This window comes from Mesorhizobium sp. LNHC229A00 (genome assembly GCF_000502415.1).
GTDB lineage: Bacteria > Pseudomonadota > Alphaproteobacteria > Rhizobiales > Rhizobiaceae > Mesorhizobium.
This window is the reverse complement of record NZ_AYWQ01000006.1, coordinates 166,208-392,703: the sequence shown is the minus strand read 5'-3', so window position 1 is coordinate 392,703 and position 226,496 is coordinate 166,208. Positions and strand designations below refer to the sequence as shown.

Below are 226,496 nucleotides of genomic sequence, written 5' to 3'. Positions count from 1 at the left end.
CTCGTGCGGCAGCACGATGTTGAGTCCGATCGACGGCGCGCCGACATCATCGGCGCCGCGGTTTCCCGCTTCCATGACGCCCGGACCGCCACCGGTTACCACCACGTATTCGCGATAATATGACGTGGCCGACTGCTGCGAACACAGGCGGGCGAATTTGCGCGCCTCCTCATAATATTTGCTGTTCTCCTCGAGGTTCTTCTTCTGCGTCTCGTTCTTGGCCGCCCAGGCCTCGCCGCCGGGCTCCGGCAGGCGCGCGCCGCCGAACAGGATCACGGTCGAACGAATGCCGCGCTCGGCGAGGATCATTTCCGGCTTCAGCAGTTCCAGTTGCAGCCTGACGGCGCGCAGCTCGCGCCGGGTCATGAAGTCGGGATCGTTCCAAGCCAGGCGGTAGGTCTCGGCCCGAGTTTGCGGCGTGTCCGGCACGCTNCCCTTAACAGCTTGGTAATGGAGCAAATTCATGTCGAAGCCCGATCTGGCGAGCCTCGAAAGGACCATCGACAGGGCCTTCGAGGAACGCGACGCCATTTCGACCGCGACCCGCGGCGAGGTGCGCGACGCCATCCAGTCGGCACTCGACCTGCTCGACCGCGGCACCGCCCGCGTCGCCGAGCGGCAGGCCGACGGCAAGTGGCATGTCAATCAGTGGCTGAAGAAGGCGGTGCTGCTCTCTTTCCGGCTCAATCCGATGGAGATCATCAAGGGCGGCCCCGGCGAGGCCGTGTGGTGGGACAAGGTGGCGTCCAAGTTCGACGGCTGGGGCGCCGTCGATTTCGAGAAGGCGGGCTTCCGCGCCGTGCCGTCGTCGATCGTGCGCCGTTCGGCCTATGTTGCGCCGGGCGCGGTTTTGATGCCGTCCTTCGTCAATGTCGGCGCCTATGTCGATAGCGGCACCATGGTCGACACCTGGGCCTCGGTCGGCTCCTGCGCCCAGATCGGCAAGAACGTCCACCTTTCGGGCGGCGTCGGCATCGGCGGCGTGCTGGAGCCGATGCAGGCCGGCCCCACCATCATCGAGGACAATTGCTTCATCGGGGCGCGGTCCGAAGTGGTCGAGGGCTGCATCGTGCGCGAAGGCTCGGTGCTCGGCATGGGCGTCTTCATCGGCCAGTCGACCAAGATCGTCGACCGCGCCACCGGCGAGATCTTCTATGGCGAGGTGCCGCCGAATTCCGTGGTCGTCGCCGGCTCGCTGCCGGGCAAGGCATTTCCAAACAACGAGCCGGGCCCAGGTCTCTACTGCGCCGTCATCGTCAAGCGAGTCGACGCCAAGACCCGGTCCAAAACGTCTATCAACGAATTGCTGCGCGATTGATCTTTCCGCCGGGCAGGCGCACCTTCCGCCGGCGCGACAATCGGTCGCGCTGGTTCAACTGGAGGGGTGACATGGACTGGAAATATCTGCTCACAAGCTTTGATGGCCGCATCAACCGGGGTAAGTTCTGGGCTGGCATCGGCGTATTCATCGTTATCGGCGTTATTGCTTTCATTCTCGATGCGATCCTCGGCACGCGTTTCACCACGGCCAGCGGTGCCCAGATCGGCATCATAGGCATCCTCTTCGCGCTGGCATCGATCTATTTCGCGATTGCCCTCTATGCCAAACGCTGGCACGACCGCAACAAGTCGGGCTGGTGGACGCTGATCGGCCTCGTACCCGTCATCGGCGGCATCTGGCTGCTGGTCGAACTCGGCATTCTCGAAGGCACCAGGGGTGCCAATCAATATGGATCGGACCCGCTTGCCTGAAAGATCGGATCTCAACTGGCTTTTCTTCAAGACCTCGGGCCGCGTCAGCCGCGCGGCCTATTTTCTCGGCGGGTTGCTCGTCGCCATCATCCAGGCATTCCCGNAAGACCTCGGGCCGCGTCAGCCGCGCGGCCTATTTTCTCGGCGGGTTGCTCGTCGCCATCATCCAGGCATTCCCGCTATACCGCTTCACGCTGGTGCCGGAGGGTTCGGCCGAGAGCAACATGTGGTCGTTCATCTTCTTCATCGCCTTCATCGCCTCGCTGTGGTCGAACATTGCGCTGGCGGTGAAGCGGCTGCACGACCTCGACAGGCCGGGCATTGCCGCGCTGATCCTGTTCGTGCCGGTCGTCTCGATCGTCGCCTTCCTTGTGTTGTGCCTGTTTCCAGGGCAGCCTGGACCCAACCGCTATGGCCAGCGCACCAACGAGCCGGCAGAATCAAAGAAATAGAGCATGACGTCGTCGGAAAGCCGCTCCAAACTTTTCGGCATCATGCTCTAGGGGGCCGATCGGATATCTCGCCATGCGCTACCGCACGCTTGATCCGAAACTGATCATCGAAACCGCCGAGCGGCTGGAAGGGCGTGTGGCCGACCGTTTCCCGGAGGCCGGGTTGCGCGGCGTCGCCGCCGAACTTGTGTCGCTGTCTCGCGATCTGGCCAAGGCCGCGAAGACCCTGGAAGCGCCGATCTGGTGGCTGCGTGGCATCATCGTCGCCGCCGTCATCGCGGGCGCGCTGATCTTCCTGTTCGTCGGCACCATCCTGCCGCTCATTCACATCTCGCAAGCCGACGACGCGGTGCAGTCGGTGCAAGGCATCGAAGCCACGATCAACATGATCATCCTCGCCGTGCTCGGCTTCCTCGCCCTGATCCGCACCGAGGAGCGCATCAAGCAGGTGTTTCGCCAGTTGCATGGCCTCAGATCACTGATCCACGTCATCGACATGCACCAGTTGACCAAGGATCCGGCGGCGCTGTCGGCCAGCTTCAAGCCGACGGCGCATTCGCCGGCCCGTCTAACCAATGCCGCGGATCTTGCGCGCTATCTCGACTATTGCTCCGAAATGCTGTCGATCACCGGCAAGATCGCGGCGCTGTTCGCCCAATCCGTCAATGACGCTGTCGTCATAGCCGGCGTCAACGACATCGAGAACCTGGCGTCCAACCTGTCGCGCAAGATCTGGCAGAAGATCACGTTGATCGACGGCCGGCCGGCGGCGCCACAACCTTCTCCGGCACCAGGTCCGGCGAGCCAAGCCGCTCGGCTTCCGCCGCGCGCACCAGCGCCTTGATAAGCTGGACCGTCGGCGCCGGCGTACCGGCTTTTTCAGCGAGCCGCAAAACGGCGCCCTGCAAGTCGTCGATTTCTGTCGACCGGCCACGCTGCAGATCGTCCCACATCGACGAGCGCGCCTCGGGATCGATCGCCAGCATGCGCCGAGCCAGGAGCTTGAACAGCCAGTCGGGCAACCTGAGCACCTTCGGCAGCAGCGTCGGGCGCAGGCCGGCGATCCGGGCCGGCTCGATGCCGGAGGCCTTCATCGCCAGCAAGGCCTCGTCGATCTGGCTGGCCAGGATCAGCCGCCAGCGCCGGTCAGCAAGTTCGGTTGCCAGCGGCAGGCCTGACAGCGCCACCAGCGCATTGTTCAGGTTCATCAGAAGCTTGCCCCACAGCACGGCCTTCATATCACCATGCGTTTCGACAGCCAGGCCTTCAGCGTCGAGAAGGTGCGCAAGGCGGGCATCGCCGTCTTCAACCTTCACCTTGCCGTCGCTGGCGCGGTGGACGCGCAGCGGCAGCTCTCCATCGGCTGATTGCACGACATTGAACGGCACCATGCCAGCCAGCACCGTTCGCGGGCCAAGTGCCGCGCGGAGCCTGTCGGCGTTGTCGACGCCGTTCTGAAGGCTCACCACCACGGCATCGGGACGGGCATGGGCCTTGATGAGTGCCGCCATTTCCAACGTCGCGCCACTCTTGACGGTGACCAGGATCACATCGGCCCCTGGCAAGGCCGCGGCCGGATCGGTGGTGACGGCAAGCTCTGCCGGCTTGATCAGGCGATCGCGACCCTCGAGGTCGCTGACGCGCAATCCGCCCTGCCACAGCGATGCCTCGATGCGCGGCCTGGCAAACAAGACAACCTGCCGCCCGGCGAGCGCCAGGCAGCCGCCGACATAACAGCCAATGCTGCCGGCGCCGGCAATGACGATCCTCTTTTCGCCGTTTGCCATCTCTTTCTCCGCGTCAGCCAGAACTATACGACATGAAAACCATAATGTCGGCGGTATCGTCGGCCATTGGCTTGGCCCTATGTCTGGCCGTGACAGGCCATTCGCTTTCGACTATCGCTTTTGCCATGACGCTGCCTACTGACCCCGCCGCAAACCTTGCCTCTCTCATCCGCTGTGCCTCGGTGACACCNCAGACGTGTGCTCTTCCGATCTATCTGATGTTCGCGGGTCATACCGACGTGGTGCCGGTCGGCGACGAAGCCGCCTGGACGCATCCGCCTTTCGCCGCCGACATCGCCAATGGCGAAATGTATGGCCGTGGCGCGGTCGACATGAAGGGCGGCATTGCTTGCTTCATTGCCGCGGTGGCGCGCAACGTCGAGGCGAATGGTGGCCCGAAGGGCTCGGTCTCGCTGCTGATTACCGGCGACGAGGAAGGGCCGGCCATCAACGGCACGGTCAAGCTGCTCGAATGGGCCGCGTCCAAAGGCGAGAAATGGGACGCCTCGATCGTCGGCGAGCCGACCAATCCGGACACGCTCGGCGACATGGTCAAGATCGGCCGGCGCGGCTCGATGTCGGGTAGCATCGCCGTCAATGGCCGCCAGGGCCATGCCGCTTATCCGCAGCTTGCCGACAATCCGGTGCGGGGCCTGATGAGCCTGGTGGACGCCTTGCTGCATCCCGCCTTCGACAAGGGAACCAAGGATTTCCAGCCGACCAACCTCGAGGTGACCTCCATCGATGTCGGCAACCCGGCCACCAATGTCATTCCCGCCAAGGCAACCGCCACCTTCAACATCCGCTTCAACGACAGCTGGACGGCCGAGACGGTCCAGGCGGAAATCCACAACCGCCTCGATCAGGCGGCTGGGCGCAAGAAATACCGGCCGGGCAAGAAGACCCCAGTCGACTATGAGCTGGTCTGGCGCGACCGGCCGAGCCATGTCTTCCTGACCCGCGACGACAGGCTAGTCGAGACGTTGAGCGGCTCGGTCAAGGCGGTGGTCGGCAAAAAGCCGGCGCTATCCACCTCCGGCGGCACATCGGATGCGCGCTTTATCAAGGACTATTGCCCGGTGGTCGAATTCGGCCTGGTCGGCAAGACCATGCACATGGTGGACGAGCGCGTGGCCATCGCCGATCTGGAAACGCTGACGCGGATCTACCAGCGCTTCATCGACGACTGGTTCGGACAGGGCTGATCAGCATGCTTTCGGCGGACGAAACCCAAGCTTCGCTGACCGGCGCCTGGCGGCTGATGCTCGGCAAGGCCGACGGCCTGCGCCTGCTCGACCTGACGGCCGACGGCTTCTGGAATTCGTTCTTCGCCATCATCGTCGCGGCACCGGCGCTGATCGTCGGCTGGGTCGGCATCGCCAACGAGATCGGCGATCCCGATGCCTTCGCCGGCCGCTTCAGCATGCTGGTGCGACTGGCGACGGTCGATATCGGCTCCTGGGTGCTGCCGCTGGTGGCGCTCGCCTTGGTGGCGCGGCGCGCCGGCATCGGCGGGCGCTTCGTCCACTATGTCGTCGCCAGCAACTGGGCCTCGGCGATCACCGCCTGGCTGATGCTGCCTTCGGCGCTGATCAGGCTCTTCCTGTCCTCGACAAGCCAAGTCTCGAGCCTTGTGTCGCTGCTATTATTTTCCCTGTCGATGGTGCTGACCTGGCGCATGACCAACGCGACGATCGGCAGGGGCGCTGCCTTCGGCACCGCCGTTTTCGTCGGCATGTTCGTCGCTTCGCTGCTGGTGCTGTTCGGACTGCAGATGCTGCTTGGCATCTCCGTGCCCGACGATGTCGGGGCCCAGAGCCTTTCCGGGCTTTATCCTGGATAGAACCAGGGTTCTACCCCGGATAATCGACGCCGATGAGAAAAAGCCCGTCGGGCGGCGCTACCTGGCCGCAGGCTGCGCGGTCTCGCGCTTCCAACGCCGCCTTGAGGTCGCCCGATGTCCAGCCGCCGTCGCCGACCCGCTTCAGCGAGCCGACCATCGAGCGCACCTGGTTGTGCAGAAAGGATCGTGCCGATGCCCTCACCTCGATGAGATCATCGCCCGTTCGGCTCACGTCGAGCCGCTCCAATGTTCTGATCGGGCTGGTGGCCTGGCACTGCGTCGAGCGGAAGGTGGTGAAGTCGTGTCGGCCGAGCAGGAGCTTCGCCGCCTCGTGCATGGCGGCGGCATCGAGCCGCTTCGGCACCCACCATACCTTACCCTTCTCCAGCGCCGAGGGCGCCCGCCGATTGAGGATGCGGTAGAGATAGTGCCGACCGATGGCGGAGAAACGGGCATCGAAATCATCCGGGACGATCGTGGCCTTCAGGATGACGATGCGCGCACCGGCCGCCTGCAGGTGTGCATTGACGGCATCGCGCACCTTGTCGTCGGGCCACGCCTTGGCAAGGTCGACATGCGCCACCTGCGCGCTCGCATGCACGCCGGCATCGGTGCGGCCGGCGGCGCGCAGCCGGACCGCCTCGCCGCAGAAATTCTCGATCGCCTGCTCGATCGCCTGCTGCACCGAAGGCTGGTCGGCCTGATGCTGCCAGCCGGCAAACAGGCTGCCGTCATATTCGATATCGAGGCGAAAACGCGGCATTCCGGGACGGCGACGCTCTCGCCTAGGCGGCGAGAGCGGTGAAGGCGGAAGCGTAGACCAGCCTGCCGGCTTCAGGAGCGTCGCCCCAGGCCAGCGCCTGCAGCGCCTCGCCTTGGTATTCGCTCTCGAACTTCCCGGCACGGGCATGGCTGTAGCCGAAACGGCCGTAATAGGCCGGGTCGCCCAGCACGACGGCCAGCGTCTCGCCAGCCTCCTTGAGCCGGATATGGGCCTCCCGGATCAACGCGCCGCCGATGCCGGAGCCGTGAAAGGACGGCTCCACCGCCAGCGGGGCAAGCGCCACGGCGGCAAAGCTCTTGCCGCCGTGGCGCACGAACAGCCGCGAAAACAGGATGTGGCCAACGACCTGGCCGTCTTCTTCCGCCACCAGTTCGACGACGGCGTCACCGCCGGTCACCAACGCGTCGACCAGGCCGGCCTCCGTCTGCTGGCCGAAAGCGTGTTCCTCGACGAGGCGAATGGCCTCGCGGTCCCGCGGCGTCGCCGCGCGTATCGACATCATGCTCATGAGAATTTCAGTCCTTTTTCGATCTTGGCTCCGCGCAGGAATTCCGACGCGGCGGCGGGCTTTCCGCCCGCACGTTGAACTTCGACCAGCCTGACCGCGCCTTTTCCGCAGGCGACCGTCAGCCGGTCATCGAGAATTCCTCCCGACTCGCCCAAATCTTCCGAAGGCGACACGCCTTCGGATAGCGTCGAGCGAAGCAGTTTCAGCCGTTCCATGCGGCCGCCAATTTCAATCTCGGACCAGGCGCCGGGAAAGGGCGACAGGCCACGAATATGGTTGTGAACCCCGGCCGCGGGCCGTGTCCACTCCACGCGCGTCTCGGACTTATCGATTTTCCTGGCGTAAGTCACCCCTTCGGCCGCCTGCGCGGTAAATGCCAAGGTGTTCTGTTCCAGCCGCGCCAACGCTTCCACCATCAGGGCAGCGCCGACACTCATCAACCGATCATGCAGATCGCCGCCTGTCATATCGGGGCCGATGGCGCATTTTTCAACCAATCCGACCGGGCCGGTATCCAGCCCCGCCTCCATGCGCATCACCATCATGCCGGTCTGCGTGTCTCCAGCCATGATGGCGCGCTGGATGGGCGCGGCGCCACGCCAGCGCGGCAAAAGCGATGCGTGGCCGTTGACGCAGCCAAGCCGGGGCGCCTCCAGAACTGCCTTGGGCAACAGCAATCCATAAGCGACGACCACGGCGATATCGGCGCCCAGGTCGGCAAAAGCGGCCTGCTCGGCCTCGCTCTTCAACGAGGTCGGTGTGCGCGCCTCGATGCCAAGCCGCCCGGCCTCGCGCTGCACCGGCGACGGCGTCAGTTCCAGCCCGCGCCGGCCGGCGGCGCGCGGCGGCTGCGTGTAGACGGCTGAAATCTCGTGGCCGGCCTCGGCGATGGCGCGCAGCGTCGGCACCGAAAACTCCGGCGTGCCCATGAAGATGACGCGAAGGGGCATTGCCCTACCCCACCAGCTTGCCCGGCGCCTTGTCCCTGGCGAGCTTCTTGAACTTCTTCACCACCATGTCGCGCTTCAGCTTCGAGATGTGGTCGATGAACAGCACACCGTTGAGATGGTCGATCTCGTGCTGCAGGCAGGTTGCCATCAGCCCTTCGGCCTCGATCTCCTGCAGCTTGCCGTCGCGGTCGAGATATTTGACCCGCACCGAAGCCGGGCGCTCGACCTCGGCATAGTAGTCCGGGATCGACAGGCAGCCTTCCTCGTAGACGGAGCGCGCGTCGGCGCTTTCGAGAATTTCCGGGTTGATGAAGACGTGTGGCGCCGGGGTTTCGTCTTCCTTGGCGAGATCGATCACCAGCATCCGCAGCGGCTCGCCGACCTGGATTGCCGCCAGCCCAATGCCGGGTGCGTCATACATGGTCGCCAGCATATCGTCGGCCAGTTTGCGCAATGGCGCGTCGACGCGCTCCACCGGCTTGGAGACCTGGCGCAGGATGGGATCGGGGAGAATGATAAGCGGCTTGATCGGCATGGCGTTTCACCTAAGACCTCAATAGAAAGGCGTCAACCGGTTCGCCTGCGCGTCGTTCACGTTTTGATCTGTGCCAGACCGCCGAATCGGCTATGCTGTCCACATGAATGATCTGAGCACCATCCTTTCGGAGCCCGTCGCACGGCTCGGCGCCTCGACAATCACGCTTGGCCACGCGCTGGCCTTCGGCGCGTTGCTGTTTCTCGGCTTGTTCGTGACGCTCGTCGTTGCGCTGTGGCGGTCGGCCAAGGCGCGCGCGGCCGCCGCCGCGGAGGCCGCCGACCATGCCCGCGACGCCGAGGCGCGGATGGCCGGCATTCTCCAATCCCAGGCCGAGATGCAGGGCCGCATGGGCGCCATCGCCGAAGTGTTCGGCGCCCGTCAAGCCGAATTGACGCAGTCCATCGGCCAGCGGCTCGACGCCATGACCGGCCGCATCGGCCAGACCATGACCGAGCAGACCAAGTCCACTCATGAGAGCCTCGCGAAACTGCAGGAGCGGCTGGCGATCATCGACACAGCGCAGGGCAACATCCAGTCGCTGGCCGGCCAGGTCGTGCAGTTGCAGGCGATCCTCTCCAACAAGCAGACGCGCGGCGCTTTCGGCCAGTCGCGCATGGAGGCGATCGTCGCCGACGGCCTACCTCACGGCGCCTACGAATTCCAGGCGACGCTGTCGAACGGCAGCCGGCCGGACTGCCTGGTGAAAATGCCGAACGGGGCGCCGTCGCTAGCCATCGACGCCAAATTTCCGCTGGAAGCGTGGAATGCGATCCGGGCCGCCGATAACGCCGACCTGCAGAAGGTCGCGGCCCAGGCCTTTCGCCGCGATATCGAGGTCCATATCCGAGACATTTCGGAAAAATNGTCGCTAGCCATCGACGCCAAATTTCCGCTGGAAGCGTGGAATGCGATCCGGGCCGCCGATAACGCCGACTTGCAGAAGGTCGCGGCCCAGGCCTTTCGCCGCGATATCGAGGTCCATATCCGAGACATTTCGGAAAAATACCTGCTCCAGGGCGAAACCCAGGACACAGCCTTCATGTTCGTGCCGTCGGAATCGGTATTCGCCGAAATACACGAGAACTTCGAAGCGGTTGTCCAGAAGGCGCACCGTGCCCGCGTCATCATCGTCTCGCCTTCGCTCTTGATGTTGTCGATCCAGGTCATCCAGGCGATCCTCAAGGATGCACGCATGCGCGAGCAGGCGCATCTGATCCAGGGCGAAGTCATCAGGCTGATGGAAGACGTCCAGCGTGTCGACGAGCGCGTGCGCAAATTGCAGGGGCATTTCGGCCAGTCGGCCAAGGACATCGAAGACATACTCGTCTCGACCTCGAAAGTGACCAAGCGTGGCCAGAAGATCGAGGCGCTGGAATTCGGAGAAGGCGAGCCCGACGCCCCGCGCGGCGGCACAACCAAGCTGGAGGCCGCACCGCGCGTTGCCGATTCAAAGACCGGGCAGTTGAGGTTGAGGGTCGTCGAAGGCGACGACTGAACGCTACTGCTCTTCGACCGTCGTCATACCCTCGAATTCCGGAAGCCAGTGCAGCGCCGAGCGATGCCATTTCTGGTGTCTCGGGACCAGGTCCTGGCGCTGCCGCGAGGTCCCGACCCTGATCCCATAGACCTTCGGACCGTCGCCGACCGATGTCGCATAAAGATGCGAGCCGCAGTCGGCACAAAAAGCCTGCGTTCGCTTGGCACCGCTCGCCACGGTCTTGATGTAGATTTTCGGTTCGCCGCTGGTGATCCGGTAATGATCCCCTGTCGCTGGAACGGTGACGCGAAATGCCGTACCGGTCAGTTGCTGGCAATCGGTACAATGGCAGATCGAAGTCTTTTCCGGGTCGACCTCCGCCTCATAGGTGATGGCGCCACAATGGCAGCCGCCGTCGATCTTCATCGTCATTCCTCCAACATCGATCGGCTGATTTTAGCGGCACGGAGACACGAGGCAACGGCGGGGCGCTGGTCCAGAGGCCAGAATCCCCAAAAGTGGACTGCCGTGCGGCAAAAGTTCGTACTCGAATTTATCCGGACGCGGATTCGATCAGCTTGCGCCGCTTTTCCCAGGTGCCTGACGTCTGCGGCTTGACGAACAGCCGCGAGATCTCAGGCATCTCTTTTTTCAACCGCGCCTCGATGCGCTCGACACAGGCCTCGATCTCCGGCGCCGACAAATGGTCCTCGAATTCGATGCTCAGGCCGGCAACGATTTCTTCCGGGCCCATATGCACCGTCAGCACACCGTTCGCCCGCTGCACCGCCGGATCCTGCTGGACGATCGCCAGCACCTTCCTCTGCACCTCGGGTGAGGCCGGCTCGCCGATGAGCAGGCCCTTGCTTTCACGCGCCAGGAAGATTGCCGTCGTGCCGAGGATAAGCGCGATGCCGATCGAGGCGGCGCCGTCGAGTTCGGGCATCTCGAAAATCTCCGCCGCCAATATGCCGGCAAAGGCGACGACCAGGCCGAGAAGGGCCGCACTGTCTTCGAACAGCACCGTATAGACGCTCGGATCCTTGCTCGATTGCACAGCTTGCAGCCAGCCGAGCTTGCCCTTCTGCTTGCGGAATTCCTTCAGCGCCACCAGCCAGGAGCTGCCTTCGAACACGAAGGACAGGCCGAGAACGATGTAGTTCACTTTAGCGTTGGCGACCGGCTCTGGCGCCATGATGTGGATGATGCCCTCGTAGAACGACACGCCGGCGCCCAGCGCGAAGACCAGAAGGGCGACGATGAAGCTCCAAAAATAGAGTTCACGGCCATGGCCGAGCGGGTGCGAGCTGTCCGCGGGGCGTGCCGCCCGGTGCATGCCGTAAAGCAGCAGGCCGCCATTGCCTGTATCGACCAGCGAATGCACGCCTTCCGACAGCATGGCCGAACTCCCGGTGAAAAAGGCAGCGGCGAATTTGGTCAGCGCTATGGCGAGATTGCCGGCGAGCGCCGCGTAGATGACCGTTCTGGAGCCGCCGTGCCCTGCCATGCAGCTTCGATCCTCTTCGAGACGGTGTAGCGGCTCTGCCGCGGAGTTGCACAGCCACCACAACGCGCCAATCGTCGGGCCGTTCAATGTGTTCGAAACCGGCTGGCGGGAAGGCCAGCTATTCCTGGACCTCGTCGGTCCACACCTTGAAGCCCGTAAGCAACCCTGGCCCGAAAATGTGGGTCAGCGGCACATCCGCCGCGTCGCGGCCGGAGGCGATCAGGATACGGCCGATGCGTGGCGCGTTGTTGCGCGGATCGAAAGCGTGCCAGCGGCCGCCGAGATAAACCTCCATCCAGGCGCAGAAGTCCATGCTCGCCCAAGGCTTCGGCATGCCTATGTCGCTGATGTAGCCTGTGCAATAGCGCGTCGGGATATTGAGTGCCCGGCAGAATGTGACGGCAAGATGCGCGAAATCGCGGCACACGCCGCTCCGTTCGCGCCAGGCTTCCGCGGCGGTGCGCGTCACTCGTGCGTTGCCGTAGTCGAAGACGATGTGGTTGTGGACGAAATCGCACACCGCCTGCACGCGCGGGATGCCTGATGGCATGTGGCCGAACAGCCGCCATGCCTCGCTTGCCAAGAGGTCGCTTTCGCAAAACCGGCTGGGCAGCAGGAACAGTAGCGTTTCAGCCGGCAGGTCGCGCACCTCGTGCTGCCACGCCATCAACTCGCGCATCTCGAATGTGCCGTAGTCGCGGATTACCGCATCCGTACCGAAAGTGAAACGCCCGGGCGGGGCGACGAGCCGGTTGCACCAGTTGCCGAAGCTGTCGCGATAACTCTCGATCGGCACTGGCGGGTTGGAGGTCAGGAAATCCGGGCGCTCAAGATCGGAGGCGCGGGAATAGTGGACATTGAGCATTGCGATGAGCGGCGTTTCCTGCGGAAAGTCGAAGCTCATCTCACAGCCGATATGGATCCGCATTGTCGTCCTGACCGGCCTGCCTGACGATCACCCGGCGGTGCACGGGTCGATGCTGCAGTGCGAAGACAAGCATGGCATGGACAGCCGGGGTTTACGAGCAAATTAGAAATCGGTTGAAAGCGGCCTGCCGGCGCCGGCAGCAGGCACTCGCCTCTTGCAGTCCGGCCTTTGTCTTGTTTCACTCCGCTTCCCGCAACTGGAGGAACGAATCATGGCTAAAGGTGCGATGAAGGCAGGCAAGGAAGCCCGCAAACCAAAGAAAGACGCCAAGAAGCCTGTAGCCGCTCCGGCCCTGAAGGCGCCGCCGGTCAAGGCGATGAGGATCAAGGAAAAGTAGATATCGCAAAGCGTGGATGGATTTCACCGGCGGCGTCCGACATGCCGCCGGCGAGTTGTTGATTGGGCGTTCAGACGCCCTATAGCGACGATGCGGGGACGACCTCGCATTTCCCGAAATCCGGCTGGGACGGCCCGCACATTGTGTGATTGAGCATTCGAGGACCTTTCGGCCGGATGTTCTGGATGGAGCGTTCCGATGTCATGGATTCTTCTGTTCTTCGCAGGCCTGTTCGAAATCGGCTGGGCGATCGGGCTCAAATACACCGACGGCTTCACCAGGTTTGTTCCGACCGTGCTCACGGTCGCGTCGATGATCGTCAGTTTGACCTTGCTTGGTCTGGCGCTGAAGACGCTGCCTGTCGGCACCGCCTATGCGGTGTGGACCGGTATCGGCACTGTCGGCACGGCGCTGCTCGGCATCTGGCTGCTGGGCGAGCCCGCGACGGCGATCAGGCTCGGCTGCATCGCTTTGATCGTCTGCGGTATTATGGGGCTGAAATTCGCGGCCTGAACGGCCCTGTCCACCGGCTGATTATCTCGACCGAGCTCACATCCATGAATCGACATCCCTGGATGCAGGGAGGCTTCCCGTGGGCAACACGACAAACGCGAAAAAGGGCCGCGCCTTGGCGCGTCCCTCATTGATCATCGATCGACACGAGTGCGCTCTTAGCGACCCGTAAAGCCGGGCGGTGTCCTGCCGGTGCGCTGCTTGCGAGCCGCATAGCGTGCGTCGCGCTTTGCCTTGCGCTCGGCTTCGTCGGCAAGCAAACGAGAGATACGCTCGTTCTCTTCAGCTTCCCGAAGCTTGGCATCGGCTTGCGCGGCCTCTTCGGCGGCAATGCGCGCAGCTTCGGCTGCTGCCTCACGCTCGGCTTTCTCAATCGCCTCGCGTGCCAGCTTTTCCTGCTTCAGCTTGGCCTTCTCGGCCTCGCGTATCTCACGAGCCGCAAGGATCGCCTTGCGTTCGGCCTGTCGTGCGAGCACCGCGGGATCGTCTGCTGCCGGCTTTGACTTGAAGCGCTCCAGAAGCGCCTTCTTTGCCTCGGTCGCGGCATTGCGCCGCTCGAAAATGTCTTTTTCCCTGTAGATAGCCAAGTCCACTTCCTTGAAGTCTATTCGCGACGCTTACATACGCGCGAAAACCGGGAGTTCAAGCGCCAAAACGGTATGCCAGCCATGAAATTCCGGGATGTTGCACCCGGGAGACGCATTTTCCGCCNCCCGGCGCCATCGGTCCGCATGAGCGGCTGCGCAACCTGATCGAGGAGATCGAACTCGCCGACCAGGTCGGGCTCGACGTCTTCGGCCTCGGCGAACACCATCGGCCGGACTATGCCGCCTCGGCACCGGTCGTGGCTTTGGCCGCAGCGGCGGAGCGTTCGAAGCGCATCAAGCTGACCAGTGCGGTGACAGTATTGTCCTCCGACGATCCGGTGCGCGTTTTCCAGCAGTTTTCCACGCTCGACCTTTTGTCGGGCGGCCGCGCCGAGATCATGGCCGGGCGAGGTTCGTTCATCGAATCCTTCCCGCTGTTCGGCTACAATCTCGAAGACTATGACGAGTTGTTCGCCGAAAAGCTCGACCTGCTGCTGGCCATCCGCGATCAGGTGAAGGTTACCTGGTCGGGCAATCTGCGCGCGCCAATCAACGATCGCGGTGTCTATCCCAGGCCCTTCCAGGACAGGCTGCCGGTCTGGATCGCCATTGGCGGAACACCGCAATCGGCCGCTCGGGCGGGCGCGCTTGGCCTGCCGCTGGCGCTTGCCATCATCGGGGGCGAACCGGCGCGATTCGCGCCGCTGTTCGACCTCTACCGTGAGGCCGCCAAGCGCGCCGGCAGCGATCCGGCAGGGTTGGCCACAAGCATCAACGTGCATGGCTTCATCGCCAAGACGACCGAGCAGGCGGCGGACGACTTCTACGGCCCCCAGGCCGAAGTGATGAACCGCATCGGCCGTGAGCGCGGCTGGGGTCCGACATCGCGTGCGCATTTCGACCAGTCGCGTGGTCCGGACGGCGCGCTGTTCGTCGGCAATCCGGAGCAGGTGGCGGAAAAGATCGTGACCCAGCACAGGGTGTTCGGTAACGACCGCTTCCTGCTGCAGATGGCGATCGGCACCATGCCGCACGCCAAGATCATGAAGGCGATCGAGCTCTACGGCACCAAGGTGGCGCCGATGGTGCGCAAGGAAACGGCGAAGGCCGCCCCGCCCGTGGCGGCGCCTGTCGCGTGAACGTGATGAGGCCCGCGAGAACAGGGCCTCATTCCATCCGCTCGCGGTGGGCAGGCTTATAGCGTTATCCCATGCGCTGCCGCATCCATCATCGCGGCATGATGGATTTCGGTCGCCTCGTCGGCTGGGAACATACACTCGATGCGCAGTTCCTGGGCGGCGACGGTTTGGGGGGTGCCGACCGTGGTGACCATCGAAAAGTAGTCCAGGCGGCGACCGTCCTTGATGAAGCCAAGCGGAATGACCGGCATGAAGCCGATCGCCACCGGATTTTTCCAATCGCTGTCCACGTCCGGGTAGGCGAGCAACGCCGCCAGCAACTCCCTGGTCTTTTCGTCGACGACGCGGCCAATGGATTCGCGATAGACCCGCTCGAACAGGCTCCGCGCCACATCAGGCCAATTGGCGACGAACGGGCGCATGCCTTCGGGATCGAACATGAGGTGAAGCATGTTGCGCGGCCTTTCCCGAGCGGCCATGTCGCGGAAACAGCCGAAGAAGAGCGGTGCGGCTTCGTTGGTCATCAGCACATTCCAGTACCGGTCCATGACCAGCGCCGGATAGGGTTCATGCTGGCGCAGGATGCGCGTCAGGGCATCGGTGACGCTCTTCATTTCCATGGAGTTCCAGGCGCCTTCGGGGAACATCGGCGCGTAGCCTGCCGCCAAAAGCAGGGCATTGCGCTCGCGCAAAGGGACATCAAGCACCCCGGCGATCGCCATCAAGGTCTCACGGCCGGGAACGCTGCGTCCGCTTTCGATGAAGCTGATCTGTCTTTGCGAAATTCCCGTATCGAGGGATAGATCAAGCTGACTTCTGCCACGCACATCGCGCCAGTAACGCAAGAGCGTGCCCAGGTCGGGTGTCATGGCCGTTCTGGAATTGATCCTCATATCCCGCTGTCCTCGCAGTCCCTCGAACGATACACGCCATGCGATAACGCATCGCTTGACGGCGCATGCACCAGAAGATCCATGCGCCGTCGATCGGGTCAGGCGGCAATCGCGGCGGCGGGAGACCATGCCTGCGGCTGGAAGCGCTCTTCGATCGGCGTGCCGGCCATGTTGGTGGTGGTTGCCGCCATGGTGGAGACGCCGACACCGGTTACCACTTCCAGGATCTGGGCTTCCGAATAGCCCGCCGAAGTAAACGCATCGATGTCCGAGTCACTCACGTTTCCCTTGTTTTCGATCAGTGCCCTCGTCAGGGCCGAGAGTGCCGCATATTTCGGGTCCGTCGGCAACCTGCCATCCCGGATCGCCTTGACTTCGCTTTCCGCAATCCCATCCTCGATGGCGAATGTCGAATGCGCGGCGACGGTCCAGGGGCATTTGATGGTGACCGCGTTGGTCAGCAGCAGCACCTGCTTTTCGATCTCGTCGAAGCTCCCGCCGTGGAAACTGCCGAAGCTGCTGACGAAACCGTTGAGGAGAACCGGATTGTTGGCCATCGTCGCCATGACGTTCGGAAGAAAACCAAACTTCTCCTCGAGCGCCTTCAACGCGGGCCTGGATTTCTCCGGCGCCGACTCGGCTGTTTGAAGGGTAAATCTTTGCATCGTGATGTCCTCTTTCAGGGGTAGGGCGTAATCGTGCCGGCGACATCCTCGCCGCGCCGGCCTTGCGAGCCCTTGGGTTGCGAAGGCCTGCTCCCGTACTAGGCCCGCCGCCTGCCCGGACTCAATTACACGGCATGTAATCGTGGAACGCTCGCAGCCGAGCCGACGGTTTGAGCTATCTTGACGGCGCCCCCGCTCGACGGCGGCCACGCCATCAGTGCCGGCTAACGGAACCTTGAAGCAGCGCTGGCGTTTCCGTCTGCGGATTGCATCAGTTGTGATGTGCCCGCCGAGGGGATCGCGATGAAGGCCGAACCCGCCGCTTTGGGCGCAGGCGTTGCCGAAGCTGAAGAGTCGCGTGTGGCGGCGCGTGCCGATACGCGCCTGATGCGCTCGTTGCTCATCGGTATGTTCCTGTTCATGACCGTCTATGCGCTCTATTTCGCGCGCGCTTTTTTTATGCCGGTCATCCTGGCCTTCCTGCTGGCGCTGACGCTGACCCCGATCGTAAGACTGCTGCGCAAGCGCGGCATTCCCGAAGTGGTTTCGGCGACGCTTCTGGTGCTTGTGTCCATCTTCGTCTTCGCGAGCGCCGGCTATGTGCTCAGTGGGCCCATTATCGATCTCATCAACAACACATCGTCCATCGGCCAGCAGCTGACCGAGCGGTTGGCGCAGCTGCGACGGCCTCTCGAGAGGATCATGGACATTGCGCACCAGATCGAAGGGCTCACCGAGACAACGCAGGAACCGGGCGTGCAAAAGGTCGCGGTAGCGCAGTCCGGCTTCTTCTCGTCGGCGGCGAGCAACATCCTGTCGGCTGGAACAAGCCTGACGATCATCTTCGTGCTGTCGCTGTTCCTGCTCGCCTCGGGCACGATGTTCTATGAGAAGATCATCCAGTCCTTCGCCAGCCTCACCGAGAAGAAGCGGGCGCTGCGCGTCGTCAGATCGGAAGAGCACACGTCNCTGCTCAATTTCCTGCCCTATGTCGGGGCCATGATCACGCTTGTCCTGGTCACCGTCATCGCGCTCATCACCTTCGACACGATCGCCTATGCGCTGTTGGCGCCTGCCTTCCTGGTTTTGTGCGACATCATCGAAGGCCAGTTCGTGACGCCGATGGTGGTCGGGCGGCGGCTCGAGATCAACGCCGTGGCGATCTTCATCGCCATCGCATTCTGGTCATGGCTGTGGGGCTTTGTCGGCGCGTTGATGGCGGTGCCGCTGCTGGTCGTCGTCAAGGTGTTCTGCGATCATTTCGAGAGCCTCAGTCACGTCGGCAATTTTCTCGCCGCACAACACACGGCGGTCGTTGAGGACGAAGCCGACGAGCAGGACGCCGCGGCAGCCGGATAACCGGCGCACGGTTTGCGACGGCGGGATCGAATGCCTATATCCGGCCGATCAGTGCCCGGTGCCTTCCCGATGAACGACGTTCCCTTCGACCTCGAAGCCTATTTCGCCCGGATCGGCCACGCCGGTTCCACGGAAGCTTCGCTCGAAACGCTAAAGACGCTCCATTTCCTGCATCCGCAGGCGATCCCGTTCGAGAATATGGATCCGTTTCTGGGACGGCCGGTCCGATTGGATGCCGCCTCGCTGCAGGGCAAGATCGTCCTTGGTGGGCGTGGCGGCTATTGCTTCGAGCACAATCTCCTCCTCATGCACGCGCTGAAAGCGCTCGGCTTCGAGGTCGGCGGCCTTGCCGCGCGTGTGCTTTGGGGGCAGAGCGAGGACGCCATCACGGCGCGTAGCCACATGCTTTTGCGCGTTGAGCTTGACGGCCACACCTATATCGCCGACGTCGGATTCGGCGGCCTGACGCTTACGGCGCCTCTGCTGCTGAAGCCCGGCCGCGAACAAAAAACGCCGCACGAAACATTCCGCATTGTCGAGGCCGGCGATCATTTTCGCCTGCAGGCCTCGATCGGCGGCGACTGGCGCTCGCTGTATCGCTTCGACCTGCAGCCGAACTATGAGGTCGACTATTCCGTCACCAATTACTTCCTGTCGACCAACCCTGCATCGCATTTCCTCACCTCCGTCATAGCGGCCCGCGCCGCGCCCGACCGGCGCTACGGCTTGCGGGGGAATCGCCTGTCGACCCATCACATCGATGGCCGCACCGAGCAGAAGCAGATCGCCACCGCCGCCGAACTTGCCGACACGCTGGAAGGCCAACTCGGCATCACCATTCCCGACCGCAAGGCCTTCGAGGCCGGGGTGCGCGAGAAGAAGATCGTGGAGACCAGTATATGACCGAACTGTCCGTTCTCGACCTGTCGCCGATCGTCGAAGGCAGCGATGCCTCGCAATCGTTCGCCAATTCGCTCGATCTCGCCCGCCACGCCGAGCGGCTCGGCTACAAACGCTACTGGCTGGCCGAACATCACAACATGCCAGGCATCGCCAGTGCGGCCACATCGGTCGTCATCGCCCATGTCGCCGGCGGCACCAAAACCATCCGTGTCGGCGCCGGCGGCATCATGCTGCCCAACCATGCGCCGCTGGTGATCGCCGAGCAATTCGGCACGCTCGCCGCCCTGTTTCCCGGCCGCATCGACCTTGGCCTCGGTCGCGCTCCCGGCACCGACATGAACACGGCGCGCGCGCTGCGCCGCAATCTCGAGGCCGGCGCCGACAATTTCCCGCAGGATGTCGTCGAGCTGATGGGCTATTTCCTGCCGGCAGAGGAAGGCCAGCGTCTGCGCGCCGTGCCCGGCGAGGGCCAGACGGTGCCGATCTGGATTCTTGGGTCCAGCCTCTACGGCGCGCAGCTCGCCGCCATGCTCGGCCTGCCTTACGCTTTCGCCTCGCATTTCGCGCCGGCGGAACTCGATCATGCGCTGGACATCTACCGCTCGCGCTTCCAGCCGTCGGAGCAGCTCGAAAAGCCGCATGTCATGCTCGGCCTCAACGTCTTTGCGGCATCCACCGACGCCGAGGCGCGGCTGCTGTTCTCCTCGCTGCAGCAGGCCTTCGTCAATCTGCGCACCGGCAGGCCGGGAAAATTGCCGCCACCGGTCGAGAACTATGACCGGGATCTCGACCCCATGGCCAAGTCCATGCTCAGCCAGGCGCTGTCCTGCGCCGTCGTCGGCTCACCGGAAACAGTCCGGCAAGGCATCGATGCGTTCGTGCGCCGCACCGGCGCCGACGAGCTGATGATCACAGCGCAGATATCAGACCACGCCGCTCGCGTGCGCTCCTTCGAGATTTTGGCGGAGGCGAACAGATCGTTGTCGCAAGCGGCTTGAACAGGCGGCCTAGAGCTTTTGCCGACGTCGATGCTCTGCTAAGTGCGGGGTATCCTTTGCAGCAGCGAGCCTTGCCTTGCCCCATGATCTCGACAGACGCGAGCAGTTTGCCATCGACCTGGCGCGGCGCGCCGGCGAACTCGGCCTGAAATATTTCCGCGATCTCGACAGCCTGACCATCGAAAGCAAAGGCCATCAGGACCTGGTCTCGCAGGCCGACCGCGAGGTCGAGCTGTTCATCCGCGCTGCAATCGCCGCCGACTATCCGCAAGACGGCATTATCGGCGAGGAGCACGCCTCGGTGGCCGGCTCGACCGGCCATGCCTGGGTCATAGACCCCATCGACGGCACCGCCAATTTCGTACGCGGCATTCCGGCCTGGTGCGTGGTGATCGCTTGCGCAAGGGATGGCGAGACGATCGTCGGCGTCATTCACGAGCCCGCGACCGGCGAGACCTTCCACGGAAGGCTGGGCGGCGGCGCCTTTGTCAACGGCAGGCCGATCAAGACGAGTGCGGCCACCAGCCTGGAAGAGGGCTCGGTGGGCACCGGCTTCTCAAACCGGGCCGAAGCCGAGAACATCGCCGTGCTGATCAAGAAGATCCTGGCCGAGGGCGGCGTCTTCTTCCGCAACGCGTCAGGCGCGCTGATGCTTGCCTATGTCGCCTCGGGCCGGCTGCTTGGCTATGTGGAGGAACACATGAACCCTTGGGACTGCCTCGCCGGCATGCTGCTGATCGAGGAGGCCGGCGGCACGATCCTGAAGGCGGATCCGAAGACGGTGTTGCAGAGCGGGACACAAATTATCACCGGCGGCAAAGGCGTCTTTTCGAAGCTGCAAGAACTGTGTTCCGGTGTCTTCACGCCCTGATCAATTACCCGAAAACCGCTTCACCCTTTCGGCGTCATGCTCAGGCACTCAAGCTCTGCACCACCGCCCCAAGCGGGCGGCATGAATTGCGGATCATCAAACGGCCCTTGAGGACGAGCTTGCGCGGCGGCGCGTCCCTGTTGCCGGCGAGACGGTCGAGCAGCAGATTGGCCGCCTGTTCGCCGATCGCCTGAACCGGCTGCGCCACCGTCGTCAGTTGCGGCTGGAACACGTCGGACCAGGGAAAATCGTCGAAGCAGGCTACAGAAATGTCCTCCGGACAGGACAGGCCGATGTCGCGGATCGCCTTCATCGTGCCGATCACCATCGGGTTGTTGGCCGAGAAGATGGCGCTTGGCCGGTCGTGCAGCGACAGCAGCTGCATGGTCGCGTTGTAGCCGTCGATCTCGTGGAAATTGCCGGAGCGAACCAGCTCCTCGGCCACCGGCAAGCCGGCGGCCTGGAGCGCCTCGCAATATCCGGTCATCCGGTCATGCATGGGTGAAATATCCGAGGTGCCGGTAATGTAGCCGATCCGCCGATGGCCGAGATCGATCAGATAGGTGATGGCGTCGAACACCGCGCGCTGGTTGTCGAGAACCACGGCGTCGGTGTCGACGCCCTCGCACAGGCGGTCCAGCAACACGACCGGCACATTGGCGTCGACGACGATCCGCTCGAGGATCGCACCGTCACCGACGCGCGCCACGATGAGCCCGTCGACCATGCGGTCGAGCAGCAGCCTGATCTGGTCGTCCTGGGTGTTCAAATCCTCGTCGGTGCAGCACAGCATGACGGCATAGCCGGCACGGTCGAAGGCCTGCTGGATCACCGAAACGACGGCGGTAAAGAACGGATTGGTGATGTGCGGGACGGTCAGGCCGATGGTGCGGGTCGTGCCCATCTTCAGGCTGCGGGCGATGGCGTTGCGCTTGTAGCCGATATCGCGGATTGCCTGTTCGATACGCTGGCTGAGCTCCGGGCTGACGGTCGCCGTACCATTGATCAGCGCCGACACGGTGGCGACCGAAACACGCGCCGCTTCAGCCACGTGGAGCATGGTGGGCGCGGTGGATTTGCGGTGTTTTTTTCGCCCTGACGTTGTCATTTTCGAAACGTTTCGTCACCCCTTTGCCGCCAATACCTACGGAATCCTCTCTTTTTAAGCAAGAATCGAAATGCATCAAACTTCTGGCACCTGATATCGGCTTGACACTATCGAAACGTTTAGATTAGCGTTTGCCTGGAGTTGACGACGACGGAAGGGAGGCCGCCATTGTCATGCAAGAGAGCAGTTCCCCTTGTTCGAAGCGCAATGCGGCATCGGATCGGCCGGACATCGTTCTGAGCGCCGAGCATATTTCAAAGAGCTTTGGCGGCATCACCGCGCTCGTCGATGTCGGCTTCGAACTGCGACGCGGCGAAGTCCACGCCCTGATGGGCGAGAACGGTGCCGGCAAATCGACACTGATGAAGATCCTCTCCGGCGTCTATACCGGCTATGAAGGCACGGTCAGCGTTGATGGCCGGCCGGTCGGCTTCGCCGGCGTGCGCGACGCCGAGGATGCCGGCATTGCCATCATCCACCAGGAACTCAACCTGGTGCCGGAGCTCAGCGTCGCCGACAACATCTTTCTTGGCCGTGAGAAGCTGATCGCCGGGCTGATCGTCGACCGCAAGGCGAGCAGCCGCGCGGCAAGCGCCCTCCTGCGGCGGCTCGGCATCGAACTCGATCCGGACGCTCGCGTCGGCGCCTTGCGTGTCGGCGAACAGCAACTGGTCGAAATCGCCAAGGCGCTGTCGATGTCGGCGCGCATCCTGATCATGGACGAGCCGACCTCGGCCTTGTCGCCGGCCGAATGCCAGCGGCTGTTCCGCATCATCGGCCAGCTTGCCGATAGCGGCGTCGCCATCGTCTACATTTCGCACCGCATCGACGAGGTGATGCATCTGGCCGGTCGCGTCACCGTCTTCCGCGACGGACGCCATGTGCTGACGCGGCCGATGGCCGAACTCGACGAAAACGCCATCATTTCGGCGATGGTCGGACGGGACCTGCTCGCATCCTCCCAAGGTGAGCGGGACCCTGGCGGCAGGACCGTGCTTTCGGTCAGCGACCTGTCGCTGTCGAAGCCCGACCGCCAAGGCTGGCGGCAGGTGATCGGCGGCGTCAGCTTCGATGTGGCCGCCGGAGAAATCCTCGGCATTGGCGGGTTGCTGGGCTCAGGCCGCACCGAGATCATGGAAGCGATCTTCGGCTCGAGCGATGGCCGTGCCGGCGGCGAGATCCGGCTCGATGGCCAGCCGGTGGATATCCGCTCGCCGCGCGATGCAAGACGCCTCGGCATCGCGCTGGTGACCGAGGACCGCAAGACGCAAGGCCTGCACCTGCAGGCCTCGATATCGGACAATGTGGCGCTGCCCCTGGTCGGCGCGCTGGCGCGCTTCGGCATTCGCTCGCTGGCCGGAGAGCAGGGGCTGACGCGGCAGGCGGTCAAGGCCCTCGGCATCCGCTGCCGGGATATCGACCAGCCCGCGGGCACGCTGTCGGGCGGCAACCAGCAGAAGGTCGTCATCGGCAAGTGGCTGGCGACCAGGCCTAGGGTGCTGTTGCTCGACGAGCCGACGCGCGGCATCGATGTCGGCGCCAAACGCGAGATCTACGACCTCATCTTCCGGCTGGCGCGAGAGGGCCTAGCCATAGCCGTCATCAGCTCCGAGCTGCCGGAATTGCTGCATCTTTCCGACCGCATCCTGGTCATGTCCGACGGCCGCCAGACAGGCATCCTTTCGCGCGACGCGGCGAGCGAGGAGGCCATCATGCGCCTCGCGGCACCGCGCCGGACCCTATCGAGACCCGCCGCATGACCGCACTGAAACTCCTATCCCGCACCAAGCTCTACTGGGGCCTGATCGCCATCTTCCTGATTGGCGTGCTGGGCTCGCCGGTCAGCTCCAAAGGCAACAACATCTTCCTCTCCTACGGCAATCTGCTCGACGTGCTGCGGCAAGTGTCGACCACCGGGCTGATCGCCACCGGCATGACGGCTGTCATTATAACCGGCGGCATCGACCTTTCCGTCGGTTCGCTGATGGCCATCTGCTCGGTGGTGTGCGCCATGCTGCTGACGGTTCCGGGCGTGACGCCCGGCGTCGTGCTGGGCGTGCCGACCGTCGCCCTGGTCGCGCTGTGCCTCGGCTTCGTCATCACGCGCTTCATCTTCCTCAATGTGGAGAAGTCCCGCGCCGGGGCGGATGCCGCCGTTCGCGATGTCAGGCTGGACACCGTTCGCGGCCTGGTCACGCCGGCAACCGTCGGCGTCGTCCTGTGCTGTCTTTCGTTGTGGTACCTGCTGCCGCAGATCGAGCCCAAATTCGGCGTTCTCGGCGTGCTGCTGGTGGCGCCCTGCGTCGGCCTGCTGTTCGGCGCCATCAACGGTTTCATCATCGTCGGCGGTCGGCTGCAGCCGTTCATCGTCACGCTGGCGATGATGGTGACGGCGCTCGGCATCGCCCGGCTCACCGCTGGCCAGAACAATGCCGTGCTGCCGGTCTATACCGGTTCCAACGCAACCGCCGATTTCGAGATGCTGCGCTCGCTGGTGTTCGGCGTCATCCCGATGCCCGGCCTGTTCTTCCTCGGCGCCATCGTCATTTATGGCGCGGTCCTGCGCTTCACGCCGTTCGGCCGCTATGTCTATGCGATCGGCGGCAACGAGGAGGCGGCCAGGCTCTCCGGCATCGCCGCCGGCCGGGTCAAGATCGCCACCTATGCCATATCAGGCCTGCTCGCCGGGATCGCAGCGGTGCTCTACGTGGCGCAGTACCGGCAAGGCAAGCCGGATGCCGGCGCCGGGCTGGAACTCGACGCCATCGCGGCCGTGGTCATCGGCGGCACCAGCCTGATGGGCGGACGCGGCAGCCTGATAGGCACCTTCTGCGGCGTGCTGATCTTCGGGCTGCTGTCCAACATATTGCAGCTCCACAACATCAATTCGAACCTTCAGCTGGTGCTGAAGGGGATGATCATCATCGGCACCGTGCTCGTGCAGGAGCGCAATGCCGGCGATCTCATGGCCTATCTGCGCCTGCCCGGAGCAGCGCACAAGGAAACGGCCGCCGCAAAACGGCCGTCGCAAGAGACACCGTCTCTCAATCTCGGAGGAAACAAGAAATGAAACGACGTGACATGCTGAAGCTTGCTGCACTCGGCGCGGCATTGCTGACCACCACGGCACTGCTCTCCACCGGCCATGCCTTCGCCCAGGACAAGAAGTGGAAGATCGGCTTCTCGCAGGTGACCACCATCGAGCCCTGGCGCGCCCAGTTCAACAAGGACATCATTGCCGAGGCCGCCAAGCATCCGGAGGTCGAGCTGATCATCACCGACGGCGAGGACAAGACTGAGAAACAGGTCGCCGACGTCGAGAACCTGATCCGCCAGGAAGTCGACGCGCTGCTGGTCTCGCCGAAAGAATCCGCCGGCCTGACCGGCGTCGTGCAGCAGGCGATCGACGCCAAGATCCCGGTCTTCGTGCTCGACCGCAATGTCGACACCAAGGACTACACGCAGTTCGTCGGCGGCGACAATGCCCTGATCGGGCGGGCGGCCGGCGAATACGCCGTCGAACTGCTCGGTGGCAAGGGCAAGGCAGCAGGCAATGTCGTCGAGATCTGGGGCGGCATGGGCACCCAGCCGGCGCATGACCGCCATGACGGCTTCCATGAATTCACCGACAAGGAACCGGGCATCAAATATTTGCTCGACCAGCAATCGGGCGACTGGAAGCAGGACCAGGCCTACAATCTGATGGCCAACGCGCTGAAGACCAACGAGAAGATCGATCTCGTCTACGGCCACAACGACCCGATGGCCTACGGCGCCTATCTCGCCGCCAAGGATGTCGGCCGCGAGAAGGACATCAAGTTCATCGGCATCGATGGCCTGCCCAACGAAGGCGTGCAGATGGTGAACAAGGGCGAGCTGACGGCGACTTTCACCTATGTCACCCCGGGCGCGGAAGGCTTGCGCCAGGCGATCAAGTTCCTCAACGGCGAGAAGGTGGAAAAGACCATCACCTTGCCGACGCAGAAGATCACCAAGGAAAACGCCGCCCAGGTGCTGAAGGACAACGGTCTGTGAGTTTTCGCCGCAGATAAGCGCCGGCCCAAGGTCCATGTTCTTGGTCCGAGGGACAGCTTGGCACCTTCCTCTCCCCCGATCGACGGGGGAGAGGAAAGGACCTCGCCGCCGGCCGATCTACGCCAGCTTCGCCAGCAGCTTCATGAAGGTGGCGATTTCCTTGTTCGTGAGCGGCGCAAGCGTTTCCTGTGTGATTTCCCGGGCAAGCGGGATCAGCCGCTCGATCGCGTCGCGGCCCTCGGCCGTCAGATTGACCAGCAGGCGCCTTTTGTCGACCTCATGCCTGGAAAGCTCGACAAGGCCGCGCGCCTTCAGCCGGTCGATGACGCCCTTCACCGTCGCGGCATCCATGGCGATCAACGTGCCAAGCTGGTTCTGCGAGGTCTCGCCGACATCGCGCAGCTTGGCCAGTGCGGCGAATTGCGGCGGCGTCAGATCGGCGATACGGGCGGCGAAAATCGAGACATGGCGCTGGTGCGCCTTGCGCAGGATGAAGCCGACCTGTTCCTGCAGGAGGTAGTCGTGATCGTCGGCCTCTTTGGCCTCGACCAGCTTGAGCAGGTTGTCCTCGCCGCTCACCGCAGCCCGTCCCAGGCTTTTATGTCATCCGCGGCGAGGCCACCCATGCGGTTGTGGATGCGCGGGCCGCAGGTCATGGCGAGGCAGAACAGGATCTCGTCAGGACGCGGGCCGTCGCTGATGCCGACTTCCATTGCGTCGAAATGGCTGCGCACATAGGCGGCGTTGATGTGGCCGAGCGGCACGTCGAGCTTTGATCCGAAGGCGCCGACCTTCTTGGCCGAAGGCACGATCGCCTTGGCATCGCCCAGCCGCTCGCGCATCGCGTAACCGCCGGGTACATGCCACAGCGCGCCGTGTTCCAGCTCGCCTGCGCTGCCGACAACGGCGCCCTTGCCGTAGCCGTCGATCTGTTTCACGTCGCCGCCGAGCGCCGCGATCAAGCGGTCGGCGAGTAGCAGGCCGAGCGGCTTCAGATCGTCCATGGCGCTCTGCAGTTCCTCGACATAGCGCCCGGCGAAAGGGTTCTTGACCACTGCCATGGCGGCGGCGCGCCGGCGCGGCACCGCAGCGGCCGGTCCGCCGTCGTGAAAAATTTCTTCGCTCAGCACCGCGATCTTGCGGATCGGAAACTCAGGCATGGGCAACTTCCTCCGGTTCATGCTTGTTGGGCGGGCCGAGTGCAACGGAGCCACTGATACGGACCTCCCCGCCGAGAAACAGCGCCGATGCGGCAATCAGGCCGCGCCGGCGAAAATCTTCGGCGACGGCGAGGCCATTGTCCAGCGCCCGCGCCACCTCGCCAGAGGCAAGCGTGCCGACGCCTTGTGTCACCAGCCGCGCGCCAAGATCGCTGTCGGGCGACAGGTCGCGTGCGGGAGTGCGCCTGATGGCGGGATTGCCGGGCAGGTCGACGGCGTTGGCGATAAGCGTCGCCGCCGCGTCGGCCTCGGCGCCGGTGCGCGCGAGCACGGTGACGGCATCGGCGATGCCAAGCGAGAAGGAGCGGCCACGCCAGCCGCTGGTTGCGACACCACGCACGCCATCCTGCGCGCGGATCGTGATCCGGTCGGCCATGCCGTTGCCGGTACCGGCGACCGCCAAGCCAATCGACGTAGCCTTGTCGAGATGGAGGGCGCTGTCGCCGCCATTGTTGACGTAGGCGCGGTCGAGCTTGCGGCCGGCAAGCAGCGCGGCAAGCATTTCGTCGGCTACCGATCCGGCGACGGCGGCCATCGGCGTGATGAAGCATTCCGCCAGGGGAATGACGGCTGCTTCCATGCGACGCGCCGTCGGGCCGGCGAAGGTTCGCGGCGCCAAGAAAAATGCCGGGAGGCGCAGCTCGGGAAGCTCCTCGACCAACTCGATCAGGATCGTTTGGAAGCGGGCGACGGCTTGCGCATAGGCGGCGCGACACTCGTCAGCCTCGCCAAAGGCCTCGACGATCAGGTCGATCGGCCCATGGTTGAGATGCAGCCGCTTGCCGTCCTGCAGCCAATGCGCTTGCGGGCCTTCCATCAGCCGGCCCCATCCGAGCCCGCGCGGCGCAACTGCGCCAGCGGCGGCCATGGATTGCTGGCCACGGCACCGGTGCCGCGCCGGGGATTGAGGTATTCGCCGCCCTTGGCGACAATATCCGCGACGCTGCGGATTTCGGCCTCGTAGCCGCCTAGCCTGACATAGTCGTCGCGACGCAGCGTGAACTCGATCGGGGCCACCAGCGCCGGCGTCGGCACATAGCCGAAGGCGCCTGGCGGAACCCTGGTGACATCGACCATCAGCGTGATGCCGCCGCCCGGCCAGACATAGACCGGCGCGCCGCCGACCGTGACGTAGGTTTTCAGGCCTTGCACGGAACGGGTGAGATTGACCGGGTTTTCGGTGACGCCGGCACGCAGTGACCCGCCGGCGCCGCCGATGAACAGCACGGTGCACAAAGCCGGCTCGCAATTGTCCTCGATCAGGTTGACCGATTTTTGCAGTCGCTCCGGAAACGGTTGTTCGACCGGTTTCAAGTCGTCGTCGAGCTCGTAATAGGCGAACTGCTCACCGGTGGTCGAAACCATCAGCAGCGACAGGCCCGGGCGCGCGCCCTTCTTCGCGTTCCATTCACCGAGGATCGACAGCGGATCTGAGATGGAGGTGCCACCCCAGCCGAGGCCGGGCTCGGAGACCTTGAAATAGCGGCCCGGTGTCGAGCGGCGGCCGACGATCTTGATGCCGGTATCCCGCCAGCCCAACACCTTGCCGGCCTGGTGTTCGGAAACGACGCCGGTGATGTGGTCGTCGACCACCACCACCTCGTCGACCAGCCCGCGCCATTGCGTGGCGAACATGCCGATGGTGGCCGAACCGCAGCCGACGCGCATGCGGTGTTCCTGCTTGCCGTCAATGACGGGCGGTTTGCCGGCTTGGACGATGACCGTGGCGCCGCCGTCGATGGTGAGTTCCACCGGTTTGCTGTTGCACAGGTTGAGCAGGGCATCGCAAGTGGCGCGGCCTTCCGCCTTGGAGCCGCCGGTCAGATGATGCACGCCGCCCAGCGACAGCATCTGCGAGCCATATTCTCCCGTCGTGACATGGCCGATGGCTTCGCCCTCAGCCCGCACAATAGCTGTTTCGGGTCCGATATGACGGTCGGTATCGATCTTCACCTTGACGCCGCAATAGGAGAAGATGCCTTCGGTCACCACGGTGACGAGATCGACGCCTTCCACCTCCTGGCTGACGATGAAGGGAGCGGGCTTGTAGTCGGGATAGGTTGTGCCGGCGCCGATTGCCGTGACGAAGCGGCGGCCGGTGTTGATGAGTTCGCCATCCCACTGCTCGCCCTCGGCGACAAAGGGCACCATGGCAGCCCCGGTCTCGGCAGCGTGGTCGAGGATGGTCAGCGGGTCCATGCGCACGATGCGGCCCGCGACATTGCCATAGCGGTCGCAGGCGCCGGTGCGTCCGTCAGCGATGTAGCACATGACCGGACAGGCGTCGCAGCGGATCTTTTCCGCCACCAGCTTCTCGCCGGGATCATGGGTTTCGAAACGCTCGGCAAGCTCGCTCATGCGCGTGCCTCCTTCTCGCGGATGGCCGCCAGGATGCGGCTGGGCGTTGCCGGCACCTTGGTGACCAGCACGCCGGTGGCGTGACGAATGGCATTGAGGATTGCCGGCGCCGTCGGGATCAGCACGTGCTCGCCCAGGCCCTTGGCGCCGAACGGCCCTTCGGGATCGGGCACCTCGACAAGGATGGTCTCGATCGGCGGCACGTCGCCGATGGTCGGGATGAGATAGTCATGCAAATTCTCGGTGCGGCCGGGAATGTATTCTTCCATCAGCGCCATGCCGATGCCTTGCGCGATACCGCCCTCGATCTGGCCCTCGACCAGCAGCGGGTTGATCGCCTTGCCGACGTCGTGCGCGGCGATGATCCTGATCAGCTTGACCGTGCCAAGCCTGAGGTCGACCTCAAGTTCGGCGATCTGCGCGCCATAGCCATAGACCGCATAGGGTTTGCCCTGGCCCTTGGCATCGAGCGGCAGTGTTGGCGGGTCATAGGTCTCCTCGGCACGGAAGACGAAGCCGTCCGCNTCCACGTCGAGCGCGTCAAGATCGATGCTTCGTGTCGCCTCGCCTTCGCGGATGACGATCGCCGAGCCATCCAGTTCAAGCGAAGCCTTGTCCGAGACATTGGCAAAGCGCAGGATCTTTTCGCGCAGGGCGCGTCCTGCCTTCTCGGCCGCCTTGCCGGTGACGAAGGTCTGGCGCGAGGCCGAGGTCTTGCCGGCGTCGGGACTGATCGCCGTATCGGCGCTCTTCAGTTTGAATTTTTCCAGCGGCAGGCCGAGTGCGTCGGCGCAGATCTGCGTGATGACGGTGTTGGATCCTTGGCCGATATCGACCGCGCCCTGATGCAGGATAACCGCGCCGTCAGCCGCTATACCGACCCGGATGGTCGACGGATTGGGCAGCGAGGTGTTGCCGCAGCCATACCAGCACGAAGCGACGCCGACGCCGCGTTTTCTATCCAGATTGGCGCTGTTGAAAGCATCGGCATCGGCTGTCGCCCGCGCCCAAGGCGGCCGCAACGCTTCGAGGCATTCGGCAATGCCGACGCCGGAGTCCAGGAGCTGCCCGGTAACCGTTTCGGATCCGTTCCGAAGGCAGTTCTTCAGGCGAAAATCCAGCCGATCCATGCCGAGTTTGCCGGCGAGCTCGTCATAGAGCGTCTCTTGCATGATCGTCGCCTGCGGCACGCCGAAGCCACGGAAGGCACCGGCAATCGGCCCATTTGTGTGGATGGCGCGGCCCTCGGCGCGGTAATTCGGCGTGAAATAAGGGCCGGAGGCATGCACCGGCACGCGGTTAGCGACCGTCGGCCCCCAGCTCGCATAGGCGCCGGTGTTGAAATCGCCTTCGAAGATCATGCCTATGACATGGCCTTCGGCATCTGCGCCGACGGTGGCTCTCATCCGTGCCGGATGGCGCTTCGTGGTCGACATCATGGATTCGTTGCGGGTGTAGGCAAGGGCCGCGGGCCGCCCGGTCTTCAGCGCGACAAGGCCGATCAGCGGCTGCAGGGAAACGTCGAGCTTGGAGCCGAAGCCACCGCCGGTCGCGGTCGGCACGATGCGCACCTTGTCGACGGCAAGGCCGAGCACTTTCGCCGTGTCGTCACGATCCATGTAAGGCGCCTGCGTGCAGGCGACGACGACGAGCGTGTCGCCGTCGAGATATGCATAGCCGGCTTCCGGTTCGATATAGGCGTGCTCGACATAGGAGGTGTCGATCGTGCCGCTGACGGTAAAGGCCGAGTTGGCAAGTGCCGACTCGGGATCGCCGCGTTCGACGAAGCCCTTGGTCAGCAAATTGGCCGGGCGGTTCTCATGGATCAGCGCCGCACCTTCGGCCTGCGCATCGCCTGGCTGGAGCACATGCGGCAGTTCGGTCCAGCGGACAGGGAAATCCGACAGATCCAGATCGAGGATCGCCTCGCGCTCGCCGGCGACCAGCGCGACAGCCTCGCCGCGAAGCCGGGCAAAGCCCTCGGCCAACGCCGGCTGGTCGGCGAACGGGCCGATAACGCCGAAGCAGTTTTTTCCCGGGATATCGGCGGCCGTGAAAACGCCCATGATACCGGGATGGCTGCTTGCCCAGCCATCGATGTCGCCGAAGGCGAAGCCGGCATGATGATGCGGCGAGCGGATCACCAGCACCGCAAGCGCATCGGCTGGGAAGGAATCGCCGCCGAATTTCTCGGCACCGGTCACCTTTGGCACACCGTCGAGCCTTACCGGCGACGCACCGATGGCGTGGCCGGACCGAGGCAGACGGAAGTCCAGGCTCGCGGTCTGGAGGGAAGCCTCCATCACCGCGGTGATGATCTTCCGGTAACCGGTGCAGCGGCAGAGGATACCGCCCAACGCATCCTGCACCTCGGTCTCGCTCGGCCTGGGTTTCGTGTCCAGCAGCGCTGACGCCGCGACCAGCAGCGCCGGCGTGCAGATGCCGCATTGCGCGGCGCCATGCGCCAGAAACGAGGCTTGCAGCGCCGACAGGTGACCATTGGCGAGGCCCTCGACCGTCGTCACCATAGTGCCGGCAGCGGAGGCCGTCGACATCAGGCAGGCGCAGACGGGATCGCCGTCGACCAGCACCGTGCAGGCGCCGCAGTCGCCAGCGTCGCAGCCGACCTTTGTGCCGGTCAGCCGCAATTCGTCACGCAGCACCGAGGACAGCCGGCGCAGCGGTGGCACGTTGACCGAAACGGCGGCGCCATTGACCGCGAAGGCGATATCGGCGCGATCCATGCTCATCAGGCCACCTTGTCGTCCGAGGGCTTGCGCGCGGCCTCAAGCGCGGCGCGCGCAACGATCTCGCGCACCGCGTCGAGCCTGTATTCGGCGCTGCCGCGCACATCGGCGATCGGCTGCAGTTCAGCCATCGGCGCCGACCGGACCGCGGCAACAAGCCCGGCGTCCAGGGGAAGCCCGAGCAGCGCCGCCTCGACACCGGCAAGCCGCCTCGCCACGGCGGAACACGAGCCGACGGCGACGGCCGCCTGCGCGACAGTGCCATTCTCGCCAGCCAGACGCACCGCCACCATGGCAATGGAAATAACGAGATAGCGCCGCGCCCCGAGCTTGACGAAGGCCGATGTGCCGGCGGGTTTCGGCACGTGGATGGCCGTCAGCATCTCGCCAGGCCGCAAAGCCGTACGGCGATTGCCGAGGATGAACGCCGACAAGGGCAGATGGCGCGTCGCCGTCGCCGAGCGCAGCTCGACCTCGGCATCAAGGACCAGCAGCCCCGGCACACCGTCGGCGGCCGGCGAGGCGTTGCAGAGATTGCCGGCGACGGAGGCGACGTTCTGGATTTGTGGTGAACCCACTTCCCGCGCGGCCTGTTTCAGCGCCGCGAAGGCCGGTGGCAAGGGATGGCGGATGATGTCGGCCCATGTCGTGCGCGCGCCGATGATCCAGTGGCTGCCGGTCTCGGCGATGCCGCGTAGCGCTGTCAGGCCGTTGATGTCGAGGACATTGTCACGAAATGGTTTGCTGCCCTGCGCCGGATAGAAATCCGTGCCACCCGAAAGGATACGCCAAGCGTCCCCGCCAAGCAGCGCGAGTGCTTCGTCGACCGTGGTGGGTTTCGCGTAACGGATCACGCTTTCCTTCCCGACAGGTGGGCCTTCCCGATAAGGTAGGCCTTCCCCGAAATTGGCCCTCCCAAGGCGCTTGCCCAGAGATGGTCTTTACCGGCTTTGACCGGTAAATTCATTCGTATGCAAATGATATCAAGACGGCGGAAATTGTCAAAGCCAGAGTTTGCGCCGGCACCCGTCTGGCTGGCATCGCCACGCATTTGTTATGCCGCTGGAGGTTGACGCGGCCCGCCATCTGGTCAAGTTTCTCCTCCAGTCGCGCCAGCGGCTTTTTCTTTCGCCGGGTGCCTCGTTCGAAGCCCGACCCCAGCCTGACAGGAAGGAAGCCCATGGCCGAAGCGCTCGTAGTCATCGACCTGCAGAACGACTTTTGTCCGGGCGGCGCGCTGGCCGTTGCGGGCGGCGACGAGATCGTGCCGCTGGTCAATGACATGATCCGGCGAACAGACCATGTCGTGCTAACACAGGACTGGCACCCGGCCGGCCATTCCAGTTTTGCCTCCAGCCACCCGGGGTCGCAGCCCTATTCGACGATCGAGATGCCCTATGGTCCGCAGACGCTGTGGCCGGACCATTGCATCCAGGGCAGTCTCGGCTCGGATTTCCACTCCGGCCTTGCCTGGACCAAGGCCGAACTCGTCATCCGCAAGGGCTTTCGCCCCGCCATCGACAGCTATTCCGCCTTCTTCGAGAATGATCACGCGACGCCCACGGGGCTCGCCGGCTATCTGCGGGAGCGCGGCATCGACACACTGACCCTGGTCGGCCTGGCGACCGATTTCTGCGTCGCGTTCTCGGCGCTGGACGCGGTCAAACTAGGGTTTAGAACCACGGTCAGGCTCGATGCCTGCCGTGGCATCGATCTCAACGGATCGATCGAGACAATGCTGGCGAAGATGCGCGATGCCGGCGTGACGCTCGAAGATCACACATCGGGCTGACTCGTGGCGGGCAGAAGGGGATACTTGCCGATAGCGACCGGGGCGGGCAGCGCGATCGTCGTCGCGATGCTGTTTCCATCACAGGCCTTCGCGGCCGAAGAGCACGGCCTGCCCGGCGCCGCCATGTCTTTCTGGTGGGCGCTGCCTTTTGCCGGGCTGCTGTTGTCGATCGCGACCGGGCCGCTGCTGTTCCACCATGTATGGGAACATCACTATGGTAAGATCGCGGGCTTGTGGGCGGCGCTGGTGATCGTGCCGCTCGCGATTGCCTTCGGTGCTCCCGCGGCAACCGAGGCAGTTCTGCACGCGCTGCTCACGGAATACATGTCGTTCATTGTCCTGCTGTTTGCGCTTTACACGATTTCAGGCGGCATCCTGCTTGCCGGCAACATCCACGGCACACCGCTGGTCAATGCCGGGCTGCTGATCGTCGGGGCGCTGCTGGCCTCGGTGATCGGCACGACCGGCGCCTCGATGATCCTGATCCGGCCGATCCTGCGCGCCAACGACAACAGGCCTTTCAATGCCCATGTCGTCATCTTCTTCATTTTCCTGGTGTCCAACATCGGCGGCTCGCTGACGCCGCTCGGCGACCCCCCGCTGTTCGTCGGCTTCCTGCGCGGCGTCGATTTCTTCTGGACGACCACCAACCTCTACCGAGAGACGCTGTTCGTTGGCCTCGTCGTGCTGGCGGCGTTCCTGGCGATCGACCTCATCCTGCACCGGCGCGAGGCTGGCGCACCGAAGATCAAGGATCCGACACCCGATACGAAGGTGCGCCTGCGCGGCCTCGCCAACCTCCAGCTGCTGGCCGGTGTGATCGGCGCCATCCTGCTGTCGGCGGCGTGGAAGCCGGGCGTGAGTTTTTCCGTGTTCGGCGTCGGTCTCGAACTGCAGAACCTGGTCCGCGACGTGATCATCCTCGCGCTGGCCCTGCTATCGCTTCCGCTCTCCTACAAGAGCCACCGCGAGGCGAACGGCTTCAACTGGAGTCCGATCGCGGAAGTGGCCAAATTGTTCGCCGGCATCTTCATCTGCATCGTCCCGGTCGTCGCCATTTTGAGGGCCGGCCACAACGGTGCGCTGGCGCCGCTGGTCGCGCTCGTCACGTCGGCGCAAGGCACGCCCAACGACCTCGCCTATTTCTGGCTGACCGGTGCATTGTCGTCCTTCCTCGACAATGCACCGACCTATCTGGTGTTTTTCGAGCTGGCGGGCGGCGATCCCCGCCACCTGATGACGGAGTTCGCCTCGACACTTGCCGCGATCTCGGCCGGCGCCGTGTTCATGGGCGCCAACACCTATATNAACTTCATGGTCTATGCCATTGCCAGGCATCGCGGCGTCAAGATGCCGGGCTTCTTTGGGTATATGCTGTGGTCCGGGCTGGTGCTGGTCCCGACCTTCTTGGTCGCGGGTTTTCTGTTTTTCGGTTGATCAACCCACGCCGACATAGCGCCGGACCGCGGACGGGTCGACGCGCAGGGCCTCGACATCGACCGTCTCGCGGTTGCGGCCGTTTTCAATAAAGCAGACACGATCGGCGACCGACAGCACGGCATCGACCCGCTGCTCGACCAGGATGGTGGAGACCTCCATCTCGCGCAGCTTCGACACCGTCTCGCGGATCTTGGCGATCATCGACGGCATCAACCCTTCGGTCGGCTCGTCGAGCAACAGCACCTGCGGCTCAAGGCAAAGCGCGCGCGCCATGGCCAGCATCTGCTGCTCGCCCCCGGACAAGGTGCCCGACCGCTGCCGTAGCCGCTGGCGCAGCAGCGGGAAGAGGTCGAGAANCATCCCGCCGATCTTCGCGTCGTCGCTGCTTCTGCTGCCGGCCACCGTCATCTCGGCGAACAGCCGCCTGCCCTGTGGCACGTAGGCGACACCAGCCTTCGGCACTTCATGCGCCGGCAGGCCGGTCAATTCCTGCCCTGCGAGCCTGATCGAGCCGGCACGCACCGGAACCAGGCCCATGATCGCCTTCAGCGTCGTCGTCTTGCCGGCGCCGTTGCGGCCGAACAGGCACAGCACCTCTCCCTTGTTCAGCACCAGGTCGAGCCCATAGAGCACCTGGACCTCGCCATAGAAGCAATCGAGCCCGGAAATCGTCAGCGATTCGGCCTTGCTCGCCTCAGTCATGGTGCCGTTCCCAGATAGGCTTCCTGAACCGCCGCGTTCTCGCGGATGGCTTCGGGTGTGCCCTCGGCCAGGATCCTGCCGGCGTTGAAGACGGTGATGCGGTCGGCAAGCTGCATCACGACCGGCATGTTGTGCTCGATCAGCAGCACGGTCGCGCCTTTGGCGATGTCGCGCACCAGCGCGATGAAATTGTCGATCTCGCTGTCGGCGAGCCCCTGCGTCGGCTCGTCGAGGATCAGCAGCCGCGGCTTGAGCGCCAAGCCCATCGCCACCTCCAGCAGGCGCTGGTGACCATATGACAACTGACCGGCCGGCATATGGGCGCGGTCGGCCAGGCCCGTGCGTTCGAGGGCCGACATGACGCCCGCGCCCACCGCGCCTTTCGAGCGCCCATCGCTCAGGGTCCGTTGCACGGGCAACGCGACATTGTCGTAGGCGCTGAGATTGGCGAAGACGCTGGTGATCTGGAACGTATAGGCGATTCCCTGGCGCACCCTGATATAGGCCGGCTGGCTGGTGATATCGGCGCCGTCGAAGACGATCGCGCCCGAAGACGGCTGGATGCGGCCGCTGATCAGACTGACGAAGGTTGTCTTGCCGGCGCCGTTCGGACCGATGACGGCGCGGATCTCGCCCGGCATCAGGGTGAAATCGACATTGTCGACCGCATGCAGGCCGCCAAAGCTGCGCGACAGGCCCTTCGTGGTCAGCAGCGGCGTCATGGCAGCCATCCGAGCCAGCGCTGGCGGATGGTGCCGAGAATGCCTTTCGGGAAAAACAGCACCAGCAGAATGAGTGCTATGCCGACGATCAGCAGGTAGGCCGACGTGTAGCCGCTGGTGACGTCGATGACATAGTACATGAACACCGTGCCGATCAGTGGTCCAAGCGTTGTGGCCGCACCGCCGAGCAGCACCCACAGCAGCGGCAGGATCGAATACTGTACCGAGGCGAAACTCGACCCGACATAGCCGAACAGCAGTGCGTAGGCGGCGCCGGACGCCGCGCAGATCGTGCCGGAGACGACAACGGCGGCAAGCTTGTCGGAGAAGGTGTCGTAGCCCAGCATCTTGGTGCGTTCCTCATTCTCCCGGATCGCGATCAGCACGCGACCGTATCTGGACCGGACGACAGCAAGCGTGATCAGCAGCACGAGCGAAAACAAGCCGAGCGCCGTCATGTAGCGTACGGTCGGGTTGGTGAGATCGAGCGAGGTGGCGCCGAGATTGAGAACACGCGCCGATTGCGGCACCACCTGACCCTGATCGCCGCCGGTCCAGGTCGCGAAATAGAGGATGGCCAGATAAAACACCTGCGCGAACATCATGGTGACGATCATGAAGGCGACGCCCGTGGTGCGCAGCGCCAGGAGGCCGATCACCAGCCCCAACGCCGCGCCGCAGGCGATGCCGGCGATGAACGCCAGTGGCACGCTCCAGCCGAGCTGGATGACGGCAAGGCCGGCGCCATAAAGCCCGGCGCCAAAGAACATCGCATGGCCGAGGCTGAGCAGGCCGACATAGCCGAACAGCATGTTGTAGCCCATGGCGAAGACCGCCAGCACCATGATGCGGGCGAGCAGGCCGTGGTAATAGCCAGGCAAGAGGAAGCTCAGCATGAAGAGCAGGGCAATCACGCCGAGATGCAGCGCATAGGCCTTTGCCGGCGAAGCTTCGCTCATCGCGATGTCGTCCCGAACAGGCCTTGCGGCCGGAACACCAGCACCATGGCGACCAGCAGCGTGGCGATGATCTTGGCCAGCGTCGGCGAGAAGAACATCGATATGATGCCGTCGGAGAGGCCGATCAGCACGGCGGCGACGACCGTGCCGCGCAACGAGCCTAGGCCGCCGATGATGACGACGATGAAGGACAAGAGCAGCGGATCCTGCCCCATCAGGTAGTGCGCCTGGCTGATGGGCACGATCAGCACCGCGGCGATCGCCGCCAGCATGGCGCCGAGCGCGAAGACGCCGCCATAGACGCGGCCGACCGGGATACCGAAGGCCTGCGCCGTCTCGCTGTCATACTGCGTGGCACGCATGACAAGGCCGATCCTGGTGCGCGTCAGCACCAGCCATGTCGCGATCAGCAGAAGAGCGGATGCGGCGATGATCGACAGCTTGTAGCCGGAATAGCCGAACCACGGCAGAAGGATGCGATAGCTGAATGGCGGCTCCACGGGCCGCGCTTCGGGGCCATAGAAGGTCAGCGCCAGCTGCTGGATGATGTAGAGCATGCCGATGGTGGCGACGATGGTGGCTTCCGGATTGTAGTTGAGCCGGCGCAGCACCAGCCGTTCGGCGACCAGCGCGATGGCGCCGACGATCAGCGGCGCGATAACCAGCGCCGCCAGGAAGCCAAGAGCCGGATGGCCGCCAATTGCCGATGTGATCGCCCAGGCAAGCACGGCGCCCAGCATGAAGAACTCGCCATGGGCGACGTTGACGACACGCATGACGCCGAACACCAGCGACAATCCCAGCGCCGTCAGCGCCAGCACGGCCGAGGTGACGAGGCCTTCAAGGGTTGCGAGGAGAAGGTGGGGTCCGAAGTGCATCGATTACACGCCCGATAGGTGGCGCGAAGCGCCTCCCTCTGCCCTGCCCGGCCCGGCAGGGTAGAGGGAGGTGGCCTGGCGCTCACGCTGGCTGGAATGAGTTCACAGCGCCTGCGTCGTGTAATCCCCTTCGGCCTCGTAAAGCCCGTCCTCGATCTTGGTCTTGTGCACGACCTTCAGCTTGCCGCCCTCGACCTTGGAGATGTTCTGGATGCCAAAGCACTGGTGGATCTTGCCGTTGAAGGTTTTTGGACCCTGCGGATGCTCCGGGCCTTCGGCGAATTCCTTCAGCGCCTCGGTCGCCTCGACCAGTTTGGCGCGGTCTTCCGGCCCCTTGTAGCCGGCGTCTTCCATCGCCTTCTTGACGACGTAGAGCGTTTCCCAGCAGCCGAACATGTGCGCGGCGGTGGAGACGTCCTTGGCGTCGCCGACGGCGGCGCCGTTGTCGTCGATGCCGACAGCGGCCCGATAGGCCTTCTGCGCTTCGGTGTCGTCGGACTGGGCGTAGCGCGGCGAACCTTCCCAGAAATGGCTGCCGTCGAGGAATTCGAGGCCGGGGCTGTTGATGTCGACAGCTTCCAGCGAATCGATGAAGCCGAAGAGTTGCGGCCGGCTGGAACCGTAGAACTCGCCGAGTTCCTTGACGAAGGTGAGCACCGCCGGGCCGACCATGACGTGGTAGATCACCTCGGTCTCGGGCGGGATCTGCGGAAAGTACTTGGTGAAGGACGATTCCGTCGGCGGAATGGCGATCTGCGCGATCACCTCGGCGCCTTGCGCCTTCAGCGCCGGCGGCAGGTAGTCGCGATGGTCATAGCCGAAGGCGAAATCGGGGAATATCTGCGTCACCTTCTTGCCGGCATTGGCCGCGATCCATGGCGCCATCGACTGGATTTGGCTCTTCACGTCGGTGATGCCGGGCTGGAAGACATAACGGTTGAGCTTGGTCGAGGCGACGTGGTGACCTTCGCTGACGACGAAGTAGGGCATCTTGTTTTCGCCGGCGGCAGGCGCCGATCCAATGACGACATGCGAGAACAGCGTACCGAAGACGATGTCGGTTTTGTGCTGGGTGGCGAACTTCCCGACCACTTCGGCGCCGCGGCCGGGATCGGTGCCGTCATCCTCGATGATCACCTCGACCTGGCGGCCATTGATGCCGCCGGCGGCATTGATCGCCTTGATCGCGGCGGCGGTCGTCTTCTCGTACCAGCGGCCGTAGGCGGCGCCAATGCCGGTACGGTGCGACTGGAAGCCGATCTTGATCGGCGCCGAACTCTGTGCCTGGGAATAGCGGACGAAGCCGGGCGCCATGGCGAGGCCAGCGCCGGCGGCGAGGCCCTTCAGCGTGGTACGGCGGGTGAGTGTGGTTTTGGAGAGATCGAAAAATCCGTTCTTGTCAGTCACGTTCGTTCCCCTGTTTTTGTGTTTTGACCAACGATAAGGCGGCTCGAACATCCTCGGCAAGAGGATGCAAAATTGCATGTGTACAAACTAAATCACCAAAGCCTTGGTCTGGCAAGCGAGCTTTCCGTGGGGCATGGCTCACAGGAGATGGCTTGTCTCATCCGACTGTCGGCGTGGCAAGCAGCCAGAGACCGAAAATGGTGTAGGCGATCATCAACACGGTGAGCGGAAACTGACTGAGCGCGGCGCGGGCAGGCTGGGGATGCAGGCGCCAGGCAAAGCCGTGCGCGACGAGGACAGCGAGCACATGGCCAAGGATGATGGCGCCCGCCTGGACATTCCACAGCCACCATGCCGACGCCGCGCCGGCGACGATGCCGGCCTCGACCTGCATGTCGGCGGTGCCGAACAGGTTCCAGCCAAGCGCGAAGGGATCGGACAGGGAGGCCAGCGCATATTGGCCGTCGACGAGCAGCGCCGTCAGATAATGCGCGACATGGTAGGCGAGCGCGATCGGCACGATCGACCACACCAGCATGCCCGCTGCCTGGGCGAAAGGCTTGTCGCCGCGGGCAAGACGCTGGCCGAGCACGACGGCAAGCAGGAACACCGCCGCGAGCAACGCGAATGTCACAACGAGCCCGAGCGTCCCACTGCCGATCACGGCCGTGCGGCCCGGAAATTCGAGCGGGTTGATGCCGAACAGGCCGAGCCAGAAGAAAGTCTTCGACAGGCCGTCGAAGGAGACCGAGGACAAAGCAAGCAGCAGGAAGGCGATGCCGCTGGCGGGCAGCGGCTCGGCCTGAAGCAGTTTGGCGCCCGGCCAGCACAGCGCAAGACGGCCTTTGTCCCCGCGCTCGATCGGCGCGAAACGCGCCGCCATCGAAAAGACCAGGCCGAGGAATTCGCCGCTGCGGCTCCATTTGTCGTAACCGAACACCAGCGCGGCCAGCAGGGTGAACAGCCAGTAGAGGCCGGCGGCAAAGGCCAGCCGCGCCGCATCGTCAGGAGCGGGATAGACGAGTTCGAACCAGGCGAAGGCTAGAAACAGGATAACGGCCGGCCAGCAGCCAAACCATTGCGGAAGTGGCCTGAACCCGTCATCGCTTCCGCCGATCAGCCGCGACAGCAGCCGCCATGGGCCGTACCAAGGGTTGAGCCACGACCAGAGATCGCCGAACACGCCTTGCAGCAGTGTCAGGCCGGCCCATAGCAGCGTCCAGATCACCAGTGGCAGCGGGTTGGAGAGCGGGTCGCGGCTGCCGAGGACGCCAGCGGCCAGGAGAATTGCAAAGCCGGCAAATGAGATCAGGCTGATGGCGGCGCGGACGCTGTCACCGAAGGCGAATAGCGGTAGGCGTCGGCGCCAGAAACGGTCGACGGTGTCGGGCGGCAGCAATGCCAAGACAAGGAAACTGGCGGCGACGGCAAAGGCGCCGCCGATAATGTAGTAGCCGGTGGGGAGGAGCAGGACGTGGCCACGGTCGGAGGCGTGGGCGAAGGCGGGAGTGGGGGAGACGAGCCACAAGGCCGAGAACGACAAGGCAAACGGCAGACGGAGGCGTTCTACGGCGGAACTCGAACTGTCCAAGAGTCCGCCCATCCCTCAAACCTTGACGAGTTGCTCCACGCGATCCTTTTGCCCAAAAATCCTCAAATACCGCTCGATCTCCTTGAGATCGCCCGTCGCCTTGGCCGGATTGTCGGACAGCTTCACCGCCGGCCTTCCATTGGCTTCGGTGACCTTGCAGACCAGCGATATGGCGTCGAGGCTGTTGGTCTGCGTCGGCGCGCAACCTTCGAAGTCGTTGGTCAGATTTGTGCCCCAGCCGAAAGACATGCGCACCTTGCCCTTGAAATGACGGTAGGTCTCCTCGATGGTCTCGACCTCGAGGCCGTCGGAAAAGATCAGCAGCTTCTGCCTGGGGTCCTTGCCCTTCTCGCGCCACCAATCGATGATTTTTTCGCCGCCCTCGATCGGCGGCGCGCTGTCGGGGCGGAAGCCGGTCCAGTCGGCGACCCAGTCCGGCGCGTCGCGCAGGAACGAGGCGGTGCCGAAGGCATCGGGCAGCACGATCAAGAGATTGCCGCCATAGTAGCGCTGCCAGTCCTGCAGCACCTTGTAGGGCGACTGCTTCAGCTCTTTTTCCGAATTGGCGAGGGCCGCGAACACCATCGGCAGTTCATGCGCGTTGGTGCCGAGCGCTTCGAGATCGTTGTCCATGGCCAGCAGCACGTTGGAGGTGCCGGTGAAGGCTTCGCCGATGCCTTCCTTGAGCGCCTCGACGCACCAGCGCTGCCACAGGAAGGAATGGCGCCGGCGGGTACCGAAATCCGAGATGCGGATGCCGGGCAGCGCCTTCAGCCGTTCGGTCTTGGCCCACATCTTGGCCTTGGCGCGGGCATAGAGCACGTCGAGCGTAAAAGGCCCGAACGATCGCAAAGCGGCACGCGAACGCAATTCATTGATGATGGCGAGCGCCGGGATCTCCCAAAGCGTGGTGTACATCCAGGGGCCGGAGAAAGAGAGCTCGTATTGGCCGTCACGCTTGGAAAGCTCATAGCCGGGCAGCCGGAAGCCTTCCAGCCAGGCGAGGAACTCCGGCTCGAAAATCTGCTTGCGGCCGTAGAAATTGTTGCCGCCGAGCCAGATCATCTCCTTCTTTGAGAAGCGCAAGGTGCGGGCATGGTCGAGCTGTTCGCGCAGCTCGCCCTCATCAATCTCGTCGGCGAGCCGCACCGAGGTGGTGCGGTTGATCAGTGAGAAGGTGGTGTCGACCTTGGGGTACATGCCCCAGATCATCTGCAGCATCAAAAGCTTGTAGAAGTCGGTGTCGAGCAAACTGCGCACGATCGGGTCGAGCTTCCAGGTGTGGTTATAGACGCGCCGCGCAATATCGGTCCTGGCCATATCTCGTCACCGCCTTCGCTGCCTGCCAACCACAATCGCGACAGGCCTCATAGCATCGAATTCGCAAAAACGCTGCCCGCTTTCAGGCTGGCCCGACAAAAAGAACGCCCTGCGTGCGGCTACGAGGGTTTGCCGCCCATCACCTTGAGCGCGGGACGTTTGCGGCGGGTGACGAGGCGGCCCGCGACCGGAGCGTCGGCGCGGCCGTCATCCCCGGCCTTCTCGGCGAACAGCCAGTCGATGAACACCTGCACGATCGGCGTCGCCCGCATTTCGTTGCGGCAAACGACATAGAAATCGTCGACCGCCGGCACCGACAGGCTGAACGGCGCGACCAGCATTCCCCTGGCCAGCAGGGCGCTTGCCGTCACCGAGTCGCCCAGCGCCACGCCGTGGCCATGGACGGCGGCTTCCGTCGTCATGCGTGCATCGCCGAGATGATGGCGCCGGCCGCGCTCCAGCTCCAGCGCGTCGGCGGCGGCCAGCCAGGTGTGCCACTCGCGGCCATCGTCGCCATGCAGCAAGACATGGTCGGCGAGGTCGCGAACATTGCGGATCGGCCGGTTGTTGATCAGCGTCGGGCTGACCACCGGGAACAGCTCCAGGCCCGACCATTTGCGCATCCAGCAATCGGTCCAGCTGCCATCGCCATAATGCACGCAGACATCGATATGCGGCGCCCGGATATCCCTGGGATCGTTGGAGGGAATGAGCGTCAGCTGGATGTCAGGATATTGCGCGGTGAAGCTGCCCAGCCTCGGCGTCATCCACAAGAGCAGCAAGGCCGGCACGCAGGACACCGACAGCGCGCCGCTGCTTGCCGGCCGCGTCAGACGTTGGGTGGCGGCGGCGATGCCGTCGAAGGCGACCGATACCGCCGGCAAAAGTTCGGCGCCATGCGGGGTCAGCTTGACCCGCTGGCCGACGCGCTCGAACAGCTTGACCCCAAGCGATTGCTCTAGCGCCTTGATCTGGTGGCTGACGGCTCCGTGCGTGACATTCAGTTCGCTCGCCGCCTTGGTCAGCGAGGCATGGCGGGCCGTGGCCTCGAAGGCGCGCAGCGGGTTGAGAGGTGGCAGGCGCTTGGCCATGAATGCTCGGCTTTATTGTGAGCTTTTCTCACAGGAGCCACCCTAACAATATCAATTGCTTTTTCAAAGCGGCTGCCGGACACTTTACCCCAAGACAACATCAAGACGTGAAATCTGCAGCCAGCCGGCGGGACAACGGCCCGGCCGGATGACGGTCGGTTCGCCCGAGGTCACCGCCGGCACGACTGCATCAGCCGAGGAGGAGCGGATATGGGATATGATCGCGGCAAGCTCGATGCGCTGCGTCGCAAATATGGCGAAAGCCATGGCGGCGAGATGTTCGACCCGAAATTCCGCAAGGTCGCCGACAAAATCTTTTCCAAGAGCGGCACGCGGCTGGCGCCCTATTCCGGCATCCCGACCTTCCTTGCCGCGCCCTACCGCGAAATATCGGCTGACAATCCGGACTTCGGCGATCTGCAGGTGGCGATAACGGGCGTGCCGATGGATCTCGGCGTCACCAACCGGCCGGGCTCGCGCTTCGGGCCGCGCGCCTTGCGGGCGATCGAGCGCATCGGCCCCTACAATCACGTGCTGGAATGCGCGCCGACGCATGAACTCAGGGTCGCCGACATCGGCGACGTTCCGTTCCAGAGCCGCTACCGGCTGGAGACCAGCCATGAGGATATCGAGCGGCGCATCAACCAGATCGTCGACGCCGGGGTCATCCCGTTGTCGGTCGGCGGCGACCATTCGATCACCCACCCGATCCTGAAGGCGGTCGGCAAGAAGGCGCCGGTCGGGCTGATCCACATCGATGCCCATTGCGATACCAGCGGCCTGTTCGACCTGACCAAATTCCACCATGGCGGCCCGTTTCGCAACGCGGTGCTGGACGGCGTGCTCGATCCGACGCGTACCATCCAGATCGGCATCCGCGGCTCGGCCGAATATCTGTGGGAGTTCACCTACGAGTCCGGGATGACCGTGGTCCATGCCGAGGAGGTGACCGGTCTCGGCATTCCCGCCATCATCGAGAAGGCGCGCAGAATAGTCGGCGACGGGCCGACCTATGTCTCCTTCGACATCGACAGCGTCGATCCGGCCTTCGCACCGGGCACCGGCACGCCGGAAGTCGGCGGCCTGACGACGCGCGAAGTGCTCGAACTGCTGCGCGGCTTCAAAGGCCTCAACATTGTCGGCGGCGATGTCGTCGAGGTGGCGCCGCAATATGACGCCACCACCAACACCGCGCACGCCGGCGCGCAGGTGCTGTTCGAGATCCTGAGCCTGATGGTGTTCAGCCCGGCAGTATCAGGCAAGGGAGCCTGACAAAGAAAGGCGGCCGCCGCACTGGAGCCGGCGCCCGACCCAAACAATCAAAAGCTTCCAGAAGGGGAATGACAATGACAATCCACCTCAAATCATCCATCGCCGCCGTTCTGCTCCTGGGGTTAGCGGGCTTCGCCCCGCAAGCCGCCAATGCCGACGCGCTGGCCGACATCACCAAGGCCGGCACCATCAATGTCGGCGTCTTCGCCGATTTCCCGCCCTTCTCCTCAGCCAGTGCCGACATGAGCCTCAAGGGCTATGACATGGATGTGGCGCAGTACATCGCCGACACGCTCAAGGTGAAGCTCAACACCGTTGCCGTCACCGGCCAGAACCGCATCCCCTATTTGAACGACCATCGCGTCGACATCCTGATGAGCGTCGGCTACTCGAAAGAGCGCGAGCAGGTCATCGACTTCGCCGCTGCCTACGCGCCCTATTACATCGCGGTGATCGGTCCGGCGGCAATGCCAGTCAAAGGCAAGGAAGATCTTGCCGGCAAGTCGATCGCCGTCAATCGCGGCACGCTGGAAGACACCTCGCTAACCGAAGCAGCACCGGCCTCGGCGGACATCAAGCGTTTCGATAACTACAATTCGGTGATCCAGGCCTTCATCTCCGGCCAGACCCAGCTGATGGTCGTCGGCAACGATGTCGGCGCGCAGGTGCTGGCCAAGCAGGATGCGCTGAAGCCGGAGCAGAAGTTCCAGCTTCTGACCTCGCCGTCGCATATCGGCCTCAACAAGAACGAGGACGCCCTGAAGAAGGCGGTCAACGACGCCATTGCCAAGATGCTGGCCGACGGCAAGCTGGACGAAAGCTCGAAGGCCTGGCTGAAGACGCCGCTGAACCCCGACAACCTCAAGGATTGAGTCGACGTGGCCTTCGGCTGGCTTCCAGGTGCCGTGGGCGACATCGCGCACGGCGCGGCGACGACGATCCTTTTGATCGCCGTCACCACGCTTGCGGGCACGCTGCTCAGCATCCTCGGTGCCGCCGGGCGGCGAAGCGGCCCGGCGCTGCTGCGCCGGGCCATCGGCTGGTATGTCGAGGTGATGCGCAACACGCCGTTCCTGGTGCAGCTGTTCTTCATCTTCTTCGGCCTGCCGAGCCTCGGCATCAGGCTCGATCCGATCCTGGCCGCCATGTTGGCGATGACGCTCAACATGGCCGCCTACACGATCGAGATCGTCGGCGCTGGCCTTGACGCGGTGCCGCACGGGCAGACGGAAGCAGCCCTGGCGCTCGGGCTGAGGCCGCGCCAGCTGTTCATCAAGATCGTGCTGCCGCAGGCGCTCAAGATCATCTACCCCGCGCTGACCAGCCAGATCGTCATCATGATGCTGGAATCAGCCGTGGTGTCGCAGATCGCTGTACGCGAGCTGACCTATGAGGCCGACATGCTGCAAGCGCGCACCTTCCGTTCTTTCGAGACGTATTTCGTCGTGACGCTGGTCTATCTCTTGATGTCGATGGCCTTGCGGCGGCTGCTGGTTGCAGGCGGCCGCCGCGCGCTCGGAGCTGGGGTGTCATGATCGAGTTCACCCTCTGGGACATCGTGCGCAACCTTCTGCTTGCCGCGCGCTGGACCGTACTTTTGTCGCTGGCCGCCTTCGTCGGCGGCGCGCTGGTCGGAATGGCGGTGCTGTTCCTGAGGATCTCAGAGAATAAATGGAGCCGGCGCGTTGCCTGCGGTTACATCGCCTTGTTCCAGGGAACGCCGTTGCTGATGCAGCTGTTCCTGATGTTCTTCGGCCTGCCGATGCTCGGCCTGCGTATCGAGCCGTGGACGGCGGCGGTGCTCGGCCTCACCTTCTTCGCCAGCGCCTATCTGGCCGAAATCTGGCGCTCTGGCGTCGATGCGCTGCCATTGGGCCAATGGGATGCCGGCGCCAGCCTCGGCCTGCACTATCTGCAGGAGCTCAGGCTGATCATCCTGCCGCAGGCGTTCGCGATCACCCGCGCGCCAACGGTCGGTTTCCTGGTGCAGCTGATCAAGTCGACCGCGCTGACCTCGATCATCGGCTTCGAGGAATTGGTGCGAACCTCCAACGCCATCAACAACGCTACCTTCGAACCGTTCAAGGTCTATGGGCTGGTGGCGCTGATCTTTTTCGCCCTATGCTTTCCGCTGACGCAGTATGCGCGGCGGCTCGAACAACGAGCGGCGGCTCGCTGAGCCGAGAGCATGTTGCGTGGAGCAACCTCGACGGCGACCGCAAACTCCCGGTGTTTACCGTTCGGATGCCCATTGAGACCATTCGATCATGCTGGATGCTTCAGCGGCCGGAGGAGGACTCTTGCCTCTTCGCCATTTCAAATCACGGACGAACGCGGATGATCGTCTTCCCAGTGCGTCGCTCGGTAGGGTTGAATGCGGCTACGGCGTCGTTGAGGGTCGAAACGTTGCCAATGTTTGTCCGCAGTCGTCCGTCCCGCACCCGCTGGACGATCTCGCTCAGTTGGGCACGATCGGACTCGACAACGAAGTCGACCGCCAAGCCGTCGGCAGGCCGCGCCTCTGTCGGTCCGACGACGGACACCAGTGTTCCTCCGGCTCGGATCAGGCCGGCGGACCGCTTGCCGATTTCCCCGCCGATCACATCGAATACGAGAGCGACTTCGCCCACATCTTCGAGGGCGTCGTTCTCGAGGTCGACGAACTCATTCGCGCCAAAGTCGAGCACCGTCTGACGGTCGGAGGCGCGTCCAGTGCCGATGACATAGGCGCCGGCCTCTCGTGCAAGTTGCGTCACCATCGACCCGACCGCGCCGGCCGCACCGTGCGCGAGGACGCTCTGCCCCGCCTGAAGGCGGCCATGGTGGAAGAGTCCCTGCCACGCGGTGAGACCCGAGATCGGCAGGCTCGCGCCCACCGTGAAGTCGACGTCGCCCGGCAGCGGCGCTAGGTTGCGTGCTTCCATGGCTACATACTCCGCGAGCGTTCCATCGCGATGCCAGTCGGCGAGGCCGAACACTCTCTGACCTACCGACAGTCCCGTTGTGCCGTAGCCGAGTGCGATGACAACTCCGGCCAGCTCGTGCCCAAGGATCGACGGTGTTCGGTCAAGGCCGCGGCGGTCGGTCCAGGTGGAGGGCCATGCCAGCTCGGTCGGGACGAATCCCGAAGCATGAACCTGAACGACGACATCGTTTATCGCTGGCCGCGGCTCAGGCCGCTCCACCAGCTTCATCCCGGCCGTTCCCGCAGCCTGGTCCGTCACCACAATTGCCTTCATGATAATTCTCCTCGGTCGTTTGTCTCTTGGTGGAAACGTTTCCGCTCAGGGCCTATCTCTTAGCGGGCGTCCGTGGGCCGATCTGAAGGCGCCGGTTAGTGAGCGGCAATTTTAGGACATGACGGCAGGCTGGCAACCGGCCACCTGGATCAATGTCCGAACGCGCCTGACGGAACGATGCGGTCGCGCCGCAGCCAGCGGGCCAGAAGCAGCGCCGCCACCACGGCCAGCCCCGAAGACAGGCCGATCCAGATGCCGACGCCGCGGAAGCCGAAATGGAAGGCGAGCAGCACGCCGAGCGGCAGGCCGACGCCCCAATAGCCGATCGCGGCATAGATCATCGGGACCTTGGTGTCGTGCAGGCCGCGCAGCATGCCGGCAGCCACCGCCTGCGCGCCGTCGAAGACCTGGAACAGGGCGGCGAAAACCAGGAACGAAACGGCAAGCGCGATCACCCTGGCATTGGCAGGATTGCCAAGGTCGATGAAGGCGCTGATCAGGAGATGCGGCCAAAGCACCATCACCAGCCCCATCAGCGCCATGAAGGAAACGCCGATGACGAAGGCGGTCCAGCCGGCACGCGACACACCTTCTGGATTGCCGGCGCCATGGGCAAGCCCGACCCGCACCGTCACCGCCTGGTTGAGGCCGAGCGGCACCATGAAGGAAATCGAGGCGATCTGGATGGCGATGGCGTGCGCGGCCAGCGAATCCGCGTCGATCAGGCCCATCAGCAGGGCGGCGGCATTGAAGATCGTCACCTCGAAAGCAAGGATGCCGGCGATCGGCAGGCCGAGCCGCAGCAGGCCCTTGAAGCGCGGCCAGTCGGATCGCCAGAAGCGGCCGAACAGGTGATAGCGCCGGAATTTTTTCTCCCACATCACCACGACAGCCATGCCGGCGAACATCAGCGTGCTGGACAGCGAGGTGGCAAGGCCCGAGCCGGCGATGCCCATGGCCGGAACACCGAGATTGCCAAACATGAACACCCAGTTGGCGAACACATTGAAAGCCACGGCGACGAAGACGATGACCAACGCCCAGCCCGGCCTCTCCAGCGCCGAGATGAACGAACGCAGCACGATGTAGCCGTAGAAGGGCAGCACCGCCCACTCCAGCCAGCGCAGGTAAATGCCGGCCTGGCGCGCCAGCGCCGGCTCCTGGCCCATGGCCAGCAGGATGGCCTCGCCTTGCCACAGCACGAGCCAGATCGGGACCGAGATCAGGATCGCAAGCCACAGGCCCTGGCGCACGGTGCGGCGCAGGTCACGCACGGAATAGCGGCGGCGGCCAAGCTCGGTGGCGATCATCGGCGAAGTCGCCAGCATCAGGCCGAGGCCGAAGATCAGCGGCATGAAATACAGGTTGGCGCCCAGCGCGCCGCTGGCCAGCGTGTCCGCGCCGAGGCGGCCCATCATCATGACGTCGGTGGCGGTCATCGCCGTCTGGCCGAGATTGGTCAGCACCATCGGCCAGGCCAGCGCCAGCGTCGCCCTGATTTCCTGACGCCAAAGATTTTCCGGCGCGCGAGCGCCGGCTTCGATCGCGGACATTGTCCTGCTCTTTCAAGGTTGCGGCGCGTCGGCAAAGAGCCGGAAGCCGCATTGCAAACGGCAAAACCTTCGGTTTCGCGGCGTTTGCGCCGTCTCTTGAACGAAATGCGACATGAAGGCAAGGGAGGGGGCGCGAGAACAGATTGAGCCAGCGCCATTGCCGGGAGGCGTCGCCTCGCTCCCTTGCCGGCCCGGGCTGCTACGGATAAAAACTCGGCAACGGCGAATGTGGGAGGCAGGATGGCGTTCAAACCCAGAAAGAACACGGCCGCGATCCCGCGCACGGCGCCTTCCTTCGAGCATATCGTCACCGAGGTGAGCGACAGTTTCCTGTGGCGGCTGGACGACTATCCCTGGGAGCGCAATGTCTGGAACTTCCACCCGGAATACGAGATCCACCTGCTGCGGAAATCCTCCGGCGTGGTCCTGGTCGGCGACCATATTGGCGAGTTCGGGCCGGGCTACCTCACCATCGTCGGTGGCGGCCTGCCGCATGACTGGGTCACCGCGGTGCAGCCAGGCGAGTTGATCGAGGGTCGCGACATCGTGCTGCAATTCGATCCCGAGCGGCTGCGTGGATCGGCTGACATGCTGCCGGAATTGCGCGAACTGGAGCCGTTCCTGGAACGGTCGCTGCGCGGCATGGTCTTCCACGGCGGGACCGCGCTTGAAGGCGCCGCGCTGATGGAGCGGATGGGTACGGTGCATGGGCTGGCCCGGTTCTGCCTGTTCCTCGAACTGGTCGACCTGCTGGCCCGGACCGATGAGTATGAGCTGTTGTCATCACCGAACTTCCAGCCGGTTCTCGACGCCGCCTCGCTCGACATCATCCAGCGCACCCTGACCTATCTGTTCCAACATTTCGCCGAGGACCTGAAGCTGCCTGACGTGGCCGAGCTGGCCGGCATGAGCGAAAGCACCTTCTCGCGGTTCTTCCAGAAGAACACCGGCAATTCGTTCAGCGACCATCTTGCCAAGCTCAGGCTATGGCAGGCGTGCAAGCTGCTGGCCGACACCGATGTGCCGATCACCGACATCTGTTTCCAGGTCGGCTACATGAACATCTCCAACTTCAACCGCGCCTTCCTGCGCAAGCACAAGATGACGCCGACATCCTATCGCAAGCTGTCGCGGCAGCGTCTGGCGATGCGCGCATAAGCGCATCCTGAATCACCATTTTGGACCAGATCGATACTCGTGTGACGCGCCCCGTATGTGGACGCCGATTTTTGCGCTGCACAATGCATAAAAGTACAGGTCTGCTGCAACGGGGCTTCTAGCTTGGCCCATCGCAACCGCGCATTTTGGCGATGGGTGGCATGTCGTTCGGGCGATGGTGAGGATCGCGCAACCCGAGGACCTGCGTTTCCCGCCACGTATTCCTGGAGGAGAAAAGATCATGAAACCAGTTCGGCTCGCTGCCAGCCTTGGCGCAGCTTTCGTGCTTTCCGCTACCGTTTCAACCCTAGCCCTGGCGCAGGCGCCGGTCTGTTCGGCACCGGTCAAGGTGCTGGCGCAGCCACGCGACGGCCTGACGCTTCTGGAGGACTCAAAGGCCGAGTTCGAGAAGCTCTCCGGCGCGGGCTTCAAGATTGATTATCTTAACGAGAACGATCGCCGCGCCAAGTCGCGCGCGGACGCGTCCACAGTCGGCAACTACAACGTCTACTATGTCGATGAAGCGAATGTGGCGCTTTTCGCCTCGTCGAAGTGGATCGTGCCGCTGACCGATTTTTATCCGGCTGACTACGACTATGCCGACTTCGACCCAGGCCGCCAGAAGGTTGCCACCTATGACGGCAAGGTCTGGTTCGCGCCGCTGACCGGCGGCGGCGACCTGATGGTCTACCGCAAGGACGTGCTGGAGGCCGCCGGCATCCAGCCGCCCAAGACGCTGGACGAGCTGATCGCCGACGTGCCGAAGCTGACCAATGCCGACAAGGGCATGTATGGCATCGCGTTGCGCGGCGCACGCGGCTCGGGCGCCAATGTCTGGCGCTGGATGCCGTTCTTCAAGGCCTATGGCGGCAAGTGGTTCGATGGCGACAAGCCGGCCTTCAATTCCGAGGCCGCGGTCAAGGCGACCGAGACCTATCTGAAGCTGTTCAAGGATTCGGCACCCGGCACGCAGACCGGCAGCTGGGACGAATCGACCGGCGCCTTCCTGTCGGGCCAGGTCGCGATCCTCGTCGAATCGACGCCGCTTTCGGGCATGGCGGTCGACCCGAAAACCTCGCAAGTGGTCGGTAAGATCGGCTTCCTGCCGCCGCCCTCGCCACTCCCCGGCGGCGGTTACGGCCATGGCCTTGCCATCGCGGCAAAAGCCAATGCCGACGACGCTTCGAAGAAATGCGCCGGCCTGTTCATCGCTTGGGCGACGTCGAAGGAAAACGAGAAGCGCCGGCTCGACGCCCACCAATTCGGTGAGCTGAACCGCACCAGCATCCTGTCCAGCAAGGAGTTCGCCGATATCTACGGCGCCGATCTCGGCCAGGCGCTTGCCGAAACCGGCAAGGTGACGGCGGTGAACTTCTGGCAGGACCCACGCTGGCCGGATCTCGGCGACCGCTGGGGCATCATCCTCGAGGAATTGATCGCCGGCACGCGCACCGACGTCAAGGGCAGCCTCAACGAGCTCGAGGCCTATGCCAATGAGCTGGTGAAGAAGTAGGTCCCTCCCTCTTGCGGCGCGCGGTTCGCGGCAGTCTCGGGACTGCTGGATCCTGTGCGTCGCAGGAGGGCCCACCAGTCACGTCCAGATATCAAAGACACAGCAAGGCCTGAGACCAATGCCTCGACGTTCATCCCTGCCGGTCGCCTTTGTCGTGCCGACACTGGTCATTCTGCTGGTCCTGTCGATGGTGCCGACGCTCTACGCGGTCATCATCGCCCTGCAGAACCGCGAGCTGAGCTCGACGGCCTATTCCTGGGTCTGGTTCTCGAACTTTTTGGATCTATTCTCCGACCGCCGCTTCGTCAACGCCGTCTGGGTGTCGGTGAAGTGGGAGATCGTCACCGTCGTGGCGACAATGGCAGTGGCCATTGGGCTGGGCGTGTTGATGTTCGAGGTCGCGTCGCCGCGCCTGCGCAATCTTTACTGCCTGCTGTTCATCATCCCGGTGCTGCTGCCGCGCGTCTCGGCCGCCTTCGTGTGGAAGTTCGCCTACCATCCGCTCTACGGAATCGCCACCTACCCCTACCGGCTGCTAACCGGCGGGCTGATCTTCGACCCGCTGTCCAAGCCCGCGACGGCGCTGTTCGCCGTCGCCTCGGTCGATGTCTGGCAATGGGGCCTGTTCTTCGCCGTCATCGTGCTCAAGCTGCTGGAGACCTTGCCGCCGCAGCCGATCGAGGCGGCCAGGCTCGACCATGCCCGGCGCTGGCAGATCCACGCCTACGTCACCTTGCCGATGCTGAAGGCGCCGCTGATCAGCCTTATGTTCGTCAAGATGATCGAGTCGCTGCGCTCCTTCGACCTCATCTATGTGATGACCCGCGGCGGCCCCGGCGTGGCGACCGAAACGCTCGACATGTACGCCTTCTCGCAAGGCTTCATCGAGTCCGGCAAGGTCTCCTACGCCTCGGCCATGGCCGTGCTGATGATGATCGCCACGGTCATCACCTTCACCATGCTGTGGAAGCGGGTGCAGGCATGAAGGCCGGTCGCATCATCGCCAAGGCCGTCCTGGCCTTCGCCGGATTTCTGGCCGTGTTCCCGCTGCTGTGGACGGCGCTCAATTCACTGAAGAACAGCGTCGACATCATCACCCGCGTTCCCCGCCTTGTGTTCACGCCGACGCTTGCCAATATCAGCTACATCCTTGGCCGCGACAGCGTCATCACCGGCCTCTACAATTCGGTCATCGCTTGCGGCACGGCCGTGCTGATGGGCGTCGTGCTTGGCCTGCCCGCGGCCTACGCCGTAGCGCGCTATCCCAACCGCTGGGCCGGCGACATCCAGTTCTTCGTGCTGTCGCTGCGTTTCCTGCCGCCGGTGGCGGTGGCGATCCCGCTGATGGTGATCTGGCTGCAAATCGGCCTCTACGACACTTTGCCGGCTTTGATCGTCACCTATTCCCTGCTCACCATCTCGGTGATCATGTGGCTGGCCATTCCGGCCTTTCAGGCCGTGCCGAAAGAAATCGAGGAAGCCGCCTTCGTCGATGGTTACGGCGCTTACGCGGTGTTCTGGCGGATCGCGCTACCCGTGGCTGCCCGTTCGCTGATCGGCGCGGTTGCCTTCAGCTTCGTGCTGGTCTGGAACGAGTTCCTGATCGCGCTGATGCTGTCGAGTTCCAACGCAAAGACCTTGCCGATCGTCGCGTCCGAACTCTCCCAGCAAGGCATGAACGTGCCGTGGGGAATCTTGAACGCCTCGGTCGTGCTCCTGTCGCTGCCGCCGCTGCTTTTCCTCGGCGTGCTCAGCGGTTTCCTGAATTCCGTTTTCCGGCAAAAAAAGACTTGAAGTGAGGACGACCCGATGCGGGCTTTGGTACTTGAGAAAAAAGGCGAACTGTCGCTGCGCGAGATCGCGTTGCCACTCGATGTCGGACCCGACGATGTCAGGATCGCCATCCACACGGTCGGCGTCTGCGGCAGCGACGTGCACTATTATACGCATGGCGCCATCGGCAGCTATGTCGTGCGGGCGCCGATGGTGCTCGGCCACGAGGCCGCCGGCACAATCGTCGAGGTCGGCCCCAATGTCAGGAGTCTGAAGGTCGGCGACCGCGTCTGCATGGAGCCCGGCGTGCCGAACCTGTCGTCGCGCGCGACAAAACTCGGCATCTACAATGTCGACCCTGACGTTACCTTCTGGGCGACGCCGCCGGTGCATGGCATTCTTGCTCCCTATGCGGTGCACCCGGCGGCTTTCACCTACAGGCTGCCCGACAATGTCTCCTTCGCCGAGGGCGCCATGGTCGAGCCCTTCGCCATCGGCATGCAGGCTGCAAGCCGCGCCCGGATCGTTCCGGGCGATGTCGCCGTCGTCGTCGGCTGCGGCCCGATCGGCATCATGATCGCGCTTGCCGCCCTTGCCGGCGGCTGTTCGAAAGTGCTGATTTCCGATTTTTCCGCGCCCAAGCTGAAGATCGCAGCGCAATATGCCGGCATCGTGCCGGTCAACATCGGCGAGCAGTCGCTGGTCGATGCCGTCGCGGCCGCGACCGACAATTGGGGCGCCGACATCGTCTTCGAGGCGAGCGGCAGCCCCAAGGCTTTCGCCGACCTGTTCGATGTCGTGAGGCCAGGTGGCGCGGTGGTGCTGGTCGGGCTGCCGGTAGAGCCGGTGACCCTCAACGTGCCGGCGGCGATCTCGAAGGAAGTGCGCATCGAGACGGTGTTCCGCTATGCCAACATCTTCGACCGCGCCCTGCAACTCATCGCCTCCGGCAAGGTCGACCTCAAGCCCCTGATCACCGGCACCTATGATTTCGCCGACAGCATCCAGGCGTTCGAACGGGCCGCCGAAGGCAACCCGCAGGACGTCAAGCTGCAGATCCTGCTTACAGGCGAAAAGGGCTGACAATGTCCGCGATCGTTTGCTCCCATGTCGACAAGGCCTATGGCGCCACCACGGTCATCCGCGATCTCAACCTCAGCATTGAAGAGCACGAATTTGTCGTCTTCCTCGGCCCGTCCGGCTGCGGCAAGTCGACCTTGCTCAGGATGCTGGCGGGTCTGGAGGACATCAGCGGCGGCGAGGTTTCGATCGGAGGCAAGGTGGTCAACGACCTCGATCCGGGGGATCGCGGCATCGCCATGGTGTTCCAGAACTACGCGCTCTATCCGCACATGACGATCTTCGACAACATCGCCTTCGGGCTGCGGCGCCAGAAGGTGCCGGCGGCCGAGATCCGCAAGCGGGTAGAAGCAGTGTCTAGGACGCTGGGGCTCGATCCCTATCTCGGCCGCAAGCCGGCCGAACTTTCCGGCGGCCAGCAGCAGCGCGTGGCGATCGCCCGAGCCATGATCAAGACGCCCAAGGTGTTCCTGTTCGACGAGCCCTTGTCCAATCTCGACGCCAAATTGCGCAACCATATGCGCGTCGAGATCGCGCGGCTGCACCAGTCGCTGAAGACCACAACTGTCTATGTCACCCATGACCAGCTGGAGGCGATGACGCTCGCCGACCGCATCGTGCTGCTCAAGGACGGCGTCATCGAGCAGATCGGCTCGCCAGCGGAAATCTACCGGCGGCCGGGCAATATTTTCGTGGCCGGCTTCATCGGCACGCCGAACATGAATTTTGTCGATGTGACGGTCACCCGGGCCGGCAACGGCTGGACGCTGACCGGCGCTGGAACGGTGCTTTCGATAGACGGGGCGGGCTTTCATCTCCAGCCGGGCGGTCGCGCCGTGCTGGGCATCCGCCCGCCGGACCTGAAGACGGCCGGCGCCGGCGCCGCCGGCATATTGCAAGGCACTGCCGATCTCATCGAATTCCATGGCAATGACGCGCTGGTGACCTTCGGCTCCGGCGGCAAGGAGATCAGCGCTCTGGTTCCGGCGCGCGAATGCCCGGTGCTGCATGCTCCCGTCCGCTATGCGTTCGAGGAGGAAGCGATCCACCTGTTCGACGCGACATCGGGCGCGTCCCTGCGCAAGCAATAGAGCGCCAAAACCTACCGGATGGCGTCGAGCACCTGCCGCTGCCGGTGCATTTCCAGGAAAATGCGGTAGTCGCGATCGAAGCGGGCGCCGGCCGCCGGGTTGGCGGCGCGTGTCTTGCCGCCCTGCTGCATGGCAAGGCAGNAGGTTCTCGCCCTCGGCGGCGCGCAGTTCGGCGACGCGCGCGGCGATCCTGGCATGCATGGCCGCGTTCGGCTCGCCGCCGGCGCCGTGCCAGCGGATGATATGGTCGAGCAGCGCCCCGGTCGCCGACTGGCCACCCTCCGACAACCACAGCTTCGGCAGCGCGGCGCCGTAGTAAGGGCCCCATACGCCGGCGAAAGGCTGCGGGTCGGGCGACATCGCCATGACGCAGGAGGATGTGCCTGCGATCAGCGCCAGATGGCGGCCAATATTCTGGTCGTCGCCGGCAAAGCCGCCGAGCACGCCAAGCGCCCCGGCATAGGCATCGATGACGCCTGCGCCGACGCGGCAGTTCTCGGTCAGGCCGAGTTCCGCCGCTGCCTGCGCTGTCAACGGGCCGATATCGACGCCAACCGGGCTTGCCTTTTCGGGCAGATTGCCATGGTCAAAAAGATCGTCGAGGCCGACGAGTTCGAAGAAGTCGCGCTGCCATGCGATGTCCTGGTGCGCCAGATAAGTCCACTTCGCTGTCAGCGTGCATTGCGAGCGGGCCAGCGAGCCCGTTGCCTGCCAGGTCAGGAAATCGGCCAGGTCGAACAGATAGCCGGCTTCATTCCATGTCTTCGGTAGATTTCGCTTCAGCCACATCAGCTTCGGCGTCGCCATCTCGGGCGACATGACGCCGCCGATATAGTTCAGCACCTCGTGGCCGCTCGCCGTGCATTCGTCGGCCTCGGCGATGGCGCGGTGGTCGAGCCAGACAATGGTGTCCCAGCGCTTATCGCCGCTCGTCGACACACTGAGCTGGCCGCCTTGCCTGTCCCGCACGACCAGAGAACAGGTGGCATCGAAGGAAATACCGGCAATATCCCCGGCTGCGACGCCGGCTTTTTCCCGCGCTGCACGCACGGCTGTGCAGACGGCGGTCCAGATATCGCGCGAATCGTGCTCGGCATGATCGGGCTTCGGCTGGTTCATGGCGATCGGCCGCTCGGCACGGCCGAGCAAGGCGCCACTGGCGTCGAGAATGCCCGCGCGAGCGCTCCCGGTGCCGACATCGACCGCGCAGACAAACTGTTTCGTCAAGATGCTCTAACTCTCGCTCCCAGGCCTGCAATCAGATCGGGCAATTGCAGCATGTCAGCGAATATAAAGTCCGGTTCGGTCGACGCAAGCCGCGCTTTCAATCCCGGATTGCCGGCGTGCGCGCCGCCGGTAAAGGCAAGGACGCGCATGCCTGCCGCGCGTGCGGCGGCGACACCGGCCGGGCTGTCCTCGATGACGAGACATCCGCGCGGATGGGCTCGCATGGTCGCGGCGGCGTGGAGGAACAGGTCGGGCGCCGGCTTTCCCTTGGCAACCATGGCCGCGCTGAACAGATGTGGCTCCATCAGCGTCAGCAGACCGGTGACATCGAGCGCGTAACGAATGCGTTCCAGCGTGCCGGAAGAGGCGACGCAGTACGGCAGGCCGAGGTTCGACAGCATCTCCTTGACGCCGGGGATCGGCTTCAGCTCCTCGCGAAACTTTCGCATGAGGTCGACACGCATGGCGGTGAGATGCTGATCGGTGATCTCCAGGCCGAAGTCGCGGCTGAGGATCTCGCGCACGCTTTTCATGCTCTTGCCTAGGAAATGCTCGTAGGCAGCGTCCTCGCCGAGACTGCCGCCCGCGAGTTCGATCATGCCGAGCAGCGCCGAAACGGAGAGCGCCTCGCTGTCGACCAGCACGCCGTCGCAGTCGAAGATGACCAGTTCAGGCGTCATGATGCCGGCTGGCTCTCAGAGCTTGCTGGCGAGATAGCGCGTCAGCGTGGTGCGCGTGCCATTGGCCCAGAGCACGTTGAGCGCGTGGGCGAAGGCCTCGACGAAGGCGGCGGCGCGGCCGACATCGCCATAGATATCGTCCATCGCAAGCCACGCGGCGGGCGCGTCCTTTGCCGCCTTCGCCGTTGCCTTCAGCCGGTCCCAGCTGGGGTCGTTGGGCTCGATGACGGCGCCGCTGTCCGTCGTGCCGAAGCAGTAACGGCACCAAAGGGCCGATTCCAGCGCCAGTCCGGCAACGCCTTTGCCGGCCTTCAGGCGGTCGGCAATGGTCGGGATGATGAATTTCGGCTGGCGATTGGACCCGTCGAGGCAGAGCCGGCGCACCGTGTCGCCGATCTTGGGATTGGAGAAGCGCCTCTCGATAAGCTGGTAATAGTCTTCCAGCATCGTGTCCGGCACCGGCGGCACGGTCGGGATAATCTCATCGTGCTCGAGCTTGTCGAGGAACCCGCGCACCAGCGGCTCCTGCATCGCTTCATGGACGAAGTGGATGTCCATCAGCCCGGCCGGATAGGCGATGGTGGCGTGGCCGCCATTGAGGATGCGGATCTTCATCAGCTCATAAGGGGCGACGTCCTTGACGAACTGCACGCCGACCTTTTCCAGCGCCGGGCGGCCATCGGTGAAATGGTCTTCCAGCACCCATTGCCGGAACGGCTCGCAGAACACCGGCCAATTGTCCTCGAGGCCGAAATCGTCGGCGAGGATCTTGCGCTCGCGGTCGCTGGTTGCCGGCGTGATGCGGTCGACCATGGCGTTCGGGAAGGCGACCTTGTCGCTGACCCAGTTCGCCAGATCCTCGTCGATCAGGCGGGCAAGGCCGATGACGCCATCCGACGTGACATGACCGTTGTGGGGAATGTTGTCGCAGGACATCACGGTGAACGGCACGATACCATCCTCGCGGCGTCGCACCAGCCCGGCCAGGATGATGCCGAACACAGTCTTTGGTGTGGCGCCCGGCTGCGCGTCCGCAACGATGTCGGGATGGGTCGGGTTGAAGACGCCGGAAGCCGGGTCGATGAAATAGCCGCCTTCGGTGATGGTCAGCGAAACGATCCTGATCGCCGGGTCGGCCAGCCGATCGATGATGGCGCCGGCATCGCCCGGCATCAGGAAATCGATCATCGCGCCGGTGACGCGGGCGCTCATATGGCCCTCGTCCTGCTCGACCACGGTGGTCAGCCAGTCCTGCTCTTCAAGCTTGCCGCGGCCGATCTTCTCGCCGTCGAACACGCCGGCGCCGACCAGCGCCCAATCATGACCGATGCCCTGACCGAACAGGTCGTCGAGATAGACGGCCTGGTGCGAGCGGTGAAAATTGCCGACACCGAAATGCACGATGCCGGCTTTCAGCGCCGAGCGGTCATAGTTGGGACCTGCGACCTTGGGCGGAAGCCCGGCGAGGCTCGAGGAAGAAAGTTTCACGGTCATCTGCTTTACCCTTTGGCCGATTTGCAGCCCGACTGTTTCGCCTCCTTCGGGAGGGCGAGGGTGAGGGGCCGCACCTGGTGTTCCAGCATGCGGCCCCTCACCCGCCCCCGCGGCGCCTTCTCCGGAGGAAAGAAAGAGGCGCCGTCCCCCTCAAATCGTTCTTTTCAACTCATCCATTGGCCGCCATCGACATTGTAGGTCTGGGCAACGATGTATTCGGCCTCGTCACTGGCGAGGAACACGGCCATGCCGGAGAGGTCTTCCGGCTTGCCCATGCGGCCGTAAGGCACGCCTTCGCCGACCAGCCGCTTTTTCTCGCCCTTCGGCCGGTTCTCGTATTTGGCGAACAAGGCATCAACCTCGTCCCACATATCGCTGTCGACGACGCCGGGCGCGATGCCGTTGACGTTGATGCGGTGCTTGATCAGATCGAGCCCGGCCGACTGGGTCAGGGAGATGACCGCGGCCTTGGTGGCACAATAGACCGCGACCAGCGGCTCGCCGCGACGCCCGGCCTGGCTTGCCATATTGATGATCCTGCCGCCCTTGCCCCGCGCGATCATCGACCGGGCGGCTGCCTGCAGCATGAACAGCGTGCCAGCGACATTGACGGAGAAAAGCTTTTCATAGCTCGCCCGAGATATCTCCACGATCGGCGCTAGGTCGAACAGAGCGGCGTTGTTGATCAGGATGTCGAGACCGCCCGCCTTGTCCTCCACCGCCTTCACCGCGGCATCGATGGATGCCTGATCGGTGACGTCGAGTTTCACGGGATAGGCATTGTCGCCGATCGCGGCGGCCGTCTTCTGCGCGGCTTCAAGGTTGATATCGGCGATCGCGACAGTGGCACCCTCGCGCACATAGGCTTCGGCGAAAGCCCTGCCGATGCCTCGCGCCGATCCCGTGATCAGCGCCGATTTGCCTTGCAGCCTCACTGTCCTATCCTCACCGGCCCATCCTCATTGGCCCATCCTCACTGGCCCATCCTCACTGGGCCATCGCCTTCCCGTCAGCGCCGAAGCGATGCAACTTGGCTTGGTCAGGGGTGAGATAGATGGTGTCGCCATGGCGAACCGCCAGTTCGCCGTCGGCACGCACCGTCAGCGGCCCGACGCCGTCGGCTTGAACGTGCAGGAACGTGTCGGAGCCCAGATGCTCGGCAACGCCGACCGTCGCCTTCCAGTCGCCCGCCGTGGTCGAGATCTGCATATGTTCGGGCCGGATGCCGATGGTCTTGGCGGTATATTTGCCAGCCGGCGCGCCTTCGATCAGGTTCATCTTGGGCGAGCCTATGAAGCCGGCGACGAACAGGTTCTTCGGCGTCTTGTAGAGCTCCATCGGCGAGCCGACCTGCTCGATGTTGCCGGCGTTGAGCACGACGATCTTGTCGGCCATGGTCATGGCCTCGACCTGGTCGTGGGTCACGTAGATCATCGTGGTCTTGAGCTGATGGTGCAGTTCGCTGATCTCCAGCCGCATGGTGCCGCGCAGTGCCGCGTCGAGGTTGGACAGCGGCTCATCGAACAGGAAGGCCGAGGGTTGGCGCACAATGGCGCGGCCGATGGCGACGCGCTGGCGCTGGCCGCCGGAGAGCTGGCCGGGACGGCGTTCGAGGTAATTGGTGAGGTTGAGCACGCGCGCCGCGTCCTTCACCTTCCTGTCGATGGTCGCCTGGTCCTCGCCCGCCATCTTCAGCGGGAAGGCGATGTTCTTGGCCACCGTCATATGCGGGTAGAGCGCATAGGACTGGAACACCATGGCAAGCTTGCGCTTGGCTGGCGCCTCGCCGGTGACGTCGCGGCCATCGATGTTGATGGTGCCGCCGCTGGTGTCCTCAAGGCCGGCGATCAGCCTGAGTAGCGTGGACTTGCCGCAACCCGACGGGCCGACGAAAACGACGAACTCGCCGTTTTCGATCACCAGGTCGAGGCCGGGGATGATGGACGTCGAACCAAAGGACTTGGAGACGTTCTTGAGCGTGATGTTTCCCATGGTTTCCTCCCCGAGGGCTGTTTTTCGCCGATTCCTTCAGGCAATTTCCGTCACTTCACCGCGCCAAATGTCAGGCCGCGCACCAGCTGCTTCTGGCTGAACCAGCCCATGATCAGGATCGGCGCGATGGCCAGCGTCGAGGCGGCCGAAAGCTTGGCCCAGAACAAGCCTTGCGGGCTGGAGAAGGAACTGATGAAGGCGGTGAGCGGTGCGGCTTCCGTGGTGGTCAGCCGGATCGTCCAGAACGCCTCGTTCCAAGCCAGGATGATGTTGAGCAGCATCGTCGAGGCGATGCCCGGCACCGCCATCGGCGTCAGCACGTACCAGATTTCACCCCATAAGGATGCGCCGTCCATACGCGAGGCTTCCAGGATTTCGCCCGGGATTTCTCGGAAGTAGGTGTAGAGCATCCAGACCACGATCGGCAGGTTGATCAGCATCAGCATGATCATCAGGCCGATGCGCGAGTCCAGCAGGCCGAGATTGCGGAAGATCAAGTAGATCGGGAACAGCACGGCGACCGCCGGCATCATCTTGGTGGACAGCATCCACATCAATATGTCCTTGGTCCGCTTGGTCGGCGAAAACGCCATCGACCAGGCCGCCGGAATGGCGACCAACAGCGCCAGGATGGTCGAGCCGACCGAAAGCAGCACCGAGTTCAGGAAGAACTTGAAATAGCCGCTCTGCGCCTGGACTTCGGCATAGCTCTCGAAGGTCCCGGACGGGATCAGGTTGAAGCCCTGGATCGCTTCCTGTTCCGACTTGAACGAGGTGATGATCGTATAGAGGATCGGGAAGAAGATCAGCAGCGCGACGGCCCAGGCGGCAATTGTCGCGATTGTCTTGTGCTGGGTGGTGACTGAGCGTGCCATCGTATCCTCCCTTATTTGTCCAGATTCTTGCCGACGGCGCGCATGGCGAAGAAGGCGACGATGTTGGCGAGAATGACGGCGATCACGCCGCCCGCGGATGCCTGGCCGATTTTGAATTCCAGCAACGCCTTCTGGTAGACGAGGAAGGGCAGGTTGGTGGAGGCGTATCCAGGACCGCCATTGGTGGTGACCAGGATCTCGGCGTAGACCGACAGCAGGAAAATCGTTTGGATCAGGATGACAACGGTAATCGCCCGCGACATGTGCGGCAGCGTCAGATAGATGAAGCGGCTGATGAAGCCGGCCCCGTCCATCTCAGCGGCTTCCTTCTGCTCGCCGTCGAGCGACTGCAACGCGGTCAAGAGGATCAATGTCGCGAAAGGCAGCCACTGCCAGGCGACGATGATGATGATCGCTGTCATCGGATGCTGGCCGAACCAGTCGATCGGCTGTCCCCCGAAGAAGCGCGCTATGTCGGCGAACACGCCATATTGCGGATGCATGATCATGTTCTTCCAGACCAATGCGGCCACCGGCGGCATGACAAAGAACGGCGAGATGACGAGGATGCGCACGATCCCCTGGCCCCACATTGGCTGATCGATGAGCAGCGCCAGCAGGATGCCGCCGATCACCGTGATCAGCAGCACGCTGACCACCAGGACAAGCGTGTTGAGGATCGACTGCAGGAAGGCCGGATTGGAGTAGAACAGCGCGTAGTTGGATAAGCCGACGAACCCGTCGCGCATCGGGTTGAGCGGATTGTACTGCTGGAAGGAGAACCAGATCGTGATGACCAGCGGCACGATCATCCAGACGAACAGCAGCACCACGGAAGGCGCCATCATGAATCGGGCAAGCGAACGGGTCTGCTGAGTAGCCATGACGGTCACCCTTCAAGGATCAGGCTGAATTTTCACATGCTCTGGAAAGGCGGCCGCCCGAACTGGGTTTCGGGCGGCCGTTGCCGGTCAAGGAGGTGACCGGCGTTCGGCACCGGGAGGAGCCTTACTTGATGTAACCGCCCTCGGTCATCGACGCGGTGGCGGCGTCCTGGGCCTGCTTCAGCGCATCGTCGACGCTCGACTGGCCGGCAAGAGCCGCCGAGAAGAGCTGGCCGACGGTGGTGCCAAGGCCCTGGAATTCAGGGATGGCGACAAACTGCACGCCGACATAGGGCACCGGCTTGACGGTCGGATGCGTCGGGTCGGCCGCATTGATGGAGTCCAGCGTCATCTTGGCGAACGGAGCCGCCTTCTGGTACTCGGGATTGGCATAGAGCGAGGAGCGTGTGCCTGGAGGCACGTTCGCCCAGCCTTCCTTCGACGCGACGAGCTCAGCATAGTGCTTGCTGGTCGCCCAGGACACGAACTTCTCGGCGGCATCTGCCTTCTGCGTGCCGGCCGGGATCGCCAGCGACCACGCCCACAGCCAGTTGCCGCGCTTGCCCAAGCCATTATCCGGCGCCAGTGCATAGCCGACCTTGTCGGCGACAGTAGAGTTCTTCGGGTCGGAGACGAAGGAGGCGGCGACGGTGGCGTCGATCCACATGCCGCACTTGCCCTGCTGGAAGAGCGCCAGGTTTTCGTTGAAGCCGTTGGACGAGGCGCCCTCGGGACCGTCGGCCTTCATCAGGTCGACATAGAACTGCAGCGTCTTCTTCCATTCCGGCTGATCGAACTGCGGCTTCCAGTTCTCGTCGAACCAGCGGGCGCCGAAGGAGTTCGACATGGCCGTCAGGAAGGCCATGTTCTCGCCCCAGCCGGCCTTGCCGCGCAGGCAGACGCCGTTCACGCCACTGGCGCGATCGGTCATCTTGTCGGCCGCCTGCTTGATGAAGTCCCAGGTCGGGGCATCAGGCATTTTGAGGCCGGCCTTTTCCATCAGGTCCTTGCGGTACATGACGAAGGAGCTCTCACCATAGAAAGGCGCGGCGTAGAGCTTGCCATCGACCGAGAGGCCACCGGCAATGGCCGGAATGATGTCCTTGGCATCATAGTCGTCGCCGAGCTTGTCGAGCGGCAGGAGCCAGCTCTGCTTGGCCCAGATCGGAACCTCGTAGGTGCCGATGGTCATCACGTCATACTGGCCACCCTTGGTGGCGATGTCGGTGGTGACGCGCTCGCGCAGCACGTTCTCTTCGAGCGTGACCCAGTTGAGCTGGATGTCCGGGTTAGCCTTGGTGAAGTCGTCGGTCAGCTTCTGCATGCGGACCATATCGCCATTATTGACGGTGGCGATGGTGATGGATTCGGCGTGTGCGGCGAATGCAAGCGTGCTGGCCGACAACAAGCCCAGGGTGAGCGTGCGAAGTTTCATCAAATTCCTCCCATAAACCAAGTTGAGCATTTGCCTTGGTTGTGAGCAATTACTCACTTAGTCTTAATTATGTCAAGCCGGATTCGATGCTGCAGCGCAGCACACGGCCGGCAAATGGGGTGGAGGTTCGGCGACAGCGCTCGGATTGCTGCGGCTGGCGTCCAGGCAGCGGGGTCAAAGCCTCTCGAACGGCTATCGTTTGTTGCCCCGGTCTGACGTCAGCTTATGTGCCGGTCAGCAGGCGATCTCAGCCAGCAGCCAGTCGCGGAAGGCGCGGATCTTGGGCACGTTGCGGCGCGCCTCGGGGTAGACCAGCCAGTAGGCGTGCCCGTCGTCGCCGACCAGGTCGAATGGCTGGATCAGCCGGCCGTCGGCGAGTTCGGCCTTGAACAGCGCCCGGGTCAGGATCGCCACGCCATGGCCCGATATGGCCGCGTTGGCTTCGTAGGCCTGCGCGCCCATGCTGCTGCCGGGCCGCTTGGCAAGGTCGTGGCTGTGCACGCCGGCGGCCTCGAACCACTGCGTCCACCAGATGTCGCTTGGGTCGAGGATCGGCAGCTTGAGCAGATCGGCCGGCTCGTTGATGCCGCCGATGCTCGCCGCGAGCTTCGGGCTCAGCATCGGCGTAAAATCGGCGTCGAGCAGCTTGTGGGCTTCCAGCCCCGGCCATTTGCCGCCGCCCGAACGGATGGCGAGGTCGACATCCTCGCGGGCGAAATCGGTCAGCCGGCTCGACGTGTCGAGCCGCACGGCAAGGGACGGATGCGCGATCTGGAATGCGCCCAGATGGTGCGCCAGCCAGTTCGAGGCAAAGGTCAGCACCGTGGTGACGCACAACAACCCGTCGGCGCCACCGCGCGCGGCGGCGTAGGCTTGGCTAAGAATGGCAAAGGCCTCGCTGACCGCCGGCGCCAGGCGCTGGCCGGCTTCGGTCAGTTCGATCTGTCGCGGCCGGCGCAGGAACAGCGGAGTGCCGACGCGATCCTCCAGCACCTTGATCTGATAGCTGACCGCCGCCTGCGTCATGGCGAGCTCCCCGGCGGCCTTGGTGAAGGAAAGATGCCGCGCCACAGCCTCGAACACCCGGATCGCCTGCAATGGCGGCAGCTGCGAAACCTGTGGCGCGCTGAGGTCAGGCATAAAACCTCCTTATGGGTCGTTATCGACGTTCGATTGGCAAAAGCGGCTGGCAAGGCCGACATTCATCCTCAACCCGTCATTCGGGTTCAGGATAACGAAGGTTGACGATCATGACCATGGCGCAGCAAAAATGCACTCCCGCTCCCGATCATCGCTGGATTTCGTGGCTTGCGGACGGATTTGGCTGGTTCGCGACCAGAAAAAGGGCGCATCTCGACATCAGGGACCTGTCGCCGCATCTGCAGCGCGACCTCGGTTTCCTCGATGGCAACGATCCTTTCGGCCGGCACCAATAGCCTTGCTGGCTTTATCGCGAAGCCGTCAAATGCTGGCCAGCAGGGCGGCCGCCGTCCGCTCGTCGGTGATGAGCCCGTTGACCAGCCGTCGGTTGACCGCCGCCATGATGCCGGGCAGCTTGCGCTCGCCCATGGCGAGCGCGATCACCAGCGACTTCTCGCGCGACGGCAGCGCCGCCGACGACACCCGGTCATTGGTGATGCCGTCGATCATGCGGCCCTCGCGATCGAACACCCAGCCAACGATTTCAGCGACGCCGCCGGCTTTCTGCAAGGCTTTCAGTTCGCTTTCGGAAATGAAGCCATCCTCGTAGAGCGGCGCCTTCGGGCCAAGGTCGCCGATACCGATGAAGGTGACGTCGGCCTCCGCCGCAAGCACCAGTGTCGGCTGGATCATCGGCTGGGCGAGCAGCATCTCGCGCTCCTGCGGCGAGGAGGCGATGACCGGCAGCGGCATTGGGAAGGACCGCGCCTTGACCCTGTCGGCCATGGTGAAAATAACGTTGTAGAAAGCGGCCGAGCCGTCCGGCGAGATGTTGCCGGTCAAGGACACCACCTTGTGCTGCGGGCATTCCATCGGCGGCAATTGTTCGATCGCCGCCTTCAGCGTGCGTCCAGTGCCGATGCCCATGACGATCGGTGTTGGCGACCGCAACCGCCGCTCGATCTCGGCGGCGGCCGCTTCGGCGATGCCGATGGTGGTGGAGGATGAATTGGGATCGCTCGGCACCACCTCGACCAGGTCGAGCGCAAAGCGCGATTTCAGCCGCGCGGCAAGATCCAGGCAGTTGGCGATCGGATGATCGACGCGGACCTTGATCAGGCCTTCCGACACCGCCAGCGACACCAGCCGCTGTGCCGTCTGCCTCGAGATGCCGAGCGTGGCGGCGATCTGGTCCTGTGTGTTGCCGGCAACATAATAGAGCCAGCCGGCGCGCGCGGCGTCGTCCAGCCTGTTGCTGCCGCTGTCCTGCCGGGTATTCACGTCCTGCCTCCCGAAACCGCCGATCATCATCAGGCGGTCGTATCAGTTTCGCAGGGAATGATCGCCTGCGCAATTGTCAATCTCAAGAGCAAATGCTTGCACCGAAGCGGCGGTGGTTCTCCGCCAGCATTCCTATCGGAGAAAGCGCGGCGGGTCCGTTTTTCCATCTGGAAGCATGTTCAATTGCAGCCAAAGGTTTATCTCACGGCGCAAACCCTTTAAGGGATCGCAAAAAGGAGCGCTTCATGACACCGAAGGCGGTTTTCTGGGACATGGACGGCACGCTGGTCGACAGCGAACCGCTGCACGAGGCAGCCCTCATCGCAGCGATGCGCAACGCCGGCCTCACGCCACCGGCTGATCTGCATGAGCGCGTGCTCGGCGTCGCTGCCTGGCCGGTCTACGAAATGATGCGCGACGAGTTCGGCCTGCGACTGCCCTTCGACGAATGGATCGTTCACAAATATGAGCATTACCTGCCGCTAGTCGAAGGGCTGAAGCCGCGCCCAGGCGCCATCGAGGTCTTCAAGGAGTTGCGCGCGCTCGGCGTGCAGCAGGCAGTGGTCTCAAACTCGGATCGGATGATCGTCGACGCCAATCTGCATATGGTCGGGCTGACCTACCCCGGCATGAAGACGATCAGCCGCAACGATGTGCGGGAAGGCAAGCCGCACGCAGAGCCTTTCCTTCGCGCCGCCTATCTGGCCGACGTCGATCCCGCGCACGCCGTCGCGGTCGACGACAGCTGGCCGGGCGCCATGGCGGGCCTGGCGGCGGGAATGACGACGATCTTCTGGCCTGAAAAGCCGATGGAAGGACCGCCCGGCGCCGTTGTCATCAACAGCGCCGGGGAATTGCGGGCTCAGTTCGGACTGTAGCCTTCAGTTCCGGTACACCGGCTCCTGCTCGTCGAGGATCGCTTTCAACTCGGCGAGATGACGTTCGGCCTGACCGGGATAGTCGTCCATCTCGCTCGCCGCCTTCTCGGCGATCGCGTCGGACAGGGTGCGCAGCGGCCGGCCGGTCCACAGCGCCTTGATATAGGTCTCGGCGGCACGCTCGAAATAGAACATGCGGTTGAAGGCGTCGGCGACGGTGTCGCCGATGACCAGCACGCCATGGTTGCCCATCACCATCACCTTGACCTTGGGGTCGGCGAGAAGCTGCGAGCAGCGCTCGCCCTCTTCCTCGAAGGCCAGCCCGCCATAATGCGCGTCGACGACGTGACGCTTGAAGAACATCGCCGAATTCTGGTCGATTGGCGGCAGCGTCGAGTCGGCAAGCGAGGCCAGCACGGTGGCGTGGATCGAGTGGACGTGCATGACGCAGCGCGCGTGCGGCACATTGCGATGGACGGCGCCGTGCAGACCCCATGCCGTCGGGTCTGGCGCATTCGGCCCGGAAAGCGTCTCGGGGTCGTTGGCGTCGATTTCGATCAGGTCACTCGCCTTGATACGCGAGAAATGCACCTGGTTCGGGTTCATCAGGAACCTGGTGCCGTCGTCGTTNTTGGCCACCGCTTCGTGCATGTTGAGCCGCGCCGTCCAGCGGAAGGCGCAGGCGAGATCGACGCGCTCCTCGTAGAAAGGCAGGTTGGTCAGCGTTTCCTTCTGCAGGCGGGCGATGCTCATCGTAAAAGATCCTCCGGTTTGATCCAGAATGCCGCGCGCCGCTGGTGCCCGCAACCGCTTTCGCTTGGTGCAGAAGGCCAGTTATGCCGCCGTGCTTGCGGCGCCAACGGTTCGCAGCCCGCCGTGCTCGACGATGAAATCGATCACCTCCCGCAGGCCCTTGCCGCGCGAAAGATCGGTGAAGCCGAACGGTCGCTTTCCGCGCATGCGCCCGGCGTCGCTCTCCATGACATCGAGATTGACGTTCACATAGGGCGCTAGGTCGCTCTTGTTGATAACCAGGAAATCGGACCGCGTGATCGCCGGGCCACCTTTGCGCGGGATTTCTTCGCCCTGGCAGACCGAGATGACGTAGAGCGTGAGATCCGCAAGATCCGGCGAGAAAGTGGCTGCAAGGTTGTCGCCACCGGATTCGATGAAGATGATGTCGAGATCGGGAAATTTGCGGTTGAGCTCGGCGATCGCCTGCAGATTGATCGAGGCATCCTCGCGGATGGCGGTGTGCGGGCAGCCGCCGGTCTCGACGCCGACGATGCGGTCCTCCGGCAGCGCCTGCAGCCGGGCCAGCATCATGGCGTCCTCCCTGGTGTAGATATCGTTGGTGACGACGGCGATGGAGAACTCGTCGCGCAGCGCCTTGCAAAGTTTTTCGGTGAGCGTCGTCTTGCCGGAGCCGACGGGGCCGCCAATGCCGATACGAAGTGGGCCGTTGGGTTGTGTCATGTCGGGAACTCCATGAGGGCGAGGACGGCGAAGCCGAGCCCGATCGAAAGGCACAGCGGCGAATAGAAACTGGTATCGAGCCGCGCGAAAGGCTGTTGCGGCGCGAGCCGGCGCCACCAGGGCGTGAAACCGGCAGTGCCGCGCCCCAGGAACACCAGTCCGATCAGCATCGCTGTGGCTGCGAGGCCCTGCTTGGGAAACGGCGAGGCAAAGAAACCGATGAGCGCCAGCGGCCACAGCGTTGCCAGGCCGAGGCACGCGGCAACGGCGAAACTGGCGAACGGCGTCGGCATTTCGTCGACGCCGCGAAACCCGACGACAGCGTGGGCGCAGGACGCCGTGTCCCTGCCTGGCCAGACGCCGCCTATGCCCCAATAGACATGCAGTGCCGTGATCAGCAGCAGGACGAAGGAGAGGACGAAGGCGAGGAGGATCATGAGCGGAACAATCGCGAATACTGGGTTTCGTGCTTCATCGCCATGACGTCGGAGACGAAGGCGCAGCCGCCAAGGTCGTCCAATGTCGAGCGGGACACGCGGGCAGCGGTCGAGAGCGCCAGCGGCTCGAAACCCGCGAGCAGCGTCGTCGCCTCGTTCTGACCGATCATGCCGAGCCGGATCGCGGCCTGGACGAGGTTGGAGAAGAAGGCTTGCAGGAAGGCGGACAGCGCGTCGTGCAGCGCAATGCCATTGCCGCCGGCGACAGCCCCGACGGCGATGCAGTAGGCGCATTGCGCCGGCAAGCGCTCCAGCACGGCATTGGGCCAGGCGGCGGCTGCTTTGAGGAAGGCCGCGCCTTGCAGCATGGTCTCGGCGTGGCGCTCGCGCGAGCCGGCCTGTGCCTCGGCCAGTGCGGCAACCTCGGCCAGATCGCCCCCTTCGCGGGAGCGGCGCCAGCTTTCGGCGAACAGCACGGCATCGTTCCAGCCCGAGCCCATCTCGACCAGCGTCTCCAGCCAGCCGGCAAGGCCGGCGGCATCGGCCACCAGCCCATCGTGCACCGCGCGCTCGAGGCCATGGCTGTAGGCAAAGCCGCCGACCGGAAAGGCCGGCGACAGCCACGCCATCAGCCGCAGCACGGCGATTCCGGACGGCTGGTCAGTCATGATCATGGTGGTGGCCGGCATGACTATGCGAATGGGAATGCGATTCGCTGTGTGAATGGGAGTGTGCCTCACCGTGGCTATGGGCATGCGCCTCGGCNAGCCACGCCATCAGCCGCAGCAGGGCGATGCCGGACGGCTGGTCAGTCATGATCATGGTGGCCGGCATGACTATGCGAATGGGAATGCGATTCGCTGTGTGAATGGGAGTGTGCCTCACCGTGGCTATGGGCATGCGCCTCGGGATGGCTGTGATCGTGGCCGTGATCATGACCATGTCCACCACCATGGCCGGAATAGGCGCCGCGCACCGGCTTGAACGGTTCGGAAACCTCGCGCACCGTGGCGCCAAGCCCCTCCAGCATGGCCTTGATGACATGGTCGCGCAGGATGACGATGCGGTCCGCCGCGATGCCTGCCGCGAGATGGCGGTTGCCGATATGCCAGGCGAGTTCGGCGAGATGCACGCCGTCACGGGCGCGGATGTCATAGACCTCTTCGGGTGCCGCGATGATCTCGATATGGCCGCCATTCTCCAGCACCAGCCGGTCGCCATCGTTCAAGGCGACAGGTTCGGGCAAGTCGACCAGCACCTTCCCGCCATCGGCAAGTTCGATGGCCCGGCGGCGCAGATGCCGCTCGTCATGGGCCAGAACCGCGCGGCCGGATGGTACCGTGGCCCCCGCACTGCCAGCGGTCAGCACCGAGACTGCGCGCGGGAATTTAGTGAAGTCGGTGTTGAGGTTGAGCTTCATTTCGTCGAGCCTCCGTTAGAGCGCCGCGCGTCCTCTTGGACGCGCAAAGGACGCTCTAATACTTTTGAATCTATGCATCGTGCTTTCCCAAAATCGATTCCGATTTTGGGGCCGATGCATTGGCCTGCGCCCGCGCACGGGCGGGCCGCGCCAGCACGCGGTCGAGATAAGCGTTGACGCGCTCGGACTCGATCGGGAAACGGCCGGCACGTGCCCAGCCGCCCATGTCGCCTAGCAGCACGTCGACGGCGGAAAAGCGGTCACCGAGGGCGAAGGGCTTGTCGCCGAGCCGGCGCTCCAGCGCCTTGACCTCCATGGCGAAGTCAAAGGCCGCGGCAGGACCGACATCGACCCGCACGTCCCTGGGCAGGAGGAAACGGTGTCGCAATTTGTTCCACAGCGGCGCCTCGAACTCGCTCTGGGCAAAATGCATCCAGGAATCCATTTCGGCGCGGCCAGCGAAACCGGGATTGGCGCCCATCCCTTTGTCTGCGTGCTTGTCGGCGAGATAGACACAGATCGCCGCCGAATCCGTCACCGTCAGCTCGTCGTCGGTGAGGACAGGCACCTTGCCCGACGGATTGAGCGCATAGGCTTCCGGAGAGCGCAGCTTGACCTCGACGAATTCGTAGGGCTGCCCGAGTTCCTCGAGCATCCAGAGGACGCGGCTGACCCGGGATCCGCGCGATCCAATGGCCTTGTACATCGTTGAACCCTGCCTTTCCCCGGGAACTCTAGACCATCGGCTGATGTCATACGATCGTGTCGAACAGCCGCGGGATGAACGATATCTGGTAGATCAGAGCGGCCGCGACGAAGGCGATGTGGAAACGGCGGTCACGCACCAGGATCGCGACGATGCACAGTGCTACGAAGACCGGCGTTCGGAACAGATATTCGTTGCCGAAGCGGGCGAAATGCTCCGGACCTTTCAATAGCGTGTCGATCACGTCGAGCAGATAGGTTGCCGCCAGCAGTCCGAAGAACCAGGCGCGGCGCGAATAGAAGAAATCCTCGTAGCTGGTGTAGTCGAGCATCGAATCCGGAAACAGCAACGCGCAGAGCAGGAACAGGGTGATCGCGTAGAAAATGATGAACAGGTACTTTCCGAAGATCCAGGTTTCGATGGCATAGAGGCCGAACTCCCACCACCAGAAATGGACCAGCATCAGCAGCACCGAAGCGACACAGGCCAGATGCACCGTATAGAGCCGGTATTGGGCGGGATGCTGGACGATGCGCGCTACCCCCGACAGCAGGCGCGCGACGCCGAGCCCGATCACCATGCCCATGACGATGCGGATATGCGGGAAGATATCGTGGGCGGAGGCTATTTCGCTTGCCATCGACCTTAACAAGCAAATGCGGCGAGCTTAATCTCGCAGAAAGCTGTCCATTGAAAGCGGGCCGTCCGGGCAAAATCGCCATCAAGCGCCTGTTTGGCTGTAAATGGCGGTTCGCTCGGGAGATGGGGTTTTCTTAAGCCCGTCTCTCTTACCGCCACAGGTAAAGCGTCGCGGTATGCCTCGTCGAAAACCTGCGAAGGATAGCGGCGAAGGCTTGGGCTGTCCTTGATGATATTACCAATCCAGATACGCTGTTCCGTTATCGATGCTTGCCAACCGTGGCATCTGTGGGCTGGTTGGAATTCCCATTTCAGGAGGTGCGCAATCAATACCTCCGTCCTGCTGCGGATTTCCCGTCTGTCGCCCCTCCCCAAGCTCTCGATCTCCTCAGCCAGATTCTCTCGATCCAAGCTCGGCAAAGCGCCCCTCGCGCAGCAGTGGGCTTTGCTCAGCGCACCATTGCACGAAGTCCGTTTCGTACGGTGTTGATGCTCGAAGGCGATCAATCTTATTCATGGGAACATCATGCCCCAGTTTGCGAAAATCGCAACGAATCACTCAGGGCTGCATATCGCTCCGATCAAAACAGAAAGTACCTTTGCGCCATCGGCAGCACGGTCGCCGGCTCGCAGGTCAAGAGTTCGCCATCGGCGCGAACTTCGTAGGTTTCCGGATCGACCTCGATTTGCGGCGTGGCGTCGTTGAGCACCATCGAGTGCTTGCCGATGCCGCCGCGCGTGTTTTCGACGGCGACGAACTGCTTGTCGACACCGAGCCGGCCGTGCAAACCGGACTCGAGTGCGGCCTTCGAAACGAAGGTCACCGACGAATTGGTGCGGGCTTTGCCATAGGCGCCGAACATCGGCCGGTAGTGCATCGGCTGCGGCGTCGGGATCGAGGCATTGGGGTCGCCCATCGGGGCGGCCGCGATCATGCCGCCGATCAGCACCATGTCCGGCTTGACGCCGAAGAAGGCCGGGTTCCACAGCACCAGATCGGCGCGTTTGCCGATCGCGATCGAGCCGATGTCCTTCGACAGGCCATGCGCGATGGCCGGATTGATGGTGTATTTGGCGATGTAGCGGCGGACGCGGAAATTGTCGTTGTCGCCCGTCTCCTGCGGCAATGACCCGCGCTGGCGCTTCATCTTGTCGGCCGTCTGCCAGGTGCGGATCGCCACCTCGCCGACGCGACCCATGGCCTGGCTGTCCGACGAGATGATCGAGAAGGCGCCGATGTCGTGCAGGATGTCCTCGGCCGCGATGGTCTCCTTGCGGATGCGGCTTTCGGCGAAGGCGATGTCCTCGGGGATCGACGGCGACAGATGGTGGCAGACCATAAGCATATCGAGATGCTCGGCCAATGTGTTGACCGTGTAGGGCCTCGTCGGGTTTGTCGAGGACGGGATGACGTTGGGCAGGCCGCAGACCTTGATGATATCAGGCGCATGGCCGCCACCGGCGCCCTCGGTGTGGAAGGCATGGATGGTGCGGCCCTTGATGGCCGCCACCGTGTTCTCGACAAAGCCGCTCTCGTTGAGCGTGTCGGTGTGGATCATCACCTGCACATCGTAATCGTCTGCGACCGACAGGCAGCAGTCGATCGCTGCCGGCGTCGTGCCCCAGTCCTCGTGCAGCTTGAGCGAGCAGGCGCCGCCCAGCACCATCTCCTCGAGAGCGGCTGGCAGCGAGGCATTGCCCTTGCCCGACAGGCCAATGTTCATCGGGAAGGCGTCGAAGGACTGGATCATGCGTGCCATGTGCCACGGCCCCGGTGTGCAGGTCGTGGCCAGCGTGCCGTGCGCTGGGCCGGTCCCGCCGCCGAGCATGGTGGTGATGCCCGACATCAGCGCTTCCTCGATCTGCTGCGGGCAGATGAAGTGGATATGCGCGTCGAAGCCGCCCGGGGTCAGGATCTTGCCCTCGCCCGCGATGATTTCCGTGCCGGGGCCGATGATGATGGTGACGCCATCCTGCGTATCCGGATTGCCGGCCTTGCCGATGGCCGCGATGCGGCCATCCCTCAAGCCTATATCGGCCTTGAAGATGCCGGCGCTGGCATCGATCACCAGCGCATTGGTGATGACGGTGTCGACCGCACCTTGGGCACGGGAAACCTGGCTCTGACCCATGCCGTCGCGAATGACCTTGCCGCCGCCGAATTTCACCTCCTCGCCATGGATGGTGAAATCCTTCTCGACCTCGATGAAGAGTTCGGTGTCCGCGAGCCGCACCCTGTCGCCGACCGTCGGGCCATACATCTGGGCGTAGGCGGCACGCGTTAGTCTGGCCATCAGCGGTTGCTCCCGAAATGCGGTGTGATTGAAGCCGGGCTGCACATTGCCGCCCTCCAATGGTCACGCAATGACCCGCTAGGCGACACCTTCTGAACCCATTTGGCGGTTGAGGTTGAAGGGTCACCCCAAAACGACCGTTTGCCAAATCGATGGAAGGAAAATCCATGCGCAAAACGACAATTCTTGCAGCCGCCGCCAGCCTGATGCTGGCGGGTGCCGCCAGCGCCCAGCAACAGCCCGCGCAACAGCCCGCTCCCTCTACGCCGGCTCCAGCCGCGCCCGGGGGTCAGCAGGCCGCGCCGGCGATCCAGAGCGTCAACGTGATCGACATCAGCGAGTTGCCGAAGGACACCCAGACGCAGGTCAACCAGGTCATCGCGCAGCGTGGCGATGCCGGCCTGCAGAAATTGCGCAGTTCGATCGATGCCACCCCCAAGGTGAAATCCGCCCTCCAGGCCAAGGGAATGACGTCGGCCCAGGTGGTCGCGGCCAGCATGGAGCCGAACGGCGCGCTGACCCTGATCACCAAGAAAGCCGGCTGACCAACCGGCGCGGCGGACCGGTCTCCGGTCCGCCCACCGAACCCGACAGGGAACCGTGACAGGGCTGGGGACGTTTGGTTTCAAAGGTCTTGAAGCAAACTGCGAAAGCGAACGATGACCCTCGACGCCCTGCCCGATGCCAGATGCCATGCGCGATGGTTGCATGTCATTGCCGCGGCAGCGTTTCTGGCGGCGAGTGTACCACAGGCGGCGCTCAACGCGCAGGGCCTGAAGAGTCCTGAGACCGTCGACCGCATCGTCGGATCGCAAGTCAACCAGGAAGAGGCCAAGGCGACAGCTGAAATCGGAAAAGTCAGTTCGGCGATCGACCGCACACGCGAAAACATCAGCACGGTGCGCAAGACGTCCAAACTCGACAAGGTCGATATCGTGTTCCTCACCGACGCGGCGCGCAGCGAAGGCGGCCCGCCGCCAGCCATCGAGAACAAGGTTCGGCAGCATCTGGACGATGTCAGCGAGTTGCGCAAGGAGATCGAGGCGAACGCCCTGCTTTTCAATGCTCTCGATTCTCGGCGCGTGCTTGCGCAGGACGTTCTCGCCGTGGAGTTCGATGATCCCGGAAAGATCGTCATCTATGCGGCCGCCAAGCCATCGGGCTGAGCCGCGCGCGGAGCTTGCGTTCATGCATGCCCTGAAGCCGCCCACTGGCCCTGCGCGCCACGCATAAAAAGCCCTCACAGCTTGCCCATCACCTTCTGCTGGAAGCCATGGATTTCACGCTTGCCGCCAAGCGGCACCAGCGTGACATCCCGTTCCTGCCCCGGCTCGAAACGCGTGGCGGTGCCGGCGGCTATGTCGAGGCGCATGCCGCGCGCCCGTTCACGATCGAATTTCAGCGCCTCATTGGTTTCGGAGAAATGGTAGTGGCTGCCGACCTGGACCGGTCGGTCGCCACTGTTGGCCACTTTCAGGATGACGGTCGGCAGACCCTTGTTGAGCTCTATGTCGCCTTGAACGGGGATGATTTCGCCTGGGATCATGGGACCTCACACGATTCCGAAGGCGAGGCCGACGCCGATCGCCGCGCAGGCGGCGCCCGTGATGCGGGCCACGCCGCGTGACCTCATGCCGAGGCCAAGCCCGACGGCGATGCCGATGGCATGGAGCAGCACGGTGGCTACGGCAAAACCGGCCATATATTCGAGGCCGCCGGCATTTTCGGGCACTTCCGTGCCATGGGCATGGCCGTGAAACAGCGCGAACAGGCCGATGATGGCGACACCGGCCGAAACGGGCAGATCGACCGCCAGCGCCACCAGCAGGCCGAGCGCCACGACGGAGGCCAGTATACCCGGCTCGACGAAGGGCAGCGGCACATGGGCCATGCCAAGAGCCGCGCCGCCCAACATGACGCCGACGAACGCCGCCGGCCAGACCCAGATCGCCTTGCCGCCCTTGAGGGCCGCCCACAGACCGACGGCGAGCATCACCGTCATATGGTCTAGGCCCGACAACGGATGCGTGAAGCCGGCCATTGCGGAGGAGGTGGTGCCGATGCCGACATGGGCGTAGGCAGGGATCGCCGCCGCCACGAGCAGGATGGCCGAGAGGCACAGGCGTTTGACAGGGATCATTTTACTTGCCTTTCGTTTTGCGGTGTCACGCGGCCTTGCGGGGGCCGCAGCCCTCGGCCTTGAGCACGCGTTTGGTCGAAGCCGGATATTTCTTCAGCATCGCGTCGGGGCGGATCGGCCGCGCCGTAAAATTGCCGCCGCAGTTCGGGCAGACGCCGCCAAGCACGTTTTCGACGCAGCCGGCGCAGAAGGTGCACTCGAAGGTGCATATCCGCGCATCCGTCGCTTCCGGCGGCAGATCCTTGTCGCAGCACTCACAGTTCGGGCGCAGTTCAAGCATGTCTGTCTCTCCTCACCGGATCGGTTCGTGCACGGTCACCAGCTTGGTGCCGTCGGGAAACGTCGCTTCCACCTGTACGTCGTGGATCATCTCGGCGATGCCTTCCATCACCTGGGCGCGGCTGACGACATGGGCGCCGGCCTCCATCAGATCGGCCACCGGGCGGCCATCGCGGGCGCCCTCGACGACGAAATCGGTGATCAGCGCGATCGCTTCCGGATGATTGAGCTTGACGCCGCGCTCCAGCCGCTTGCGCGCCACGATCGCCGCCATGGCGATCAGCAGCTTGTCCTTTTCCCTTGGCGTCAGGTTCATGCGTCATCCTGAAATGATGCGGATACAGTCACAGTGACCATAATTTGGGCAGCCCCGCTTTTCCATTGAGCAATCCAACGAGCGGGACCAGCCGCTGGCGCAGCTGGTAGCCGTCCTCGGCGTAAAGCCTCGCAAGAAGCTTGCCAGATGTCTTCACGGTCCAGACGCTGGCGCCACCCCGGTCGCCAATGATCTCCCTAGCCTGATCGAGCAAGGCTTCCGCGCGCGGCGACACCAGCAGCAGCGTGGCCACGGCGATCGCGCCATTTGATATCGCCGGACGGGCCATGATGTCGGCGATATCAGGTCCGATGCGGAAATCCTCGGCGTGGATGAGGGTTCCTTCCCTGCGGATACGCCAGCGGTCGCGAAAAGTACCCTGTGCGGCACGTTCGCCCATGGCCTGGCGGCCGAAGACGGTCGCTTCCAGCACCAGCGCCTCGGCCCATGCGGCAAGCTCGACGTCCAACGTACGGACAAAGGCGGCGCGATCGAAGACGATGGTTTCCTGCGGCAGCCAGGCGATGCTGCCGTTCTCTCCGACGGTCAGTCTGACCCGGACTTCGGCATGGTCCGATGCGGCGCGATAGACTTTTTCGCAGGCCTGGGTCGTTATCCCCGCGCTGGCATGCGGGCCGACATCGACATCCCAGCCGAGGCGGTCGCCGCCGGTCAGTCCGCCGGCGGTGTTGATCAGGACGGCCTCCAGCGGGCCGGCCGAAACGTATGGCAGCCTTATCTTGGCGGAGCCGTCCTGATAGAGGCGCCGCAGCCGCGTGCGGCCGTCGATGCTGGCGCAACCAAGCTGCGCCTTGCCAGCCGCGCGCTGGGCCAGCTGACCTGAAAACTTGCTATTTTCGATCGTATCCACGCCGTCAGGTTAAGCACTGCGGCGCTTTTGTCGACATATAGCTTGTTGCTTGATGACGTTTCCGTTTCTATAGAGGGAGCCACCTTGGTACGGTCAGGCGACGCTTGGCGGAGGGATAAGGCGAAGATCGCGGCCTGATATCGAGGACAAGAAGGCGCCGTTCAGTTGGCGTCGGGAAACGACACAGTGGGGAAGAAACCGAATGGCTGACCAGCTGGCAGCGGACATCATCGAGAAGATCAAGGCCCATGCCGAGCCGGGCGGCGAGGAAATCACCACCACAACCGAATTGACGGCGCTCGGGATCCATTCGCTGGAGCTGACCGAGATCATCTTCGACCTCGAAGAGCAATATGGCATCGAGATCGAGATGAACACGGTCGATGCCTGGAGCAATCTGAAGAACGTCGGCGACATGGTCGAGGCCGTTCGCGCTCTGATCGCGAAAAAAGCCTGACCGAATGCTGAAGCGCGTCGTCATTACCGGCATCGGTGGACTGTGCGGATTGGGCACCGATGCGCAGGCAATCTGGGCCGAGATGCGGGCCGGCCGGTCGGCGATCGGCCCGATCGACAATCCCTTCCTGCACGACCTGAAGGTCAAGACCGGCTGCGAGATCAAAGCACTGCCGGATCACGGCATCGAGCGCAAGCAACTGGTGTCAATGGATCGCTTCAGCCTGCTGGCGGTGCTCGCGGCGAAAGAAGCCATGCGGCAGTCCGGATTGGTCCCGCATGCGGACAACACCTATCGGATGGGAACCATTGTCGGTGTTGGCGTCTGCGGCTTCGAGACCGTCGAGGAGAATTATCGCGCCATCCTGATCGAGGGCAAGAATCGCGCCGGCATCTTCACCGTTCCAAGAGTCATGCCGGGCGCCGCCGCCGGTCAGGTCAGCATGCATCTGGGTTTGCGCGGACCGGTGTTCGGCGTCACTTCGGCCTGTTCGTCGGCCAATCATGCCATCGCATCGGCGGTCGACCAGATCAGGCTCGGCCGCGCCGACGTGATGGTGGCCGGCGGCACCGATGCGCCGCTGGTGTGGGGTGTGCTGAAGGGCTGGGAGGCGCTGCGTGTGCTTTCGCCCGACACATGCAGGCCGTTCTCGGCCGACCGCCAGGGGCTGGTGCTGGGCGAAGGCGCCGGCATGGCGGTTCTGGAAAGCTACGACCATGCGATGGCACGCGGCGCCACCATTTTGGCTGAAATCGCCGGCGCCGGCCTTTCGGCCGATGCTTCCGATATCGTCGCGCCGACCGTCGAGGGGCCGGAAGCGGCGATGCGCTTCTGCCTGGCGGATGCCGGGCTCAATCCCGAGGATATCGACTACCTAAACGCACACGGCACCGGCACCAAGGCCAACGACCAGATCGAAACCCTCGCGATCAAGCGCGTCTTCGGCGACCATGCGCGCGCGCTATCCGTCTCCTCGACCAAGTCGATGCACGCGCATTGCCTCGGCGCCTCGGGCGGGCTGGAGATGATCGCCTGCGTCATGGCGATCCGCGAAGGCGTCGTGCCGCCGACGGCGAATTACCGCGAGGCCGATCCCGACTGCGATCTCGACGTGACGCCGAATGTCGCGCGCGAGCGCAAGGTGCGCGCCGCCATCAGCAACGGCTTTGCCTTTGGCGGCACCAACGCGGTGCTGGCCTTCAAAGCAATCTGACCTCCGGGCGGTTACCACCTGGCCGCGCTATCCCCACCGTTCGCGCGGTCCGAATCGGGTGACTGTCCGTGCATGGTGAAAGCGTCACCGCCATATTGATCCGGCCTCGCCGCGGCCCTAGTTCTTGGCCGACCCGCCAATATCGCGCCGCTTGGTGCGAATCCCCCGCTCAGGAGTTCCCGATGGCAGACCTGTCCGCCTTTCCGATCGCAAGCCGTTGGCCGGCCAAGCATCCCGACCAGCTCCAGCTCTATTCGGCAACGACGCCGAACGGCGTGAAGATATCGATCGCGCTGGAGGAAATCGGCCTGCCCTATGAGCCGCATCTGATCAACATCGGCAAGAACGAGAGCTGGACCCCAGAATTCCTGTCGCTCAATCCCAATGGCAAGATCCCGGCGATCATTGATCCCGACGGACCGGGCGGCGCGCCAATCGGCCTGTTCGAATCCGGCGCGATACTGCTCTACCTGGCGGAAAAGACCGGCCTGCTCATGCCTGTCGACGCGGCGCGGCGCTACGAGACCATCCAGTGGGTCTTTTTCCAGATGGCGGCTGTTGGGCCGATGTTCGGCCAGGTCGGCTTCTTCCACAAATTCGCCGGCCGGGAGATCGCCGACAAGCGACCGCTGGAGCGCTACCGCGACGAATCACGGCGCCTGCTCGGCGTTCTCGACGTCAGGCTGAAGGGCCGCAAGTGGATCATGGACAATGACTACACCATCGCCGACATCTCGCTGCTCGGCTGGGTGCGCAACCTGATCGGCTTCTACGAAGCGCGCGATCTGGTCGGCTTCGACGATTTCGCCAATCTGGCAGCGTGGCTGGAGCGCGGCCTGGCGCGGCCGGCGGTGCAAAAAGGCCTGACCATTCCGGCGCGAGGCTGAACCCATCAGCCCTCGGGAAGGAGCAACCTACTTTGCTTTCGCCTTGGGTCCGCCCCTGCCGACCACGGAGGCGGCAAGGGATGCCACGCCCCGCGCCGTGGCGACGACCGCGCCGGCGGCGACATTGGCCGCGGAGCGAACCTTCGAGCCGCCGCTAGCTTTCGATCCGCCGGCCATGGCCGGCTTCTTCGCTTGGGCGGGCTTGGCGGCCGCTTTCGGCGCGGTCGCTTTCGACCCCGGCACGACTTTTTTCGGGGCCGCCTTGCCGAAGGCCTTCGCATCCTTGGAGCGCTGGGCGATCGCCGGGCCGGCCCCAGCCGTCGACTGCGGCGCCTTCGGTTGCGCCGACTTACCCCTGGTGGGCTTCTTCGCGTTTGTTGCCATGGGACGGAATCCCTCTTCTGGCATGATTGCCTGATCGGGATAACGCGTTGTAAGTCTTAAGGTTCCCGTCGAAAAATATTGAAAATTAAACGGTAAATCCAGATCAACCAAGGTTGATCTGGATAACGGCTTAACCAAAGACCAGGTCGGCCGCCCGGCGCCGCGCAAGCACGCGTTCGATGTTGGGCATGTCGTTGGAGGCGATCCAGGCGCGCGCATCCGCCTCGGAATCTCCATGCTCGTGCCAGCGTTCCATCAGGCGGCGTTCGAGCTCCTTGCGCGGCACGTCGACGAAGATCGAGAAATCGAACAGCGGCGCCAGCCGCGACCACGGCTCCTCGTCGAGCAGCAGGTAATTGCCTTCCACCAGGATGAACTTGGTCTCAGCGCCGACAATCGCCGCGGCGGCGCGCGACAATTCCATGCCGCGGTCGAACACCGGAATGGCGATCTCGGCCTCGCCGGCGCGGATGCGCTTCAAAAGCGTCTCAAAGCCGCCAAAGTCGAATGTGTCGGGCGCGCCCTTTCGCGCCCGCAGACCGCGCCGCTCGAGCACGATGTCGTCATAGTGGAAGCCGTCCATGGGCACGACCTCCACCGCGCCTTCCGGCAAAAGGTCATGCAGGCTTGCCGACAGTGTCGATTTGCCGGCGCCCGGCGGCCCGGCAATGGCGACGATGAAGCGATTTGCCTTGCCGGCGCGCTTGAAGATGGTAGCGGCGAGGTGGGCGATTTCGGACATTTTTCGGCTCCTTCCGAAGATTTTGACGCATCTTGTCGGCGGTCGCTTGAATTTCAAACCGCGATTTGCACGATTTAGAGCGACCGGTCGTGGAGTCAGCACTGGCGACCGCGATTAGTCCCTTACGGCTTCGTCTTCAGCGTGCCGCTGGCTGGCCGATACGAAGAAATTCACTATCGAACGGGACTTCCGATGCCGCGGCGCCAGCCAACCGGAGGCTGCCACCCGCGGTGGTGATCGCGCGCGGGGGCTCGCCACCCGACAGGGGCAACGCACCGATGACATGGCGGAACGAGACGCCGCGATCCTCGCCAAGCGCGAATGCGGTCGCCACGCCCTCGCGCTTCAGCCAGTTGTCGCCAAGCGAGGCGGCGTGGCCGACCGCGGTGCGCCCATCCTCGATGCCGAGCACGCCGAGATGGCGGCCGCTCCACGGCGCGTAGTCGCGCCCGCCATTGCTGAACCACAACATGGTAACCGGCAGTTCGGCCGGGTTCTTCAGCACCAGCACCAGATCGTCCTCGGCCTCGCGAGCCAGCGCGGTCCAGCCTGGACCGCCATGGTCGGTCTCGACCAAGGTGAGGAAATCCTCGCGCCGGTCATCCATACGGTAATCCGTCAGATTGAGCGTGCCGCCGCCGGCAGCAGGGAAATGCTCGAGGTCCGACGACCGACCGGGGTAGGCCAGCATGAAGCGGCCGCGCGCGGGGTCCGGCTCCAGCGGATCGGCTGGCGTGGCGGCAAACCGCTTCGGCGAGAAAGCCAGCCTGCCGCCACCTTTCATTGCCGTCATCGGGTGATGGGCGACAGAGATCGCGCCGGACCCGCCGGAAAACACATGTTCCTGGTAGAGGAAAGGATGGTCGTCGCGCAGCGTGAAAATCTTGTCGACGCTGGCGCCCATCACCTTGTGGCGCAGCCGGAAGACCGCGCGCCAGCCACTATCCGTCGCTCCACTGTCGACCACATCCCAGGCGCTGTTGGCCGGCCAGCCATGCAGCGGTGCCTCCTCGACATCGCTGCGCGAAAACGGCGCGCAGAGAAAGTCGCCGGAGAGCCGGACGGTGCCCCGCGACAGGTCTGGAGGCAGCGTCTCGCCCGCGTCGACCCAGGGTGCACGGTGTAGCGGCTTCAACCGGCGCGCGCCGCTCTCGACGACCATGTCGGCGATGTGGCCAACCGTGAGGTCCAGCGAAACCGAAATGCCCTTGGCGTTGATCGTGACTGTATCCATGGCTCTCTCACCCGAATCTGACGGGTGCCAAGAAGAACCGGTTCGGCGCACCGCGCAAGCGCGTGGGCGCGTATTTTGCATTGGTTTTGCGCTCGCCTTCGTCGGAAAGTGCGAGCCCTATTGCCGCTTGTAGTCGCGCACCGGGGATTTCGTCCCGTCGGTATAGGTCACCTGCACCGACATCGAGGTCACGCTTTCGGTGACCTTGAAATAGGGCTCGAAATCATCGGGGATGGCGTAGGGATCCCTGGCATNTGGTCGAGGATCTGCTTGTTGCCCTGTTGCAGGGCGGCATCCGGGTCGAAGCTTATGTCGAACGGGCCGGTCTCGCGCCCCCTGATGTCGAGATATTTGATCGCGATCGTGGTCTGCGCCGTGCTGTCGGGCAATTCGAAGCTCGGATTGGGCATCGGCTTGCCGGTCCGCTGGTCGTTGAGCGCCAGCAGGCCGGTGTCGGTAAAGGGGCCGGCGCCGCCAAGACGCCAAGATATCGCGGTCGCCGGCTCGGGCAGCGAAATGGTCATCGACCAGCCCTGGTTGGAACGCATCGGCGTCAGCGACGGCGCGAAGCGGGCGGGGTCGAGCACGTCGCCAAGGGCCGCCAGCCGGCCGCGGCCGCGGTCCAGCCAGTCGGCAAGCTGGGTTTGGTCGACGAAATATCCGAGCAGCCCGCCATCCTTCTCGTAAGAGACGAATTTGGTCAGCGCCTGGGCTTCGCTGCGCTTGTCGGCCAGCGTCTGGCTGCCGAGCCGATCCTCCGAGAACTCCTGCGCCAACATGAAATAGGCCGGTGCATAGTCCGGATTGGTCGCAATGAAGGCGTTGAGCTTGTCGAGCCGCTGGGTATCGTCGAACTGCAGCAGGTGGACGAGCTTAATCGATGGCGCCTTGGCTTTCTCCGCGAGTTGGCCGAACACCTCGCGGGCGCCGGCCTTGCCGTCCTGGACCCGCAGAAGCGTGGCAAAGCGCGTATAGGGATCGATGGCGTCGACATCGAAGCCGGCAAAGGCGAGATAGGAGCGCCGCGCGTTGAGCATGTCGCCCGAGAGCTCGTAGACGCGGGCATTGTGGTAGAATTCGTCCGGCCGCTTCGGCTCGGCGATGGCGCCGCCTTGCGCGGCCAAGGTGGCAAACCCCTTGGCGATCGTGTCGATCGAGGCGGCGATCTGCTCTGTCGTCGCCTGAAGCTTTTCGGCCTGGACCACTTGCTGCTGCTGGCCGCCTACGAGTGTCTCGGTCGTTTGCTTGACCGCTTCGACGGTCCTTTGCGTCTCGGCGCCTTGGGCAGCTTGCTGCTGCTGGGCGGAGGCGATCTGATCGGTTCTCTGGGCAACCGTGTCGGTCGATTTCTTGACCTCTTCGACGGTCTTCTGCGTTTGCGTGACCGTTTGCTCGATCCTAGCCACCTTTTCGGCGACGATGCCCGTCGACTGCTGCAGTTGCGCGATCGCCGGCACCAGGCTGGCGATGATGCCGTTCTGCGAATTGGTCTCCTTCTGCACGGCGTAGACGCCGCCGGCAACCGCCGCCGCACTGGTGGCGAACACCAGCGCCGGCAGTGCCCTGGCCGCCAGCACGAGCCTGAGCACGATGGCAATGGCGATGATGACGGCCGCGATCGAGGCGGCCAGCGCGATATAGGCGGCGAACGGCGCCAGCGGGTTGAGGATGTCGGAAACGGCGCCGCCGATGAAGGCGATGCTGCCGGCCCATTTGCCGGTGCGGCTGAGCGACGCCCTGATCAATGACGGCGCGGCGCCAGCCCCAATGTCAGCCATTTTGCGAGCCCCCCTAGCCGCCGGATGCCACGCTCCTTCCCACGGCAGGCGCAGCTTTGGCAAGGAAAGACAGGAAACGGGCGATTTCGGGGCGGTGGCAAGGCTTGGTTCCTCTCCCCCGCCTTGGCGAGTGGGGAAACAGGCCGCCGGCACTCGACATTCCCTGGGCTAACCGGCATTAACCAAATGGACGCACCCGCCGGGTTACGTTAGCTTCGCCTTATCTCAGCAACAGCATCGCCAGAACAGTCCAGCCCTTGTCCTTGCCGCGTCTCTTTCCGCTCTTCCAGAAAATCCTCGCTGTCCTGGCCCTGGCGGCCCTGATGGCCGGCTGCTCGACCACGGCCCCGCCCGACAGCGTTCTGGCCGTGCCGGCGCCACCGCAAAAATACGCGGCCATCGTCGTCGATGGAAAGAGTGGCAAGCAGCTGTTCGAGGTCAATTCGACGGCGCAGCGTTATCCGGCCTCGCTGACCAAGATGATGACGCTCTATCTGCTGTTCGAGGCGATGGAGACCGGCCGCGTCACCAAGGAAACGCAGATCCCGGTTTCGGACCACGCCGCCTCGCAGCCGCCGACCAAGATGCGTTTCCGGCGCGGGGAGACGATCGACGTCGATTCCGCCATCCGCGCCATCGTCGTCAAATCGGCCAATGACGTGGCCGTGGCGGTGGGCGAATATCTCGGCGGCTCGGAAGACCAGTTCGCCGCCATGATGACATCCAAGGCGCGCCAGCTCGGCATGAGCAGCACCACCTTCCGCAACGCATCGGGCCTGCCCGATGACGGCCAGCTGACGACCGCCCACGACATGGCGGTGCTCGGCATGTCGTTGCAGCGGCGCTTCCCGCAGCACTTCCATTATTTCTCCGAAAGCGACTTCATGTTTCGCGGCCGGCTGGTGCGCGGCCATAACGACATGCTCGGCCGCGTGCGCGGCGTGAACGGCATCAAGACAGGCTATATCAGGGCTTCCGGCTTCAACATCGTCACCTCCTACGACGCCGACGGCCGCCAGCTGATCGTGGTGGTGATGGGCGCCGACAGCGCGCGCCAGCGCAACGACCATGTCGAAGCGCTGATCCAGCGCAGCCTGTCGCCCAGCATGGCCGACACCAAGACCAGGCTGATGTTCGCCGAACAGCAGTGAGGTGAGGCGTGATCCGCGCAGCGGACAAAAAGCCAATTGCCTGGCTTTTGGAACGACGAACGGTGCACACACGGTCCGCCCTTGAGCGGATCAAAAGGTCCAGTGGACCTTTTGAAGGGTCTGAACGCCCAAGGGGCAGGGAGCCTGCGAAGGGCCGGCCGCCGTCCCAAGTCGTGCCTTGGTGCCCGCGAAACTTCGCAGCCGGCTACCATCTTGCAACTGTCACGCAATCGTGCGGAAGACGTGGCATAGGCTTGCGAATCCGACAGTGGATAAGCGCCGTCGCCTCAGCGTATCCTAACTTACAGCGCAGGAGCCCATCATGAGCACCGTACCCAAGGCATCCGAGCAGAAGTCGGCCGACAATGAGAACGACAGCGGCGGCGAGTATTTCGAGGCGCCGACCACGCAAGAGGATTTGCACGAGGTTTCCGACGAGCATTTCGACACGCCCGAAGTGCCGGATTCCGAGCCATCAGGCCCGGGCGCATCGCGGCTGAAGCCGAAGAAGAAGCCGTCGGCGATCTCGGGCCGCAAATTCCGCAAGCGCGACCTTGTGCGCATCGACACGCTGCGCCCGAGCCTCGCCGATCGCATTCATTCGGACCACCCCGACCTGCCCAAGGGCGCGCGCATCAGCCGCGAGGAGCTCGGCCGCTACCGCATGCGCTACATGGAGGAGCTCTTACAGCAGGAGCACGGCGAATTCTCCGAGCTCGACCGCCAGGTGGTGGAATCGATCGCCCGGCAGGACACGATTTCGGAAAACAGCGAAGAAGAATTCGAGGAGCACCGCTCCTTCGCCGACCGGGTTTCCGACAACATGGCCGCCTTCGGCGGCAGCTGGTGGTTCCTGATCTCGTTCGCCAGTGTGCTCCTGGTGTGGATCGGCATCAACCTGATCGCGGGCATGGCGGGCGCCTTCGATCCCTACCCCTTCATCCTGCTCAACCTGCTGCTCTCCTGCATCGCCGCGGTCCAGGCGCCGATCATCATGATGAGCCAGAGACGGACGGAGGCCAAGGACCGGCTGCGCTCCTTCAACGACTACCGGGTGAACCTCAAGGCCGAGTTGGAAGTCCGCCACCTGCACGAAAAGCTCGATTACCTCATCTCGCGGCAATGGACGCGACTGGCCGAGATGCAGCAGATGCAGCTGGATGCAATGCACGAACTGGCGAGCGCGAAGAAGGCAAAGCGGGCGGTGCGGGGGCGGCGGCCGGTGAAGAGCCCGGTAGAGCAGTGAGGGGTGGTGCCCGCGCATTGGGCGAACGCTCTGCTACCCAAGCCAAGTTCGCAACGCCGCCAATTGCCCGTTGAAGCCCGCGCCCGCTTCCGCTAAGAAGCCGTGACTTGCCGGTTCGCCGGCTGGTTCGTTTTCCGGGCTCTTCGTCCTGAAAGCACCCGTAGCTCAGCTGGATAGAGCGCTGCCCTCCGAAGGCAGAGGTCACAGGTTCGAATCCTGTCGGGTGCGCCAAATTCCGCAGGTCCATTCCGGACACATGGGTTACGGTTCATACCGGAGACATGGCTAACACTTTTGGCCCGAAGGGGTTTTGGAGTGGTTCGAGCCTGCATGTCGGCCACTTACTCCGATCGCCTCCTTTCCACGACCTGTGCGCTGGCTCCGGCGGGCGGCCTTTTTATGCGACATTCGGGAACCTGCTGTTCCTCGGCTGGTTCGAATGCCGGCAGCTTCCCTCGCTGCTGGTCAGGTCTCGCAAGACTTGGCCGGGCCCGCTTCGCCGCCAGTGAGGCGGGCCCACAGCGATTGGCAAGTCAGGTCCGCACCAAAGGAGCAGGGATGAAGAAGACATACGAACAACCCGTTCTCATCAAACGCCAGCGGCTGTCCAAGGTCACGGCAGGTCCGGGACCTTTCGCTCTCATTCGGCCAACCACGTCCGGCTGACAGCACCGCTATCGCAGGAGCCCGCTGCCGAAGGTGGCGGGCTCTCATCTTTCCCGGGGGGAACAGCCTGACGAAGCCAAGTTGGGGCAAACGCAGCCGACTTCCCTTCGCTGCGTGTACTTCTGCTCTGTATTGGAACCGCCTTCTGGCTCTCAGTGGTGATGGCAGACGAGGCTCGCTTGCCCCAAGGCAACTTTCCGCAAGCGGTTGCTTGAGGAGCATCTGGAAAGCCGGAAGCTGCTATACCGCCCGCCGACAAGCCAGGTGCTGTTCACATTCCCAAGGTCTGATTGGGTTCCAAATGAAGGAAAGCTGCGAGCGAGCTGCTTGAAGCATCGAAGGCGGCCTGGTTGGCTTGAGCAAACTCTGCCAGCGCGTGCTCGACTCCGCCAGCCGCGGTTCCTGTAAGCTCCATGCGATACAGCACCTGGTGGGTGAGCATTGCGAGCTTGGCGTCTCTGTACAACACACTGTGCTTCACAGTTTCAGTGTCGAAGTCTCCGATCAGCATGATGGTTGCTCCGGGTTTTGTCTCCGGAAATCTCCCATGTCGGTTTTGGTTCCGGCAGCCGATGGGGCGGGATATCCGCCCCAGCGGTTGGTGGGCGAGCGCCTCGGTCTTGAGAGTAGCTCCGGCCCGTAGAGTTCAAGCGCGGCGTTTCGGCCGTTGCACTGTTTTCATCTCTGTTTGGACTGGCCCCGCTGCCGCGAAGGTGGCGGGCTTTTGGCCATCATCGGCGCGCAGCGAGAGGCCGGCAAGCCGGCCATGGTGCTCATTGCGCCAACAAGGGCGTTACGCCGGCAGCGCCTTTCGCCTTCAAAGCCGATAAACAAAAGCGTTTTCGGACGCCGCGAACCTTGACCGCCTCAGAAAATCTCAGTGGTTATGACTAGGATTATTCCTATTGCAGCCAAGACCATGACTACGATCATCGCGGCTTCAAAACTTCCTCCGGCTCGGCCACCGAATGCTATCATTTTTGCGCTCCCCGATGCGCGCCCGCTCTGCCCTCTTTCAAGGAAAGACCGAAGGCTGCTTGGGTGAAATCACCTATGTTAATGGTGAACCATGAAACATGGCTGCCGCCCTTCTCTCGCCGCAGTCCCTACCGATCTGTTGGAGGTGTAAGTTCCGGGCCCTGCAGACCGCTGCCGCGACATACCGGGCATCTGATAGTAGAACCTTTGCAGCCCGGTCGGTGAGCCCCATGCGGGCAACAAGTGCCGTTCGAGGCCAACCATTTTCCGCAGTCGAATACCTTCCCGGCGCCGAGACACCGCCGACACTGGAATTTTCTGAATCCTGCCAAGCACCACCCTGCCCACTAGACGAGACGGCAAGAACGCAAGGGACGGAGATTAGTTTCAGCTAATTCACTTGACTGGCAAGGAATGTGTTCCTTGTCCCTGAATGCATCTGAGCAGGAATAGCTAATGCTAAACGCCAGAACGCGCCATGGGGGCGGAGCTGTGTCGGAATTGGAGCTGCCTGCCAAGCAGGCTCTCACCGCGGCCGCGGCAATGCCGTCGTCGCGGACCTCTGCTGAAGGCGTTGCGAAAGCCGAACCAGGTCGATAGAGAGGGCCAAAATCAAAGCTGAACAACCGAGGATGTTTGGGCCTATTGACGCCTCATAGCCCCCACCGCGTCAGCGCCCTTCCCTAGGAGCCAGACTTGGCCACAACCGCCACAACCATCACCAGGCGTGTCCTGATCACCGGCGCCGGCGCGGCTGACGGCATCGGCTTTGCCATTGCGCGCCAGTTTGGCCAAGCCGGGCATGCGGTTTTCCTGACCGGCGCCAGCGCGCGGGTGCTGGAGCGCGCTGGCGAGCTTCGCGGCGAGGGTGTCGATGCCACGGCCGCGGTCGCCGATCTCACCATCGCCGCGGAGGTGGGGCGGCTGCGGGCCGAGGTCGGCGCTATCGATATCCTGGTCAACAATGCCGGCATGGGCTCGCTGGCCTCGCCGTCCGTCGACAAGGCGTTCCTAACGATGAGCGAGGCCGAGTGGGACCGGGGCATCGAGACCAGCCTGAAGACGGCGTTTCTCGTCACCAGGGCGTTTCTGCCGGCGATGGTCGAAACGGGGTATGGGCGCATCGTCAACGTCGCGTCGGTGACCGGGCCGCTGGTCTCCTACCAGGGCACCGCCGCCTATTCCGCGGCGAAGGCCGGCATGGTCGGCCTGACCCGGACATTGGCGCTGGAAGTGGCGCGCCACGGGGTCACCGCCAATGCAGTGGCGCCCGGCTGGATCGAGACCGGCGCGTCGAGCGAGGCGGAACGGATAGCGGCCCTGCATGCGCCGCCGGGCCGCGCCGGCCGGCCCGGTGAGGTGGCGGCGGCGGTCGTGTTCCTGGCCTCCGAGAGCGCCAGCTATATAAACGGCGCCTTGCTGGTGGTCGATGGCGGCAACAGCCTTGAAGAGCGCAAGGGATAGAGGGCGCGGCCGGTTTTATGCCCGTGTGGATTTCGACCTTCGGCGCAACTCCTTCCACCGGAGTGAACTGCGATCCCTATCTCGGGTGAAATTTCTCGCCGCCGCACCGGGCCGCCAGCCACAGTCGCTTGACTAAATCATCAGCCTACACTAATCATAAGTCATGACTGTTGACAGCGCACAGCTTGCCGCCCTGGGCGATCCGACCCGAAGGCAGATTTTTGAGCTGATAGCGGAGCGGCCGCGCTCGGTGGCGGAGGTCACGCGGCAGGTCAGCGTATCGCAGTCCGCGGTGTCGCAGCATCTGAAGGTGCTTCGCGATTCGCGGCTGGTGCGTGCGGAGCCGAAGGGCGCCAGCAACGTCTACCATATCGATCCGCACGGGCTTGGCCAGATGCGCGCCTGGCTCGACCGGTTCTGGAGCAAGACGCTCGCGACCTACAAGCTGGCCGTCGAGACCCCACCAGAGGAGTGACCATGAACACCCGGATTCCCATCGCCTCCGTGAAACAATCCGTCGTCGTCGAGGCGCCGATCGAGCGCGCCTTCAAGGTCTTCACCGAGGATTTCGGCAGTTTCAAACCGCCAGAGCACAATCTGCTCGCAGCCCAGATCGCCGAGACGGTGTTCGAGCCTCGCGTCGGCGGTAACGTCTATGACCGCGGCGTCGATGGCAGCGAGTGCCGCTGGGCGCGCGTGCTGGCCTATGAGCCGCCGAACCGCGTACTCTTGAGCTGGGACATCAGCCCGCAATGGCGCATCGAGACCGACCCGGCCAAGACCAGCGAGTGGGAAGTGCGGTTCACCGCCGAAACGGCTGAGCGTACCCGCGTCGAGATCGAGCACCGCAACCTGGAGCGCCATGGCCAGGGCTGGGAAGGTGTGCGCGACAGCGTCGCCGGCGATCAGGGCTGGCCGCTTTACCTGCAGCGCTATGCCGATCTGGTTGCTCGGCAGGCCTGATCGCGGTTCAAAGGCGCTTCGCCCTCTGGGCGGTCAGGGCGCCACGCCTCTGCACGCCCAGGCGACATTGGCGAACGACCTCGGGCCGTCCGGTCGCCCGGCCTGATAGGCATCGCGGACGGCAGCCTCGGTGCGTTCGCGCTCGGCTGCCTCGAGCGTGGTCATGTATTTGCCGAGCGGGCCCTCGCCGGCTGAAATCGGCGCCCAATAATCGGCGAAGTCCTGGTAATCCATACGGATCATCAGCTCGGTTTCGGTAACATCGGCCAGCCCCTGCTCGATGAAGGTCCGCTTCATTTCGCCGGGCTGCATCATCGGCTGGAAGCAATAGCGGCCGCGCAGCTGGCGACCGCTCTCGCTGAGCGCGGCGACCGTGTCGATCATCATGCGCATGCCCGCCATGCCGCCGAGATGGTCCCACACCACGGCCGCGACCACCCCGCCCGGCCGCGTCACCCGGCGCATTTCGGCAACCGCCTTGCCGGCTTCCGGCACGAAGTGAAGCACCAGCAGCGCCAGCGCGCGGTCGAACGCATTGTCGGCGAATGGCAAGGCGGTGGCGTCCGCCTGCTGGATCTCGATGCGCGGATCGGTGTTGCGCCGCTTTGCCGCCTCGACGAAGACAGGCGAAAAGTCGATCGCCGCGATCGCCGCGAGTTCGGCGGATTTCGCCAGTTCGAACGTCAGACTGCCGGTGCCGCAGCCGACATCGAGGATCTTTTCGCCGGGGGCGAGCCCGGCGAAGCCGATGAAGCTGGGCGCGAGCTTTCGGCTCCAGCGGCCCATGAGCTGCTCATAGCCGGATGCGTCATGAACGGTGAAACTCGACGTCATATGCACCTCCCTGGCTGTGGGTACAGGCTAGACCTCTATCAGGATGAAGCCAAGATAGGGGGGAGTACGGTTGATGCCAGCATCCCAGGACAGGGGAAGGGCCGGTGTTTTATGCGACGCCCTTGAATGTCGCCACGCTCTCGCGCTCCACCAGCGGGCATTCCAGCTTGGTGATTGGATATCGCCCCCGCCCCACTATCGCAGGCGCTTCCAGCTGCTCGATCGCCCATTGGCCCATGGCCATGTGCGGAAGGATCGACGTCGTCAGCGGCGGGAACAAATGCCGGGCGATTTCCTCGTCGTCATAGCCGACGACCGAGATGTCGGCGGGAATGTGCAGTCCGGCTTCCTTAAGGGCTTCGTAGCAGCCGATCGCGGTGCGGTCGTTCTGGCAGAAGATCGCGGTCGGGCGGTCCTTTAGCGTCAGGAGCTTCACGGTCGCGGCGTAGCCGGCGCTGGCCGACCAGTCGCCCTCGACCACCAGTTCCGGGTCGAAGGGGATGTCGGCGGTGGCGAGCGCGCGGCGGTAGCCTTTCAGCCGGTCCTGTGCTGCCTGCATCCAGGGTTCGCCCGTGATGGTGGCGATGCGACGGTGGCCATGGCTGATCAGGTGTCGGGTCGAGCTCTGGCCTCCGGCGATCTCGGAGGGCACCACGGCGGGGAAGGCATAGTCCGCGGTATAGCAGTTGAGCAGGATGACTGGGATCTCGAGGCCGTAGAGGAAATCGGGCGCCGTGATTTCGCGGGTGAAGATGGTCATGTAGATCAGTGCCGAAATGCCGCGCCTGGTCAGCGCCGAGATGGCGCGCGGCTCCATTACGGCGTCGCCCATGGTCTGTGCCACCAGAAGCACGTTGCCGGCGTTCCACGAGGCCTGGCGCGCGCCTTCGATGGCGACCACGGCTTCCGGGCTGGTGGCGAGCTGGTCGACGGCGAAGCCGATCACGCCGTCGATTCCCTCGAAGGCCGAGCCATCAAAAGCCCCCTCGAAAGCCGCAACGGGCTTCAGCGCGGAGAAGGCGGGGGCGCTGTAGCCGAGCGCGCGCGCCGCCTCGATCACCCGCTCCCGCGTCTGCCGCGACAGGCGAATGCCAGGCGAATTGTTGAGCACGAAGGAAACCGTCGCCTGCGAGCAGCCGGCGGCCCTCGCAATATCGGTCATGGTGACGCGGCCCTTGGGCTTTGCCGCCGCCTTGCGGAGCTTCCTGATGGCCCGGTCCGTCGTCTCGCTCATATCCCCCCCAAATCCCCAGCCTGTCTAGCTTCAGCTCGCCGGGCCGACAAGATGAGGCGACGCTTCCGATTCATACCGGCATCGATCTTACTGATAATTATTACCATCCTTGAAGCTCATCCCCGTCCCAAAGGCTCGAGCCCTCGCAAAACCAGAGGTCGTAAAGGCTTTGGCTGTGTACGATCGGCCATCGCAGCGTCGGCAGATCGATTCGGCCATGACACCTAAGCGCCACCGGGCCGGTCGTTTGCTAATAGTATTTACTAATACAAGGATGCGCTATACCGTCAATCCTCGCCTCCGGCCACATTGGTCCGGTTGGTGACGGAGGTGTCCGTGAACGGCCCGACGGAGAGCGGATATCACTTCCGCGAACCATGTCTCAGATATGTGATATGTCAGACAAATCGGACTATTTACGAACGGGGAATGAGTGTCTAAAGTCCGTGGCCGTGGCTGGAAACGACGCCATTCTTTTCAGTGCCGGGGAACCCCTTTGAGGAGGAGGGCGTCCACGCCGCGGACGGCAATTCAGGTGAGCAAGACAACTTAGTGTGCAAGACAATTTACTGTGCAAGTCCGGTCAGTCCTACGACTGACCAAAACGGGAGGTTGAACATGAAATCCTTGATACGCAATGCATCCGTGGCCGCCGCGGCCCTGGCTGTCGGCCTGACGGCGACGGCAATCGCGCGCGCCGACGACAAGCCGACGCTGGCCTTCGTCGTCAACGGCGCTTCCGATTTCTGGAAAGCGGCCGAAGCCGGCGTCAAGAAGGCGCAGGGCGAACTGCCCGACTACACGCTCGAACTCAAATATCCCGAACAATCCTCTGTCGCCATCCAGCAGCGGCTGATGGACGATCTGGTGACCGCCGGCGTCAAGGGCATCATGGTCTCGGCCGTCGATCCCAAGACCTCGACCGATGGCCTGAACAAGATCGCTTCGCAAACGGCGCTGTTCACCACCGATAGCGATGCCCCGCAGACCAAGCGTGTCGCCTATATCGGCTCTTCCAATGTCGACGCCGGCAAGCAGGCGGCCGAAATCGCCAAGAAGGCGATGCCGAACGGCGGCAAGTGCCTGGGCTTCGTCGGCCTGCTTGGCGCCGACAATGCCAAGGAGCGCATCCAGGGCATGAAGGACGGCCTCGCCGGCACCAAGATCGAACTGGTCGACGTGCGCGGCGACGACATCGACCAGGCGCGCGCCAAGAAGAATGTCGAGGACGCGCTGGTCGCCAGCCCCGACGTCACCTGCATGGTCGGCTTCTACTCCTACAACACGCCCCGCATCTATGAAGCGCTGCGCGATGCCGGCAAGCTTGGCTCGATCACCGTCGTCGGCTTCGATGACGATCCGATCACGCTGGGCGGCGTCAAGGAAGGCACGATCGCCGCCACCGTGGTGCAGCAGCCCTTCGAATGGGCTTATCAGGGCATGAAGCTGATGGCCGCGTATCTCAAGGGTGACAAATCGGGCATTCCGGCCGGCAATTTGATCATCATCCCGACCAAGATCATCGGCAAGGATGACGTCGACGCTTACGCCGCCAATCTCAAGGCGATGGCTGGAAACTAAGACCAGAAGCAGTCCAGCCGGCTCAACTTCGCTTGAGCCGGCTGTTCGCATTGACGAACCCTGCCGGGGTCGTCAGTCTGCAGAACGGGCATTTCGGCCCACCGGCTGCTGTCAGGCATGATGAATTATTCCGACACATCCATAGCTGCGACCACTCCGTTCCTCAGCCTTGAGAACGTGCGCAAGACCTATCCGGGGGTCGTGGCGCTCGACGGGTTTTCCATGGAGGTCAGGCCGGGCGAGGTCATCGGCCTGGTCGGCGAGAATGGCGCCGGCAAATCGACGCTGATGAAGATCCTCGGCGGCGTCACCACGCCTGACAGCGGCGCCATCACGGTCGACGGCGCCGCCCACAAAGGCCTGAGCGTGGAGGGGAGCCTGGGGTCGGGCATCGCCTTCGTCCACCAGGAACTCAACCTCTTCGAAAACCTCGACGTTGCCGCCAACATCTTCTTCGGCCGCGAGCCGTTGCGCGCCGGCCCGCTGAGACTGGTCGACCGCGCGAAGCTGCGCGAAATGGTGGCGCCGCTGCTGAAGCGCGTCGGCGCCAATTTCTCCGCCGATACGCAGGTCGCGGATCTGTCGCTGGCGCAGCAGCAGATGGTCGAGATCGCCAAGGCGCTGTCGATCAAGGCGAGGCTTGTGATCCTCGACGAGCCGACATCGAGCCTGCCGCTGGCCGAGACCGACAAGCTGCTCGACGTCATCAAGGCGCTGAAGGCCGATGGCATCAGCGTTATCTTCATCTCGCACCGACTGCACGAGATCGAGCGCGTCGCCGACCGCGTCGTGGTGCTGCGCGACGGCATGCTGGCCGGGACGCTCGGCAAGCGCGACATCAATCACGACCAGATGGTCAAGCTGATGATCGGCCGCATGCTGAAGGAGCGCGAGAAAGCCTCCGAGGCGGCGCGTGCGCCCGGCGCCGTGGCGCTTGCAGCCAAGGCCGTCCGCACCCCCACCTACCCCAGCCGGCCGGTCGATCTCGAGGTCAGGCGCGGCGAGATCCTCGGCCTTGCCGGCCTTGTCGGCTCCGGCCGAACCGAGCTGGCGCGGGTGTTCTTCGGCATCGAAGCCAGCCTTGCCGGCACGCTGGAGCTCAACGGCAAGCCCTTAACGCTGGCCAGCGCGGCGGACGCCGTCGCGCAAGGCATCTTCCTCGTGCCGGAAGACCGCAAGCTGACCGGCATCCTGCTCGACCTGTCGATCGCGCAGAATATTTCACTCCCCAATTTGCCGGCGCATGCCAGACGCTCGCTGGTCTCGGCAAGTGCCGAGACCGCCACCGCCGAGAAGCAGAAGAAAAACCTCGGCATCAAGGCGCCCTCGGTGCAGACGCGCACCGGCACGCTGTCGGGCGGCAACCAGCAGAAGGTCGTGCTCGGCAAATGGCTGGCCATGAACCCGAAGGTGATGATCCTCGACGAGCCGACGCGCGGCATCGACATCGGCGCCAAGGCCGAGATTTACGGCCTCATGCGGGCGCTGGCCGACGCCGGCGTCGCCGTGCTGATGATCTCTTCCGACATGGAAGAGGTGATCGGCGTCTCCGATCGCATCGCCGTCATGCATGAGGGCCAGATCTCGGGCATTCTCGACAAGGATCAGTTCAGCCAGGAAAACGTGCTTTTGCTCGCGGTGGGCAAACCGGTGAACAGGCCGTAAGCGGAGACGACGATGACAAAGAAAGATCTCGGCCTGCTGATCCTGATCCTGGTGGTCGGGGCAATCGTCGCCATCATCAATCCGCGCTTCCTCTTGCCGATCAACCTCGCCAACACCTCGAACCTGATCGGCCTGTTCGGCATCCTCTCCATCGGCCAGGCCTTCGTCATCATCACCGGCGGCATCGAACTGTCCGTCGGCTCCGTTGTCGCGTTGCTGGGCACGCTGTTCATCGACTTCATCGCCGTGCGCGGCATGGGATGGCCGATTGCCTTCGTGCTCATCCTGGTGCTCGGCGCCATCATCGGCCTGGCGCATGGCTGGCTGATCACGCGGCTCAAGCTGCAGCCCTTCGTCGTGACCTTGTGCGGGCTTTTGATCTATCGCGGCGTCGCGCGCTTCTACACCGCCGACGGCACCGCCGGTTTTGCCTTCGGGCAGAATTTTCCCGATCTCGAATTCCTGACCGCCGGCCGCTCCTGGGGCGTGCCGAACTCCTTTTTCGCGCTGATCGTCATCGCCGTCGTCATGTGGGTGGTGCTGCACCGCTCGGTGTTCGGGCGCTATCTCTACGCCATCGGCAAGAACGAGGAGGCGGCGAAATATTCCGGCATTCGCACCGGCCGCGTCGTCATGGCGGCCTACGTCATCTGCGGCGTGCTCACCGCGCTGTCGGCGATCTATTTCGCCATGTACACGCGCTCGATCTCGCCGGCCAGCCACGGTCAGTTCTACGAGCTCTACGCCATTGCGGCCGCGGTGCTCGGCGGCTTCTCGCTGCGCGGCGGCGAGGGCTCGCTGATCGGCGTCATCCTCGGCACGGTGCTGCTGCAGGAACTGCAGAACCTCGTCAACCTGCTCGGCATTCCCTCCTCCCTCAACTTCGCGGTGATGGGTGGCGTCATCCTCATCGGCGTGCTGGTCGACCAGCAATGGGGCGTGTTCCGAGCGCGACGGCGGATGGTCGATGCCGCCCGCAAGGGCGCTGTCGGCGCCGCCGCGGAATAGGTCCCTTCCGGCCTTACCGGTGCAGGGGTGACGGGGTGGCGTGCCTTTCGCGGCACCCTCTGGTCATCCGCCATGCCTGGCTGAAATTACCTGCCGCTCTGTCGTGCGGCGCGGCGAACGCTTTGCAACAGGATGGCAAGGCAGCCAACCAGCAGCAGCGCGCCGCCAAGCAGCGGCGGCAGCGCGAGCAACTTCACCGCCGCGGTAACGGCGGCCACCAGGACCAGCGCCAGCAGGGCCAGATTGCCGTCATCGACGAACATGCCGATGACTTCCCTGGCAACGAGACGAAGGACGTTCATCAGGCGAGTCCTCCGGCTGCTGTTGGACGGATACCGCGCAGCCAGCGCACCATGGCGAAGGACGCCAGCGCGACGATGGCGAAGATGGCGAGCAGGGCAAGATCGGCGCCAGGCCAATCGGCGCCGATGCCTTCGCCGGTCCAGAAGATGCCAAAACTGGTCAGCATCAGCCCGACCACGAATTTGAGCGCATTCTCGGGCACGCGCGCCAGCGGCCGGTGGACGGCCAAGCCGACAAGCATCACCAGGATGAAAGCCGCCAGCGCACCCATGCTGGCGTAAAATGTCTGCCCATGCGCGGCGCCGACGGCGATGACGATGAACACCACCTCGACACCCTCGAGCAGCACCGCCTTGAACGAGGCCAGCCCGGCGAGGTAATCGGCGCGCCGATCGGCGGCCTGCTGGTGCAGGGCCACGGTTTCCTTGGCGAAGGCCGCCTCCTCGTCATGCAGGGCAATGACGCCGACGCTGCGCAGGATGGCTTTTCGCAGCCAGCGCATGCCGAACAGGATGAGCAGCACCCCGACGACGAACTGCAGCGTGGTGATCGGGACCAGCGCCAGCAGCGGACCGAAGGCCAGCACCAGGGCCGCCAGCACAGCCAGCGCCAGCGCGGCGCCGGTCAATGCCGGGCGCCAGCTGCGTGTCACCCCCACCGCCAGTACGATGGTGAAAGCTTCGACGACCTCGACCAGGGAGGCGAGAAATGCCGCCGTGATTATCGAGAGGACGGGTGTCAGTGTCTGCATGGAGTTTCCTGTCTGGCTCGACCTCATTTCGAGTTCGCGGATCGTAATCCAGAATCACCCCACGCGGCCAGCAGCCCGGAGCGTTTCCAGCGGCAGCGCAAGCAGGCGGGTGAAACAAGGCAGATCAGATCAGGCCCGACATGTCGGAAAAGGCCATGGCCTTGCGCAGCACTTCCGCGAAACGTTCGCCGGCCACTTCGCGCGGACCGCTGTTGTCGATCGACGTGACGCCAGGGCCGGACAAGCTCATATTGGCGCTGCGCGCCAGCCGCGCCAGCACCTCGCCGCGCGACTCGCGGCCGCGCATCGCCAGCCGCTCCGCCAGCACCTCGGGCGAAGCGGTGATCTCGACGACGGCCAGATTGGCATAGCGCTCGCGCAAGGCGGGGATGATCGCGCGCGACACGTTGGCCACGGCGACATGTCCATTGGTGACAGACCAGTCGACATCGGCAGGCAGGCCATAGCGCAGGCCATGCGCTTCCCAGGAGATGGCGAAGGCGCCGTCAGCCTCGGCCTCCGCGAAGGCGGCGTCGGCCAGCGTATCGTGGTCCTCGCTCGCCGTATCGCTCGGCCTGGTGATGACGCGGCGCACGAACTCCAGCTGCGTCTCGTCGGCAAAGAGCGCCTTGGCATAGCCTATGACCGTGTCCTTGCCGGCGCCGCTGGGGCCCACGACAGCGACGAAGACGCCGTGGCGGATCGGGAAGGTTTCGGCGGACAGTTCGCGCTCGATCGAGGCCGACACCATCATGCCACCCGGCATCCCTGCCGCCAGACGGTGCGTACGACCGGAACATGATCGTCGACGCGCACGCGCACCAGATCGGCGCGACGGCCCTGCTCGATGACGCCGCGGTCGTCGAGGCCGACGGCCCGCGCCGGGTTCTTCGAAACCATGGCGACGGCCCGCGGCAGCGAAATACCTTCGACCATGTCGCCGAGGAAGAAGGCCGACTGGATCAGGCTGAAGGGAATGTAGTCGGACGACAGGATGTCGAGCAGGCCGTCACTGGCCAAGGTGCGTGCCGAGACATTGCCCGAATGCGAGGCGCCGCGCATGACATTGGGCGCCCCCATCAGCACCCCAAGCCCGGCGGCCTTCGAGGCACGCGCCGCTTCCTCGGTGGTCGGGAACTCGGCGACCCGCACACCCTGCTCGATGGCCTCCTCGACATGAGCCGACGTCGCATCGTCGTGGCTGGCGAGCACGATGCCGCGCTCCCGGCAGGCGGCGGCGATGAAGACGCGGTTCGGCCCGGAGTTGCGTGACGATTCGTCCATCCGCTTCTCGCAGAATTTCTGGAAATCGCGATCCGAGAGTTTCAGCTTGCGCTGGTAGTAGTAGGCATAGGTTTCAAGATTGACGAACTGGCGCTGGCCCGGTGCGTGGTCCATCAGCGACGCCAGCTTGACTCGTTCGTCACCGTCGAAATTGGCGAATGCGTTGAGGCAATCCGGCGCTGAAACCTCGCAGCGAAGGTGCAGGAAGTGATCGGCCCGCAAACGATCCTGCGCGACGCTGTCCTCGATCGCATCGGCCAGCTTGCGTATGTCGTCCAATGTCAGGTCGGCGTCCTCGTCCATGCCGACGCGCAAGGCATCGAGCACGGTCGTGATGCCGGCGGTCGCCACCTGCGCGTCATGGGCGAGCACCGCGGCGATCGGGTTCCAGCGCACTTTCGGCCGCGGCGCATAATGGCCCTCGAGATGGTCGGTGTGGAGTTCGACCAGCCCTGGAATGATGAAGTCGCCGCCCATGTCCTCGCCGGTCCGGGCCGAACCGGCATCGATGCCCGCGATCAAGCCATCGCGCAGCACCAGTGAGCCTTCGACGATCTCGTCGGCAAGAACGATGCGGGCGTTGGAAAGAACAGTTTCGGCGGTCATTGCGGGTAGTCCTTGGTCTTGCAGTCGGGTTTCGTTCAGGCGATTTTTCGGGCCGGGCGGCGTCCGAGCGCGTGCTGGGAAAGCACCATGAACGGCGCACCGGGCTCGGGTTCGATAAACAATGTCAGCGCGTCCACGAGCACGGGCTGGCGCAACACATCGGCGAAAAGGCTGTCGATGGCGGCGCGCAGGCGAGGGCTTTCCCGTGGGCCGGCCCGCCCCGACAGGGTCATGTGGAAGCGGAAGGTCTCGAAGACATAGGGATAGCCCCATTGGCAGAGATTGCGAAACTCGACCGGCTTCAGCGAATCCGGGCTGCGCCGCTCGATCTCGGCCTCGGACAGCGGCGCGCGAAACCGATCGAAATCGCGTACCACATTGTCGGCGAAGCGGTTGAGCGGCGGCAGCGGACCATCCGGCACCAGCGCGAAGAAGGTGTCGATCTGGCTGACGACCAGGCGCGGGATCGTGACGACAGGCGTAACCTCGGCAAAATGATCCAGCGCCGCCCGGAGCGAGGTTTCGGTCTCCGTCGCAGCCAGGTGGAAGGGCGCCTTCAGCGTCGCGTGAAAGCCATAGCGGCGCGCCGAAGCGGTGTGGAAGGCCACTTCCGCCGCCGACAGATCGGCAACGGCCTCAACCGGCCTTGTCGCGGCGCCGAACGGATCGCGGCCCAGCCAATTCGCGGCGATGCGCGCCAGCGGCTCGTCCTGCCGGGGGGTGAAATAAATGGCATAACGCATGGGAAGTCCTCGTCAGAACTGTTGCCATAGGTGATTTCCATGACGGATTGACGAAGCTTTGACGGGTTTTAGAAGGCAAATCGACACTTCGGGTCCTTAGCCGACGATTTTTCCAAGCTGGACCAATAAATTCGGCCGGACGGCGACACGGTCAGGCCTTCATCAACCATTCGTGCTCGGGAGCATTGTGGAATTTCCACGTCCGCTTCGGTCCGGCCATCACGTTGAGGTAATAGAGGTCATAGCCGTGGCAGGCGGCACAGGGGTGATAGCCCTTGGGCACCAGCACCACATCGCCATCCTCGATCGCCATGGCTTCGTCCAGCGCGCGATGTCCGCTTTTGTCGGCATCGGTGTAGACGCGCTGGAAGGCAAAGCCCTGGGGCGGGTTGAGGCGATGGTAGTAGGTTTCCTCGAGATAGGACTCGGCAGGCAGGTTGTCCTGGTCGTGCTTGTGCGGCGGGTAGCTCGACGTGTGACCGCCGGGCGTGATGACCTCGACGACCAGCAACGAGTCGGCCGGCTGGCCTTCCGGCAGGATGTTGGTGACGTAGCGCGTGTTGGTGCCCTTGCCGCGCACCTCCTGGCCGAGATCGCCCGGTCCGATCACCCGGACCGGCAGGCCGCCGCCAAGACCGGGCGCCGAGCAGACGCCAAGTTCCAGCTCGGTATCGGCCGTCACCGACCAGTCCGATCCCTGCGGCACATAGACCGACCACGGCTTGCCATCGAAGGGCGACATGCGCTCGCCGAGCAGGCCGAGATCCTTGCCGCCGGCTTTCACGGTACCCTTGCCGGTCACGAACACTAGGCAGACTTCGCGGTCTTCCGTCTTTCCCGACGCGTTTTCGCCCGGCTTCAGCCGATGCAGGTCGAAACCGACATAGGTCCAGCCGGCGCTTTTCGGCGTCACATGGGCGACGCGGCCATGGCCCTTGTCGGCTTTGACGAGCAGTTTCGACATCGGGTTACTCCTTCGGTTCGGTCTCGCTTGCGGCCTTGCTCTCGTCCACCGGCTTGTAGAGATAGAAAAACTGCCAGATGGCGTAGCCGGCAAAACCGAGCGCGATGACGCCCCAGAACGGCGTGCCGGACGCGAACTCGATCACCGACCAGATCAGGCAGACGGCCACGACGGCGATGCGCCGCCACAGCGGGCGGAAGAACGGGTGTTCATAATCTTTCATCGCGCCATCCGAATTCAGCAATCCGTCCTCAGATAGACCGCGCCTCACGGCGAATCCAGTCTTCAGGCATTCGGAAAACCTTGCGTCTCCACCGTGTAGCCGGCTGATGTCATCACCCGCATCAGCTCCCTGTGGCCAACCTGCGCCATCTTCAACGGCGGGTTCTTCTTCGGGTCCTGTTCAGCCTCGACCACGAACCAGCCTTCATAGCCATGGTCGGCGAAGCGCTGCACGATGGCGCCGAAATCGAGCGATCCGTCGCCCGGCACGGTGAAGGCGCCGAGCGCCACCGCATCGAGGAAAGATTGCCTGGTGCGGTCGAGCTTCTCGATCACGCCCATGCGCACATCCTTCACATGGACGTGGCTGATGCGCTTGTGGTGGTTGTCGATGGCGCGCAGCACGTCGCCGCCGGCAAAGGCGAGGTGTCCGGCATCGAGCAGCAGTGGGATGCCTTCGCCCGAATGGCGAATGAAGGCATCGAGCTCCGGCTCGGTCTCGACCACAGCCGCCATGTGATGGTGATAGGACAGCGGCATGCCTTGCCCGGCGCACCATTCGCCGAATACGGTCAAGCGCCGCGCGTAGGCCTTCATCTCGTCGCCAGTGAGCTTCGGCTTGGTGGCGAGCGGCTTGGTACGGTCGCCCTGGATCGAGCGGCCGACCTCGCCATAGACGATGCAGGGCGCGTCGACCGCCTTGAACAGGTCGATCATCGGCTGGATGCGGTCCTTGTTGGCAGCCATCTCCTCGTCGACCAGCGTGCCCGAAAACCAGCCGCCGCACAGCGTCACGTCGGCGGCCTTCAGGATCGGCAGCATGATGGCGGGGTCGTTGGGAAAGCGCCGGCCCATCTCCATGCCTGTGAAGCCGGCCGAGCGCGACTGGCGCAGACATTCCTCCAGCGACACGTCATCGCTCAGTTCGGCAAGATCGTCGTTCCACCATGCGATGGGGGACATGCCCAATTTGGCTTTCAAGTCGTCACTCCGGTCCCAAAAACAGTTTCATTTCTTGTCTGTTGGCGCCGCCCCTCATCCGCCTGCCGGCACCTTCTCCCCGTATAGTGACGGGGAGAAGGGAGGAGCTTGGGCGGTCGATATCAATCGCCGACGTTCTGCATCCGCCGCTTCTCGTCATAGGCCTTGCGCGCGGCGTTCACTTGAGGCCGCGCCGAGACCTCGGGCACCGCCACGTCCCACCAATGGCCGCCGGCATCGGTCGAAACCAGCGGATCGGTGTCGATGACCAGCACGGTGGTGCGATCGTTCTTCTTGGCTTTTTGCAGCGCGTTTTCCAGCTCGGCGATCGATGGCACTTTCTCGGCTATCGCGCCCATGCTTGCCGCATGCGCGGCAAAGTCGATGTCGGGCAGGATTTCGTGGCGCGAGTCCTGCAAGAGATTGTTGAAGTTGGCGCCGCCGGTCGCCATCTGCAGCCGGTTGATGCAGCCAAACCCCCTGTTGTCGAGCAGCACGACGGTCAGCTTCAGGCCGAGCATCACCGAGGTGGCGATCTCGGAGTTGAGCATCAGGTAGGAGCCGTCGCCGATCATGACGACGACCTCCTCGTCGGGCTTGGCCATCTTGGTGCCGAGCCCGCCGGCGATCTCGTAACCCATGGTCGAGAAGCCATATTCGGCATGGTAGGAGCCGGGCGCGCCGGCCTGCCAGAGCTTGTGCAGTTCGCCCGGAAGGCCGCCTGCCGCATGCAGCAGCGTCACGCCTGAGCCCATGGCGCGCTGCACGGCGCCGATCACCTGCGCATCCGAGGGGAAAGCAGCGTTGGTCGAGGCCGTCACCTTGGCCGCGTCGGCCTGCCAGGCCTTCTTGCCGGCGGCCGCATTGTCGGTCCAGGCGGCAGGCGCCTTCCAGCCTTGCAGCGCGGTTCCCAACTCGGCCAGCCCTTCCCAGGCATCCGCGACCAGCGGCAGCGCCCGGTGCTTGCCGGCATCGAAGGGCTGCACATTGAGCCCGATGATGGTCTTGCCGGAATTCTTGAACAGCGCCCACGAGCCGGTGGTGAAATCCTGCAGCCGCGTGCCGATGGCGAGCACGACATCGGCCTCTTCCGCCAGCCGGTTGGCGGCCGAAGTGCCGGTCACACCGACCGCCGCCATGTTGAACTGGTGATCGTCCGGCAGCGAGGACTTGCCGCCTTGCGTTTCGCAGACCGGGATGCCGGCGGCTTGGGCGAATTTGGCCAGTTCGTCCGAAGCCTGAGAGTAGAGCACGCCGCCGCCGGCGATGATCAGCGGCTTCCTGGCTCCCTTGAGCGCCGCCACGGCCGCCGCCAGTTCGCCACGGTCCGGGCGCGGCCGGCGCTGACGCCAGATCCGCTCGGCAAAGAAGCTCTCGGGATAGTCATGGGCCTCGGCCTGCACGTCCTGGCAGAGCGACAAAGTCACCGGGCCGCATTCGGCCGGATCGGTCAGCACCTGCATGGCGCGGCTCAGCGCCGGAATGATCTGCTCCGGCCGGGTGATGCGGTCGAAATAGCGCGACACGGGGCGGAAGCAGTCGTTGACCGTCGCCGTGCCGTCGGAAAAATCCTCGGCCTGCTGCAGCACGGGATCGGGAATGCGGTTGGCAAAGACGTCGCCCGGCAAAAACAGGACGGGCAACCTGTTTACGTGGGCAAGGGCCGCCGCCGTCACCATGTTCATCGCGCCGGGGCCGATCGAAGAGGTCGCGGCCATGAAGCGGCGGCGGAAATTGGCCTTGCCATAGGCGATCGCCGCATGCGCCATCCCCTGCTCATTGTGGGCGCGGAAAGTCGGCAATTCATCGCGCACCTCGTAGAGCGCCTCGCCGATGCCGGCGACATTGCCATGGCCGAAGATAGCCCAGACGCCGCCGAAGATCGGCGTTTTTCTCCCGTCGATCTCGGTCATCTGGCGGGACAGGAAGCGGGTCAGCGCCTGCGCCATCGTCAGGCGGATTGTCTTGCTCATGGTGTTTTCCTCCGCAGTCGCTACACCGTTGCGTGTTGTTATGCCGCCTTGCGGCCGCGCGCGGCAAGCCACGCTTCGGTCAACTGTTCGAAACGCGACGCCATGTCGGCGACTGCCTCGTCATCCGACATCCTGCCGGCCAGCCATTGTTCGGCTGCGTGGACGAAGATGGTGCGCCCGACGGCAAAGCCCTTGACGATAGGCGCGTTGGCCGTGGCGGCGAAAGCGGCCTCCAGCTCGTCCTGCGGCGCCTCCAGGCCAAGCAGGACAATGCCGCGGCACCAGGGGTCGTGCTTCAGGATCACCGCCTCGATCTTCGCCCAGGCGCCGCTCGACGCCTGCGGTTCGAGTTTCCACCAGTCCGGCTTGATGCCGAGCGCATAGAGTTCCTCCAGCGCGCGCGGGATGGTCGTGTCGTCGAGCTTGCCGTGCTTGCCGGCGATGATCTCGATGAGAAGTTCACGGCCAACTTTGCGCGCGGCCTCGAACAGCGCGCGCAGCTTCTGCTGTTGTTCTTCCTTCAGTTCCGCCGGATCGTCGGGATGATAGAAGCACAGGCACTTGATGCAGTGGTCGACAGGCCATTCGGTAAGCTGCGAGCCGATGTCCTGCGAGAATTCGAAGCGCAGCGGCCGCGAGCCAGGCAGTTCCACCGGTCGTCCGAGCCAGGCGAAGGGATGGCGGGCGAATTCGAACATCGCCTCGCGGCCATGTTTCTCGTCGATCAGCATGCCATAGCCGTCGCGGCCGGCGGCGACCTTGGCCGCCGCCTTGACCGCCAGCACCTTGAAATCGCGGATGCGCGCCGGATCGGCACCTGTCTTGGCCGCCACATCCTCGAGCTGCACACGGTGATCGCAGGCGAGCGCCATCAGCGAGGGGATGTCGCGCCGGCGTGTCGTCGCCCAATGGATGTGGTTGATCGCCTCGTCCTTGCGCAGCGCGCGATGCTTGCTGCCGTTCTCGAGGAAGAACTGCAGCTCCTCGAAGGTCGGGTATTCAGGCGCGCAGAGCAGCCGCGACACGGCGAAGGCGCCGCAGGCATTGGCCCAGGTCGCCGCCGTGGCAAGGCTTTCACCGCCGAGCCAGCCGCGCAACAGACCGGACATGAAGGCGTCACCGGCGCCAAGCACATTGTAGATCTCGATCGGGAACCCCTTGCCGACGACGCCGTCCTCGAGATCGTCGCTGATCGGTCCGTCATAGACGATGCAGCCCATGGCGCCGCGCTTCAGGACGATGGTGGCCGAGGACAGTGAGCGTATCGTCTTCAGCGCGCTCAGGCAGTCGTCGGCACCGGACGCGATCATGATCTCTTCCTCGGTGCCGACGATGAGGTCGCAATCGGGCAGCACCGTCTTCAACCGGGCCGAGACGCGGTCGGATTTGACATAGCGCTCAAACCCTTCGGCGTGGCCGGCAAGGCCCCACAAATTCGGGCGATAGTCGATATCGAACACGACCTTGCCACCCCTGGCCTTCATGATGCGGATCGCCTTGCGCTGGGCGGCATCGCTGTTGGCGCGGGAAAAATGCGTGCCGGTGACGACGATCGAACGGGCCGAGGCAATAAACGCCTCATCGATATCCTCCTCGGCCAGCGCCATGTCGGCACAGTCGGATCGGTAGAAAATCATCGGCGAAACGCCTTCGCTCTCGACCGAAAGCAGAACCAGCGCGGTCAACCGCTCCTTGTCGGTCTTCAACCCGTCGGTGTTGACGCCTTCGCGTTTCAGCTGTTCGCGGATGAAGCGGCCCATCTGCTCGTCGCCGACGCGCGTCAGCAGAGCCGAGCGCAGCCCGAGCCGTGCCGTGCCGACGGAAATATTGGCCGGGCAGCCGCCGACCGACTTGGCGAAGGAGGTGATGTCCTCCAGCCGCGATCCGATCTGCTGGCCATAGAGGTCGACGGACGCGCGGCCGATGGTGATGACATCGAGCGGCGCCTGTCTTGCGTCCACGGCTTCGCTCATTGGAACCTCCCGTCGGTCGTGTCGTCATGGACAACATTGTTTGGGTAACACGCGCGAGCGGCTGCGTGGCGCCGGCAATATGAAATAATAATTCCAATCCATAGTCAATATGGAATGAGCGTTCCCTTGGCTAAAATTGCCTTGATGGAATGCCTGATCAAGCCTTGCGCTTACGGCTGGCGTCGCGCCGCTTCTCGCCGACGCCGACGGTCAGCGCCATGGCCAGCGCCATCGTCGCCGACAGCGAACGGAAGCCGGCGAAATCCGCCTCGGCAACCTCGAACCAGACCCTGGCGAACTGGGCGAGCGGCGAGAACGAGCTGTCGGTTATGGCGACGATCGGCACGCCCTGCTCGGAAATGGCACGCGCCTCCTCGATCGTGGCCGGTGCGTAGGGCGAGAAGCTGATGGCGATGACGGCGTCCGCCGGTGTGGCGAAGCCGACCATCTCGGCATTCAGGCCGGCTGCCGATTCGATCAGCTGGTTGCGGATCTTCAGCTTGCCGAGCGCATAGGCGATGTAGGAAGCCACCGGATAGGAGCGCCGCTTGGCCAAGACATAGATGGTCTGCGCCTTCGCCAGCAGCGAAATCGCCTCTTCCAGATGCGCATCGTCCAGGGTGCGGGAAATGTCGTTGAGCGAGGTGCTGGCGGCGGCGATGAAGCCATCGAAGATCGCCCGGTGGCCGGCGCCGCCCTCGGCCTTGGCGCGCAGCGCCTGCAGCCGCTCGTCATAGGAAGAGTTGCGCTCGCGCAGCCGCTCGCGGAACACCTGCTGCAGGCTGGTAAAACCGTCGAAGCCGAGTTGCTGGGCAAAACGGATCAGGGTCGAGGGCTGCACGCCGGCCGAAGCGGCGATGCTGGCGGCGGTACCGAAGGCGATGTCGTCGGGATTGTCTAGCGCATAGGCGGCGATCTGGGCGATGCGCTTGGGCAGGGTCTCGCGCCGGTCCAGAATCGTGGCACGCAGCGTCTCGAAGTCGCGAGGTACCTGTTCGTCCATCGTCCCTCTGCCCAAGCCTGTCTGGACACCCTCTCTGCCCCATCATAGCGAGCCTGCGCAAGAACGCCATAAAAAATGAGGCAGACATTCCATTCCTAGAAAAAATGGACTAATTCATCCACTCGAGTTTTGTGGCAGCGAAGGAACGAAAAATGGTCGGCGTCGGTCTTATCGGCACGGGTTTCATGGGCAAATGCCACGCCATCGCGTGGAGCGCCGTCGGGGCCGTCTTCCCCGATGCGGCCAAGCCACGGCTCGTCCATCTCGGCGAGGTCAATGAGGATCTCGCCAAGCGCAAGGCCGGCGAGTTCGGCTTCGCCAAGGCCACCAGTGACTGGCGCGCCGTCGTCAACGACCCGGAGGTCGATATCGTGTCGCTGACAACGCCCAACCAGTTCCATCCGGAAATGGCCATCGCTGTCCTCGAAGCGGGCAAGCATCTGTGGTGCGAAAAACCGATGGCGCCGAGCTTTGCCGAAGCCGAAGCGATGGCGGCCGCGGCGAAGAAATCGGGCAAGGTCGCGGCGCTTGGCTACAACTACATCCAGAGCCCGGCCATCCGTCACATCGGCGCGCTGCTCGACGAAAAGATCATCGGCGAGGTCAACCATCTGCGCATCGAGATGGACGAGGACTTCATGGCCGATCCCGAGGCGCTGTTCTTCTGGAAGCACGAGGCGACTTCCGGCTATGGCGCGCTCGACGATTTCGCCGTGCATCCGCTGTCGCTGGTCTCGGCGCTGTTCGGCCGTGTCGGCAGCGTCATCTGCGACATGGCCAAGCCCTATGCCGACCGCAAGATGGCTTCAGGCGGCCGACGCGCGGTGGAGACCTACGACATCGCCAGCGTGCTGATGCATCTGGAGAACGGCATTGCCGGAACGCTGCAGGTCAACCGCTCGGCCTGGGGCCGCAAGGGCCGCATCGCCATCCAGATCTTCGGCTCCAGGGGGTCGATCCTGTTCGACCAGGAGCGGATGAACGAATTCCAGCTCTACCTGACGTCCGACCGAGCCACCGAACAGGGCTATCGCACCATTCTGGTGGCGCCGCAGCACAGACCCTATGACCTCTTCGTGCCGGCGCCCGGCCACGGCCTCGGCTTCAACGACCTCAAGATCATCGAATGCCACGAATTGCTGACACGGATTGCCGGCAAGCCGGCCCGGCTCATCGAGTTCGCCGAAGGGCTGGAGATCGAGCGCACCGTGCACGCCATGGCGCGCTCCTTCGAGGAGAAGCGCTGGGTGGATGTAAGGTAGGGTTCGCTGCGCTGGTCGCTTTAGCCGGCGGCCGCTGCATTGACTTCCCATCCATCGACCCAGACCTGCCGCAAACGATCGCCTTCGCCCTTGAAACGTAGCCGGTCGGCCGACAATCCTCGATCCGGTCGCTGCGGAAATTGCGGATCGCCTGGCGCAGCTCGCACCAGGCGACGATGTTGGCGGTTTCGGCGTAGTAGATCAGAGCGATCGGGCGGATGAGGCGCTCGGAAGCGCGGCCAAGTTCGTCGCGATAGGAGAGCTCGAGCTTCTCCTCGTCGCGTATGGCGCGGCGCACCAGCGCCAGATCGATCGCACCTGCGGAGGGCGCGGCGAATCCCCACGCATGCAGTGCATTGGCGTCGAGCGTCTGGCGCAAGGGCGGCGGCACGGCGCCGGCGATCTTGGCGCCGACGCGCTTGGCCGCCTGCTTGAGCTCGTCGTCGCCCGTGCGCTCCAGCAGCGCCAGCGACAGGACGATCGCCTCCATTTCCTCGATCGAAAACATCAGCGGCGGCAAGTCGAAGCCGGGGCGCAGGATGTAGCCGATGCCACGCCCGCCCTCGATCGGCACGCGCATCGCCTGCAGCGCCACGATGTCGCGATAGATCGAGCGGATCGTCACTTCCAGCTGGCCGGCGATCATTGCCGCCGTCACCGGCTGGCGCGCCAGCCGCAGGATCTGGATGATCTCGAACAGGCGTGACGCCTTGCGCATTTTTCTAAACCGGTACCAATCACAACTGACACACCATCGTCAGTTGGGCCAGCCTATAGGACTGCCTATCGGTTTGAAAATCAACGGGTTCGGCGGAGGCTGAGCCGAGCGTGACGACAGGCAACTGACATGGGCTATGCTGAAAATCTCTGGCTGTTTTTTATCCTCCTGTTCGGCATCATCGCCGTTCCAGGCATGGACATGCTGTTCGTGCTTGCCAATGCGTTGACCGGCGGGCGCGACAGGGGTCTTGCCGCGACCGGCGGCATCATGGTCGGCGGCATGGTGCACACGCTGAACGGCGCGATAGGCGTCGGCCTGCTGATGCATTTCGTGCCGATCCTGTTCAAGCCGCTGCTGATTGCCGGCGCCGCCTACATGGCCTTCATCGGCATCACGCTGATGCGCAGCTCCATCACCGTCGGTCACGACGGGCCTGCCGGCAGCCGCTCGGCATGGAAGGCGTTTCGCCAGGGCTTGGTGACCTGCCTGATCAACCCGAAGGCCTATCTCTTCGTGCTCGCCGTCTATCCGCAGTTCCTGAAACCTGTGTACGGCCCGATCTGGATGCAGGCTACGGTGATGGGCCTGCTGACCGTGCTGACGCAGGCCGCGATCTATGGCGGGCTCGCAATATCGGCCGGCCGCAGCCGCAAGCTTCTGATCGCCAATCCACGGGTAACCATTCTTGCCGGCCGGGCGGCCGGGCTGCTGCTCTTCGCGGTCTCCGTGTTCACTGCATGGGAAGGGCTGAGGGCGGCGTAGTCTCGGGCTGAACCGAACCGCCGCCCTTCTGGCGCCGGCAGGATCAGGCGGCGCCCTGCTGCAGCGTGGGGAGAAGCTCGTCCAACTGCCCGAACGTCTCGGCCATCGCATCCGCCGCCCCGGTGCCGGCGGCGTCGAGGGCTTTCTTCGAGGGATAAAGCTCATGCATGATGAGCAGCGTCTTGCCGCCTTTCTCCTCGAAGGTCACCGTGGTGACGGGGCCATCGTCACCACCTTCGTCATTGGTCCAGACAAGGCGCGAGGGCGGTGTCACTTCGAGATACCTGCCGAAGAATTCGGCAGGGTGCGAGTCATCACTCCCGAACACCAAACGGTACCCGCCTCCCGCACGAACATCCATCTCGCACGAACGCAGCAACATGCCCATCGACTTCGGCGCCCACCACTGCTTGAACAGCTCGGGCTTTGTCCACGCTTCAAAGACGATGCGGGCCGGCGCGTCGAAGCTTCGCGTGACGACCAGCTCCCGGTCGGACTTTCGTTCCACCGTCGTGCGGTTCTGCATGGGGGTGGGCTCATTCGCTCTCTTTTCGTCCATCGGCTTCCTCCTTCCGTTTCATTTCCTCGACAACCTTGTCCAGCTCGTCGAAGCGTGCGGCCCAGAGCTGGCGATATCTCTCGATCCATGCCGTCTCCTCCTCCAGGCGGCGCAGGCCGAGCTTGCAGGTCCGCACGCGCCCGACCTTCCGCGTCGTGACGAGGCCCGCCTGCTCCAGGACGCCGACATGCTTCTTCATGCCCGTGAGGGTCATGTGGAATTTCTGGGCCAGGTCCGTGATCGAAGCATCCGCACGGCCGAGCTGCTCCAGAACCCCGCGTCGGGTGGCGTCCGAAAGCGCGGCGAACGAGGAATCCAGGCGGGCAGGATGATACTGAACCATTTGGTTCAGTATGTAACACGCGGATCGGCGGCATGCAAGGAGGTGGGGAGCTGCGGGGCCTAAGAGCGGCGTGGTCCTGGGCTGAAACCCGGAAGCGCCGCCCTTATGCTCCACAGATCAGGCGGCGCCTTGCCGGCTCTCCATGATCGCGCGGCGTGCCGAGCGGCGCCATTCGACAGCGCCGGCAAGGCCGTGCAGCACGGTCTCGGTGGTCGCCCAGTCGATACAGCCATCGGTGATGCTCTGGCCGTAGACCAGCGGCTTGCCGGCCATCACATCCTGCCGGCCGGCGACGAGATTGCTCTCGATCATGACGCCGATGATGCGCTCGTCGCCCGCCGCGACCTGGCCAGCGACGTCGGCCGCGACCTTGGGCTGGTTCTCCGGCTTCTTGGTTGAGTTGGCGTGGCTGACATCGATCATCAGACGGGGGGCGATACCGACGCGGACGAGTTCGACCGATGCGGCTTCGACGCTTGCCGCATCGTAATTGGGCTGAACGCCACCACGCAGGATGACGTGGCAATCCTCGTTTCCGGTCGTCGCCGCGATGGCGCTGCGTCCGCCCTTGGTCACCGCCATGAAATGATGCGGCTGGGCGGCCGACTTCACGGCCTCGCCGGCGATCCTGAGATTGCCGTCGGTGCCGTTCTTGAAGCCGACCGGGCAGGAGAGACCCGAGGCCAGCTCGCGATGGATCTGGCTCTCGGTCGTCCGCGCGCCGATGGCGCCCCAAGCGACGAGGTCGGCGATGTATTGCGGCGTCGTCATGTCGAGGAATTCGGTCGCCGCCGGCAGGCCGAGATTGTTGACGGCGGACAGCACGTTGCGCGCCATCCGCAGCCCCTTGTCGATGTTGAAGCTGCCGTCGAGGTCGGGATCGTTGATCAGGCCTTTCCAGCCGACCGTCGTGCGCGGCTTTTCGAAATAGACGCGCATGACGATCTCAAGCCGGTCGGACAGTGCCTCGCGCAGCGCCGCCAGACGGCTGGCATATTCAACGGCCGCGACCGGATCGTGAATGGAACAAGGGCCAACGATGACGACAAGCCGATCGTCGGTCCCGGTGAGGATGGAGTGAATGGCGTTGCGCGAGGCGGCAACGGTGCGTGTCGCCGTGAGTGAGCGCGGTATCTCGCGCATCACCTCGTCCGGCGTGCTCAGCAGTCTCAGTTCCTTGACCCGGAGGTCGTCTGTGGTGGTCAACACGGCTTTCTGCTCCTGTTTGGGAACCTGCCGGCTGAAACAAAAAAGCCGCCAGGTCTGGCGGCTGTTCGGATCTTGTTGCTGCAATCTTCAGATCGAGCGCAATCCTCCCGCCGCCAGCGAGCTCCTAAAGTACCAATACGTGGCGGTCAGGTTGATCATGCGTGGGCTATAGCCGAACTCGCGTTTAATGTCACGCACCTGATGGCGGTCTTGTTTGAATATGCAGGAAGGTATATGTTGGATATTCCAAAAAGGATATGCTCCGATGCCGCTTTATGTGAAGGACCGAGAAGTCGACCGGCTGGTACTTGAGGTGCAGCGCCTCACAAAGGCGCCGAGTAAAGCGGAGGCGGTTCGCCGGGCCCTGACGCATGAAATTGAGCGCGCCCGCAGTGTCCAAAGTGTATCGGAACGCTTGGCGGAGGCAGTCAGAATGGCTGGTGAAATCGGAGCGGATAATCCTGACTTCGATATGAGAGCCTATTCGGACGAGCTTTCAGGGGGATTATGAGCTTGTTCATTGACGCTTCGGCGGTCGTCGCTCTGTTGCGTCCGGAGCCCACGGCAGGAGAACTAGCCGCCCGGATGGATGCCCATGGCGGGCCTTTCTTCATTTCGGCGGTCGTTCGTTTCGAGACCGCAATGGCCTTGGCGCGTTCAAAGACCCCCCTGCCTTCACCCGTCCAACCGACGGCGGTCGCAAAGGCGAATGCGGCCGTGGACCGTTTCGTGCAGGATTTGGGGATCGGCGAGGTCGTCATTTCGGCCGAAGTCGGGCGGCTCGCCATCGAAGCCGCACAAAACTACGGCAAGGGTGTCAATTCGCCGGCGCAGCTCAATATGGGCGATTGCTTTTCCTATGCCTGTTGCAAGGCATATAATTTGGCTTTGCTCTACACCGGTCAGGATTTCACAAAGACTGACATAGGATAGGTTCAATGTGCGCCCCGCAGATCGCTCGCATGAAGCTACTCCGGCAAAGACCCAGCAACGCTCTGGTCGTAGTCGACCAGCGATCCGGTCATGACGCCCGATTGCGGGCTGACCATATAGCTGATCAGCCGCGCGAGCTGGTCCGGCTTGACCAATTGGCCCATCGGCTGCGCGGCTTCGGCCTTCGCCAGCCAGTCGTCGGGCGCGTCGTGCCATTTCTTCTGCACGATGTCCTCGCCCTCGGTGTCCATCCAGCCGGGCAGCACGGCGTTGCAGCGGATGCGGTTGAAGCGATAGGCGTTGGCGACGTTCTTGGTCAGTGTCATCAGCGCGCCCTTGCTGGTCGAATAGGGCGTCAGGAAGGACTGCCCGGTATGCGCCGACATCGACAGTACGTTGACGATCGACCCGGGCGCCTTTTTCTCCAAGAGATGCGCCACCAAGCCCTGCATCAGGAAAAACGGGCCGCGCACATTGGTGTCGAATATCTGGTCGAATAGCTCCTCTGACGTCTCGACCAGCGTGCCGCGCGCCGAGGTGGCGGCGGCGTTGACCAGTGCGTTGAGCGTGCCGAAATGCGAGATCGCGGTGGCGACCGCGCGCTTGCAGTCGGCAACCTTGGAGACGTCGGCGCTGATGAAGATCGCGTCGACGCCCGATTTCTTGAAATGAGCAACAGCCTTGTCGCCCTTCTCCTGCGAGCGGCCGATGAGCGCCAGCGCCCGGCAGCCTTCGTCGGCCAGCGCTTCGGCGACCGCGAATCCTATGCCTTGCGCACCGCCGGTGACGATGGCGCGTGTATTCGAATTGCGATCGGCGGATGCGCTCATCGCTCTACTCCTGTGCCTTGGGGGTCCGGTTCTTACTTGTCGAGACGAATGGTCTTGCCCGTGGTCGCCGACTTCAGCGCCGCATCGGCCAGCTTCAGCGCCACCAGGCCGTCAGCGCCGCTCGGCGCCGCCTTCTTGCCGGATGTCGCCGCCGCTATGAAGGCGGCGATCTCGAGGGCATAGGCGTCGAGGTAGCGGGTCATGAAGAAGTCGTGCAGCGGCGGGCGCGTATAGCCCTTTTCGTTGGCGAGTTCGATCGACACCGGCCGCTGGTTCTCGGCCGCCACCATGCCCTTCGAGCCGTGCACCTCGATGCGCTGGTCGTAGCCATATGTGGCGCGGCGCGAATTGGAGATGACTGCCTGCTTGCCCGAAGCCGTTTCGAGGATGACGCTGACCGAGTCGAAATCGCCGGCTTCGCCGATTTTCTTGTCGACCAGCACCGAGGCGTGCGCGCTGACCGCGACGGGCTCCTCGCCGAGCAGAAAGCGCGCCATGTCGAAATCATGAATGGTCATGTCGCGAAAAATGCCGCCCGAACGCTTGATGTAGTCGATGGGTGGCGCGCCGGGATCGCGCGAGGTGATGATGACCATCTCGACCGTGCCGATGGCGCCATCGACGATAGCCTTGCGCACGGCGGCGAAATGCGGGTCGAAACGCCTGTTGAAGCCGACCATCAGGGTCGCCTTGGCCTTGTCGACAACGGCCAGGCACTGCTCGACCCGCTTGACGTCGAGGTCGATCGGCTTCTCGCAGAAGATCGCCTTGCCGGCCGTGGCGAAGCGCTCGATCAGATCGGCATGGGTGTCGGTTGGCGTGCAGATGACGACCGCGTCGATGTCCTTGGACTTCTCGATTTCGTCGATGCTGCGCACCTCGGCGCCATAGGCAACAGCCAATTCGCTCGCCGCCTTCTCGAAGGCATCGGCCACGGCGACCAGTTTTGCCTGGGGATTGGAACCCACGGCGCGGGCGTGGACCTTGCCGATGCGGCCGGCACCAAGGAGGGCGAAGCGAACAGTCATGGATATTTTCCTCTGGGGATGGTTCGGAGCGGGGCGCCGGTCATGGGCGCTGAACGATTTTCCGGTCAAGACAAATCGACGGGAAGGCGATGACCTCGCCTCCGAGCCCGGCCCTTAGGCCGCGAGTTCCGCCTCGCCGGTCTTGGCGCCGGTGATATAGGATACGATGTCCTGCCCGTCGGTATTTTCCTTGCGCAGATTGGCGACGATGCGGCCGCGCCGGAACACCACGATGCGGTCGCAAAGGTCGAACACCTGGCGCATGTTGTGGCTGATCAGGATCAGCGGCTCGCCATTGTCCTTCAGCGTGCGGATGATGTTTTCGACCTGCGCCGTCTCCTGCACGCCGAGCGCCGCCGTGGGCTCGTCCATGATGATGAGCTTGGAAGCAAAGGTCGCCGTCCTGGCGATCGCCACGCACTGCCGCTGGCCGCCCGACATATGGCGGATGGTGTTGGAGAGGTTCGGGATCTTCACCGCGGTGCGGACCAGCGCCGCCTCGGTTGCCTTGCGCATGTATTTGCGGTCCAGGATCGAGAATGGCCCGAGATTGAACAGGACTTTCTCGCGGCCGAGGAACAGGTTCGACGGCACGTCGAGGTCGTCGGCCAGAGCCAGGTTCTGGAACACCGTCTCGATGCCTGCCTCGCGGGCCTCGATCGGTCCGGCGAAATTCACTTCCTTGCCATCGAACCAGACCTGGCCGCTGGTCCGCTGCTCGACGGCGGTGATCTGGCGCACGAAGGTCGACTTGCCGGCGCCGTTGTCACCCATGATGGCGACGTGCTCGCCCTTGCGCAGCTCGAAATTGGCGCCTTCGAGCGCATGCACGCCGCCATAGCGCTTGGTGAGGTTCTCGGTCTTCAGGACGATGTCTGACATGGTCAAGCCCTCATTGCCCGCATGCGTTGGCGCCACTGGTCTAGAACGACCGCGCCGACGATGATCACGCCCTTGACCATCTCCTGGTAGTAGGCGTCGAGGCGCAGGAAGGTGAAGCCGGAGATGATGACGCCGAAAATCAGCGCGCCGATCACCGTGCCGATGATGGAGCCACGGCCGCCCGACAGCGAGACGCCGCCGATGACCGCCATGGCGATGGCATCGAGTTCGTACATGACGCCCATGCCGGCCTGGGCGGTGAGGTTCTTGGAGGAGAGCACGACGGCGGCGAGCGCGGCGAGAATGCCGGCGATGACATAGACGAGGATCTTGTGGTTGGCGATCTTGATGCCAGACATGCGCGCTGCGTCCTCGTTGGAGCCGATCGCGTAGCAGTGCTTGCCGTATCTGGTGTAGGTCATGATCAGCTGGAACAGCACGGCCAGCGACAGGAAGATGATGACGGGCATCAAGCCCTTGCCGATCGCGGCGAAACTGTCCGTCGGGAACGAGATCGGCTGGCCCTTGGACCACCATTTGGCGATGCCGCGCGCGGTCACCATCATGCCGAGCGTGGCGATGAAGGGCGGGATGCGCGTGTAGGCGATCAGCGCGCCATTGACGAGGCCGGCGAGCAGGCCGCAGCCGATCGCCACCAGCACCGGGACGATCACGGGCAGGTCGGTCCAGCCCTGGGCCAGGAACATCGCCTTGGGGTTGGGATTGCCGTTGACGGTCGCGACCTGGGCGAAGCTCATGGCGATCATGGCTGTCGCGCCGACGATCGAGCCGGAGGACAGGTCGATGCCACCCGTAATGATCACCTGGGTGACGCCGATGGCGATGATGCCGACGATCGACACCTGCAGGATGATGATCTGCAGGCGCGCCTCGTTGAAGAGGCCGGAGACGTCGCTGCGGGTGTTGAACAGAAAGCTGTCGCCGAGGAAGACCCGGCCGATCAATTCGAAGACGACGACGAGGATGACGAGCGCCAGGAAGACGTTGAATTCGGCCGGCCATGTGCGCTTCCTGGCGTCATAGCTGACCCCGCCGACGCCGTGAGATGTCTGTGCCAATTCTTCTATCCTCCGTCAGCCGCGGCCGTCCCCGAGCCCCTTTCGGGCGCCGAGGGAAGCGGAGCGGCGCTGTCGCCGCGCGAGAGCGCCGCCCCGTATGTCCGCGGCTCAGTTCTTCTTCAGGAACTTGTCGATGTTGGCCGGCGTGACCAGCTGGAACGGGACATAGACCTTGTGCTCGACCTTCTCGCCCTTGGCGAGCTTCAGCGCCGCATCCAGCGCCCCGGCGCCCTGGCCGGCGGCGTCCTGGAAGACGGTGGCGTCGAGGTCGCCCGCCTGCATGGCTGCAAGCGCGTCCTGGGTGGCGTCGACGCCGCCGACGACAACCGACTTCATGTCGACGTTGGCGGCCTTCATGGCCTGGATGGCGCCGATGGCGCTTTCGTCATTGTTGGCGATGACGCCGTCGAACTTCTTGCCGGTCGACAGCCAGTTGGTCATCAGGTTCTGCGCCTGGTCGCGATCCCAGTTCGAGGTCTGCTTGTCGATGATCTTGATGAAGCTGCAGTCCGGCGTGGCGATGACATCGTCGATGTCCTTGGTGCGCTGCACGGCGGCCTGGTTGGAAAGCTCGCCCATGATCACATAGACATTGGCTTCCTTCTTGCCGGCTTCCTTGAACAGGCGGCAGACTTCCTTGGTTTCGAGCGTGCCGGAATCGGCCTCGTTCGAGGCGACGAAGGCCTGGTTGTCGGGCAGCGTGTCGACATTGACCGGCTGGCGGTTGACGTAGACCAGCGGGATCTTGGCCGCGGCCGCCGCATCCGACATCGCCTGCGTGGCCGAGGTGTCGACCGGGTTGACGATGATGGCGTCGACGCCGGAAGCGGCGAAGTTCTTGATCTGGTCGAGCTGCTTGGCGACGTCGTTCTGCGCGTCTTCGACCTGCAGCTCGACGCCGCTCATGCCCTTGGCCTGCTCGATCATGCCGTTGCGCAGCACGGTGAGGAAATTGTCGTCGAACTTGGCCATCGAGACGCCGATCTTGGCGGCCATGGCCGATGAACTCATCAGCGCCGCGAAGGCGACGCCCAAAAGCAGTTTCTTCATTGTATTTCTCCTCCACTTTTGGTGTCCGGTTGCACCGATCTCTCCGGAATCCCCGATCTGGCTGGGGAATCTCTCCCGATTACCGTCTCTCTCCCCGGGTTGCGCCTGCCGTTTGCCGGGACGCCAAGGCCTCTTGATCAAACAGATCTTCCGGAACGAAAGAACCAAAATACATGCCTGGTGAAATATTTATTCCATTTGCTCGGGAGGCGTCAAGGGAGATTCCAGAACCGGATGTGCGATTTTGGCGGACAGGGGATGCTGGCGGAGCCGAACGGCGTCTGCGCGCCGGGTCCATTCCTTGGGTGCCGTGGGCGGGCGATGGCATGGCGTTCAGAAATGCCAGATGTCTCTCTGCAACAAGAGATCGAGCGGCGCTCTCCAGACCCTGCACGCCGCCGCCTGCTTCACTTGCCGTTCGACACTGAGCTTGCCGTTGAGATCGAAGAAAGCTCCAATTCGCCTGCGGGCGTGGAGCTTCTTTCCCCTGGTGCTGTAGTTGCGGATCGGCAGCCAGTGGCGGCTCGTCGGGCGCGGTGCCCGAGGTCAATGCTCGCTAGATGTTCTCGGGCAGGTAGATGTCGAACGGCAGGAAGGTCTGGCCGGGTGCGTTGGCCGCACCCGTCTCGATGGCATGCGCCATGAGGTCGAGCAGTTCGCGGCACAAGGCGGCCAGCGGCGTGGAGATCACCATGGTGAGCACCCCATCCGCCAAGGCGGACCGCGAGACCGCCGATATCTCGTTGCAGACGACCGCCGGCATCTCGGCGGGCCTGGCCTGCCGCAGCGCCGCGACCGCGCCTTCCATGCCGCCACCCGCGACATAGCAGCCGACGAGGTCCGGGTGGCGGCCGAGCAGGTCGAGCAACGTGTCCTGCGTGATCTGGTTGGCCTCGAGATTGACCAGCGTTTCCAGCAAGGTGAAGTCCGGCGCCTGTTCGCGGAAGAAGGAGCGGAAGCCGATTTCGCGCAGTTCGTGACCGTGGAAGCGGTGGCTGCCGACGAACAGCGCGACCTTGCCCGGCCGCTTCGCCGCCTTGGAGATCATCCAGGCCGCGGTGCGGCCGACCTTGCGATTGTCGAGGCCGACATAGCCCTCGCGAATGCCGGCCGCGAAGTCGGATAGCAGGGAAAAGACCGGCAACCCCTTGGTCTTCATCTCCTCGACGGTGACCGTCAGCGCCGGGTGATCCGGCCCGACCAGGGCGACCGCCCTGCATTTGGCCGCCAGTTTGCGCGTGCGGTCGACGATTTCGTCCGGCGCCAGCGAACTGGCGAAGTCGATGATGGCGACGCCGCGGAAGCGCTGGGATTGCGATACCGCGAGTTCGAGCTGCCGCGCGAACTCCGCGTAGAAGACATCATTGCCTCTCAAAAGCAGGAAACCCAGCCGGTATTCCGGCAGCTCGTGGCGCATACGCTGCTTGATCAGGCCGGCGGCGTGATAGCCGATCTCGGTCGCGGTCTCGTAGACGCGGCGCGCCGTTTCCTCGCGCACCGGCAAGCGATTGTTGAGCACGCGGTCCACCGTGGCAACGCTGACGCCGGAGACGCGCGCCAGATCAGTGATGGTCGGCCGTTTCGCCATGATCGCCCCTCGCTCGATTCACTGATATCGATACCTGACTTTGATAGGAAATGATAGAAACTATCTTTGTGATGTTGAGTCTATCATGGCGGGGCGTTATTTCTGGGTATCGAGCCCCTTGCCTTGGGAGGCAATCATGACCGCAGCACCGTCCCGGCGTGACTACAGCCTGATCGGCCGCGACGCCCGCCTTGCCGTCGAGAACGGCCTGTCGGCGGCCGAGTGGTATCACACCGACATTCCCCGCAAGCAGATGAAGGAGCTGATGCAGCGCTCCGATGGCCCGGCGATCCGCGACACCGCGATCTGGCTGGCCGCCCTCATCATCAGCGGCGCCGGCGGCGCCTGGTTCTGGGGCAGCTGGTTGTGCGTGCCGTTCTTCTTCGTCTACGGCGTGCTCTACGGCTCATCGACCGATTCACGCTGGCACGAATGCGGCCACGGAACCGCGTTCCGGACGCAGTGGATGAATGACGCGGTCTATCAGATTGCCTGCTTCATGATCATGCGCAACCCGGTGACCTGGCGCTGGAGCCACACGCGCCATCACACCGACACCATCATCGTCGGCCGCGATCCCGAGATCTCGGTGATGCGGCCGCCCGACCTAGCGCGCCTCATCCTTGGTTTTGTCGGCGTGCTCGACGCCTGGCACGCAATGTCGGACATGCTGCGCAACGCCGCCGGCAACATCAGCGCTGCGGAAAAAACCTTCATTCCCGAACAGGAGCAGCCCAAAGCGATCCATATTGCCCGCATCTGGACGGCCATCTATGCAGGAGCAATAGCGCTGGCGCTCCATGCCGGGTCTTTCCTGCCCTTGATGCTGGTCGGCCTGCCCAGGCTCTACGGCGCCTGGCACCATGTGATGGTCGGCCTGCTCCAGCATGGCGGCCTTGCCGACAACGTCACCGACCATCGGCTGAACAGCCGCACCGTCTACATGAACCCGATCAGCCGCTTCATCTACTGGAACATGAACTACCATGTCGAACATCACATGTTCCCGATGGTGCCCTATCATGCGCTGCCCAGGCTGCACGCGCTGATCAAGCATGATCTGCCGGCGCCGACGCCGTCGATCCTGGCCGGTTACCGCGAGATGATCCCGGCCTTCCGCCGCCAGCTGCGCAACGAGGATTATTTCCTCAAGCGCGAGCTGCCGCCGACCGCCAGGCCGTACCGCGAGGAATTCCACAACGACACCGTCGCCGCGGCGGCGGAATGACATCCGAACTGCAGGGAGGACTGAATGAGCCATTGGGTCGAGGCCTGTGCCGCCGGTGACATCGACGAAGAGGATGTGATGCGCTTCGATCATGACGGGCGTACCTTCGCCATCTATCGCAGCCCGGACAACGACTATTTCGCCACCGACGGACTTTGCACGCATGAGAAGGTGCATCTCGCCGACGGATTGGTGATGGACGACATCATCGAATGCCCCAAGCACAATGGCCGCTTCAACTACAAGACGGGCGCGGCCAGGGGCGCGCCGGTCTGCGTCAACCTCAGGACCTATCCGGTCAAGGTCGACGCGGGCAAAGTGCTGGTTCAGATCGGGTGAAGGACATGGCGCCAGGAATGGTGATCATCGGGGCCGGCGAATGCGGCGGACGGGCAGCACTCACGCTGCGCGATCTCGGCCATGACGGGCCGGTGACGCTCGTCGGCGACGAGCCGCATCTGCCCTATGAGAGGCCACCCCTGTCCAAGGAGGCGATGGCCAGCGACGCGCCTGCAATCAAGGCGATCGCCAGCGACGAAATCCTGGCTGAAAAGTCGATCCGGCATATCCATTCCGTTCAGGCCATTGCGATCGATCGCGCGGCGCATACGGTGCGCCTGTCCGACGGCTCGGTGCTGCCCTACGACAAGCTGCTGCTGGCTACCGGCTCGACCCCACGCAAGCTGCCGATGCCTGGCCTTGGCGGGCGCTGCGTCTATCTCAGAACCTTCGCCGATGCGCTGGCCATCCGCGCTCATCTCAGCGCCGGCAATCGCATCGCGGTTATCGGCGGCGGCTTCATCGGCCTCGAGCTTGCCGCGGCGGCGCGCAAGCTTGACGCTTCGGTCACCGTCATCGAGGCGCAGTCGCGCATCCTGATGCGCGGCGTTCCGGCCGAGATCGCCGAAATCATCCATGACGCGCATGTCGCCGAGGACGTCGACATGGTCTGCGGGGAAGGCATCTCCGCCATCGCCGACGACGGCAAGGAGGTGCGGGTGACGCTTGCCGGCGGCCGGGAGATCATTGCCGACCTCGCCGTGATCGGCATCGGCGCCGTGCCGGTGACCGGGCTCGCGGCGGAAGCCGGCCTGGCCATCGAAAACGGCATCGCGGTCGACGCAGAACTGCGCAGCAGCGATCCCGACATCTTCGCCGCCGGCGACTGCTGCTCGTTCCCGCTTGCCGTCTATGGCGGCCGCCGCGTGCGGCTGGAGGCATGGCGCAATGCACAGGAACAGGGCGCACTGGCGGCGAAGAACATGCTGGGCGCTGGCGAGCCGCATGCGGCGGTGCCGTGGTTCTGGTCGGATCAGTATGGCTTGTCCCTGCAGATCGCGGGACTTTGCGACGAAGGCAAAACGGCCGCGCGCCGCGACCTTGGCGACGGCGCCTTCATCCTGTTCCATTTGGCCGACGACGGCAGGCTGGTGGCGGCCAGCGGAATCGGCCCAGGCAATGCGGTGGCACGCGACATCAGGCTGGCCGAAATGTTGATCGGCAAGCGTGCGAAGCCGTCGGCGGACGCGCTGGGATCGCCTGAAGTCAAGCTGAAGGCGTTGCTGGCGGCCTGAACGGTCGCACTACCCGTCGATGCCGCAGCCGTCCCTCATCTGACTGCCGGCATCTTCTCTCGGAGAACGGGGAGAAGGGGGCTGTGGCAACCTCGCCGCGATTCACGCACCGCTACCGATTGGCGAAATCGTCGAGCGTATCCTCTCACGCCTAGAACAGCGCCCTCAACTCGTCCAGCTTGTCGTTGACCAGCCAGCCGTAATAATTCTCTTCCGGCAGCTTCTCCGGTTCGCCGGTGGCGCGGCGTTTTTCGTTTTCCTCCTTCAGCGCATAGGCGCGCTGTTCCGGATTGCCGACGTTGTAGAGCGTGGCGGTCAGTCCCGGATTGCCCGAAATGTCGAAGCCGGCGATGCTCTTATAGGCGTCGATCGACTTCCTGATCGTCGCGGCGACATAAGGAAGCGTCAGGTCCGGATCCATGATGGTCTTGTAGACCGAGTTGGGATCGGAGACGTCGAGCTTCGGCAAGCCCGACACCTTGTGCACGAGATCGCTCATCTGCAGGGCGGTCAGAGGGTTGAGCTGGCCGAGGCCGAAGGTCTGGCCGGCATAGTAGGGCTGGAAGAAGGTGGCGCCGAAACGGTTGTCGGGGAAATCCTCGCCGCCGACGGTCTTGCCGCGAAACGAGCGGTTCCAAACCTGTTCGCGGCATTCCCACAGATCGTAGCTGTCCGAAATCGCGGCGCATTTCCTGAATTCCGGCCGCTGCACGAAATCAGTGATGTCCTCGCCATCATAGGCGAAGGAGAGCTTGCTCGAGAGGTAGGAGATCGCCTTGACATAGTAGGTCTGCAGCCGGTCATAGGCGTCGACATTGTAGGTGTGCTCGCCGACGATCGCGCCGACGATGTGCATCGGGTCAATGCCATAGGCGCTCGCCGCCTTCTTGATCTTGGCGCGCAGATCGGCGTCGTTCTGCAGCAAGGCATAGACCTTGCGATACTTCGCCTGGAAGGTGGTGCTGGTCGCCTGGGTGCGGCGGCTGGAGGCGCCGGGAATGTCAGGCTGCTCGGCATTGCGGTTGCCCGGCGGCACCAATGTCGCCGCGTCGGCGGCGAACAGCGTCGCAGCCAGCGTCAAGCCGAGAATGACCAGGATGAGTTTTTTCATGCGCCGCCGCCTAGAGAATTGCCGCGCAAACTAGGTAAAGCACCTAGTCGAGTCGAGAGCGCCTCTTCATCCGGCGAGACGAAAGGTGGCCAGATGGTACCATCTGGCCACACATGGCTCCTGCCGGAGTTGTTACTTGATGCCGCGCCGGACTGCTCCGGCGTCTTCGTTCAGAGGATGAACCGCGACAGATCGGTGTTTCTGGAGAGGTCTCCGACATGCTTCTGGACATAGGCGGCATCGATGGTGACGGCCGTGCCGTTGCGGTCCGGCGCATCGTAGGAGATCTCGTCCAGTACCCGCTCCATCACCGTCTGCAGCCGCCGCGCGCCAATGTTCTCGATGCTGGCATTGAGGTCGACGGCGACGCCGGCCAGCGAATCGATGGCATCGTCGGTGAAAGTCAGCTCGACGCCTTCGGTCTTCATCAGCGCGATATACTGTTTGATCAGGCTGGCCTCGGTCTCGGTCAGGATGCGGACGAAGTCGTCCTTCTCCAGCGCACGCAGTTCGACGCGGATCGGCAGTCGGCCCTGCAATTCCGGCAACAGGTCTGACGGCTTCGAGACGTGAAACGCGCCCGAGGCGATGAACAGGATATGGTCCGTCTTCAACGGCCCGTATTTGGTCGCCACCGTAGTGCCCTCGACCAGCGGCAGCAGGTCGCGCTGCACGCCTTCCCGCGACGGGCCGCCCGAAATGTCCGACCTGGCGGCAATCTTGTCGATCTCGTCGAGGAAGACGATGCCGTCGTTTTCCGCGGCGTCCAACGCCCGGCGCACCACCTCGTCCTGGTCGAGCAGCTTGTCGGATTCGTCGCTGACCAGCAGGTCGTAGGACTCCTTCACCGTCGTCTTGCGCAGCTTGGTCTTCTTGCCGCCCATTGCCTTCGACAGCATGTCGTTGATGTTGAGCACGCCGATATTGGCGCCCGGCATGCCGGGAATTTCGAAGCCGGGCATGCCGCCATTGCCGGTGTCGGCCACCTCGATTTCAATTTCCTTGTCGTCGAGTTCGCCGTCGCGCAGCTTCTTGCGGAAACTATCGCGCGTCGCCGGGCTCGCCGTCTTGCCGACCAGCGCTTCCAAAACGCGCTCCTCGGCGTTGACATGGGCGCGTGCCTTCACGTCCTCGCGCATCTTTTCGCGCACCAGCCCGATGGCGATCTCGACCAGGTCGCGGATGATCTGTTCGACGTCGCGGCCGACATAGCCGACCTCGGTGAACTTGGTCGCCTCGACCTTGACGAACGGCGCGCCGGCCAGCCGCGCCAGGCGGCGCGAGATCTCGGTCTTGCCGACGCCGGTCGGGCCGATCATCAGGATATTCTTCGGCATCACCTCTTCGCGCATCTGGCCCTCCAACTGCTGGCGGCGCCAGCGGTTGCGCAAGGCGATGGCCACGGCGCGCTTGGCGTCCTTCTGGCCGATGATGAAGCGGTCGAGTTCCGAAACGATTTCGCGGGGAGAAAATGTGCTCATATCACTAAATTCCACTTTGCCACTGCTTGATGGCCTCGAACGGATGCAGCAGCATGATCACGTTGAGTGTAAGATTGTCCCGGATGAGGTAGCCGGTACCCAGTTCGAAGAGGATGGCGAGGCTGATGATCACCCATATAGGTAGCCTTCGCGCCATCACAAATCCCAGCACCATGGCCAGTGTGTCGGACACCGAATTGATGATCGAGTCGCCGTAATAATCGAGCGAAATGGTGCCGGCGCGGTAGCGCTCGATGATGAACGGGCTGTTTTCGAGGATCTCCCAGCCACCCTCGACGAGGACGGCGAATGCCAGCCGCAAGCCGATCGGCGAGCGCGGGAACAGGAACCGGGCCAGCGCATAGAACAGGAAGCCGTGGATTATGTGCGAGAAGGTGTACCAGTCGGAAATGTGCTGGGAATTCTCCGAACTGTTGACCACGCCATGCCACAGCTTGACATAGCCGCAGGTGCAGATCGGCGGATGGCCCATCAGGTAGAGGGTGAGAGCCTGGCCGACGAGCAGGCCGGCGACGATCAGCAGCCCCATCCGCCAGCTGTCCTCGTAGGCCGAAAGGCCCTTGTCCTCGTTGGATGTGACCATGCCCTGGATTACCCCTCTTGCGCGTCTTCGGCATCGATCGCCATCAGCACGACGTCGCCATAGATCGACTGCCTGCGATCAATGGCCCGGAAACCCGCCTTTTCATAGGCGCGGATGGCCCTGAGATTGGCGGGGTCGGGATCGATGACGACACGCGGCACGCCTTCCTCGAACAGGTCTTCGACGAACTGACGCACGATGGCCGAGCCATGGCCGATGCCGATCAGTTCCGGCCGGCCGATCGAGACATCGATGCCCAGNAACTGACGCACGATGGCCGAGCCATGGCCGATGCCGATCAGTTCCGGCCGGCCGATCGAGACATCGATGCCCAGGGTGCCGAACGGCTGATCGGCATAGGGATGGCCGTCTTCCATATGCGGGTCATAGCTCTGCAGATAGGCGATCGGCTTTCCGTCGAGCTCGACGATCAGCGGCTCGACGGAGATCGAGTCTATGTGATCGGCAATCTCGGCGATTTCCGTCTCGGGATCGTCCCACCACTCCGCGACATGCGGCTGGGCGAGCCAGCCGGCGATCATCGGCAGGTCCTTTTTGGTCACCGGCCGAAAATCGTAGCTACTTTCTTGTTTGACCATGATCTTTTCCGAAAACCGGTTCCCACTTTGCGGGGTCATGGTCTGGTTCAGGCGGCATCGAGCGTTTCGACGACAAAATTGTTGTTGGTGTAGACGCAGATGTCGGACGCGATCTGCATCGCCTTGCGGGCGATCTCCTCGGCATCCTTGTCGGTGTCCATCAGCGCGCGCGCCGCGGCCAGCGCGTAATTGCCGCCCGAACCGATGGCCATGACGCCATGTTCGGGTTCCAGCACATCGCCATTGCCGGTCAGCGCCAGCGAGACCGACTTGTCGGCGACCAGCATCATCGCCTCCAGCCGGCGCAGATAGCGGTCGGTGCGCCAGTCCTTGGCGAGCTCGACGCAGGCGCGCGTCAGTTGGTCGGGATATTGTTCGAGCTTGGCTTCGAGGCGTTCCAGCAGCGTGAAGGCGTCGGCGGTGGCGCCCGCGAAACCGGCAATCACATTGCCGCCCTTGCCGATGCGGCGCACTTTGCGGGCATTGCCCTTCATGATGGTCTGGCCCAGGCTGACCTGGCCGTCGCCGGCGATCACCACCTTGTTGCCCTTGCGCACGGTCACGATGGTCGTGGCGTGCATGGTCAAATCATTGGACATTTCTTGGCTCCGATTCGCACCATCCCTTCAAAAGGCGATTTGGCGCGGTACGAGTGACTTTGATCGGCCATATGTATGCATGGGGCCAATGATTGCAAACGGCTCGATAGCGGCCGGGATCGCAACTGGCAATCGCCGGATCATGCTGCTAGAAGGCTCTCGTTTTCAAGCCAGCGAGCGCTTGAGACCCGTGAACCGGTCACGATCTGACCCACTGGCACAAGGATAGAGTGATGGCGCCTCGTTCCGCCGATGCAAGCCGCAAGACCGGGGAAACCGACATCTCCGTGTCGATCCATGTCGACGGCTCCGGCAAATCGGACATCGTCACCGGCGTCGGCTTCTTCGACCATATGCTGGACCAGCTTTCCCGCCATTCCCTGATCGACATGACCGTCAGGGCGACGGGCGACCTGCATATAGACGACCACCACACGGTCGAGGACACCGGCATCGCGCTCGGCCAGGCCCTGACCAAGGCCCTGGGCGAGCGGCGCGGCATCATGCGCTACGCCTCGATCGACCTTGCCATGGACGAGACGCTGACGCGCGCGGCGATCGACGTGTCGGGCCGCCCCTTCCTGGTCTGGAACGTCTCGTTCTCGTCGCCCAAGATCGGCACCTTCGACACCGAACTGGTGCGCGAATTCTTCCAGGCGCTGGCGCAGAACGCCGGCATCACGCTGCATGTCACCAACCATTACGGCGCAAACAACCATCATATCGCCGAGACCTGCTTCAAGGCGGTGGCTCGCGCGTTGCGCGCCGCGCTGGAGCGCGATCCGCGCCAGCCTGACGCGGTTCCCTCCACCAAGGGTTCTTTGAAGGGATAGCCTCATGACCGCCTATGTCGTGATGGAGCCACCTGGCCGCAGCGAGAAAGTCGACACGACGACCTTCGTCCGCGACGGCTTCACCTGGCTCGGCCTGCTGGTGCCGCCGCTGTGGCTTGCCTGTCACCGGCTGTGGGTCGAAGCGGCGCTCGCCTTTGTCGTCATGGGCGTGCTCTCGATGCTTGGCCAGAGACTTGGCCTTGGTGTTGGCGGCTCGCTTTTGTCGCTGCTCGTCTCGCTCTACGTCGGGCTGGAAGGCCAGGGCTTGCGCATCGCGGCGCTGCGCCGCCGCGGCTGGCATGAGTGGGGCGTCGTCGAGGCCGGCTGGCTCAGCGACGCCGACATGCGCTATGCCCTTGAGGTCGAAGGGCTTTCGGACGAAGCAGCACCCGCGCCGCGCATCGTTCCAGATGCCGCTTTGGCGCGCCCTGCGCAGCCGGGCATGGCGCTGGGGCTGACCCACATTCCGGGGCGGCGCTGAGATGCGGGTTGCGATCATCGATTACGGCTCGGGCAATCTGCGCTCGGCCACCAAGGCCTTCGAGCGCGCCGCGCGTGAGGCCGGCATCGCGGCCGAGATCGACCTGACTGCCGATGCCGACCGGGTGCGCACCGCGGACCGCATCGTCCTGCCCGGCGTCGGCGCTTACGCCGATTGCGCGGCCGGCCTGCGTGCCGTGGAAGGCATGTGGGAGGCGGTCGAGGAGGTCGCCATCGCCAAGGGCCGGCCTTTCCTGGGAATTTGCGTCGGCATGCAGCTGATGTCCGACCGCGGCCTCGAAAAGACCGTCAGCAACGGGTTCGGCTGGATATCGGGCGACGTCAAGGAGATCACGCCTTCCGATCCGGCGCTGAAGATCCCGCAGATCGGCTGGAACACGATCGAATTGAGGCATAAGCACCCATTGTTCTCCGGCATTCCGACCGGCGAGACGGGACTGCATGCCTATTTCGTCCACTCCTACCATCTCGACGCAAGAAAGCCGGACGAGGTCCTTGCGGTCGCCGACTATGGGGGTCCGGTGACGGCCACGGTCGCCCGTGACAATCTCGCCGGCACGCAGTTCCATCCTGAGAAGAGCCAGGCGCTGGGCCTGGCGCTGATCACCAATTTCCTGCGCTGGAGGCCCTGAACCATGAGCAAGAAGGGCTACTGGCTGGTGATGCTGACGGTGACAGACCCGGAAGGGTATCAGCGCTACCGCGACACCATCGGCGACGCGGTTTCGTCTTTCGGAGGCCGCTATCTCGTGCGGGGCGGACAAGTGACCAATCCCGAAGGGTCGGAATTTGACAGGCAGGTGGTGGTCGAGTTCGACTCTTATGAAACCGCGCTCAGCTGCTATCGATCCCCAGCCTACCAGACAGCGTTGCAGAACAGGCTGGCGGCTTCGAGCGGACATTTCGCGATCGTCGAGGGTGCCTGAGTGATCCTGTTTCCAGCCATCGACCTCAAGGACGGCCAATGCGTGCGGCTGAAGCACGGCGATATGGCGACCGCGACGATCTACAATGATGACCCCGCCGCGCAGGCAAAAGCGTTTGAAGAGCAGGGCTTCGAGTGGCTGCATGTCGTCGACTTGAACGGCGCCTTCCGGGGCCAGAGCGTCAACAGCGCCGCGGTCGGAGCCATCCTGAAGGCGACCAAGAGCCCGGTGCAGCTCGGCGGCGGCATTCGCACGCTGGAGCAGATCGAGGACTGGCTCGACCGTGGACTGGCCCGCGTCATCCTCGGCACGGTGGCGGTGCGCGATCCCGATCTGGTCAGGCAGGCCTGCAAGGCGTTTCCGGGCAAGGTCGCGGTCGGCATCGACGCCAAGGGCGGCAAGGTAGCGGTCGAAGGCTGGGCGAAAGCCTCGAGCCTCGGCGTTATCGAACTGGCGAGGAAATTCGAAGGCGCCGGCGTCGCTGCCATCATCTACACCGACATCGACCGCGACGGCGTGCTGACCGGCATCAACTGGGACGCCACCATCGACCTCGCCGACGCGGTGTCGATCCCGGTCATCGCCTCGGGCGGGCTGGCTTCGATCGCCGACATCGTGCGCATGACCATGCCCGACGCGCAAAAACTCGAAGGCGCGATCTCGGGCCGCGCCCTCTATGACGGCCGCATCGATCCCGCGGAGGCGCTGGCGATCCTGCGCGGCCGGCCGGCGATGGAGCCGCGGTCATGAAAGTTTCGCTCATCCTGGCCTCCTATGACAGCGGCCACTATCATGGCGGCATGGGCCAGGGGCCCGACGCGCTGATATCGGGCGGGCTCGTCGATGCCCTGACCCTTGCCGGCCATGACGTCATGGTCGAGGATATCGGCAGGGTCGGCGACGGCCAGGAGCGCGAGATCGCCACGGGTTTTGCCGTCTGCAACGCCGTCTCGGGCGAGGTCCGCATGGCCCGCGACAGGGGGCGGTTTCCCATCGTGCTGGCCGGAAACTGCCTGACATCGGCCGGCGCCGTCGCCGGCGAAGGCGCCGACGCCATCATCTGGGCCGACCAGCACGGTGACCTCAACACGCCCGAGACGTCCGTCTACGGCTTTCTCGACGGCATGGCGCTGTCGACGGTGCTCGGCCTGTGCTGGCGTCCGATGGCGGCGGCCATTCCCGGCTTCAGGCCGATCGATCCCGCGCGCTGCGTGCTCCTCAACGCCCGTGATCTCGATCCGGCGGAGGAAAAACTACTCGAAACATTGCCCGTCATCCGGATGGAATGTCCCGGCGTGGCGCAAGCGACGGAAAAACTGAAGGCCGCCGGCGCCAACAGCGTGCACATGCATCTCGATCTCGACGTGCATGATCCCAAGGCGCTGCAGGCCAATCGCTACGTCACATCAGGCGGGCCGAACCCGGAGCAACTGCGCGACGCGGCCTGCGCCATGGCGCTTGCGGTGCCGGTCGTCGGCATTACCGTTTCCGCTTACGATCCAGCCTTCGATGCCCAGGCCGATGTGCCGCCGCTGGTCGGGCAGCTGCTCAACGATCTGCTTGCCACGATAGAGGGCCGCTGATGCTGAAAGCCCGCGTCATCCCTTGCCTCGACGTCAAGGACGGCCGTGTCGTCAAGGGCGTCAATTTCGTCGACCTCATCGACGCCGGCGATCCGGTGGAGGCAGCCAAGGCCTATGATGCCGCCGGCGCCGACGAGCTTTGCTTTCTCGACATCACCGCTTCGTCGGACAATCGCGAGACCATCTTCGACGTCATCGCCCGCACCGCGGAACAATGCTTCATGCCGCTGACCGTCGGCGGCGGTGTGCGCCAGGTGGCCGACATCCGAAAATTGCTGTTGGCCGGGGCCGACAAGGTGTCGATCAACACGGCGGCGGTGAAGAACCCTGATTTCGTCGCCGAAGCCGCCGACAAGTTCGGCAACCAATGCATCGTCGTCGCCATCGACGCCAAGAAAGTCTCCGGTCCCGGCGAGGCCGACCGCTGGGAGATCTTCACCCATGGCGGGCGGGAGAAGACCGGCATCGACGCCGTGGAATTCGCGCGGAAAATGGTCCATCGTGGTGCCGGCGAGATCCTGTTGACCTCGATGGACCGCGACGGCACCAAGGCCGGCTACGACATCGCGCTGACCCGCGCGGTGTCGGACGCGGTGCGCGCGCCGGTCATCGCATCGGGTGGCGTCGGCACGCTCGACCACATGGTCGAAGGCATTCGCGACGGCCATGCGGGGGCTGTGCTGGCGGCCTCCATCTTCCATTTCGGCACCTACACCATCGCCGAAGCCAAGGCGCATATGGCCGAGGCCGGCCTGCCGATGCGGCTGGACTCGCTGGGCAACAGGTCCTAGAGCATGCTCCCGAAGCCGACTTCGGGAAAAATCCGGCTTAAACAAGAAGATAGACCGACATGGCCGAGTTTTCGCTTTCCGACCTGGAAAAAATCGTCAGCCACCGCGCCCATTCCGGCGATCCGGATTCATGGACGGCCAAGCTTTACGCCCAGGGCATCGACAAGGCGGCGCAGAAGCTCGGCGAGGAGGCGGTCGAGACCGTGATCGCCGCCGTGAAGGGCGACAAACAGGGTCTCGTTTCCGAAAGTGCCGATCTTATATATCATTGGCTTGTCGTTCTCGGCATCTCGGGTGTTCCGTTGAACGACGTGCTCAAGGAGCTCGAAGCCCGTACCGGGCGTTCGGGCATCGCCGAGAAGGCGTCGCGGCCCAAGGGCTGATCGGGAGGAAGGGCAGGTATCTCGATGGATCAGCTCGCGCCAACCGAGAAATATTCTCCGTTTCGCTTCTTCTCGGCCGAGCAATGGTCGCGGTTCCGCGCCGATACACCGCTGACGCTGAGTGAGGACGAGTTCCGCCGCCTGCGTTCGCTCAACGACCCGGTCGACCTCGAAGAGGTCAAGCGCATCTATCTGTCCTTGTCGCGGCTTTTGTCCGCACATGTCGAGGCGAGCCAGCTTCTGTTCCGGCAGCGCCAGGCCTTCTTCAACGCCGTCGACGTGGCCAAGACGCCGTTCATCATCGGCATTGCCGGTTCTGTCGCGGTCGGCAAATCGACCACGGCGCGCGTGCTGAAGGAACTTCTGGCGCGATGGCCGTCGAGCCCCAAGGTCGACCTCATCACCACGGACGGCTTTCTGCTGCCCAACGAGGTGCTGCGCCGCGAAAACCTGATGGAGCGCAAGGGTTTCCCCGACAGCTACGATGTCGGCGCGCTGCTGCGTTTCCTCTCGGGCATCAAGTCGGCGTTGCCCGATGTCCGCGCGCCGGTCTATTCACACCTTACCTACGACGTCATCCCCGGCGAGTTCGTCACCATCGACAGGCCCGACATCCTGATCTTCGAAGGCATCAACGTGCTGCAGCCGGGCAAGCTGCCACAGGACGGCAAGATCGTGCCCTTCCTGTCGGACTTTTTCGACTTCGCCATCTACATCGACGCCGACGAGAAGCTGATCCACAATTGGTATATTTCCCGCTTCATGCGGCTGCGCGAGACCGCCTTCCGCGATCCGGACTCCTTCTTCCACCGCTATTCGCAGCTGTCGGAGGATGCGGCCAAGGCGATCGCCGAGGGCCTGTGGACCAATATCAACCTGAAGAACCTGCGCGAAAACATCTTGCCGACGCGCGCCCGCGCCGACTTGATCCTGCGCAAGGGCGCCGACCATCTGATCGAGGAAGTGGCGCTGCGCAAGTTGTAACAGATAGAACCCAGCTTGGCGGGCTCGTCCACAAGCCCGCCACGCCACTGTTCATGTGTCAGCCATTGGCGAACGGCACGGCGACATAGATCTGGGTGTCGCCACGCTCCACCAGAAGCAGCACCGATTTGCGTCCGGATTTGCCGGCTTGAGCAATCGCTTGGGTCACCTGCTTCGCACTCTTCACCGGAGCCTGGTTGACGGCGACGATGACATCGCCCGGCTGGATGCCAGCAGTCGCGGCCGGCTTGTCGGGATTGACGCTCGCAACCACCGCACCGTGCTCGTTCTCGGGGAGGTTCATCTGCTGGCGGATGTCCGGCGTGATATCCATCAAGCCTAGGCCAACGGCCGGCACGCGGGAACCCTGCTCGGTGCCCGGCGCGCTGGAGTCATCCGTCGAGGCCGTTTTCGCGTCGTCGCTGTTGCGCCCGACCTCCACCGAGATCTGCATGGCCTTGCCCTTGCGCCAGACATCCAGTCTCTCCTTGGCACCCGGCGCAACGTCGGCGACGGCACGTGACAGGTCCTTGGGATCCTTGACGTCCTGTCCGGCGAAGCCGGTGATGACGTCACCGGTCTCGACGCCGGCCTTGGCCGCGGGCGAGCCGTCATTGACCTGCGAGACCAAGGCTCCGCCGGGATGATCCAGTCCGATGGCGCCTGCCACATCCGGGGTGACGGGCTGGATCTCGACGCCGAGATAGCCGTATTCGATGTTGCCGCCCTTCATCAGCTTGGCGACCACCCTCTCAGCCTGGTCCGACGGAATGGCGAAACCGACACCGACGCTGCCGCCATTGGGCGAATAGATCGCCGTGTTGATGCCGACGACGCTCCCATTGACGTCCACCAGCGGGCCGCCGGAATTGCCGTGATTGATCGGCGCGTCGATCTGGATGAAATCGTCGAACGGCCCGCTATGCAGGTCGCGGCCCCGCGCCGAGACGATACCGGCCGTTACCGTGGTGCCGATGCCGAACGGATTGCCGATCGCCAGCACCTGATCACCTGTCATGAGCTTGTCGGAGTCGCCCCATTTCACGGTTGGCAGCGACTTGCCGGCGTTGATCTTCAGCACGGCGAGGTCGTTCTTGGCATCGTGACCGACCAGCTTGGCCGGGAGCTCCGTGCCGTCGTCGAGCGTGACCTTTATCGAGGAAGCGCCGTCGACGACATGGTTGTTGGTGACGATGGTGCCGTCGGCACCGACGATGAAGCCCGAACCGAGCGCTTCGGCTCGCGGCGACCGCTGTTGCGGAGGCGTCTTGGGAGCGGGCATGCCCTGATCGCCGAAGTATTGGCGGAAGTAGTCATCGAAGGGCGAGGTGCCATCGAAGGGCGACGCTTCGTTCATTACCTCGGGCTGTCCCTTCATGACCGTGGTCACGGTCACGACGGCCGGCTTGGTTGTGGCCACGATCGGCGCCAACGAACCGCTCGGGGCCGTGGTCCCGGCAACGGGGGTCTGCGTCGTTGCAACCGTGTTGCCCGTGCCGACGCCGTTCGCGCTGTCGGCGAATGAGACGACAAAGGGAGAAACCAGCAGCGCGGCGCCCAGCAGGGCGGCGACGCGATGCCTACCAAGAATGCTCAGGTTTGACATGGTCGTTCTGTCCGGGCGAGGGGTTGATCCGCGCCGCGGGTCTTCCTGGGAGAAGTGCCCATCAGCGTGTCGACGGCCTGGGTTGCCTGCCTCGCCACGCATGGCGGCCGGCCGGATCGACCACAACTATCTAGGGCGCCGATCTGCGCGATTTAGGGTTTTAGCCCAACCTTACGAAGATTTAATTCAGAGTGCGCTTACGGACCGCAGATAGGCCGACGCGATTTCGCGCATGCGTGCGCCGTCGAAGCTCGGGCCGTGGCCGCCAAGGCCGATGCGGATCGGCAGGTCGAGCAGCCGGCGCATGGTGTTGCCATAGGCCTCCCGGTCGGAATCCGGCAAGTCGTCGATCAGCGTGTCGTCATAGATAGCGTCGCCGCTGAACAACAGACCGTCGGCCTCATCGAACAGCGCGATCGAATCCGGCGAATGTCCGGGGAGATGCAGCACCCGAAATTGCCGGTCGCCGAGATCGACCACGTCGCCTTCGTCGAGCATGCGCGTCAACGGCGCCGGCGCTATCGCATAGTCGGCCGACTTCCAGCCAGGCGCCGGCAATTTCGAAACGGCGCCCTCTAGATCGTGGAACATGTAAGCGTAAGTCGCGGCCTCATCCATGCTCTCGAATTGCGCCGCGCTCATCCTTGGCCCAGCCCGCAGCGGAAATTCGTGCAGCGAGCCGACATGGTCGAGGTGGATATGGGTGGCGACGACCAGAAGCGGCTTGCCTTCAGGCGTCCTTATCTCCGGCGCAAGCGGACAGATGCCCATCCCGGTGTCGACCAGAAGGTCGGCGTCGCGGCCGGTGAAATGCCAGATATTGGCGCGCACATAGTCGTGCACGAACGGTTCGGTCAGCATCGTCGTCCTGTCGTCGACGATGCGCCTGGAGAACCAGTTATCCATCAGCTGTGAGCCGGGCATCAAGTGTGAGCCGGGCATCAGCGAACCCGGCATCAGACGAACGGCTTTCCGACCTTGTATTTTTCCGGCACCAGCCGCTTGAGATAGGCCATGCCGGCCTCGGACAGTTGGTTGGCGTCGGGCTTCATGAAATCCTCGGGCATGTGGCGGGTCTTGCCGGCGACGTTCTTCAGCGGCACCTTCTTCAGCACTATCTTGCTGCCATCATATTGCAGCGCCACCGAGCCGCCACCCTGTTCGGCCACAGTGACGGCGAAGGCGCCGGCATCGAAGGCCTCCTGCGCATCGACCGCGCTGATGGAGCCGACGTAGCCGCGCGGCATGTAGCCGAGTGCATCGACGCGGGCACGCTTGCCCGGCAGCCCCTCGGCCAATGCCCGTTCGAGCGCCGCCGGCAGGTCGCTGCCCGAGAGTTTGACGTTGCCGTGCTGATCGCGCTCGAGCTTGTCCGCCGGCACCAGGCTTTCGACCAGCGCCTTGCCGTCGGCGGTGCTGACGCCTTCCGACACGGCGACGATGCAGCGCTTGTGGCGGTCGAGCGTGGCGCGCACGTCGTCGATGAAACCGGCGGCGGAGAACGGCCGCTCCGGGACGTAGACCAGATGCGGGCCGCTGTCGGGATCGAGCTGCCAGGCCGCCGACGCCGCGGTCAGGAAGCCGGCATGGCGGCCCATGACGATGCCGACATAGATGCCGGGAAGCGCGCGGAAATCGAGATCGACGGACAGGAAGGCGCCAGCGACGAATTCGGCCGCGGACATGAAGCCGGGCGTATGGTCGTTTTCCTCGAGATCATTGTCGATGGTCTTCGGCGCATGGACGAAAGCGATCTTGCCGCCGGCGGCATCGGTCAGGATCTGCTGCGTGCCCGAGGTGTCGTTGCCGCCGATATAGATGAAGGCGTCGGCGCCCGCCTTCCGCAGGCCCTTCAGGATGACCTCGCAATAGGCGGCATCCGGCTTGTCGCGCGTCGACCCGAGGGCGGCGCTCGGCGTTCCGGCGATCAGCCGCAGCCGGTCCTCCGAGATGGCGGAGAGGTCGACATAGTTCCCGTCACGGATGCCGCGCACGCCGTGCAGGGAGCCCAGCACCTTGGCGCCGGGATGGCGCCCGCGGATCTCCAGCGCGGCGCCCACGACCGTCTGGTTGATGACGGCGGTCGGGCCGCCGCCCTGCGCGATGACGAAAGTTCCGGCCATGCTTGATGTCTCCCTAGAGCATGACGCCGAAAGAGACGGATTCGGATTTCAGGTCGAACGGACCTGAAACCATCCGGCTCTAGGCGATGGTTTTCAGGTCACCTTGGCCTGTCTTGCCGCGTCGCGCAACGGGAGAAACGGAGGGCTGGACGATCACATGACGACGACCGGGTTTTTCTTCGAGACCCTGCTGTAGAGGTCGATGATGTCCTGGTTGATCAGGCGCACGCAGCCCGACGACATNTTTCAGGTCGAACGGACCTGAAACCATCCGGCTCTAGGCGATGGTTTTCAGGTCACCTTGGCCTGTCTTGCCGCATCGCGCAACGGGAGAAACGGAGGGCTGGACGATCACATGACGACGACGGGGTTTTTCTTCGAGACCCTGCTGTAGAGGTCGATGATGTCCTGGTTGATCAGGCGCACGCAGCCCGACGACATCGCCTGGCCGATGCTCCACCATTCCGGAGAGCCATGGATGCGGTAGCCGGTATCCTTGCCGTCCTGGTAGATGTAGAGCGCACGCGCCCCGAGCGGATTGGTCAGGCCGCCGGGCTGGCCGCCCTGCCACTTCACCAGTTCCGGCTTGCGCTGGATCATTTCGGGCGGCGGCGTCCAGGTCGGCCACTCCCTGCCGTACTGGATGTTGGCGCGGCCGGACCAGCGGAACCCATCCTTGCCGATGCCGACGCCGTAGCGGATGGCGTCGCCACCCGGCTGGACAAGATAGAGCATGCGTTCCTTGAGATGCACGACGATGGTGCCGGGCGCCTCGCCGGTCGTATCGACGACGATCTGGCGGCGAAACTCCGGCTTGACCTTGAGATAGGGCACCTCGGGCACGTTGAAGCCGTTATCCGTCAAGGAGGCATACATGACATCGGGGCTGGTGATGTTCTTGTCGACGCTGATCGAGGGCCGGATCGGCCGCACCGAACCGGTGACCGTATCGTCGAGCTGGAGCGCCGGCAGATCGCCACCACCCGAGGTCGAGCAGCCGGCAACGCCGAGCAATGCCAAAGCGCCCGCCCCGGACAGGACGGCGCGGCGGGAGAGAAGAAGATCGGCTTCGACTGCGTCGCCGTTGCGTGGCGGCGTCGGACCTTGTGGCAACTCACGCATATACCCAAACCCTAGGCTGTCGGCGGGAAGCACGGTCCGGCCGGATAGCGGGCATTTTCATCATTCATGGTTGATAAAGCGTGAATGCCTTGCGCTGCTTGCGTTTGCGCCTTGCCGAGGCGCCGCTCCGCCCTCCCGCGCGGCCGCCATTAAACATGTGCAGGACGTTGAAAACCGCCATCAAGCTTTTTGGCGCCGCCATTGTCGCGGCCGCCACGGTTCTCGGGCCAATGTCAGCCTGGCCGATATCGTGAGCATGCTGGGCGGCGCGAACTGATGCCTAGCTGCCGCTGGCGCAATTGACGTCGCAGTCCCGTAAGGGTCGTGCGGGTTGTCCGGCCGCAATACGGGAAAACAAGGATTCGACCCTTTACATTCTTCGGGAGCCAAGGATTTATCCTCTTCCTTGAGCTCAAAGGAGACGAGCATGTCCTTCGAAAACTGGGCCGCCTTCGCTGCCGCGTCCACCATCCTCCTCATCATCCCGGGCCCGACAATCCTTCTGGTCGTCTCCTATGCGCTGGGCCAGGGCTGGCGCACCGCTTTGCCGATGGCAGTCGGCGTGGCGCTCGGCGACTTCACCGCCATGACCTTGTCGATGCTGGGCATCGGCGCGCTGCTTGCGGCTTCGGCTGTTGTTTTCACCATCCTGAAACTGATCGGCGCCGGCTATCTGATTTATCTCGGGGTGAAACTGTTCCGCGCCGGCGGTACGCTGAAGGCCGAACCACGCACCGACGCGGTGTCGTCGGCCAAGATGATGACACATGCCTGGCTGGTCACGGCGCTCAACCCGAAGAGCATCACCTTCTTCGTCGCCTTCCTGCCGCAATTTCTCGACCGGCATGCCGATTTCTGGATGCAGATGTTGATTTTCGAGACGACTTTCCTGGCGCTCGCTTTCGCCAACGCCTTCGGTTACGCGCTGATCGCGGCACGCGCCCGCGACGTGGTGCGCAATCCCAAGGCGATCCGCATCTTCAATCGCACCGGCGGCACGCTCCTGGTCGGCGCCGGCATCGCCACGGTGGCGATGCGTTCCGGCAATTGATGTCCTGACGCAGGTGAGGCCGGAGGGCCTCATCGTTTAACGCTGAAGCCCAGATTGCCCGCGAGGATGCGGCGTTCGTCGCCGCCGAGGTTGGTGGTGTAGTCGCCGGTGGCGAAGATGCTGACCTTGTCCGTCACCTTGCCGACGATAGCGCCGCCGAACTCGAATGAGCTCGACCTGGAGCCGCGGCGCGACTCGTGAAATGGCGTAGCTTTGGCCTATGCTTTAAGATGACGCTGGACCGAGGGCATCATGTCCATCGGGCCTCGACCAGGGAACTCTCGCATGGCCATCAGGGACGCATTTGGCCTGGCATTTTCGGGCGCGACGGAAGCGGGATTCGCGCCCTACGGCCAGGCCGTGCGCGAATTGCAGTGCTTCATTGGCGATCCCGTGAAATCCGTCGATCGCGCCATCGCGCAGGACCCCGGGTTTGTCATGGCGCATGTCTTCAAGGGCTACCTCTTCGGGCTTGCCACCGAACCGGAGGCGACGGCCGTGGCCAGGACCTGCCACGAGGCAGCGCTGCCGCTTGCAACGACAACGCGCGAGCGGGCGCATGTCTCTGCCCTCGGCAACCTCGCCAACGGACACTGGCATCAGGCCTCCGGCATTCTGCGGGACATAGCGATCGATTTCCCGCTCGACGCCGTGGCGCTCCAGGTCGGACACCAGGTCGATTTCTTCACCGGCAACGCCCGCATGCTGCGCGACCGCATCGCCCGCGCCCTGCCGTCATGGCAGGCGGACATGCCGGGTTACCACGCGATCCTCGGCATGCAGGCCTTCGGGCTCGAAGAGATGGCTGAGTATTCGCAGGCCGAAAGGCTCGGCCGTACGGCGGTCGAAATCGAACCGCGCGATGGGTGGGCGCAACATGCGGTCGCGCATGTGATGGAGATGCAAAGCCGGCAAAGGGACGGCATCGCCTGGATGCGCACCGACCCCGAAGCCTGGACCAAGGAAAGCTTCCTTCAGGTCCACAATTGGTGGCACCTGGCGCTGTTCCACTACGATCTCGGCGAGACCGGCGAGGTGCTGGCGCTCTATGACGGGCCGATCTACGGCGCCAGATCGACGCTGGCGCTCAACATGGTCGATGCATCGGCGATCCTGTGGCGGCTTCATCTCGGCGGCGTCGATGTCGGCGACCGCTGGACGGCGCTGGCCGCCAATTGGGTGCCCAAGGCCAGTGGCTCCAACTATGCCTTCAACGACGCCCATGCGATGATGGCCTTTGTCGGCGCCGGGCTCGATGCTCCGGCCCGGACATTGCTCGAAGCACAGCGCGAGGCGATGCTGGGCGGTGACGACAATGCCGCTTTCACGCGGGATGTCGGTCATCCCCTGACGCTTGCGATCAAGTCGTTCGGTGAGGGCAACTACGCCGAAACCATCCGACTGATCCGGCCGATCCGGGCCATCGCCCATCGCTTTGGCGGCAGCCACGCGCAGCGCGACGTCATCGATCTGACGCTGATAGAGGCCGCCCTGCGCGTCGGCGACGGTGCGCTGGCCAGGGCGCTGACGACGGAGCGTTCGACTGCACGCCCGGACAGCCCGCTGTCGGCGCTGTTTTTGCGACGCGCCGCCGATTTGTCAGAGAATTGACCCGGAGCGGATCTTGCCTTAAAAACTGGCTCAACATATTTTTCGGGTTCCGAAAAAAATAAGAACGTGGGAGGAAACCATGTATCTCGGCCTCGACCTGGGCACATCGGGCGTCAAGGCGCTGCTGATCGATGCCGGACAGGGCGTCATCGGCTCCGGCCATGGCACGCTTGATGTTTCTCGCCCTCATCCCGGCTGGTCCGAACAGGATCCCATGCACTGGATACGCGCCTGCGAAGACGCGATCGCCGAACTGAAGGCGGCACATCCCGGGCAGTTCGCGGCAATCAAGGGCATCGGCCTGTCAGGCCAGATGCATGGCGCGACCTTGCTCGATGCGGCCGATCAGGTGTTGCGCCCCTGCATTCTGTGGAACGATACGCGCAGCCATGTCGAGGCGGCGGCACTGGACGCCGATCCACGCTTCCGCGCGCTCACCGGCAACATCGTCTTTCCCGGCTTCACCGCGCCCAAGCTCGCCTGGGTGAAGAGCAACGAGCCCGCTGTCTTCGCCAAAGTGGCAAAGGTGCTTTTGCCCAAGGATTTCCTGCGGCTCTGGTTGACCGGCGAGCACATTTCGGAAATGTCGGATTCGGCCGGCACATCCTGGCTCGATGTCGGCAAGCGCCGCTGGTCGGCGGAGCTGCTCGCCGCGACATCGCTTCACGAGAATCATATGCCAGCGCTGGTCGAAGGCACCGCGAAGGCTGGTGCCCTGCGCGCCGAACTCGCGTCGCGGTGGGGCATCGCGGCCGGCACTCCGGTGGCTGGCGGCGCCGGCGACAATGCGGCGTCCGCCTGCGGCATGGGCACGGTGGGGGCCGGCCACGCGTTTGTCTCGCTCGGCACATCGGGCGTGCTGTTTGCCGCCAACGCCGCCTATCTGCCCAACCCGGCCAGCGCGGTGCACACCTTCTGCCATGCGCTGCCCAACACTTGGCATCAGATGGGCGTCATCCTGTCGGCGACCGATTCGCTCAACTGGCTGTCGGAGATCACGGGCAAGGGCGCGGGCGAACTGACATCCGAACTCGGCGAGACGCTGAAGGCGCCGACCGGCGTATCCTTCCTGCCCTATCTCTCGGGCGAGCGGACGCCACACAATGATTCCGCCATTCGCGGTTCGTTCACCGGCCTGGCGCATGAATCGGGCCGCGCCGTGCTGACACAGGCCGTGCTCGAAGGCGTCGCCTTTGCCTTCCGCGACAGCCTGGAAGCATTGAAAACCGCCGGCACGACCTTGACGCGCGTGACCGCGATCGGCGGCGGCTCGCGCTCGCGCTATTGGCTGAAGGCGATCGCAACCGCGCTGCAATTGCCCGTCGATATCCCCGCCGACGGCGATTTCGGCGCTGCCTTCGGTGCCGCCAGGCTGGGCCTGATCGCGGCGACCGGCGCCGATCCGCTGGCCGTGTGCTCCGCGCCGAGGACAGATGCCACGATCGAGCCGGATGCAGCTCTTGGCGGCGCCTTCGCCGATGCCTATCACCGCTACCGCGCGCTCTATCCGGCGATCAAGGCCGTAACCGCGTGAGTTGGCGCTTGTCCCATTACTTTCGTGCGGGCGTTGGCCCTGCCCCTCACCTGCCTGCCGGCATCCTCTCCCGGTGTAGAGACGGGGACAGGGGCGCTGTCATTGCTGGTTTCGGCAATCACCAACGTCGCAGGAAAGGCGTCGAGATTGCCGCCGGCCCACTTCTCCCCGTCAGTACACGGGGAGAAGTGCCCGGCAGGGCGATGAGGGGCGGCGCCGACTTCGCCAATTGGTCCCCTCTACAGATTAGGCAAGCAACTGCCGTAAGAGTCGGAGCCACTCAACTTGCCGTCAAAACGTCACTGCGCCGGAACCTTGTCCAAAAACCCGGTGACGCTCTTCAGGCGACCGTTCTCGATGACGCCGATATCCGTGCCTTCGATGACGGAAGGGACACCTTCCGGGCCAAGATTCCACGAAAAGCGGATCCTGTCGGCAAAGCCGTCCGGCGTGCCCTTCAGCGAGAAGCGAAAGCCGGCAAAGCGCTGCTGGACACCGTCGATCAGCGCCGCGACGCCTTCATGGCCGTCGCCCTGCATGAGCGGATCGCGATAGCTGACGTCCTCGGTGAAAGCAGCCTTGAGCAAGGCCGCCCGGCGGCCGGCATCGCTTTCGTTCCAGGCGGTGATGTAGTTCAGGGCGATCGTGTTGAGGTCGGTCATGGTCTGTCTCCTTGGTTTGACGGTTTTGACAGGACCGTTTTCGACCAGCGCCGGCGTGAAACCAATTACGCCTGAGGTAATCGGGCAAACTTATCTTGGAGAGGAAGAGAACCATGAGCAGCGGCTTTTTCGGCGACATCCAGACAATCAAATATGAAGGACCGGATTCGACCAATCCGCTGGCCTACCGTTTCTACAATCCCGACGAAGAGGTGGCCGGCAAGCGGCTGGAGGACCATCTGCGCTTTGCCGTCGCCTACTGGCATTCCTTCGCCTGGCCGGGCGGCGACCCGTTCGGCGGCCAGACCTTCGACCGTCCCTGGTTTCCCAAGGCCGGCGGCGTCGACACGATGGAATTGGCGAAGCTGAAGGCGGATGTCGCCTTCGAAATGTTCTCGCTACTCGGCGCTCCCTATTTCTGCTTCCACGACGCCGATGTGCGGCCAGAGGGCAAGGATTTCTCCGAAAGTGCGGCCCGCCTGGATGAGATCGCCGATTATTTCGCCGGCAAGATGAAGCAGACCGGCGTCAAGCTTTTGTGGGGCACGGCGAACCTGTTCTCAAACCGCCGCTTCATGTCGGGCGCGGCGACCAATCCCGATCCGGATGTGTTCGCCTATGCGGCGGCGACGGTGAAGAGCTGCATCGACGTCACCAAGCGGCTGAAGGGCGAGAACTACGTGTTGTGGGGCGGGCGCGAGGGCTATGAGACGCTGCTCAACACCGACCTTGCCCGCGAGCAGGAACAGGCCGGCCGTTTCCTGAATCTCGTCGTCGACTACAAGCACAAGATCGGCTTCAAGGGCACGATCCTGATCGAGCCGAAGCCGCAGGAGCCGACAAAACACCAGTATGACTACGACGTCGCGACCGTCTACGGCTTCCTCAAGCGTTTCGGCCTGGAGAAGGAGGTCAAACTCAACATCGAGCAGGGCCACGCCATCCTGGCCGGCCACTCCTTCGAGCACGAGCTGGCGCTGGCCAACGCGCTCGGCGTCTTCGGCTCGATCGACATGAACCGCAACGATTATCAGTCCGGCTGGGACACCGACCAGTTCCCCAACAACGTGCCGGAAATGGCGCTGGCGTATTACCAGGTGCTCCAGGCCGGCGGTTTCAAGACCGGCGGCACCAATTTCGACGCCAAGCTGCGCCGCCAGTCGCTCGACCCGCAGGACCTGCTGATCGGCCACATCGGCGGCATGGATTCCTGCGCGCGCGGCCTCAAGGCGGCAGCGAAGATGATGGAGGACAAGGCGCTGTCGGGTCCGCTCGCCGAGCGCTATGCCGGCTGGAACAGCGCCGAGGCCAAGGCGATGCTGTCGGGCAAGCGGACGCTGGAACAGATCGCCGAGCGCGTGGTGAAGAAGAAGATCGAGCCGCAGCCGCGCTCCGGCCGCCAGGAACTGCTCGAAAACATCGTCAACCGCTACGTCTGACGCTGCCTGACCGTCGGCAATTCAAGCCGGCGCCCTATGCGATTTCGAAAGCTTGGCGCTCGGAAACCTTTTTCGCGCCAAGCTGAAATCGACGACAAGGTTTTGCCCCTTGCCGCCTCTCAATGACCTCGCTCTTGCCTTCAAACTGCCGTCACGAATCTCGTATAGGTATGGCTCGTAGCGGGCGAGGAAGAAGGAGGCGAACCGATATGCAGAACGAACGTGAAATCGACGCCCTGCTCTCACCTGGCGAGGCCGGATCGATCATCGACCGGCTGATGGCAATGCCGCATCCCAGGGATGGCGCGCGCCGGTCCAACGAATGGGATCGTGCTGTCGCCAGCCGTTTCGAGACCCATCTGGCTAGACAGATGCGCTCACAGATCGATGGCGGGAGCGACCAGCAAATCGCCGTCTGAGCCAGCTGGATTCAACCTCGGCGAAGCCTGACAGGGGCTTCGCCAAAAGCTCTCGAAAAGGCTCTCGAAAAGGCTGCCGCAGACGAGAACCCCGTCCGCCCGGCGATATCCGCCATGGCGATCCGCGTGTCGACCACGAGCCGGCGCGCGGCACCCAGGCGCAACCTGAGATAGTAGGCGCCCGGCGTCTCGCCGATCGACTTGCGAAAGATGCTTTCCAGGGTCCGCGCCGTCACTCCGGCGCGCCTGGCCACAGCGTCGATGGTCAGTGGCTGGTCGACATGCGCTTCCATCAAGCGGATCGCGTGGGCCAGGCGCGGATCGTAGCCGTCGAGCCGGCCGAGCGAGACCAGCGGCTGGGCATCGGTCGCGGCACGCGCCTGGTCGTAGATGAAGACGCTGGCGACATCGAGCGCCACCGCCATGCCGAGCCGCGTGCGAATCAAGTGCAGCATCAGGTCGAAGGTCGGCGAGGCGCCGCCCGAGGTGAACACCGGCCCATCGATGACATAGCGGTCCGGCCGGACATCGACGCCGGGAAAAGCGGACGAAAAATCCTCCATGTCTTCCCAATGGGTGGTTGCGCTGCGGCCCTCCAGCAGGCCGGCGCGCGCTACCAGCCAGGTGCCGGCCTCGACACCGCCGCACGCGCGGGCCGCACGCGCTGCCCTACGCAAACCTGAAAGCAGAGCCGACGTCGCGTAATTCTGGGTGCCGAAACCGGCGACGACGACGAGAACGTCGGTTGTCTCATTGGCGTCGAAACGGCCGCTGACGGCCACCGGCAGGCCGCAGGTGGTGACCGGCGCCTCGCCTGTCACCGAGACCAGCTTGAAATCGAACAGGGTCTCGCCGGAAATGCGATTGGCGGCGCGCAGCGGGTCGACGGCGGAGGCGACGCACATGATCGAGGAGCCGGAAAACACCAGGAACGTTACCTTGAGGGTCTCACGTTCGGCGTGAAAGACGGACTTTTCGCTTTTGATCATGTCACCTTCGTAAAACGCAAAGCAGCCTTGATCAAGTCGAGCGATGGTAGGGGCTGTTTCGAATGGGAGGAGAGTTTCGATGCCGCTCGCGATGAACCGTGAGGTCTTCATTACCTGTGCCGTGACCGGGTCCGGTGGCTCGCAGGATCGCTCACCGCACGTACCGCGCTCGCCCAAGCAGATCGCCGATTCGGCCATCGACGCGGCCAAGGCCGGCGCTGCCATCGTCCACTGCCATGTGCGCGACCCCGAAACCGGCAAGCCCAGGCGCGACGTGCATCTTTACCGCGAAGTGACCGAGCGCATCCGCGCGGCGGACGTGGACGTCATCCTGAACCTCACCGCCGGCATGGGCGGCGACATGGTGTTCGGCTCGCCCGAGGCGCCGCTGCCGCTCAACGAAAAAGGGACCGACATGGGCGGCGCCACCAACCGCATGGAACATGTGCGCCAATGCCTGCCCGAAATCTGCACGCTCGACTGCGGCACCATGAATTTCGCCGAGGCCGACTATGTCATGACCAACACGCCCGGCATGCTGCGCGCCATGGGCGGCATGATGACGGCGCTCGGCGTCAAGCCCGAGATCGAGGCCTTCGACACCGGACATCTCTGGTTCGCCAAGCAACTGGTCGAGGAAAAGGTGCTCGATCCGGACGCGCTGGTACAGCTCTGCATGGGCGTGCCGTGGGGGGCGCCGGATGATCTCAACACCTTCATGGCGATGGTCAACAACGTGCCGTCGACCTGGAACTGGTCGGCTTTCGCCATCGGCCGCAACCAGATGGCCTACGCTGCCGCCGCCGTGCTCGCCGGCGGCAATGTCCGCGTCGGCCTCGAGGACAATCTGTGGCTCGACAAGGGGGTGCTGGCGACCAATGCGCAATTGGTCGAGCGTGCCGCCTCGATCGTCACCAATCTCGGCGCCCGGATCCTGGGGCCGGAAGAAGTGCGCAAGAAGCTCAATCTGACCAAGCGAGCGCCGATCGCGGCGTGAGCATGATCCCGAAAAGTGGGAACCGGTTTTCGGATAATATCATGCTCAAACAACAAGAAGACTAATTCGCAGGAGGGTCGATATGGCTACCGTAAAATTCACCGCCATGAAGGATGGCGACAGGCAAGACTACGAGTTCCTGACCGCCCACGAGATCGACTACGCGGCCAGGACCGGCGAGCGGCTGCTCGACGCGCTGGTGCAGCTCGACGAAGGCCTGTCGGGCTACAAGATCACCCGGCTCGGCCATTCGCTGCAGGCGGCGACGCGGGCCTGGCGTGACGGCGCCGACATCGACTGGATCGCCTGCGCCGTGCTGCACGATATCGGCGACATCTACGCGCCCTACAATCATGACGAATATGCCGCTTCGATCCTGAAACCTTTCGTGCGCGAGCAATGCACCTGGGTGGTGGAGAAGCATGGCGACTTCCAGCGCCTCTATTACGCCCACCATCTCGGCGGCAATCGCCATGCGCGCGACCGCTTCGCCGGCCATGCCTATTTCGACGAGTGCGACCAATTCTGCGAACGCTGGGACCAGTCGAGCTTCGACCCTGACTATGAGACGCTGCCGATCGACTTCTTCCGGCCGTTCGTGCTCGAAGTCTTCGCCCGCAAAGCCTACGACCCATCGGTCATCCGCGCCGGCGAGCGCGTGCCTCTCACCGATCCCGAAACCGCCAGGACAAGAACCGGAGCCTCTCAATGAGCATCATCAACAAGGCGGCCGCCATTGGCGGCGGGGTCATCGGCGCCGGCTGGGTGGCGCGGCTGTTGCTTAACGGCATTGACGTGTCGATCTTCGATCCTGATCCCGAAGCTTCGCGCAAGGTCTCGGAAGTGATGAAGGGCGCGCGCCGCGCCTACAAGCAGATGATGCCGGGCGGCCTGCCGAAAGAGGGCAAGCTGATCTTCGCCAAGACGATCGCCGAAGCGGTGGCGGATGCCGACTTCATCCAGGAAAGCGTACCGGAACGGCTCGACCTCAAGCATAAGGTGCTGGCCGAGATCGACACCCACGCGCCGGCAAACGCCATCGTCGGTTCGTCGACCTCGGGGATCAAGCCGACCGACATGCAGGTGGCGATGAAGAAGCACCCGGAACGGCTGGTCGTCGGCCATCCGTTCAATCCGGTCTATCTGCTGCCGCTGGTCGAGATCGTCGGCGGCGACCAGACCTTCCCCGAAGCCATCGAAGTCGCCAAGGAGATTTATTCCTCTATCGGCATGAAGCCGGTCGTCATCCGCAAGGAGATCGAGGCTTTCGTCGGCGACCGCCTGCTCGAAGCGGCCTGGCGCGAGGCGCTGTGGCTGATCAAGGACGGCATCTGCACGGTCGAGGAACTCGACGACATCATGCGCTACGGCTTCGGCCTGCGCTGGGCGCAGATGGGCATGTTCCAGGTCTATCGTGTTGCCGGCGGCGAGGCCGGCATGCGCCACTTCATGGCGCAGTTCGGACCGTGCCTGAAATGGCCGTGGACCAAGCTGATGGACGTGCCCGAGTTCAACGACGAACTGGTCGACCTGATCGCCACCCAGTCGGACGACCAGGCGCACGGCCTTTCGATCCGCGAACTGGAAAAAATCCGCGACGACAATCTGGTCGCGATCATGGATGCGCTGTCGAAGCAAAACAAGGGCAAGGGCTGGGGCGCCGGCGCGCTGCACAAGGATTATACGAGGCAACTGGCCAAGTTGGCGGCGAAGAAGCCAGTGGCCTCAAAGGCAGCGGAAAGGGCCAGGACCGCCAAGCCGGTCAAGAAAGCCGAAAAGCCGAAGAAAAAGAAGAAGGGCTGAGACCATGGATTTCGGTCTTTCGGAAGAGCAGAAACTCATTGTCGAGACGACGCGCGCCTTCGTCGAGAATGAGCTTTATCCGCATGAACGCGAGGTCGAGCGCACCGGCGTGCTGCGCCGCGAACTGATCGAGGAGATCAAGGCCAAGGCGATCGAGGCCGGCCTCTACGCCGCCAACATGCCTGCCGATGTCGGCGGCGCGGGGCTCGATACCGTGACCTGGCTGCTCTACGAAAAGGAACTCGGCCGCGCCAATTACGCGCTGCACTGGACCTGCGTGGCGCGCCCTTCCAACATCCTGCTCGCCGGCACGCCGGAGCAGCGCGAAAAGTATCTTTTCCCCTGCATCCGCGGCGAGAAATGGGACTGCCTGGCGATGACCGAGCCGGGCGCCGGCTCCGACCTGCGCGGCATGAAGGCGACCGCCGTGCAGGACGGCGACGACTGGGTGCTGAACGGCACCAAGCATTTTATCTCCCACGCCGATCTCGCCGATTTCGCCATCGTCTTCATGGCCTCGGGCGAAGAGGATTCACCGCGCGGAAAACGCAAGAAGATCACCGCCTTCTTCGTCGACAAGGGCACCAAGGGATTCACGGTGCGCGACGGCTATCGCAATGTCTCGCATCGCGGCTACACCAACGCCATTCTCGAATTCGACGACTGCCGGTTGCCGGCATCCCAGGTTCTGGGCGAGGTGCACAAGGGGTTCGACGTCGCAAATTCCTGGCTCGGCGCCACGCGCCTGCAGGTCGGCGCCACCTGCCTAGGCCGTGCCGAGCGGGCGCTTGGCCATGCGGTCGAATATGCCGCGCAGCGCCAACAGTTCGGCCAGCAGATCGGCAAGTTCCAGGGCGTGTCGTTCAAGCTCGCCGACATGGCGACGGAACTCAAGGCCGCCGACCTGATGGTGTTCGAAGCCGGGTGGAAGTACGATCAGGGCACCGTCACCGACCAGGACATGGCCATGGCCAAGCTGAAGGCCACCGAAATGCTCGCCTTCGTTGCCGACGAGGCCATCCAAATCCATGGCGGCATGGGGCTGATGGATGACCTGCCGCTGGAGCGCATCTGGCGCGACGCCCGCGTCGAGCGCATATGGGAGGGCACGTCGGAGATTCAGCGACATATTATTTCGCGGGCGCTGCTGCGTCCTTTCGGAGCTTAAAGCATGATCCGCGAAAGCCGGAGTCCGGTTTTGTCGGGCAAACGAGATCGTTTGTCCTGAGATCATGCTCAAACGAAAAGATGACCATGCATAAACTTGAACGCCTCCTGCGCCCCAAATCGATCGCCGTGTTCGGCGGCGTGCAGGCCGCCGCGGTCGTCGCGCAATCGATCAAGATGGGTTTTGCCGGCGAGATCTGGCCGGTGCACCCGACCAAGGACGAGGTTGCCGGACGCAAGGCCTACCGCTCGGTCGCCGATCTGCCCGGCGCGCCGGACGCGGCCTTTGTCGGCGTCAACCGGCACCTGACAATCGAGGTGATCAAGGCGCTGGCTGAGCGCGGGGCCGGCGGCGCCGTCTGCTTTGCCGCCGGATTCCTCGAAACCGAGGCCTATGACGAAGATGGCGAAAGGCTGCAGGCCGAGCTGGTGGCCGCCGCCGGCCAGATGCCGATCATCGGACCGAACTGCTACGGCCTGATCAACTATGCCGATGGCGCGCTTTTGTGGCCAGACCAGCATGGCGGCATCAGGCTGGAGGAGGGCGGCAAGGGCGTCGCCATCATCACCCAGTCGTCCAACATCGCCATCAACATGACGATGCAGAAGCGCGGCCTGCCGATCGCCTTCCTGATGACCGCCGGCAACCAGGCGCAGACCGGCCTGTCCGAAATGGCGCTTGGCCTGATCGAGGACGAGCGGGTCACCGCGCTTGGCCTGCACATCGAGGCCTTCGATTCGGTAGCCGGCTTCGAGCGGTTGGCCGCCAGGGCGCGTGAGCTGAAAAAACCGATCATTGCCATGAAGGTGGGCCGCTCCGAACAGGCGCGGCAGGCGACCGTCTCGCACACCGCTTCGCTTGCCGGGTCCGATGCGGCCTCGGGCGCCTTCCTGAGGCGCCTTGGCATCGCTCGCGTCGATTCCATCCCCTCCTTCATCGAGGCGCTGAAGCTGCTTCACATCACCGGCCCATTGCCCGGCTACAAGCTCTCGTCGATGAGCTGTTCGGGCGGCGAGGCATCGGTCATGGCCGACAGCGCCGAAGGCCGGTGGGTCAACTTCCCGGTCCTGAACGACACCCATCGCGCCCATGTCAAATCGACGCTCGGGCCGCTGGTCGCGGTGGCCAATCCCCTGGACTATCACACCTTCATCTGGAACAACGAGCCGGCGATGACCGCTACCTTCACCGCCATGGTGTCGGGCGGCTTCGACCTCAACATGCTGGTGCTCGACTTCCCGCGTCCCGATCGCTGCTCGGTGACCGACTGGTGGGCGACGCTGCGCGCTTTCGAATCGGCGCTGAAGACCAACAAGGCGCACGGCGCCATCGTCTCGTCGCTGCCGGAGAACCTGCCGGAGGAATACACCGCCGAGCTGATGGCGCGCGGCATGGTGCCGCTGTTCGGCATTTCCGAGGCGATGGATGCGGCCCAGGCCGCGGCCTTCATCGGCTGGGCCTGGCGCGAACCGCAGGCGCAGCCGGTGGATACCTCCGCCTCCGGTGCTGCCGGCGGTAACCATTCCACGCCCGACGAGGCGCAAGCCAAGGCGCGGCTGATCAAGGCCGGGCTTCCGGTGCCGAAAGGCGAACGCGCCGGCAATGCGGTCGAAGCGGTGATCTCGTCCATGGCGCTCGGCTTCCCCGTCGCCCTGAAGGCCCTTGGCGTCACCCACAAGTCCGAGGTCGGCGCCGTCAGCCTGAATCTCAAGGACGCCGAATCGGTCAGCACCGCGGCGCATGATCTGTTGCCGCTCGGCACCGGGCTATATGTCGAGCGCATGGTGCGCGACGGCGTCGCCGAACTGATCGTCGGCTTCACCCGCGACCCGATGTTCGGTGCCGTGATGACGCTGGGCACTGGCGGCGTGCTGGTCGAATTGCTGCGCGACAGCGTCACGCTGATGCTGCCGGCAACGCGCGACGACATCGAGGCCGCACTGCGCGGCCTGAAACTGTTCCCGCTGCTCGAAGGCTATCGCGGCCGGCCGAAGGCCGATCTCGCGGCCGCCATCGACGCCATCGCGGGCATTGCCAGCTTCGTGCAGGAGAATGCCGGCGAGATCGAGGAACTCGACATCAATCCGCTGATCGTCTGCTCCGAGGGCAAGGGCGCCTGGATCGCCGATGCGCTGCTGGTGCTGGGAGAAAACAAGAATGTCTGACGTCATTTCGACCCGCCGCGAAGGCTCGATCCTCGAGGTCACGCTCGACCGCCCCAAGGCCAATGCCATCGACCTGAAAACCTCGCGGCTGATGGGCGAAACCTTCAAGGCGTTCCGCGACGATCCCGACCTCCGCGTCGCCATCGTCAAGACCGCCGGCGACAAGTTCTTCTGCGCCGGCTGGGACCTGAAGGCGGCCGCGAGCGGCGACGCGGTCGACGGCGATTACGGCGTCGGCGGCTTTGCCGGCCTGCAGGAATTGCGCGACCTGAACAAGCCGGTCATCGCCTGCGTCAACGGCATGGCGGTGGGCGGCGGCTTCGAGCTGGCGCTGTCCTGCGACCTCATCTATGCCTCCGACCATTCTTCCTTCGCGCTGCCTGAAATCCGCGCCGGCACGCTGGCCGACGCGGCGACGATCAAGCTGCCTAAGCGCATCCCCTATCACGTCGCGATGGACCTTTTGCTCACCGGCCGCTGGATGGATGTCGCCGAGGCGCATCGCTGGGGCCTGGTCAACGAGGTTTTGCCCAAGGAAAAGCTCGAGGACCGCGTCTGGGAGATCGCCCGGCTGCTCGCCAGCGGCCCGCCACTGGTGTTCGCAGCGATCAAGGAGACCGCGCGGGTGGCGGAATCGTTGACCTTCCAGGAGGCGATGAACAAGGTGACGCGCCGGCAGCTGCCGACGGTCGATGCGCTCTATGGGTCGGAGGACGGCATGGAGGGTTTCCGCGCCTTCGCCGAAAAGCGCGAACCGGTGTGGAAGGGGAAGTGACGCTGCGGAGATGATGGCGCCATCACCTAAAGCTGGTCTCCCTTCATGACCGACTACCTCAAACTGATCGACGCCGAGACCTGGGCCTTCATCGAGCGGACGAATTCCTATTATCCGCCCGACACGATCGATCACACGATCGCGCAGCAGCGCGAGATCTACGATCGCATGTGCCGCGAGTTCTTTGCCGGCTATCCGCAAGGCGTGACGGCGGAGACGACCACCATCACCACACCTGTCAACAACATACCGACCCGCATCTACCGCAACGCAAAGCCGGACCATACAGCCATGGTGCTCTACCTCCATGGCGGGGGCTTCATCCTTGGCGGGCTGGACAGCCATGACGACGTCTGCGCCGAGCTTTGCGGCCGCACCGGTTATGAGGTGGTCTCGGTCGACTACCGGCTGGCGCCGGAGCATCCGCATCCGGCCGCTTTCGACGATGCGATGAGCGCCTTCGAATGGGCCGCCGGGACCTACGACCGCCCGGTCTTGCTGTGCGGTGACAGCGCCGGCGGCAATCTTTGCGCCGCCGTTGCGCACGCGACCCGTGGCCATTCGAAAAAGCCGGTCGGCCAGGTGCTGATCTATCCCGGTCTCGGCGGCGATCGCGCGCTCGGCTCCTACGTGACGCATGCCGAGGCGCCCATGCTGACGGTGCGCGACCTTGAATTCTACAAACACGTCCGTACCGGCGGTGTGGACCAGACCGGTGACATCACGCTGTATCCGCTGGCCGATGCCGATTTCGCCAATTTGCCGCCGACCGTGCTGATTACCGCCCAGTGCGACCCGCTGTCATCCGATGGCGAGGTTTATCGCGACCGCATCGTCGCGGCAGGCGGGCGCGCCACCTGGTTCGAGGAACCCGGCCTCGTGCACGGCTATCTCAGGGCTCGGCATACCGTTGGCCGCGCCCGCGCGAGCTTCACCCGGATCGTCGACGCGGTGGCCACGCTCGGAAAGGGCGGCTGAACCAGGTAGGAAGAATGGCTGGTCCGCTCAGGACGCCTTGGCCAGGAAGCTCTGATAATCCGATTTCGCCTGCAGCAGGCGCAGCACGTTCTCGCGCGAACCGCGCACATGCGCGCGGGCCAGGGCGCCGGCGCGGATGATATCATTTGCGCAGATCGCCTCGACGATCTCGGCGTGTTCGTCGCGGGCGATCTTCCATTCATCGAGCCACAAGAGTTCGGTCCAGACATAATGCTGGCACTTGTCGAGGATGCCGCACAGCATGCCATGCAGCATGACATTGCCGCTGATTTCGGCAATGACGCGGTGGAGATCGATGCCGACCTCCAGTTCCTGGAATTTTTCGCGCGTCGTGCGATCGGGAATGGCGGCCAGCCGCTCGCACTCGGCCAGCATGGCGCGCAGCCGCGCCTTGTCCTTCTCGGTCGCGGCGGCCGCCGCCAATTCCGTCGCATGGCCGTCGAGCAGTTCGCGGATGGCGAAGGCCTCGCGGAACATGTTGATGTCGAACTCGGTGACGGCATAGCCCTGGCGCGGCCGGCCGGTGACCAGCCCGTCGCGCTCCAGGCGGTTGAAGGCTTCGCGCACGGGGGTGCGGCTGACATTGAGTTTTGCCGCGATGTCGCTTTCAGTGACGCGTGAGCCCGGCGGAATCTGGCCGGTCACGATCATCGCCTTGAGCGCGGAATAGACCGAGTCGCGCAGCGTGTTTTTTGGTTCCTTGGCCAAGTTCCGTTTCCAGTTCCCCGGCCGCTTCAGCCGGACATCGCCTCGTTTGTAGTCGCAGTCGGCGTAATTTGCCACGGCCCGCGGCGCCGTCCCCACCGTCCAGCCGATCGCGCCCGTCGCGGTTGACAACACCGATCTCTCGGCTACATTCTAAATTGTATACAAAATCGCATGCCAAATCAAAAACAAATGGGAACACCGGTCGGAGAACTGAAATGAACAGGACCACCAGCTTTAGAACTTTAGCGATAGCCGGGCTCATTGCCTCCGTGGCAGTGCCGGCCGTCGCCGCCGACACGATCACCGTCGCCTCATGGGGCGGCACCTATCAGGAGGCGCAGACCAAGGCCTTCTTCAAGCCGACCGCAGATGCGCTCGGCATCACCATCAAGGAAGACACGACCAACGGCCTCGATGACGTGCGGCTGCAGGTGACCGGCAATGCGGTGAAATGGGACATCACCGAACTCGGCGCCGACGAATGCGCGCGCGGCTCGAAGGAAGGGCTGTTCGAAAAGCTGGATTACGGCATCATCGACAAGAGCGGCATCAACCCGAAGCTGGTGCATGACGACTGGGTCGGCATCTCCTACACTTCCGTCGTGCTGATCTACCGGACCGACGTCTTCGGGGACAAGGGCCCGAAGACATGGGCCGACTTCTGGAACGTGGAAAAGTTTCCGGGACGGCGCGCACTGAGCAGCAGCCAGGCGACGGAGACGCTGAGCGTCGCAGCGCTCGCCTCCGGCCTGCCGATCGACAAAGTTTATCCCGTCGACATCGACGGCGCGCTGAAATCGGTCGACAAGATCCGTGGCCATGTCGATGCCTGGTGGACCTCCGGCGCCCAGGCCATGCAACTGGTGAAGGATGGCGAAGTCGACATGGCGAGCATCTGGAACGGCCGCGCCGGGACTTTGAAGAAGGAAGGCGCGCCGGTCAGCTTCTCCTTCGACCAGGGCGTGCTCACCGCCGATTGCATGGTCATCCCCAAGGGCGCCAAGAACAAGGACGCGGCGATGAAGGCGCTGGCCATGTTCGTCAGCCCGCAACTGCAGGCCAATCTGCCGCTCTATGTCGATAATGGACCGGTGAACGAGAAGGCCTTCGAGACCGGCAAGATCCCGCCGGAGCGGATCAAGGACATCAACTCGGCGCCCGAAAACGTCAAGAAGCAGGTGTTGCAGGATGCCGAGTTCTGGCGCGACAACCTCGTCGAGGCGACGGAAAAGTTCAACAATCTGATCCAGCAATAGGCTGGAACCTTACCTTGCGGGACGGCACCAGCGCCGCCCCGCTCCTTCAGTCTCTGCCTCGGAGATAACGATCTTGTCCATTGCACCATCCGCGCTGCCGATCGGCATGCGGGCGATCGAGAAACGATTTGGCAGCGTGCCGGTGCTGCGTGGCCTGAACCTCGATGTCGAGGCGGGCGAGTTCCTGACGCTGCTTGGGCCTTCGGGCTCGGGGAAGACGACGCTGCTGATGATCCTGGCCGGTTTCGTGCGAGCCAATGGCGGATCGATCAAGGTCGGCGGCGACGAGATCATCACCACGCCGCCGCACAGGCGCAATATCGGCATGGTGTTCCAGAACTATGCGCTGTTTCCGCATATGAACGTCTTCCACAACATCGCCTTTCCGCTGAAGCAGCGCGGCGTTGGTGCGACAGAGACGGCGCAGCGGGTGGAGAACGCGCTGGAGTTGGTGAAGCTGCAGGGCCTGGGCGAGCGCCGGGTGGACCAGCTTTCCGGCGGCCAGCGCCAGCGCGTGGCCCTGGCGCGCGCCATCGTCTTCGAGCCGCGCATCGTCTTGATGGATGAACCCTTGTCGGCGCTCGACAAGGGTTTGCGCGAGCATATGCAGATCGAATTGCGTGCGCTTCATCGCCGTCTCGGCATGACCACGGTTTATGTCACGCATGACCAGCGCGAAGCCATCACCATGTCGGACCGTATCGCGGTGATGAACGGCGGCCGCATCGAACAGCTCGACAGGCCCGAAACGATTTATGCCGCGCCGAAGACAAAATTCGTAGCCGGCTTCATCGGCGAATCGAACTTCATCCCGGTCGAAAGCCGCGATGGCTCGGTCTGGTATGAGGACAGGCTGATCCAGACCGGCGCACCGACGCCGCCGGCCGGTCCGCATCTGATGGTGGTCCGACCCGAGAAGCTGCGGCTGGTCACGGCATCCGACCCGTCGACGGGCGTCAATGTGCTCGATGCGACGGTCAGCGACATCATTTACCAGGGCGACAGTTTCGTCTGCTATGCCAGCCTGCGCGACGGCCGCCAGGTGACGCTGCGCGACTATTGCCGCAGCGACGTGCTGGCAAGGCTGCCGGCGCCCGGCCAGCCGATCACGCTCGGCCTCGATGCCAAGGATACGATCCTGGTGGCGGCCGAGGGATGAGCGCGCAGTCCGCCATCGTGACGGAGACCGTCAGGCCGGCGGGGCAGGACCTGAACACGCAGGCCCTGCGCGCCGATGCGCGGCGCGAGTCATTGCGGCTGCTGGCGCTGCTGGCGCCGAGCCTGTTCCTCGTCTGCGCCATCATCATCGTGCCGATCGGCTGGCTGTTCTGGCTGTCGCTGTTCGACGAGACCGGCGCCTTGAGCGCCGCCAACTATGCGCGCTTCTTCGAGCAGGCCTCCTACATCAGGACCTTCATCACCACCTTCGAGGTCGCCTTCATCGTCACCGGCGCCTGCGTGCTGCTCGGCTATCCCCTGGCCTACATGCTGTCGCAGCTGCCGCGCCGGGCCGCGTCGATCTGCCTGATCTTCGTCATCCTGCCGTTCTGGACATCGGTGCTCGTGCGCACCTATGCCTGGCTGGTGATCCTGCAGCGCAAGGGCCTGATCAACAGCTGGCTGATCGATCTCGGCGTGATCAGCCAGCCGCTGTCGCTGGCCAACAATTTCTCGGGCGTCGTCATCGGCATGACGCATATATTGCTGCCGTTCCTGGTTTTGCCGCTCTATGCCTCGATCAAGACGATCGACACCGACTGCCTGCGCGCCGGCATGAACCTCGGCGCCGGCCCGGCCGCGACCTTTCGGCAAATCTTCTTTCCGCTGTCGGTGCCCGGCCTCGCCTCCGGCGTGGTCATCGTCTTCGTGCTGTGCCTCGGTTTCTTCGTGACGCCGGCGCTGATGGGTGGCGGCAAGGTGGTGATGTGGGCGATGCGTATGGAACAGACCACCAGCCTCTATTCCAACTGGGGCGCCGGTGCGGCACTCGGCGTGGTGCTGCTGACGGTCACGCTGGCGCTTCTCGGCCTGTTCCAGTGGCTGCTCGGCGCGCACGCCACCGGCGTATGGAGTTCGCGATGAGTGACAGCGTCGGACTGCCGATCTCGCACCGGCAACGGCTGTGGCTCTACGCCTTCGGCGGCCTCGTGCTGCTGTTCCTGATCGCGCCGTCGGTCATCATCCTCATCATGTCGTTCTCGGATTCGACGCTGCTGCAGTTCCCGCCGCGGCAATGGTCGCTGCGCTGGTATGAAAGCTATTTCCAGTCGCTGGAATGGCGCGACGCCACCATCGTGTCGGTGAAGGTCGCTGTCATGACCGCGCTGGTGGCGACACCGCTCGGCACTGCCGCCGCCTATGCGGTCAACCGGGGCACGCTGCGCTTCAACGGCACCATCAACGCGCTGCTCACCGCGTCGCTGATCATCCCCGTGATCCTGGTCGGCATCGGCACCTTCTTCCTCTATGCGCGCATCGGCCTCAACAACACGCTGACCGGCCTGGTCATCGCGCATACGGTGCAGGCGCTGCCGCTGGTGGTGCTGACGGTGCTGTCGGGCCTGCGCTCCTACGACATGAACCAGGAGCGGGTGGCGCGCAGCTTGGGTGCCGGACGCGTCGCTGCCTTCTGGCAGGTGACGATGCCGCAGATCCGCTTCTCGATCGTCTCGGGCGCGCTGTTTGCCTTCATCACCTCCTTCGACGAAGTTGTCGTCTCGCTGTTCATCTCGGGCGGGGAGACCACGACGCTGACGCGCCGCATGTTCAACGCGCTGCGCGACCAGATCGACCCGACCATCGCCGCCATCTCGACCTGCCTGATCGTGCTGTCTGTCCTGCTGCTGTCGCTGGCGCAGATCTTTGGCCGCCGGCATTGATTTCATCGGACTCATCGCTTCAAGTGACCCATTCTTTCAAGTGCCCTAGGATATCCAGAACAGATGCGTGATTTCCAGTTTCCCGGCCGCTCGCCGGTTCGTGCCACGGAAGCGATTGCCGCGACATCGCATCCGCTCTCGACGCTTGCGGCCATCGAGATGCTGCGCGCCGGCGGCAATGCCATGGATGGCGCCATCTGCGCCGCCGCCGTGCAGGGCGTGGTCGAGCCGCAATCGACGGGGATCGGAGGCGATTGCTTTGTCCTCTACTGCCCCAAGGGACAAAGCCAAGTGCTGGCTTTCAACGGCTCGGGGCGGGCGCCGGCGGCCGCGACCGTCGACTGGTATCGCGACAAGGGGTTTAACGAGCTACCGAAGCAGGGACCGCATGCGGTGACCGTGCCGGGCGCCATCGACGCCTGGTGCCGGCTGCTGGAGGACCATGGCAGCAAGACCCTGGCCGAGGTGCTGGCACCGGCGATCCACTATGCCGAGAACGGCTATGTCGTGCACGACCGCGTCGCCTTCGACTGGGCCGAACCCGAAACCGATCTTTCCGCCGACGAGCATGCCGCGCGCATCTTCCTGCCCGGTGGCGTGGCACCAAAGGCCGGCGACGTGCACAAGCAGCCGGAACTGGCCGCGACCTTGCGGGTGATCGCCAAACAGGGCCGCGCCGGGTTCTACGAAGGCGCGGTCGCCGTCGACATGGTGCGCCGGCTCAAGGAGCTGGGCGGGCTGCACACGGCGGAAGATTTCGCCGCGACAAGGGGCGACTATGTGGCGCCGGTGAGCGTCAGCTATGGCGGCCACGAGATCCACCAGATGCCGCCGAACAACCAAGGGCTGACGGCGCTCTTGATGCTGAACGTGCTGTCGGGCTTCAAGCTCGGCGGGCTCGACCCCAACGGCGCCGAGCGCCTGCACCTGGAAATCGAGGCCGGGCGGCTGGCCTATCGCGACCGCGACCGTTTCGTTGGCGACCAGGACCATGTCCCGGTGCCAGTGAGGGCGCTTCTATCGGCCGCCTATGCCGACCGGCTGCGCGCCGAGATCGACCGCGAGCGCGCCATGACCCATTTGCCCGACGTGCAGCTGCCGGGCAGCGACACGGTCTATATCTCGATCGTCGACCGCGACCGCAACGCGGTCTCCTTCATCAACTCGACCTATTATTCCTTCGGCAGCGGCGTGGTTGGCCCAAAGACCGGCGTGATGCTGCAGAACCGCGGCTCGAGCTTCCGCCTTGACGCAGGTCATCCCAATGCCATCGCGCCCGGCAAGCGGCCGATGCACACGATCATGCCGGGCATGGCGACCAAAAGCGGCCGCGTGGTGATGCCGTTCGGCGTCATGGGCGGCGGCTACCAGCCCTTCGGTCATGTCCATCTTCTGACCAACATGATCGATTTCGGCATGGACCCGCAGCAAGCGCTCGATGCGCCGCGCGTGTTCTACAATGACGGCCTAGTGGAAGCCGAGCGCAACGTGCCCACCGAGGCGATCGAAGGCCTGCGGCGGCGCGGCCACGCGATCACCGAGCCGCACCATCCGCTCGGCGGCGGCCAGGCGGTGCTGATCGACTGGGAAAAGGGAACGCTGACGGGGGCATCCGATCCGCGCAAGGACGGGATGGCGCTGGGCTATTGAGGTGATTGGCAAGGCAACTACCGGGCGTTGGCGCTGCCCCTCACCCGCCTGCCGGCGTCCTTTCCCCGTATAATGACGGGGAGAGAGGTGATGTCATCGACGGTTTCGCCAATCGCCTACGCTGAACAAGCACCGAGGCCGAAACTGCTACTTTTTCCCCGTCACTATAGGGGGAGAAATGCCCGGCAGGGCAATGAGGGGCGGCGCTGACGTCCGATGGACTTTCGCAAGCCATAGTCTTGAAACATAGCTGGTGACCATGACCCAAACCCACACAGACCTTTCCCGCCGCCTCGTCGCCGGCGTGGACGACGCGCCAGCGATCCTGGCCCCCGACAGGCCCGCGCTGACCCATGGCGGACTGCGCGCGCTGATCGCCGCCACGGCCAAACAGCTCCACACCCTCGGCATCGGCCGAGGCGACCGGGTGGCGATCGTGCTGCCCAACGGGCCGGAGATGGCGACGGCCTTCATCGCTGTCGCCGCCACAGCCCCGACGGCGCCGCTCAACCCCGCCTACCGGGCGGACGAGCTCGACTTTTATCTCACCGACATCGGCCCCAAGGCGATCCTGGTCGCCGAGAACGAGACCGGCCCTGCCGTGACTGTGGCCGAGCGCCTCGGCATCGGCGTGCTGCGGCTCATCGTGCCGCCGGATGCGCCGGCCGGCGGCTTCACCATCGACGGCGCGGCGGTCGGACCGCAGGCGGCGCCCGCCATGGCCGGGGACGATGACATCGCGCTTCTGCTGCACACCTCCGGCACCACGTCGCGGCCCAAGCTGGTGCCACTCAGCCATGCCAATGTCGCGGCCTCCGCCCGTCATATCGGCGCGACGCTCGGCCTGACGGCCGGTGACCGCTGCCTCAACATCATGCCGCTGTTCCACATCCATGGGCTGATCGCGGCGGTGCTGTCGTCACTGGCATCCGGCGGCAGCATCTATTGCACGCCAGGCTTCAACGCGCTGCGCTTCTTCCAGTGGCTGAGTGACGCCAGGCCGAGCTGGTACACGGCGGTGCCGACCATGCACCAGGCGATCCTGGCGCGCGCGGCGCGCAATGCCGAAGCGCTGTCGGCGGCACGCCTGCGCTTCATCCGCTCGTCCTCGGCGTCGCTGCCGGCGCAGGTGATGGCCGAGCTCGAGGCGACCTTCGGCTGCCCGGTGATCGAATCCTATGGGATGACCGAGGCCGCGCACCAGATGGCGTCCAACCGGCTGCCGCCGGGCCTGCGCAAGCCGGGCAGCGTGGGTGCGGCCGGCGGACCCGAGGTTGCGGTCATGGCGCCGGACGGGCGGCTGATGCGGGCCGGCGAGACGGGCGAGATCGTCATTCGCGGCCCCAATGTCACCTCAGGCTACGAGAAGAACCCGGACGCCAACGCCACGGCCTTCGCGCATGGCTGGTTCCACACCGGCGACCAGGGCGTGCTCGACGATGACGGCTATCTCAGGGTCACCGGCCGGCTGAAGGAGATCATCAATCGCGGCGGCGAGAAGATCTCGCCGCTCGAGGTCGACGAGGTGCTGATGGACCATCCGGCGGTGGCGCAGGTCGTCACCTTCGCGATGCCGCATGACAAGCTCGGCGAGGAGGTGGCGGCGGCGGTCGTGCTGCGCGAAGGCATGAGCGCCAGCGAGGGCGATATCCGCGCCCACGCCGCGATGCGGCTCGCCGACTTCAAGGTGCCGCGCAAGGTGCTGATCCTGGAGGAGATTCCCAAGGGGGCGACCGGAAAGCTGCAGCGCATCGGGCTCGCCGCCAAGCTCGGGCTCCGATCATGAAGATCACCATCTTCGGCGCGGGCGCCATCGGCGGCTATCTCGCGGCCAAGCTGGCCATCCCCGGCCGCACCGAGCTGTCGATCGTGGCCCGCGGCGCGCATCTCGAAGCGATCAAGGCCACTGGCCTGCGCCTGATCGAGGACGGACAGGAAACGACCGCCCCGGTCAGGGCCGCCGCCAAGGCCGAAGACCTTGGCGAACAGGACTATGTCGTATTGGCGCTGAAGGCGCATTCCGTTGCGCCCGCGCTCGACCAGATCGCCCCGCTGCTTGGGGACCACACATCGGTCGTCACCATGCAGAACGGCGTTCCCTGGTGGTATTTCTATAAAACCAGCGGCGCGCTCGAAGGCACGAGGCTACATCAGGTCGATCCCGGCGGCACGATCTGGGACCGGCTCGGCCCGCGGCGCGTCATCGGTTCGGTGGTTTACCCCGCCGTCGAGGTCGATGCGCCCGGCTTGATCCGCCATGTCGAGGGCCGGCGCTTCTCGCTCGGCGAACCCTCGGGCGAAAAGAGCGAAAGGGCGACGCTCCTGGCCGGGGAGATGGTCAAGGCCGGCCTGCAGGCGCCGGTGCGCGACGACATACGCGCAGAAATCTGGATAAAACTGTGGGGCAATCTCTCCTTGAACCCGATCTCTGCGCTGACCGGCTCGACGCTGGCCGCGATCGTCGCCGACGAAGGCACCCGCACGCTCGCCCGCGCCATGATGCTGGAAGCGCAAGCGATCGGCGAAAGCCTCGGCGTGCGCTTCCCCATAGACGTCGACCGCCGCATCAAGGGCGCCGGCGACGTCGGCGACCACAAGACCTCGATGCTCCAGGACCTGGAACGCGGCCGCCCGATGGAAATCGACGCGCTGGTCGGCGCGGTGCAGGAGCTTGGGCGACTGGTGGGGAAGCCGACGCCGGCGATCGATGGTGTGCTGGCGCTGGTGCGGCGGCTGGCGGTGGAGCGCGGGTGTTATGGGTGAGGTGGACTGAGCTTTGGTGCTTATGGGCCGGCAGCACGGGAGTAAGATATTCCAAGCTCGATCGCGGATTGATCGGCCTAAACGATGGTCTGGAAATCCTGATTTCGCGGCTGGTCAATGATCCTGAGAGCGTAAGGGCATTCGTCAACAAGTCAGGCCGTGCGCTTCCACCCCGTCGACCGCTTGAGCGCCCTCATCCTCATTTCCTACAATGGCACCGTGAGCACTGCTTTAAGCAGTGACATGTTTCCGCGCTGCGGCGGCCGCCCCTCACCCCTTTCCCGCCCGCCCCAGCACCCGCGCGTAAACCTCGCCGACAATCCCACGCCGGAAGACCAGCACGCACACCATGAATATCAGGCCGGTGGCAATGGTCACGGGGAAACCTGATGTAGCCAGCGTGTTTTCCAGGCCGACGACGAGGCTGGCGCCGATGATGGGGCCGACCATGGTGCCGATGCCGCCGAGCAGCGTCATCAGGATGACCTCGCCCGACATCTGCCAGGTGACATCGGTGAGCGTGGCGAACTGGAAGACGATCGCCTTCAGCGAGCCGGCGAGCCCGGCCAGCGCCGCCGACATGACGAAGGCGGCGAGCTTGTAGCCGGCTACGGAATAGCCGAGCGAAATGGCGCGGTTCTCGTTTTCGCGGATCGAGCGCAGGATCATGCCGAAGGGCGAGTTGACGATGCGCCAGATGGCGAAGATGCCGAGCAGGACCACGACGAGCACGACATAATAGATGTTCATCGGGGCGTTGAGATCGAGGACACCGAACAGGACGCCGCGCGGCACGCCCTGGATGCCGTCCTCGCCTTGCGTGAACGGCGCCTGCACGCAAAAGAAGAAGAACATCTGCGACAGCGCCAGCGTGATCATGGCGAAATAGATGCCTTGCCGGCGAATGGCGAAGAAGCCCATGACGAGGCCGAGCAGTGCGGCGCCAGCCATGCCGAGCAGGATGCCGGCTTCCGGCGGCCAGCCCCAGACCTTGACGGCGTGCGCGGTGAAATAGGCGGCTCCGCCGAAGAAGGTGGCGTGGCCGAAGGACAAGAGCCCGGTATAGCCGAGCAGGAGATTGAAGGCGCAGGCAAACAGCGCGAAGCACAACATCTTCATCAGGAAGATCGGATAGACGAAGAACGGCGCCGCCAGCAGTGCCGCCATGCCGAGCCCGACCAGCACCCATTCGAGCCTTGGCGAGGGGTTGGCCGATGCCTCGCGCAGCGAAAGCCCGGCCATGTCGGATGTCTCTTCCGTCATCTCAGGCGTCCTTTCCGAACAGGCCGGCCGGCCGGACCAAAAGCACGATCGCCATGATGACGAAGACCACCAGGTTGGAGGCCTCCGGGTAAAAAACCTTGGTCAGGCCTTCTGCGAGGCCAAGCATGTAGCCTGTGACGATGGCGCCGAGGATCGAGCCCATGCCGCCGACCACCACGACGGCGAAGACGACGATGATGAGATCCGATCCCATCAGCGGGCTGACCTGGTAGATCGGTGCGGCCATTATCCCGGCGAGCCCGGCAAGGGCCGAGCCGAGCCCGTAGGTGAGGGTCAAGAGCAACGGCACGTTGACGCCGAAGGCCTGGACGAGGCGAGGATTTTCGGTTGCCGCGCGCAGATAGGAACCGAGCCTGGTCTTCTCGATCAACGCCCAGGTGCCAAAGCAGACGATGAGCGAGGCGACCACGACCCAGCCGCGATAAATGGGCAGGAACATGAAGCCGAGATTGGTGCCGCCGGCCAGCAGCGGCGGCACGGCGTAGGGGTTTCCCGACACGCCGTAATAGTAGCGGAAGATGCCCTCGAGCACGAGCGCGAGGCCGAAAGTGAAAAGCAAGCCGTAGAGCGGATCGGTGTCGTAGAGCCGCGACAACGCCAGGCGCTCGACCACGACGCCGAAGATGCCGACGATCAGCGGCGCCAAGACCAGCGCCGGCCAATAGCCGATGCCGAGATGGGTGAGCAGGAGATAGCCGATGAAGGCGCCCAGCATATATTGGGCCCCATGGGCGAAATTGATGACGCGCAGCAGGCCGAAAATCACGGCCAGGCCAAGGCTCAGCATGGCGTAGAAGGAGCCGTTGATCAGCCCGACCAGCAATTGGCCGAGCAATGCCTGGACGGGGATGCCGAAGATCATCGTCATGGCGCCATCATACACCCAGAATTTCGTGGAGCAGCGTCATGCGGTCCGCCAGTTCGCCAGTGGGAAACCCGGCCACGACCTTGCCGTGCTCCATTAGGTAGAAGCGGTCGGCGACACGGCTGGCGAAGCGGAAATTCTGTTCGACCAGCAGGATGGTCATGCCGCGCTGCTTCAGCGTCGCCAGCAGCTCGCCGATGCGCTGGACGATGACGGGAGCGAGGCCCTCGGTCGGTTCGTCCAAGAGCAGCATCTTGACCCCGGTCCGCAGCATGCGCGCGATCGCCAGCATCTGCTGTTCGCCGCCCGACAGCCTTGTGCCGGGGCTGTTGCGCCGCTCCTCCAGATTGGGGAACAGATCGAAGATTTCCTCGACGCTCATGCCGCCCGAGGCGACGACCGGCGGCAGTACCAGGTTCTCGTCGACGGTCAGCGTCGAGAAGATGCCGCGTTCTTCCGGTACGAAGCCGATGCCCTGGTGCGCGGTGCGGTGCAGCGGCAGCCGCATCAGGTCGGCGCCGTTGAACACGACCTTGCCGGTGCGCCGGCGGATCAGGCCCATGATGGCGCGCAGCGTCGTCGTCTTGCCGACGCCGTTGCGGCCGAGCAATGTGACCGTCTCGCCGGCAAACACTTCGAGATCGACGCCGTGCAGCGCATGGCCCTCGCCGTACCAGGCATTGAGGCCGCGGACCGCGAGCAGGGGGGAAGCCCTAGTCATCGGCGGTACCCATATAGGCCACCTTGACGCGCTCGTCGCGGCTGACGGTGGCGTAGTCGCCGGCCGCGAGCACCTCGCCACGCTGCATCACCGTTATCCAGTCGCAGAGATCGGCGACCACGGTCAGATTGTGCTCGACCATCAGAACCGCGCGGTCACTCGCCACCGAGCGGATGAGGGCGGAAACCGTGGCCACGTCCTCATGGCCCATGCCCGCCATCGGCTCGTCGAGCAGCAGCACCTTGGGACCCAGCGCCAGCGTCGTGGCGATCTCGAGCACGCGTTTCCTGCCATAGGAAAGATCGCCGGCCAGCCTGTTCGTCGCATCGTCGAGGCCGACGGACCGCAGCAGTTCCATGGCACGCGGCGTCAACCGGTCGAGGGCCGCCAGCGAGCGCCAGAACTGGATGCCGAGCCCGGCCGGCCGCTGCAGCGCGACCCGCACATTGTCGAGCACGCTGAGATGCGGAAAGATCGCCGATATCTGGAACGAGCGCACCAGCCCCATCCGCGCCACTTTGGCCGGCGAGGCGCGGGTGATGTCGTGGCCGAGCAGCTCGATCCTGCCGCTGGTCGGCGCCAGGAATTTTGTCAGCAGGTTGAAAACGGTCGTCTTGCCGGCGCCGTTGGGTCCGATCAGCGCATGGATGTTGCCGTGGCGGACATCGAGGTCGACATTCTTGACGGCGACGAAGCCGGCAAAGTCACGCCGCAGGCCGCGGGCGGAAAGCACCACCCGCGGCTCCTGGTCCGTCAGGTCGGGCGGCACCGTGGCCGCGCCCGTCACTGGGCGGCCGTCGCGCAGCCGCTGTCCTTCTCGCTCAGGAACGCCTCCTTGCCGGGAATAGTGGCGAGGTATTTGTAATAGTCCCAATCCTTGCTGCTCTCGCTGGGCGTCTTGACCTGGTAGAGATACATGTCGTGGACCATGTTGCCGTCGGCCTGGACCTTGCCGCCGGTGATGACGGCGTCGTCCACCGGCAGCGAATGGAGTTGCTTGGCGACGGCTTCGGTCTCGTCGGTGCCGGCCTTGTCGATCGCCTTCAAATACTGCGTCACCGCCGAATAGGTCGCGGCCTGGATCATGTTCGGCATGCGGTTGGTGCGCTTGAAAAAGCGCTGCCCGAATTCGCGGCTCTTGTCGTCGCGGTCCCAGTAATAGCCCTCGGTCAGCACGACGCCCTGCGCCGCCTGCAGGCCGAGCCCATGCACCTCGGCCAGCGTGAACAGGAGCGCGGCCAGGCGCTGGCCGCCTTGCACGATGCCGAATTCGGCTGCCTGCTTGATGGAATTGGAGGTATCGAGGCCGGCATTGGCCAGACCGATGACCTTGGCGCCCGACGATTGCGCCTGCAGCAGGAAGGACGAATAGTCGGTCGCGCCGAGGGGATAACGCACTTCGCCCAGCACCTTGCCGCCATGGCTCTCGACGAACTTGGCGGTCTGCTCCTTCAGCGAATAGCCGAACGCATAGTCGACGGTCACGAAGAACCAGCTGTCGCCGCCCTGCTGCACCAGCGAGCCGCCGGTTCCCACCGCCTGCGAATGGGTGTCGTAGGCCCAGTGGAAGCCGTAGGGCGAGCATTGCTTGCCGGTGAGGTCGGTGGTCGCCGCACCGGTGACGATGTCGATCTTCTTCTTTTCCTTGGAGATCCCCTGCACGGCGAGCGCGACCGAAGAGGTCGTCAGCTCCATGATGGCATCGACCTGTTCGGTGTCATACCACTGGCGTGCGATGTTGGAGGCGATATCGGGCTTGTTCTGATGGTCGGCGCTGATGATCTCAACCGGCGCTCCCTGCACCTTGCCGCCGAAATCCTCGACCGCCATCTTGGCCGCCTCGACCGACCACTTGCCGCCGAAATCGGCATAGACGCCGGATTGGTCGTTGAGGATGCCGATCTTGACCTTGCCATCGGAAATCTCGGCGGCCGAGGCCGGGATCGTGGTGGCCGCGAGAAGCGCGGCGGAAACGACATGGCGAAGCTTCATGAGTTTACTTCCTCCCAATGTGGATGAATCCGCCCGCCCCCTACGATGGTCATCCGCAAGCACTATGGAAGATTAGGAAAATGACGTGGAACGGCAAGGGGCGGCCACGGATTTCATGACGCCGAGACCGACCCATGGCGTGCGACACTACTATGTGAAGCTCGACCTGCCGCACGCCGGGTTTGTTTGCGCCCGGACGGCTTCAGACCTCGGCGGCGACGAGATGGCCGTTGCCGACATCGCTGAGTGCCAGTTTCAGCGGCGCCTCGCCGAGCCGGCGCGTGGCGCTGGGGATTTCCTGGTCGAGGCGGGCGAAACGGCTTCGGCGCCGCGCCGGATCCGGCACCGGCACGGCTTCGATCAGGCGCCTGGTGTAGGGATGGCGGGGGTTGGAAAAAACCTGGTCGCGTGTGCCCATCTCGACGATCTGGCCGAGATACATGACGGCGACACGGTCGGAGATATTCTCGACCACGGCCATGTCGTGCGAGATGAAGAGATAGGCGACGCCGAATTCGCGCTGCAATTCCTTGAGGAGGTCGAGCACGCGCGCCTGCACCGAGACGTCCAGGGCGGAGACGCTTTCGTCGGCGATGATCAGTTTTGGCCTGAGCGCCAGCGCACGCGCGATGCAGACCCGCTGGCGCTGGCCGCCGGAGAATTCGTGCGGATAGAGCTCCATCTGGTCCGATGACAGGCCGACGCGGTCGAACAGCGCGGCGACGCGCTCGCGGCGCTCTTCCTTCGAGGCGATGCCGTGGATGAGCAGCGGCTCGGCGACGAGGTCGCCGACGCGCATGCGCGGGTCGAGCGAGGCGTAGGGGTCCTGGAAGATCATCTGCACGTCGCGGCGCACCGCCTTGCGCTCGTCGCGGCCGAGGCCGGACAAATTGCGGCCGCCAACGACGATGTCGCCGCTATACGGCACCAGNGGAGTTCAGACGTGTGCTCTTCCGATCTGATGGAAAAGCTGACGCCCTCGACGGCGTGAACGCGGCGGGTGACCCGGCCGAAGACGCCGCCGCGCAGGTCGAAGCGGACGTGCAGATCGGTGACCTCGGCGACCTTGGCCGGCCTCGGCGGCTCAGCATCCCTGGATTCCTGGCGGCCGGCGCCGCTGCCTATGCGCGGCACGGCGGCGAGCAGCTCGCGCGTGTAATGGGCTTGCGGGCGGGCGAAAATGTCCGACGTCTTGCCTTCCTCGACCATGCGTCCATGCCGCATGATGATGACGCGATCGGCCATTTCGGCGACAACGCCCATGTCGTGGGTAATCAGGATGACGCTGGTGCCGTGCTTCTGCTGCAAGTCGCGCAGCAGCTCCAGCACCTCGCCCTGCACGGTGACGTCGAGCGCCGTCGTCGGCTCGTCGGCGATCAGCACGTCGGGTTCGAGCGCCAGAGCCATGGCGATCATCACCCGCTGGCGCATGCCGCCGGAGAGCTCGTGGGGAAATTGCCTTAGCCGGCTTTCGGCCTCCGAAATGCGCACCGCCTTCAACGCCTCGATGGCACGCTGGCGGGCTTCGTCGCGCGACAGGCTGGTATGCGCCTCGATGGATTCCGTGAGCTGGCGACCGATCGACAGCACCGGGTTGAGCGAGGTCATCGGTTCCTGGAAGATCATGGCGATGCGGTCGCCGCGAATCCGCCGCATCCGGCGATCGTCGAGGGCGGTCAGCTCGGTGGCGCCAAGGTGGATTTTGCCGGCGGAGATACGCGCGGCGGGCTGCGGCAGGAGCTGCATGATGGCCAGCGCGGTCATGGATTTGCCGGAGCCGGATTCGCCCGCGATGCAGAGCGTCTCGCCACGCTTGAGCGTCAGCGACAGGTCGGAGACAACCTCGCGGGCGCCCTCTTCGCCGCGTACCGAGACGCGGAGGTTGGCGATGGTGAGGATTGGTTCGGGAGTTGAGGTCATTGCAGATGGAGAGTTCCGAGAGGTCTTTTCCGGCACGCACCCCTCTGTCCTGCCGGGTCCGGCAGGACAATGGCCGTGTCTTGACGCAAACCCAGCCTCATTCAAACACGCAGCGCGGGAAGTAGAACGACACCACCCAGTTGGGCATGTCGACGATCTCGCTGATGCGCAGGTCGCCGCAGACCGAGGCCAGCATGTAGGCTTCGACCGGGTCGACCTGGTAGCGGCCGGCGAGCAGGTCGACCATCTGCGCCACGGCCTCTTTTGCGCCACTCATCAAATCCGGCCCGATCCCCGTCGTCACCTCATAGCCCTTGGCGTCGAGATGCCGTGTCACCGGACCCGGCGTGGTGAAGCGCGGCGTTTTCAGCCGAGCATCTTTCACCAGGTCGAGTTTCAGCACGACGTTCATCGGGCTTTCGATCGCCGTGCCGCAGACCTCGCCGTCGCCTTGCGCGGCGTGCGTGTCGCCGACCGAGAACAGCGCGCCCGCCACCTCCACCGGCAGGTAGAGCGTGGTGCCGGCGGCAAGGTCGCGGATGTCGAGATTGCCGCCGACGCGGCGCGGCGGCACCACCGAGTGGTGACCCATTTCGGCCGGCGCATTGCCGATGGTGCCGGCGAATGGCTTTAGCGGCACGCGGGCGTTTTTGCCAAACAATGCCGGCTCCAGCGAGGTGGCATCGTATTTCCAGATGTTGAGCGCCGGCTCCTGGAAATCGTCGGCGAGCAGGCCGAAACCGGGAATGTTCGCCGTCCAGCCGAAGCCGGACGGTTTGAACATCTCGATCGTCACCTTCAGCGCGTCACCCGGCTCGGCGCCTTCGACGAAGATCGGCCCGGTCACAGGATTGATCCGGTCGAAATCGAGCTTGGCGATCTCGGCCACGGTGCTGTCGGGCTGCAATTGGCCGCCCGAAGAATCCAGGCACTGGAACTCGACGGTCGAGCCGGGCGCCACCCGCTCAGCCGGGACGAACGAATTGTCCCAGCCGAAATGATGATGGCGCCCGTGGATGGTGTAATCGCAGTTATTGCACATCTTTTACGTACACATTGTCATAGTTGATCGGGATATGGACCGGGTCGACATAGAGATTGTCGGCGCCGCCCATGCGGGCCGACTTCATGGTGAAGCGCTGTTCGTTGAAGACCGGCGCCCAAGGGGCGTCCTCCATCACCTTGTCGTAGATGGCGCTCCACATCTTGTCGCGCTCGGCGGCCTTGGCCGGGTCGACCACCGAATCGGCCTCGGCCGCCTTGGCGTCGAGATCCTTGTTGCAATACCACGACCAGTTCCAGCCGCCTGGTACCGCACCGGCGCAGCCGAGGATCGGGCCGTAGAAGTTGGACGGATCGGGGAAGTCCGCGATCCAGGCCATGCCGCCCGACCAGATCATCGGCGCGCCGGCCTTGTCGCCGCCGGCGGCAATGACATTGGCCTGGGCAAGCGACTGGATGCTGGCCTTGATACCGATCGCCGCCAGATCCTGCTGGATCGCCTGGGCGATGCGCGGGTTCGGGTCGGTGTTCATAACGAACAGCTGCGTCTCGAACCCATCGGGATGGCCGGCCTCGGCAAGCAGCGCCTTGGCCTTGGCAACGTCATAGGGATAGCCCTCATACACCTTGTCGTAGCCGGGCATCGACGGCGGCAGCGGCTGGTTGGCCGGCACGGCGCGGCCGTTGATGATCTGGATGATGCGCGCTTTGTTGAGCGCCATGTTGACGGCCTGGCGCACCTTCACATTGTCGAACGGCGCCATGGTTGTGTTCATGGTGACATAGCCGGTGTGCAGCTGGCCGCCTTCGACGACACGCGCCTTCTGCTCGGGATCGGCCATCACTTCCTGGAATTTGGCCGGCGGAATGCCGTCGCCGGGCACGTCGATCTCGCCCTTCTGCAGGCGCAGCAGCGCCACGATCGGCTCCTGGCCGATCTCGAAGGTGATCTTGTCGAGGTGCGGCAGGCCCTTGTGCCAATAGTCCGCGTTGCGCTCGAAGACAATGCGCTGGCCAAGTGTCCATTCCGCCAGTTTGAAGGCGCCGGTGCCGACCGGATGTTTGCCGAAATCGGCGCCGTATTTCTCGACCTCTTCCTTCGGCACGACATGCGAGAAGTTGATGGCCATGACATGCAGGAAGGTGGCGTCCGGGCGGGTCAGCTCGAACTTAACCGTGTAGGGATCGACGACGGTGACGCCGGACAGCGTCTCGGCCTTGCCGCCAGCGACATCGTCATAGCCCTTGATCGAGCCGAAGAAGCCGGCGCCGGGGCTCTGCGTCTTCGGATTGGTGACGCGGTCGAGCGAATATTTCACGTCGTCGGCGGTCATCTCGCGGCCATTGTGGAACTTCACGCCATGGCGCAGCTTGAAGGTGAAGGTCTTGCCGTCGGGCGAAATCTCATAGCTTTCGGCGAGGTCGGGCTTGAGGTTGGTGGTGCCCGGCTCATAGTCCATCAAGCCGTCGAACAGGCTCTTGATCATCGACCAGTTCTGCCAGTCATAGCCGATCGCCGGGTCCAGAGTCGCGACGTCATCCTTGTAGGTTATGGTGATGGCGCCGCCCTGCTTGGCGTTCGGGTCGACGGCGTCCTCGGCGCGGGCGCTTGTCATGCCGAGCATCAGCGCCAGCGCCGATGCCGCGACGGTCGATGCGAGAAACTTCTTCATTGTCATGTTCCCTTTCTCTGTTTGTTTTCTGGTTTCATCTGAGTTGATGCTCATCTCGGTTTGATACTCATCTCAGTTTGATACGGGGGTCGATGAAGGGCGCGATGATGTCGGCCAAGAGATTGCCGAGCACGATGGCGAAGGCCGAGACCAGCGTGACGCCCATGATGATCGGGATGTCGACACGCTGGATGGCTTGCCAGGCGAGCTGGCCGATGCCGGGCCAGCCGAACACGCTTTCGACCACGACGNTTCAGACGTGTGCTCTTCCGATTATGTCGATGCCGATCATGGCGACGACCGGCAGGATGGCGTTGGGCAGCGCATGGCGGAAAATGATGGCGCCGCGAGCCAGGCCCTTGGCGCGCGCGGTGCGGACATAATCCTGGCGCAGCACGTCGATCATCGACGAGCGCATCATGCGCGCGTACCAGCCGGCGCCGAGGATGCCCATGGTGAGCGACGGCAGCACGAGATGGCGCCATGTGCCATAGCCGCCGATCGGGAACCAGCTCAGTCTGACGGCGAAGACATAGAGCAGCAGCAGGCCGACGACGAATTGCGGCGCCGAGACGCCGATGAAGGAGGCGACCATCAGGGCCTGGTCGGTGGCGGTGCCGCGCTTGACGGCGGCGATCAGGCCCATCGAGAGGCCGATCAGCAGCTCGCACAGTATGGCGCCGACCATCAGAAGTAGGCTCGCCGGCAGCCGCGAGACGATGAGTTCGGTCACCTCCGAGCGCTGGATGTAGGAGCGGCCGAGATCGCCGCTGACGAGCCTGATCAGGTAGTGCCAGTACTGGACGATAAAGGGCTGGTCGAGGCCGAGCTGCTGGCGGATGTTCTCGACCGTCTGAGGCGTGGCGCTGCGGCCGGCGATCTGGCGCACCGGGTCGGCGGGGAGGAGATAGAGCAGCGCGAAGGTGATCAGCGAGACGCCGAGCAGGATGAGCAGCGACTGGATCAGCCGGCGGCCGAGGTAGGCGATCATGTCCGGCCCCCCATTATTCCCGCCCTCGCTGCGTCGGATCGAGAATGTCGCGCAGCGCGTCGCCGATCAGGTTGAAGGCCAGCGCCAGCGCCAGGATCGCGGCGCCGGGAAAGAACACCAGCCAGGGTGCTGCCTGGAAATAGGTCTGGTTCTCGAAGATGATATTGCCCCAGGATGCCGTCGGCGGCTGCACGCCGATGCCGAGGAAGGAGAGCGTCGCTTCCAGCAGCACCGTGGTCGAGATGCCGAGCGTGCCCCAGACGATGATGGTCGGCAGGAGATGCGGCAGGATGTGGCGAAACAGGATGCGCGGCGCGCTCGCCCCTATGGTGCGTTCGGCATCGATGAACTCGCGCTCGGCGAGCGATGACGTCTCGGTGTAGATGACGCGAGCGGTCTGCACCCAGTTGACCAGCGCGATGACCATGGCGACGATCCACAGGCTCGGCTGGAACACCGCCGCCAGGCAGATGGCGAGCAGCAGGGCCGGGAACGCCATCATCAAATCAGTGAAGCGCATCAGTGCGCCGCCGATCCACCCGCGGAAATAGCCGGCGGTGACGCCGACCAGCGTGCCGATGAAGAGCGCCACGCCATTGGCGACAATGCCGATGATCAGCGAGGTGCGCGCGCCATGGAGGATGCGGGTCAACAGGTCACGTCCGAGCAGGTCGGTGCCAAGCCAGAATTTCGCGCTTGGCGGCAGAGGCGAGCCCTCGATGGTCAGACCATCGAACATCTGGTCGTTGGGGTCATAGCCGGTCAGCCATGGCGCCAGGATTGCGCCGGCGACGACAATGGCGACGATGACCAGGCCGAGCAGCGCAAGGCGGCGCTTGACCAGCCGGCGCCAGACACCGGCGCGCGCCTTGGCCGGCATGCGCCCTGCCGTGAGATCAGGCGCGATAGGGCTGGTCATCGCCGCTCTCATCTTCGATCGGGGCTTCCCCGGTCTTGGCTTCCCCGGTCTTGGTTTCCCCGGTCCTGGTTTCCCCGATCTTGGCTTCCTCCGTCATCGCCACGATACGCCGCGCGGCGTCCTCGACGCTGACCTGCCAACTCATCGCCAGCGAGCGCAGCCGCGCATAGGCGCGGTCGTCGTCGCCGCCCTTCGACAAAGCCGAGACAGCCCGCACGATGGTCTGGCGTTCGGCGACCCGCTGGCGCAGCGCGGCAATTTCGCCGGCTAAATGTTTTCGCGCCTCGAAGCTCTGCCTTGCGATCAGCAGCGCGCTGTAGACCCCTGCATTGCCGACCGGCTTCAGGAGCTGGGCGTCGGCCTTGTGCGACAGCGCCCACTCAATGCGGCCCGGCGCCTCGGAACCGATCAGCGCCACCAGCGGCATCGGCGCCTCGCCCGGCTTCCAGGGGAATTGCTCGTCGAAGCCGAGATCGGCGTCGAAGAAGACGAAGTCGGCGGCCAGCGCCTCCGGCGCCAGTTCCGGCCAGCAATCCACGGTGACAAGGCCGATGGCCGACAATTGCCTGGTGATCGCCTGCACCGTCGGGTGCGGGCGATGCAGGACAAAGGCCCTGGCTCCGCCGAGGTTGGGGATGCGCGGGGTTCTGGTCACGACACCACCCGCAAGCGTGGCCGGCCGAATGTCTTTGCGGGGTCGTAGCGCGACAGATACGGGTCCGGCGCGACCTCGTGCTGCCGGCTGACGACTTCGAAGTAGCCGTCCGCGATCCGGCCGATGATGACAGGCAGCGTGGCGTGCTGGGAATGGGCGTCGATGGCGATCGGGCCGAGCCGGGTGGAGAAGCGCCGCTCGGCGAAGGCCTTGGAAAATTCCGCCGGGCCGGCGTCGGGATCGCGCGAAAGCACGTCGGCCAGTACCTGCACCGAGGCATAGGCGGAGGCTTCGAAGGACGACGCGAACGCGGCCGGCCGTGGCGCGAAATACGGTCCGACCGACAGGTGACCCTTGCCCGTTTCGCCGATCGCCGGCAGTTCGCCTTCGGTCAGGTTGCACGAGATCACTGGGCAAGATTCAGGACTGAAAGCCGCATCCTCGCCCGCCAGATCGCGATAGGCCGCAAGGAAGGCATAGGACGAGGTGCCGATCAGGTTGTTGAGGATGAAGCTTGGCCGCGTCGCCCGGATCTCGGCGATCAGCCGCGACACGTCGGTCTCGCCGATGCGCAGATAGCGCTCGCCCAGCACCTTGCCGCCGGCATCGGCGATGAGGTCGCGCGCAACACGGTTCATCTCCCAGCCCCAGATGTAGTTCGACCCGAGCAGGAAACCGTTGGCGCCGAAGCGCGGCACGACATGGGCCAGCAGCGGCACCAGATGCTGGTTGGGACAAGCATGCATGTAGACGACATGCTCGTTGGCCTCGAAGCCCTCATAGGGGCAGGCATACCAGAGCATGCCGCCCGCCTTCTCCAGCACAGGGATTGTCTCCTTGCGGCTCCAGGAAGTGACGCAGCCGACGACATGGCGTGCACTGCTGGTCCTGAAGATGTCTTCGCACAGCGTCGCGTAACGGTCGGCATTGCTTTGCGGGTCGCGCTCTACCGGCGCCAGTTCGATGCCTGAGCTCCTGTCGGCGTTGATGTCGGCGATGGCGCGCATAGCACCCATCCGGCACGCGTCGGAGACGAGCTGATAGCTTCCCGAGCGGGAATAAAGGATGCCGATCTCGATGCGCCGTTTCAAACCGATCCCCAAAATGACAATGCCCCGCAGCCAGCGCCGGAAAGGCGAGGCATACGAGGCATGTTTGCCGCCCGGCGATCAGAGCCGGTATTTTGCCCTAGCGTATTCGGTCCGGCGGGTCAGTCAAGCCCTCAACGCCATCCGCGTCAAACACCGAGTGTCCGGCCACCGCTGGTTCCCGCGAAATCCGCTGCCGCTATTTGGCCACCGGCCTGTGTTGGCGGGCATAGGCCACGCAGGCATCCACGGTGCTGACACAAAGCGCGTCGCGCTTGTTCGGCAGGTTGTTGTCGCCGGCGTAGGCAACTTCGGCGACACGGCCGCCGACCATGCGAACCTGCGTGTCGCAGTAACCGCCGGGAGCGACATTGACGGAACCGCCGACCGTCGGGATCGCCCCCACGGCCAAGGCGGGAACGACGACGCTGAGATTGCCGCGCTGGACGATGCGCTTATAGGTCCAGATCTGCCCGGACTGGCCGACATCGGCGGTGGCGGTCGGAAATCCCGCGCACATTCGAACGTCGGCTTCGCTGAGGCCGACCATCTCCTTGCGTGCCGCAGCCGCCGTGGGATCGACCTTGGCGATGCGCGACGTGTCGTCGGGAACGACGCAGGAAGACTGGATGGCGACGAGGAGGGCTAAAAGGGCAAGCTTTCGAATGCAGGAAAATGTCATACCGATTATTGAGATCGCGTGGCGCCCGGCCGCCCTCTCTACCTAGGCAGGCCGACGGTCGGATCAACCCGCCCAGCTTCACGAAAAAGTGGCTGAGCAAGCCGAAGAGCTTTTGACTTCGCCATAAATGGACCCGCCGGCAGCCAATGAAGGCCGTCCATCGTTTCCGGGCGATGTCTCGAGGCGCGCGTCGAACCGGATGAAATATCTGCGCAGCCGGTCGGTAGAGGCGGGCTCGTTGAAAACTTGACTGCCTTCCCCGACATCCCGGATGGCAGCGCGGCGCCGCCATGGTCGATCCGGCGGCGTCCTGTGCTCACATCCCTGAATTTTTTGAGAGAATATTCCCGGCTTTGCCGAGAACGGCGAAACACGTTCTTTGATAAAATCAGTAGAATTTCTGACGATGTGAACAAGCTTGGGCAATCCGCCTTGCTGCCATGACTTCAAAACCGCAGAGATCAATCATGTCCGATCCCAACAACACTTTGCCATCTTCCCCATGGGCACCCCTGAACCGCCGCAGCGGCCTGGCTCTGCTGTTCGCGTCAGCTGTCGCGATCGGCAGCCTGATGGCGCCGCATGCGTCCTTGGCCGAGGACAAGAAGGCGATCAAGGTCGGCATCATCAGCGGCGAGGACGAGGATGTCTGGCGTGTCGTCGTCGCGCAAGCAGCCGAAAAGGGCCTCAGCATCGAGACGGTGGTGTTCAACGACTACACCCAGCCCAACGAGGCGCTGGAGCGCGGCGAGATCGACGCCAACGCCTTCCAGCACCAGCCCTATCTCGACAACCAGATCAAGACGCAGGGCTACCACATCGTGCGTGTCGGCTATACCGGCGTGTGGCCGATCGGCCTCTACTCCAAGAAGTACACCAAGGTTGCCGATCTGCCGGAGGGCGCGGTGATCGGCGTGCCGAACGACCCGTCCAACGAAGGCCGGGCGTTGCGCGTGCTGCAGAATGAGGGCGTGATCAAGCTCAGGGATGGCACCGGCATTCTCGCCACCACCGCCGACATCGCCGAGAATGCGAAAAAGGTCGAGATCAAGGAGTTGGATGCCGGCATCGTCGGCCGCTCGGTCGAGGATCTCGACGCCGCCGTGGTCAATACCGACTGGGCACTGAAAAGCGGCCTNCATCGTCGGCCGCTCGGTCGAGGATCTCGACGCCGCCGTGGTCAATACCGACTGGGCACTGAAAAGCGGCCTCACACCGGAGAACCGCATCGCTCAGGAGCCGATCGCAGACAATCCGTATCGCAACTTCATCGCGGTCAAGGTCGGCCATGAGAACGAGGCCTGGGTAAGGACGCTGGTCGCGTCCTATCAGAACGAGGCTGTAAAGGCCGAGTTCGACAAGGTCTATAAGGGCACCGGTCTCAGCGCCTATTGAGTTATGCGGGCACCGACGTGCCGTTGACAGCTTAAGCGGTCCGCGCGATGCGCGGGCCGCGATCGCATTTCGGGACCTGCCTATGAACCAGCATTTTATCGCAACCACCGAGGCCGCGGATCAGGCCACCACGCAGGACGTGGTGCGCCTTGTCGACCTGAAGCGCCGCTTCGGCCAGACGGCGGCGCTCGACGGCATTTCCTTGACGGTGCGCAAGGGCGAGGTTCTCGGCATCATCGGCCGCAGCGGCGCCGGTAAATCCACCCTGATCCGCTGCCTGAACGGACTGGAGCGCCCTGACACCGGCGAGGTGTTCATCGAAGGCCGCGAGATCAGCCGACTTGGCGAGCGCGAGTTGCAGCCGTTGCGGCGGCGCATCGGCATGATATTCCAGCATTTCAACCTGCTGTCGGCCAAGACAGTCGAGGACAATGTGGCGCTGCCGCTCAAGATCGAGGGCCGGCCGAAGGCGGAGCGCCTGAAGCGGGCCGCGGAACTGCTCGATCTCGTGGGCCTGTCGGAGAAGGCAAAGGCATATCCGGCGTCGCTGTCCGGCGGCCAGAAACAGCGCGTCGGCATTGCCCGAGCGCTTGCCGCGCGGCCGGCGCTGCTTCTGTCGGACGAAGCGACATCGGCGCTCGACCCGGAGACGACGCGCTCCATTCTCGCCCTGCTGAAGGACATCAACCGCCAGCTTGGCCTGACCATCCTTTTGATCACCCATGAAATGGAAGTGATCCGCTCGATCGCTGACCGCGTGGCGGTGATCGACGCCGGGCGCATCGTCGAGGAAGGGCCAGTCTGGTCGGTGTTCGCCGATCCGCAATCGGACGTCACAAGACGCCTGCTCGGGACCATCCGGCCGCAACTTCCGGCCGAACTGGCGGCGCGGCTGGTGCCGGGGGCCGGCACCGAAACGGTTCTGCGCGTCGACGTGGCGGGCGAGGCGGCGCGCGAGCCGCTGCTGTTCGACCTTGCGGCCGCGGTGCCCGGTCCCTTCCGCCTCGTCCATGGCGGCATCGACCACATCCAGCGGCAGCCGGTCGGAACGCTGTTCCTTTCCGTCGCCGGCAGCGATGCGAGCCACCTCGCGGAAATCGTCACATTCCTGAAATCCCGCCAGGCGCGGGTGGAGGTGCTTGGCCATGTCACCGATCCTGTTTGAGCTTCTGTTGCGATCGATCTGGGAGACGGTGCTGATGACGGCCGCCTCCGGCCTGATCTCGCTGGTGTTCGGCCTGCCACTCGGGCTGGCCCTGATTGCCACCGAACGCGGCGGCATCGCCGAAAGCCCATGGGTGAACCGCGTGCTCGGCGCCGTCATCAACGGCTTCCGCTCGGTCCCGTTCATCATCCTTCTGGTGGCGCTGATCCCGGTGACGCGGCTGATCGTCGGCACCTCGATCGGCACATGGGCGGCCATCGTGCCGCTGTCGATCGCCGCCACACCCTACTATGCGCGAATCGCCGAAGTGTCATTGCGCGAGGTCGACCACGGACTGATCGAGGCGGCGCGCGCCATGGGCGGCAACCGCTGGACGATCATCCGCGAGGTGTTGGTGCCGGAGGCGCTACCCGGCATCGTGGCCGGCTTCACCGTGACGCTGGTGACGCTGGTCGGCGCCTCGGCGATGGCAGGCGCCATCGGTGCCGGTGGTCTCGGCGACCTTGCCATCCGCTACGGCTACCAGCGCTTCGAGACATCGGTGATGATCGCCGTGGTGATCGTGCTGATCATCCTGGTCTGCGGCATCCAGTGGGTGGGTGACCGGCTGGTGGCGAGGCTGGATCGGCGGGGGTGATGAGCCGGCTGAACATCCGGGTGGCCGTGACCTTCTCATCAACGTCAGCGCTGCCCCTCACTGTCCTGCCGGACATCTGGGAGAGATGGGCTAGCCCTGGACGCCGGCATTCTCCAAGCAACGCCGATGATTGGCGAAATCGTCGATGTGAGCGCCCCTCTCCCCGTCACTATATACGGGGAGAGGATGCCGGCAGGCAGGTGAGGGCAGCGCCGATCGCTCGCCATTGTCAGTAATTGCCATGACACTGTAGGGCTGTTCCTACGGACTTCTTCCTTGACGAGTGAGCGCCGCTCATCACCCGACAATCCCTGCCGCGCACCGTGGTTGAGTACCTTGGCCATGCGGGGCGACAGCTTCATGCCTTCGACAGCGCTGATTTTCTCGCCACGCGCGCTCGTCAGCTCGAAATGACCAGCCTTACTGAACGGCCGATTCTTGAACTAGGAGACTTCATCCGCGAACCATATCATGGACGCCAAGCGGAAACNGGGGCGACAGCTTCATGCCTTCGACAGCGCTGATTTTCTCGCCACGCGCGCTCGTCAGCTCGAAATGACCTGCCTTACTGAACGGCCGATTCTTGAACTAGGAGACTTCATCCGCGAACCATATCATGGACGCCAAGCGGAAACCAAAATCATTCCGCGCTAGCCCCTCAGCCTCGCCCCTTCCGGGTCAAAGAACGGCATCGGCGCCACCACCGCGCGTACTGGCTTGCCAGCGATGGAAATGCTGAGCTCTGTTCCAACAGCCGTGAACGGCAATCGCAAATGCGCTGTCGCCAGCACCTTGCCCAGGGAATAGCCGTGGTCGCTGTAGGTGACCACACCGGCGTTCTCACCATCGGCCATCACCCGTGCATCCGTCGCTGCCGGCTTGTCGCCGTCGAGGAAAAGCCCGGTCCAGCGCTCGTCGAGGCCCTTGTCGCGCACCTTGAGCAGCGCGTCCCGGCCGATGAAATCGCCTTTATCGAACTTGATCCAGCGGTCGAGGCCGACATGGAACGGCGTGCGCGTCTCGTCCATGTCGAGCCCGTGCGCCGGATAGGCCTTTTCCAGGCCGAGCGTAAACATGGCCAGCACGCCATAGGGTTTCAAGCCGAAAGCTTGGCCAGTGCGCATCAGCGCGTCCCAAACCGAGGTCGCCTCGTCGGCCGGCACGAACAGTTCGAAGCCGAGTTCGCCGGTCACGCCTGTACGTGAGATCAAGACCCGCGTTCCGTTGATATGGCCTGACGTAAACGCCCAGCGCTTCAATTCGTCGAGATCGGCGTCCGAGATCATCGCCTTCAGGAGATCGCGTGAGCGCGGGCCCTGGATGGTCGGGAAGGCGACGGCGGCAGTGATGTCGGTGACATAGGCCCTGCGCCCTTGCGCATGATGCTGGAGCCAGGGCAGCATCTTGAGGCGGTTGACCGAACCGGTCACCAGCATGAAATGCTCCGCGCCCAGCCGGAACACGGTGAGGTCGTCCATGATGCCGCCGTCCTCACGACAGACGGTGGAATAGCGTACTTGGCCCGGCCCCATCGCCGCGGCGTCATTGACAATGACATGGTTGACCAGCGCCTCGGCGTCGGCACCCTTAATGTCCATCTTGCCCATGGTGCTGAGGTCCTGCACGCCAACATTTTTACGCGTATTCAAATGTTCGTCGGCGATGCCGGAATAATGTTTGGCCGAGATGAAATCGCCGCCGACCCGACCCATGGTCGCGCCCAGCCCAACGATGCTGCTGTAGAAGGGGGAGCGACGCTCAGCCAATAAAATCTCCATCATTCAAATCGGCAGCGCCGGGTTGCGCCGCCGAGCTCGATTGGTACCGGGATCAACTCCCATAGACGTCGAATGAAAAATACTTGTCGTTGATTTCCTTGTACTTTCCGTTGGCGCGCAGCGCGTCGATTGCCGCGTTGAACTTGTCGGCCAGTTCCCTGTTGCCCTTCTGCAGCGCAATGCCGACCCCCGGGCCGTGAATGGCGGGATCTGCCGTCAGCGTGCCGAGCAGCTTGCAGCAGGTGCCGTCGGGCTTCTTCAGCCATTCGGTCAGGATGATCGAGCCATCCATAATCGCATCGAGGCGGCCATTAGCCATGTCGGCGCGGGCGTCGTCGCCGGTCGGGTAGGCCTTGACGGTCGAGCCCGAATATTTCTGCTCGGCGAAATTCTGGTGGATGGTGGCGCTCTGCACGCCCAGCACCTTGCCTTTCAGATCGTCCGGCGAGGTGCCCGCGATGGTTGAGTCCTTCGGCACCGCGATGGCCGGCGGCGTCTGGTAGTATTTGTGGGTGAACTCGACCTTTTCGGCCCGCTCGGGCGTGATGGTGATGTTGATGATGGCGTCGAACTTGCCGGCCTGGAGCGCGGGAATAGAGCCGTCGAAATCCTGCACGGTGAACTCGCATTCGACCTTCATCTGCGCGCACAGCGCGTTGCCGAGATCGATGTCGAAACCGCCGAGCGTGCCATCGGCATTGGCATGGTTGAAGGGCGGATAGGCACCCTCGGTACCGAGCCTCAGTTTTTTCTCCTGGGCGGAAGCAGCACCGGTGGCAAGCGCAAAAGCCACGGAAGCGGCAAGCACGAAACGACCGAAAAGACGCATGGTCCAGATCTCCGTTGACCGGGTAAATTTACGGGCTTTCATGCTCCCGGCGGAGACGAAAACGACATGTGCCGCGGCGATCACGGCGCGGTGCAGTTCCTCCGCGTCCGGTCAGGTTCCTTGTGCCTCGGCTCCGAACAGATCCCTTGCTTGCTCCGTAGTATAATAACCAAGCTGGACGTCCCGTGCGACCAATTCCGGATCGCGCTCACGCGGATCGCCATAGCCGCCGCCACCCGGCGTGCCGACGCGCACGCGGTCGCCGGCCTTCAGCGGGATGTCCTGCTCCTTGGATAGGTGCGGCGGCACATGCTCCTCGCCGTTGCGGAACACGGTCACGCTGTTGGGCTCGCCGTCCCGACCGCCAAGGGCGCCTTGCGGACCGAAACGGCCATGGTCCATTACAAAGGAGGCTCGCGCCTCGCCGCGCAGGATCTCGACCTCATAGGCGAGGCCAAAACCACCACGATGCTTGCCGGCGCCGCCCGAGCCTTCGCGCAAGGCATAGTGGCGATAGAGCACCGGAAAGGCCTGCTCCATGATCTCGACCGGCGGCGACTTGGAAATGCCGATGGTCGAGCAGCCATTGGTCAGCCCGTCATGCCCCGAATTGCCGCCATAGCCGCCACCGGAGATCTGGTACATGACGTAGTCGCGGCCGCGCGCCGGATCATTGCCGCCGAGCGCGAAATTGCCGCTGGAGCCGGCCGGGGCCGCCGTCACCTTGTCGGGCAGCGCCTGCACCATCGCCGCGAACACCGCCTCGGCGATGCGCTGCGATACTTCGGCCGCACAGCCAGACACGGGGCGCGGATATTTGGCGTCGAGGAAAGTGCCTTCCGGCCGCTTGACCTCGAGCGGCTCGAAGGCACCAGCGCTGATCGGCACGTCCGGGAAGATATGGCGCATGGCGAGATAGACCGAGGACAATGTCGTCGCCAGCACGCTGTTCATCGGTCCCGCACAAGGCTTTGACGAGCCTGAAAAATCGAAGGTCAGAGTGTCGCCCTGTTTCTCGACGGCGAGCGCGATGGTCAGCGGTTCGTTGACCACCCCGTCGGAATCGACAAAAGCCTTGGAGCGGTAGGTGCCGTCGGGAATGGCCGCTATGTTGGCGCGCATCTGCTCGGCGGCACGGTGGCGCAATTCGGCGATCGCTTCGACAACGATTTCGTCCCCGTAACGATCCAGGATTCCATTAAGCCTGTCCTGGCCGATCAGCAGCGCGGCGGCCTGGGCCCGGATGTCGCCGATGCGCTGGTCGGCAACCCTGATGTTGGAGCAGATGATGGCGTAGATTTCCGCGTCGAGCACGCCCTTCTTGAACAGCTTTACCGGCGGCAGCCGCAGGCCTTCCTGCTCGACCGCCGTCGCCGAAGCCGAGAAGCCGCCGGGCACGGAGCCGCCAATGTCGGGCCAATGGCCGGTGTTCGACAACCAGCAGAAGATCTTTTCACCGCGATAGACCGGCATGGCGAAGCGCACATCCATCAGATGCGTGCCGCCGAGATAGGGATCGTTGACGATGTAGATGTCGCCCGGCTCCGGGGCCAGGCAGCGGCCGTCGGCGATCATCTCGATCACCGTCCTGGTCGAATATTGCATGACGCCGACAAACACAGGCAGACCCTGACTGCCCTGCGCGATCAACGAGCCGTCGACGGCGGAATAGATGCCGTCCGAGCGGTCATTGGCCTCGGCGATCACGGGCGAAAAGGCGGCGCGGGAAAAGGTCAGGTCCATCTCGTCGCAGACCTGCTGCAAAGCGGCCTGGAGCACCGAAAGCGTGATTGCGTCGAGCTTTGCGTTATCAACTGACATGTCAGGCCTCGCCAATGTCGATGATGATGTTGCCGTCGGCGTCGGAGCGTGCGCGGTCGCCCGGTTCGAGCACGGTGGTCGCGTCCATCTGTTCGAGGATCGCCGGCCCTTCGATGACCGCATCGAGCGGCAGCTTTTCCCTGCTATAGACCGGCGTGTCGTGCCAGCGCCCGGCGTACCAGACCGGTCGGATTTCGCGACGCGCCGCGTCGAGCGTTTCTGCCCGCCCGGCCGGGTCGATCAGCCGTGACAGGTCGATCGCCGGACGCACGCCGGTGACGGAGGTGTTGAGGTTCACGAGGTTGGCGCGGATTTCCGGCAACTCCACCTTGAAGCGGGCGAAATAGGCTTTCTCGAACAACGCCTGCAATTGGCTCCGGGTCACCGACGAGGACGGTAGCGGCACGTTGATGATGTGGGTCTGGCCGACGAACTGCATGTCGGCGGAGTGGGAGACGCGGATCGATTCCGGCTTCACCGCTTCCTTGGCGATCAGCTCCTCGCCTTCGTTCCGGTGCCGTTCCAGTACTTGGTGGAGCTGGCTTCCGTCCAGCACGGCCACGGGCTGGTTGATGGTGTTGACGAAGTCGTGGCGCAAATCGGCGACGACGCAGCCGAGCGCGTTGGTGATGCCGGGCCGCGCCGGCACCAGCACTTTGGGCAAGCCGAGTTCGCGGGCGAGCGCCGTCGCATGCAGCGGCCCGGCGCCGCCGAAGGCGAACAGCGCGAAATCGCGCGGGTCGTGGCCGCGCGACACCGACACCATGCGGATGGCGCCGGCCATCTTCATGTTGCCCAGCCTGAGCACCGCGCCCGCGGCCTCGACACCCGACAGGCCGGTTGCCTTGCCGATCCTGTCCTCGAAAATGCCGGCGACGCGCTCCGATGTGACTGGGTTTTCGACGGCCAGCAGCTTCTTCGGCGCTAGCCGGCCAAGCACGAGGTTGGCGTCGGTGATCGTCGGCTCGGTCCCGCCGCGCCCGTAGCAGATCGGGCCGGGATTGGCGCCGGCACTTTCCGGCCCGATCTGAATCAGGCCGGCCGCATCGACGCGGGCGATCGAGCCGCCGCCGGCGCCCACCGTATGCACCGCCACCATCGGCACATGGATGGGCATGGCATATTCGATCTCGATCTCGTTCGAGACAGCCGGCTCGGCGTTGCGGATCAGCGCCACGTCGGTCGAGGTGCCGCCCATGTCGTAGGTAACGAGGTTTTCGAAGCCTGCGCGCTTGCCCGTGTAGGCGGCGGCGATGACGCCGGAGGCGGGGCCCGACATGACCGTCTTGGCCGATTCACGTGTGACGAAGCGGGCCGATATCATGCCGCCATTGCCGTTCATGATCAGGAAGTCGCGGGCATAGCCCTTGTCGGCCAATTCCGTGCGCAGGCGCTCGACATAGCGCTCCAGGATCGGCTGCACCGAAGCGTTGACCGATGCCGTCACCCCGCGCTCGAATTCGCGCGCTTCCGACAATAGCGCATGGCCCGTGGTGATGTAGCCGTTCGGCCAGAGCTCGGCGGCTATTTCGGCGGCGCGCCGCTCATGCGTGGGGTTGGCGTAGGAGTGGAGGAAATGGATGACGAGGGATTCGCAGCCGGCCGCGATGAGCGCCTGTACCGCCTCGCGCATCTCGGCTTCATCAAGCGGCGTGCGCACCGCACCTGATGCCTCGACGCGCTCCGACACTTCGAGGCGCAGGTTGCGCGGAATGATCGGGACGAACGTTCCCGTCATGCCATAGGGTTGCGGCCGTGTCCGCCGACCGAGTTCGATCACGTCGCGAAAACCGCGCGTGGTGATCATGCCGGTCCTGGCCAGCCGGCGCTCCAGCACCGCATTGGTGGTGGTGGTCGTTCCATGCACGATGAGGTCGATACCGTCGATCGGAAAGCCGGTGGCGCCAAGCGCCGAAACCACGCCAAAGGCCTGGTTGTCGACAGTGGTCGGGGTCTTGGCCAGATACACTCTTCCACCGTCCTTGCCGTCGATCAGGAGCAGGTCGGTGAAGGTTCCGCCGACATCGATGCCGGCGACGACGCTGCCCAGGGAATCCGGCGGCTGCACCGAAAAATTCTCTTTCATTGTCGAAACCCGAAATGCTGGGACTACGGATATGCCGCAGTTTGGAAAGGTGTTTTACGGCGGCGTCTTGACGCAAATATCGTTTGTATACTAATAAATTCCGGACACAAGAGCTTACCGCTTCGGTAGCGTGCATTGGCATGCCGGAACCTGAATGGTTCGGGCGCGCACGGGAAAGTTTGGCGCCCGCGTCTGTCATTGGGCGAGAAGGTTGGAATTGATGAACACCACGCCCTCGTTCAACACCGCTGAAGCCCGCCCGCTGCAGTTTCCGATTCCGGCCAATGTCTATGCCGAAACCGTCGTCTCGGTGAAACACTATACCGACCGGTTGTTCTCGTTCCGCATCACCCGGCCGCAATCGCTGCGCTTCCGCTCGGGCGAATTCGTCATGATCGGCCTGCCCAATGCCGAGAAGCCGGTGTATCGCGCCTACTCCGTCGCCAGCCCGGCCTGGGACGAAGAGCTGGAATTCTTCTCGATCAAGGTGCCGGATGGCCCGCTGACCTCGGAACTGCAGAAGATCCAGGTCGGCGACACCGTCATCATGCGCCAAAAATCGACCGGCACGCTGGTCGTCGACGCGCTGACCCCCGCCAAGCGCCTGTTCATGATCTCGACCGGCACCGGCATCGCGCCCTTTGCCAGCCTGCTGCGCGATCCCGACACTTACGAGAAGTTCGACCAGCTGATCCTGACCCACACCTGCCGCGACAATGCCGAGCTGATCTACGGCCAGGAACTGGTGGCGGCGCTCGAAAGCGACCCGCTGATCGGCGAGCTGACCACTGGGCGCGTCACGCTCTACAATTCGACGACCCGCGAAGAGTCGGCGCGCATGGGCCGCATCACCGCGCTGATCGGCTCCGGCAAATTCTACAGCGACCTCGGCATCGAAAAGCTCAATCCCGAAACCGACCGCGTCATGATCTGCGGCTCGATGCACATGCTGAAAGACGTCAAGGAGCTGGCCGAAAGCCTCGGCTTCCAGGAAGGTTCGCTCAGCCATCCCTCGAGCTTCGTCGTCGAACGCGCCTTCGTCGGCTGAGGCCAGCGCGTCTCCCAGAAAGCTGGTTTTGACCTTCCGGTCAAAAATCAGCTGCTTTCGCGGCCTTTTTCAGCTATCCCTCGCTTGAGGACTCGTGAAGCGCGACTTCGCGGGCTATCTTCGTGCGTGTCGCCCAAAACTGTCGACGGCTTTGGGGTAAAGATGCGCGCCGAGATATCAAGCGCACGCCACTTGAATGAAAGGGCAGGAGATGAGCAGCACCATCCGCGAAGCCGATCTTGGCACCAAGGTGACGCCGCTGCCGGCACGCGCCGCCGCCAACACGCCGGTGCCGCTGGACCATCACATCACGCGCAATCCCGGCCTGAAACTCGACCTCGGTTTTCTCGAATCGGTACGCAGCGTCAACCGCTCCGCGCTGGAACGCCGCGTCGCCAGCCTGACCAAGCGGCGCTCGATCAAGGCCGACAACCAGGCGGCATGGCTGCTGCGGGCGATCGCCTGCATGGATCTGACGACGCTCAACTCCAACGACACCGAGGAGCGCGTGCGCCGGCTCTGCGCCAAGGCGATCAACCCGCTGGGCCGCGACATCATCGGAGGTCTCGGCATTGCGGGCGAGACCATCCGGCCGGCCGCCGTCTGCGTCTACCATCCCTTCGTCGCCACGGCCGTGGACGCGGTGCGCGGCACCGGCATCCATGTCGCCGCGGTCTCCACCGCCTTCCCGCATGGCTTGGCGCCGCTGTCGACCCGGTTGCAGGAGATCGAGGCCTCGGTGAAGGACGGCGCCGACGAGATCGATGTCGTCATCCCGCGCGGCCTGGTGTTCGGCGCCAAGTGGCGCGAGCTTTACAATGAGATCGTCTCGATGCGTGCCGCCTGCGGTGACGCGCATCTCAAGGTCATTTTGGGGACCGGCGACCTCGCCACGCTGCGCAATGTCATGCTGGCCTCGATGGTGGCGATGATGGCGGGTGCGGACTTCATCAAGACCTCGACCGGCAAGGAAAGCGTCAACGCCACGCTGCCCGTCGGCCTCGCCATGGTGCGCGCCATCAGGGCCTATTTCGAGGAAACAGGCTATCTCATCGGCTTCAAGCCGGCGGGTGGCATTTCCACCGCGAAAGTGTCGCTCGACTGGCTGGTGCTGATGAAGGAGGAACTCGGCCGTCCATGGCTGGAGCCCGAGCTGTTCCGCTTTGGCGCCTCTAGCCTGCTGACCGATATCGAACGTCAGCTCGAGCATCATCTGACCGGGCATTATTCGGCCAATCACCGCCACGCGATGGCTTGAGCACCCCACCCCGATCGGCTTTGCCGATCGGGGTCTCCCCACAAGTGGGAGGGTGAAGGAGGAACCTGATGAATATCCTTGAACGCTATCACGCCATGGAATACGGCCCGGCGCCGGAGGCTCGCAACGAGGCCGATGCCTGGCTGGCCGGGCGCGATTTCTCCAAGGCCTTGTTCATCGGTGGCGACTGGAAAGCGGCCGGCGGCGGCAAGACCTTCGACACCAGCGAGCCGTCTTCCGGCAAGCTGTTGGCCAAGGTGTCCGATGCCAATGCCGCCGACATCGACGCGGCGGTTGCTGCCGCCGCAAAGGCGTTGCCGAAATGGAGCGCCAGTTCCGGATACCAGCGCGCGAAAGTGCTCTACGCCATCGGCCGCGCCATGCAGCGTCACCAGCGGCTGTTCGCGGTGGTTGAGACGATCGATAACGGCAAGCCGATCCGCGAAAGCCGCGACATCGACGTGCCGCTGGCAATCCGCCATTTCATTCACCATGCCGGCTGGGCTCAGGCGCTGGACAGGGATTTTCCCGGCCAAAAGGGTGTCGGCGTCGTCGGCCAGATCATCCCGTGGAATTTTCCGCTGCTGATGCTGGCCTGGAAGATCGCACCGGCGCTTGCGGCGGGCTGCACCGTGGTGCTGAAGCCGGCCGAGTTCACGCCGCTGACATCGATCCTGTTCGCCGAGATCTGCGAACGCGCCGGCGTTCCGAAAGGCGTCGTCAACATCGTGCAGGGCGGTCCGGAAGCGGGTGCGGCGATCGTCAACCACCCTGGCATCCAGAAAATCGCCTTCACCGGCTCCTCGGAAGTCGGCAAGATCATCCGCAAGGCCACCGCCGGGTCAGGGAAAAAACTGTCGCTGGAACTTGGCGGCAAGTCGGCCTTCATCGTCTTCGAGGACGCAGATCTCGACAGCGCCGTCGAGGGTCTGGTCGACGGCATCTGGTTCAACCAGGGCCAGGTCTGCTGCGCCGGTTCGCGGCTGCTGGTACAGGAAGGCATCGCCGACGCCTTGATCGCCAAAGTCAAGACGCGGATGAGCCGGCTGCGTGTCGGCAGCCCGCTCGACAAGAACACCGATATCGGCCCGCTGGTCGATCTGACCCAGCTCGACCGGGTCAAGGGACTGATCGCCGAAGGTGCCCGGCAGGGCGCCGTCTGCTGGCAGCCGGATGCAACGCTGCCGTCTTCCGGCTATTATCACCTGCCGACGCTCGCCACCGGTGTACCGCCGGCTAATATCCTGGCGCAAGAAGAGGTGTTCGGGCCGGTGCTCGCCACCATGACCTTCCGCAACACCGAGGNGTCTGCTGGCAGCCGGATGCAACGCTGCCGTCTTCCGGCTATTATCACCTGCCGACGCTCGCCACCGGTGTATCGCCGGCTAATATCCTGGCGCAAGAAGAGGTGTTCGGGCCGGTGCTCGCCACCATGACCTTCCGCAACACCGAGGAAGCGATCGAACTCGCCAACAACACGCGCTATGGCCTCGCGGCCTCGGTATGGAGCGAGAACGTCAACCTGGCGCTCCATGTCGCGCCGCAATTGAAGGCCGGCGTGGTCTGGGTCAACGGCACCAACATGTTCGACGCCGCCTGCGGCTTTGGCGGCTATCGCGAGAGCGGCTTCGGCCGCGAGGGCGGGCGCGAGGGCATGTTCGAATATCTCTCGGCAAAACTGCCGCTCGGCCCGGTGATCAAACCAGCGACGTCTTCGGCGCAGCCCGTGGAACAGGCGGACGGCGTCGCTATCGACCGCACGGCGAAGCTGTTCATCGGCGGCAAGCAGGTGCGGCCGGACGGCAATTACTCGCTTGCCGTCGCCACCGCCAAGGGCAAGCTCGCCGGCGAAGTCGGGCTCGGCAGCCGCAAGGATATCCGCGATGCGGTTTCGGCTGCCCGCGCCTGCAAAAGCTGGCCGGAGGCGACCGCCTACAACAGGTCGCAGGTGCTTTATTACCTGGCCGAGAACCTTTCCGGCCGCGCGGAAGAATTTGCCGCCCGGCTCACCGAACTGACCGGAGCCAATGCCAAGGCCGCGCGGGACGAGGTGGAGCTCTCGATCGAGCGGCTGTTCCTCTATGCCGGCCTGGCCGACAAGTTCGAGGGACGCGTGCACCACCCGCCAGCGCGTGCCGTGACGCTGGCGCTGCACGAGCCTGTTGGCGTCGTCGGCATCGTGGCGCCGGACGATCAGCCCCTGCTCGGCTTCATCTCGCTGGTCGCGCCGGCGCTGGCCATGGGCAACACGGTGGTCGCCGTGCCGTCGGAACGGTATCCGCTGCTGGCCACCGATCTCTATCAGGTCATCGAATATTCCGATGTGCCGGCCGGCGCCGTCAACATCATCACCGGACGCACCGCGGAGCTTGCCGTCGTGCTGGCCAAGCACGACGACGTCGACGGACTGTGGCTGTTCACCGACGCGGATACCTGCGCCAAGGCGGAAGCCGAGTCCATCGGCAACCTCAAACGCGTCTGGAGCGGCAACGGCCGCAGTCTCGACTGGGCCTCGGAAGATGCCAGCGGTGACGTTTTTCTGCGCCGTGCCATCGAGGTGAAGAATGTCTGGGTGCCTTACGGCGACTAAGGCCCAGAGTGATCGCGATCGGGCTTGACGCCTGGCCATATGTTCTTTAACGAGAAAAAACATCTTTATCAGTGAACTGGCACCGGCCGCACAATCGCGCCTGACTGGCACATGACGCTTTCGCCGGCAGCCGATAAAGGCAATTGACCCAAGCAGGCGAGGAACAAAGCATGGCGGAACTGGCGGGCAAGGTCGTTGTCATCACGGCAGCGGCGCAAGGCATCGGCAAGGCGAGCGCGCTGGCCTTCGCCAAGGCTGGCGCCACCGTCCATGCCACCGACATCAACGAGACGCTGCTGGCGGAACTCGCCAAGACATCAGGGATCAAGACCCGTAAGGTCGACGTGCTCAACGACGAGGCGGTCAATGCCGCCTTTGCCGAGATCGGCGCCGTCGACGTGCTGTTCAATTGCGCCGGTTTCGTCCATTCGGGTTCGATCCTGGAGATGAAGGACGCCGATCTCGATTTCGCTTTCAATCTCAACGTGCGCGCCATGATCCGAACCATCCGGGCGGTGCTGCCCGGCATGCTGGAGCGTGGCGACGGGTCGATCATCAACATGGCTTCGCTCGCCAGTTCGACCAAGGGCGTGCCAAACCGCTTCGCCTATGGCCTCACCAAGGCCGCCGTGATCGGGCTGACCAAGGCGGTCGCGGCCGACTATGTCGGCAAGGGCATACGCTGCAACGCCATCTGCCCCGGCACGGTCGAAAGCCCGTCGCTGCAGGACCGCATGCACGCCCAGGGCGATTACGACGCCGCCCGCGCCGCTTTCATCGCCCGCCAGCCAATGGGCCGGCTCGGCACGCCAGAGGAGATCGCCGATCTCGCCGTCTACCTGGCCGGCGCCAGCTACACGTCCGGACAGGCCTATAATATCGACGGCGGCTGGTCGATCTGAGCGCTGCCTGGGGACAACCGGACATCGGGTTTGGTGCAGGATCGGGAAGTCTGAAAATCCCGCCCGCCGGCCGCCAATAGAGGCTGTTCGCGCTTGTCGTTAAGCAGGCCCATGGCTAGGCTCCGGCGGGTTCCAGAGGACGGCCGCCCCGGCGGAGAGTTTGTAGGACGGCCACGAGGCCGCAATCAGGAGAAGATGCATGAAACTGCTGCGCTATGGCGAGGTGGGAAGCGAACGTCCCGGCCTGCTCGATGCGGATGGAACGATCCGCGATCTCTCCGCCCATGTCGCCGATATTGCCGGCACGACACTTCATCCGGCCTCGCTGGACATGCTTTCGAAGCTCGATGCGAAGTCGCTGCCGGCGGTTTCCGGCAAGCCGCGCCTTGGCGCCTGCGTTGCCGGCACCGGCAAGTTCATCTGCATCGGCCTCAACTATTCCGACCATGCCGCCGAGACCGGGGCCACCGTGCCGCCGGAACCGATCATCTTCATGAAGGCAAGCTCGGCCATCGTCGGCCCGGACGACGACGTGCTGATCCCGCGCGGCTCCGAGAAGACCGACTGGGAAGTCGAGCTCGGCGTGGTCATCGGCAAAACCGCCAAATATGTCAGCGAAGCCGACGCGCTCGACCATGTCGCCGGCTATTGCGTCTCCCATGACGTGTCCGAACGCGCCTTCCAGGCCGAGCGCCAGGGCCAATGGACCAAGGGCAAGAGCTGCGACACGTTCGGCCCGACCGGCCCGTGGCTGGTAACCAAGGACGAAGTATCAGACCCGCAGAACCTGAAGATGTGGCTGACGGTCAACGGCAAGACCATGCAGAACGGCTCGACCAAGACCATGGTCTACGGAGTGGCCTATCTCGTCTCCTACCTCAGCCAGTTCATGTCGCTGCACCCCGGCGACATTATCTCGACCGGCACCCCGCCCGGCGTCGGGCTCGGCATGAAGCCGCCGGTGTTCTTGAAGGCTGGTGATGTTGTCGAGCTGGGGATCGAGGGATTGGGTCAGCAGAAGCAGACGTTCAAGGCTGACGTTTAGAGCAGTTCCGGACGGAAAACCGTTTCACACTTTCCCTGGAATTGCTCTAGGCGTGACATTTTAGGCGCTGGCGCTGCCCCTCATCTGGCTGCCGTCATCTTCTCCCCGTAGAACGGGGAGAACGGCGCTGTCGTTACTGCTTTTGCCAATCGCCGGCGCTGGAGCTACCTTCCTTCTCCCCGTCACTATACGGGGAGAAGGTGCCGGCAGGCGGATGAGGGGCGGCGCAAACCTATGTTGCGATACTACTTCAGCACTTTCCCATCCGCGCCAAACCGATACGTCTTCCCTGGCTCCGGCGTCGCATAAAGCGTCGCGCCGGGCTCGGCGTCATAAACACCGAAAATGCGCACGGTGATCAGGCCGGCTTTCTCGCAGTCGAGATAGAGATTGGTGTCGGCGCCGAGATGTTCGGCATGCACCACCGTGCCCTTCCAGGCGCCGGATTTCGGATCGACCGTCAGGTGCTCCGGCCGCACACCGATGGTCTTGGCTGTCTCGCCGAGCCGGGCGCCGTCGACGAAATTCATCTTCGGCGAGCCTATGAAGCCGGCGACGAACTCGTTTGCCGGCGAATTGTAGAGTTCCATCGGGCCGCCGATCTGCTCGATCTTGCCGGCATTGAGCACCACGATCTTGTCGGCCAGCGTCATCGCCTCGACCTGGTCGTGGGTTACGTAGATCATCGTCGCCTTCAGCCGGCGATGCAGTTGCGCGATCTCCAGCCGCGTGTTGACGCGCAGCGCCGCATCGAGGTTCGACAGCGGTTCGTCGAACAGGAAAAGTTTCGGCTCGCGCACCACGGCGCGGCCGATGGCGACGCGCTGGCGCTGGCCGCCGGAAAGTTCCGCAGGTCGTCTTTCGAGATAGGGCTCCAGCGACAGCATGGACGAGGCGATGCCGATGCGGCGGTCGATTTCCGCCGCCGGCGTGTTCGCCTGCTTGAGGCCGAGGCCCATATTGTTCTTCACCGTCAGATGCGGATAGAGCGCATAGGTCTGGAACACCATGGCGATGCCGCGTTTCGCCGGCGGGGTGACCGAGACATCCTCGCCATCGATCAGCACCCGGCCCGAGGTCGAATCCTCCAGACCGGCGATGACCCGGAGCAATGTCGACTTGCCGCAACCCGAAGGGCCGACAAAGACGACGAACTCGCCATCCGTCACTTCAAGGTCGATGCCCTTGAGCACCTCGACCGGCCCAAATGCCTTTTTCACGTTCTCGATTTTTAGCGAGCCCACGGCAGTCCTCCAAATTGATGAGTGGGCGCCAAGCGGGCGCCGTAGGGCGCGGAAGACCACAGCCTAATCATAGCCGCACCGCCTTTCCGCCGCGCACGCTCTCGTCGGCGGCAAGGCAGACGGCGAGCGACCGCACCGCGTCGTCCATATGTCTGGTGAGATCGATATCCTCGCGGATCGCCTTGAGGACGAAAGCCTGTTCGAGATCGCAGAGATCCTGATGGCCGGGTTCGCCTTCCATCGACAGCATCTCGTCCGCCTTTACGAACTTGCCGTCCGCGCCGGTCGCGGCGCTGTGCAGGCGGATGGTCGAGGTCTTGGTGTGGGTGTCGATGTCGTCGGACTTCACGCCCTCCTTCATGACGATCGACACGCAGCCCTTGGGCGAAATCACGTCCTTCACGAAGAAGGCGGTTTCCGAAATCATCGGACCCCAGCCGGCCTCGTACCAGCCGACCGAGCCGTCATCGAACAGCACCTGCAGATGGCCGTAATTGTACATGGAAGGCGCGACTTCCTCGGTCAGCCGCACGCCCATGCCGCGCACCTCGACCGGCTTGGCATCGGTGATCTGCAGCATGACGTCGAGATAATGCACGCCGCAATCGACGATCGGCGATGTCGTCTGCATCAGCTGCTTGTGCGTCTCCCAGGTATGGCCCGAGGATTGCTGGTTGAGGTTCATGCGGAACACGTAGGGACCGCCGAGCTTGCGCGCTTCGGCGATCAACCGGATCCAGGACGGGTGGTGGCGCAGGATATAGCCGATCACCAGCTTTCGGCCGTTGGCCTTGGCTGCCGCGACGACACGCCTGGCATCGGCCACCGTCGTTGCCAGCGGCTTTTCGACGAAGACATGGCATCCGGCCTCGAACGCCTTCACCGCATAATCGGCATGGCTGTCGGAATAGGTGGCGACGCAGGCGACGTCGGGCTTTTCGTCGCGCAGGGCGTCATCGAACGAACGCCTGATGCCATAGAAGGAAAGCCCCCCAGGCAAAGGCACGTCGGAGCGGTTGACCAGCGCGGCGATCTGAAAACCCGGATTGGTGTGATAGGCCAGCGCATGGCTGCGGCCCATATTGCCGAGGCCGGCGACGACGACGCGAAGGGGTTCAGTCATGTATCAATTCACCTTTTCTTGCGTGCGAGCCTTGAGAGCAACCATGACATGAGGCTCGCATTCGTCCGCGACCTGCAAGGCAGCTTGTTCGCTGTCGCAGCGAGACAGAAGCCTGAAGCCGTAGGCATCGACTCCGTCCTTGACCAATGAAAGCCTCTGATCGTCAGACAAGAGCTGCTCCAGATTGAGGGCCTGCTCGAATGCCTTTGACTGCTCGTCTCCCATCAAGGAATTAACGCGCCAACGAATGTGACAATTGTATTCCTTCGGCCGGCGCTCCGGCCCGAGCCGCGTAAACCAGACAGCAGCGTTGATATAGAACCGCGGCCCCCAGGAAGACCTCTGAAGGTTCAGCACGCAGATCGTCTCCGGCCATTCCCGGTAGAAATTCTTGGCGCGCACACCGCGAAATCCATGCCGGCTCGCCGTCTCGACAAGGGCCTGTCCGACAATCTCCTGACCGTCGCTCACTTGACGGCCCCCGACGTGATGCCGCGGATCAGCTGCCGCGAGAAGATGACATAGAGGACCAGCACCGGTAGGATCGCCAGCGACAGTGCTGCCAGGATGGCGTTCCAGTTGGTGACGAACTGGCCCAGGAAAAGCTGGGCGCCGAGCGTCACCGTCTTGGTCTCTTCCGACGGCGCCAGGATCAGCGGAAACCACAGATCGTTCCAGATCGGGATCATGGTGAAGACGGCGACGGTTGCCATCGACGGCCGCACCAGCGGCACGACCAGCCGGAAGAAGATGGTGTATTCCGACAGGCCGTCGATGCGGCCGGCGTTCTTCAGATCGTCGGACACCTGCTTCATGAATTCGGACAGGATGAAGACGGCGAGCGGCAGCCCCTGCGCGGTGTAGACCAGGATCAGCGCGGTCAGCGTGTTGACCAGCCCGCTCGCCACCATCAATTGGAGGATGGCGACGGTGGCGAGCCGGATCGGGATCATGATCCCGAGCGCTAAATAAAGCCCCATCATCGTGTTGCCGCGAAAGCGATATTCCGACAGCGCGAACGCAGCCATGGCGCCGAACAGAAGCACGAAGAACAGCGAGCCGACGGTGACGACGAGGCTGTTCTGGAAATAATGGATGAAGTCGCCCTGGCCGATCACCGTGGTGTAGCCGATCAGGTCGAACGTCTTTGGCGTCGGCGGCGTCAGCGGCGCGCCGAAGATGCCGGCGCGGGACTTGAACGAATTCATGATGACCAGGATCACCGGAAACAGCGCGATCGCCGTGTAGGTCAGCAGGATCGCGTGGGCGCCGATGGCGCGGGGCAGTGAACGGGTGGCGATGCTCATCTTCGTCCCCTCAGAACTGGTAGCGACGCAGGCGCGTCTGGATGAGGAAGAGGTAGACGCAGACACCGCCCAGGATGATCAGGAACATGATCGTGGCGATGGTCGCGCCCATGTTGGGGTCGCCGACCTGCAACTGGAAGCCGAAGAAGGCGCGGTAGAGGAAGGTGCCGAGAATATCGGTCGAATAATTGGGACCCGCGAGCGCGCCCTGCGCGGTGTAGATCAGGTCGAAGGCGTTGAAATTGCCGACGAAGGTGAGGATCGAGATGATGCCGATCGACGGCAGGATCAGCGGCAGCTTGATCTTCCAAAACTGCGACAGGCCGGTGATGCCATCGCATTCGGCCGCCTCGAGCACCTCTTCCGGGATCGACAGCAGCGCGGCATAGATCAGCATCATCGGAATGCCGATGAATTGCCACACCGAGATCAGACTGAGCGCGGTCAGCGCGTATTGCTCCTTGCCGAGCCAGGGCGTGAACAGGCTCTTCAGCCCGACGAAGTCGAGCAGATGCGGCGCCACGCCCCATAGCGGCGACAGGATCAGCTTCCAGGCAAAGCCGACGATGACGAAGGACAGGATGGTCGGCACGAAGATCGCGGTGCGGTAAAAGGCGGCGAACCTCAGCCTCGGGCTGGAGAGAATTGCCGCCAACAGCACGCCGACGGGGTTCTGCACCAGCATGTGGATGATGAAGAACCAGACATTGTTACGCAGCGCATTCCAGAAATTGACCGACCAGTTGGGGTCGCCGAACAAGGTGCGGAAATTGTCCAGGCCGACGAATATCTGGGACTGGTCGACATTGCGGAACAGCGAGAGCTGCAGCGTGCCGGCGAGCGGCAGGATCATGATCGCCGTGTAGACGAGCACCGCCGGCGCCAGGAAGACGGCGATATGCCAGCGGAATGGTCTTTTGGGTCGTGTTTGTGCGGCCATGAGTTCGGTCCCCGCCGTCTCTCGGTTCCAGATGATGTGATGCTAGATGATGCCCCGATGCGTGGCCCAAACCTTGCCCGGCGCGGCAAGACAAAAGCCTGCGACTGGTCAGCCAGCCTTCCCCAACAGCAAGGGTAAGGCCGTGAGGCAGAGCCGACAATCGCAATATGAAAACAGGATAATCCGGAACCGGCCGGGCATGCGCCCAGCCGGCTCCGCTGCCTGAGCTCTTACTTGGCCGGCTTATACCAGCTGTCGAGACCGGTCTGCAGCTTCTTGGCCGCGGCTTCGGGCGTATCGGTGCCGTTGATGACGTTGGCCGATTCAACCCAGGTCTCGTTTTCGAGGTTCGGCGTGCCGCGCGACAGGATCTGGTAGGTCGAGCGGATCGTCGACTTGCACTTGCCGCGCCAGGAGACGAATTCCTGCGCCAGCGGGTCTTCCATCTTCACCGGCGCGGAGTTCAGGCTGAAGAAGCCCGGCAGCGCGTTGGCGTAGATGGTGGCGAAATCAGGCGAGGCCACCCAGGACAGGAAGGTCTTGGCCGCGTCCGCGTGCTTGGAGGCTGCGTTCAGGCCCATGCCGATATCGGTATGGTCGGAGATGTAGCAGGTGTCGCCGGCCTTCTCGACCGGCGGCGGGAAGGCCCCCATCTTGAACTGGGCCTGGGTGTTGAACAGGCCGATTTCCCATGAGCCGGCCGGATAGATGGCGGCCCGGCCGAGCGTGAACAGGTTCTGGCTGTCGGGATAGGTCTGGGCCTCGAAGCCGTCGCCCAGATAAGGCTTCCACTTGGCCAGTTCCTCATACGGCGCGACCCAGTCCTTGTCGGTCAGCTTCTGATCGCCCTTGATCAGCGCCTTGCGGCCATCCTCGCCCTTCCAGTAGTTGGGGCCGATGTTCTGGTAGCCCATGGTCGCGGCCTCCCAGAGATCCTTAGTGCCCATCGCCATCGGGATGTAGGTGCCGTCGGCCTTGATCTTGTCGAGCGCGGCGAAGAACTCGTCACGGGTCTGAGGCACCTTGATGCCGAGCTTGTCGAAGGCGTCCTTGTTGTAGATGAAGCCGTGGATGACGGATGCCATCGGCACGCAGAAGCTCGCCTTGCCGTCATCGGTCTGCCAGGCGGACTTGGCGACCGGCGAGAAGTTGTCCATGCCGGGCAGCGCCGAGAGGTCGGCAAGGTTGCCCTTCTTGAACAGTTCGAGCGACTTGTCGAAGGGGCGGCAGGTGATCAGGTCGCCAGCCGAGCCGGCGGCGAGCTTGGCGCCGAGGGCGGCGTCATACTCGGTCGGGGCCGAGGGGGCGAACACCACCTTGATGCCGGGGTTCTTGGCTTCGAAGGCCGGGATCAGCTTGTCCTTCCAGATGGCAAGGTCGTCGCCGCGCCAGCTTTCGATGTTGAGCGTTACGTCCTCGGCGTGAGCCAATCCGGCCGAGCCGAGAATGCTGGTGCCCAGAAGCAGTGCCGTCAGTAGTTTCGTTGTCATGCTCAGTCTCCCTGTTGACCTTTTTCAGGTTCGGTTTTGATGAGAACCCAGGCTTTGGAGCCCTTGTTCCCCTCGCAAGCCCGTTTCACCCCGATGGGAATCGGGATGAAACTGGCCTATTTCTTTGTTGGAGCGTGATCTTTTCCGAAAAGCGGTTTCCACTTTTCGGGATCATGCCCCAGCGCGGAAAGGGCTGGCCGCAGCTTCTGGCCTGTCCGTTCCAGTATCTTCCGCGCCGCATCGGCGCTGTCGGCGCCGGCGGCGAGCAGAATGGCTGTCTTGACCGCGCCGCCGCTCTTTTCGAGCAGGCTGACGGCCTCTTCCTGGCCGCGGCCGCTGACGGCGGCGACGATGCGCGCCGCCCGGTCGCGCAGCTTCATATTGTCGGCCAGGAGGTTGACCATGTAGCCGTCATGGACATGGCCAAGATGAACGGCGGTCAGTGTCGACAGCATGTTGAGCGCGATCTTCTGCGCCGTTCCGGCGCCCATGCGGGTCGAACCGGCGATCACTTCCGGCGGCGTCTCGAGCAGGATGGCGGTGTCGGCCTGCTGGAGCAGAGCCGAACCCTTGTTGTTGGCGATGCCGATGGTGGCGGCACCCCGGCGCCGCGCCTCCTCGATGGCGCCCACCGCATAGGGCGTCGTGCCGCTGGCGGAAAGGGCGATCAGGCAATCGCCCACGCCGATACCGGCATTGGCAACCGCCGTCGTGGCCGCCTCGGTGTCGTCCTCGGGCCCGCCGGCCAGTGCCCTCAAGGCGTTGTCGCCGCCGGCGATCAGGATGGCAATGCGATCGCGCTGGATGCCGAACGTGCCCGGCAATTCCAGCGCATCGGCCAGCGCCATCAGGCCGGAGCTGCCGGCTGCGGCATAGGCGAGCTTGCCGCCGTCGCTCAGGCAGCCGGCAATGATCTCGGCTGCCCTGGCGATGGAGGGAATGGCGTTTCGGACCGCTTTCGCGGCCTCGACCTGCGCATCGGCCAGCGAAGCAAGGATGACTTCGGGAGCCCGGATATCCAGCCCCTCGGCATTCCCATGCAACGCTTCGGTGCGCGTTTCGGCCATCCCAGTTCCTCCAATCGACAAAACAATACCAAAAAAATACCACTTGTCCACATGCATTAACGAATTCGCGGACGGGAAATCGGTGAGCCGACGAATTGCGGAACCTTTTCAATGAGATACCGCTTAATCTTTTTGAAACGGAAATTAACCCTTGGCTATTGGTATTTTATTGGTATTATCCTGCCGGAGGAGAAATCGTGTGAAATTCGTGCTCGGTATCGATGGCGGCGGCACCAGCTGCAGGGCCGCGCTGGCAACGGCGGACGGCGCTGTCGTCGGCCGCGCCAAAAGCGGCGCCGCCAACATCCGCACCGACCTCACCGGCGCCCGCTCGAACATCGTCGATGCGGCGCGGCAGGCTTTCATCGCCGCCGGGCAAGATCCGGACCTGATCCCGCAAACACCCGCCATCCTCGGCCTTGCCGGCGCCAATGTCGGCACGTACCGGCAACAGCTCGAGGCGATCCTGCCGTTCAGCACCAGCCGCGTGGAGACCGATGCGGAGATCGCGCTGGAAGGCGCGGTCGGTTCCGGTGACGGTGCGATGGCGATCCTGGGCACCGGTACCGCCTATATGGCGCGCAAGGATGGCAAGTCCCGCGCCATCGGCGGCTGGGGATTTCAGGTCGGCGACCAGGGCAGCGGCGCCCGCATCGGCCGCGACCTGCTGGAGCAGACACTGCTCGCGCATGATGGCGTGCGCCTAGCCTCGCCGCTGACCGACAGCATGATGGCCGTTTTCCGCAATAATCCCGAGGACGTGGTCGAATTCACGACCAACGCCAAGCCCGGCGATTTCGGCGGCTTCGCGCCGAAAGTATTCGAACATGCGCAAAAAGGCGACATCGTCGCCAACTGGATACTCGACAAGGCGGTCGCCGATGTCGAGGCCTCGCTTGGCGCGCTCGACCTCGCCGCCGGAGCACCGCTCTGCCTGCTCGGCGGGCTGGCGCCGCTCTATGCGCCGCGCCTGTCGGAGCGCTACCGCACCCTGCTGAAGGAACCGCTCGACGATGCGCTAGGCGGTGCTGTGCAGATGGCGGCACGCCTTTTCGCTGCACGTGTGGAGGCTGCGCGATGAGCGATGCCGCCGACCAGATCTTCGCCACGCTCAAACAATCCTCGCAAAGCGGCGCGCCGCTTTACCTGCAGCTCAGGAAAAGCATCGAGGACGCCGTCAACCGCGGCCTGATCGGCCCAGGCGACGCGCTGCCATCCGAGCGCGACATCGCCACCAAGGCCGACATTTCGCGCGTCACCGTGCGCAAGGCGGTGCAGGACCTGGTCAAGGGCGGCGTATTGGTGCAGCGCCACGGTTCGGGCACCTTCGTGGCCCCGCGCATGGAGCGCGTCGAGCAGTCGCTGTCGCGGCTGACCTCCTTCACCGAGGACATGGCGCGGCGCGGCATGGCGGTGCGTTCGGCCTGGCTCGACCGCGGCCTCTACGCGCCCTCGCCCGACGAGATGATGGTGCTTGGCCTCTCGTCGAGCGAACTGGTGGCACGCGTGGCCCGCCTGCGCATCGCCAACGACACGCCGCTGGCGATCGAACGCGCTTCGCTGTCGGCCAGCGTGCTGCCGGATCCGGCTGGCATCGGTTCGTCGCTTTACGCCGCACTGGAACTGACCGGCAACCGGCCGGTGCGCGCGGTGCAGCGCATCTCCGCCGCCAATCTCGGCGAAGGCGATGCGCGCCTGCTCGAAGTGCCGCCGGGCATTGCCGGCCTGCATATCGAACGTATTTCCTACCTGGCGAGCGGCAAGGTGATCGAGTTCACCCGCTCCATCTACCGGGGCGACGCCTATGATTTCGTCGCCGAACTGCGGCTGACAGGGCCGAGCGAAGAGGGCCGACCATGATTGCCAACGCCACTCATATGCAGCGCGAGATCGAGGAAATCCCGCAAGCCGTCGCCCGCCTGCTCGACGGCTCCGGTGCCGTGCTGGCCGAAGCCGGGCGCGGCATCAAGGAGCGCGACCCGCATTTCGTCGTCACCGTGGCGCGAGGCTCCTCCGATCATGCCGCCACCTTCATGAAATATGCCGTCGAATTGACCGCGGGCCTTGCCGTCGCCTCGGTCGGGCCGTCGATCGCCTCGATCTACGGCCGCAAGCTCCGGCTTGACGGCTCGGCCTGCCTGGCGATCTCGCAGTCGGGCAAGAGCCCCGACATCGTCGCGATGGCCGAAACCGCACGGGCCGGCGGCGCGCTGACCATTGCCGTCACCAACACCGCAGATTCGCCGCTCGCGCGCGCCTCGGACTATGCGATAGACATCCTCGCCGGGCCGGAGCGCAGCGTCGCGGCAACCAAGACCTTCATCAATTCCGCCGTTGCCGGTCTCGCTTTAATGGCGCATTCGACCGGCGACGAAGCGCTTCTCGCGGCTCTGGCCCGCCTGCCCGACCATTTCGGCAAGGCGATCGGCTGCGACTGGATGAGCGTGCTGGCCGAGACGATCGAGAAGCAAAGATCGCTGTTCATTCTCGGCCGCGGTCCGTCGGCGGCGATGGCAAACGAAGCGGCGCTGAAGTTCAAGGAGACCTGCGGCATGCATGCCGAGGCCTATAGCGCGGCCGAAGTGATGCATGGCCCGCTGGCGCTGATCGGTCCCGACTTTCCGGTGCTGGCGCTGGCCGCTCGCGACGCGTCCGAGCCCTCGGTCGCCGACGCCGCCGACAGCCTGGCGGCAAAAGGCGCGCCGGTTTTCGTCACCTCGGCGCTCGCCAATCGCGCCACGCGCCTGCCGCATGTCGCCACCGGTCACCCGCTGACCGATCCGCTAACGCTGATCGTCTCCTTCTACATGTTCGTCGAGGCCTTTGCCCGCCATCGCGGCCTCGATCCGGACGCGCCGCGCAACCTTCGCAAGGTGACGGAGACCGTATGAGCGACCGTTTTGCCCTGACGGGCGCCCGCATCTTCGATGGCGACGACTGGCATGAAGGCGCGGTCCTTGTCGTGCGCGGCGGCCTCGTCGAAGCCATGCTGCCGCAAGGCGCGCTGCCCGGGAATATCCGCGCCATCGACACCGGCGGCGGCATGCTGGTGCCAGGCTTCGTCGACATCCAGGTCAATGGCGGCGGCGGCGTGATGCTGAACGATCATCCCGATGTCGCCTCGATCGAAACCATCTGCCGCGCGCACGCGCCGTTCGGCACGACGGCGCTGCTGCCGACGCTGATCACCGACACGCCCGCAATCACGGCCGCCGCGATCGCCGCCGGCGAAGCGGCAGTGCTGCAAAAAGTGCCGGGTTTTCTCGGCCTGCACCTGGAAGGTCCGCATCTGTCGATTGCCCGCAAGGGGGCGCATGATCCGGCGCTGATCCGGCCGATGACGGACGCCGACCAGGCCATGCTGATCGCGGCGCGCCAGAAGCTGCCGGTGCTGCTCACCACGATCGCGCCGGAATCCGTCGACCCTACCCGCGTCAAGGCCTTGGCCGAGGCCGGGATCATCGTCAGCCTCGGCCATTCCGACACGGGCCATGCCACGGCAAAAGCCTTCGCCGAGGCCGGCGCCAGCGTCGTCACGCATCTGTTCAACGCGATGAGCCAGATCGGCAACCGCGAGCCCGGGCTGGCGGGCGCCGCCATCGACATCGGCGCCTTGTCGGCGGGGCTGATCGCCGACGGCATCCATGTCCATCCCGCCACGATCAGGATCGCGCTCGACGCCAAGCAGGGACCGGGCAGGATCGTGCTGGTCACCGACGCGATGGCGACGATCGGCACCGAGATGAGTTCGTTCACGCTCAATGGCCGCACCATCTACCGCAGGGATGGCAGCCTCAGGCTTGCCGACGGGACGCTGGCCGGTGCCGACCTCGACATGATCTCGGCCATCCGGTTCATGCACCGCACTGTCGGGCTCGAGCTTTCCGAAGTCTTGCGCATGGCCTCGCTCTACCCGGCCCAGGCGATCGGCCAGTCGCACCGGCTTGGCCGCTTCGCGAATGGGACGGCAGCGGACATCGTTGCGCTGTCGGACGATCTTGACATAGGAAGGGTCTGGATCGGCGGCGACAAGGTGTTCGAGGCTGTCGCTCCGCGCTGAGAGCGAGGCCATGCTGACAATCGATTGTGTCGTCGCCGGAGCAGGTGTCGTCGGGCTTGCCGTCGCCAGGGCGCTGGCCTTGTCGGGCCGCGAGGTGGTGGTGATCGAAAAGGCCGACGCGATCGGCACCGTCACCAGTTCACGCAATTCCGAAGTCATCCATGCCGGGCTCTATTATGCGCCCGGCAGCCTGAAGGCCCGGCTGTGCGTCGAAGGGCGCCGGCAGCTCTATGCATACTGCGCCGAACACACTATCGGCCATCGCCGCGCCGGCAAGCTGATCGTCGCCAGCGAACCCGGCCAGACGGACGGGCTGCGGGCGATCGAGGCCAATGCGAAGCGCTGTGGGGTGGACGATCTCGAGCTTTTGACACGCGCCGAGGCCGAAAGCCTGGAGCCGGCGCTGAGATGCGCCGGCGCGCTGCTGTCGCCATCGACGGGCATCATAGACAGCCACGCGCTGATGCTGTCGCTACGCAGTGACGCGGAAGCAGCAGGCGCGTCCTTCGCTTTCCTCACCTCCGTTGCCGGGGCGACGATCGAAGCCGATCGGATCCGGCTCGACACGCGAGACGCCAATGGCGAGACCTTCGCCGTGGAGGCCGGCACTTTCGTCAATGCAGCCGGCCTCGATGCGCAGGCCGTGGCCAGTCGGATCGAGGGTTTCCCATGGGATGTCATCCCCCGGCAGTGGCTGGCGCGCGGCAATTATTTCGCGCTTCCAGGGCGGTCACCCTTTTCGCGGCTGATCTATCCGGGTCCGGTCGAAGGGGGTCTTGGCGTCCATCTGACGCTCGATCTGGCCGGCAATGCGCGCTTTGGCCCCGACGTCGAATGGATCGACGGCGTGGATTACACGGTCGACCCCAGCCGAAGCGCCGTCTTCTACGAGGCGATCCGCCGCTATTGGCCCGATCTCGCGGATGGCGCGCTGCAGCCGGCCTATGCCGGCATCCGGCCGAAGCTCTCGGGACCCGGGCAGCCCGCGGCGGACTTCGTGATTCAGGGACCGGCCGATCATGGCGTGGGCCGGATCGTCAATCTGTTCGGCATCGAGAGCCCAGGCCTGACGGCGAGCCTGGCCATCGCAGACCATGTCGCCGAACTGTTGTACCCGACCTGAGCCAGCGTTCGCGGGCCGGAGCGCGATATCTGCTTAGCCGGCTTTGCTTGGGATGTAGAGATCCTTGTAGCTGTCGCGCAAAAGGTTCTTCTGCACCTTGCCCATCGTGTTGCGCGGCAGGTCGTCGACGAAGATCACCCGTTTGGGATGCTTGTACTTCGCCATGCGGCCGGTGATAGCGTCGAGAATCTCGGCCGCGCTGATCCGCGACGCGGGCGAGCGCACGACCACAGCGGTGACGCCTTCGCCGAAGTCCGGATGGGCAAGGCCGATGACGGCGCTTTCCAGGACGCCGTCGAGCGCGTCTATCTCGCTTTCGAGCTCCTTCGGATAGACGTTGTAGCCGCCTGAGATGATCAGGTCCTTGCCGCGACCGACAATGTGGACATAGCCGTCGGCGTCGATCATGCCGAGGTCGCCAGTGATGAAGAAGCCGTCGGCGCGGAATTCCGCCTTGGTCTTTTCCGGCATGCGCCAGTAGCCGCGGAACACGTTCGGGCCCTTGACCTCGATCATGCCCACCTCGCCCTGGGCAAGCGGCTTGCCGGAATCGGGATCGGCGATGCGCAGCGACACGCCGGGCAAGGGGAAGCCGACCGTTCCGGCGCGCCGCTCGCCCTCATAAGGATTGGAGGTGTTCATGTTGGTCTCGGTCATGCCGTAGCGCTCGAGGATGGCGTGGCCGGTACGGTCTCGCCAGGCCTTGTGCGTTTCGGCCAGCAGCGGCGCGGAACCAGACACGAACAGCCGGATGTTTTTCGCCGCCTCGCGATCCAGCCCGTCCTGCTTCAGCAGCCTGGTATAGAAGGTCGGCACGCCCATCAGGGCGGTGGCGCGCGGCAGCAGCGAGACGATGCGGCCCGCGTCGAATTTCTGCTCGAACAGCATCGAGGCGCCGGCCATCAGGGTGACGTTGGTGGCGACGAACAGGCCGTGCGTGTGGAAAATCGGCAGAGCGTGGATCAGCACGTCATCCCTGGTGAACCGCCATTGCTCGACCAGCACCCGCGCGTTCGAGGCGAGATTCTCATGGCTGAGCATGGCGCCTTTCGAACGGCCGGTCGTTCCCGACGTGTAGAGGATCGCCGCAAGGTCGTCCGCGCCGCGCTCCACATCGTGGAACTCGGAAGACTGACGCGATGCCTGGTCCGCCAGGGATCCCTGGCCACCGCGGTCGAGCGTGACCACGACGGCACCGGACGGCTCGACCATCCCACGGATGTCCGCCGACCGTTCCGGATCGCAGACGATCACCCGAGGTGCCGCATCCCCAAAGAAATAGCCGAGCTCGGCCAGCGTATAGGCGGTGTTGAGCGGCAGGAAGACGGCGCCGGCGCGCACGCAGGCGAGATAGAGCAAAACCATCTCCGGGCTCTTCTCGACCTGCACGGCAACCCGGTCTCCGGGCGCGACATCCATTTGCAGGAGCGCATGCGCAAGCTGCGCCGAGCGTGCCAGCATGTCGCCATAGGTGAGCGAGCGTCCATCATCGGTTTCCATCAACATATGCCCAGGCGCCGGCATCCGGGACCGGAACGCATCGAACAGATGATTGCTCATGACATCTTCCCAGGGTGATGCCGGCCGCGGTCTCGGCGGCACGCGACGAAGAGTTCGCGTTTCCCAGCCCTGCCGTCAAGGCCGCGACAGGCTGCCCTGCGTCCACCGAAAAGATTCGAGGGATGGGACGGCAGAGGGCGCCGACCAAACAGCCGTCAACGCTGGGCGCGCTGACCCGGACCGGCGGGTGCCTCGCCTTGCCTGAAGCGTTCCATGCACATGGCGGCGGTCAGCTGGTAGTGATCGATCAGGGCCTGGACGGCACCATCCGCATTTCCGTCCAGCGCATTTTCAGCAATCAACCGATGTTCGGCGAAATCGTCGCGCTGGATGCTCTCCCCGTCATTGGCCATTTGCCTGTAGCGGTAGGCGTGATCGGAAAGCTGGTCGCAGAAGCCAACCAGCCAGTGCGACCGGCACGCCGAGATCAGCACCCGATGGAAAGTGCGATGCACTTTCTCCCACTCCGGATTGAGCGACGAGCTACTTTGCGACGAAAGCCGTGAGGCCCGCCCCAGCCGATGCAGCGCCAGCACCAATTGTTCTTCCCATTCGGCGGTCCGGTGGGCAATGGATTCGCGCAGGGCCCGCTCCTCGAGCCAGCAGCGGGTGCGCGTCAGTTCCTCGAGTTCCGTCGCGCTGACCGGCATGATGAAAAAGCCACGCTGGTCATGGCGGCCAAGGAGACCTTCGGAGGCAAGGCGATTGAGGGCTTCACGAACCGGAGAGGCACCGGCGCCATACTTGGAAACGACCCACTCGACGCGCAGCTTGCTTTCGGTTTCAAGAGCGCCGCCGAGAAGATCATCACGCAATTGATGATAGACCGTGCTGGCAAGTGTGCTCTTGGCTCCGGTCCCGTCGTCGCTCAGATTGGCAGCTCCGTACGTCAAAAGCGACTCCTTGTCCCCTTACTGTCGTCTTGGGCAATTCGAGTCCGAAATTCTCTCTCCGTACGTGTACCATACAGCGCTACGCTTCCGGCACTCAAGCAGAAGATCGCGCTATTGTACTTTAGGACAATGAAATATACGCAAATGCGCGGAGCCGATCGCGAGAATTCGAATATTTCTACAACCAGCAGAAGTTTAACGTGGTTTGTATGCACGCAGGATCATCTGTTTCTTGTGCTCCCATGCGAGCATCTTTTCTGTCGCGCGCAAAGACAGCAGGCGACTGCCCGAATCAGATCGCCGCGCAGCCTGATTCGGATATGCGGCAGACCACGCCCTTCCAACGACGCCGGTCCGCAGCAATTGGCCCCGGAATGACCGCGCTATGTTAGCCGGCGGCCTTGTCGGCCGCCGCCCTGATCGCTTCGATATTGGCGCGGTAAGCCTCGACACTGCCACCCCTGAAGATGGCGGCACCGGCCACCAGCACGTCGGCGCCGGCAGCGGTGACCAAGGGGGCGGTTTCCGGCGAGACGCCTCCGTCGATCTCGATGCGGATCGGCCGGTCACCGATCAGCGCCTTGATCCTTCTCACCTTGTCGACCATTGCCGGGATGAAGGCCTGCCCGCCGAAACCCGGATTGACGGTCATGATCAGGATCAGGTCGAGCCGGTCGAGCACATATTCGATCGCCGTTTCCGGCGTTGCCGGATTGAGCGAGACGCCCGCCCTCTTGCCGAGGTTCCTGATTGTCTGCAACGAGCGGTCGAGATGCGGCCCGGCCTCGGCATGCACCGTCATGCCGTCGCAGCCGGCTTCGGCGAAGGCGGCGAGGTAGGGGTCGGCTGGCGCGATCATCAGGTGGCAGTCGAAAAAGGCCTTGGTGCGATTGCGGATCGCCTTGATGACAGGCGGGCCGAAGGTGATGTTTGGCACGAAATGCCCATCCATCACGTCGAGATGGATCCAGTCGGCACCGGCCGCCGCCACCGCCTCGACCTCGTCACCGAGCTTCGAGAAATCCGATGCCAGCACCGACGGTGCGATCAAGGTTTTTTTGCTCATCTCGCGGCCTTTCCGGGCGCCCTTTTGCTACGATCGCTGCGTACCGACTGCCTAAAGTGCTCCCGGGGACTTGTCGAGGGCGCCAGTACAGCGGTTCCACAGGCAGGGTAACGTCGCGGCGTTCCCGATCCTGTCGCCGCCAACCTTCGCCTGCCTGGATCATGAAGAAAAACCCGCCGGATTGCTCCAGCGGGTTTTCGTTTGGTGTCGCGCGGGTGCTTACTGCTGCTGGAGCTTCAGCACCCTGTTTGGCACCGGGTCTTGCTGCTGGTCGATCGGCTGCCTGCGCCGCGGCAGCAATTGCAGCAACTGCCCCGGATCGATTTCCAGCGATGGCTGCCCGCGCATCGGCCGGCAGTTCGGATAGCGCCCGACCATGCCTTCCGGACAGTGCCGCCTGAAGATCGGCTGGCACTGGCCGTTGACCATCTGCGAACCCGGCGCGCATTCGCTCTCTTGCCTGGGCTTGCGGCACGCGCCGTCGATCACCTCGGTCCCGCGCGGGCAGAGGCATTCGCCGCGCTTGTTGCGGACCTGGCCGCGTATGTCGCACTGCTCCAACTGCGGCTGCTTGCGCCGACAGGCATTGCCTTGCACCTCGGTACCCTTCGGGCAAACGCAATTGCCATCTGAGTCATGGACCTGGCCTCGGATGGTGCACTGGTCAGGCTTCGGCCTGATCGGCCGGCAGGCCCGGTCTCGCACCTCGGTGCCTTGCGGGCAGACNGGTGCACTGGTCAGGCTTCGGCCTGATCGGCCGGCAGGCCCGGTCTCGCACCTCGGTGCCTTGCGGGCAGACGCAGTCCCCGTCCGCATTGTGGACCTGGCCACGGATGGTGCACTGCTCGGGCCTCGGCCCGACAGGACGGCAGGCGCCATTGCGCAGCTCGGTGCCTTGCGGGCAGACGCAATCGCCATCGGCATTGCGGAACTGGCCAGGGATGCGGCACTGCTGCGGCTTTGGCCGGATCTGGCGGCAGGCCCGGTCTCGCACCTCGGTGCCTTGCGGGCAGACACAGTCCCCGTCCGCATTGTGGACCTGACCACGGATGGTGCACTGCTCGGGCTTGTCGGTCCCGACGCATTTTCCGTTCTCCAGCTCCGTGCCGCGCGGGCAGACGCAACGTCCGTCCTCGGTGCGGATCTGGCCTTCGAGCAGCACGCAGCGCGGCGGTGGAGGTGTCGGCAGAACATTGGTGCCGCCGCCGGTGCACTGGCCGTTGCGGAAGGTGGTGCCTTCCGGGCAGACGCATCTGCCGGCGTCGTTCATGACAAAGCCCGGCGAGCACTGATTCTTCACCTCATGCGTGATGATGAAGGGATGGCAGGCATAGGCCTTACCGCGATCCCCCTGCACATTGGTCGCGTCGTTGGACAGCACGTCGCCGCCGTTCTGCACCCGTGTCTCGGGAGAGAGCACGCCAACGCAGTTCCGGCCGTTGACATTACCCTGCAAGTTGGCAAGACGCCCATCGTCAGGGATGACCACTGTCACACGGTACGAGCGGCTTTCGCCGGCGCCGAGCGTCAGGTTGGCGATGCAGGAGGCCGGCAAGGTCGTCGGTTCCGGCGAACAGCCGAAGGGCGGCTCGATCGAAGTGATCGCGACGCCTTCCAGCCGGCCAAGCCCATCGACGCCGATCGCATCGCCGATGCGGACCGGGCCCGAGAAGGGGCTCGTCCCGTCATTGGTGATGGTGATGTCGAACGAGCAGGGCTGGCTCAGCCTGCATTCGCGGTCGCCGGTCTTCTCGACACGGATGGTCGAGGAGCCGCCGCCCTTGGCGCAGGCTTGGCCGATGGGGTAGACGACGTCGTCGCCCTGCGCCGGCCCATAGGAGCCGCGCGCGCAGTTCTCGAATTCGCCATTGGCCCAAACCGTCACGTCGAAATGCCTTGAGGTCCCAGGCGTCATGACGGCGCCTGGTATCTGGCACGACAACGCATTGGCCGGAACCGGTCCGCATGCCCATTCCGCGCCGTCAGGGGTCACGGTCTGGATCTGGACAGGCGCGCCGCCCGACACCAGCGTGGCGGCATCGTCGACCCGCACCGGACCGGTGGGGGCAGCCGTGCCGACATTGGCGACGGTGATGCGGCAGGACACCAGCGCCGCGCCGGCCAGCGAACCGTTGCACGCCTTGGTGATGCGCAAGGTCGGCTGGCCGCTGTTGGGATGGCGGATGCGTTCCTTGGCGCAGGCCTTGTTGTTGGTGAGATCGACCTCACCGGGGATGGCCTTCACCTCGGCGCAGTTCTCGACCGTGTCGGACCGGTAGCCGGCCGCCATGACCGCCTTGACGAAGATCGGCGTCGAAGCGCCCGCGGGCAGCGAGATGCCGGCATTGTCGCAGCGGAACTGGCCGGGGCCGTTAGGGCCGCATGTCCAGGGCGGGCTCGGCCCGAAGGTCGAGGATGCCGGCGCGCCGCCGGGGTAGTTGTCGATCACCGTCAGCGGCCCGTTATAGGTCGATGTGCCGTTGTTGATGATGTCAATGATGAAGGTGCAGACGCCATCGGCGGTGCAGACTTCGGTGCGGGCACGCTTCTTAAGGATCAGGTCGACCTTCTTCTCGACTGGCGGCTGGCAATCCGGATTGCGGTCGCCGCGGCGGCAGATCGGGATCGAGGCGCAGCCCCGGTCATTGGCCTGGCTGCCGAACAGCGGCTTGCCGCTGGCGCCGTAATTGTAGGTGGCGCAGTTGCGCAGCACGCTGCCTTGCCAGCCTCCGGCCGGCTTGAAGCCGAGCTTGAGGTCTACAAAGGCTCCCGGAGCGAGCGTGGTCACCGGGTAGGTGCACGTCATGGGGGTGGTTCCCGGCGCGCAGACCCAGGGCGGATTGGGCCCTGAACTCAGCGTCGAGCCGGCCGGCAGCGTCACCTCGTCGAGCACGATCTTACCGTTGTAAGGCGCTGTGCCGACATTGGTGACGCGGATGGTGAAGTCGCAGCCGCCGCCCATCGTGCAGCGTGTGACGTCGGCATGCTTTTCAACCTTGAGGTCCGGTTCCTTATCCCTGGGCGGGCACCTCTGGTCACGCGGGATGACGATGTCGATGGTTTGCGTGCAGCACAGGCCCCAGCCCTCCTTCGGTCCGGCATAGGTCTCGATGCCGGTGACGATGAGGTGGATGACGTCGCCGGGTGACGCGCCGACGATCTTCCAGTTGAGCACGCCGCCGCCCGCCGGCACCTTCTGAGTGTCGGGGACGATGCTGATGCCTGATGAGGTCGTCGACACCTGCACCCATTTGCCGCTCATTTCGGGGCCGACAGGCATGTGATAGATGAAGGCACCACCGCCGGGCACGCAGTCAACCGTGCCGCGTTCGACCTTGAAACACCCGTGGTCGGTTGGAGGCGGGGGTTGCTTGTCGCATTTGGTGAGGTCGATCCGGATCGAGGTCTTTTCCCCGGTCGCGATGTTGCCGTCGTCCGGCTTGCCCGGATCGTGCGACAGGATAATGGTGCCCGTGCCGGTGCCGCCGGTGACCTTGATCATGCCCTGGTTGTCGACGTTGACCGGCGCTGGAAACGCGCCGTGGTCGATCTTGGCGGTGATGCGGAACGTGATGACGCGTTCGTTCAGTGCGCCCGAACCATCGAGATCGCTGGCGGAAATCCGGAAATCGGAAACCGTCGCCGTGTCGTTGGGGCCGGCCGAAGCGCTTACGACAGCGCCCGGCAAGGCCCCACCCGATGCATCGGTGCCGTCGCCGGAGACGGTCACATTGACGATCGAAAGACCGTGCGGAAGCTGGTCCTTGAAGTCGAGCCGGGCTTTCTTCAGCGCGGCCTCGAGGGCCGGATTGGCAAAGCCTTGCGGATTGCCGCGCAGTCCGAAGGTCAAGGTATAGAAGACATAGTCGCAACTGCGCTGGCCCCCGGTCTTGGTGAAGAACGGCACGACACGTCCGGGTTCCGGGTTGATGATGCGCGGATTGTCAAACTGCAGCGGCTGCACATCCTGGCTGGTGAGAGCCTGGACGGTCTGGGCGGCGGATGCCGGCAGTGCGGGCGCAAGGGCGACCGCGATCCCGGCCGCCATCAGCCAGCGCGCGCCGCGCCTGGCGAGTGACAGGGGTTTCATGATCGTCTCCATGACGGTTTTGGGAGATTTGGCCGCGAGCGGGAATGGGGCAAGACTGTTCATCTTTGCCTCCTCAACGTTCGCAACTGACGGCTGGGGTCCGGAGCGGCAAGGTCATCTTGCAGCAAGGGTAGTAGCCACCCTTGTCCTTGTCGGACTTCCTGTAGAAGCAAAGTCCAACATCCACTCTGTCGCCCGGATAGTGGCCGGTGATGTCGATCGTGTAGGGCTTGCCCGGTGCATGCGACATAGGTGAGGTCACCGCGACGCCTGGCGTCCTGGATTGGGCCTTGATCGAATCGCCGCCGAAGCCGGCATGGTCATGGAGATAGAGATCGGCCTCGAGACCGCGCGGCGTGCAGTAATACTGCACGTCCTCCACGTCGAGACACGGAGGCAGATTGCCGGGCGGTGGGAAATCCGGCGGGTAGAAGGGGGGCTCATAACCGCCCGGTATTTCCTCATAATAGCCGGCCCGGCCCTCGCAGGGATGCCAGACGGCGACGTCGCCGACATGGCCTTCCACTTCGGGATCCTCGAAATAGCCGTCGAAATCGACGAACCAGGAGCCGAAGGGCGGCACGTTGTCCGGCTTGACCAGCTCCTTGGGCGTGATCTGCACGCCATGCACGGCAAGCGGCCCGCCCACGGCGAGCTTTTCGGCGAACTCGGGGTTGTCGCGCAATTTGTCGCCAGTGTTGACCAAGGTCTGGGTGCAGACCGAGGTGTCGAGATTGCCGTCGGCATCGTAGCCATATTGCAGATCGAGGCCGCCGGCCGACTGCCTGTTGCCTTGCGGGAAGCCGACCGCATATTCCTGCGGCGCTTCCACCCAGACCGATTCCGTCGAGGGATCGTCGGGATTTTCCCTGAAGTAGCGGATGACCTCGCCTTTGCCGGAATCGGCGAAGCGGCTGTAATCATAGCGGTTTTCGATCGGGCCGCGCTGGGCGAGATACAGGAAGCCGCTGTTGTCGAAAGCGATGTCGGTGACGGCGTAGTCCTTGTCGGCCTTCACAGTCAGTTCCCAGCGGGGATCGCCGGCGAAGGTGCCGTCGCGAGCAATGCCCACCGACCAGATTTCCGACTTTTCGCCGACCGAATAATAGAGCCGGCCGCCATGATAGGAGACGGCCCAGACCCGGCGCTCGTCCTGGGTGTAGCCCCAGCTGTCGGGGTCCTCGGAGTCGAAGGCCGCGCCCTGTACGTCCATCACCGCGCCGTCGTCGGCGACCGGGGCCAGCCCATGCGCCGGCCGGCCGGCGACGCCATGGTCGAACGTGTCGACCAGTCTGCCGTCGGCGTCGATGCGATGGATCAGGCCGGTGTCGAGATCGGAGGCAAAGAACTGGCGGTGGGCGGGATCGAAGGTGATATTGCCGATGCCGGGTCCGCTGTTGGTGTCGATGTCGGCGAATTTGGCGACCTGGCCGGTGATGCCGTCGATCTTCCATATGGTGCCCGGTCCGCCGCCGTTTTCGGTGCCGAACTGGCCCTCCATGAAGGTGGCGCCCGCCGTGCCGCGGCGCTGCCGCTCCGGCCTGCCGTCCTTGTCTGCGTCCGGCGTGACGATCTCAATGCCATGCAGCGAGGTAGCGGCCGCATAGAGGTTGGGAACGCCAGACGGCACACCGTCGCGCACGGCGTCATCATAGGTGAGGCCGAACACCTCACCGATCTGGCCTGCTGTCACCTCGAAGGGCGGCGGCGTGAAGACGAGCTGGCCCGAAGCCGGACCACCCAGGTGTGAAACGTCGAAGACGCGCAAGGTGGCGCGCGAGATGTCGATGAAGGTTTCGTCGACCGGATCGACGCCGGGCGGCAGCCCGTCGTCGAAATTGGGGATGATGGTGCCGGGAAAGCCGGTGACCGCCATCGAGCCGGGATAGATGATCTGGGTTTCCTGCGCTTGGGCGGCGGCGCTCAGCCACAGGTTGGCGGCAAGCGCCAGAGCCAGCAGGCCACCGGCCTGCAAGGCACCGCGCAAGCGGTTGTCGAACTCAAAAAAAAGCACGAACGCGCCGCGGATGCGAGACATGACACTACCCCCGTAGTCCAGGGGAGAGACGTCCGGACTTGCCGCGCAAATCAGGGCAAGGCGCGGTGGTCCGGCTCGTTCTTCCCTGATCGAATTGTCTGCTTTCCTCGCAGTGACGATACGCCTGCTCCTGCGCAGGGTCAACGGAATCAGCGGGAAGCCCAGCGCATCGACCCCGTCCCGAAGGCGGTGGTCGCGCCGAGCTCCTGTTGGTCCCGGAGACCATGGAGTCTCTGGGTTGCTAGTCATGGGGGGCTTCCTTTCCGGGGCCGCGCCATGCGGCACCTGGACATCAGTCGCGGGCCGGCGCGGAAAGGTTCATGGAAGCGTTGCGCAGAATGCTTGCGCGCGATGCCGCCTGTTCTTATATACGCGCCAAGCCGTGCGGCGCCGGAGAACCGGTGGGTGGACGGTATTTCTTGTGAACAGGGGCTTTCGTCGGAACGCCTTACCCGGGTCCTGAGAGCCTGCTTAGCGGAGAGACTAGAAAAATGGCAAAAGTAATCGGTATCGATCTCGGCACCACCAACTCGTGCATCGCCATTATGGATGGCAAGGAGCCGAAGGTAATCGAGAATGCGGAAGGCGCGCGCACGACGCCTTCCATCGTCGCCATCTCGGGCGACGGCGAACGCCTCGTCGGCCAGCCGGCCAAGCGCCAGGCGGTCACCAATCCTGAAAACACCATCTTCGCGGTCAAGCGCCTGATCGGCCGCCGCTATGACGATCCGGTGACGGAGAAGGACAAGAAGCTTGTCCCCTACAAGATCGTCAAGGGCGACAATGGCGATGCCTGGGTCGAGGCCGGCGGCAAGAAGCAGTCGCCCTCGCAGATCTCGGCCATGATCCTGCAGAAGATGAAGGAAACGGCGGAAGCCTATCTGGGCGAGAAGGTCGAGAAGGCGGTCATCACCGTTCCGGCCTATTTCAACGACGCCCAGCGCCAGGCCACCAAGGACGCCGGCAAGATCGCCGGCCTGGAAGTGCTGCGCATCATCAACGAGCCGACCGCGGCAGCGCTTGCCTATGGCCTCGACAAGAAGGAAGGCAAAACGATTGCCGTCTATGACCTTGGCGGCGGCACCTTCGACATTTCGGTACTCGAAATCGGCGACGGCGTGTTCGAGGTGAAGTCGACCAATGGCGACACGTTCCTCGGCGGCGAGGACTTCGACATGCGCCTGGTCGAGTATCTGGCGGCCGAGTTCAAGAAGGAACAGGGCATCGACCTGAAGAATGACAAGCTCGCCCTGCAGCGCCTCAAGGAGGCGGCTGAAAAGGCCAAGATCGAGCTGTCGTCGACGACACAGACCGAAATCAACTTGCCCTTCATCACCGCCGACGCGACCGGACCGAAGCACCTGACGCTGAAGCTGACGCGCGCCAAGTTCGAAAGCCTGGTCGAAGACCTCGTCCAGCGCACCATCGAGCCGTGCAAGGCGGCGCTCAAGGATGCCGGCCTGAAGGCTGGCGAGATCGACGAAGTGGTCCTGGTCGGCGGCATGACCCGCATGCCCAAGATCCAGGAGATCGTGAAGCAGTTCTTCGGCAAGGAGCCGCACAAGGGCGTCAACCCGGATGAGGTCGTGGCACTCGGTGCCGCCATCCAGGCCGGCGTGCTGCAGGGCGACGTCAAGGACGTGCTGTTGCTCGACGTGACGCCGCTGTCGCTCGGCATCGAAACGCTGGGCGGCGTGTTCACCCGGCTGATCGAGCGCAACACGACGATCCCGACCAAGAAGAGCCAGGTGTTCTCGACGGCCGAAGACAGTCAGTCCGCCGTGACCATCCGTGTCTTCCAGGGCGAGCGTGAAATGGCCGCCGACAACAAGGCGCTCGGCCAGTTCGACCTGGTCGGCATTCCGCCGGCGCCGCGCGGCGTGCCGCAGATCGAGGTCACGTTCGACATCGACGCCAACGGCATCGTCAACGTCTCGGCCAAGGACAAGGGTACCGGCAAGGAGCATCAGATCCGCATCCAGGCGTCGGGTGGACTTTCCGACGCCGACATCGAGAAGATGGTCAAGGATGCCGAGGCCAACGCCGATACCGACAAGAAGCGTCGCGCCGTGGTCGAGGCCCGCAATCAGGCCGAAGCCCTGGTGCATTCGTCCGAGAAGTCGCTGAAGGAATATGGCGACAAGGTCTCGGAGGCCGAGCGCACGGCGATTTCGGACGCGATCGCAGCGCTGAAGACCGCTGCCGAGGGCGACGATCCGGCCGACATCGAGGCCAAGAGCCAGGTGCTTGCCGAAGCTTCCATGAAACTTGGCCAGGCCATGTACGAGGCCTCGCAGAAGGAAGCGGCGGAAGCCGACGCCAAGGCGGATGCCGCCAAGGACTCTGACGTCGTCGACGCCGATTTCGAGGAAATCAACGAAGACGACGACAAGAAGAAGTCGGCCTGAGCAGCCTGACGGCAGGATAATGCGAAGAGCCCGGCGCAAGGCCGGGCTTTTTTGCAACCCTTGCTGAAATAGTGGCGCGCACTTCAGAAAAAATCACTCAAAACGACGGACAAGTTCGCGCCGGCCCTAGCATACGGGCAGCACCGCTCCTAAATCGAAACAACGTGCCGGCAAACGACGCAACATTGCATCAAGACGTTGAACATCCGGACTGCGGGAAAAAATGAAAGCTGATTTCTACGAAACGCTGGGCGTGCAAAAGGGCGCCGACGAGAAGGAGCTCAAGAGCGCTTTTCGCAAGCTCGCCATGCAGTTCCATCCCGACCGCAACCCCGGCGATCATTCCTGCGAGCACAAGTTCAAGGAAATCAACGAAGCCTACGAGACGCTGAAGGACCCGCAGAAGCGCGCGGCCTATGACCGTTTCGGCCATGCCGCCTTCGAGCAGGGTGGGATGAATGGCGCGCAGGGCTTTGGCGCCGGCGGCTTCGCCGACATCTTCGAGGACATTTTCGGCGACATGATGGGCGGCCGCCAGCGCCGCTCTTCCGGTGGCCGCGAGCGCGGCGCCGACCTGCGCTACAACATGGAAATCTCGCTGGAGGAAGCCTTCGCGGGGAAGACCGCGCAAATCCGCGTGCCGGCTTCGATCTCCTGCACGGAATGCTCCGGCAGCGGCGCCAAGCCGGGCACCCAGCCGGTCACCTGCTCGATGTGCAACGGCCACGGCAAGGTGCGCGCCACGCAAGGGTTTTTCTCGATCGAGCGGACCTGCCCGCAATGCCAGGGCCGTGGCCAGACAATCAAGGATCCCTGCCCGAAATGCGCCGGCCAGGGCCGTGTCACCGAGGAGCGTTCGCTGTCGGTCAACATCCCGGCCGGCATCGAGGACGGTACCCGTATCCGCTTGGCCAACGAGGGTGAGGCCGGACTGCGCGGCGGGCCATCGGGCGACCTCTATATCTTTCTGGCGGTCAAGCCGCACGAATTCTTCCAGCGCGACGGCGCCGATCTTTATTGCAAGGTGCCGATCTCGATGACCACCGCTGCCCTTGGCGGCTCCTTCGAGGTGACGACGCTCGACGGCACGCAGACCAAGGTGAAGGTGACCGAAGGTACGCAGAACGGACGCCAGTTCAGGCTCAAGGGCAAGGGCATGCCGGTGCTGCGCCAGCCCAATGTCGGCGACCTCTACATCCAGACCGCGGTCGAGACGCCGCAGAACCTGTCGCGTCGCCAGCGCGAATTGCTGGAAGAGTTCGAACAGCTCTCCTCGCAGGACAATTCCCCCCAATCGAGCGGCTTTTTCGCCCGCATGAAGGACTTTTTCGAGTCTTTCGGCGAGCGTTGAGACGCGACGAAAACTATCTTATCCACGCCATAGGCAAGGCCGCGCCTTGCCTTGCGTCATCCAGGTGTTAAGTAGCTTCAAGGGGCGCGCTGAGGAGAGCTTGCATGGCACGTGGTCACGGACTGCGGAAGGCGTTTGCCGAGAAGTTCGACGACGAACTCAAATTCTTCAAGGGCTGGATCGACAAGCCGAAGACGGTCGGCTCGATCGTTCCGACCAGTTCGATCACCGCGCGCAAGATGGCCTCGATCGTCAATCCCAAGTCCGGCCTGCCGGTGCTCGAGGTCGGCCCCGGCACCGGTGTCATCACCCGCGCCATCCTCGCCCAGGGCGTGCGGCCCGAAAACCTCTACGCGGTCGAATATTCCACCGATTTCGTGCGCCACCTGCGCCAGATCTACCCCGGCGTCAACGTCATCGAGGGCGATGCCTTCAACCTCGACGCCACGCTTGGCGAGAGGAGCGGGATGATGTTCGACAGCGTTGTTTCCGGCGTGCCGCTGCTCAATTTCCCGGTCGCCCAGCGCATCGCCTATATCGAGAGCCTGCTCGACCGCATTCCGGTCGGACGGCCGATCGTGCAACTGACCTATGGTCCGATGTCGCCGATCCCGGCCGGCCGCGGCAACTACACGGTGAAGCATTTCGACTTCATCTTCCGCAACATCCCGCCGACGCAGCTGTGGATCTACCGGCGCGAGGCACATTAGGATACGCCGAGATTCAGGTGAGGCCGGCCTGCAAATGGCTGACACCTGCGCTTCCGGTGCTCACGTACGAAAGTACGCTCCGCTCCGGTTCTCGGCATCAGCCATTTTCGACTCGCCCTGACCTGAATTTCGACGCACCCATCAGGCGTTTACGCCAGGTCGTTTTCGATTTTCGCGCTGGCGCGTTGATTTGCGCGGCCTCCGGCTGTACCTGTCCGGGAACAAGGGTGGCCCATGGCAGTGATCCCGAAAATCCTCGTCTTCGCCGGCTCGGTGCGCAGCGGCGCCTATAGCGGCAGGACCGCCGACGTGGCGCAGAAGGAACTTGCGGTGCAAGGTGCCGAGGTGACCCGTATTTCGCTTGCCGATTACCCCTTGCCGATCCTCGACGAGGACTTGGAAAAGGAAAACGGCGTTCCTGAAAACGCCCAGAGGCTGGCGCGGCTGATTGCCGCCCATGACGGGCTGCTGATCGCGACACCCGAATATAACGGTTCGATTCCGCCGCTGCTCAAGAACACGATCGACTGGGTGAGCCGGGTGCGCCGGGATGGCGGCCGGTCGGTCAGGCCGCTTGCCGGCAAGATCGCCGGCCTCTGCTCGTCCTCCAACGGGCACTTCGCCGGCATCCGCTGCATCAACCATTTGCGTGCCGTGCTGGTGCGCTGCCAGATGGAAGTGGTGACACCGGAATGCTCGGTGCCGGAGGGTGGCGACGCCTTCGACGGGGACGGCCATTTCCGTGACGAAAGACTGCACAAATCGATGGAGCACCTATGCCGCACGCTGATCGAAACCTCGCGCATGCTGTCGATCCGGGTCGAGGCGTGACCGCCGCAACCATGCAGCCTCATTCCATGCAGGAGCGATTGATCGTCGGCCTCGACGTGCCGACCGTGAAGGAGGCCGAGCAGGCGGTGCGCGAGCTCGACGGCGTCGTCTCCTTCTACAAGATCGGCTATCAGCTGGCTTTTGCCGGCGGCCTCGACTTTGCCAGGGAGCTGGCCAGCGGTGGGACGAAAATCTTCCTCGACATGAAGCTGCTCGACATCGACCACACGGTGGCCAAGGGCGTCGAGAACATCGTCAAGATGGGCATGACCATGCTGACCATCCACGCCTATCCCAAGGCGATGCAGGCGGCGGTGGAGGCCGCGCGCGGCAGCGAGCTTTGCCTGCTCGCCGTCAGCGTGCTGACCTCGATGGACGAGCAGGACATGATCGATGCCGGCTATGAATATGACCCACACACGCTGGTGCTGAGGCGGTCCGAACAGGCGCTGCATGCCGGTATGGGCGGCATCGTCTGCTCGGCCGCGGAAGCCGAAGCGGTGCGCCGCATCGTCGGCCCGGACATGGCGGTGGTGACGCCCGGCATCCGGCCGGCGGGGAGCGACCATGGCGACCAGAAGCGGGTGGTGACCCCGGCGCAAGCCATTCGCAACGGCGCCAGCCATCTTGTCGTCGCCCGCCCGATCGTCGCGGCCAGCAACCGGCGCGCCGCGGCGGAGGCGATACTCGAAGAAATGCGATCGGCCTGACGAGCCGGCACGGAAGGAGAAAAAGAATGCCCAAGGGATACTGGATCGCCCGCGTCGATGTGCGTGACGCGGAAGGCTACAAGGACTACGTCGCGGCGGCAAAACCAGCTTTCGAGCGCTTCGGCGCGAAATTCCTGGCCCGTGGCGGCGAGCATGAGAAGGCCGAGGGCCCAGGGCGGGAGCGCAATGTGCTTATCGAGTTCGAATCGCTGGCCGCCGCGCATGACTGCTACCACTCGCCGGAATACCAACGCGCCGTCGCCATCCGCCAGAAGGTCGCCGACGGCGAGATCGTCTTGGTCGAGGGTATCTAGCGCGAAAGCCTGTTCGCCGCGGTTTCAGCCATCGCGTCGGCCAGGCTCAGCCCCCATTGCGAGGCGCAATAAGCGCGAAAATCGAAGCAGGGCAGGCCGGGACAGACCTCGAACTCGATCAGATGAACCGTGTCGTCGGCCTCGACGCGCAGGTCGACGGAAAACACGTCGCGCAGGCCGAGCCCGGTGATCAGCCTTTGCGCGATGCGGCGGATTGCGGCATCAGCGCCCGGCTGACTTTCGCCAACCGGGAGCAGTACCGGCTCGGCATATTGGCCCGCCGCCCTTGCCGCTTCGCCGGTCCCGCCATAGAGCGCCAAACTGTCTTCCATGGTCTGGAAATCACCTCCCGACTCTACAAAGGCGACGCCGAGCGCTTCGACGCCGGTATCCCGCATCAGCCCAAGGAAGCTGGCGCGGACGTTGCGGCCGGCGACATAGGGCTGGACGACGACATCGTCGTGATAGGCGGCGAAAACACGCCGGCTAAGCTCCAGGGCGTGATCGAGATCGGTTACGCGCGAATCCGGCCAGATGCCGATCTTGGCGCCGAGCCGGTTGGGCTTGACGAACCAGCCGGCGGCGGAAGCGGGCGCCTCGACCAGCCATTTGCCATCCCGGGCAAGACCGGCCCGCGGCACCGGCAGGCCGAGCGCGCCAAGCACGGCGCCGGAGCGGAACTTGTCCTGGCAGAGCGCGAACAGCGAATCGTCGGCGCCGATGGTGTTGAACCCGCTCAGTCTTGCCAAAGCGGGGGCCGCGCCGCCACGGAAATAGGCGACGCCGTCGGTCAGCGTCCAGACCAGCGCGCTTCGCGGATCCTCACCGTCGAGCACCTTGGCGGCATCGTCGAGCACCACCGGCGCAAAGGACAGGCCGCGCGCCTCGCAGGCGGTGGCCAGCGCATCGAATTCCAGAGCGAGATCGGTTGACTGCGCCAGATAGGACGAGATTTCGGCGGCCCGCTGCGATGCATGACCTTCGGCGAGCAAGCGGTCGAAACACACCTTTTCGGGTTCGTGGACAAGGATGAGTTTCGGCTTGTGCATTGGCATGATGTGGCAGGTTCCCGACAGTGCGATGACCTACCATCGCACGGCCCGCGCAATCGGCTTTCGCGAAATCGACGCGCGCCGGACGCCTGCGTGACAGCGCCGGGATTGAGAACCGTGGCCCCGTGGCCCCGCAAAGTCAGGCGATCAGGACGCGCGGTTCCAGGCGGCCATTGACAGGAATATCGATCAGGAAGGTCATGCCGCCCTGCAGGTCGAGCAGACGCTGCTTTTCATTCTTGCCCGACCAGGCCGAGGTCACGGCCAGCCGATCGGCATTCCTGCCGACGAAGGCCGGACAGGATGGCTGCGTCACCGGCATGGCGACCGTGCGGACGAGCTTGCCGTCCGGCCCATAGGCCTCGAGGACGCTGCCACCCCAGACGGCGTTCCACAGGATGCCGTCGCGGTCGAGCACCGAACCGTCGATATAGCCCTTGGCTGAGCGGTGATCGACGAAGATCTTCGGCTCGCCGACGGGCAGGCCGGTCGCGGGATCGCAGGCAACGCGCATCAGCAATCCGGTCGAGGTGTCGGTGTAGTGGGCAAGCGCGCCGTCGGATGAAAAGCAGATCGAGTTGGACACGGTAATATCCGAAAACAGGCGGCGCAGTTCGCCTTTGAAAAACCAGTAAATCGAGCCCGCGCCCTTCTCCTCGCCCTTGCCCATGGTACCGACCCACAAGGCACCGCAGGGATGGACGCGGGAATCGTTGGAACGGGTGACCGGGTTGTCGGCCTCGATGGCGGTGTGCAGCGTCATTGCGCCGGTGGCGACGTCGCGGACAAAAAGCCCGGTTTCGGTGGCGATCAGCTGTCGCTTGTCATCGATGATCGCGATCGCGCTTGCCATCTGGCCAAGCTCGTGGATTTTCAGCGCACCGCCCGCCAAGGGCTTTTCCATGAGCTGGCTGTTGACAATGTCGAACCAGAACAGCGCATCCGTGCCGGGATCGTAACTTGGCCCTTCGCCGAGCTGACAGACATGATCGGAAAAGACGGCAACGATCGGTTCACTCATCATGCTTCTCCGAATACCTCATCCCAGGCAGTGACGGCTGCGTAGGCGCGCGCCGCCACATCATCGACGCTCATGCCTGGCTTGAACAGGCTGGAGCCAAGCCCGAAGACCGTCACGCCAACCGCCTTGTACCCGGCAAAGTCCTTTTCCGAAACACCGCCGACCGCGCCGACCAGCGTCTGCGCCGGCAGCACCGCCCGGATCGCGGAAATGCCCGATGCGCCGAGCACGCTGGCCGGAAAGAATTTCAGCGCCGAGGCGCCGAGCCGGATCGCCTGGAAGGCTTCGGTCGGGGTGAACACGCCAGGCATGGTGACCATGCCGTAACGCGCGGCGCGGCCCATCACCTCGGCATCGATGTTGGGGCTGACCAGCAGTCGTCCGCCGGCCGCGTGAAGACTGTCGACGTCGGCCGCTGTCAGCACCGTGCCGGCGCCGACCAAAGCTGTCTTCGGCAGCACTTGAACAAGCCTGGCGATCGACGAAAACGGCTGGGGCGAATTGAGCGGCACCTCGATGGCCTCGATGCCGGCATCGAACAATGCCTGGCCGATGGCGATCGCCTCGCTTGCCTTGAGGCCGCGCAGGATGGCGACCAGGCCGCGCTTGAGTTTTGGAAAGGGTGCGGTCTCGGTCATATGGCGGCTCCACTTCTGGTAATCATGCCATTCTCCCGCGCGGCCTCGATGAGACCGGCGCGTACAGCCTCGTCCGCGTCGACTGTCCGCACACCAAGCCCGGCAAGGCCGAGGGCGGCCTGGTAGAGCCCGGCCAGCGCGCCCGAGGCAATCAGCACGACCGATATCGCGCCGGCGCCATGCCGGCGCCGGGCAGAAGCGATCTCGCCGCCGATCAGCAAGCCGGACAGGCAGGCGGCCGCATCATCGGCCTCGAGGTCCTGGAGCAGGCCGGCGGCGCGGATGGCAAACAGCCGAGAGGTGACGTCGCCGCCATCGCCTAGCGCTGTTTCGCACCAGCGGCGGAAGAAAGGATTGTCT

The 226,496-nt window shown here is 64.0% G+C and carries 217 protein-coding genes, 1 tRNA gene and 10 pseudogenes (2 of these 228 running past the window's edge); 102 read left to right on the top strand and 126 right to left on the bottom strand.

All coding sequences use genetic code 11. From position 1 onward, the window contains the following. On the bottom strand, positions 1–465 hold the 5' portion of the coding sequence (locus X742_RS155445) for an LOG family protein (protein WP_156939382.1). It extends 348 nt beyond the left edge of the window; 465 of the gene's 813 nt are visible here — the first part of the coding sequence; the start codon lies at positions 463–465; its stop codon lies off the left edge, out of view. On the opposite strand from X742_RS155445, the gene dapD reads away from it, so the two are divergent. From dapD to X742_RS1000000172405, 5 genes and pseudogenes are all read left to right on the top strand, one after another. Then, on the top strand, positions 464–1,318 hold the full coding sequence (gene dapD, locus X742_RS155450; protein ID WP_023772283.1) for a 2,3,4,5-tetrahydropyridine-2,6-dicarboxylate N-succinyltransferase: 855 nt from the start codon (positions 464–466) through the stop codon (positions 1,316–1,318). The two genes, X742_RS155445 and dapD, sit on opposite strands and share 2 nt — an antisense overlap. Positions 1,319–1,389: 71 nt before the next feature. Further along, the gene (locus X742_RS155455) at positions 1,390–1,752 is read left to right on the top strand and encodes a DUF805 domain-containing protein (protein ID WP_023772282.1); all 363 of its coding nucleotides are present in this window, start codon (positions 1,390–1,392) and stop codon (positions 1,750–1,752) included. Then, a pseudogene (locus X742_RS1000000175680) lies at positions 1,730–1,855 on the top strand (DUF805 domain-containing protein); the annotation flags it as partial. The gene X742_RS155455 and the pseudogene X742_RS1000000175680, both read left to right, overlap by 23 nt. Next, positions 1,812–2,204 carry a DUF805 domain-containing protein gene (locus X742_RS0136900; protein WP_051407643.1) on the top strand — a complete coding sequence of 131 codons (393 nt, stop codon included), beginning with the start codon at positions 1,812–1,814 and terminating at the stop codon, positions 2,202–2,204. The pseudogene X742_RS1000000175680 and the gene X742_RS0136900, both read left to right, overlap by 44 nt. A gap of 73 nt (positions 2,205–2,277) precedes the next feature. Next, on the top strand, positions 2,278–3,048 hold the full coding sequence (locus X742_RS1000000172405) for a hypothetical protein (protein ID WP_084569526.1): 771 nt from the start codon (positions 2,278–2,280) through the stop codon (positions 3,046–3,048). Here X742_RS1000000172405 and X742_RS155470 read toward each other — a convergent pair. After that, entirely contained in the window at positions 2,948–3,991 is a 1,044-nt protein-coding gene (locus tag X742_RS155470; RefSeq protein ID WP_023772279.1) for a 2-dehydropantoate 2-reductase, read from the bottom strand. The genes X742_RS1000000172405 and X742_RS155470 overlap by 101 nt on opposite strands. A gap of 125 nt (positions 3,992–4,116) precedes the next feature. On the opposite strand from X742_RS155470, the gene dapE reads away from it, so the two are divergent. Further along, positions 4,117–5,196 carry a succinyl-diaminopimelate desuccinylase gene (gene dapE / locus X742_RS155475; protein ID WP_023772278.1) on the top strand — a complete coding sequence of 360 codons (1,080 nt, stop codon included), beginning with the start codon at positions 4,117–4,119 and terminating at the stop codon, positions 5,194–5,196. Positions 5,197–5,201: 5 nt separating this feature from the next. Next, positions 5,202–5,834 (top strand): hypothetical protein, encoded by a 633-nt coding sequence (locus tag X742_RS155480; RefSeq protein WP_023772277.1) that lies wholly within the window; start codon positions 5,202–5,204, stop codon positions 5,832–5,834. A 10-nt stretch (positions 5,835–5,844) separates the two neighbouring features. Here X742_RS155480 and truA read toward each other — a convergent pair whose 3' ends face one another. From truA to def, 4 genes are read right to left on the bottom strand one after another with little or no spacing between them, the layout of a single operon-like run. After that, the gene (gene truA, locus X742_RS155485; protein WP_023772276.1) at positions 5,845–6,597 is read right to left on the bottom strand and encodes a tRNA pseudouridine(38-40) synthase TruA; all 753 of its coding nucleotides are present in this window, start codon (positions 6,595–6,597) and stop codon (positions 5,845–5,847) included. A gap of 22 nt (positions 6,598–6,619) precedes the next feature. Then, positions 6,620–7,126 carry an N-acetyltransferase gene (locus tag X742_RS155490; protein ID WP_023772275.1) on the bottom strand — a complete coding sequence of 169 codons (507 nt, stop codon included), beginning with the start codon at positions 7,124–7,126 and terminating at the stop codon, positions 6,620–6,622. Further along, positions 7,123–8,076 carry a methionyl-tRNA formyltransferase gene (fmt, locus tag X742_RS155495; protein WP_023772274.1) on the bottom strand — a complete coding sequence of 318 codons (954 nt, stop codon included), beginning with the start codon at positions 8,074–8,076 and terminating at the stop codon, positions 7,123–7,125. Before fmt ends, X742_RS155490 begins: the two co-directional genes overlap by 4 nt. Before the next feature lie 4 nt (positions 8,077–8,080). Next, positions 8,081–8,611, bottom strand: a complete 531-nt coding sequence (gene def, locus X742_RS155500; RefSeq protein WP_023772273.1) for a peptide deformylase — start codon at positions 8,609–8,611, stop codon at positions 8,081–8,083. Between the two features lie 103 nt (positions 8,612–8,714). On the opposite strand from def, the gene X742_RS155505 reads away from it, so the two are divergent. Further along, positions 8,715–10,109, top strand: coding sequence for a DNA recombination protein RmuC (locus tag X742_RS155505; RefSeq protein WP_023772272.1), 1,395 nt, complete (start codon positions 8,715–8,717; stop codon positions 10,107–10,109). A 3-nt stretch (positions 10,110–10,112) separates the two neighbouring features. Here the strand turns inward: X742_RS155505 and X742_RS155510 are convergent, their stop codons facing one another. The 3 genes from X742_RS155510 to X742_RS155520 all read right to left on the bottom strand — a co-directional run bounded on the left by X742_RS155510 (position 10,113) and on the right by X742_RS155520 (position 12,526). Then, positions 10,113–10,517 carry a GFA family protein gene (locus X742_RS155510; RefSeq protein WP_023772271.1) on the bottom strand — a complete coding sequence of 135 codons (405 nt, stop codon included), beginning with the start codon at positions 10,515–10,517 and terminating at the stop codon, positions 10,113–10,115. A gap of 127 nt (positions 10,518–10,644) precedes the next feature. Further along, on the bottom strand, positions 10,645–11,598 hold the full coding sequence (locus X742_RS155515) for a cation diffusion facilitator family transporter (protein WP_023772270.1): 954 nt from the start codon (positions 11,596–11,598) through the stop codon (positions 10,645–10,647). 118 nt (positions 11,599–11,716) lie between these two features. After that, complete coding sequence (locus X742_RS155520; RefSeq protein WP_023772269.1) at positions 11,717–12,526, bottom strand: transglutaminase family protein; 810 nt, start codon at positions 12,524–12,526, stop codon at positions 11,717–11,719. Between the two features lie 211 nt (positions 12,527–12,737). Between X742_RS155520 and X742_RS1000000176520 the strand changes: the two genes are divergently transcribed. Continuing rightward, on the top strand, positions 12,738–12,863 hold the full coding sequence (locus tag X742_RS1000000176520) for a hypothetical protein (protein ID WP_023772267.1): 126 nt from the start codon (positions 12,738–12,740) through the stop codon (positions 12,861–12,863). Positions 12,864–13,061: 198 nt separating this feature from the next. Next, positions 13,062–13,376 (top strand): quaternary ammonium compound efflux SMR transporter SugE, encoded by a 315-nt coding sequence (gene sugE / locus X742_RS155525; RefSeq protein ID WP_023772266.1) that lies wholly within the window; start codon positions 13,062–13,064, stop codon positions 13,374–13,376. Between the two features lie 158 nt (positions 13,377–13,534). On the opposite strand, the gene X742_RS155530 is transcribed toward sugE, so the two are convergent. After that, the gene (locus tag X742_RS155530) at positions 13,535–13,963 is read right to left on the bottom strand and encodes a DUF6481 family protein (protein WP_023772265.1); all 429 of its coding nucleotides are present in this window, start codon (positions 13,961–13,963) and stop codon (positions 13,535–13,537) included. 86 nt (positions 13,964–14,049) lie between these two features. Between X742_RS155530 and X742_RS155535 the strand changes: the two genes are divergently transcribed. Then, a complete protein-coding gene (locus tag X742_RS155535; protein ID WP_031247930.1) occupies positions 14,050–15,102 on the top strand; it encodes an LLM class flavin-dependent oxidoreductase in 1,053 nt (350 codons plus the stop codon). Between the two features lie 56 nt (positions 15,103–15,158). Here X742_RS155535 and X742_RS155540 read toward each other — a convergent pair whose 3' ends face one another. Beyond that, positions 15,159–15,995, bottom strand: coding sequence for a helix-turn-helix transcriptional regulator (locus tag X742_RS155540; RefSeq protein WP_023772262.1), 837 nt, complete (start codon positions 15,993–15,995; stop codon positions 15,159–15,161). Positions 15,996–16,093: 98 nt separating this feature from the next. Further along, entirely contained in the window at positions 16,094–16,870 is a 777-nt protein-coding gene (locus X742_RS155545; RefSeq protein ID WP_245275537.1) for a carboxymuconolactone decarboxylase family protein, read from the bottom strand. A gap of 93 nt (positions 16,871–16,963) precedes the next feature. Here X742_RS155545 and X742_RS155550 point away from each other — a divergent pair, with 93 nt between their 5' ends. The 4 genes from X742_RS155550 (at position 16,964) to X742_RS155565 (ending at position 20,791) form a co-directional block, all read left to right on the top strand. Then, positions 16,964–18,019 carry an AI-2E family transporter gene (locus tag X742_RS155550; protein WP_023772260.1) on the top strand — a complete coding sequence of 352 codons (1,056 nt, stop codon included), beginning with the start codon at positions 16,964–16,966 and terminating at the stop codon, positions 18,017–18,019. Between the two features lie 69 nt (positions 18,020–18,088). Further along, positions 18,089–18,922, top strand: a complete 834-nt coding sequence (locus tag X742_RS155555) for an arylamine N-acetyltransferase (RefSeq protein WP_023772259.1) — start codon at positions 18,089–18,091, stop codon at positions 18,920–18,922. Further along, positions 18,919–19,920 (top strand): LLM class flavin-dependent oxidoreductase, encoded by a 1,002-nt coding sequence (locus X742_RS155560; RefSeq protein ID WP_023772258.1) that lies wholly within the window; start codon positions 18,919–18,921, stop codon positions 19,918–19,920. Before X742_RS155555 ends, X742_RS155560 begins: the two co-directional genes overlap by 4 nt. A gap of 76 nt (positions 19,921–19,996) precedes the next feature. After that, a complete protein-coding gene (locus X742_RS155565) occupies positions 19,997–20,791 on the top strand; it encodes an inositol monophosphatase family protein (protein WP_023772257.1) in 795 nt (264 codons plus the stop codon). A gap of 40 nt (positions 20,792–20,831) precedes the next feature. On the opposite strand, the gene X742_RS155570 is transcribed toward X742_RS155565, so the two are convergent. Then, positions 20,832–21,851, bottom strand: coding sequence for a LacI family DNA-binding transcriptional regulator (locus X742_RS155570; RefSeq protein ID WP_023772256.1), 1,020 nt, complete (start codon positions 21,849–21,851; stop codon positions 20,832–20,834). 221 nt (positions 21,852–22,072) lie between these two features. Between X742_RS155570 and X742_RS155575 the strand changes: the two genes are divergently transcribed. From X742_RS155575 to X742_RS155585, 3 genes are read left to right on the top strand one after another with little or no spacing between them, the layout of a single operon-like run. Beyond that, positions 22,073–23,659: a sugar ABC transporter ATP-binding protein gene (locus X742_RS155575; RefSeq protein ID WP_023772255.1), complete on the top strand. Its 1,587-nt coding sequence runs from the start codon at positions 22,073–22,075 to the stop codon at positions 23,657–23,659. Then, complete coding sequence (locus X742_RS155580; RefSeq protein WP_023772254.1) at positions 23,656–24,969, top strand: ABC transporter permease; 1,314 nt, start codon at positions 23,656–23,658, stop codon at positions 24,967–24,969. The genes X742_RS155575 and X742_RS155580 overlap by 4 nt, the downstream gene beginning before the upstream one ends. Then, positions 24,966–25,934, top strand: a complete 969-nt coding sequence (locus tag X742_RS155585; protein WP_023772253.1) for a substrate-binding domain-containing protein — start codon at positions 24,966–24,968, stop codon at positions 25,932–25,934. The genes X742_RS155580 and X742_RS155585 overlap by 4 nt, the downstream gene beginning before the upstream one ends. A 117-nt stretch (positions 25,935–26,051) precedes the next feature. On the opposite strand, the gene X742_RS155590 is transcribed toward X742_RS155585, so the two are convergent. From X742_RS155590 to X742_RS155615, 6 genes are all read right to left on the bottom strand, one after another. Next, positions 26,052–26,513 carry a MarR family transcriptional regulator gene (locus X742_RS155590; RefSeq protein ID WP_023772252.1) on the bottom strand — a complete coding sequence of 154 codons (462 nt, stop codon included), beginning with the start codon at positions 26,511–26,513 and terminating at the stop codon, positions 26,052–26,054. Further along, positions 26,510–27,094 (bottom strand): amino acid synthesis family protein, encoded by a 585-nt coding sequence (locus X742_RS155595; RefSeq protein WP_023772251.1) that lies wholly within the window; start codon positions 27,092–27,094, stop codon positions 26,510–26,512. The genes X742_RS155590 and X742_RS155595 overlap by 4 nt, the downstream gene beginning before the upstream one ends. Continuing rightward, positions 27,087–27,971, bottom strand: a complete 885-nt coding sequence (locus tag X742_RS155600) for a thiamine biosynthesis protein ApbE (protein WP_023772250.1) — start codon at positions 27,969–27,971, stop codon at positions 27,087–27,089. Before X742_RS155600 ends, X742_RS155595 begins: the two co-directional genes overlap by 8 nt. Continuing rightward, entirely contained in the window at positions 27,971–29,512 is a 1,542-nt protein-coding gene (locus tag X742_RS155605; protein ID WP_023772249.1) for a hypothetical protein, read from the bottom strand. The genes X742_RS155600 and X742_RS155605 overlap by 1 nt, the downstream gene beginning before the upstream one ends. After that, positions 29,509–32,262, bottom strand: coding sequence for a molybdopterin-dependent oxidoreductase (locus X742_RS155610; protein WP_023772248.1), 2,754 nt, complete (start codon positions 32,260–32,262; stop codon positions 29,509–29,511). The genes X742_RS155605 and X742_RS155610 overlap by 4 nt, the downstream gene beginning before the upstream one ends. Next, a complete protein-coding gene (locus X742_RS155615) occupies positions 32,262–33,113 on the bottom strand; it encodes a xanthine dehydrogenase family protein subunit M (protein ID WP_023772247.1) in 852 nt (283 codons plus the stop codon). The genes X742_RS155610 and X742_RS155615 overlap by 1 nt, the downstream gene beginning before the upstream one ends. 326 nt (positions 33,114–33,439) lie before the next feature. Here X742_RS155615 and pncA point away from each other — a divergent pair, with 326 nt between their 5' ends. Together pncA and X742_RS155630 are read left to right on the top strand one after the other, a co-directional pair. After that, the gene (gene pncA / locus X742_RS155625; protein WP_023772244.1) at positions 33,440–34,051 is read left to right on the top strand and encodes a bifunctional nicotinamidase/pyrazinamidase; all 612 of its coding nucleotides are present in this window, start codon (positions 33,440–33,442) and stop codon (positions 34,049–34,051) included. A gap of 66 nt (positions 34,052–34,117) precedes the next feature. Beyond that, positions 34,118–35,488, top strand: a complete 1,371-nt coding sequence (locus tag X742_RS155630; protein WP_032924832.1) for a sodium:proton antiporter — start codon at positions 34,118–34,120, stop codon at positions 35,486–35,488. Here X742_RS155630 and X742_RS155635 read toward each other — a convergent pair whose 3' ends face one another. From X742_RS155635 to gcvA (X742_RS155670), 8 genes are all read right to left on the bottom strand, one after another. Beyond that, entirely contained in the window at positions 35,489–36,193 is a 705-nt protein-coding gene (locus X742_RS155635; RefSeq protein ID WP_023772242.1) for an ABC transporter ATP-binding protein, read from the bottom strand. Continuing rightward, the gene (locus X742_RS155640; protein WP_023772241.1) at positions 36,190–36,915 is read right to left on the bottom strand and encodes an ABC transporter ATP-binding protein; all 726 of its coding nucleotides are present in this window, start codon (positions 36,913–36,915) and stop codon (positions 36,190–36,192) included. The genes X742_RS155635 and X742_RS155640 overlap by 4 nt, the downstream gene beginning before the upstream one ends. After that, positions 36,912–37,874 carry a branched-chain amino acid ABC transporter permease gene (locus X742_RS155645; protein ID WP_023772240.1) on the bottom strand — a complete coding sequence of 321 codons (963 nt, stop codon included), beginning with the start codon at positions 37,872–37,874 and terminating at the stop codon, positions 36,912–36,914. The genes X742_RS155640 and X742_RS155645 overlap by 4 nt, the downstream gene beginning before the upstream one ends. Further along, positions 37,871–38,752 (bottom strand): branched-chain amino acid ABC transporter permease, encoded by an 882-nt coding sequence (locus X742_RS155650; RefSeq protein WP_023772239.1) that lies wholly within the window; start codon positions 38,750–38,752, stop codon positions 37,871–37,873. Before X742_RS155650 ends, X742_RS155645 begins: the two co-directional genes overlap by 4 nt. A gap of 102 nt (positions 38,753–38,854) precedes the next feature. Further along, the gene (locus X742_RS155655; protein ID WP_023772238.1) at positions 38,855–40,159 is read right to left on the bottom strand and encodes an ABC transporter substrate-binding protein; all 1,305 of its coding nucleotides are present in this window, start codon (positions 40,157–40,159) and stop codon (positions 38,855–38,857) included. A gap of 157 nt (positions 40,160–40,316) precedes the next feature. Further along, a complete protein-coding gene (locus tag X742_RS155660) occupies positions 40,317–41,762 on the bottom strand; it encodes a hypothetical protein (RefSeq protein ID WP_023772237.1) in 1,446 nt (481 codons plus the stop codon). Positions 41,763–41,765: 3 nt separating this feature from the next. Next, complete coding sequence (pncB, locus tag X742_RS155665; protein ID WP_023772236.1) at positions 41,766–43,070, bottom strand: nicotinate phosphoribosyltransferase; 1,305 nt, start codon at positions 43,068–43,070, stop codon at positions 41,766–41,768. A 119-nt stretch (positions 43,071–43,189) separates the two neighbouring features. Continuing rightward, positions 43,190–44,161 carry a transcriptional regulator GcvA gene (gene gcvA / locus X742_RS155670; RefSeq protein ID WP_023772235.1) on the bottom strand — a complete coding sequence of 324 codons (972 nt, stop codon included), beginning with the start codon at positions 44,159–44,161 and terminating at the stop codon, positions 43,190–43,192. Positions 44,162–44,371: 210 nt separating this feature from the next. Here gcvA (X742_RS155670) and speB point away from each other — a divergent pair, with 210 nt between their 5' ends. The 4 genes from speB (at position 44,372) to X742_RS155690 (ending at position 47,612) form a co-directional block, all read left to right on the top strand. Further along, positions 44,372–45,433: an agmatinase gene (gene speB / locus X742_RS155675; protein WP_023772234.1), complete on the top strand. Its 1,062-nt coding sequence runs from the start codon at positions 44,372–44,374 to the stop codon at positions 45,431–45,433. Positions 45,434–45,501: 68 nt separating this feature from the next. Next, the gene (locus tag X742_RS155680) at positions 45,502–46,305 is read left to right on the top strand and encodes a transporter substrate-binding domain-containing protein (protein ID WP_031240273.1); all 804 of its coding nucleotides are present in this window, start codon (positions 45,502–45,504) and stop codon (positions 46,303–46,305) included. 6 nt (positions 46,306–46,311) lie between these two features. Further along, the gene (locus X742_RS155685; protein ID WP_023772232.1) at positions 46,312–46,968 is read left to right on the top strand and encodes an amino acid ABC transporter permease; all 657 of its coding nucleotides are present in this window, start codon (positions 46,312–46,314) and stop codon (positions 46,966–46,968) included. Further along, positions 46,965–47,612, top strand: coding sequence for an amino acid ABC transporter permease (locus X742_RS155690; protein WP_023772231.1), 648 nt, complete (start codon positions 46,965–46,967; stop codon positions 47,610–47,612). Before X742_RS155685 ends, X742_RS155690 begins: the two co-directional genes overlap by 4 nt. A gap of 142 nt (positions 47,613–47,754) precedes the next feature. On the opposite strand, the gene X742_RS155695 is transcribed toward X742_RS155690, so the two are convergent. Continuing rightward, on the bottom strand, positions 47,755–48,672 hold the full coding sequence (locus X742_RS155695) for an NADP-dependent oxidoreductase (protein ID WP_023772230.1): 918 nt from the start codon (positions 48,670–48,672) through the stop codon (positions 47,755–47,757). 149 nt (positions 48,673–48,821) lie between these two features. Further along, a complete protein-coding gene (locus tag X742_RS155700; RefSeq protein WP_023772229.1) occupies positions 48,822–50,225 on the bottom strand; it encodes an MATE family efflux transporter in 1,404 nt (467 codons plus the stop codon). Between the two features lie 240 nt (positions 50,226–50,465). Between X742_RS155700 and X742_RS155705 the strand changes: the two genes are divergently transcribed. From X742_RS155705 to ugpC, 6 genes are all read left to right on the top strand, one after another. After that, entirely contained in the window at positions 50,466–51,383 is a 918-nt protein-coding gene (locus X742_RS155705; protein WP_023772228.1) for an AraC family transcriptional regulator, read from the top strand. 241 nt (positions 51,384–51,624) lie between these two features. Next, positions 51,625–52,896, top strand: a complete 1,272-nt coding sequence (locus tag X742_RS155710; protein WP_023772227.1) for an extracellular solute-binding protein — start codon at positions 51,625–51,627, stop codon at positions 52,894–52,896. Positions 52,897–53,014: 118 nt separating this feature from the next. After that, complete coding sequence (locus X742_RS155715; RefSeq protein ID WP_023772226.1) at positions 53,015–53,881, top strand: sugar ABC transporter permease; 867 nt, start codon at positions 53,015–53,017, stop codon at positions 53,879–53,881. After that, positions 53,878–54,690 carry a carbohydrate ABC transporter permease gene (locus X742_RS155720; RefSeq protein WP_023772225.1) on the top strand — a complete coding sequence of 271 codons (813 nt, stop codon included), beginning with the start codon at positions 53,878–53,880 and terminating at the stop codon, positions 54,688–54,690. Before X742_RS155715 ends, X742_RS155720 begins: the two co-directional genes overlap by 4 nt. 15 nt (positions 54,691–54,705) lie before the next feature. After that, entirely contained in the window at positions 54,706–55,752 is a 1,047-nt protein-coding gene (locus X742_RS155725; protein WP_023772224.1) for an NAD(P)-dependent alcohol dehydrogenase, read from the top strand. A 2-nt stretch (positions 55,753–55,754) separates the two neighbouring features. Continuing rightward, entirely contained in the window at positions 55,755–56,840 is a 1,086-nt protein-coding gene (gene ugpC, locus X742_RS155730; protein WP_023772223.1) for a sn-glycerol-3-phosphate ABC transporter ATP-binding protein UgpC, read from the top strand. 11 nt (positions 56,841–56,851) lie between these two features. Here ugpC and X742_RS01000000170095 read toward each other — a convergent pair. The 9 genes and pseudogenes from X742_RS01000000170095 to gcvA (X742_RS155770) all read right to left on the bottom strand — a co-directional run bounded on the left by X742_RS01000000170095 (position 56,852) and on the right by gcvA (X742_RS155770) (position 66,567). Next, positions 56,852–58,067: pseudogene (locus X742_RS01000000170095) on the bottom strand (FGGY family carbohydrate kinase). Beyond that, on the bottom strand, positions 58,064–58,747 hold the full coding sequence (locus X742_RS155735) for an HAD-IA family hydrolase (RefSeq protein ID WP_023772220.1): 684 nt from the start codon (positions 58,745–58,747) through the stop codon (positions 58,064–58,066). Before X742_RS155735 ends, X742_RS01000000170095 begins: the two are co-directional and overlap by 4 nt. A gap of 15 nt (positions 58,748–58,762) precedes the next feature. Then, the gene (locus X742_RS155740; RefSeq protein WP_023772219.1) at positions 58,763–60,241 is read right to left on the bottom strand and encodes a mannitol dehydrogenase family protein; all 1,479 of its coding nucleotides are present in this window, start codon (positions 60,239–60,241) and stop codon (positions 58,763–58,765) included. Between the two features lie 164 nt (positions 60,242–60,405). Then, positions 60,406–61,176, bottom strand: coding sequence for an L-iditol 2-dehydrogenase (locus X742_RS155745; RefSeq protein ID WP_023772218.1), 771 nt, complete (start codon positions 61,174–61,176; stop codon positions 60,406–60,408). 52 nt (positions 61,177–61,228) lie between these two features. Next, a complete protein-coding gene (locus tag X742_RS155750; RefSeq protein ID WP_023772217.1) occupies positions 61,229–62,233 on the bottom strand; it encodes an ABC transporter ATP-binding protein in 1,005 nt (334 codons plus the stop codon). A 50-nt stretch (positions 62,234–62,283) separates the two neighbouring features. Further along, a complete protein-coding gene (locus X742_RS155755) occupies positions 62,284–63,108 on the bottom strand; it encodes a carbohydrate ABC transporter permease (RefSeq protein ID WP_023772216.1) in 825 nt (274 codons plus the stop codon). 11 nt (positions 63,109–63,119) lie between these two features. Beyond that, positions 63,120–63,992, bottom strand: a complete 873-nt coding sequence (locus X742_RS155760) for a sugar ABC transporter permease (RefSeq protein ID WP_023772215.1) — start codon at positions 63,990–63,992, stop codon at positions 63,120–63,122. A gap of 124 nt (positions 63,993–64,116) precedes the next feature. Continuing rightward, entirely contained in the window at positions 64,117–65,427 is a 1,311-nt protein-coding gene (locus tag X742_RS155765; protein ID WP_023772214.1) for a sugar ABC transporter substrate-binding protein, read from the bottom strand. Between the two features lie 234 nt (positions 65,428–65,661). Next, the gene (gene gcvA / locus X742_RS155770; protein WP_023772213.1) at positions 65,662–66,567 is read right to left on the bottom strand and encodes a transcriptional regulator GcvA; all 906 of its coding nucleotides are present in this window, start codon (positions 66,565–66,567) and stop codon (positions 65,662–65,664) included. Between the two features lie 110 nt (positions 66,568–66,677). Between gcvA (X742_RS155770) and X742_RS155775 the strand changes: the two genes are divergently transcribed. Then, on the top strand, positions 66,678–66,863 hold the full coding sequence (locus X742_RS155775) for a hypothetical protein (RefSeq protein WP_023772212.1): 186 nt from the start codon (positions 66,678–66,680) through the stop codon (positions 66,861–66,863). A gap of 25 nt (positions 66,864–66,888) precedes the next feature. Here the strand turns inward: X742_RS155775 and X742_RS155780 are convergent, their stop codons facing one another. Continuing rightward, on the bottom strand, positions 66,889–67,848 hold the full coding sequence (locus tag X742_RS155780) for a sugar-binding transcriptional regulator (RefSeq protein WP_023772211.1): 960 nt from the start codon (positions 67,846–67,848) through the stop codon (positions 66,889–66,891). Positions 67,849–68,093: 245 nt separating this feature from the next. On the opposite strand from X742_RS155780, the gene X742_RS155785 reads away from it, so the two are divergent. Next, entirely contained in the window at positions 68,094–68,726 is a 633-nt protein-coding gene (locus tag X742_RS155785) for an HAD family phosphatase (RefSeq protein WP_023772210.1), read from the top strand. A 3-nt stretch (positions 68,727–68,729) separates the two neighbouring features. Here X742_RS155785 and X742_RS155790 read toward each other — a convergent pair whose 3' ends face one another. The 9 genes from X742_RS155790 to ureC form a co-directional block, all read right to left on the bottom strand. Continuing rightward, on the bottom strand, positions 68,730–69,479 hold the full coding sequence (locus X742_RS155790; RefSeq protein ID WP_023772209.1) for a class II aldolase and adducin N-terminal domain-containing protein: 750 nt from the start codon (positions 69,477–69,479) through the stop codon (positions 68,730–68,732). Positions 69,480–69,560: 81 nt separating this feature from the next. Next, on the bottom strand, positions 69,561–70,202 hold the full coding sequence (gene ureG, locus X742_RS155795) for an urease accessory protein UreG (protein ID WP_023772208.1): 642 nt from the start codon (positions 70,200–70,202) through the stop codon (positions 69,561–69,563). Beyond that, a complete protein-coding gene (locus X742_RS155800; protein WP_023772207.1) occupies positions 70,199–70,639 on the bottom strand; it encodes a DUF3995 domain-containing protein in 441 nt (146 codons plus the stop codon). Before X742_RS155800 ends, ureG begins: the two co-directional genes overlap by 4 nt. After that, complete coding sequence (locus tag X742_RS155805) at positions 70,636–71,307, bottom strand: urease accessory protein UreF (protein WP_023772206.1); 672 nt, start codon at positions 71,305–71,307, stop codon at positions 70,636–70,638. The genes X742_RS155800 and X742_RS155805 overlap by 4 nt, the downstream gene beginning before the upstream one ends. A gap of 140 nt (positions 71,308–71,447) precedes the next feature. Next, positions 71,448–72,059, bottom strand: a complete 612-nt coding sequence (gene ureE / locus X742_RS155810) for an urease accessory protein UreE (protein WP_023772205.1) — start codon at positions 72,057–72,059, stop codon at positions 71,448–71,450. Between the two features lie 70 nt (positions 72,060–72,129). Further along, positions 72,130–72,765 (bottom strand): glutathione S-transferase family protein, encoded by a 636-nt coding sequence (locus X742_RS155815; protein WP_023772204.1) that lies wholly within the window; start codon positions 72,763–72,765, stop codon positions 72,130–72,132. A 46-nt stretch (positions 72,766–72,811) separates the two neighbouring features. Next, on the bottom strand, positions 72,812–73,405 hold the full coding sequence (locus tag X742_RS155820) for a hypothetical protein (protein ID WP_023772203.1): 594 nt from the start codon (positions 73,403–73,405) through the stop codon (positions 72,812–72,814). Positions 73,406–73,410: 5 nt separating this feature from the next. Next, on the bottom strand, positions 73,411–73,779 hold the full coding sequence (locus tag X742_RS01000000170090) for a DUF29 domain-containing protein (RefSeq protein ID WP_245273784.1): 369 nt from the start codon (positions 73,777–73,779) through the stop codon (positions 73,411–73,413). Between the two features lie 206 nt (positions 73,780–73,985). Continuing rightward, positions 73,986–75,701, bottom strand: a complete 1,716-nt coding sequence (ureC, locus tag X742_RS155825; RefSeq protein ID WP_023772202.1) for an urease subunit alpha — start codon at positions 75,699–75,701, stop codon at positions 73,986–73,988. 164 nt (positions 75,702–75,865) lie between these two features. On the opposite strand from ureC, the gene X742_RS155830 reads away from it, so the two are divergent. Then, entirely contained in the window at positions 75,866–76,243 is a 378-nt protein-coding gene (locus X742_RS155830; protein WP_023772201.1) for a hypothetical protein, read from the top strand. A gap of 114 nt (positions 76,244–76,357) precedes the next feature. After that, the gene (locus tag X742_RS155835) at positions 76,358–76,864 is read left to right on the top strand and encodes a hypothetical protein (protein WP_023772200.1); all 507 of its coding nucleotides are present in this window, start codon (positions 76,358–76,360) and stop codon (positions 76,862–76,864) included. Between the two features lie 74 nt (positions 76,865–76,938). On the opposite strand, the gene X742_RS155840 is transcribed toward X742_RS155835, so the two are convergent. Genes X742_RS155840 through X742_RS155860 form a run of 5 tightly spaced genes read right to left on the bottom strand, consistent with a single transcriptional unit; the run spans position 76,939 to position 79,304 of the window. After that, entirely contained in the window at positions 76,939–77,244 is a 306-nt protein-coding gene (locus X742_RS155840) for an urease subunit beta (protein ID WP_023772199.1), read from the bottom strand. A 6-nt stretch (positions 77,245–77,250) separates the two neighbouring features. Next, the gene (locus X742_RS155845) at positions 77,251–77,838 is read right to left on the bottom strand and encodes a HupE/UreJ family protein (protein ID WP_023772198.1); all 588 of its coding nucleotides are present in this window, start codon (positions 77,836–77,838) and stop codon (positions 77,251–77,253) included. A 25-nt stretch (positions 77,839–77,863) separates the two neighbouring features. Continuing rightward, entirely contained in the window at positions 77,864–78,118 is a 255-nt protein-coding gene (locus X742_RS155850; protein WP_023772197.1) for a DUF1272 domain-containing protein, read from the bottom strand. A gap of 12 nt (positions 78,119–78,130) precedes the next feature. Further along, the gene (locus tag X742_RS155855) at positions 78,131–78,433 is read right to left on the bottom strand and encodes an urease subunit gamma (RefSeq protein ID WP_023772196.1); all 303 of its coding nucleotides are present in this window, start codon (positions 78,431–78,433) and stop codon (positions 78,131–78,133) included. Positions 78,434–78,461: 28 nt separating this feature from the next. Further along, entirely contained in the window at positions 78,462–79,304 is an 843-nt protein-coding gene (locus X742_RS155860; RefSeq protein WP_023772195.1) for an urease accessory protein UreD, read from the bottom strand. Between the two features lie 202 nt (positions 79,305–79,506). Between X742_RS155860 and X742_RS155865 the strand changes: the two genes are divergently transcribed. From X742_RS155865 to X742_RS155875, 3 genes are all read left to right on the top strand, one after another. Continuing rightward, a complete protein-coding gene (locus X742_RS155865) occupies positions 79,507–79,761 on the top strand; it encodes an acyl carrier protein (protein ID WP_015314512.1) in 255 nt (84 codons plus the stop codon). Between the two features lie 4 nt (positions 79,762–79,765). Then, positions 79,766–80,974 (top strand): beta-ketoacyl-[acyl-carrier-protein] synthase family protein, encoded by a 1,209-nt coding sequence (locus X742_RS155870; RefSeq protein ID WP_023772194.1) that lies wholly within the window; start codon positions 79,766–79,768, stop codon positions 80,972–80,974. A 182-nt stretch (positions 80,975–81,156) separates the two neighbouring features. Further along, on the top strand, positions 81,157–81,861 hold the full coding sequence (locus X742_RS155875; protein WP_023772193.1) for a glutathione S-transferase N-terminal domain-containing protein: 705 nt from the start codon (positions 81,157–81,159) through the stop codon (positions 81,859–81,861). A 27-nt stretch (positions 81,862–81,888) separates the two neighbouring features. Here the strand turns inward: X742_RS155875 and X742_RS155880 are convergent, their stop codons facing one another. The 3 genes from X742_RS155880 to X742_RS155890 all read right to left on the bottom strand — a co-directional run bounded on the left by X742_RS155880 (position 81,889) and on the right by X742_RS155890 (position 84,221). Next, complete coding sequence (locus tag X742_RS155880; RefSeq protein WP_023772192.1) at positions 81,889–82,245, bottom strand: hypothetical protein; 357 nt, start codon at positions 82,243–82,245, stop codon at positions 81,889–81,891. A 130-nt stretch (positions 82,246–82,375) separates the two neighbouring features. Then, a complete protein-coding gene (locus tag X742_RS155885) occupies positions 82,376–82,987 on the bottom strand; it encodes a nucleoside triphosphate hydrolase (RefSeq protein ID WP_023772191.1) in 612 nt (203 codons plus the stop codon). Positions 82,988–83,123: 136 nt separating this feature from the next. Next, a complete protein-coding gene (locus X742_RS155890) occupies positions 83,124–84,221 on the bottom strand; it encodes a hypothetical protein (RefSeq protein ID WP_023772190.1) in 1,098 nt (365 codons plus the stop codon). 2,035 nt (positions 84,222–86,256) lie between these two features. Between X742_RS155890 and X742_RS155895 the strand changes: the two genes are divergently transcribed. From X742_RS155895 to X742_RS155905, 3 genes are all read left to right on the top strand, one after another. Continuing rightward, positions 86,257–87,150, top strand: coding sequence for a D-alanyl-D-alanine carboxypeptidase family protein (locus tag X742_RS155895; protein ID WP_023772189.1), 894 nt, complete (start codon positions 86,257–86,259; stop codon positions 87,148–87,150). Between the two features lie 322 nt (positions 87,151–87,472). After that, positions 87,473–88,396, top strand: coding sequence for a DUF1003 domain-containing protein (locus X742_RS155900; protein ID WP_015314520.1), 924 nt, complete (start codon positions 87,473–87,475; stop codon positions 88,394–88,396). Between the two features lie 154 nt (positions 88,397–88,550). Next, a tRNA-Arg gene (locus X742_RS155905) sits at positions 88,551–88,627 on the top strand. A 706-nt stretch (positions 88,628–89,333) separates the two neighbouring features. Here X742_RS155905 and X742_RS155910 read toward each other — a convergent pair. Beyond that, positions 89,334–89,573: a hypothetical protein gene (locus X742_RS155910; RefSeq protein WP_023772188.1), complete on the bottom strand. Its 240-nt coding sequence runs from the start codon at positions 89,571–89,573 to the stop codon at positions 89,334–89,336. Between the two features lie 1,163 nt (positions 89,574–90,736). Here X742_RS155910 and X742_RS155915 point away from each other — a divergent pair. From X742_RS155915 to X742_RS155925, 3 genes are all read left to right on the top strand, one after another. After that, entirely contained in the window at positions 90,737–91,504 is a 768-nt protein-coding gene (locus tag X742_RS155915; RefSeq protein WP_051407636.1) for an SDR family NAD(P)-dependent oxidoreductase, read from the top strand. Between the two features lie 163 nt (positions 91,505–91,667). After that, the gene (locus X742_RS155920; protein WP_023772185.1) at positions 91,668–91,979 is read left to right on the top strand and encodes a metalloregulator ArsR/SmtB family transcription factor; all 312 of its coding nucleotides are present in this window, start codon (positions 91,668–91,670) and stop codon (positions 91,977–91,979) included. A 2-nt stretch (positions 91,980–91,981) separates the two neighbouring features. Then, the gene (locus tag X742_RS155925; protein WP_023772184.1) at positions 91,982–92,467 is read left to right on the top strand and encodes an SRPBCC family protein; all 486 of its coding nucleotides are present in this window, start codon (positions 91,982–91,984) and stop codon (positions 92,465–92,467) included. A 33-nt stretch (positions 92,468–92,500) separates the two neighbouring features. On the opposite strand, the gene X742_RS155930 is transcribed toward X742_RS155925, so the two are convergent. Together X742_RS155930 and X742_RS155935 are read right to left on the bottom strand one after the other, a co-directional pair. Then, a complete protein-coding gene (locus X742_RS155930) occupies positions 92,501–93,301 on the bottom strand; it encodes a class I SAM-dependent methyltransferase (RefSeq protein ID WP_023772183.1) in 801 nt (266 codons plus the stop codon). A 109-nt stretch (positions 93,302–93,410) separates the two neighbouring features. Continuing rightward, positions 93,411–94,535 carry a LacI family DNA-binding transcriptional regulator gene (locus X742_RS155935; RefSeq protein WP_023772182.1) on the bottom strand — a complete coding sequence of 375 codons (1,125 nt, stop codon included), beginning with the start codon at positions 94,533–94,535 and terminating at the stop codon, positions 93,411–93,413. Between the two features lie 618 nt (positions 94,536–95,153). Here X742_RS155935 and X742_RS155940 point away from each other — a divergent pair. The 3 genes from X742_RS155940 (at position 95,154) to X742_RS155950 (ending at position 98,789) form a co-directional block, all read left to right on the top strand. Beyond that, positions 95,154–96,116 carry a sugar-binding protein gene (locus X742_RS155940; protein WP_023772181.1) on the top strand — a complete coding sequence of 321 codons (963 nt, stop codon included), beginning with the start codon at positions 95,154–95,156 and terminating at the stop codon, positions 96,114–96,116. A gap of 120 nt (positions 96,117–96,236) precedes the next feature. Then, positions 96,237–97,781, top strand: a complete 1,545-nt coding sequence (locus tag X742_RS155945; protein ID WP_023772180.1) for a sugar ABC transporter ATP-binding protein — start codon at positions 96,237–96,239, stop codon at positions 97,779–97,781. A 12-nt stretch (positions 97,782–97,793) separates the two neighbouring features. Further along, entirely contained in the window at positions 97,794–98,789 is a 996-nt protein-coding gene (locus tag X742_RS155950; protein ID WP_023772179.1) for an ABC transporter permease, read from the top strand. A gap of 86 nt (positions 98,790–98,875) precedes the next feature. Here the strand turns inward: X742_RS155950 and X742_RS155955 are convergent, their stop codons facing one another. The 11 genes from X742_RS155955 to X742_RS156005 all read right to left on the bottom strand — a co-directional run bounded on the left by X742_RS155955 (position 98,876) and on the right by X742_RS156005 (position 109,592). Continuing rightward, on the bottom strand, positions 98,876–99,091 hold the full coding sequence (locus tag X742_RS155955) for a hypothetical protein (RefSeq protein ID WP_023772178.1): 216 nt from the start codon (positions 99,089–99,091) through the stop codon (positions 98,876–98,878). After that, a complete protein-coding gene (locus X742_RS155960; RefSeq protein WP_023772177.1) occupies positions 99,091–99,843 on the bottom strand; it encodes a COG4280 domain-containing protein in 753 nt (250 codons plus the stop codon). Before X742_RS155960 ends, X742_RS155955 begins: the two co-directional genes overlap by 1 nt. Positions 99,844–99,967: 124 nt before the next feature. After that, complete coding sequence (gene phnN, locus X742_RS155965) at positions 99,968–100,597, bottom strand: phosphonate metabolism protein/1,5-bisphosphokinase (PRPP-forming) PhnN (protein ID WP_023772176.1); 630 nt, start codon at positions 100,595–100,597, stop codon at positions 99,968–99,970. Beyond that, entirely contained in the window at positions 100,594–101,733 is a 1,140-nt protein-coding gene (locus X742_RS155970; protein ID WP_023772175.1) for an alpha-D-ribose 1-methylphosphonate 5-triphosphate diphosphatase, read from the bottom strand. The genes phnN and X742_RS155970 overlap by 4 nt, the downstream gene beginning before the upstream one ends. Positions 101,734–101,768: 35 nt before the next feature. After that, the gene (locus X742_RS155975) at positions 101,769–102,476 is read right to left on the bottom strand and encodes a DUF1045 domain-containing protein (protein ID WP_023772174.1); all 708 of its coding nucleotides are present in this window, start codon (positions 102,474–102,476) and stop codon (positions 101,769–101,771) included. A gap of 151 nt (positions 102,477–102,627) precedes the next feature. Next, positions 102,628–103,440 carry a 5-deoxy-glucuronate isomerase gene (iolB, locus tag X742_RS155980; protein WP_023772173.1) on the bottom strand — a complete coding sequence of 271 codons (813 nt, stop codon included), beginning with the start codon at positions 103,438–103,440 and terminating at the stop codon, positions 102,628–102,630. 4 nt (positions 103,441–103,444) lie between these two features. Then, positions 103,445–103,663, bottom strand: coding sequence for a DUF3329 domain-containing protein (locus X742_RS155985; RefSeq protein ID WP_023772172.1), 219 nt, complete (start codon positions 103,661–103,663; stop codon positions 103,445–103,447). 62 nt (positions 103,664–103,725) lie between these two features. Beyond that, the gene (iolE, locus tag X742_RS155990; protein WP_023772171.1) at positions 103,726–104,643 is read right to left on the bottom strand and encodes a myo-inosose-2 dehydratase; all 918 of its coding nucleotides are present in this window, start codon (positions 104,641–104,643) and stop codon (positions 103,726–103,728) included. Between the two features lie 122 nt (positions 104,644–104,765). Next, positions 104,766–106,616 (bottom strand): 3D-(3,5/4)-trihydroxycyclohexane-1,2-dione acylhydrolase (decyclizing), encoded by a 1,851-nt coding sequence (gene iolD, locus X742_RS155995; protein WP_023772170.1) that lies wholly within the window; start codon positions 106,614–106,616, stop codon positions 104,766–104,768. Between the two features lie 38 nt (positions 106,617–106,654). Next, on the bottom strand, positions 106,655–108,589 hold the full coding sequence (gene iolC, locus X742_RS156000) for a 5-dehydro-2-deoxygluconokinase (RefSeq protein WP_023772169.1): 1,935 nt from the start codon (positions 108,587–108,589) through the stop codon (positions 106,655–106,657). A gap of 157 nt (positions 108,590–108,746) precedes the next feature. After that, a complete protein-coding gene (locus X742_RS156005; protein WP_023772168.1) occupies positions 108,747–109,592 on the bottom strand; it encodes a MurR/RpiR family transcriptional regulator in 846 nt (281 codons plus the stop codon). A gap of 152 nt (positions 109,593–109,744) precedes the next feature. Here X742_RS156005 and X742_RS156010 point away from each other — a divergent pair, with 152 nt between their 5' ends. Beyond that, positions 109,745–110,854 carry a Gfo/Idh/MocA family oxidoreductase gene (locus tag X742_RS156010; protein WP_023772167.1) on the top strand — a complete coding sequence of 370 codons (1,110 nt, stop codon included), beginning with the start codon at positions 109,745–109,747 and terminating at the stop codon, positions 110,852–110,854. A 20-nt stretch (positions 110,855–110,874) separates the two neighbouring features. Here X742_RS156010 and X742_RS01000000170080 read toward each other — a convergent pair. Next, a pseudogene (locus tag X742_RS01000000170080) lies at positions 110,875–111,572 on the bottom strand (YafY family protein). Between the two features lie 129 nt (positions 111,573–111,701). Between X742_RS01000000170080 and X742_RS156015 the strand changes: the two are divergent. Further along, positions 111,702–112,337, top strand: a complete 636-nt coding sequence (locus tag X742_RS156015; RefSeq protein WP_023772166.1) for a LysE family translocator — start codon at positions 111,702–111,704, stop codon at positions 112,335–112,337. Between the two features lie 43 nt (positions 112,338–112,380). Here the strand turns inward: X742_RS156015 and X742_RS156020 are convergent, their stop codons facing one another. The 3 genes from X742_RS156020 to X742_RS156030 all read right to left on the bottom strand — a co-directional run bounded on the left by X742_RS156020 (position 112,381) and on the right by X742_RS156030 (position 114,448). Continuing rightward, on the bottom strand, positions 112,381–112,896 hold the full coding sequence (locus tag X742_RS156020) for an SRPBCC family protein (RefSeq protein WP_023772165.1): 516 nt from the start codon (positions 112,894–112,896) through the stop codon (positions 112,381–112,383). Further along, positions 112,874–113,239: a metalloregulator ArsR/SmtB family transcription factor gene (locus X742_RS156025; RefSeq protein ID WP_023772164.1), complete on the bottom strand. Its 366-nt coding sequence runs from the start codon at positions 113,237–113,239 to the stop codon at positions 112,874–112,876. The genes X742_RS156020 and X742_RS156025 overlap by 23 nt, the downstream gene beginning before the upstream one ends. Positions 113,240–113,356: 117 nt before the next feature. Then, positions 113,357–114,448 carry a 3-deoxy-7-phosphoheptulonate synthase gene (locus X742_RS156030; RefSeq protein ID WP_023772163.1) on the bottom strand — a complete coding sequence of 364 codons (1,092 nt, stop codon included), beginning with the start codon at positions 114,446–114,448 and terminating at the stop codon, positions 113,357–113,359. 265 nt (positions 114,449–114,713) lie between these two features. Here X742_RS156030 and X742_RS156035 point away from each other — a divergent pair, with 265 nt between their 5' ends. After that, positions 114,714–114,959 carry a type II toxin-antitoxin system VapB family antitoxin gene (locus X742_RS156035; protein WP_023772162.1) on the top strand — a complete coding sequence of 82 codons (246 nt, stop codon included), beginning with the start codon at positions 114,714–114,716 and terminating at the stop codon, positions 114,957–114,959. Beyond that, positions 114,956–115,381 (top strand): type II toxin-antitoxin system VapC family toxin, encoded by a 426-nt coding sequence (locus X742_RS156040; protein WP_031240294.1) that lies wholly within the window; start codon positions 114,956–114,958, stop codon positions 115,379–115,381. The genes X742_RS156035 and X742_RS156040 overlap by 4 nt, the downstream gene beginning before the upstream one ends. Before the next feature lie 35 nt (positions 115,382–115,416). Here X742_RS156040 and X742_RS156045 read toward each other — a convergent pair whose 3' ends face one another. The 6 genes from X742_RS156045 to X742_RS156070 form a co-directional block, all read right to left on the bottom strand. Continuing rightward, entirely contained in the window at positions 115,417–116,211 is a 795-nt protein-coding gene (locus tag X742_RS156045; protein ID WP_023772160.1) for an SDR family oxidoreductase, read from the bottom strand. 32 nt (positions 116,212–116,243) lie between these two features. Continuing rightward, positions 116,244–117,239, bottom strand: a complete 996-nt coding sequence (gene iolG, locus X742_RS156050) for an inositol 2-dehydrogenase (protein WP_023772159.1) — start codon at positions 117,237–117,239, stop codon at positions 116,244–116,246. A 114-nt stretch (positions 117,240–117,353) separates the two neighbouring features. After that, the gene (locus X742_RS156055; RefSeq protein ID WP_023772158.1) at positions 117,354–118,121 is read right to left on the bottom strand and encodes an ATP-binding cassette domain-containing protein; all 768 of its coding nucleotides are present in this window, start codon (positions 118,119–118,121) and stop codon (positions 117,354–117,356) included. 2 nt (positions 118,122–118,123) lie between these two features. Next, positions 118,124–119,200 carry an ABC transporter permease gene (locus X742_RS156060; protein WP_023772157.1) on the bottom strand — a complete coding sequence of 359 codons (1,077 nt, stop codon included), beginning with the start codon at positions 119,198–119,200 and terminating at the stop codon, positions 118,124–118,126. 108 nt (positions 119,201–119,308) lie between these two features. Then, positions 119,309–120,250 carry a sugar ABC transporter substrate-binding protein gene (locus tag X742_RS156065; protein WP_023772156.1) on the bottom strand — a complete coding sequence of 314 codons (942 nt, stop codon included), beginning with the start codon at positions 120,248–120,250 and terminating at the stop codon, positions 119,309–119,311. A 556-nt stretch (positions 120,251–120,806) separates the two neighbouring features. Then, a complete protein-coding gene (locus X742_RS156070; RefSeq protein ID WP_023772155.1) occupies positions 120,807–121,838 on the bottom strand; it encodes a LacI family DNA-binding transcriptional regulator in 1,032 nt (343 codons plus the stop codon). Positions 121,839–121,974: 136 nt separating this feature from the next. Here X742_RS156070 and X742_RS156075 point away from each other — a divergent pair, with 136 nt between their 5' ends. Genes X742_RS156075 through X742_RS156085 form a run of 3 tightly spaced genes read left to right on the top strand, consistent with a single transcriptional unit; the run spans position 121,975 to position 124,640 of the window. After that, positions 121,975–123,066 carry a fatty acid desaturase family protein gene (locus X742_RS156075; RefSeq protein ID WP_023772154.1) on the top strand — a complete coding sequence of 364 codons (1,092 nt, stop codon included), beginning with the start codon at positions 121,975–121,977 and terminating at the stop codon, positions 123,064–123,066. Between the two features lie 24 nt (positions 123,067–123,090). Further along, on the top strand, positions 123,091–123,405 hold the full coding sequence (locus tag X742_RS156080; protein ID WP_023772153.1) for a MocE family 2Fe-2S type ferredoxin: 315 nt from the start codon (positions 123,091–123,093) through the stop codon (positions 123,403–123,405). 5 nt (positions 123,406–123,410) lie between these two features. Beyond that, on the top strand, positions 123,411–124,640 hold the full coding sequence (locus X742_RS156085) for an FAD-dependent oxidoreductase (RefSeq protein WP_023772152.1): 1,230 nt from the start codon (positions 123,411–123,413) through the stop codon (positions 124,638–124,640). A gap of 151 nt (positions 124,641–124,791) precedes the next feature. On the opposite strand, the gene X742_RS156090 is transcribed toward X742_RS156085, so the two are convergent. The 5 genes from X742_RS156090 to hslV all read right to left on the bottom strand — a co-directional run bounded on the left by X742_RS156090 (position 124,792) and on the right by hslV (position 129,034). Next, positions 124,792–125,751 (bottom strand): DUF1402 family protein, encoded by a 960-nt coding sequence (locus X742_RS156090; RefSeq protein ID WP_023772151.1) that lies wholly within the window; start codon positions 125,749–125,751, stop codon positions 124,792–124,794. Between the two features lie 170 nt (positions 125,752–125,921). Beyond that, positions 125,922–127,232: an ATP-dependent protease ATPase subunit HslU gene (gene hslU, locus X742_RS156095; protein ID WP_015314577.1), complete on the bottom strand. Its 1,311-nt coding sequence runs from the start codon at positions 127,230–127,232 to the stop codon at positions 125,922–125,924. Positions 127,233–127,236: 4 nt separating this feature from the next. After that, on the bottom strand, positions 127,237–127,836 hold the full coding sequence (locus X742_RS156100) for a DUF2585 domain-containing protein (RefSeq protein WP_023772150.1): 600 nt from the start codon (positions 127,834–127,836) through the stop codon (positions 127,237–127,239). Between the two features lie 8 nt (positions 127,837–127,844). Continuing rightward, entirely contained in the window at positions 127,845–128,435 is a 591-nt protein-coding gene (locus X742_RS156105; RefSeq protein ID WP_023772149.1) for a GNAT family N-acetyltransferase, read from the bottom strand. 47 nt (positions 128,436–128,482) lie between these two features. Further along, positions 128,483–129,034 carry an ATP-dependent protease subunit HslV gene (hslV, locus tag X742_RS156110; protein ID WP_023772148.1) on the bottom strand — a complete coding sequence of 184 codons (552 nt, stop codon included), beginning with the start codon at positions 129,032–129,034 and terminating at the stop codon, positions 128,483–128,485. A 233-nt stretch (positions 129,035–129,267) separates the two neighbouring features. Between hslV and hisB the strand changes: the two genes are divergently transcribed. Genes hisB through coaA form a run of 9 tightly spaced genes read left to right on the top strand, consistent with a single transcriptional unit; the run spans position 129,268 to position 135,035 of the window. After that, on the top strand, positions 129,268–129,867 hold the full coding sequence (gene hisB / locus X742_RS156115; protein ID WP_023772147.1) for an imidazoleglycerol-phosphate dehydratase HisB: 600 nt from the start codon (positions 129,268–129,270) through the stop codon (positions 129,865–129,867). A gap of 4 nt (positions 129,868–129,871) precedes the next feature. Beyond that, complete coding sequence (locus tag X742_RS156120) at positions 129,872–130,348, top strand: DUF2628 domain-containing protein (RefSeq protein WP_023772146.1); 477 nt, start codon at positions 129,872–129,874, stop codon at positions 130,346–130,348. Position 130,349: 1 nt separating this feature from the next. Beyond that, positions 130,350–131,000, top strand: a complete 651-nt coding sequence (hisH, locus tag X742_RS156125; RefSeq protein WP_023772145.1) for an imidazole glycerol phosphate synthase subunit HisH — start codon at positions 130,350–130,352, stop codon at positions 130,998–131,000. Positions 131,001–131,003: 3 nt separating this feature from the next. Next, positions 131,004–131,294, top strand: a complete 291-nt coding sequence (locus X742_RS156130; RefSeq protein ID WP_023772144.1) for a DUF1330 domain-containing protein — start codon at positions 131,004–131,006, stop codon at positions 131,292–131,294. Continuing rightward, positions 131,295–132,044 (top strand): 1-(5-phosphoribosyl)-5-[(5-phosphoribosylamino)methylideneamino]imidazole-4-carboxamide isomerase, encoded by a 750-nt coding sequence (gene hisA, locus X742_RS156135; protein ID WP_023772143.1) that lies wholly within the window; start codon positions 131,295–131,297, stop codon positions 132,042–132,044. Beyond that, positions 132,041–132,877 carry an arginase family protein gene (locus X742_RS156140; RefSeq protein ID WP_023772142.1) on the top strand — a complete coding sequence of 279 codons (837 nt, stop codon included), beginning with the start codon at positions 132,041–132,043 and terminating at the stop codon, positions 132,875–132,877. Before hisA ends, X742_RS156140 begins: the two co-directional genes overlap by 4 nt. Next, the gene (hisF, locus tag X742_RS156145; protein WP_031247922.1) at positions 132,877–133,668 is read left to right on the top strand and encodes an imidazole glycerol phosphate synthase subunit HisF; all 792 of its coding nucleotides are present in this window, start codon (positions 132,877–132,879) and stop codon (positions 133,666–133,668) included. Before X742_RS156140 ends, hisF begins: the two co-directional genes overlap by 1 nt. Positions 133,669–133,727: 59 nt before the next feature. Next, a complete protein-coding gene (locus X742_RS156150) occupies positions 133,728–134,051 on the top strand; it encodes a phosphoribosyl-ATP diphosphatase (RefSeq protein ID WP_023772140.1) in 324 nt (107 codons plus the stop codon). 24 nt (positions 134,052–134,075) lie between these two features. Next, positions 134,076–135,035, top strand: a complete 960-nt coding sequence (coaA, locus tag X742_RS156155; protein ID WP_023772139.1) for a type I pantothenate kinase — start codon at positions 134,076–134,078, stop codon at positions 135,033–135,035. 58 nt (positions 135,036–135,093) lie between these two features. Here coaA and X742_RS156160 read toward each other — a convergent pair whose 3' ends face one another. The 5 genes and pseudogenes from X742_RS156160 to X742_RS156175 form a co-directional block, all read right to left on the bottom strand. Then, positions 135,094–136,641, bottom strand: coding sequence for a DegQ family serine endoprotease (locus X742_RS156160; protein ID WP_023772138.1), 1,548 nt, complete (start codon positions 136,639–136,641; stop codon positions 135,094–135,096). Between the two features lie 186 nt (positions 136,642–136,827). Further along, complete coding sequence (locus X742_RS156165; RefSeq protein WP_031247920.1) at positions 136,828–137,547, bottom strand: MBL fold metallo-hydrolase; 720 nt, start codon at positions 137,545–137,547, stop codon at positions 136,828–136,830. A 50-nt stretch (positions 137,548–137,597) separates the two neighbouring features. Further along, positions 137,598–138,764, bottom strand: coding sequence for a diphosphate--fructose-6-phosphate 1-phosphotransferase (locus tag X742_RS156170; protein ID WP_023772136.1), 1,167 nt, complete (start codon positions 138,762–138,764; stop codon positions 137,598–137,600). A 153-nt stretch (positions 138,765–138,917) separates the two neighbouring features. After that, a pseudogene (locus tag X742_RS1000000172390) lies at positions 138,918–139,007 on the bottom strand (L,D-transpeptidase family protein); the annotation flags it as partial. 108 nt (positions 139,008–139,115) lie between these two features. After that, positions 139,116–139,886 carry a L,D-transpeptidase gene (locus X742_RS156175; RefSeq protein ID WP_023772134.1) on the bottom strand — a complete coding sequence of 257 codons (771 nt, stop codon included), beginning with the start codon at positions 139,884–139,886 and terminating at the stop codon, positions 139,116–139,118. Positions 139,887–140,313: 427 nt separating this feature from the next. Here X742_RS156175 and X742_RS156180 point away from each other — a divergent pair, with 427 nt between their 5' ends. The 3 genes from X742_RS156180 to xylB all read left to right on the top strand — a co-directional run bounded on the left by X742_RS156180 (position 140,314) and on the right by xylB (position 144,082). Further along, positions 140,314–140,937, top strand: a complete 624-nt coding sequence (locus X742_RS156180; protein ID WP_023772132.1) for a LysE family translocator — start codon at positions 140,314–140,316, stop codon at positions 140,935–140,937. 285 nt (positions 140,938–141,222) lie between these two features. Further along, positions 141,223–142,548 (top strand): tetratricopeptide repeat protein, encoded by a 1,326-nt coding sequence (locus X742_RS156185; RefSeq protein ID WP_023772130.1) that lies wholly within the window; start codon positions 141,223–141,225, stop codon positions 142,546–142,548. A 79-nt stretch (positions 142,549–142,627) separates the two neighbouring features. After that, on the top strand, positions 142,628–144,082 hold the full coding sequence (xylB, locus tag X742_RS156190) for a xylulokinase (protein ID WP_023772129.1): 1,455 nt from the start codon (positions 142,628–142,630) through the stop codon (positions 144,080–144,082). Between the two features lie 299 nt (positions 144,083–144,381). On the opposite strand, the gene X742_RS156195 is transcribed toward xylB, so the two are convergent. Then, complete coding sequence (locus tag X742_RS156195; RefSeq protein ID WP_023772128.1) at positions 144,382–144,744, bottom strand: nuclear transport factor 2 family protein; 363 nt, start codon at positions 144,742–144,744, stop codon at positions 144,382–144,384. Positions 144,745–144,857: 113 nt separating this feature from the next. Between X742_RS156195 and xylA the strand changes: the two genes are divergently transcribed. Next, a complete protein-coding gene (gene xylA / locus X742_RS156200; RefSeq protein WP_023772127.1) occupies positions 144,858–146,183 on the top strand; it encodes a xylose isomerase in 1,326 nt (441 codons plus the stop codon). 209 nt (positions 146,184–146,392) lie between these two features. Next, positions 146,393–146,602 (top strand): hypothetical protein, encoded by a 210-nt coding sequence (locus tag X742_RS156205; RefSeq protein WP_023772126.1) that lies wholly within the window; start codon positions 146,393–146,395, stop codon positions 146,600–146,602. 11 nt (positions 146,603–146,613) lie between these two features. On the opposite strand, the gene X742_RS156210 is transcribed toward X742_RS156205, so the two are convergent. Continuing rightward, positions 146,614–147,591, bottom strand: coding sequence for a GlxA family transcriptional regulator (locus X742_RS156210; protein WP_023772125.1), 978 nt, complete (start codon positions 147,589–147,591; stop codon positions 146,614–146,616). A gap of 79 nt (positions 147,592–147,670) precedes the next feature. On the opposite strand from X742_RS156210, the gene X742_RS156215 reads away from it, so the two are divergent. The 7 genes from X742_RS156215 (at position 147,671) to X742_RS156245 (ending at position 155,477) form a co-directional block, all read left to right on the top strand. Next, on the top strand, positions 147,671–148,588 hold the full coding sequence (locus X742_RS156215; RefSeq protein WP_023772124.1) for a 3-keto-5-aminohexanoate cleavage protein: 918 nt from the start codon (positions 147,671–147,673) through the stop codon (positions 148,586–148,588). Positions 148,589–148,670: 82 nt separating this feature from the next. Next, positions 148,671–149,300: an HD domain-containing protein gene (locus X742_RS156220; RefSeq protein ID WP_023772123.1), complete on the top strand. Its 630-nt coding sequence runs from the start codon at positions 148,671–148,673 to the stop codon at positions 149,298–149,300. Beyond that, positions 149,297–150,391 (top strand): carnitine 3-dehydrogenase, encoded by a 1,095-nt coding sequence (locus tag X742_RS156225; RefSeq protein ID WP_023772122.1) that lies wholly within the window; start codon positions 149,297–149,299, stop codon positions 150,389–150,391. The genes X742_RS156220 and X742_RS156225 overlap by 4 nt, the downstream gene beginning before the upstream one ends. Positions 150,392–150,395: 4 nt before the next feature. Beyond that, positions 150,396–151,559 carry an acyl-CoA dehydrogenase gene (locus tag X742_RS156230; RefSeq protein WP_023772121.1) on the top strand — a complete coding sequence of 388 codons (1,164 nt, stop codon included), beginning with the start codon at positions 150,396–150,398 and terminating at the stop codon, positions 151,557–151,559. A gap of 86 nt (positions 151,560–151,645) precedes the next feature. Beyond that, on the top strand, positions 151,646–153,724 hold the full coding sequence (locus tag X742_RS156235; RefSeq protein ID WP_031247919.1) for an acetate--CoA ligase family protein: 2,079 nt from the start codon (positions 151,646–151,648) through the stop codon (positions 153,722–153,724). Next, positions 153,717–154,499 carry a carnitinyl-CoA dehydratase gene (locus X742_RS156240; RefSeq protein ID WP_023772119.1) on the top strand — a complete coding sequence of 261 codons (783 nt, stop codon included), beginning with the start codon at positions 153,717–153,719 and terminating at the stop codon, positions 154,497–154,499. The genes X742_RS156235 and X742_RS156240 overlap by 8 nt, the downstream gene beginning before the upstream one ends. 45 nt (positions 154,500–154,544) lie before the next feature. Then, positions 154,545–155,477 (top strand): alpha/beta hydrolase, encoded by a 933-nt coding sequence (locus X742_RS156245; RefSeq protein ID WP_023772118.1) that lies wholly within the window; start codon positions 154,545–154,547, stop codon positions 155,475–155,477. 27 nt (positions 155,478–155,504) lie between these two features. Here the strand turns inward: X742_RS156245 and X742_RS156250 are convergent, their stop codons facing one another. Continuing rightward, positions 155,505–156,206, bottom strand: a complete 702-nt coding sequence (locus X742_RS156250) for a GntR family transcriptional regulator (RefSeq protein WP_031240303.1) — start codon at positions 156,204–156,206, stop codon at positions 155,505–155,507. A gap of 215 nt (positions 156,207–156,421) precedes the next feature. Here X742_RS156250 and X742_RS156255 point away from each other — a divergent pair, with 215 nt between their 5' ends. The 8 genes and pseudogenes from X742_RS156255 to X742_RS1000000175675 form a co-directional block, all read left to right on the top strand. After that, positions 156,422–157,462 carry an ABC transporter substrate-binding protein gene (locus X742_RS156255; RefSeq protein ID WP_023772116.1) on the top strand — a complete coding sequence of 347 codons (1,041 nt, stop codon included), beginning with the start codon at positions 156,422–156,424 and terminating at the stop codon, positions 157,460–157,462. Between the two features lie 73 nt (positions 157,463–157,535). Next, a complete protein-coding gene (locus X742_RS156260; RefSeq protein ID WP_023772115.1) occupies positions 157,536–158,621 on the top strand; it encodes an ABC transporter ATP-binding protein in 1,086 nt (361 codons plus the stop codon). Then, complete coding sequence (locus X742_RS156265) at positions 158,618–159,544, top strand: ABC transporter permease (RefSeq protein ID WP_023772114.1); 927 nt, start codon at positions 158,618–158,620, stop codon at positions 159,542–159,544. Before X742_RS156260 ends, X742_RS156265 begins: the two co-directional genes overlap by 4 nt. After that, entirely contained in the window at positions 159,541–160,341 is an 801-nt protein-coding gene (locus tag X742_RS156270) for an ABC transporter permease (protein WP_023772113.1), read from the top strand. The genes X742_RS156265 and X742_RS156270 overlap by 4 nt, the downstream gene beginning before the upstream one ends. A gap of 63 nt (positions 160,342–160,404) precedes the next feature. Next, complete coding sequence (gene ggt / locus X742_RS156275; protein WP_023772112.1) at positions 160,405–161,991, top strand: gamma-glutamyltransferase; 1,587 nt, start codon at positions 160,405–160,407, stop codon at positions 161,989–161,991. A gap of 259 nt (positions 161,992–162,250) precedes the next feature. Beyond that, on the top strand, positions 162,251–163,777 hold the full coding sequence (locus X742_RS156280) for an acyl--CoA ligase (protein WP_023772111.1): 1,527 nt from the start codon (positions 162,251–162,253) through the stop codon (positions 163,775–163,777). Further along, on the top strand, positions 163,774–164,754 hold the full coding sequence (locus tag X742_RS156285; RefSeq protein ID WP_023772110.1) for a 2-dehydropantoate 2-reductase: 981 nt from the start codon (positions 163,774–163,776) through the stop codon (positions 164,752–164,754). Before X742_RS156280 ends, X742_RS156285 begins: the two co-directional genes overlap by 4 nt. Positions 164,755–164,813: 59 nt before the next feature. After that, positions 164,814–164,996, top strand: a pseudogene (locus X742_RS1000000175675) (restriction endonuclease); the annotation flags it as partial. A 28-nt stretch (positions 164,997–165,024) separates the two neighbouring features. Here the strand turns inward: X742_RS1000000175675 and X742_RS156290 are convergent. The 13 genes and pseudogenes from X742_RS156290 to X742_RS1000000173950 form a co-directional block, all read right to left on the bottom strand. Beyond that, complete coding sequence (locus X742_RS156290) at positions 165,025–166,017, bottom strand: branched-chain amino acid ABC transporter permease (RefSeq protein WP_031247918.1); 993 nt, start codon at positions 166,015–166,017, stop codon at positions 165,025–165,027. A gap of 1 nt (position 166,018) precedes the next feature. Then, positions 166,019–166,906: a branched-chain amino acid ABC transporter permease gene (locus tag X742_RS156295; protein WP_023772108.1), complete on the bottom strand. Its 888-nt coding sequence runs from the start codon at positions 166,904–166,906 to the stop codon at positions 166,019–166,021. Positions 166,907–166,913: 7 nt separating this feature from the next. Further along, the gene (locus X742_RS156300; RefSeq protein ID WP_023772107.1) at positions 166,914–167,624 is read right to left on the bottom strand and encodes an ABC transporter ATP-binding protein; all 711 of its coding nucleotides are present in this window, start codon (positions 167,622–167,624) and stop codon (positions 166,914–166,916) included. Further along, on the bottom strand, positions 167,617–168,411 hold the full coding sequence (locus tag X742_RS156305; protein WP_023772106.1) for an ABC transporter ATP-binding protein: 795 nt from the start codon (positions 168,409–168,411) through the stop codon (positions 167,617–167,619). Before X742_RS156305 ends, X742_RS156300 begins: the two co-directional genes overlap by 8 nt. Next, positions 168,408–169,616, bottom strand: coding sequence for an ABC transporter substrate-binding protein (locus tag X742_RS156310; protein WP_023772105.1), 1,209 nt, complete (start codon positions 169,614–169,616; stop codon positions 168,408–168,410). Before X742_RS156310 ends, X742_RS156305 begins: the two co-directional genes overlap by 4 nt. Positions 169,617–171,633: 2,017 nt before the next feature. Further along, the gene (locus X742_RS156315; protein WP_023772104.1) at positions 171,634–172,578 is read right to left on the bottom strand and encodes an acetamidase/formamidase family protein; all 945 of its coding nucleotides are present in this window, start codon (positions 172,576–172,578) and stop codon (positions 171,634–171,636) included. Further along, complete coding sequence (locus tag X742_RS156320; protein ID WP_023772103.1) at positions 172,568–174,211, bottom strand: ABC transporter substrate-binding protein; 1,644 nt, start codon at positions 174,209–174,211, stop codon at positions 172,568–172,570. Before X742_RS156320 ends, X742_RS156315 begins: the two co-directional genes overlap by 11 nt. 67 nt (positions 174,212–174,278) lie before the next feature. Continuing rightward, positions 174,279–175,202: pseudogene (locus X742_RS01000000170070) on the bottom strand (ABC transporter permease). Positions 175,203–175,215: 13 nt separating this feature from the next. After that, positions 175,216–176,121 (bottom strand): ABC transporter permease, encoded by a 906-nt coding sequence (locus tag X742_RS156325; RefSeq protein WP_023772102.1) that lies wholly within the window; start codon positions 176,119–176,121, stop codon positions 175,216–175,218. Beyond that, positions 176,099–176,776 (bottom strand): ANTAR domain-containing protein, encoded by a 678-nt coding sequence (locus tag X742_RS156330; RefSeq protein WP_023772101.1) that lies wholly within the window; start codon positions 176,774–176,776, stop codon positions 176,099–176,101. Before X742_RS156330 ends, X742_RS156325 begins: the two co-directional genes overlap by 23 nt. Next, on the bottom strand, positions 176,773–177,867 hold the full coding sequence (locus X742_RS156335) for a transporter substrate-binding protein (RefSeq protein ID WP_023772100.1): 1,095 nt from the start codon (positions 177,865–177,867) through the stop codon (positions 176,773–176,775). Before X742_RS156335 ends, X742_RS156330 begins: the two co-directional genes overlap by 4 nt. A 196-nt stretch (positions 177,868–178,063) precedes the next feature. After that, positions 178,064–178,546: a hypothetical protein gene (locus tag X742_RS156340; protein WP_023772099.1), complete on the bottom strand. Its 483-nt coding sequence runs from the start codon at positions 178,544–178,546 to the stop codon at positions 178,064–178,066. 78 nt (positions 178,547–178,624) lie between these two features. Continuing rightward, positions 178,625–179,011, bottom strand: coding sequence for a hypothetical protein (locus tag X742_RS1000000173950; protein WP_156939379.1), 387 nt, complete (start codon positions 179,009–179,011; stop codon positions 178,625–178,627). A 2-nt stretch (positions 179,012–179,013) separates the two neighbouring features. On the opposite strand from X742_RS1000000173950, the pseudogene X742_RS01000000170065 reads away from it, so the two are divergent. From X742_RS01000000170065 to X742_RS156350, 3 genes and pseudogenes are all read left to right on the top strand, one after another. Beyond that, positions 179,014–179,941, top strand: a pseudogene (locus X742_RS01000000170065) (MetQ/NlpA family lipoprotein). Positions 179,942–180,023: 82 nt separating this feature from the next. Beyond that, complete coding sequence (locus X742_RS156345; protein ID WP_023772098.1) at positions 180,024–181,106, top strand: methionine ABC transporter ATP-binding protein; 1,083 nt, start codon at positions 180,024–180,026, stop codon at positions 181,104–181,106. Continuing rightward, a complete protein-coding gene (locus X742_RS156350) occupies positions 181,087–181,743 on the top strand; it encodes a methionine ABC transporter permease (RefSeq protein ID WP_023772097.1) in 657 nt (218 codons plus the stop codon). The genes X742_RS156345 and X742_RS156350 overlap by 20 nt, the downstream gene beginning before the upstream one ends. Positions 181,744–182,393: 650 nt before the next feature. On the opposite strand, the gene X742_RS156360 is transcribed toward X742_RS156350, so the two are convergent. The 4 genes from X742_RS156360 to X742_RS156375 form a co-directional block, all read right to left on the bottom strand. Then, positions 182,394–183,524 carry an aminomethyltransferase family protein gene (locus X742_RS156360; RefSeq protein ID WP_031247913.1) on the bottom strand — a complete coding sequence of 377 codons (1,131 nt, stop codon included), beginning with the start codon at positions 183,522–183,524 and terminating at the stop codon, positions 182,394–182,396. 49 nt (positions 183,525–183,573) lie between these two features. Continuing rightward, positions 183,574–184,350 (bottom strand): ABC transporter substrate-binding protein, encoded by a 777-nt coding sequence (locus tag X742_RS156365; protein WP_023772094.1) that lies wholly within the window; start codon positions 184,348–184,350, stop codon positions 183,574–183,576. Positions 184,351–184,461: 111 nt separating this feature from the next. Further along, complete coding sequence (locus X742_RS156370; protein WP_023772093.1) at positions 184,462–186,171, bottom strand: hydantoinase B/oxoprolinase family protein; 1,710 nt, start codon at positions 186,169–186,171, stop codon at positions 184,462–184,464. A gap of 1 nt (position 186,172) precedes the next feature. Next, positions 186,173–188,257 carry a hydantoinase/oxoprolinase family protein gene (locus tag X742_RS156375; protein ID WP_023772092.1) on the bottom strand — a complete coding sequence of 695 codons (2,085 nt, stop codon included), beginning with the start codon at positions 188,255–188,257 and terminating at the stop codon, positions 186,173–186,175. 220 nt (positions 188,258–188,477) lie between these two features. Between X742_RS156375 and X742_RS156380 the strand changes: the two genes are divergently transcribed. The 6 genes and pseudogenes from X742_RS156380 (at position 188,478) to X742_RS156395 (ending at position 195,100) form a co-directional block, all read left to right on the top strand. Beyond that, positions 188,478–189,305, top strand: coding sequence for a ferredoxin--NADP reductase (locus tag X742_RS156380; RefSeq protein ID WP_023772091.1), 828 nt, complete (start codon positions 188,478–188,480; stop codon positions 189,303–189,305). Between the two features lie 211 nt (positions 189,306–189,516). Further along, positions 189,517–190,563, top strand: a complete 1,047-nt coding sequence (gene deoC / locus X742_RS156385) for a deoxyribose-phosphate aldolase (protein ID WP_031247909.1) — start codon at positions 189,517–189,519, stop codon at positions 190,561–190,563. Between the two features lie 68 nt (positions 190,564–190,631). Further along, positions 190,632–191,867: pseudogene (locus tag X742_RS0136855) on the top strand (aldehyde dehydrogenase family protein); the annotation flags it as partial. A 2-nt stretch (positions 191,868–191,869) separates the two neighbouring features. Next, a pseudogene (locus tag X742_RS0136850) lies at positions 191,870–193,153 on the top strand (aldehyde dehydrogenase family protein); the annotation flags it as partial. 170 nt (positions 193,154–193,323) lie between these two features. Beyond that, positions 193,324–194,055, top strand: a complete 732-nt coding sequence (locus X742_RS156390; RefSeq protein WP_023772089.1) for an SDR family oxidoreductase — start codon at positions 193,324–193,326, stop codon at positions 194,053–194,055. 199 nt (positions 194,056–194,254) lie between these two features. Continuing rightward, on the top strand, positions 194,255–195,100 hold the full coding sequence (locus tag X742_RS156395) for a fumarylacetoacetate hydrolase family protein (protein WP_023772088.1): 846 nt from the start codon (positions 194,255–194,257) through the stop codon (positions 195,098–195,100). Between the two features lie 245 nt (positions 195,101–195,345). Here X742_RS156395 and X742_RS156400 read toward each other — a convergent pair whose 3' ends face one another. The 7 genes from X742_RS156400 to X742_RS156430 form a co-directional block, all read right to left on the bottom strand. Beyond that, positions 195,346–196,344 (bottom strand): ABC transporter ATP-binding protein, encoded by a 999-nt coding sequence (locus X742_RS156400; protein WP_023772087.1) that lies wholly within the window; start codon positions 196,342–196,344, stop codon positions 195,346–195,348. 67 nt (positions 196,345–196,411) lie between these two features. After that, the gene (locus tag X742_RS156405) at positions 196,412–197,467 is read right to left on the bottom strand and encodes a Gfo/Idh/MocA family oxidoreductase (protein ID WP_023772086.1); all 1,056 of its coding nucleotides are present in this window, start codon (positions 197,465–197,467) and stop codon (positions 196,412–196,414) included. A 3-nt stretch (positions 197,468–197,470) separates the two neighbouring features. Continuing rightward, positions 197,471–197,938 carry a DUF4304 domain-containing protein gene (locus X742_RS156410; protein WP_023772085.1) on the bottom strand — a complete coding sequence of 156 codons (468 nt, stop codon included), beginning with the start codon at positions 197,936–197,938 and terminating at the stop codon, positions 197,471–197,473. Beyond that, a complete protein-coding gene (locus X742_RS156415) occupies positions 197,935–198,774 on the bottom strand; it encodes a carbohydrate ABC transporter permease (protein WP_023772084.1) in 840 nt (279 codons plus the stop codon). Before X742_RS156415 ends, X742_RS156410 begins: the two co-directional genes overlap by 4 nt. A gap of 10 nt (positions 198,775–198,784) precedes the next feature. Continuing rightward, positions 198,785–199,714 (bottom strand): sugar ABC transporter permease, encoded by a 930-nt coding sequence (locus X742_RS156420; RefSeq protein ID WP_023772083.1) that lies wholly within the window; start codon positions 199,712–199,714, stop codon positions 198,785–198,787. A 230-nt stretch (positions 199,715–199,944) separates the two neighbouring features. Then, complete coding sequence (locus X742_RS156425; protein ID WP_023772082.1) at positions 199,945–201,204, bottom strand: ABC transporter substrate-binding protein; 1,260 nt, start codon at positions 201,202–201,204, stop codon at positions 199,945–199,947. 116 nt (positions 201,205–201,320) lie between these two features. Then, positions 201,321–202,271, bottom strand: coding sequence for an N-acetylmuramic acid 6-phosphate etherase (locus tag X742_RS156430; protein WP_023772081.1), 951 nt, complete (start codon positions 202,269–202,271; stop codon positions 201,321–201,323). A 199-nt stretch (positions 202,272–202,470) separates the two neighbouring features. Between X742_RS156430 and X742_RS156435 the strand changes: the two genes are divergently transcribed. Genes X742_RS156435 through X742_RS156455 form a run of 5 tightly spaced genes read left to right on the top strand, consistent with a single transcriptional unit; the run spans position 202,471 to position 207,454 of the window. Next, complete coding sequence (locus tag X742_RS156435) at positions 202,471–203,352, top strand: N-acetylglucosamine kinase (protein ID WP_023772080.1); 882 nt, start codon at positions 202,471–202,473, stop codon at positions 203,350–203,352. Continuing rightward, complete coding sequence (locus X742_RS156440) at positions 203,349–204,131, top strand: GntR family transcriptional regulator (RefSeq protein WP_023772079.1); 783 nt, start codon at positions 203,349–203,351, stop codon at positions 204,129–204,131. Before X742_RS156435 ends, X742_RS156440 begins: the two co-directional genes overlap by 4 nt. Further along, the gene (locus X742_RS156445) at positions 204,128–205,162 is read left to right on the top strand and encodes an SIS domain-containing protein (protein WP_023772078.1); all 1,035 of its coding nucleotides are present in this window, start codon (positions 204,128–204,130) and stop codon (positions 205,160–205,162) included. The genes X742_RS156440 and X742_RS156445 overlap by 4 nt, the downstream gene beginning before the upstream one ends. Further along, on the top strand, positions 205,159–206,331 hold the full coding sequence (nagA, locus tag X742_RS156450; protein WP_023772077.1) for an N-acetylglucosamine-6-phosphate deacetylase: 1,173 nt from the start codon (positions 205,159–205,161) through the stop codon (positions 206,329–206,331). Before X742_RS156445 ends, nagA begins: the two co-directional genes overlap by 4 nt. 10 nt (positions 206,332–206,341) lie before the next feature. Further along, positions 206,342–207,454: an NAD(P)/FAD-dependent oxidoreductase gene (locus tag X742_RS156455; RefSeq protein ID WP_023772076.1), complete on the top strand. Its 1,113-nt coding sequence runs from the start codon at positions 206,342–206,344 to the stop codon at positions 207,452–207,454. A gap of 33 nt (positions 207,455–207,487) precedes the next feature. Here the strand turns inward: X742_RS156455 and X742_RS156460 are convergent, their stop codons facing one another. From X742_RS156460 to X742_RS156475, 5 genes and pseudogenes are all read right to left on the bottom strand, one after another. Then, positions 207,488–209,014: a malonyl-CoA synthase gene (locus X742_RS156460; protein ID WP_023772075.1), complete on the bottom strand. Its 1,527-nt coding sequence runs from the start codon at positions 209,012–209,014 to the stop codon at positions 207,488–207,490. A 155-nt stretch (positions 209,015–209,169) separates the two neighbouring features. Beyond that, complete coding sequence (locus X742_RS156465) at positions 209,170–209,907, bottom strand: GntR family transcriptional regulator (RefSeq protein WP_023772074.1); 738 nt, start codon at positions 209,905–209,907, stop codon at positions 209,170–209,172. A 388-nt stretch (positions 209,908–210,295) separates the two neighbouring features. Further along, a complete protein-coding gene (gene rpe, locus X742_RS156470; RefSeq protein ID WP_023772073.1) occupies positions 210,296–210,973 on the bottom strand; it encodes a ribulose-phosphate 3-epimerase in 678 nt (225 codons plus the stop codon). Positions 210,974–211,192: 219 nt separating this feature from the next. Then, positions 211,193–215,126, bottom strand: a pseudogene (locus X742_RS01000000170060) (hypothetical protein). Positions 215,127–215,136: 10 nt separating this feature from the next. Next, complete coding sequence (locus tag X742_RS156475) at positions 215,137–217,350, bottom strand: hypothetical protein (RefSeq protein ID WP_031247902.1); 2,214 nt, start codon at positions 217,348–217,350, stop codon at positions 215,137–215,139. Positions 217,351–217,592: 242 nt separating this feature from the next. Here X742_RS156475 and dnaK point away from each other — a divergent pair, with 242 nt between their 5' ends. The 6 genes from dnaK (at position 217,593) to X742_RS156505 (ending at position 223,425) form a co-directional block, all read left to right on the top strand. Further along, positions 217,593–219,509 (top strand): molecular chaperone DnaK, encoded by a 1,917-nt coding sequence (gene dnaK, locus X742_RS156480; RefSeq protein WP_023772071.1) that lies wholly within the window; start codon positions 217,593–217,595, stop codon positions 219,507–219,509. 223 nt (positions 219,510–219,732) lie between these two features. Next, positions 219,733–220,860: a molecular chaperone DnaJ gene (gene dnaJ / locus X742_RS156485; protein WP_015314665.1), complete on the top strand. Its 1,128-nt coding sequence runs from the start codon at positions 219,733–219,735 to the stop codon at positions 220,858–220,860. A gap of 104 nt (positions 220,861–220,964) precedes the next feature. Beyond that, entirely contained in the window at positions 220,965–221,570 is a 606-nt protein-coding gene (gene pmtA, locus X742_RS156490; protein WP_023772070.1) for a phospholipid N-methyltransferase PmtA, read from the top strand. A gap of 234 nt (positions 221,571–221,804) precedes the next feature. After that, positions 221,805–222,401, top strand: a complete 597-nt coding sequence (locus X742_RS156495; protein WP_023772069.1) for an NADPH-dependent FMN reductase — start codon at positions 221,805–221,807, stop codon at positions 222,399–222,401. Continuing rightward, entirely contained in the window at positions 222,398–223,111 is a 714-nt protein-coding gene (gene pyrF / locus X742_RS156500; protein WP_023772068.1) for an orotidine-5'-phosphate decarboxylase, read from the top strand. The genes X742_RS156495 and pyrF overlap by 4 nt, the downstream gene beginning before the upstream one ends. A gap of 26 nt (positions 223,112–223,137) precedes the next feature. Next, positions 223,138–223,425, top strand: a complete 288-nt coding sequence (locus tag X742_RS156505; protein WP_023772067.1) for a DUF1330 domain-containing protein — start codon at positions 223,138–223,140, stop codon at positions 223,423–223,425. On the opposite strand, the gene X742_RS156510 is transcribed toward X742_RS156505, so the two are convergent. The 4 genes from X742_RS156510 to X742_RS156525 form a co-directional block, all read right to left on the bottom strand. Then, positions 223,422–224,480: a hypothetical protein gene (locus X742_RS156510; protein ID WP_023772066.1), complete on the bottom strand. Its 1,059-nt coding sequence runs from the start codon at positions 224,478–224,480 to the stop codon at positions 223,422–223,424. The genes X742_RS156505 and X742_RS156510 overlap by 4 nt on opposite strands. A gap of 136 nt (positions 224,481–224,616) precedes the next feature. Beyond that, the gene (locus tag X742_RS156515) at positions 224,617–225,498 is read right to left on the bottom strand and encodes an SMP-30/gluconolactonase/LRE family protein (RefSeq protein ID WP_023772064.1); all 882 of its coding nucleotides are present in this window, start codon (positions 225,496–225,498) and stop codon (positions 224,617–224,619) included. Next, entirely contained in the window at positions 225,498–226,136 is a 639-nt protein-coding gene (locus X742_RS156520) for a 2-dehydro-3-deoxy-6-phosphogalactonate aldolase (RefSeq protein WP_023772063.1), read from the bottom strand. The genes X742_RS156515 and X742_RS156520 overlap by 1 nt, the downstream gene beginning before the upstream one ends. Then, positions 226,133–226,496 carry the 3' portion of a 2-dehydro-3-deoxygalactonokinase gene (locus tag X742_RS156525; protein WP_023772062.1) on the bottom strand. It continues 596 nt past the right edge of the window, so only the last 364 of its 960 coding nucleotides appear in the window; its start codon lies off the right edge, out of view — the gene reads right to left on this strand; it ends in the stop codon at positions 226,133–226,135. Before X742_RS156525 ends, X742_RS156520 begins: the two co-directional genes overlap by 4 nt.

What these genes read in the sequence shown, in the direction of transcription:
- X742_RS156370 (WP_023772093.1), bottom strand. Translation starts at nt 186,171, where the DNA reads ATGTCAGTTGATAACGCAAAGCTCGACGCAATCACGCTTTCGGTGCTC.
- X742_RS156025 (WP_023772164.1), bottom strand. Translation starts at nt 113,239, where the DNA reads ATGGTTCAGTATCATCCTGCCCGCCTGGATTCCTCGTTCGCCGCGCTT.
- gcvA (WP_023772235.1), bottom strand. Translation starts at nt 44,161, where the DNA reads ATGGCCAAGCGCCTGCCACCTCTCAACCCGCTGCGCGCCTTCGAGGCC.
- phnN (WP_023772176.1), bottom strand. Translation starts at nt 100,597, where the DNA reads ATGATGGTGTCGGCCTCGATCGAGCGCGAACTGTCCGCCGAAACCTTC.
- X742_RS155725 (WP_023772224.1), top strand. Translation starts at nt 54,706, where the DNA reads ATGCGGGCTTTGGTACTTGAGAAAAAAGGCGAACTGTCGCTGCGCGAG.
- pncA (WP_023772244.1), top strand. Translation starts at nt 33,440, where the DNA reads ATGGCCGAAGCGCTCGTAGTCATCGACCTGCAGAACGACTTTTGTCCG.
- X742_RS155605 (WP_023772249.1), bottom strand. Translation starts at nt 29,512, where the DNA reads ATGAGCGAGCTTGCCGAGCGTTTCGAAACCCATGATCCCGGCGAGAAG.
- X742_RS155950 (WP_023772179.1), top strand. Translation starts at nt 97,794, where the DNA reads ATGACAAAGAAAGATCTCGGCCTGCTGATCCTGATCCTGGTGGTCGGG.
- X742_RS156240 (WP_023772119.1), top strand. Translation starts at nt 153,717, where the DNA reads ATGTCTGACGTCATTTCGACCCGCCGCGAAGGCTCGATCCTCGAGGTC.
- iolD (WP_023772170.1), bottom strand. Translation starts at nt 106,616, where the DNA reads ATGAGCAAGACAATCCGCCTGACGATGGCGCAGGCGCTGACCCGCTTC.
- X742_RS155970 (WP_023772175.1), bottom strand. Translation starts at nt 101,733, where the DNA reads ATGACCGCCGAAACTGTTCTTTCCAACGCCCGCATCGTTCTTGCCGAC.
- X742_RS155925 (WP_023772184.1), top strand. Translation starts at nt 91,982, where the DNA reads ATGAACACCCGGATTCCCATCGCCTCCGTGAAACAATCCGTCGTCGTC.
- X742_RS156295 (WP_023772108.1), bottom strand. Translation starts at nt 166,906, where the DNA reads ATGACGATGATCTTCGGCATCCCCGTCCAGGCATTGCTCGGCCAATTG.
- X742_RS156085 (WP_023772152.1), top strand. Translation starts at nt 123,411, where the DNA reads ATGGCGCCAGGAATGGTGATCATCGGGGCCGGCGAATGCGGCGGACGG.
- ureE (WP_023772205.1), bottom strand. Translation starts at nt 72,059, where the DNA reads ATGAAGCTCAACCTCAACACCGACTTCACTAAATTCCCGCGCGCAGTC.
- X742_RS156075 (WP_023772154.1), top strand. Translation starts at nt 121,975, where the DNA reads ATGACCGCAGCACCGTCCCGGCGTGACTACAGCCTGATCGGCCGCGAC.
- X742_RS156005 (WP_023772168.1), bottom strand. Translation starts at nt 109,592, where the DNA reads ATGGACGAACAGGTACCTCGCGACTTCGAGACGCTGCGTGCCACGATT.
- truA (WP_023772276.1), bottom strand. Translation starts at nt 6,597, where the DNA reads ATGCCGCGTTTTCGCCTCGATATCGAATATGACGGCAGCCTGTTTGCC.
- X742_RS155845 (WP_023772198.1), bottom strand. Translation starts at nt 77,838, where the DNA reads ATGATCCCTGTCAAACGCCTGTGCCTCTCGGCCATCCTGCTCGTGGCG.
- X742_RS156345 (WP_023772098.1), top strand. Translation starts at nt 180,024, where the DNA reads ATGAACCAGCATTTTATCGCAACCACCGAGGCCGCGGATCAGGCCACC.
- X742_RS155515 (WP_023772270.1), bottom strand. Translation starts at nt 11,598, where the DNA reads ATGGCAGGGCACGGCGGCTCCAGAACGGTCATCTACGCGGCGCTCGCC.
- X742_RS155700 (WP_023772229.1), bottom strand. Translation starts at nt 50,225, where the DNA reads ATGTCCGCGATCGAAGCCGGCGCTCGCGCGCCGGAAAATCTTTGGCGT.
- X742_RS156415 (WP_023772084.1), bottom strand. Translation starts at nt 198,774, where the DNA reads ATGAGCATCGCCACCCGTTCACTGCCCCGCGCCATCGGCGCCCACGCG.
- iolG (WP_023772159.1), bottom strand. Translation starts at nt 117,239, where the DNA reads ATGACTGTTCGCTTCGCCCTCCTTGGTGCCGGCCGCATCGGCAAGGTC.
- X742_RS156380 (WP_023772091.1), top strand. Translation starts at nt 188,478, where the DNA reads ATGAACACCACGCCCTCGTTCAACACCGCTGAAGCCCGCCCGCTGCAG.
- X742_RS155470 (WP_023772279.1), bottom strand. Translation starts at nt 3,991, where the DNA reads ATGGCAAACGGCGAAAAGAGGATCGTCATTGCCGGCGCCGGCAGCATT.
- X742_RS156205 (WP_023772126.1), top strand. Translation starts at nt 146,393, where the DNA reads ATGCAGAACGAACGTGAAATCGACGCCCTGCTCTCACCTGGCGAGGCC.
- speB (WP_023772234.1), top strand. Translation starts at nt 44,372, where the DNA reads ATGGGATATGATCGCGGCAAGCTCGATGCGCTGCGTCGCAAATATGGC.
- X742_RS155680 (WP_031240273.1), top strand. Translation starts at nt 45,502, where the DNA reads ATGACAATGACAATCCACCTCAAATCATCCATCGCCGCCGTTCTGCTC.
- X742_RS155910 (WP_023772188.1), bottom strand. Translation starts at nt 89,573, where the DNA reads ATGCTGATCGGAGACTTCGACACTGAAACTGTGAAGCACAGTGTGTTG.
- X742_RS155840 (WP_023772199.1), bottom strand. Translation starts at nt 77,244, where the DNA reads ATGATCCCAGGCGAAATCATCCCCGTTCAAGGCGACATAGAGCTCAAC.
- hisB (WP_023772147.1), top strand. Translation starts at nt 129,268, where the DNA reads ATGGCGCCTCGTTCCGCCGATGCAAGCCGCAAGACCGGGGAAACCGAC.
- X742_RS156165 (WP_031247920.1), bottom strand. Translation starts at nt 137,547, where the DNA reads ATGGATAACTGGTTCTCCAGGCGCATCGTCGACGACAGGACGACGATG.
- X742_RS156230 (WP_023772121.1), top strand. Translation starts at nt 150,396, where the DNA reads ATGGATTTCGGTCTTTCGGAAGAGCAGAAACTCATTGTCGAGACGACG.
- X742_RS155900 (WP_015314520.1), top strand. Translation starts at nt 87,473, where the DNA reads ATGAGCACCGTACCCAAGGCATCCGAGCAGAAGTCGGCCGACAATGAG.
- X742_RS156325 (WP_023772102.1), bottom strand. Translation starts at nt 176,121, where the DNA reads ATGACCAGCCCTATCGCGCCTGATCTCACGGCAGGGCGCATGCCGGCC.
- X742_RS156455 (WP_023772076.1), top strand. Translation starts at nt 206,342, where the DNA reads ATGCTGACAATCGATTGTGTCGTCGCCGGAGCAGGTGTCGTCGGGCTT.
- X742_RS156310 (WP_023772105.1), bottom strand. Translation starts at nt 169,616, where the DNA reads ATGAAGCTTCGCCATGTCGTTTCCGCCGCGCTTCTCGCGGCCACCACG.
- X742_RS156245 (WP_023772118.1), top strand. Translation starts at nt 154,545, where the DNA reads ATGACCGACTACCTCAAACTGATCGACGCCGAGACCTGGGCCTTCATC.
- X742_RS156300 (WP_023772107.1), bottom strand. Translation starts at nt 167,624, where the DNA reads ATGACTAGGGCTTCCCCCCTGCTCGCGGTCCGCGGCCTCAATGCCTGG.
- X742_RS155735 (WP_023772220.1), bottom strand. Translation starts at nt 58,747, where the DNA reads ATGACGCCTGAACTGGTCATCTTCGACTGCGACGGCGTGCTGGTCGAC.
- X742_RS155865 (WP_015314512.1), top strand. Translation starts at nt 79,507, where the DNA reads ATGGCTGACCAGCTGGCAGCGGACATCATCGAGAAGATCAAGGCCCAT.
- pmtA (WP_023772070.1), top strand. Translation starts at nt 220,965, where the DNA reads ATGGCACGTGGTCACGGACTGCGGAAGGCGTTTGCCGAGAAGTTCGAC.
- hisH (WP_023772145.1), top strand. Translation starts at nt 130,350, where the DNA reads ATGCGGGTTGCGATCATCGATTACGGCTCGGGCAATCTGCGCTCGGCC.
- X742_RS156215 (WP_023772124.1), top strand. Translation starts at nt 147,671, where the DNA reads ATGCCGCTCGCGATGAACCGTGAGGTCTTCATTACCTGTGCCGTGACC.
- X742_RS155755 (WP_023772216.1), bottom strand. Translation starts at nt 63,108, where the DNA reads ATGGCACGCTCAGTCACCACCCAGCACAAGACAATCGCGACAATTGCC.
- X742_RS155585 (WP_023772253.1), top strand. Translation starts at nt 24,966, where the DNA reads ATGAAACGACGTGACATGCTGAAGCTTGCTGCACTCGGCGCGGCATTG.
- hslV (WP_023772148.1), bottom strand. Translation starts at nt 129,034, where the DNA reads ATGTCCAATGATTTGACCATGCACGCCACGACCATCGTGACCGTGCGC.
- X742_RS156045 (WP_023772160.1), bottom strand. Translation starts at nt 116,211, where the DNA reads ATGAGCGCATCCGCCGATCGCAATTCGAATACACGCGCCATCGTCACC.
- X742_RS155480 (WP_023772277.1), top strand. Translation starts at nt 5,202, where the DNA reads ATGCTTTCGGCGGACGAAACCCAAGCTTCGCTGACCGGCGCCTGGCGG.
- X742_RS156390 (WP_023772089.1), top strand. Translation starts at nt 193,324, where the DNA reads ATGGCGGAACTGGCGGGCAAGGTCGTTGTCATCACGGCAGCGGCGCAA.
- X742_RS155555 (WP_023772259.1), top strand. Translation starts at nt 18,089, where the DNA reads ATGAACGACGTTCCCTTCGACCTCGAAGCCTATTTCGCCCGGATCGGC.
- X742_RS156360 (WP_031247913.1), bottom strand. Translation starts at nt 183,524, where the DNA reads ATGATGGAGATTTTATTGGCTGAGCGTCGCTCCCCCTTCTACAGCAGC.
- X742_RS156505 (WP_023772067.1), top strand. Translation starts at nt 223,138, where the DNA reads ATGCCCAAGGGATACTGGATCGCCCGCGTCGATGTGCGTGACGCGGAA.
- def (WP_023772273.1), bottom strand. Translation starts at nt 8,611, where the DNA reads ATGCCGATCAAGCCGCTTATCATTCTCCCCGATCCCATCCTGCGCCAG.
- X742_RS155820 (WP_023772203.1), bottom strand. Translation starts at nt 73,405, where the DNA reads ATGGCAAGCGAAATAGCCTCCGCCCACGATATCTTCCCGCATATCCGC.
- X742_RS156350 (WP_023772097.1), top strand. Translation starts at nt 181,087, where the DNA reads ATGTCACCGATCCTGTTTGAGCTTCTGTTGCGATCGATCTGGGAGACG.
- X742_RS156210 (WP_023772125.1), bottom strand. Translation starts at nt 147,591, where the DNA reads ATGATCAAAAGCGAAAAGTCCGTCTTTCACGCCGAACGTGAGACCCTC.
- ugpC (WP_023772223.1), top strand. Translation starts at nt 55,755, where the DNA reads ATGTCCGCGATCGTTTGCTCCCATGTCGACAAGGCCTATGGCGCCACC.
- X742_RS155740 (WP_023772219.1), bottom strand. Translation starts at nt 60,241, where the DNA reads ATGACCGTGAAACTTTCTTCCTCGAGCCTCGCCGGGCTTCCGCCCAAG.
- ggt (WP_023772112.1), top strand. Translation starts at nt 160,405, where the DNA reads ATGCGTGATTTCCAGTTTCCCGGCCGCTCGCCGGTTCGTGCCACGGAA.
- X742_RS156140 (WP_023772142.1), top strand. Translation starts at nt 132,041, where the DNA reads ATGAAAGTTTCGCTCATCCTGGCCTCCTATGACAGCGGCCACTATCAT.
- pncB (WP_023772236.1), bottom strand. Translation starts at nt 43,070, where the DNA reads ATGGCCAGGACCGATATTGCGCGGCGCGTCTATAACCACACCTGGAAG.
- X742_RS156055 (WP_023772158.1), bottom strand. Translation starts at nt 118,121, where the DNA reads ATGTCAGACATCGTCCTGAAGACCGAGAACCTCACCAAGCGCTATGGC.
- X742_RS155645 (WP_023772240.1), bottom strand. Translation starts at nt 37,874, where the DNA reads ATGAGCGAAGCTTCGCCGGCAAAGGCCTATGCGCTGCATCTCGGCGTG.
- X742_RS156340 (WP_023772099.1), bottom strand. Translation starts at nt 178,546, where the DNA reads ATGACATTTTCCTGCATTCGAAAGCTTGCCCTTTTAGCCCTCCTCGTC.
- X742_RS156280 (WP_023772111.1), top strand. Translation starts at nt 162,251, where the DNA reads ATGACCCAAACCCACACAGACCTTTCCCGCCGCCTCGTCGCCGGCGTG.
- X742_RS155575 (WP_023772255.1), top strand. Translation starts at nt 22,073, where the DNA reads ATGCAAGAGAGCAGTTCCCCTTGTTCGAAGCGCAATGCGGCATCGGAT.
- rpe (WP_023772073.1), bottom strand. Translation starts at nt 210,973, where the DNA reads ATGAGCAAAAAAACCTTGATCGCACCGTCGGTGCTGGCATCGGATTTC.
- X742_RS155760 (WP_023772215.1), bottom strand. Translation starts at nt 63,992, where the DNA reads ATGGCTACTCAGCAGACCCGTTCGCTTGCCCGATTCATGATGGCGCCT.
- X742_RS155710 (WP_023772227.1), top strand. Translation starts at nt 51,625, where the DNA reads ATGAAACCAGTTCGGCTCGCTGCCAGCCTTGGCGCAGCTTTCGTGCTT.
- X742_RS155765 (WP_023772214.1), bottom strand. Translation starts at nt 65,427, where the DNA reads ATGAAACTTCGCACGCTCACCCTGGGCTTGTTGTCGGCCAGCACGCTT.
- X742_RS155580 (WP_023772254.1), top strand. Translation starts at nt 23,656, where the DNA reads ATGACCGCACTGAAACTCCTATCCCGCACCAAGCTCTACTGGGGCCTG.
- X742_RS156430 (WP_023772081.1), bottom strand. Translation starts at nt 202,271, where the DNA reads ATGGCCGAAACGCGCACCGAAGCGTTGCATGGGAATGCCGAGGGGCTG.
- X742_RS155835 (WP_023772200.1), top strand. Translation starts at nt 76,358, where the DNA reads ATGACCCTCGACGCCCTGCCCGATGCCAGATGCCATGCGCGATGGTTG.
- nagA (WP_023772077.1), top strand. Translation starts at nt 205,159, where the DNA reads ATGAGCGACCGTTTTGCCCTGACGGGCGCCCGCATCTTCGATGGCGAC.
- X742_RS1000000172405 (WP_084569526.1), top strand. Translation starts at nt 2,278, where the DNA reads ATGCGCTACCGCACGCTTGATCCGAAACTGATCATCGAAACCGCCGAG.
- xylA (WP_023772127.1), top strand. Translation starts at nt 144,858, where the DNA reads ATGAGCAGCGGCTTTTTCGGCGACATCCAGACAATCAAATATGAAGGA.
- X742_RS155955 (WP_023772178.1), bottom strand. Translation starts at nt 99,091, where the DNA reads ATGAACGTCCTTCGTCTCGTTGCCAGGGAAGTCATCGGCATGTTCGTC.
- X742_RS155705 (WP_023772228.1), top strand. Translation starts at nt 50,466, where the DNA reads ATGGCGTTCAAACCCAGAAAGAACACGGCCGCGATCCCGCGCACGGCG.
- X742_RS156015 (WP_023772166.1), top strand. Translation starts at nt 111,702, where the DNA reads ATGGGCTATGCTGAAAATCTCTGGCTGTTTTTTATCCTCCTGTTCGGC.
- X742_RS156100 (WP_023772150.1), bottom strand. Translation starts at nt 127,836, where the DNA reads ATGGTCACATCCAACGAGGACAAGGGCCTTTCGGCCTACGAGGACAGC.
- X742_RS156375 (WP_023772092.1), bottom strand. Translation starts at nt 188,257, where the DNA reads ATGAAAGAGAATTTTTCGGTGCAGCCGCCGGATTCCCTGGGCAGCGTC.
- X742_RS155850 (WP_023772197.1), bottom strand. Translation starts at nt 78,118, where the DNA reads ATGCTTGAACTGCGCCCGAACTGTGAGTGCTGCGACAAGGATCTGCCG.
- X742_RS155570 (WP_023772256.1), bottom strand. Translation starts at nt 21,851, where the DNA reads ATGCTCCACGTGGCTGAAGCGGCGCGTGTTTCGGTCGCCACCGTGTCG.
- X742_RS156010 (WP_023772167.1), top strand. Translation starts at nt 109,745, where the DNA reads ATGGTCGGCGTCGGTCTTATCGGCACGGGTTTCATGGGCAAATGCCAC.
- X742_RS155720 (WP_023772225.1), top strand. Translation starts at nt 53,878, where the DNA reads ATGAAGGCCGGTCGCATCATCGCCAAGGCCGTCCTGGCCTTCGCCGGA.
- iolB (WP_023772173.1), bottom strand. Translation starts at nt 103,440, where the DNA reads ATGTCGAAACTGCTCGTCAAAGCCGACAAGGGCCATGGCCGCGTCGCC.
- X742_RS156520 (WP_023772063.1), bottom strand. Translation starts at nt 226,136, where the DNA reads ATGACCGAGACCGCACCCTTTCCAAAACTCAAGCGCGGCCTGGTCGCC.
- hisF (WP_031247922.1), top strand. Translation starts at nt 132,877, where the DNA reads ATGCTGAAAGCCCGCGTCATCCCTTGCCTCGACGTCAAGGACGGCCGT.
- X742_RS155875 (WP_023772193.1), top strand. Translation starts at nt 81,157, where the DNA reads ATGGCAGACCTGTCCGCCTTTCCGATCGCAAGCCGTTGGCCGGCCAAG.
- X742_RS155880 (WP_023772192.1), bottom strand. Translation starts at nt 82,245, where the DNA reads ATGGCAACAAACGCGAAGAAGCCCACCAGGGGTAAGTCGGCGCAACCG.
- X742_RS155830 (WP_023772201.1), top strand. Translation starts at nt 75,866, where the DNA reads ATGCGCAAAACGACAATTCTTGCAGCCGCCGCCAGCCTGATGCTGGCG.
- X742_RS1000000176520 (WP_023772267.1), top strand. Translation starts at nt 12,738, where the DNA reads ATGGCTAAAGGTGCGATGAAGGCAGGCAAGGAAGCCCGCAAACCAAAG.
- X742_RS155960 (WP_023772177.1), bottom strand. Translation starts at nt 99,843, where the DNA reads ATGCAGACACTGACACCCGTCCTCTCGATAATCACGGCGGCATTTCTC.
- X742_RS156035 (WP_023772162.1), top strand. Translation starts at nt 114,714, where the DNA reads ATGCCGCTTTATGTGAAGGACCGAGAAGTCGACCGGCTGGTACTTGAG.
- X742_RS155890 (WP_023772190.1), bottom strand. Translation starts at nt 84,221, where the DNA reads ATGGATACAGTCACGATCAACGCCAAGGGCATTTCGGTTTCGCTGGAC.
- X742_RS156185 (WP_023772130.1), top strand. Translation starts at nt 141,223, where the DNA reads ATGGCCATCAGGGACGCATTTGGCCTGGCATTTTCGGGCGCGACGGAA.
- X742_RS155490 (WP_023772275.1), bottom strand. Translation starts at nt 7,126, where the DNA reads ATGAGCATGATGTCGATACGCGCGGCGACGCCGCGGGACCGCGAGGCC.
- X742_RS155750 (WP_023772217.1), bottom strand. Translation starts at nt 62,233, where the DNA reads ATGGGAAACATCACGCTCAAGAACGTCTCCAAGTCCTTTGGTTCGACG.
- X742_RS156040 (WP_031240294.1), top strand. Translation starts at nt 114,956, where the DNA reads ATGAGCTTGTTCATTGACGCTTCGGCGGTCGTCGCTCTGTTGCGTCCG.
- X742_RS155920 (WP_023772185.1), top strand. Translation starts at nt 91,668, where the DNA reads ATGACTGTTGACAGCGCACAGCTTGCCGCCCTGGGCGATCCGACCCGA.
- X742_RS156090 (WP_023772151.1), bottom strand. Translation starts at nt 125,751, where the DNA reads ATGAAAAAACTCATCCTGGTCATTCTCGGCTTGACGCTGGCTGCGACG.
- X742_RS156405 (WP_023772086.1), bottom strand. Translation starts at nt 197,467, where the DNA reads ATGACTGAACCCCTTCGCGTCGTCGTCGCCGGCCTCGGCAATATGGGC.
- X742_RS155930 (WP_023772183.1), bottom strand. Translation starts at nt 93,301, where the DNA reads ATGACGTCGAGTTTCACCGTTCATGACGCATCCGGCTATGAGCAGCTC.
- X742_RS155815 (WP_023772204.1), bottom strand. Translation starts at nt 72,765, where the DNA reads ATGTACAAGGCCATTGGATCGCGCGGATCCCGGGTCAGCCGCGTCCTC.
- X742_RS155885 (WP_023772191.1), bottom strand. Translation starts at nt 82,987, where the DNA reads ATGTCCGAAATCGCCCACCTCGCCGCTACCATCTTCAAGCGCGCCGGC.
- X742_RS156365 (WP_023772094.1), bottom strand. Translation starts at nt 184,350, where the DNA reads ATGCGTCTTTTCGGTCGTTTCGTGCTTGCCGCTTCCGTGGCTTTTGCG.
- X742_RS156150 (WP_023772140.1), top strand. Translation starts at nt 133,728, where the DNA reads ATGGCCGAGTTTTCGCTTTCCGACCTGGAAAAAATCGTCAGCCACCGC.
- X742_RS155640 (WP_023772241.1), bottom strand. Translation starts at nt 36,915, where the DNA reads ATGACGCCGCTGCTGACCACGAAGGGCCTGTCGCGCAGCTTTGGCGGC.
- X742_RS156225 (WP_023772122.1), top strand. Translation starts at nt 149,297, where the DNA reads ATGAGCATCATCAACAAGGCGGCCGCCATTGGCGGCGGGGTCATCGGC.
- deoC (WP_031247909.1), top strand. Translation starts at nt 189,517, where the DNA reads ATGAGCAGCACCATCCGCGAAGCCGATCTTGGCACCAAGGTGACGCCG.
- X742_RS155870 (WP_023772194.1), top strand. Translation starts at nt 79,766, where the DNA reads ATGCTGAAGCGCGTCGTCATTACCGGCATCGGTGGACTGTGCGGATTG.
- X742_RS155940 (WP_023772181.1), top strand. Translation starts at nt 95,154, where the DNA reads ATGAAATCCTTGATACGCAATGCATCCGTGGCCGCCGCGGCCCTGGCT.
- X742_RS155540 (WP_023772262.1), bottom strand. Translation starts at nt 15,995, where the DNA reads ATGAGGATCAATTCCAGAACGGCCATGACACCCGACCTGGGCACGCTC.
- X742_RS155775 (WP_023772212.1), top strand. Translation starts at nt 66,678, where the DNA reads ATGACCATGGCGCAGCAAAAATGCACTCCCGCTCCCGATCATCGCTGG.
- X742_RS156475 (WP_031247902.1), bottom strand. Translation starts at nt 217,350, where the DNA reads ATGACTAGCAACCCAGAGACTCCATGGTCTCCGGGACCAACAGGAGCT.
- X742_RS156315 (WP_023772104.1), bottom strand. Translation starts at nt 172,578, where the DNA reads ATGTGCAATAACTGCGATTACACCATCCACGGGCGCCATCATCATTTC.
- coaA (WP_023772139.1), top strand. Translation starts at nt 134,076, where the DNA reads ATGGATCAGCTCGCGCCAACCGAGAAATATTCTCCGTTTCGCTTCTTC.
- X742_RS155785 (WP_023772210.1), top strand. Translation starts at nt 68,094, where the DNA reads ATGACACCGAAGGCGGTTTTCTGGGACATGGACGGCACGCTGGTCGAC.
- X742_RS155695 (WP_023772230.1), bottom strand. Translation starts at nt 48,672, where the DNA reads ATGAAGGCAATTGTGGTGACGGACCAGGCTGCGGGAACGGCCGGGATG.
- hslU (WP_015314577.1), bottom strand. Translation starts at nt 127,232, where the DNA reads ATGAGCACATTTTCTCCCCGCGAAATCGTTTCGGAACTCGACCGCTTC.
- X742_RS156065 (WP_023772156.1), bottom strand. Translation starts at nt 120,250, where the DNA reads ATGAAGAAACTGCTTTTGGGCGTCGCCTTCGCGGCGCTGATGAGTTCA.
- X742_RS155600 (WP_023772250.1), bottom strand. Translation starts at nt 27,971, where the DNA reads ATGGAAGGCCCGCAAGCGCATTGGCTGCAGGACGGCAAGCGGCTGCAT.
- sugE (WP_023772266.1), top strand. Translation starts at nt 13,062, where the DNA reads ATGTCATGGATTCTTCTGTTCTTCGCAGGCCTGTTCGAAATCGGCTGG.
- X742_RS155560 (WP_023772258.1), top strand. Translation starts at nt 18,919, where the DNA reads ATGACCGAACTGTCCGTTCTCGACCTGTCGCCGATCGTCGAAGGCAGC.
- X742_RS155715 (WP_023772226.1), top strand. Translation starts at nt 53,015, where the DNA reads ATGCCTCGACGTTCATCCCTGCCGGTCGCCTTTGTCGTGCCGACACTG.
- X742_RS155975 (WP_023772174.1), bottom strand. Translation starts at nt 102,476, where the DNA reads ATGCGTTATGCCATTTATTTCACCCCCCGGCAGGACGAGCCGCTGGCG.
- X742_RS156420 (WP_023772083.1), bottom strand. Translation starts at nt 199,714, where the DNA reads ATGGCCGCACAAACACGACCCAAAAGACCATTCCGCTGGCATATCGCC.
- X742_RS156180 (WP_023772132.1), top strand. Translation starts at nt 140,314, where the DNA reads ATGTCCTTCGAAAACTGGGCCGCCTTCGCTGCCGCGTCCACCATCCTC.
- X742_RS155855 (WP_023772196.1), bottom strand. Translation starts at nt 78,433, where the DNA reads ATGAACCTGACGCCAAGGGAAAAGGACAAGCTGCTGATCGCCATGGCG.
- X742_RS156070 (WP_023772155.1), bottom strand. Translation starts at nt 121,838, where the DNA reads ATGGCGAAACGGCCGACCATCACTGATCTGGCGCGCGTCTCCGGCGTC.
- X742_RS156160 (WP_023772138.1), bottom strand. Translation starts at nt 136,641, where the DNA reads ATGTCAAACCTGAGCATTCTTGGTAGGCATCGCGTCGCCGCCCTGCTG.
- X742_RS156020 (WP_023772165.1), bottom strand. Translation starts at nt 112,896, where the DNA reads ATGGACGAAAAGAGAGCGAATGAGCCCACCCCCATGCAGAACCGCACG.
- X742_RS155690 (WP_023772231.1), top strand. Translation starts at nt 46,965, where the DNA reads ATGATCGAGTTCACCCTCTGGGACATCGTGCGCAACCTTCTGCTTGCC.
- X742_RS156220 (WP_023772123.1), top strand. Translation starts at nt 148,671, where the DNA reads ATGGCTACCGTAAAATTCACCGCCATGAAGGATGGCGACAGGCAAGAC.
- X742_RS156270 (WP_023772113.1), top strand. Translation starts at nt 159,541, where the DNA reads ATGAGTGACAGCGTCGGACTGCCGATCTCGCACCGGCAACGGCTGTGG.
- X742_RS155660 (WP_023772237.1), bottom strand. Translation starts at nt 41,762, where the DNA reads ATGGGCGGACTCTTGGACAGTTCGAGTTCCGCCGTAGAACGCCTCCGT.
- X742_RS156510 (WP_023772066.1), bottom strand. Translation starts at nt 224,480, where the DNA reads ATGCCAATGCACAAGCCGAAACTCATCCTTGTCCACGAACCCGAAAAG.
- X742_RS156120 (WP_023772146.1), top strand. Translation starts at nt 129,872, where the DNA reads ATGACCGCCTATGTCGTGATGGAGCCACCTGGCCGCAGCGAGAAAGTC.
- X742_RS156265 (WP_023772114.1), top strand. Translation starts at nt 158,618, where the DNA reads ATGAGCGCGCAGTCCGCCATCGTGACGGAGACCGTCAGGCCGGCGGGG.
- X742_RS155985 (WP_023772172.1), bottom strand. Translation starts at nt 103,663, where the DNA reads ATGAAAGATTATGAACACCCGTTCTTCCGCCCGCTGTGGCGGCGCATC.
- X742_RS155510 (WP_023772271.1), bottom strand. Translation starts at nt 10,517, where the DNA reads ATGAAGATCGACGGCGGCTGCCATTGTGGCGCCATCACCTATGAGGCG.
- X742_RS156440 (WP_023772079.1), top strand. Translation starts at nt 203,349, where the DNA reads ATGAGCGATGCCGCCGACCAGATCTTCGCCACGCTCAAACAATCCTCG.
- xylB (WP_023772129.1), top strand. Translation starts at nt 142,628, where the DNA reads ATGTATCTCGGCCTCGACCTGGGCACATCGGGCGTCAAGGCGCTGCTG.
- X742_RS156170 (WP_023772136.1), bottom strand. Translation starts at nt 138,764, where the DNA reads ATGGCCGGAACTTTCGTCATCGCGCAGGGCGGCGGCCCGACCGCCGTC.
- X742_RS156235 (WP_031247919.1), top strand. Translation starts at nt 151,646, where the DNA reads ATGCATAAACTTGAACGCCTCCTGCGCCCCAAATCGATCGCCGTGTTC.
- X742_RS155805 (WP_023772206.1), bottom strand. Translation starts at nt 71,307, where the DNA reads ATGACTGACCAGCCGTCCGGAATCGCCGTGCTGCGGCTGATGGCGTGG.
- X742_RS156255 (WP_023772116.1), top strand. Translation starts at nt 156,422, where the DNA reads ATGAACAGGACCACCAGCTTTAGAACTTTAGCGATAGCCGGGCTCATT.
- dnaK (WP_023772071.1), top strand. Translation starts at nt 217,593, where the DNA reads ATGGCAAAAGTAATCGGTATCGATCTCGGCACCACCAACTCGTGCATC.
- X742_RS155650 (WP_023772239.1), bottom strand. Translation starts at nt 38,752, where the DNA reads ATGCACTTCGGACCCCACCTTCTCCTCGCAACCCTTGAAGGCCTCGTC.
- X742_RS156195 (WP_023772128.1), bottom strand. Translation starts at nt 144,744, where the DNA reads ATGACCGACCTCAACACGATCGCCCTGAACTACATCACCGCCTGGAAC.
- X742_RS156425 (WP_023772082.1), bottom strand. Translation starts at nt 201,204, where the DNA reads ATGACAACGAAACTACTGACGGCACTGCTTCTGGGCACCAGCATTCTC.
- X742_RS156290 (WP_031247918.1), bottom strand. Translation starts at nt 166,017, where the DNA reads ATGACGGAAGAGACATCCGACATGGCCGGGCTTTCGCTGCGCGAGGCA.
- X742_RS156285 (WP_023772110.1), top strand. Translation starts at nt 163,774, where the DNA reads ATGAAGATCACCATCTTCGGCGCGGGCGCCATCGGCGGCTATCTCGCG.
- ureG (WP_023772208.1), bottom strand. Translation starts at nt 70,202, where the DNA reads ATGACACAACCCAACGGCCCACTTCGTATCGGCATTGGCGGCCCCGTC.
- X742_RS156460 (WP_023772075.1), bottom strand. Translation starts at nt 209,014, where the DNA reads ATGAGCAATCATCTGTTCGATGCGTTCCGGTCCCGGATGCCGGCGCCT.
- X742_RS155800 (WP_023772207.1), bottom strand. Translation starts at nt 70,639, where the DNA reads ATGATCCTCCTCGCCTTCGTCCTCTCCTTCGTCCTGCTGCTGATCACG.
- dapD (WP_023772283.1), top strand. Translation starts at nt 464, where the DNA reads ATGTCGAAGCCCGATCTGGCGAGCCTCGAAAGGACCATCGACAGGGCC.
- X742_RS156395 (WP_023772088.1), top strand. Translation starts at nt 194,255, where the DNA reads ATGAAACTGCTGCGCTATGGCGAGGTGGGAAGCGAACGTCCCGGCCTG.
- X742_RS156495 (WP_023772069.1), top strand. Translation starts at nt 221,805, where the DNA reads ATGGCAGTGATCCCGAAAATCCTCGTCTTCGCCGGCTCGGTGCGCAGC.
- X742_RS156320 (WP_023772103.1), bottom strand. Translation starts at nt 174,211, where the DNA reads ATGAAGAAGTTTCTCGCATCGACCGTCGCGGCATCGGCGCTGGCGCTG.
- fmt (WP_023772274.1), bottom strand. Translation starts at nt 8,076, where the DNA reads ATGCCCCTTCGCGTCATCTTCATGGGCACGCCGGAGTTTTCGGTGCCG.
- iolC (WP_023772169.1), bottom strand. Translation starts at nt 108,589, where the DNA reads ATGAGCGAAGCCGTGGACGCAAGACAGGCGCCGCTCGATGTCATCACC.
- X742_RS156445 (WP_023772078.1), top strand. Translation starts at nt 204,128, where the DNA reads ATGATTGCCAACGCCACTCATATGCAGCGCGAGATCGAGGAAATCCCG.
- gcvA (WP_023772213.1), bottom strand. Translation starts at nt 66,567, where the DNA reads ATGCCTGACCTCAGCGCGCCACAGGTTTCGCAGCTGCCGCCATTGCAG.
- X742_RS156515 (WP_023772064.1), bottom strand. Translation starts at nt 225,498, where the DNA reads ATGAGTGAACCGATCGTTGCCGTCTTTTCCGATCATGTCTGTCAGCTC.
- X742_RS156175 (WP_023772134.1), bottom strand. Translation starts at nt 139,886, where the DNA reads ATGCGTGAGTTGCCACAAGGTCCGACGCCGCCACGCAACGGCGACGCA.
- X742_RS156130 (WP_023772144.1), top strand. Translation starts at nt 131,004, where the DNA reads ATGAGCAAGAAGGGCTACTGGCTGGTGATGCTGACGGTGACAGACCCG.
- dnaJ (WP_015314665.1), top strand. Translation starts at nt 219,733, where the DNA reads ATGAAAGCTGATTTCTACGAAACGCTGGGCGTGCAAAAGGGCGCCGAC.
- X742_RS155945 (WP_023772180.1), top strand. Translation starts at nt 96,237, where the DNA reads ATGAATTATTCCGACACATCCATAGCTGCGACCACTCCGTTCCTCAGC.
- X742_RS156080 (WP_023772153.1), top strand. Translation starts at nt 123,091, where the DNA reads ATGAGCCATTGGGTCGAGGCCTGTGCCGCCGGTGACATCGACGAAGAG.
- X742_RS155595 (WP_023772251.1), bottom strand. Translation starts at nt 27,094, where the DNA reads ATGCCTGAGTTTCCGATCCGCAAGATCGCGGTGCTGAGCGAAGAAATT.
- X742_RS155455 (WP_023772282.1), top strand. Translation starts at nt 1,390, where the DNA reads ATGGACTGGAAATATCTGCTCACAAGCTTTGATGGCCGCATCAACCGG.
- X742_RS155935 (WP_023772182.1), bottom strand. Translation starts at nt 94,535, where the DNA reads ATGAGCGAGACGACGGACCGGGCCATCAGGAAGCTCCGCAAGGCGGCG.
- X742_RS155520 (WP_023772269.1), bottom strand. Translation starts at nt 12,526, where the DNA reads ATGCGGATCCATATCGGCTGTGAGATGAGCTTCGACTTTCCGCAGGAA.